This is a genomic window from Kurthia sp. Dielmo (assembly GCF_000307285.2).
GTDB classification, from domain to species: Bacteria; Bacillota; Bacilli; order Bacillales_A; family Planococcaceae; genus Kurthia; species Kurthia populi.
Genome location: NZ_HE578963.1, coordinates 1 through 163,783, shown reverse-complemented (window position 1 = coordinate 163,783; position 163,783 = coordinate 1). Strand labels below are relative to the sequence as shown.

Genomic DNA, 163,783 nt, shown 5'->3' with positions numbered 1-163,783 from the left:
TTAATTTAAATGGTGACCCCTACGGGATTCGAACCCGTGTTACCGCCGTGAAAGGGCGGTGTCTTAACCGCTTGACCAAGGGGCCATGGCTCCGTTGGCAGGACTCGAACCTGCGACCCTCTGATTAACAGTCAGATGCTACTACCAACTGAGCTACAACGGAATAATAAATAAAATTTTCGTGTCGTTCAGGTAAGTGATTACCTTGTCGACTTTTACTATTATAGAGAGGTATACAACAAACGTCAATAGTTTTTCCAAAAAAACTTTTTATTTTTTTAAAAGCTCTCCTAAACATCTGCTACAGCGGTATTTTAACGTATTTATCTTTCTTTGTCGTTGATAGCTTTGCCCACATTTACTGCATACATAATGATGTTTATATAATGTTTTTTTCACTTCCTGTTTAATAGAAGAACAGTGGCGCGGTGCACCTACTCTCGCCAGAAGCTGTTTGAAGTCCCGATCCTTATGCTGGTATCCCTTGTTTTCTAAATGTAAATGATAGTGACATAGCTCATGCTTAATAATCCCCGTTAATTCATTCAACCCAAATACCTCAAGCATTTTCTTATTTAATTCGATGTTATGGCTATTTAGCATATAGCGTCCACCGGTTGTTTTTAAACGTTGATTAAAAAAAGCTTGATGCCGAAATGGCTTATGAAAGTATTGCATTGAAATATCACATACTAATTGGTGTACTTGTGTATCTGTCACACGTATTCCTCCTCGATAAAAAAAGTGCTATCTTCTATTCTACACATAGAAGACAGCACTTTCTATTTATTGTGGTGCAAGCATCGTTAAAGCAATGCGTTCTTTTTTTGTATCAACCGAGTCCACCCATACCGTTACAATGTCGCCAAGTGATACAACATCTAATGGGTGCTTCACAAACCCTTTTTTCAGTTTTGAAATATGCACAAGTCCGTCTTGTTTAACGCCAATGTCGATAAAGGCGCCAAAATCTACTACATTTCGTACTGTTCCTTGTAGCTCCATACCCGGTTTTAAATCATCCATTTTTAAAATATCTTTCTTTAATAATGGCTGAGGGAACGCATCACGTGGGTCACGCATCGGCTTCATTAAAACATCTACCGTATCTTTTACTGTGATTTCACCAATACCTAACTCCTTGCTTAACGCCACAATGTCTAATTGACGTAATGATTCCTCCGCATCTGGTGCACCAATTGTCGTATTGGCGCGTTTTAATAACTCTTTTGCGAGTGGATAGCTTTCTGGGTGAATGCCGGTAGCATCTAACGGATTTTTTGCGTCCATGACACGTAAAAAGCCAATTGCTTGCTCGTACGTTTTCGCGCCAAGTCTTGGCACCTTTTTAAGTTGTGTACGCGCTGTAAACTTGCCAATATCGCCGCGCATCGTCACGATATTTTCTGCGACACTTTTTGATAAACCTGAAACATATTGTAAAAGAGATGCAGAGGCTGTATTCACATCAACCCCTACTTGGTTTACTGCTGTTTCTACGATAAACGTTAATGACTCGGATAATTTTTTCTGCGAAACATCATGCTGGTACTGACCAACACCCACTGCCTTCGGTTCGATTTTAACAAGCTCTGCTAGGGGGTCCTGCAAACGACGTGCAATGGATACCGCACTACGTTGCTCTACTTGTAAATCAGGAAATTCTGCACGTGCCACATCAGATGCCGAATACACACTCGCACCCGCTTCACTCACAATGACATAAGCCGTATCACTTGAAGCTTCTTGTAACACCTCCGCTACAAAGGCCTCTGATTCACGAGAAGCTGTGCCGTTACCAATCGCAATAATCGAAATCGGATATTTCGCCAAAATCTCTTTCATAATACGCTTCGCATCCTCACGTTTTGCTTTCGGTGGATGTGGATAAATTACGGAGATATCAAGCATTTTCCCGGTATCATCTACGACTGCTAATTTACAGCCCGTACGATATGCTGGGTCAAGTCCTAACACATATTTCCCCTTCATCGGAGGCTGCAATAATAAGCTACGCAGGTTTTCAGAGAAAATATGAATGGCCTGTGCTTCTGCCTTCTCCGTTAATTCCCCGCGTACCTCGCGCTCGATTGATGGTGCAATTAAGCGTTTATAACTATCTTCAATCGCGAGTTCAAGCTGTGCAGCTGTTTTTGCTTGGGGGTTTGTAATCCACAAACGGCGCATTGCTTCCTCAATTTTTGCGACGGGCGCTTTAATAGCTACACGTAAAACCTCCTCATGCTCTCCGCGATTAATCGCGAGTGTCCGGTGCGGCACAATTTTAGCAAGTGGTTCCTCGTAGCTATAATACATTTCAAAGATGCCTTTTTCATCCTTCTCCTCATCCTTAACCGATGTAGAGATGACACCTTCCTTCCATGTGAAGCGGCGAATTGTTTCGCGAATTTTTGCATCATCACTAAAACGCTCCGCTAAAATATCGCGCGCACCTTGTAATGCTACTTCCACATCTACTTCCTCTGATACAAAGGCTTGCGCTAATTTTTCTGGTGCTTCATTTGGTAGCGCTAGTAATTGGTCTGCTAAAGGCTCTAGTCCTAGTTCTTTTGCAATCGTTGCCTTCGTACGACGTTTTTGTTTATAGGGACGGTATAAATCTTCCACTTGCTTTAAGATTGTCGCATGCGTAATTTGTGTTTGTAGCTCAGGTGTTAGCTTCCCCTGTTCATCAATCGATGCAATGACCTCTTTTTTACGGTCCTCTAATTGCACTAAATAATGATGGCGATCCTCAATGGCTTTAATTTGTACCTCATCAAGAGAGCCGGTTGCTTCTTTTCGGTAACGCGCAATAAACGGCACTGTATTGCCATCTTCTAGTAATGTAATAACTGCTGTTACTTGCTTCGGTGCGACTGTTAGTTCCTTTGCAATCATCGCTGAAAAATTCATCTACCTCATCCTTTCTCTTCGCCTCATTTTATCATTTTTCTCTATTATCCTTACATAAAAAAAGAAGGCCCGGTTTCCGGTACCTTCGATTAAAGATTGAGCATCACATACGTTAAGTCGTCATCTTTATATGTGAGATATTGCTCTGTATCATCTTGCCTCAACGCTTGCCATGTTGTGCAATCAACTAATTGCTTCACATCATTTACCTCGATACCATCTGAGTGAAGGAAGCAACGGTCTCCCTTTGTAAAAGAAAATGTCTCTACAAAAGGATTAATTCGTTTGCCCGCTAAATAGCCATAATGCGGCTTTGGGTAACTCACATTATTTTCATGAATCAAATAACATGAAATATTGCCAACACCGCAATAATGGAGTTGTTGCTGCGTGGAATCAATATAGAGAATCGACGCGACAGCTCCTCGTTGCATACGTAGTGCTTCATTGCATCTATGCATCATATCTTGAATGGATAATGTCTCACTGTATTGTTCTACAGTCTGTGTTACAAGTTTGGCACTTTCATGCGCATTTGGACCACTTCCTAATCCATCTGTCACGACACAAACGATACGTTCACCAAACTCTCCGATAAAAAAACCGTCACCACAAACATCATATTCTTTTTTATTGCGCTGAAAAACATGATACGACCACTTTATATTAGACACCACCTGAAGCGATAATTGCCTGCTGTAATTTCTTAATGGCTTTTCGCTGTAGACGCGACACATGCATTTGAGAAATACCTAGACGCTCACCAGCTTCTTTTTGGCTTAATTGTTCTAAATAAGTCAGTTGAATAATTTGTTTTTCGCGCTCATTTAAGACATTCATTGCCTCAGAAACAATCATGCGACGATTCGTTTTCTCAAACTCATCATCCTCTTTGCCAACAACATCAAATAATGTCACCGTACTACCATCGGAATCCGATTCAATCGAGTGGTCCATTGATAGTGCTTGGTAGCTACGACTCATTTCCATTGCTTCTAGAATTTCTTCATCCGTCACTTCTAAACGCTCAGCAATTTCCGAGACTTTCGGTGAGCGCTGTAACTCTGTCGTCAATGCTTCTACTGTAGCCTTAATGCGTGGACCAAGCTCTTTAATACGGCGAGGCACATGCACATCCCATGTTTTATCACGTAAGAAACGTTTGATTTCACCGACGATTGTTGGGACGGCAAACGCTTCAAAGCTACGACCAAATTCAGGATCAAAGCGACGAATTGCACCGAGCAGTCCTAGCATCCCTACTTGCACAATATCATCATGATACGAACGGCCATTTGAATACTTACGAGCAATTGATTCAACTAAATACTGATAGTTCTCCACAAGTCGTGTTTGTGCTTCATCATCTTTTTCTTCTTGGTATCGTTTAATCCAAGCGAGTACTTGTTCCTTTGAGGCATTTCTAGTGGACGTCTGTTTCCACATGTGCATTCACCTGCTCTCGTGAAACATATTTGGTCATGAACACTGTTACGCCATTTTCGTTTAATACTTTTACTTCATCCATTAAACTTTCAATTAAAAATAAACCTAACCCTCCTTCACGAATAAATTCCACTTCCGTTTCTTCGTGATACGGGCCTACTTTTTCTTTTACTTCTTCAAATTCAAAGCTACGGCCATAATCCGCAACCATGATTTCTAATTTATCTTCGTATACTGCGCAACCAACCACAACTTCTTGCTTTTCTTCATCCTCTACATAAGCATGTTGAATCGCATTTGTTACCGCTTCACTTGTCGCAATTTTCAAATCTTCAATGTCGTCATAAGAAAAGCCTAGGCGACTTGCTAAACCAGATACTGTTAAGCGCGCAACACCAACGTATTGAGTCTTTGATGGGATGCGCATTTCAAAATAATCGAATTCTTTCATCACCTATGCCTCCTCCTCTACATGAATAATGCCGCTTAAACCTGTAATATCGAATAAACGTTTTAAACGTGGAGACAAGCCGATTAGTGTAAGGTCACCGCCATCTGCGATTACACTCTTATAAAATGCGACGATAACGCCAATACCTGTACTATCCATATAGCCTACATCTGCTAAATCAAGTACGGCTTTTTTTGCACTCTTCGTATCAATTGCAAGTAACTGTTCGCGTAATTTAGGCGCTGTATATGCATCAATTTCACCGCTAATTACACCTAAAACGCTATTATCTTCTTGTATTGTAATATTTACTGTTAAATCCATTGTTTACACCTCTGTTTAATTTACTGTACTTTTTTTATTACCGCTAATGTAAAATCATCACGCTGATGAAAGGCCTGGAATTTTTCAAGCGCTTTAAATACACTGCGCGCTAAGTCCCCTGGCGTTTCCTCTTTCACATTAAAAATCATCTCAATTAACTCTTCTCGCGTAAGAAAACGTTCATCTTCTGTACGGCACTCTGTTACGCCATCCGTCATAATGATAATCATGTCATTCGCTTCTAGTTTAATTGAACTTTCCGTATAATGAACATCTGGTAAAATCCCTAACAATAACCCTTTTGATTCATCGAGATCATAAAACTTCTGTTCTCGTGCACAATAATAAAGCGCGGGCTCATGTCCTGCCGATGCATATGTAAAAATGGACTCTTCACTGTCATATCGTCCATAGAACATCGAGATAAACATATTATCTTCTACACTTTTTTCAACGATGCGATTTAACACATCGAGCGCATATGCCGGGCTAATACTCGCTTGACCTAATGTATCAAGACCATTTTTCACCATTGACATGCAAAGCGCTGCCGGAATACCTTTTCCGACAACATCCGCTACGCCAACCCCTACAAAATCGCTATCATCATCTTGGAAATAAACGTAATCGCCATTCATCTTGCCAGCTGGTACCGAAAGAAAATCAATTTCAACACCATCGAGCTCTGGCTTTTTTGTACGCAGCATCGTATTTTGCACTTTCGCTGCTAATTCAATTTCATGATTCATTGACTCTTGCTGCTCAACTAAAATTTTATGCTCACGTAGCGCTAAGCCATACTGAATCATAAATTCTGTTAGGAAATCGAGCGAAATAATGATATTATCCGTTATTCCTAATTCTTGAATTTCTTCAAGTGCAACTTTGTGGATGCTAATGACCTCTTCTGGTGTAATGTTCTTTTGGACAAGGTGGCGACTGAAGTTTTGGCCTAAATATAAATTTCTCTCTGTTTGATACTTTAAATATTGGCTAAGTAACATTGTATACTGCTTTTGTATCTCTTTCGTAACGCATCCTCACCTATCTGCTAAGACAACCATTTTACAATTGTAATCTTCGTGCCTTCTCCTACTTCTGTTTGAATATCAAATTCATCCATCAAACGCTTTACCCCTGGAAGCCCTGCTCCTAAACCATAAGAAGAAGAATATCCATCTTGAAGCACTAACTGTACATCACTAATCCCTGGCCCATAATCTTCTGCAACAATGCGGATTCCTACTTTACCTTCTTTTTCGAAACGTCCAATCGTGACGCTTCCTTGCTCTGCATACAAATAAATATTTCGAGCTAGTTCACTAATTGCTGTTGTTATACGCGCTTGGTCCACAGCTCCAAAGCCTATCGCTTTCGCTTCACTACGGCCCATTTGACGTGCAGCCACAATATCCCATTCCGTCAAAATGCTCACTGAGGAAACGTCCATTCTTATCCCTCCAATTCTTGTTGCAATCGGTCCAAACCACTCTCTAAATCGAGCGCCGTTAATACATTACTTAATTCAATGCCTAATTCAACAAGCGTAATCGCAATCGGTGGCTGGATACCTGTTAGCGCTACTTTTGCGCCCATCATTCCTGCCATTTGAATAACCTCATCAAAGATTCGTGCAATAAACGAATCAATAAATTCAATTGCTGTCAAATCGATCACAACCCCGCGTGCATTTGTTTCATGGATTTTTTCGAGAACATCTTGTTGAAACTGTAATGCTGTCGCATCATCAAGCTCCCATTGAATTGAAATAATTAAACAGTTCTTCAATTTTAAAATCGGCACTTTTGGCTGTATCATCGTTATCACACCTCGCTAATTTTTCTCTTTGTTAAGCGTAATGCCTCTTCTACGCCACGTTGCAATGTACCTGCTGTCATAAATTCATCTAAATCAATGCCAAGCGATACAATCGTCTGGGCAATCTCTGGACGAATGCCGACGATAATACACGTAGTACCTAGTAGCTTCACCGCTTTAACTGCTTGAATAATATGATGCGTCACCATTGTATCAATGACCGGAACACCTGTAATATCGATAAGCAATACTTCTGATTTATGTTTTAATACACCTTCTAAAACATTTTCGATAATCAATTTTGCACGCGTTGTATCAATTGTGCCAACAAGTGGTAAGACGGAAATTTTATCAAGAATTGGTATAATCGGCGTCGATAGCTCTTTTAATGCGATTCGCTGCATATTCATCGCATCTTTATAGCTATGTTCATATTCTTTGACAAGAGAACGCTCAATGTCATGCATTTTTTTATAATTTTCTTTTAAAAAAATGCTTAGTTTTTCAACGGAATGGGTATTTGATTTAAGAACGGTGTCTAATACAGCTTCTTCTACAAGCTGTACAAGTAATACGGTGTCCTGAAAATACTCATACTTTTGACTATATAATTGACAAAGTTGTTGACGTCTTTCCTCATCATTACAATCAATTTGCTCAAATAAATAAATCATGTCGATGATTTTCTCATTTGCGATTTCTTGTCCATTTTCACGCTGATTCCACGCGTGCTCTACATTTGTTGCAATCTCTAACTTATGCTCTTCTATCCAGTTAATCAAAAATCACCATCCCTCCAGTATAATCTTTACACAATTGTATAATATTTCTGTACATAATTCACTTTTAAAAGTCATTTTTTTCTATATCGGCTCAATTTTTATTTCTATACATAACTTTGATAGTTTTTATTTTGAATACAAAAAAGACTACTCGATCTAACAGTAGTCTTTTTTTATGTATACTAAAATTTAATGAGGCCTAAACTAATTTCCAATGCCGATTCTACTTTTTTCATTAATGGTCCGTCTAATTGTGTTATTTTATCTGTTAGTCGAGACTTATCAATTGTTCTAAGTTGTTCTAACAAAATAACTGAATCACGTTCGAAACCATATTTTTTCGCATCAATTTCGACATGTGTAGGTAGTTTTGCTTTTTGTATTTGTGCTGTAATCGCCGCAATAATGACGGTCGGGCTAAATCTGTTTCCAATATCATTTTGAATTATCAACACCGGTCGCGTTCCACCTTGCTCGGAACCGACCACTGGTGATAAATCTGCAAAAAAGACATCTCCGCGTTTTACGTTCACATTTTCATCCTCCGTAAACGAGACGCGCTACCACATACGGCCAGTTACATGCTCCGCTTCGTACTCTACATGCAAACATTCGCTGCATATCGTAAGGTTAATTTGAGACATTTCTTCATATCCCTTAACCATTGCCTCTCGAATATGTTTTTGTTGTTCCTGACGTGCATTTTTTCGCACATCACTTTCATATGCGTAATGTTGAGCAATCTTTTGTAAAACTGCTTCATACGCTTTTTCCATTTCATATTCGGGCAATTGAACTAAATCTAATTGTTTTTGACTCACAGCCAGCACCTCCAAAACAAACCTCAATTTATAGTCGTTCTTAAATAAGCTTAACACCAATACTACCATCGATTGGTAATCTTGAAAAGGTGTAAAACAAAATAAACGATATAAGTAATGTTAGTTTTCTGAATTTTCGTGCCTACTACACCGCCAAAATTAGGCTTTGTAGACGCGTGGAATTCGAGGTGTTAACATGCATGGAATCTCGTAAACAATCGTATTTAGACGGCTTGCCCACTCTTGCATTGTAATTTCATCATTACCTTGTTTACCAATTAAAACAACACGTTCACCAACGCTCATTTTTTTCGGTAATTTAATCATAATTTGGTCCATACAGATGCGTCCGACGATTGGTGCGCGCATTCCTTGCACTAAAAATTCTTGGTTCGCAAGAGCACGAATAACGCCATCTGCATAGCCAACCGGTATCGTACCGATCCATTCGTCTTCTGTCGCTTCATACGTGGCGCCATATCCAACTGTGTCCCCTTTGTGCAATTGTTTCACATGCACAAGCTCCGTTTCAAGTGAAAATGCAGGGCATAGGTCATATGGTAAGTGTTCTTCCACATAAGGTGATGGTGATAAGCCATAAAGCGAAATGCCAAAGCGAACCGCATCAAACTGTACATGCTCTTTCACAAGAGATGCAGCAGTATTTGCCGCATGCACGATACGTGGTTTTTTAGGAAGGGACGCCACAAGCTTTTTAAATGTTGCAAGCTGATGCTCATAAAACGTCGTTTGCTCCTCATCCGCTGTCGCAAAGTGTGTAAAGATACCATCTACAACGACATTTTCTAGCTGTGCAGCCTCGTATACAGCGTGTAACTCTTCAGCTGTGCGCACGCCAATTCGACCCATCCCACTATCTACTTTCAAATGAATCAATAAAGGTTTTTCAAATTGTGGTGCAAGTGCTGCTACTTGTTCAAGCCACTCTGTCGAAAATACCGTTAGCGTAATATTATATTTTGCAGCATATGGTGCAAAGTGAACAGGTACTGCTCCTAAAATTAAAATCGGTGCATCCGCAATAAATTGACGTACATGCAGTGCTTCCTCTGGTGTTGCTACCGCAAGCATTGTTGCACCCGCTTTAAGTGCAACCTCCGCAACACGAATATCACCATGACCGTATGCATTTGCTTTAATAACAGCCATAATATGTACGTCCGAATGTAGGTGCTTGCGTAAATTTGAAACATTTGATTGAATCGCTTTTAAATCGATAACGGCCTTTGTAGGTCGAAAATTTTGTAGTTCTTCCATTTTGTCTAACCTCTTCTAATCGTGATTTATTCTAATATTATGTACCTCTCAACTGATGAGGTCAATCTTTTCAAAGGCTCTTTAAAAAGACATTATTTTCGATTTAAGGGCGATAATTTTCTTTACCCCTAAATTATAACTTTAAGCCCATTTTCATAAGAAACTTTATGCTTTCTCCAAAATGACCTGGGCAGCTGCATAGGCCTTTGAATGTGTAATCGATACAAAACCAGGCACTTTCTCACCTTTAAAATAAAGGAGCGGCTGGCCATTTGGTGCCTTTAAAATTTCAATATCATGCAGTGCACAGTCTTTCCCAAGTCCGGTACCAAGTGCTTTTGAAAAAGCTTCTTTTGCTGAAAAACGCCCCGCTAAAAATTCGAGCTGACGTGCTGGCTTTAACGTATCATAAATCGCACATTCCTTTGCAGTCAAAACCTTTTTTCGAAAAGCATCGTTGCGCTCATTTATTTTGGCAACACGCTCAATTTCAATAATATCGAGTCCAATTCCTGTAATCATTTAGCTCATCCTTTCTTTCTTAATCTTGAAACAGGTATAATAATAGTAACTTGGAACGAGAGGTGACGATATGTTCAACCGTAACGAAAAATTATCGGATTATGTAAAATTGTATCCGATGGTCGCATTCCTTATTATCATTAATTTACTTGTTTATCTCGCTGGTTTAGTGCCATCTATTCGGATTGAAATACTAAATTACGGCGCAGCAGCAAACTGGTTAATTGCAGATGGTGAATATTGGCGCATTATCACGGCCGTCTTTATTCACGGAGGCTTCTTACATATTTTATCAAATATGTTTTGGCTTTACGTCTTCGGTCCAGAGCTTGAAAAAATTGCTGGTAAACTGCGCTTCTTTACCATTTATATGATGTCTGGCATCATCGGCAATGTCGCAACGTACTTTGTTCAAGGACCTGAATATGTGTCCGTTGGTGCAAGTGGCGCCATCTTCGGTATTTTAGGTGCCTTTTTAGCACTTGTTTACTATACGCGTAAGATCTTCCCGCAGCTGCGTCAAATGATTGTGCCGCTTGCTGTGATTTCTGTAATCATCACATTTTTACAGCCAAATGTAAACGCGACTGCTCACATCGCTGGCTTATTAACAGGTGCCGTTTTTGGCTTTATTAATTTCCATCCAAAAAATATTATAAAGTGGCGTGAACAGCGCCAGAAACGTTCATAAAAAAGAGGCTTCCGATTCGGAGGCCTCTTTTTTTTAGTTCATTGGACGATACCAGTTAAAAATCGTCATCAACTTGTCTTTCTCAAAAAACCGTAGCGTTGTTTCAGATTCAGCTGTTCCTGCAACAATTGATACATTGATACGGGCTAAATTGCCACGCTCCGCAAAAACACTTTGCCCAACACCTAACGCCTGAATGCGGTGCTTCATCACAAAAAAGGTCTCTTTTGAAATACTGCGTGTCACAAGCGTTAGCTGCTTGTCATACAGTGCAAAGCCTGACGAACGATATTTTAAATACCCTAAAAACATAAGCAACGGTAGCAAGATTAGGCTATACAGACCGTAACCATGTGGCACAAAATAGCTAACTGCTGCTACCGGAAGGATCGCCCACGCACTTGCGAATAATACGAAGCGCCACCAAGCACGTTTTGGCGCCTTCGTTAGCGTATATTCAAATTGATACCCCGGGAATAATTCTGCTAACACAGCTAGTCCTTCTCGTTTTTTAATAAGCGGTACGAGTGAGATTTTCGACTCCCCTTCGTCTTCTGTATTGCCAGCGCTCTCTAGCTGAATCGCCGCAAATCCAAAAAGCTGACGGAAAGGCGTTTCAACAATTTTAATGCCTTGGATACGCGATAACGGTACAGCGACACGCTTTTTCTCAAGCAATCCCTTCGAAATAAATAAACGATCCCCTTCTCGCTCCACCATAAAATTCGCATGATTTAAATACGTAATAACGACGGAAATGAGCCAAGAAATGAAAAGTATCACAAATGCGATTAATGACACGATTAAAATACCAATCTTCATAAAGTCTTTTAATTCATTAAAAATAAGCTCATACGGAATAATGTCTGATAACTGAGACATAATCGCGGCTACTGCTGAAAAAATCACACCAATCCCACTTGACGTCGTCGCTAAAATAAATAAGTTTTTCGTCGTCATTTTATAGACCGTTTCACGTGTAACAATTTCTTCCTTTTCAGCAATAACGCCCTCTTCAGCGACTTTTTCTTGTCGTTTTGCACGTTTTGTCGCCGTATCAATCCAGTCTGCCTGCTCACGAGAAATAGCGGTTAAATCAATACCAGAATCTTCACTACCTGCTGTCTCAATCGACACTTTTACAAGCCCAAACGGACGGTGAAAAATTCCTTCCTTAAAATTTACACTTTGAATTCGCTCAAACGGCGCATACTGATGCTTTTTAACAAATAAGCCTTTCTCCACATGCAGCTCATCATTTTCAACCCAGTACACATGCTTTCGCCATGATAGCCATACGAACACAAATAAGATGCAGAGTAAAAAGAATACAACGAACAGCCCTAATAAAGTCCACTTAAAATTGGGGTCTGCCGGATTCCATGGAATGTTTTTAATATTTAAGATAAAGATAATCGCAAAGCCTGCAATGGTTTCTTTCACGATTTTTAAAAGTTTTAATAAAATCGTAATCGGATGAAGATGCTGTTTCTCATACATCGTCTTCAGCCACCCTTGCTAATGCGGAAATTTTCGAGCGCAGTGCATCCGCCTCTTCTTCCGTTAGCGCCGGAATGGTATGAACGGTTGCCGCTGTCGAAATCGAGATTTCTGCCAGATGATATTTTTTTAAAATCGGTCCCTGCGTTGTATTGACATGTTGTACACGCACCATTGGCACGAGCACGCGTTCAATAATAAATAAACCATATTTCAGTTCAATTTCTTCTTCTCGTACTTCATAGCGCCAGTGACGCCATTTTATTTTCGGAAAAATAAAGATTGCTGTAGCCATTTCGATGACTGCTAACGCGATAATAACGATATAAATCCATGAGTACCAATCAAAAAAATACGTTAGCACGCCAATAAGCGCTAAAATGAGCCATACAATGACGGTTTGAATGACACCATGAATACGCCATACCGTAAGTCCTTTTTTAGAAATCTGTTGCTGTGGTTCCTGCAAAATCTTCACCCTTTCTTCGTTAGTCCTCTAAGTTTCTCATACATTACACGCGAGCACAAAAAAAGAGAGGTCAGGGATAATCCCTGGCCTCTCTTGAAATTTGCGTTATTAGCCTTCGTTGTTGTGACGACGAGGACGACGATCTCCGCCTTCGCGACGACGACGGTCTCCGCCACCATTGCCACGACGTTCTCCACCGCGTTCTCCGCCTTCACGACGACGACGATCTCCGCCATTGCTACGATTACGGTTGCCACCGCGGAAGTTACGGTTACCACCGCGACCGCCACCGTTACCACGGCCACCGCCACGACGCATTGGAAGTGGACGTTCTTCAGAAATTTTGATTGGTGTATCATCTGGCTCTTTTGTTAACGATTTAAGAGCAGCTGCAACTAAATCAATTGCATCTGTATCTTTTAATAACTCTTCAGCCATTGCACGGTAAGTGCTTAAATGATTTTTCTCAACGATTTCTTTTAATTGTTGAACTGCAACTTCTTGTTGACCAACTAAAGCTTCATCAGCTGTTGGTGGTTTAAGAGGTGTCATACGTTTTTTCGTAGTTTCTTCTACAATACGTAAGTAGCTCATTTCACGTGGTGTTACGAATGTTACAGCAACACCTGATTTACCAGCACGACCAGTACGACCGATACGGTGAACGTATGATTCTGGATCTTGTGGAATATCGAAGTTGTAAACGTGTGTTACGCCTGAGATATCAAGACCACGAGCAGCTACGTCTGTTGCTACTAATACATCAATTTTGTTTTCTTTGAATTGACGTAATACAGAAAGACGTTTTGCTTGAGAAAGGTCACCGTGGATACCTTCAGCAATGTAACCGCGGATGCTAAGTGCGTGTGATAATTCATCAACACGGCGTTTAGTACGACCGAATACGATTGCAAGTTCTGGTTTTTGAACGTTTAATAAACGAGATAAGATATCGAATTTTTCACGTTCTTGAGATTTCACGAAGAATTGTTCGATGTTATCTACTGTTAATTCTTTCGCTTTGATTTTTACGCTTTCAGGCTCTGTCATGAATGTATCTGCAATTTTACGGATTGCTGGAGGCATTGTAGCAGAGAATAAAAGTGTTTGGCGTTCAGATGGTACGTTTTCTAAGATTGCATTGATATCTTCAATGAATCCCATGTTTAACATTTCATCTGCTTCGTCTAAAACTAATGTTTTAACGTTTTCTAATTTTAACGTACGGCGTTTAATGTGGTCTAAAATACGACCAGGTGTACCTACGATAATTTGTGGTTTGTTTTTAAGTGCGCGGATTTGGCGGCTAATATCTTGACCACCGTACACTGAAAGAATCTTAGAACGTTTACCGTAACCAATTTTGTGTAGCTCTTCAGAACATTGAATGGCTAATTCACGAGTTGGTGCGATTACTAGTGCTTGGATTGTTGGTTCTTTAGGATCTACCTTTTCAATTAATGGAACACCGAAAGCAACTGTTTTACCAGTACCTGTTTGTGCTTGACCGATAATGTCATGGCCTTCAACAGCTAGAGGAATAGTACCTGCTTGGATTGGTGTTGCTTCTTCAAATCCCATACGTTCTAGGGATTTTAATGTAGATTCGCTAATATTTAATTCTGAAAAATTTGTCAAACTTCTCATTCTCCTTTTAGTTAAGTGTGCAGTTGACAAATGGTTACATTTTCAGATGAAAATAGGGCAAATCGAGCCTCATGTCTAGGATGTTCATATCCTGAACGCTTATACCTTCGTTAAAATACGAAGTATGTTTATATAAAGTAAAGCCCGGACTTTGCCGAGCGGTTTAATTTCGAAGTTATAAAACCTCAACATCATTGACCGTTAATGTTCAAAAAAAAGTACTCCCCATATCAAATGACCGGAGAGTCTCATACAAAATGTATCCATTGCTTTAAATATTCTAACATGCGGTTTGTCACTATGCAACGAATAACAACCGATTGAAATTTTCTGAAAATTAATCTTTGTCCATAAAAGCGCTATCATTTTATGCTACTTTAAAGAAAACAATGCCCACCTATGAAATACAGTGGGTATTCTTTTAACTACTAAAAGTAAAGTGCGATAGGACGCGCCTTTCATCGATTTTTACCTTTTCAAATACTACTAAAAACTAGCAGTATTAACCGAGAAGAAAAGTGTGTTTTTTAGCCTATTAAAAAAGACAATTCTTGAAAATAGTCTTTTTCTTCATGTCTTATCTCATATCAAAAATTTATTGTTTTTCGCTAAAATCGCCATCAAAAAAGGAATGATGCTCATGCATCATTCCTTTTTCATACTATTTCACAAATGCTTGTAAAATGTTTTCAAGCGCCATGCCACGAGATCCTTTTAATAATACTAAAGAATCCGCTGATGCATGCTGTGCAATATGTTCAATAATCGGTGCATAATCTTCTGCACTCCATAACACATCTGCTTGGTCTTTAATCTTATTATAAAGCGCCTCCATGCGTGGTCCATATAGACACACATGCTGAATCGCGTCTAAGTTTAAATCGTCGGCAATGTTTTCATGATATTCACGCTCTAATGTACCAAGCTCTAGCATATCGCCTAGCACGACCCATTTGTCGCTGCGCATTGTCGCATGCTCAACGAAGTTAAGCGCGGCACGTACAGAAGTCGGTGCCGCATTATAGGCATCGTTAATGAATAAAATATCTTTTTTGCCTTCAACAAGTTGCATGCGCATATTTGTCAGCTCGACGCCTTTTAATGCTTCACGAATTTGGTCATTCGTTAAACCAATATCTTGTGCAATTAAAATCGCAATCAACGTATTTTTCACTTGGTGACGACCTAGTACAGAAATAAAGAAGTTGTCCTCTAATAAACCATGCACATCAAAGTGACTACCCTTTTCATCCTCTGTAATATTTGCCGCATATAAATCATCGGTGTCGGCTAAGCCAAATGAAATCGCATCGATATTCTCTGCTGCGACAAGTGGACGTAATAATGGCTCGTCACCATCATAGAAGAATTTGCCGTCTGCTTGTAGACCTTGTACGATTTCAAATTTCGCTTTTGCGATACCCTCACGAGAACCGAGCGCTTCCATATGTGCCTCACCAATATTTGTGATGACTGCATAATGTGGCTCCGCTAATTTTGTTAGTAACTCGATTTGGTGGAATCCATCCATCCCCATTTCAAGTACCGCAAATTGCGTATCCTCATCTAAGCCAAGTAATGTCAGTGGTAAGCCTAATTGGTTATTATAGTTACCTTCTGTTTTTTGTACTTTATAGTAAGGCGCTAATGTGCCCGCAATTAAATCTTTTGTTGATGTTTTACCATTTGAACCCGTTACCGCGATAAATGTCGCGTTGTGCTCACTGCGATACGCGCGTGCCATTTGTTGAAGGGCTTCCTCTGAATCTTCAACGAAAAGAAGTGGTACATCTTGCGGTGGGTTTGGCTCATCCTTTTGCCAAAATGCAGCTGCTGCACCTTGTTCAAAAGCTTGCGCTACATATTTATGACCATTCACGTTTTCACCACGGAATGGAATGAATAAATCACCTGGCTCTAGCGTACGTGTATTAATGGATACACCGGTTACAACGGCTTCCTCAAATGTTTGAGCGATGCCAAGCCATGCTGCGATTTCATTAATCGTTTTTTTCATGTTTGAGGACTCCTCTTATTGATATTGAAGTTGTTGTTTTTCAGCGTGGCGTTCGATGCCAAGGTTGATTAATTTTTCGATTAATTCGTTGTATGGAAGACCAGTGTTTTTCCAAAGAATTGGATACATACTTACTGGTGTGAAACCAGGTAATGTATTAACTTCGTTGATGAAGATTTCGTTTTCTGCTGTTACGAAGAAATCTGCACGCACTAAGCCAGAACCATCTAAAATTTTGAATGCGCGTTTCGCCATATCAGAAAGTTGTGCTTCTACATCAGCGGTTACAGGTGCAGGAATTAATAAATCCGTGCTGTTGTCATTGTATTTTGAATCGTAGTCGTAAAATGCTGTTTTTGGTTTAATTTCACCAGGTACAGATGTTTCTGGTTCATCATTACCAAGAACCGCCATTTCTACTTCACGAGCTACAACACCTGTTTCGACAACAATTTTACGGTCATATTTAAGTGCTAATTCAACCGCTTCGATTAATTTTTCGCGGTCATCTGCTTTTGATACACCAACGCTTGAACCTAAGTTTGCTGGTTTAACGAACATTGGATATGTTAATTTTCCTTCCATTTCAGCGATTAATGCATCTTGTTGTTTATACCAATCATTACGAATGAAATATGTGTAAGGAACTTGAGGCAAGCCAGCGATTTCGAATAATTGTTTCATTGAAACTTTATCCATACCAGCTGAAGAAGCTAATACACCATTACCTACGTATGGTAAATTTAATACTTCTAAGAAACCTTGTACGGTACCATCTTCACCGTTTGTACCATGAAGTAATGGGAAGATAACGTCGAATTTACGTTCTTTTAAAGAAGTTAAAAATTCTGTTACGTCATTTTCTGAATCTACATCACGAGTAAACGCTAATTGTTCAATTGATTCGGCAGGTGCTGTTAATTGTTCACCTACACGCCATTCACCACCACGTGTGATGAATACTGGGAAAATATCGTATTTATCAAAGTTTAATGCTTGTGTTGCAGCCTTTGCTGTTGATAATGACACATCATGCTCTGCTGATTTACCACCGTATAATAAGCCTAATTTTTTATTCATAATAATGAGTTCCTCCAAATTTTAATTGGTCTACGAACGAATGTCCCTGAATTGAATGGGACGATTTCTATCGGACAAAGTTTCTCTAACTTGATGCGAGAAAAATATCATTACTTATAATAGCACTCTCTCACGCATTTTCATAAAAAAATCTAAAAAAAAGATTCCATTCGTCACACGAAAGGAATCCTATCCACCTATCCAACAACTAAAATACATTTTACGGACTACTTATGTACTTCTAGTACCCCATCTGGCTTTTGCTTTAACAATGAATTTAAATCGTCCCAAATCTCATCGACAAAATTAATATCCGCCACATTACGCACCTCAAGCACATAGGCTACTTTCGGCTTTTCAATACGATACATTGAAAAAAGCGCGCCGTCCTTCATATGATCGCGGAATGTATCACATACATCAATTGTAAAATGTGGCATAACGGTCGCCACGCGTCGACGCCAAAAGCTCGTTTGACGCTCTTTGAGTTGGATGACATTGTTGAAAACATTGACGACAAGACGGTCATTGTCTGCTAAATTTCGAAAATAAACTTTTGTATACTTATCCTCTTTATTTTCTAAGTAGACGTATTTATTTTGTAGCTGATGATAAAAAGGTGAACGTAACGGCTCCTTTTTATGCCCGATATAAAGAAGCTCCGCCTGTTCCTGCGGTGTTAATAAATTCAACTTTTTCTCATCTGAAAAATCAATCCAACATAAATCTTGCTTTGAATCTGAAATTTTCTTTGCAAAGTAAGGCATGCTTTTTTCGTCCACAAACCCTAAGCGCGTGTGCATGTTAAACGAGCCATCTTCGAACTCATTTTTCAACAGTAAAATATTTTGAAGCGAACCGACTGAAGAAGCAAATTCGTGAAATTTTAAACCGCTCAATACCACAAATTGGTTCAGCTCATTAACATGCACATATAAATGATGCAAAAAATCATCCGCAGCTCGCATTTTCTTTGCCAAGTCGATCACCCCATTCCTCTTCTTATTATAGATTGAATTGCATGAATTTGAAACATTTGTGATTCGATTTCGTCACAACTTTATGCACGAGCGTGTTACAATGAAATACGCTATAATAATTAAGTGAAATAATTAATATTTAGGTGGCAAATATGAATAACAATCGAAAAAATTTCTTCGATCGTTTGGATTGGACGTTAATCTTCATTTTGGCACTTTTTTGTATTGTTAGTATCGCCGCAATTTCATCTGCGCAAATGTCTGGTCAATACGCAACGAACTTCGTACCACGTCAATTATTCTGGTATGTAGTAGCGGGCGGTATCATCGCTGCGATGATGTACTTTGAACCAGAGCAATACAAAAAAATGGCCTGGTATTTGTATGGCATCGGTATTTTTATACTAGCAGTATTAGTTATACTACCCGACTCAATGGCACTTGTTGAACCACGTAACGGCGCTAAGAGTTGGTTCCACTTAGGCTTTGCCGACATCCAGCCGTCCGAGTTTATGAAAACATTTTATATTCTCGCACTCGCACGTGTTGTTTCTAAGCATAATGAAAACACTTCCGTCAAAACGATTAAAACCGACTTTATTTTATTAGGGAAAATCTTTTTAACATTACTTGTGCCATTAGCATTTATTATGCAACAGCCTGACCTTGGTACAAGTTTAGTATTCTTAGCCATTACAGCTGCGATGGTTATCGTCGCTGGTGTTGCTTGGCGTATTATCTTACCGGTTGCTATTGGCGCAGCTGGTATTGGTGGTACCCTACTATGGATGGCGCTTTACAAGCAAGAATTTTTAAATGCGACACTTGGTGTTAAAACCTATCAATTCGCACGTATTTACTCTTGGTTAGACCCATACTCGTATTCATCAAGTGATGGCTATCACTTAGTGAAATCGCTTAATGCGATTGGCTCTGGTCAAATTTTCGGTAAAGGCTATAAAGGGCATGAAGTGTATGTACCGGAAAACCATACCGACTTTATCTTTAGTATCATCGGCGAAGAATGGGGCTTTATTGGCGCTAGTGCTGTCATCGTACTATTCTTCTTCCTGATCTATCACTTAACAAAATTAACATTGCAAATGAAAGATCCATTCTGTACATATGTATGTGCGGGGATTATTGCGATGATTACGTTCCACGTATTAGAAAATATCGGTATGACAACGCAAGTTTTACCAATCACTGGTATCCCACTACCATTCATTAGTTATGGTGGTAGTTCGATGATGGGTAATGCCTTTGCGCTTGGACTTGTATTTAGTATGAAGTTCCACCATCACACATACATGTTTGGTCGAGACGATTAAATAAAGACGCAACACTTTTGAATGAAAAGGTGCTGCGTCTTTTGTTTTGTATACATTTCATTGAAATCGCTCATTCACTCAAGAAGCGTGTTTTGGCTACGACATATTTCATAATAAGCGCCAATAGACGGCTATTGGCGCATGAAAAAAAGAAGTTTTATTAACTATGCTGTAAATGCTGTCAACGTAAATTTTTATTTACTAAAAAATGCGCAGATATTTACGATTTCTGGTCTATGCACTTTGCTGATTTAGCCCCGTAGAGTCTCAAAAAGAGCCTATTTCATGGAATTTTGGGCTGTTTTTACACAAAAGTTGACGCAAAATGCATACAGCTATCATTTAGTTTATTTTTTATAAAATGCGACACACCGCATGTGGGTGCTTACATAACAGCGACAAAAAACACCCCTCGGAGCGTCAAAACGAACCCAAAATCGTGAAAAACGGGTAACAAAACGCCCCGTTTCTGTCATCCACTTTACTAAATCATCGTAACTATCCGGCGAGCTTTTGTAGTTATTTGTGAAAATAAAGAGCCTCAGCATATGTTTAATAAAAACCTAGTGACATTCACCCGAGTATGACACATATTCAAAAATATGTTGTATCCAAAACGCGCCACTTGGGAAAATACGCAATTTAAAAGAGCCACCAAAAATTGGCGACTCTTCTTTTTGTGCTACGCTTTTTTCTGACGTAATGATTTTGAACTGCGTGTAAATAACACAAGTATGGTTATACTAATGATTGCAAGCACAGCCGACACATAATACGTATTGCCGCCCTGCCATGTTAATAGCCATGTGAAAAATAACGGGCCGATAATTCGGCCTAGATTATCCATTGAATAACTTAAGCCCGCTGCCGTTCCGTACATACCGCCAGATTCCTTTGATGCGAGTGACGTATTTAATGTACGCGCAAGTGCATTCCCTGCTGTGAAAACGCATAGTGCCACACCAGCATAAATTAAATTCGTTGTAAATGGTAGCATTAACAGACCAATAGCTGTCAGCACTTGTGCACCTGCTAGCCATTTTACTTCTTGACCATCCTTCACTTTGCGCACGACCATTCCTTGAATAAAAAAGTCAACAAAGCCGCTAAATAAAAATAACGAGCCTAGTTGCGCAGACGTAATATTAATTTGATCGATTTGGAATAGCTGTAACGTCGATTCCACACCTGAAAGTAAAAATGTCACAATGAATGAGAAAATAAATAAATAGCGCACACGATAGCTAAAGAGCTTTGATGTACCTTGTGGAATAATTTCCTTCGCCGAACCTAGTTTTCGTGTTTCTGGCTCTTTTAATACTGTCGCTGCATAGAATAATAGCAAGAAAATTAAGATGGCTGACACGAAAAATGGTAGTGTTAGACTGATTTGACCAAGCAACCCGCCAATTGCTGGTCCAAAAATAAAGCCTAGCCCAATCGACATTCCCATAAAGCCCATATACATATTACGGTTATCATCAGTTGAAATATCACCAATAAAGCCTGTAACCGCTGTGTAAAGAGCGCCTGAGAATAAACCGCCGATGACGCGTGATGCGTAAAGCATCGGTAATGAATCGATAAATAATGCAATCATTAAAAAGCTCACACTAAAGCCGACAAGCCCCACTAAAATTAATTTTTTACGCCCAATACGGTCGGATAACCGGCCCCACAGTGGTGCTGTGAAAAAACTTGCTAGCGCATAAATCGTTAGTAGGCCACCGACATGCATATCATGAAATCCTTGATTTACAATAACTTCCGGCAAAATTGGAATAATTAAGCCAAAGCCAAAATATACGAAAAATTGTACAGATACTAATAACATAACTGCCTTTTTCATCGTTTCTCCTCCTTCCATTAGCCCCCTCAAAAATGAAAATGCTTACAAATTAGTGTACTGCTAGTGAATACGAAATGGCAATTACATTATATTCTCATTTATTTTTTTAAAAAAATAGGTGTTTTAGCTTTTTTTTCGGGAATAAATAATACAGTAAATTAATAATAGGCGTTGATAAATAAGGGTTTACACAAAATTTACAATTCTTCATTCTATTTAAAAAAATTTACGAATGTAACAATTTTGAAAAACTCTCATTGAGAAAATCATGTTATTATAAATATATTAACAACTTTGTCAAATGAAATGCTGAAACTTCTTATTTGAACTCAGCGTCTTATTATAAAACAAACGAAATTGAGGTGGCTCATGATGACAAAAGAAGTTGACATTACAAAAATTATTTCAAATTTGTCTAAGTTAGGCGTTAAAGCATCAAAAACAAAATCCCGCTTAGAATTGCTTAAAACACTTGCCCCACCGAAATCAACTCCGCAAACTCAAAACTAGATTACTTGAATTTGCTTCGACCATGTCGGAGTTTTTTTCTGCATACATATCGACTTGATGACGTCCAATCGATGGGCGTTTTTTAATACAAAAAAAGAGGCTTAGACGCAATGTCCAAGCCTCTTTTTCATATTTAAATTTCAGCTAAATCTTGAGGATCTTTTGAGTTGTATGTGTCTCGGTCCAATTCCCCTGTTGCACGTGCAGTCGTTACACCCGCAACCATTGAGTCACTAACGTTAAGCGCTGTACGTCCCATATCGATTAATGGTTCAACAGAGATTAAAATACCGGCTAATGCAACTGGTAAGTCCATCGCAGATAAGACAATGATGGCTGCGAATGTCGCACCCCCACCAACACCTGCTACGCCGAATGAGCTAATTGCGACAACGGCGATTAGCATTAAAATAAATTGCCATTCAAATGGGTTGATGCCCACACTTGGTGCAATCATAATCGCAAGCATTGCTGGGTACACACCGGCACAACCATTTTGACCAATTGATACACCGAATGAACCGGCAAAGTTTGCAATCCCTTCTGGAACACCTAAACGCTTACGTTGTGTTTCAATGTTCATTGGTAATGTACCCGCACTTGAACGAGATGTGAACGCGAATAGTAACGTTGGTGCTACTTTTTTCACATATGTGATTGGGCTCATACCTGTTAGGGAAATGATAATAAGGTGAATAATGAACATCGTGATTAATGCGACATACGATGCAATGACGAATTTACCCATATTGTAAATGGCGTTAAAGTCAGATGTTGCGACGGTATTTGTCATAATTGCTAAAATACCGAATGGTGTTAAACGTAAAACTAATGTAACGATACGCATTACTAATGCGTAAATCGTATCGACTGCTTTTTTAATATATGTGGCATGCTCTTCGTCTTTACGTACAAGACCTAAGTAAGCAAAGCCGACAAATACGGCGAAAATAACGACCGCAATAGTTGATGATGGACGAGCGCCTGTTAAATCTAAGAATGGATTCGCTGGAATGAATTCTAAGATTTGTTGAGGTAATGATTTATCGCCCATTTCTTCTGATTTCGCTGTGATTTCTTGACCACGTGCTTGCTCTGCATCCCCACTAACTAATGATGAGCCATCTAAGTTAAATGATAATGCTGAGGCAATCCCTACTGAAGCGGCAACTGCTGTTGTCCCTACAAGTACGGCTAAGATAATTGCGGCATATTTACCAAAGCTTTTCCCTGCTACTACTTTTGTAAAAGCAGCAACGATTGAGATGAAGACAAGTGGCATCGCAACCATTTGTAATAATTTAACGTAACCTGAGCCGATAATACCGAACCAGTCCGTAGTAGTGGCTGTAATTGTTGAATCAACGCCGTAAATAAAGTGTAGAGCTAATCCAAATAGAATCCCTAAACCTAAACCGGCGAATACACGTTTAGAAAATGATACGTGCTTTTTGTTCATTTTAAATAAAAGCATTAATAAAACAAACATCACGACCATGTTCACAATAATCCATACTGTATCCATGTGTTTATTCCTCCATATGACTTAATTATTTTCGTAACACTTAATAATGACAATGCTTATATTAATATCATAAAACCTATAAGTCAAGTAGGTTTTATCGGGCGCGATTATTTTTTTCACTGTGTGCTATTTCATGAATACGATATACTAGAAAGTGGTTATTTTTTATAAAGGAGGGGTTCCCGTTGCTCAGTCAATTACTTGATTTCACTTATATTCCGTTCTCAATTATAGGTGTAACTTTATTTATTAACTTTATTTTTGCCGCAACGATTATTTTCCTAGAACGACGTGAGCCTACATCTACTTGGGCGTGGATACTCGTATTGTTCTTCTTCCCTGTTGGCGGCTTTATTATTTATCTTTTATTTGGGCGACGATTACGTCAGAAGCACTTATTCCGCTGGGAAGGTCGTAAAAAGATTGGTATCGACTCACTCGTTGATTATCAAATCGAGGCCATTAAAAACAATACCTTTGAATATCGTCTAAATGATTCTGAACCATTTCGTGATTTAATTTATATGCATTTAATTAATAATCACGCCGTGCTTACGCAAGATAATAAAGTCGATATTTTCGATGATGGGCATGAAAAATTCGAAACGCTGATTCAAGATATTTTAGCCGCAAAAACGAATATTCATATCCAGTACTATATTTTTCGCTTAGACCATCTCGGCAATCGCATTTTAGATGCACTTGTTAAACAGGCGAAGCGCGGTGTGAAGGTGCGTTTACTTTATGATGAAATGGGTTCGCGCGGCGTACATAAGCGCCACTTCAAGCAATTATTAAATGCTGGTGGTGAGGTTGAAGTATTTTTCCCGTCCATTTTGCCACTTATCAATCCACGAATGAATTATCGTAATCACCGAAAGCTTGTCATTATTGATGGGCGCATTGGCTATATTGGTGGCTTTAATATTGGAGACGAATATTTAGGGTTAGATAAGAAATTTGGCTACTGGCGTGATACGCATTTACGACTTGAGGGAAGCTCGGTGCATCCGCTACAAACACGCTTTTTACTCGATTGGAATCAAGCATCTGACCGAAACGACCTGCAATATGAGGACCATTTCTTCCCGATTATTTCACGTAAGGGTGAGGTCGGATTACAGATTGTCTCAAGTGGACCTGATTCCGACTGGGAGCAAATTAAAAACGGTTATTTAAAGCTCATTAATATGGCGAAAAAGTATATCTATATCCAAACGCCGTATTTCATTCCAGATGATAGCTTTATGGATGCCGTACGTATCGCCTGTCTTTCAGGCATCGATGTGCGTATTATGATTCCAAACAAGCCTGACCATATGTTTGTGTACTGGGCGACCTATTCCTATGTAGGCGAACTTATCCAAGCAGGCGCTCGAATCTATATTTATGATAACGGCTTCTTGCATGCGAAAATGATTGTTATCGATGATGAGGCTTCTACTGTCGGTACAGCAAATATTGATTCGCGTAGCTTCAAATTAAACTTTGAGGTCAATGCATTTATTTATGATCGTAATGTCTCGCATCAACTCGCTGAATTGTTTGAGCGTGATATGCTGTATTCGCATGAACTAACGCCTAAAATTTATGAGGAACGTTCGCGTGTCATTAAAATGAAAGAATCGATTTCACGACTCCTTTCACCGATTTTATAAAAAGAAGGCATCGCGCGTTGACGCAATGCCTTCTTTTATTTATTATTTTTCTTTTAAATACGCTTCTAATGTCAGTTTTTCTTTATATATTTTAGTCGCTGCGGTTTTACCAACATAGCGGAAATGCCATGGCTCATACATATAACCGGTTACTTTTTCTTTCCCCTTTGGATAACGCATAATAAAGCCATAACGGTGCGCGGTCTTCGCGGCCCACTTGCCTGCTGCGCGTTCACCAAAGCGTGTCGACGCATATTCAGATGGGCGCTTCATTTCGCCAATATCAAAGGCTAGACCCGTTTGATGCTCTGAAAAGCCTGGACGTGCGCTATAGCGATCTGCTGCCTTACGTCCATCTTTCGCGACATAGTTGTTATACAACGTTTTTTGACGTGCATATGAGCGATATGTGCTAAACGCCTCGAAGCGATATCCCGCCTTTTTCGCCGCCTTATTCCAGCGTGTATAGGCGGCACGTGCTTTGTCACTTTCGCCCGGCGCATAGCTTGATGGCAGTGGTGTTTCCTTATTCACTAAAATAATGCCATCGATTATTGTTGGCTTTTTCGGTAGCTTTTGTCCAGCAATATAATCACTTTTCGCCACAACTGTATCCGTCATCGTAGTCCCTAGTAGTCCGATTATAAGCGCTGTACAGCCTACTGCTTTTACCCAATTCTTCATTGTTTCGCCTCCCATTTCTCTATACCCCACTATGAAAAAAGCTGTCCTCATGCGACAGCTTTTTCCATTTACCCTTCAACGCCTAAGTATTCTTCAAGTGTTGAATCATTATTATAAATTTCAGTGGCAATGTCTTTTCCAACATAGCGGAAATGCCATGATTCATACATATAACCTGTTATTTCTTCTTTTCCATCAGGGTAGCGCATAATAAAACCATACTCATGTGCATGTTCAGCAAGCCATTTTCCGGCTTCTGTTTTACCAAAACGATTCGATGCATAGTCATTTGGGTTACTTGTTTCACCAATATCAAATGCTAATCCCGTTTGATGCTCCGAGAAGCCTGGACGTGCACTGTAGCGGTCTGCAGCTTCTTGGCCATCTTTTGCGACATAGTTATTGTAAAGCTCTGTTTGGCGGTCGTATGAACGATACGTGCTAAATGCATTAAATGTATAGCCTGCTTGTTGTGCCGCTTTGTTTAATTCATTAAACGCCGCACGTGCATCCGCACTTTCACCTGGTGCATAGTCACCTGGCATTGGGAATCGTTTATTCGCAATAACTACACCATCCACCTTTTTCACCTCTGTTGCGGGCTCTTGGTCAATAATATAGCCACCTGCATCACGTTCAACTTCCTCTTTTGCAGGCTTTTCTTCTACTGGCTTTTCCGTCGCTGTGTTATCCTCAGTCGTTTTTTCAGTTGTTGTTTGTTCTGATTCTGTCGTTTTTTTCTCTTCCGCATCATTTCCACAAGCTGCAAGAAGCATTGCACTTGCCGCTAATGTAATCATTGGGAATCGAATAAATGATTTTTTCATATTGCTCTCCCCTGACTTTAAACTATATTAAATGAATAGAGACACGATTGCTGCGACGGTTAAAATACCAAAGAAAATAGATATTGTGCGCATCACTTTTGACTCTTTCACATATCCTTTTGCTTTCATATCTTTTGCACGTAATGCATTGGTTAATGTGAACGTGAACGATATTAAAACAACTGCAATGGCATATTGCTGTTTAAATAAAAACCAGACAGCTAATACACTCGCTATCGCCGTCACAATACCTGTAATACGTTGAATATTCACGAGCTCCCTCCACCTCCTCAAAAAAATAAGTCAGAGCATCTAGACACTCTGACTTAATTATACATTATTTTTTCTTTTTGTTTTGTGCTTTCGCTGCGCGTTCTGCAGGCGTTAATTTACGCTTTTCTTGTGGCTGTTCAGCAACAACTGCTTCTGCGGCACCTTTTGATTTTTTCTCTTTTTTGATTGGATTACCATGTTCGTCTAGTGGTGGATATAAAATACGACCAAGATATGTTTGACCGACTAATAATAAACCAGACACTGACCAATAAAGTGGTAGTGCACCCATACTTGAGAATGAAATCACCATGATCATGATTGGTGAGATATACATCATGATTTTCATTTGTGCTTGTTGTTGCGTTGGCATATTTGCCATCGAAACTCTTGATTGCCAGTAGTAAATCGCACCGGCAATTAATGTCATGATAATATCTGGCTCACCAAGCTCGAACCATAAGAATTTATGTGCATGTACTTCTTCTGAATACAGAATTGCATAGTACAAGCCCATGATGATTGGCATTTGAATAATCATAGGAAGACAACCCATATTTAGCGGATTGACATCATATTTTTTATAAAGTCCCATCATCTCTTGTTGTAGCGCCATTTGTTCTTCCTTAGAAGACGCTGCTTTTAATTTCTTTTGGATTTCTTCCATTTCTGGACGAAGCTTATCCATTTTCATTTTCATGCCTTGTTGGTTTTTATACGTTTTCAGCATGAACGGCATTAAGATTAAACGAATTAATACTGTGATGATAATAATTGCGCCACCATAGCCACCATCGAATAATGTATTACCAAAGAAATCTAGCAGGAATTCCATAGGTTTTACAAATGTGCTATAGAAAAAGCCTTCACCATTTTTAACCGACTCACATCCAGCTAAAATGAACGGTGCAAGGCCTAGCATTGAAAGTAAGCCTATTTTCTTCTTCACTATTTTTTCACCTACATCATTATTTTAAACTATAGTGAAGTATACCGTATTTCTCTATTACATATCAAATTAAAGAAGAACGATTTTTCGAATATTTGTAAATTACACTAAACGTTCTGGCAATTGGAATCGGAAATATTCATGATCTGGCTGATCGCGGAAATGTTTTGGCGTCAAACCAACGTATTTTTTAAATATTCTCGTATAGTAACTTTGGTTACAGAAATGGAATTGCTCTGAGATATTTGAAATGCTCTTCGCTGTATGACGTAAGTAATATTGAGATTCCTCAACACGACGTACATTTAAGTATTCAACTAATGTAATCCCCACATGTTCTTTAAAAATACGTGATAAATGACTTGTACTAATTGAGAAATGCAGCGCAATATCTTCTACTGATAAATCGGTTTCGACCTCATCATCGATAAACATAATGACGCGATTCACCGTTTGATGCTTGTAAGAAGGCTGTTTACGTTCTGAAATCACATAAATATAGAACTCCACTAAATCATCTGCGAATTGTAAAAATTCTGCATCATTCATGCGTTCATCGACCATTTGTACACATGCTGAATTAAAAGCAAACGCTTTTTTCAGTGGTGCTTGATTGTCGATTAATTTGCGTGTAACAACGGATGACAGCACGATAAAATAATGACGAACAGCTCGGAAAAAATGCTTTCCAGAACGTTCTGATAATAAATCAATTAGCGCACGTAATGATTCTTTTGCAGCTTCTGTTTCTAATTGATAAATTTCTCTTATAAGCTGTGCTTCAATTTCATAAAACTTTTCAATACCATCATAGCGGTTCATTGTCTCTATTTCTTGGAAATAACGCTTTGAGATTGCTTCTGAGATAGAATATTGATGTTGTAACATATAGAATCCCCATCTTTCTGATAAATATGCATTTTGTAATAACCCAAAACAATCAATCAATGACATTAGTATCAATTCATGCACGAATAGCTACAACCTAATTTTTTTACAAATCCGCCGTTTAGGTCGTTATACTTAAATAATTTACAAAGTAATTGAGTGATTTTTATAAAAATTATACAATATTATGCAGTAAAGGAAAAGGCAATTTTGAAAAAAATTATGCAATTTTTATTATTTATAATAAAAGTTATAGTCCATTCTACATAAGTCGACAAAATATCATTTTTTTGTTACGATGTGAAAGCATTTTGCTTCATTTTATTTAATACGCTAAGAAGATATTTTTATTATTTTCAAGACATATTGCTTCACACGTAAAACATAAGCGTTTACAATCATTCTAAGTGGCAAATTTTCTGCTTAAAAGCATTATTTTTGACCCTAATTGTAGAGAATTTATTTTTAGTACTTAATTTTGGAAACAAACTATAGTAAAATGTTATGACAGGATGAAATGAATTTAAGATATCGGAAGAAACGAGGTATGAATGGATGGATCCCAAATCAATTGAAGAATTAATAGAGGTCATTAAAGAATTTTTCCCGGATAATACTTCTATTGTAATCTCGGATACAGAAAAGTATTTATATTATCAACCAAGCAAAAAAATCGACTTAAAGATTAAGCCTGGTGACGAGATCCCTGAAGGCTCAGCAACACATAAAGCTCTTGATTACGGCCAAAAAATTAACTCATTTATCGAACCAGATGTTTTTGGCGTACCATACTATGGTATGAGTATTCCATTGTTAGAGGAAGGCGAAACGAAGGGTGCTATCACAGCTATCTTCCCTCAAAAGCCATCTCCATTCTTAACAAACTACATTACAATTAAAATCGATGATTGCTGGTACCCAGTAAAACACAATGAAGTGATTTACTTAGAAACACAACTTCGTAAAACATTTGTAAAAACGATGAAAAAAGAAGGGTACCACCGCTTAAACTTAAGCGACTTAGAACTTTTCTTATCGCCTGACACATTCATTCGTTGTCACCGTTCTTACATCGTTAACATTGACTACATCGATGAAATTCAACCAGATTCACACTCAACATTCTTATTAATCATGAAAGACGGCACGCGCATTCCTGTTAGCCAACGCTACGCTAGCTACTTCCGTCGTTCATTAGGTTTCTAAGAATCTATCTAACGTGTGTTATGCTTCTGCATAACGCACGTTTTTTTATATATCACAATAATATAGAGCTTGCTACAATAAACTTTAATTTTCTCTAATAGCTAACAATTCATCCCTTTCATACATCATAAAAAGAATTTGTGACAATTTGGTGATAAAATTTACTATAATAAGGGCGATGCTATTTTCGGAAACGAAAAGCGCCCTTTTCATGAGTATTTTTATAATAAAGAAAGAAGGCAATTTTTATGACTAGCACAGTCGAAGAAAGATTACGCTTCACCGGCTTACAAGACAAAGTAATGTCTGCTGATGCCGCTGCAGCATTAATCAACAATGGCGATACACTTGGTTTAAGCGGATTTACTCGCGCAGGTGACGCTAAATTTGTACCGCACGCTCTTGTAGAACGCGCAAAAGGACTAGAAGATTTTAAAGTAGATGTCTACACAGGTGCTTCCCTTGGTTTTGATACCGATGCACTTATGTCAGACGCTGGTATCGTTCGCAAACGTTTACCTTTCCAAGTAGACCGCACAATGCGTGGTCACATCAACAAAGGTGACGTTGGTTTTATCGACCAACATTTATCTGTAACATCAGAATACCTTCGTCAAGGTGCGATGAAAATTGATGTCGCAATCATCGAAGCGACTGCAATTACAGAAGATGGCTACTTAATCCCTACATCATCTGTCGGTAACTCTCCTATTTATGTAGAATCAGCTGATAAAGTAATCATCGAATTAAATGTCGCTGCTCCTGCTGAATTAGAAGGCTTACACGATATCTATGTTCCTGAAAAACAAGGTGAACGTGGCCCAATCCCAATCATGCATGCAAATGATCGCGTTGGTGCTAAAGGTATTAAACTCGACATGAATAAAGTTGTCGCCATCGTTGTCACTGAACAAGAAGATTCTCCTTCTAACATCGTGCCTCCAGATGCTGAAACACAACAAATGGCGAATCACTTACTTGATTTCTTCCGTAAAGAAATTAAAGAAGGTCGCCTAACAAATACACTTGCGCCACTTCAATCAGGTATCGGTTCAGTAGCAAACGCTGTACTTGCTGGTATGGTTGATTCTGAATTTGAAGAGCTTGAAGTTTATTCTGAAGTACTACAAGATGCGGTATTTGAATTAATCGACGCTGGTAAAGTGAAATCAGCTTCTTGCTGTTCATTCACATTATCTCGTGAAAAAATGGATGCCGTTCTTCCACGTATTAAAGAATATGCAGATAAACTTGTTTTACGTCCACAAGATATCTCAAACAGCCCTGAAGTCATCCGTCGTTTAGGTCTTATTTGCATGAATACAGCGCTAGAATTCGACATTTACGGTAATGTAAACTCTACACATGTATCCGGCAGCAAAATGATGAATGGTATCGGTGGTTCTGGTGACTTCGCACGTGCTGGTCGCTTATCAATCTTCGTGACAAAATCTGTCGCAAAAGACGGTAAAATCTCTTCAATCGTTCCAATGGTTTCACATGTTGACCATACTGAACATGATGTTGATGTTGTAGTTACAGAACAAGGAATCGCTGATTTACGTGGCTTAACTCCTCGTGAACGCGCTGCATTAATTATTGAAAACTGTGCTCACCCAATGTATAAAGAAGCACTTCGTAACTATTTTGAAGAAGCAAAAGCAACTGTTGGTGGTCAAACACCTCATATGCTGACAAAAGCTTTCTCATTCCATAATAATCTTGCAGAACATGGTACAATGCTACCTTAGTTCGCACCAAAAAGAGGCTTTGACATACGTGTAACAACCTCTCATATGAGCATAAGAAAAACCGGAATCGCGCTGTGGCGCGGTTCCGGTTTTTCGTTGCGAACGCTAAAAAAGGAAAATGACGTGTTTTGTCCCCGTCTCTTTTCTTATCCGTTCTTTTTCGAATCAGCATCTTGTTTTTCGTTATAATAGTGTACCGTTGTACCGGCACCTTCTGAAATCATATCGCGGTCTTCATTATGATAAGAAGTCGAATTTTGCTTTTCTTTTTCACTATCATCAAAGGCCTGTGCATCTGCATTTTCATAGCCTACTTTCGTTAATGCACCTTCATCTACCATCTCTTTATCTTCAATAAAGTAAGCCAAATTGTCTTGTTCGTCAACTTCTCCCTGCTTTTCTTCATTAAAATATTGTACCGTTGTTAAAGCGCCCTCATCAACCATTTCCTTCTCTTCGATATAGTAAGATGTATCGCGGTCTGGAATGATTGTATGGTCACCAGTCTCTGGATCTGCCCCTCGTTTACTGTCCATATTTTGCTTTTGCTGTGTAACAAATTCACCCACTTTGTCTTTCGTGCTGTTAAATGCTGCTACTGCTTTATCACGATTTTCTTGCTTACGTAAATAAGCATAAGCACCTGCTGCAAGCCCTGCAATGAGAAGTGTATTTTTTTTATTCGCCATAGTAAAAGCCTCCCGTAAAGTTCTATAGTTAACAAATACCCCTGAACTATTGAAAGTAATCCATACTCTTACTGTAAATCTTTATTTTATACACAACATTTTTGTGCTACGATAATGTCACAACTGACCAAATGAAACGGAGTGTAGAACATGCCAACTAAGGGCGATTTAACAAAACAACGTATTTTAGACGTTGCGCGCGAACTATTTTATAAAAAGGGCTTCGATGCGACTTCTACAGCTGAGATTGCTCGTGGTGCCTCCATTTCAGAGGCTGCAATGTATAAATACTATAAAAGTAAACGAGATTTATTAACCGCTTCTGTCCAGCCAACTCATTTTGTCGAGGACACATCTGATTACTCTACATTAACAAATAATGAATTAGTACAATGTTGGACGGCATTATTTTTAGAAAAGGTCGAAAAAAACTTGCCGCAATATATGATTTTATTTGGTGAATCCGTAAAATATCCCGAGCTATCAGAAACCTACCTCGCCACATTTCATAAAGAAACCCCCGCTGATATTGAGGTGCAAAAACGTATAAAAACAGGCCACTTTCCTAAGCTCGATATTACCCTTATGCAAGTCGGTATGATTGGCGCATTAATTGCGATGATTCAGCATCTTGTTATTTATAAAAAACATGATGACCTAAACAGTGTGCCATCTAAGGTAAAGGAAGTTATTAGTAGTATTATTAGCGGTAAATTTTTTAATTAAGAGATTAAAAGAGACTGGGACATACGATATGTGTAAAAACAACCGTTCCTAGAAGCATAAGAAAAACCGGAATCGCGCAGTGGCGGTTCCGGTTTTTCGTTGCGAACGCTAAAAAAGGAAAATGACGTGTTTTATCCTATTTTCTTTTTTGTGTTATTTAATGTGTTCTTGATTATTTGAGATTTGATGCGGTGTTTTTTTGCCGACTGGTGATTCTTGTGGTTGCGCTTTTTTACGTGTAAAACAAAGAATTGCTGCGATATAAAATAAAATAGACGGTACAGAAATGAGACAAGCAAAAATACCTGCACCAATAAATAAGATACCCGCTAGCTTCGTATCACTATGCAACTTAATCATGCCCGCTGTGCCGATAATTAAACTGATGATTAATACAATAATGACGAACCAACCAATCGAACCAAACACCTGCGAAAGATCTTGTAAATCTGTTAATGTCAGCTTTGTTCCTGTACTTTGTTGTACATCTTCAATAATTTGTTGCTGTAAACTTTCCGTTTTAAAAAGATTATCGATACTAAACATAAAGACACCAGTACCAGCAATACCAAAGACATTTAAAATCGAGGCAATCATCGCCAGTACTTTTTCAATCGTTCGGTTCATAGGTTCCCACCCTTTCTGCATATGCCGGTGCACCGAATTGGTTATCTAAGGAAATCAAGCTACGTGCGCAAACGTCCTGTTCACAACACTTAACCAATCTTCGTTCGTAGACTGTATTCGCCCTTCCCTTTCCTATACCCTTTTCATCAAATAAAAAAAACGAGACTAGCATGCGCAAGTCTCGATAGTTTGTCACAATTATAATGCTTTAATATCATCGTAATCTGTAGATTTGTCAAAGGCAGCGACGACATAAGAGCACACTGCTTCGATTTTATAATTTTTTTCACGTGCATAATCTGCGGCGCGATTTAATAATTGTTTGGCAATACCCTGTCCTCGAAGTGAATCGTCGACGAATGTATGATCAACTACCATCACATCTCCAAGTTGTGTCCAACTAATCTCTGCGTCTATACGCTCTCCTTCTTTATGTTGAAAAGCGTATTCCTCGCCACCGCGATTTGTTAATTCAAATTCCATGCTTATTCACTCCTTCTACTAAATTACCGTCATTGTAGCATATATTTTCCAAATTAGCTGTTGCTAACTATTCTTCGAGTGCTAATGGATGTAGCGTTGCTTCAATTGATTCACGATGTTCTTCTAAAAATGGAGGCAATGCAAGTTCTTCCCCCATATGTTCTACTGGTTCATCAGAAGAGAAGCCCGGTTCATCTGTCGATACTTCAAATAAAATGCCATTTGGATCGCGGTAATATACAGCTTTGAAGTAGAAGCGGTCGATTTTTCCTGAAGTGTGAAGGCCAAGCGCCTCATACTGTGCGACCATGGCTTCGTATTCTTCAACAGATTTCACACGAAATGCTACATGGTGCACACTGCCGCGACCATGACGTTCAATCGGTAAATCATGACGTTCTTCAATATGCACTTCTCCTGCAGGGCCGCCCTCACCTGATGAATAGACAACAATATCTGGCTGACCTGCTACTGGTGATGGATATGTGCCTACTTTTTCAAAGCCATATAGCTGTGTCAATACGTTTTCAGTAGCAGCTGGGTTTGCGAGTGTTAATGTCACACCACCTAATCCAACTAATGCAAATTGTTCTGGTACATCTGTTTTTGTCCAAGGTGTACCATAAGGAATACCTTTCCCGTCATCGACTACAAGTAAGAAACGTGCATCCTCAAAATCCTGAAATGGCAATACTTTCCGACCAAAGCGTTCTGTAATGTCACCATGTGTAATATTGTACTCATCAAAACGTTTTACCCAATAAGTTAATGCTTCCTCTGATTTCACACGGAAAGCTGTTGAGTTAATACTTGAGACACCCGGTAATGTACGGCCCATTCCTGGAATATCAAAGTAGGTCATATCTGTTCCTGGTGTGCCAACTGCATCGGCATAAAATAAATGATAAGATGATGTGTTATCTTGATTGACTGTTTTTTTCACAAGACGTAAACCTAAAATTTGTGTAAAGAAATGATGATTGCGTTCAATTTGTGCTGTAATTGCTGATACGTGGTGAATTCCTGATACGTTTACTGTCATGTTAATCCGCTCCTTTTATTATCTCGAATTCAAGATTCTTTATAGTCATATAATAGCACATATATTTTATTTTGCAATGATAAACGCATTTTTTTAATAATAAAAAAGACTAAGCCTCGTCAGCTCAGTCTTTTTAGTTTATTGATTTGTTTCGCTATCGTTCGAATCGTCACCAATGCCAAATAAGTTTTTGAACCATTGTACGACTTTATCCCAGAAACCTGTATTTTCATTGACGCTATCTTTTAAGTTATTAATTGAATCGGTTAATTTATTTCCTAAATCATTTAATTGATCCGACCACTGACCGAAGTTAATGTCTAGATTACTAATTTTATTCATCAAATCAACAAGTAGCTGGCGGTCCTCATCACTTAAATTGATTTGTAAGCTTTGTAGTTTGTCATCCACAATTTTTGCTACATCTTCTTTTGTCGCTGGCTTTTGCTCAGCAATTTGCTGTTTGATTTCCGTTAATAACTGGCTAACCTTATCTTGGTCGACCCCTGCTTTATCCGCTAATGTTGTCGCTACGTCTAACTCTTGGTTTGCCACATCGGTACGCTCTGTGTCCAGTTTTTCACCAGTTGTTGCTTCATATGCTTTGTAGACGCCTGCAAGCGCCGAGTGACCTGTAACGGCTTTTGGTGCTGCTACTTCTACCTTCGCGTCACTAATCCCTGCTGTTAACATCGCATTGGAATACATATCCGATGTTACTTGCGTAATGTTTTGTGGTGTTTTAATTTCGACCACAATGCCATAGCCTGCATCCTCTGGGGTAATTTTCGCTGAAGAATATAGACGGGCTGAAGAATTACCATTTTGAATATATTTCGCAATATCACTACCTGTTACCGTTACTTCTTTTACCGTACCAGATACACCTAAATCTTTTTTCACTGTTTCTTTTTCGCTATCAGATAAAGATCCACCGTACACTACGATTGGATCGCCTAATTTTTCATTTACCACTTCTGCTGAAGCTGATTGAGTAAAACTTGTCATCGTAACGGCTGTGGCGCCGACTGCGGCTGTCGTTAGGCATAATGCTGCAATAATGGCATAAGCTCGTTTTTTCATCGTTTTTTCTCTCCCTTAAATAACTATTTTGATTATAATACGCAAAAAAGGACGAAAAAGTTTCATACCTTCTTTTTCGTCCTTTTTAAATTGATGTTTAATTAGTGTTTAATTTTTGTCCAGCCATCCACTTGCTCGATACGACCGGCTTTCATTAATGTACCTAATGCACGTTTAAATGAACCTTTTGAAATGTTGAACATATCTTTAATTTCATCTGGTGATGATTTATCACTAAATGGCATTTGACCGCCAACCTCTTCAAGGTATTTAAAGATTTGTTCTGCATCCTCTGTTAAACGTTCATAGACACGCGGTTTCATAGAGGCATTTAATGTGCCGTCTTCTTTTACTTCGATAATACGTACACTAACATCTTGTCCTAGACGTGGCTCTGCATCACGTTCTGTTTCGTGTACAAAAATACGGTATGGTTTATCGACGCCAAGTAAAAATGTACCGATTGGTAATAGACGGTATGGTCGCGCAATAATATTTTGGTTAAACAGCTCTTCTTCGCCATTCTCAAATTGTTCCATAACACGTTCCTCTGTCACTAAGCGGCCAAATAAATTGCCGTTATAATCGACACGTAATGTAATGTAAAGATGGTCGCCAACTTCTGGCCATACATCTTCAATTTGTGGTAAATCTTCTGCTGGTACTACGACTTCGCGTGATGTACCAATATCTACAACAGCACCATCATGACGAGACATACGCATAACGCGCGCCCAGCCAAATGTGTCTTTTGTAATTGTTGGAATGGCAGTAGTCGCTGCTAAATCGCCGCGACGGTCTGCGTATAAAAATACTTTTACTTTATCATGCTCGTTTAATTCCTCAAGCACTTCCGATGCATTTAGTGGTACATCCACTTCATCGTTTGTTAATACATATTGAGATGCTAACTTTTCTTTAACAACAAGTGTTACCACATCTCCTGATTGTAATTCAGTCATGTTAAAACTCCTCTCACTTTATGACGCGTACTATTCAATGTGATGCTCTAAATCTTTCAGTGCAGCAATCTTTTGTACAAACTTAGGATTCTCTTCCAGTACTTGTATTAGGTCTGCGATACGGTCTATGGAGTTCCAGCTAAGGTGGTGCTCTATGCCTTCAACATCGTTGTAAATCAAGTTCTCATCGACGCCAATGAGTCGCAAAAACTGCTCCAATAAACTATGTCTTTCAACAAGACGTTTCCCTAACTTTTTACCCTTAGGTGTTAGCGAAAGTCCTCGGTAACGTTCGTATATTAAATAACCATCTTTATCAAGTTTTTGAACCATTTTAGTAACGGAAGAAGGAAGAACGGACAACGCTTCTGCGATGTCTGATACCCGTGCGTAACCTTTCTGATCAATAAGTAAATAGATTTGTTCGATGTGATCTTCCATACTCGGTGTCGGCATCTACATTCCCTCTCTTTCCAGTAGTTATCTTCCCATTTTACTACACTTAACATGAAAACGTAAGGAGGTTTCAGGGGTTACTCGCTTTTGTGCGTATTTTGACCAATTATGTGTATCGCGTGAATAACTTGTCTATTTAACTCCGCAAGTTGCGCTTGTTGTCTAAGATATTCAAATGCGCGGTCGCGGTCCTCAGCGGTTACCACATAATGACTTTGTAAATGATTTAATGCAATGGCCGATATTTTCGCCTCACACTTTGCACAACTGCAATACGTTGGATACTCCGGACTGTTTAGTAAGAAGCGTACAGTGCCCCTTACAATTTCTTCTGTCACATTCACTAATGGAACAGTTTGCTCCACAAAAATTCCCCCTGCTAAATTAAGCTGATTTTAGCATACACACATGTATCACGTAATTGATGCGTATTTGCATTACGAGAATCCTGTTTCAAGATGCCCTCTAGTTCAAAATGATTTTTTTCTGCAATCGCACGACTACGAATATTATCGCGATCACAACGAATTTCAAGACGATTGGCACCTAAATCTTCAAATGCAAATAACGTCATACTATGCACAGCCTCCGTCATATAGCCTCTACCACTCCAGCGCTCATCAATCCAATAGCCGATTTCAAATTTTGGAATCGTCCAATCAATATGCTGCAAGCCTAAAACGCCCACAAATTCACCTGTGTCTTTCAAAAACAAATGGAAGCGTAGTTCCTCGCGGTTCATAAAGCGCGCAATGGCTTTACGAATACTTTCCTTTACATTTTCATGTGTCGGCTTCTTTTGCGCCCAGGACATGAACATTTTTAGCTTTCCAACTGAACGTAAAATCGCATCATAGACAACTTCTGTATCTTCTTCACGTGGCATACGTACGATTAAACGCTCCGTCTCAAATTGTGATGGGAAGTCCCAATATTTTTTATAATCGAATTCTACCGGCTCGTCATTCCACGATACAGGTGTTGTTTTATTACCAAAGAAATCCTCTCGTGTAATCCCGTACGTAACGGCATCATAATAGGCATCTTCCTTTGGCATATACCAGGCATCACGGAAATGCGCTTCTTTCACAAAACCCACACTCTCAAATGTTTTACGCATTGGTACATTATCTTGGCGCGTATGTCCCTCTAAGCGAATTTTCTTCTCAGGCAAGCTAAAAATAAATTCTGTCACAAGCACTAAAGCCTGCTTCCCGTAACCTAAACCACGCCATTGCTCGGCGATTCGTAAATCAAAAACCGGAATCTCATCTTGCAAATCATAAATCTGCGCCATGCCGACTTTTTGCCCTTCGTCATTTTCAATCCAAAATGTTTTTACATCATCAGACTCATAGCCACCCTCTTCAATTGTACGTTCAATTAATTCACGACCAGGGTGAGATTGTACGTGATAAGGCCATTCATTTTTCGTTAAAAAGTGAATCAGTGGTTCTTGTTCTTCGATTGTCCATTCTTTTAGTCGCATATAAACACCTTCTATAATTAATTAAGTTATCTTCATTATAATAAAAGCGCTTTAAAAGATGGACCTTTTAAAACGCTTTTTTCTTTCTTCATCTTATTTTATACCCTAGCACGATGCAACCAAAGCCAACTATCAATGTAAGTAGCATATAAATAATGGCCTTATGTCGATTTATTTTTAGTAAACGGACCGTATCAAAGGCAAACGTTGAAAACGTCGTTAGTGCACCTAAGAAGCCCGTTACAAAAAGTGCAAGCATAACGGATGACTGAAATAAGTGCAGCGCCATACCCATCAAAAACGAACCAACACTATTAACGATGAATGTCGCCATATAAAAAGGCTGTGCCCTTTTTTCAAGCCATTGAATCAGTGCATAACGTACAACTGCGCCTAGTGCACCACCAACTGCTACAGCGAGCATCATCATGCGCGCTCACCCCGTTTCACTAACCAATAACCACTAAAAGCTGCGACTACACAGCAAATGGTCATGCCAAATGCATAAGCGAGTGCCTGCAGTGGACTTTGTAGCATGTACCGAAGCCATTCTGCAGAAAATGCTGAAAACGTCGTAAAGGAGCCGAGTAAGCCAGTCGTAAGTAACAATTTAAGCTGTGTATTTGGAAAACGTTCAAAATAAGCATGTAACATACCCATCGCAAGACTCCCCGCAATATTCACAATCCATAACACGAGTGCCTCGCTCACGATGAGCATACACCCATACCGTAGCAATACGCCAATGACTGCCCCGCCTGCGACAAAACCGTAATTACGCATAATCAAGTTCTAAGACAATCGGGCAATGGTCACTGCCAAGTTGTTGATCATGCATTGTTGCCTCGGTAATAGCCGGTGCTAAACGATTGGACACGATAAAGTAGTCGATACGCCAGCCGATATTACGCTCACGTACCTTACTCATATACGACCACCAGGTGAAGCGGTCCGTCATATCTGGGTGTAGTGCACGGAATGAATCTGTAAAGCCACTCGCAAGCAGTGTCGTCATTTTGCCACGTTCCTCTGTCGTAAATCCTGAATTGCCGATATTTGACTTCGCATTTTTCAAATCAATCGCTTCATGCGCGACATTCAAGTCCCCGCAATAAATAACAGGCTTTTTCGCGTCTAACTCAACTAAATACGCACGTAGTTCATCTTCCCACTCGAGACGATATGGTAGGCGTGCTAAGTCACGTTTTGAATTTGGTGTATAGACCGTCACCATATAAAAATTCTCATATTCAAGCGTAATAATGCGCCCTTCCTCTTCGGTATCCTTATCACCGACACCATATTTCACCCGAAGCGGCTTATGCTTCGTAAAAATTGCCGTACCTGAGTATCCTTTACGCAGCGCATAATTCCAGTACTGTTCATAGCCCGGCAACTCAAGCTCCACTTGTCCTGCCTGACATTTTGATTCTTGAATGCAGAAAAAATCAGCATCCATTTCATGAAAATAATCCATAAAGCCTTTTTTCAAACAAGCGCGAATCCCATTTACATTCCACGATACAAATTTCATCATTTACCTCCACAAAAAGACGCCCCTCTAAAAAGAAGAGCGCCCTCACATTCATTATTTCACGGTTGCTGGTAAGTCGTCCCCAACAATTTTAACTTCTGTTTCTAACGCAATATCAAATTTTTCCTTCACGACACGTTGTACCATGTGGATCGTTTCGATATAGTCTGTTGCAGTTGCTGTACCGGTTTTATTAATAATAAAGCCTGCATGTTTTGTTGACACTTCTGCACCGCCCACGCCATGACCTTGAAGGCCACTATCTTGGATTAATTTACCCGCGAAGTGACCTGGAGGACGTTTGAATACAGAGCCCGCTGATGGATATTCAAGTGGTTGACGAGATTCACGTTTGAATGTTAAATCAGCAATTTTTTCATCGATAGCTGTTTGAGCACCTTTTACTAAGGTAAATAGAGAAGATAATGCATAGTAGCCTTCGTCTGCGATAATACTTTTACGATAGCCTAATTTAAGCTCTTCTTTTGAAAGCTCTAAAATGTCGCCTTCTTTTGTTAATACTTTACAGCTTTTAATAACATCATTAATTTCACCGTCATAAGCGCCCGCATTCATTGCCATTGCACCACCGATTGAACCCGGGATGCCGCAAGAAAACTCTAAGCCACTTAATGTATGCGCTGCGGCGATTTTTGATACTTCTTTAATTAATGCACCTGATTGTGCATATACTTCTGTCCCATTCACTTCTACTTTGTCTAATTTAGCAAAGTTTAAAACGATTCCACGTACACCACCATCACGAACAACCATATTTGAACCATTGCCTAATAATAAAATAGGAATGTTATGAGCGCGTGCATATTTTACAACGGCGCTTGCCTGTTCTTCCGTTTCTGGCATAACAAAAATATCGGCTGGTCCACCTAGTTTTGTCATTGTGTATTTATTTAATGGTTCATCTATTTTAACATTTGCTGGATCTACGATTTTTGCTAAATCTTTTGCCCATTGCGTTTTCATAATGGAAAAATCCAATCCTTTCTACTTCAAGTTCATCACAACTTAGTATGAATCTTCATTAGACATTTTACAAGCTTTCTACTATTAAAGCCACTCTTTCGACCATTTTTCGATTTCGGCGATTGCGCCTTTCATACTATAACCCTTGTCTGTCAATTTATATTCTACGCGAACCGGTACTTCTGTATAGACACAGCGTTCGACCATTTCTTCTTTTTCAAGTTCTTTTAAACGCTCTGAAAGCAAACGTCCACTAATTGGTAGTGATGACTCAATTTGATTAAAGCGTTTAGGTCCATCTAATAATTCATATAAAATAAGGCCAACCCAGCGTTTGCCAATTAAATCCATCGCTTTTGATAATCGAGGGCATAGTCCTGTTTGTTGTTCCATGTTATTTCACTCCTTGTGCCCTTATTGTACATACATTAAAAAAACTTTTCAACTTTTCGTAACTAAATTACTTGACGTAATAAAGTTATAAATATATATTAGGTTACATAAAGTAAGTTATATACATTTTCGTATTGAAAGGAAGATTTCACGATGAGTTTCACATTAGATCCACAAATGAAATTAGGTTATACACAATTACGCGTGCTTGATATTCAAAAACAAACAGCTTTCTATCAATCACTTGGTTTTCAATTAATCGAACAAACTACTGATCATGCCATATTTGGCGCTGGCAGCAATGAGCCTGTGCTTATTTTAGTCCAAGAAAACAACACAATCCCGCGCCCGCCACGTACAACAGGTCTTTTCCACTTTGCCATTTTAGTAAAAAGCAAAGAAGACCTTGGACATGTTATTGGCAACCTCGCCAATCGTGGTATTCGTTTTACAGGCGCTGGCGACCACCTTTATTCAGAAGCATTTTATTTAAATGACCCAGAAGGCAATGGCATTGAAATCTACCATGACCGTCCACATGATGAATGGACGATTCATGAAGATGGCACAATCGAAACCGACACATTGCCAGTAGATGTGCAAGCCATTTTAGATTTATACGATCCAAGCCGCCCATGGACTGGCTTCCCAGATGGCACCATTCTTGGTCATATCCATTTAAATGTCTCAAAACTAGATGATTCATTAAAACATCTTTATTTTGATGCACTTGGCTTTGATTTCAAAACAAACTTCCATGAATCAGCTTATTTCATTTCAGCAGGTGGCTACCATCATCACATCGCTTTGAATACGTGGATGGGTGTGGGCGCTCCCCTTCCTCCACTTGCATCGTCTGGTCTAATGGCTTATTCACTCCATCTATCTTCATTAGAGAAACTAGAGGAGCTTCGTCAAAACTTAATAAAAGAAAACGTTTTATTTACCGACGAAGGGGAAAAGTTGGTTGTGAAAGACGTTAATGGCCACGACATGATTTTTGGTGTAACAAAATAATTTTATGTTTTGAATTGATAACTCTTGAATTTAAGATAAAATTACTGTATACTGAGTTCAGCAAGTAAATAAGTTAATTAAACACAATAAAAACATTTATTAGGAGGAATTTTAGTTATGGCAAAATACGTAGTAGATCCAACTCACTCTTCAATTGGTTTCCAAGCAAAACACATGATGATTTCAAAAGTAAAAGGTCACTTTGATCGCTTCAACTCAGAGTTAGATATTAATCCAGAAGATTTATCTGGCGGTAACATTCAATTTGAAGTTGAAATTGCATCAATTAATACAAATAACGAAGATCGTGATAATCACTTACGTTCTGCCGATTTCTTCGATGCGGAAACACATCCTACAATGAAATTCGTTGCGACAGATATTAAAAAAGTCGATGATGATGAATATAAAATTACTGGTGATTTATCAATTCGTGGTGTCACAAAACCCGTAACATTCGATGCTGAATACAATGGTAAAGGTACAAACCCATGGGGCGTTGAAGTTGTAGCATTCGAAGCTGACGGTAAAATTAATCGTAAAGACTTTGGATTAAACTGGAACTCAGCACTTGAAACAGGCGGCGTTTTAGTTAGCGATGACATCAAAATCCATATTGAAATTGAAGCAAATCCTGCATAATTTTTAATTTCTAACTAAGCCTAGAAAATTTCTAGGCTTTTTTTTTCGTAAAATTATCGCAATTTTTCAAAATTTATTTATAATAGACATATAGCAAAGAAAGGAGTGTTCAACATGGATATTTCAGATGGGCTTTTATTTTTTTACATTATACCAACTATTGTGATAGGTTTTATACTATATGTAGCAGTTAAAGAATTTAATGAATATAAACGTAATAACGCTGCAGAGATCGAAATGACGCATGCAAAGATTGTTAGTAAGCGTACAGAGTTACTTGGCGGTGGTGATTCCTTTATGGCAATGGATTACTATATTACCTTTCAGCATGCACAAGGTAAACGAATTGAATTCAAAGTAAATGGTCTTACCTATGGTGAATTAATCGAATCGGATAAAGGCTTACTGAAATTCCAGCGAAAACGCTTCTTACACTTTGATCGAATGTAAAAAAGACCTCAACTTTATGTTGAGGTCTTTTTTAATGAATTAATCATTTTAGCGCTGTTCAAAACTCTAAAAAGGAAAAATCATTTCAATTCTGTACGCGATTAACACTGCATCCACTACAGGATAAGGAGTACTAGAAAGGTAAAACATTAAATTGATGAATCTTACGTTCCCTAATTAACTATAGCCTTTTTGCTCATTTTTCAAACGTCCAGACGGCAAAAATTTCCTTTCTGCGAGCCATTCCGCTACACTGTTAAGTAAGAAACGGAGTGATTTTCATGTGGTCAATCATCTTTATCATTCTTGCAATCCTGTTAGTTATTATTGGCAGTATTCCCGAAAAAATCATGATGCCCTTTGCACAAGCAGATGGTGCTTACTGGCGCATCCATTACACGCGTATTGTCGCACTACTAGGCGCCTTTGCATTACTTATTTTAGCAGTCATTAGTTTTTTCAATTGAATACAAAAAGAGGGACTGGAACAAACACGTCATTTTCTTTTTTTAGCGTTCGCAACGAAAAACCGGAACCGCGTCACAGCGCGATTCCGGTTTTTCTTATGCTCATAAGAGAGGTTGTTACACGTATGTCAAAGCCTCTTTCGTATGTTAATTAAGCTTCTACTAATGAAGCAACTTTGTTTGCTGCTGCTTTAACTGCTGTGAAGCCAGCTTCTTTAATTTCTGCTGCTTGTGCTGCGTTTGCATTGTGACCTTCGATAATTACTTCATCGATAATTTCCATGCCGTATACGCCGCCAACTACATTACGCATGTAGTTAACTGACATTTCCATACCAGCTGTTTCTGGTGTTGAGTAGTAACCGCCACGAGCGTTTAATAATACTGCTTTTTTGTCAGTTAATAATGATACTAATTGACCTTGTTCGTTGTATTTGAATGAGAAGCCTGAAGCGTAAGTGTAATCAATGAAAGTTTGTAACGCTGCAGGAATTGTTAAGTTCCATAATGGGAATGCGAATACAACTACATCTGCGTTTGTTACTGCTTCGCGCGCTTTGTTTTGAGCCGCCATTACACGTGCTTGTACGCCTTCTAATTCGTTACCAGCTTGTAAGTTACCGTAAGCATCAAATACATCTTGACCAAAGTAAGGCATATCTTCAGCAAATACGTCAAATGTTGAAACGTTTACGCCTGCTTTGCCTTCTAATTCATTCATGAATACTTCGTACATTTTTGATGATACACCTTGGTCCGCTGGGCGGTTGTTTGCTTTTACTACTAATACGTTTGTCAAAATAAACTCTCCCTTAACTAATCAATTATTTATCACAAAATTATTTATCTCAAACTTAAGATAAACTAATTCTAATTAATTTCCACAAAATAATCAATAGTTATGCACTCAGACTTTTGACCGATTTTTAAAATTTACAATTATCCCCGTCACAGCTTGCTGAATCGTCACCAAACATTTTTAGTGTTGGTTTTAAGTTTTCCTCTTCTGCAACTTGTTGAATCGCCTTTGTGAAGACGTCATTTGGTTGAGCACCTGAAATCGCATATTTATCATTAATAACGAAAAATGGAACGCCACGCACGCCAATTTGTTGCGCTTCTTGCATATCAACTAATGTTTCAGCTGCAAAACGCTCATCTTGTAATGCCGATTTTACAGCATCCTCTTCAAGTCCAACTTCTTTTGCAAGTGCTACTAATACCGTTTCATCACCAATACGCTTGTTCTCTGTGAAATAGGCTTTTAGTAAGCGTTCTGTTAATTCTTTTTCTTTGCCCACTGTTGCTGCATATTTTGCAAGGCGATGTGCCTTAAATGTGTTTTCAGGATGCATGTTATCAAAATGATATTCTAGCCCTACTTCTGCTGCACGCGCAGTAATCCCTTCTGATTGTTGCTTCATCGCTTCAGGAGTGGCACTATATTTTTTCGCTAATGCTTCATGAATCGTTTCAGTTGTTCCTACTGGTGTGTTTGGATCTAGTTGATACGCTTTAAATTCTACCTCTGCTTGACTGGCAAAGCCTGTTTCCTCTAATGCCATTTCTAGCTCACGTTTGCCAATATAGCAAAACGGACATACATAATCTGACCATACTTGAATTTTCATTTCTCTTCACCTCAGCGTAATTGTATAGAGATTTATAAAGCAATGCACACAAACTGCTCATGAGGATATTTGTTTTAATCTCACAATAAATACATTTACATATATAGGGAATTATTTTATAATTCTTATATCAATAATAGATAAAAATACTCAAAAAAGAGGTTTTAATATGAAATATAAAATTCCTTTACTACTATTATCTACTTCTTTATTAGCAGCCTGTGGTTCATACAATATTTCGATTGAAAAAAATGAAGAGCAAGAGCAGCCCGCAGCACAGCAAGCTTCTACACAAACTTCTACACAAAATCGCTCAACAGCTAAGTCAGAAGCCTCTTCACAAACCATTCAAGACAATTCCGGTGATTATGTACAAGCTTCTGGAGATTCTAATATTCGAAGCGCGCCCGACATTACTAGTGCGATTGTTAAAAGTGCTAGAAGTGGTGATGTTTTTGAATATTTACATGAAAAGGTGCAAACGAGCGATAATCGTACTTGGTTAAAAATACGCTACGGCTCCTCTAATATTGGCTATATAAGTCAAAAGGTTGGTAACGTAACCTCAAGCGCGCCCGGATATGTTCGTCTACTTGAAAATGGTACAAATATTCGTATAGACACTTCAACAACGAGTAGTATTGTTGCAACTGGTAATGCAGGTGACACTATCGCTTATACAGGCTATAGCTATCCGAAAAATGACGGTCGTATTTGGCTTGAAGTTATATTTGATGATGGTACCGTCGGCTATGTCAGTCAAAAGGTCGCAACACTTACAACAACAGGCTCTGGCTCGTTAACAGCAAACGTGTCGAACAATTATAGCGTTGTTGTCATTACAGCAAATGAGGCAAATATTCGCTACAATATCGACAAAGATGATACGTCAGCAATTATCGAAAAAGCCTCTAAAGGTGAACGTTTTGACTATACAGGATACACCATCCCTAGCAATGGTCGTGATTGGTATGAAGTATATTCGTCTACAGGTGAAATAGGTTATATTAGTAGCCGTGTCGGTAGCTTACAATAACAAGCTTCAAAAAAGAGACTGGGACAAAACACGTCATGCTCCTTTTTTAACGTTCGCAACGAAAAACCGGAACCGCGCCACAGCGCGATTCCGGTTTTTCTTATGCTCATATGAGAGGTGATTTCTACACGTATGTCAAAGCCTCTTTTTATACTATTTTCTTAAGCAAATTGTTCAGTTAACACTGGTACGATTTGTTTTTTACGAGACACAACGCCTGGTAATTTGATTTGACCGTTTTCTACAGTAGCGTTAAATGCTTTTGCAGATTCTTCGATCACTGAACCAGCTGGTACTGCTACAGAATCGTTATTTAAAATATCTGTTACAACGAAGAAGAATAAATCTAAGCCCTTTTCAGCTACTTCTTTGTTTAAAAGATTTGTTAATTCGTCTTGGCGGCTAAGTACGTCGTTTACGTCAACTGCATTCACTTGAGCGATGACAATTTTTTTACCGTTCATATCGAATTCTTTTGCATCAAGGCTTAATAAATCTTCTAATGCTTTATCAGAAAGGTCAGCGCCTGCTTTAAGCATTGCTAAGCCGTATTCGTCTAAGTTTACACCAGCGATTTCTGCAAGTTCTTTTGCAGCTTTCACATCTTGCTCTGTGCAAGTTGGTGATTTTAATAATAATGTATCAGAAACGATAGCAGATACCATTAAACCAGCGATGTTTGCAGGTACTTCGATGCTGTTTTCTTTAAAGATTTTATTTAAGATTGTCGCTGTACAACCTACAGGCTCAGCACGGTAGTAAAGAGGTGCTGCTGTTTCGAAGTTTGCGATACGGTGGTGATCGATTACTTCTGTGATTGTTACATCCGCAATATCATCTGCTGATTGTTGGAATTCGTTGTGGTCAACTAGGATTACTTCGTTCGCTTCAGTCGCTACTTTTTCTACAAGGCGAGGTGCTTCAAAGCCGAATTTTTCTAATGCGAATTTTGTTTCGTCATTTGGTTCACCTAAACGTACTGCTTCTGCTTCTACGCCTAGTTGATTTTTAAGGTACGCATAGACTAATGCGGATGTGATTGTATCTGTATCTGGGTTTTTGTGTCCGAAAACAAGAACTTTACTCATGTCAAAAATTCCTCCTAATATTTGCTTTTTACCGACTTCATTTTACCATAATTATTCTTTAAAAAGAACGCCTCTTCATTAAAACAGAGTGACTTACTATTATATGTATTTTTTAACAAACTAAGCATTTTTTTAATGAATTTTGAGAATTTTTTTCATATTTTTACAGCCATTAGTCACAAAAATATGGTACGATTCTGATAGATTGAGCTTTTAAAGTTAAAGAGGTGTCGTTTTGGAACAGCATATTGAAAAGAAATATATTCCATTATCCAACTATTTTCAGTCTACACAGCAGTCGACGATTCAACTGTCATTTACTGAAATTGAAAACATTCTCGGTCAAAAATTGCCAAACGCCTCTTATCTAAATAAGAGCTGGTGGCAAAAAACAAAATCTCCATTAAAACATTTTCTTGCATGGACAATGAATGGTTATCAAGTAACGGCGGTGCAACCGGGCTACTATGTAACATTCCATAAGCCTGTGCAATACGAAAATTCAGGAGAAACAACAGATGATGCAACTGCCTATCCATTTATTATTAGACAAGCTGAACTAGATGATGCGCGTGACATTGTCCTTTTAGGTGAACAATTATCGCTTAAAATGTTCAAGTATCCATACGGGCAGCAACATCAAAAATACTCTGTACAAAGCTTACGCAAAAGTATCGCAGAATGGAAAGTTGCAAACACATCCATCATGCTACTTGCAATCGTACGCGGCGAAATTGGCGGTTATTTATTTTTAGAAGGCTATCATTCTCCGTATTTAAAGCACCGAGCAACCTTAACAATTGGCCTTTTAGACGCGCACACGAATAAAGGCATTGGGACGAGACTAATGGCAGGTGCAGAAGAATGGGCAATCAAAAATAAGCTTCGTCGTTTAGAATTAAACGTTGCTAAAACAAATGAAGCAGCAATTGCCCTATTCAAAAAATTCGATTATGTCGTTGAAGGTGAATGCCATGATGCGATTTTAATTGATGGGCATTTTGAAAACGAATTAATAATGAGCAAAACGTTATAAAAAAAAGAGGCAAGGATACGATATCCTCACCTCTTTTTTATTTATCCACAATTACTTTGATTATGAAAAAAGTTATCCACAGGCGCTACAACTCTAACTTACGCTCTGTATATTTATCCAAACGTTCACGGTTGACCTTATAGCCGATCCCCGGTGCATCCTTCATATGGACATAACCACCCTCTACATCTACGATTGGGTCAATCAAGTCCTCATGCCAGTAATGATCTGAGCCTGCCGTATCACCAGGCATCGTAAATCCTTCAAGTGATGTTAAGGCGACCGCATGCGCACGCCCGATACCAGACTCAAGCATTCCCCCGCACCACACTTTAATGCCGTGATGTAGACATAAATCATGAATACGACGTGCTTCTTCTAGCCCACCAACACGCGCCTGCTTCACATTAATGACACCACAGCCTCGAAGTTCAATCGCTGTCACAACGTCTTCGTACGAATGAATACTTTCATCTAAACAAATCGGCGTCGTAAGTTCCTTTTGTAGCTTCGCATGATTTAAAATATCATCTGCCCCGAGCGGCTGTTCTATCATCATTAAATGAAAAGCATCTAGCTGACGCAAGGTGTCCATATCGTCTAATGTATAGGCTGAATTGGCATCGGCCATGAGTGGCACATCTGGGTAGCGTTCACGAATCGCGCGAATTAGTTGCACGTCATTACCCGGCTTGATTTTCACTTTAATGCGTCCGTAGCCATCCTCAAGCGCCGCATCAATTTTGTCATATAACTGACTTGTAGTTGGTTGAAGACCAATGCTAACGCCTACCGCGATTTTTTCACGTGTACCACCAAGCACTTTCCATAATGGCTCGTCTAAACGTTTCGCATAGGCATCCCACACCGCACACTCAACGGCAGATTTTGCCATCATATTGCGGCGGATTGGTTTGAAAAACTGTGTCACTTCTCGAGGATGTTCGATATCCCGGTTCAATAAAATTGGTGCTAAAAAGGATTCAATAATATGCCAGCAAGTAGCCGTTGTTTCCTCGGTATACCAAGGTGCTTCAAAAGCTTCTCCCTCACCATAACCACAGTTCCCTAATTCATCATATACTTCAACAATTAAAAAGCGCTTCTCCTGAACAGATCCAAAGCTCGTTGTAAACGGTGCTTTCATCGTCATGTTCATTTCACGTAAAACAATTTTTTCTATGCGCATCATGCTTCACTTCCCTTATACATTCATCGCATTCATTTTCGCATACTGCATCGCATTTATGACGGTATTTGTTAAAATTTCTACGCCATTAATTAATTGCGCATGATCAAACTTCATATGTGGATGATGTAAACCAGGTGACACACCACAACCAAGGCCTAGCATCGCGGCTTTTACATTTGGACGTTTCTTTGTATAGAAGTGGAAATCCTCGCCGCCTGGTGTCACAACAGGCTCTGCTAAATGCTTATCGCCAACAGATTGTACAATCGAACGACGTAAAATCTCTTCAGCCTCTTCATCTACTTCTGCGGCTGGAATATTTAATAACACCTTTGCATTGATTTGCGCATCGTACATTTCCCGAACAGAACGAATGGCGCGCTGAATCCCTGCATCTAGCTGCTCCATTGCCGCATTCGTTTGAGCGCGGGCGTCCATTGTCAGCATAGCCTTACCAGGAATCGTATTCCCATGACCGACACCAGCGGAGAATTTCGTTACTTTTACCGACCATGAAATGCGTGTGTCGACGCGAATTGTTTTTAATGCTTCAATAACACTGCCACCAATTTCAATGGCATTTTTGCCCAAGTGAGGACGTGCTGCATGCGCCTCTTCCCCGTAAATTTCACATTGCATCATCATCGATGCTCCGTGGTATAGTGCGGGTGCATGTTTGCCCACTGGAAGTTCTTGAATTGGTCGTACATGCACACCGAATAAATAATCAACATCATCAATGAGGCCACGTTCAACGATTGATAGGGCCCCATTTCCTTTTTCTTCTGCAGGTTGAAAAATCACACGAATCGTTCCACCTGTTTGAAGTGTGAAATCTTGTGTTTCTTTTAATTTTTTCAGCATGAGCAATACGCCAACCGCCATTGTCATATGCCCATCATGCCCACAAGAGTGATTGGCTTTATGTACACCATCAACCTCCTGGAACAACGAATCAATATCCGTACGCAGTCCAATAACTGGCGCACCGCTCCCAATTTCAACATAAAGTCCTGGTGAATCTTCGAATAAACGCGGCTCATATCCTTCGTCTGCTAATAATTGTGCTAAATATTTTGTCGTTTCCCATTCTTCCCAACTCGGCTCCGGATTTTCATGTAAGTATTCAAAGAGATTCCGTAACCTTGGCTCTAATGCATCTAAGTAGGCTTGCCTAATCATGTTCATCCCATCCTTTTTATATAAAAACTGCTTTTTTACCTGTACCCTTTATCAGTAAATTATAACGTGCTCGTGACGTTCATGAAACAGCAAAAAAGGACAATGACGGAGTGCATCATTGTCCTTTGCAGCAAGTTATTTAAATGCTTGTGCAGCTTTCACTGCTTTATGCCAACCTTCAATAAGTTTTGAAGCCTCTTCTTTTTCCATCTTAGGCTCAAAATCTTTATCTAGTTTCCAGTACTCTGCAATTTTTTCTTGTGACTCCCAGAAGCCTACCGCAAGACCTGCAAGGTAAGCTGCACCAAGTGCCGTCGTCTCATTAATTTCTGGGCGCTCTACTGGGACATTCAGTAAATCTGATTGGAATTGCATTAAGAAATCATTTTTCACAGCCCCGCCATCGACACGTAAACGCTCAAGTGGAATGCCCGAATCTTCTTCCATCGCATCAAGTACATCATGTGTTTGATATGCAAGTGATTCAAGTGTAGCACGGATAAAGTGCTCCTTCGTTGTGCCACGTGTTAAACCAAAGAATGCTCCACGTACGTCTGAATCCCAGTACGGTGTACCAAGCCCAACAAATGCTGGTACCATATAGACACCATCTGTTGAATCGACACGTTTTGCGTACTGCTCACTTTCTGCTGAATCTCTAAACATACGTAGACCGTCGCGGAGCCATTGGATTGCGGAGCCGGCCACGAAAATACTACCTTCTAACGCGTACGTTACCTTCCCATCAATGCCCCACGCAAGCGTTGTAAGTAAGCCATGTTCTGAGCGAACTGCCTTTTCACCTGTATTCATTAGCATGAAACAACCTGTGCCGTATGTGTTTTTAACCATTCCTTGCTCAAAGCACGCTTGACCAAATAATGCTGCCTGCTGGTCCCCTGCAATGCCGGCAATCGGTACTTCACGACCGAAGAAATGCTTTGATGCCGTATGACCATATACTTCAGATGAGGGCTTTACTTCTGGTAGCATGGATTTTGGTACTGTTAGAATTTCTAATAACTCATCATCCCACGTTAAATCATAAATATTGTACATCAGTGTACGTGATGCATTGGAATAATCCGTTACATGTACATCACCATTTGTTAGCTTCCAAATAATCCACGTATCGATTGTGCCAAATAGCAAGTCACCCGCTTCCGCCTTTTCACGAGCGCCCTCCACATTATCTAAAATCCACTTTACTTTTGTTCCTGAGAAATACGCGTCAATTAACAGCCCCGTCTTATCTCGAAATAAATCGGCATGACCTGCATCACGTAGCTCCTGGCAAATTTCTGCTGTTTGACGTGACTGCCATACAATCGCATTGTAGACAGGCTTGCCGGTATTTTTATCCCAAACGACTGTCGTTTCACGCTGATTTGTAATACCGATTCCTTCAATTTGTGAAGCACTAACATTTTTCTCTGATAATACGCCTGCAATACAAGATAAAATAGAGCTCCAAATTTGTTCAGGATCATGTTCTACCCACCCAGACTTCGGAAAATATTGCTTAAACTCTTGCTGAGAAGTATGAAAGATTTTACCGTCTTCATCAAATAAAATTGCGCGAGAACTTGTTGTTCCTTGATCTAATGCCATAATGTATTTTTTCGTCATAAAATAATTCCCTCCAAGTTTAATAATCTTCTTTTGCGCTCTTAATTGTCATTTGTGCCCCAATTAAAATAATTAAAACAACGACGCCACAAATCCAAAACGCAATTGAGTTTTCACCTTCAAAAATCTGCTTAAAGAATAACGCGCCAAATACACCACCTACAATTGGTCCAACAATCGGCACCCATGCATACCACCAACCAGATGAACCTTTACCTGGAATCGGTAATAATGCATGTGCAATACGCGGTCCTAAATCACGTGCTGGATTAATCGCATAACCGGTTGGTCCACCAAGTGCCATACCAATTACGACAATTAGCATACCGACTAAAAATGGATTCAACCCATCTGTAATTTCATTTGTGCCTAACGCAAGAATCCCTAATACAAGCGCAAACGTCCCAATCATCTCAGCTGTTATATTTGATAATGGATGCTTAATTGCAGGCATTGTTGCGAATACACCTAACTTCGCGCCAGGGTCCTCTGTTCCTCTCCAATGAGGTAAATATAAGAAGTACACTAATACTGCACCTAAAAAGGCCCCAATCACTTGCGCTAAAATGTATAATGGCACATCTGCCCATGGAAAATTCCCAATACTCGCTAATGCAATCGTAAGTGCTGGATTTAAATGTGCACCACTAACGCCGCCTACTGCATAGGCTGCCATTGCTACTGCTAAGCCCCATGCAAACGTAATGACAACCCAACCGCCACCAAAAGCTTTCGATTTATGAAGTAGTACCCCTGCAACTACACCGCCACCAAATAAAATCAAAAGCATCGTACCAACTAGCTCTGCTGTAAACGTAGACATCGTATTCCTCCTTTTTGAACAAAGTTTCTCAATCCAAATACCCCAATTATGGTTTTTTAAGACATAATTGGTTAAATAAATCAGTCTATTTCATATAAAAAAGAGGCACAGATTTCTCTGGCCTCTCCTCTTAGTCAATTTCTAATTGCTTTGTTTCTTTTCCAAGCACAAGTACGGCAATAACGGCAAGCGCAATCGCAATTGCGAAAATCGTAAAAATTGGTCCGAGTCCATATCCTGCTGCTGTCAGTGAACCAACAACAAGTGGTCCAATAACGCCTCCCACTCGGCCGACACCAGCTGCTAGACCAACACCTGTACCGCGAATCATCGTCGGATAATTTTCTGGCGTATAAGCATACATTGCACCCCATGCACCTAAATTAAAGAAGGATAGTAGCATGCCAAACATCACAAGCATTGTCGCATCTGTCGCAAAACCAAAAGCCAACGCACTTAATGCTGTTCCTGTTAAATAAACGGCTAATACCCATTTACGACCCATTTTTTCAATTAACCAAGCTGCTGTAAAATACCCTGGTAGCTGCGCTAATGTCATAATCAACACATATTCAAAGCTTTGAATTAAACTGAAGCCCTTCATGACCATCACACTTGGTAACCAAAGGAACATGCCGTAATAAGAAAACACCACCATAAACCAAAGCACCCACAGCATCGTTGTGGCACGGGCGTATTTTTTCGTCCATACCGTTTTAATGTTTTGCATCACGCTTGTACGTGCTTCTTTTGAAATGGCTTCATATTTCTTTGAGTCCGGCAATTTCACACGTAAATATACCGCGTAAAGTGCTGGTATCGCTGTCAGCACTAATGCCACGCGCCAGCCATATTCGGGGATAATAAAATAAGAAATAACTGCTGCTAAAATCCAGCCTGCTGCCCAAAAGCTTTCTAATAAAACGACGATTCGTCCACGTTCATGTGGCTCAACACTTTCAGATACAAGTGTTGATGCTACCGGCAATTCGCCGCCAAGACCTGCGCCAATAATGAAGCGTAAAATTAAAAAGGCCGTTAATGTCGTTGTGAAGGCAGATAGACCACTTGCTAATGAGAAAATCAAAAGCGTCCACATAAAGACATTTTTTCGGCCGTACTTATCTGCTAAAATCCCACAAAGTACAGCCCCTACTGCCATCCCAATTGAATTGACACTACCAATCCAACCCATTTGAGTTGGTGTCAAATTCCAGTCAACGGCAAGCGCTGCTACAACGAACGATAAAATACCGACATCGAGCGCATCAAAAAGCCAACCGACACCCGCTGTTGCTAATAAACGATTGCGCGTCATTGGCTTTGTTGCTGTTTCATTTTTTGTTGTCATGTCACTCTTCCACCTGTCTTGTCACTAGTATACGCATAATATACACTTATTTTATTTTCGTGACAACATTTATTTTTTTCGAATTGTTCGGAAAATTTGTGCTATTCTAAAGGAATATAAAAGAATCTATTGAATCTATAGTTAATTAACGGTAAAATGTCTTTTATAGAAAAACAACTGTTTATTCAGTGCGAACAAAAAGGAGATTATTGCATATGTGGAAAGGCTTATTAGACAATTACAAAGAATACTTACCAATCACAGAAAATACACCAGCTCTAACACTTCACGAAGGTAACACACCTTTAATTCATTTAGAAACTCTTTCTAAAGAGCTAGGTATTGAACTACATGTAAAATTCGAAGGCCTAAACCCAACAGGCTCATTCAAAGACCGCGGGATGGTTATGGCAGTAGCAAAAGCTATTGAAGAAGGTAGCAAATGCGTCATTTGTGCATCTACTGGTAATACATCTGCTGCGGCTGCTGCATATGCTGCTCGCGCTGGTATCCAAGCGCTTGTTGTTATTCCAAAAGGCAAAGTTGCTGCTGGTAAACTAGCACAAGCTTATATGTACGGCGCAAAAATTATTGAAATCGATGGTAACTTTGATGAAGCGCTACAAGCGGTTCGTGACATTAGTGAAACAACAGATGTTGCACTTGTAAACTCGGTTAATCCATACCGTCTTGAAGGTCAAAAAACAGCAGCCTTTGAAGTATGTGATCAATTAGGTGATGCACCAGAAATCCTTGCAATTCCTGTAGGGAATGCTGGTAACATCAGCGCTTACTGGAAAGGCTTCAAAGAATATAATGAGAAAAAAGGTACTCGTTTACCAAAAATGTTCGGCTTCGAAGCGGAAGGTGCTGCGGCAATCGTTCAAGGCGCACCAATCGCTAATCCTGAAACAATCGCAACAGCTATTCGTATCGGGAATCCAGCGAGCTGGAAACTAGCAGAAGCTGCACGTGATGAATCAAACGGTAAAATCGGTTCAGTTACAGATGAAGAAATCTTAAATGCTTATCGTCAAATCGCCGCAAAAGAGGGCGTATTTGCAGAGCCAGGCTCAGCCGCTTCAATTGCTGGTGTTATCCAATCTGTTGAAAACGGCTCAATTCCAAAAGGCAGCCAAGTCGTAGCAGTGCTGACTGGTAACGGCTTAAAAGACCCAGACACAGCAGTAAAAGCTTCTACAGTAGAAATGGTTTCACTTCCAAATGACGAAGATGAAATCCGTAAGTATATCGAGAGTGTACTGTAATATGGCAAAGACTTGGTCAATTACCGTACCTGGTAGTACAGCGAATCTAGGCCCTGGTTTTGACTCTATTGGTTTAGCACTTGGCCTTTATTTGAAACTAGAGGTGACGTTGCAAGATGAATGGGAATTTGAACATCATTCGGTGCATCTTCCTGAGAAATTCACTGTAGAAGAGCATCTTGTGTACACGGTCGCAAAGGAAGTTGCTGAACGCTTTGATGTCGAGCTACCGGGCTGTAAAATTGTTATGACAAGTGAATTACCACTTGCGCGTGGACTTGGTAGTTCAGCTTCTGCAATTGTTGCAGGAATTGAAGTAGCAAATCAAGTATGTGAGCTGAATTTAACACTTGAGCAAAAATATACATTAGCTTCTCGCATTGAGGGCCATCCAGACAATGCTTCTGCCTCTGTTTGTGGAGGTCTTACGATCGGTGCAAGCTTACCAAATGGTGATCTTGAGTTAATTCATACACAGGATGTTCAAGCAGCATTCGCTGTTTTCATTCCAAACGTAGAATTAAAAACAGCGGAGGCACGTAAAGTATTACCGGCTCAGTATGATAAAGCATACGCAGTTCATGCTAGCGCCAACGCCAATATGCTAACGGCTGCACTATTAACAAAGGATTATAAGCGCGCTGGTAAGTTTATGGAACATGATTTATTCCATGAACCATTCCGTGCAAACTTAATTCCAAATTACCATGAGATTCGTCAAACAGCGAAAGATGCAGGCGCCTACGGTACAGCGATTAGCGGTGCTGGTCCGACTGTGATTTCTCTGTTACCGATTGAAAAAGTAACAGCTTTCGTTGAAAAAATGAAGCCGCTATTCCCTACTTATGATATCCAGGCTGTTCGCGTGGATACAAAGGGTGTTCAAGTAGAAATTCATGAAACGATCAATTAAATTTTGAATTGACGACAGGTTGCTATGATGCAATTTGTCGTCTTTTTTATTTGTGCAAAATTTTTATAGTTGACTTTTCATTTCAGTTGTAACTATAATGGTTACATCAAATACATGTGGTGGTGAAAAACGATGGTGAACAGTCGTTTTGCCGTTGCAATTCATATTTTATCATTGATTGCTACTACTTCCGATAAAGCTCTTTTAACGTCAGATTTTATTGCTGGTAGCGTCAATACAAACCCTGTTGTGGTCCGCAGAATTAGCAGCCTTTTAAAAAAGGCAGGTTTAATTTCATCAAGGAAGGGAATTTCTGGTTATGAGCTTACTAAAAAACCTGAAGACATTTCCTTATATGATATTTACCGTGCTGTAGAAGAGCCTAAAGAATTATTCGCTATTCATCAGGCACCTAATCCAGCTTGCTCAGTTGGTAGACAAATCGGTACAACCTTAACGGATGTTTTCGGTTCAGTACAACAGGCGATGGAAAATGAATTGCGCTCGCAAACTTTACAGAGCATATTAGATCGCCTGAAATAATGCGATCTTTATTTTCACCCTACCTGTAACTGAAATGATTACAACTTATATTAGGAGGAATTTTATTATGAAAATCGGTGTTATTGGCGCAACAGGTAAAGCAGGAAACAAAATTTTAAAAGAGGCAAATAAACGTAACCATGATGTCACAGCAATCGTGCGTGATGCATCTAAATTAAAACAAAAAGATATTCCGGCAATCGTTGGCGATGTATTCGACTTAACAACAGAAGATGTAAAAGACTTTGATGTTGTCATCAATGCATTTGGCGCACCATTCGGTAAAGAAGAATTACACGTTACTGCTGGTCGTCATTTAATCGATATTTTCTCACCAATTGATACACGCTTAATCGTTGTTGGTGGTGCAGGTAGTCTCTATGTTGATGACGAGCAAACGACGAAATTAATCGATACACCTGAATTCCCGAAAGAATTCGTTCCAACAGCTGCTAATCAAGCTCAAAACTTAGAAGATTTAAAAGCATCTACTGTAAACTATACATTTGTCAGCCCTTCTGCTGTATTTGACCCAGACGGTAACCGTACAGGCAACTATATTTTAGGTACAGATAAATTATTAGTGAACAATGAGGGTGATAGCTATGTATCCTATGCAGACTTCGCTGTGGCACTTTTAGATGAGGTTGAAACACCAGCATTTGAAAAACAACGCTTTACAGTCGCATCAGATAAAGGCGTGTCAATTCCAAATCCTCTATAATTACTAGCGATCAACAGACAGGTTTAGCTAAAATAAATGAACAAATAAAAAAGGAATCGTGTTTTTGGCACGATTCCTTTTTTATTTAAGCTAGTAATAATAAACTTACAGCCATAACCGCCATACCGAGTACGACGCCATAAATCGATGTATGTGTCTCGTCATATTCGCGTGCAGCGGGTAATAATTCATCTAATGAAATAAAGACCATAATCCCTGCGACACCGGCAAAAATCACACCAAACATCGTATCTGTTAAAAATGGCATTAAAATTAAATAGGCAACAATTGCTCCTAATGGCTCTGATAAACCGGATAGGAAGGATAAATTAAAGGCGCGTTTGCGGTCCCCTGTCGCATAGTACAACGGTACAGCAACGGCAATCCCCTCTGGAATATTATGAATGGCAACGGCAATCGCGATTGCAAAGCCAAGTTGTGGATCTTCAAGCGCGGACATAAACGTCGCGATTCCTTCAGGGAAGTTATGAATCGCAATCGCTAGTGCTGTGAAGACACCCATCTTTTTAAGCTTCGTAAATTCTGCAGCAGATGGCTCACGCTGTAAATCCTCTACTTTTTTAACTTCATGCGGATTTTCTGCATTTGGGATCAATCGGTCAATTAATGCGATTAATAACATACCGCCAAAGAAGCCCATAACGGTATACGCATATCCCTGTGTCTCACCTACTGCAGCTGTTAATGAATCTTTTGCCTTCACAAAAATTTCTACAAGAGATACATAAATCATAACCCCTGCTGAAAAACCAAGGGCAAATGATAAAAATTTTGTATTTGTGCGAGACGTAAAAAACGCCACTAAACTACCTAATCCAGTCGCCAAACCTGCAAATAATGTTAATGCAAGGGCGTATAAAACGGCTGAATCCACTTTATCACCTCTTCTTATTAAACTTTATTGTTTTCAGTATACCAAAAAAGTTTCTTAAAGGAAACTTTAATTTATGCAGAATATGCATTAAATCCATAAAAATGATTCGTTGTTTTTATTTTTCAAAACGGCTTACAATAAAAGGACACCTGATTAAAGGAGTTTTTATATGGCCTATATACAAAAAGGAACGAAAGCATTTCGCAATGCCAACCTTGCATTATTCGCGGGAGCATTTAGTACGTATGCAAATCTTTATATGACACAGCCTATCTTACCTGCACTCTCCAAACAATTTGGTGTTTCACCAACGATTGCAAGTTTGTCGCTATCCTTAACGACGTTGACACTTGCGATTGCGATGCTTTTGACGGGTTCCTTATCAGAAGCATGGGGTCGAAAACCAATTATGACGTTTTCGATGATTGCGGTCGGTATTTTATCACTCGCCATTGGCTTCGCACCAAATTTTGAATCTTTACTCGTACTACGCGTCATTCAAGGAATCGTCTTTGCTGGACTTCCCGCAATTGCGATGGCGTATTTAGCAGAGGAAATGGAGCCGTCGAGCCTCGGTGCTGCGATGGGCTTATATATTAGTGGCAATTCCATCGGTGGCTTGTCGGGCCGAGTCATTATGGGCTCGATGACAGATGTATTTAACTGGCATATTGCGATGGTTTCCATTGGCGTTGTCAGTATTTTACTCGCTATCGCATTTTATTTTTTATTACCAAAATCACAACACTTTATTCCACAAAAACTTGCCTTTAAACCATTATTCAAATCGATGATGGCACATTTAAAAGACCGCGCATTACTCATGTTATTTGCGCTCGGCTTCTTATTAATGGGCGCGTTTGTCATCTTATATAACTATGTGGGCTTCCAATTAATCGAGCCACCGTATTCGCTTAGCCAAACGGTTGTCGGCTTTATATTTCTACTTTATTTAGTCGGGACTTTTAGCTCGACTTTTATGGGGAAACTTGCGGATTCACATGGCCGCTTTTCGATTATTTTAATTGCCTTTAGCCTAATGATTGCTGGCGCATTGCTAACATTAAACGGCTGGCTCATTATTAAAATTTTAGGCATTGCCCTTTTCACATTCGGTTTCTTCGGAGGGCATTCTATCGCAAGTGGCTGGGTTGGTGCACGTGCTACGCATGATAAGGCACAGGCATCCTCACTATATTTATTTTTCTATTATGTCGGTTCTAGCATTGGTGGTACAGTTGGTGGCTTATTTTTCACTGGCTTTGGCTGGAGTGGTGTCATCAGTATGATTATGGTGTTTTTACTAATCGGCATGCTCATTACTATCCTTTTAAATCGCTATACGACTAATTAAAAAAGAGGCTGGGACAAAACACGCCATTTTCCTTTTTTAGCGTTCGCAATGAAAAACCGGAACCGCGCCACAGCGCGATTCCGGTTTTTCTTATGCTCATAGGAGCGGTCGTTTTTACACGTATGTCTCAGCCTCTTTTTTTACGCTTTTTTTCTTGTGCGCATGTACCAATAAACAACGAGCATAAAGAACGCAAAGCCAAGTGACCAGCCGCCGAGTACATCACTCATAAAATGACGTGACCCTGCAACACGAGATAACCCCACAAGGAATGTGCCAAGCCCCGCAACAAAAAAGGCGATACGTTTTTTCGTCTTAGACATACCTGATGTAATTAAAAATGCGGTCGTCATCATATAGAGCATCGACAGCATCGAATGGCCTGACGGGAAACTGTATGATGTCAATTGATCCGGAATAATTGGACGTGGGCGTTCTATAAGAAATTTGAGCCCTTGGTTAATAATTGTGCCACCAATAAAAGTGAACAGCACGAATGTCATTTTGCGATAGCGTTTTTTCGCTATAAAATAGGCAACTAATATAACCCCGACTATAACAACAAACCAAGTCTCCCCTAGGTAATGAAAAAATTCTAAAAAGGAATTACCCCCAAATAGCTGCTCTCCAAAAGAATCGATATTTCGAATCGCTTCCGTATCAAGCGCAATCCAAATACTTATAAAAACAACTAAAGCGATAAACGCTAAAATATTATAAATAATCAATTTGATTCCTCCTTTATCCTATTGTCTAATTTTCAGAATTCATTGTAAACTAATAAAAAGGGGTGTTTAGGATGCATTATGATGTAATTGTGATAGGAGCAGGTTCAATGGGCATGGCTGCAGGCTATCAATTAGCGAAGGCCGGCAAGCATGTTTTAGTCATAGACCGCTATAACCCACCACATGACCAGGCGAGCCATCACGGCGAAACACGTATTATTCGCTATGCATATGGTGAAGGAGAAAACTATGTACCGCTACTACTTCGTGCGCGCGAATTATGGGCCGAGCTTGAAAAAGAAGTACATAAGAAATTACTCGTACAAGTTGGGACAATTAATGTGAGTCGTAAAGAGAGTACCTTTATGCAAAATGTCATCAAAAGTGCAGAGCAGTACGCATTACCACTCGAAATTCTTACGGCCGACCAAACGATGAAACGCTTCCCAGGCATGTATGTGCCAGAAGATTTCATTAGTTGCTTCGAGCCTACTGCTGGCTTTTTACGTGTGGAAGATTGTGTGCAAGCATATCGTGATCGAGCTGTTCATTATGGTGCTACAGTACTTGTCAATACACCAGTCGTACGCATTGTACCCCAGGAGCAGCACATAGAAGTGCACACCAAGTCGTCTGTCCACACCGCAAATCAAATTATTATTACAACGGGTGCTTGGGCAAAAGAAGTGCTACAAGAAGTAGACGTAGACTTACCGGTGACACCAACGCGTAAAACCTTTGCTTGGTACGAGGCAGATGACGCCCTTTACGGCAATGCGCATTATCCGACATTTGGCTATGAATTAGACGATGCCTTTTATTATGGCTTCCCTAGTGACAACGGTGCCGGCTTAAAGGTTGGCCGTCACGATGGCGGCGATGCACTAGATCCAAATGGTGTGCGTGAGGAATTTAATGATGCGGATGCAGCAGATTTAACACGCTTTTTAGATTATTATATGCCACAGCACGGACCGCTAAAATTCGGCAAAACATGTATGTATGCGATGACACCAGATGAAGATTTTATTATCGATCAGCATCCGGATGATGCAAGGATTCATATTGCTGCCGGATTTTCAGGCCATGGCTTTAAATTTGCCTCTGTTGTCGGTGAAATATTAAAGGACTTCGTTGTGAACGGGAAAAGTGACTTGAATTTAACCGACTTCTCCTTACAACGCTTCAAATAAAAAGAGGCTTGGGAATACTCCCAAGCCTCTTTTTTTTCATTCAAAATACAGAATGCCTAATGAAACTATAACATGGTTTCTCTAGTTGATAGAACGATAGAGATCGATAATATACTTATACAACAGTCATTTTTAGCGTTGCTTACCTATGCCACTAAGCAAGCAAATTACTCGAAATAACTATGATTAGAACATTTCATAAATGAGACAATTCTGCCTTCTAAAATTAAAATTACTCTTTTATTATGCACATGAAAAAATACGAAAGTCAATGATAATTGATAATGACTATCAATAGATACCTATAAAAAAGAAGCGCGGCATGTGCCACACTTCTTTGAAATTTTTTATTTAATTGTTCCCATTTTGCGAGAAATCCATGGGCTTAATACAAGCATGACAACGAATAATGCGATTGCTGCACCGCCAAGGTAACCGAAGTATTGTACTTCAGAAATTTTTGAGAACACTTTTGCGAACTGTGCGTTAAGTGCTTGTGCGACAGTACTTGTTAAGAACCATAGTGACATTGCTTGTGCAGCAAATGCTTCTGGCGCAAGTTTTGTTGTAGCTGATAAACCAACTGGTGACATTAATAACTCACCAATTACTACTAGGAAGAATGAAAGTACTAACCACCAAGGGCTTACTAACGCTGTACCACCTGAAGTAATCGCTGGAATAATCATGATTAAGAATGATGCCCCTGCAAATAATAATGAGAATGAGAATTTAACAGGAGTTGATGGACCTTTTTGACCCAATTTCATCCAAAGTGCTGCCATAATTGGTGCCATGATGATGATGAATAATGGGTTTAATGATTGGAAGAATGCTGGTGAAATATCGAATCCGCCGATTGAAAGGTCTGTACGCGTATCTGCATATGTAGCTAAGATTGTTGACCCTTGCTCTTGGATAACCCAGAACATTGTACCTGCAATGAATAATGGAATGTATGCAAGTAAATGAGATTTTTCTTCTGCTTTTGTTTTCTTCGATGTAAACATCCAAAGGAATACACTAATTGGTGCAAGAACACCGATAACAGTAAAGAAGTTAATTACGTTATTGATTGTAATTAAATCTAAGAAGTATGCAATAACAATTAAGATTGCCACAATAACTAATGTAACAACTGTTTTCTTAAGAATACTTTGTAACTCATGTGGCGCTAATGGGTTTGTTGGTTGCGCACCGGCAAGACCAAGATTTTTCTTTTCAGTAACTTTATACATAATCAAGCCGATTGCCATACCGATTGCGGCGATAGAGAAACCTGCGTGGTAGTTGAATTCTTTTTGAACAGCACCAACGATTAATGGTGATAGGAATGAACCTAAGTTGATACCCATGTAGAAAATACTGAAGCCTGAGTCACGACGAGGGTCATTAGTAGAATAAATATCCCCTACAACTGATGATACGTTTGGTTTTAATAAACCTGTACCTAAGATGATGAAGACCATTGAAACAAATAGGAATGTGATACCACCAGGGAGTGCTAAGCAAATATGACCTAGCATGATTAAAATACCACCCCAGAAAATGGTGCGTCTTGTTCCTAAAATACGGTCAGCGATCCATGCACCGATAATACCAGACATGTATACTAACGAACCATACATCGACATAATTGAAGCTGCTGTTGTTTTGTCGATTCCTAAACCACCGTTAGCAACGGTGTCGTACATAAAGTAAAGTAAAATTGCGCGCATACCGTAGTATGAGAAGCGCTCCCAGAATTCAGTGAAGAATAGGCTGAACAAACCTTTTGGATGTCCGAAGAAGCCTTTCTGAGGGACTGATTTGACAATCTCTTCTTTTGTTGCCATATAGATTTACCTCTTTCTCTTTGCAATATAAAAAATAATCTAACAATTCAAAACGTTTAGTTTGTGTCAGAAAAACGTATGTCCATTATACCTATACATTTTTATTATGTCAAAAATTATTATTATATAGAATTTTCTGATATATGATTGTATAATTCTAGCAAAAAAATGCTTAAAGTACGGAATTTTCTTTATTTTTCGGTATTTCTTAAATTAGCAGAATAATTTTGATATTTAAGTATTCTTTTCTAGAAAAACATTTGTATTTTTTGGAAGCGCCTATTCACCTTTACCAATTTCCTATTTCTAAAAAACTAGTGCATTAAAAAAAACGCCCTACCAATGGAGGAGGCGTTTTTTTTTGCGTTTAAATTAAATGAAAAAAGGTCGCATACGATTTACATCTGCTACTTTTAAATCGACTTTTAATACCGTACCTGCTTCGTCATAATCTGTTGATAAAATATTGGCATGTTCATTTAAATACGACACTAGATCTCCGCGGTCATATGGAATGCATACCGTATGGATTTCATAATCAGAGAAAATTTCTTTTTTAATCATCTCTAATAATTCATCTAGCCCTTGACCGTCTTTCGCAGATAAATAAATTTGATTTTGGTTTACATATGGATACGCAATATTTGCGCGGTCCGCTTTATTGTAAACAAAAATCGTTGGTACATCCCCGACACCTACATCAGATAAAGTATTGTTTGTAATTTCCACCATATACGCATTTTCAGCATTCGACGTATCGACTACATGTAACAGTAAATCCGCTTCACGTGCTTCCTCTAATGTTGAACGGAACGCTTTGACTAAATGGTGAGGCAGCTTACTAACAAAGCCGACCGTATCCGTTAATAGGAAGCGTTTATTATCTTCTAATTCAATTTGTCGTACTGACGTATCAAGCGTCGCAAACAACATATCTTTTTCAAATACTTGTTTTTCTTCGTCTGGATTTGTACGCGCAAGCAGTTGATTCATAATCGTTGATTTGCCGGCATTTGTATACCCAACAAGTGAGACGACTGGAATCGCATTTTTTTGACGCTTTTTACGCTGCGTTGAGCGCTGTGCTTGGATTTCATCTAATTCACGACGAATTTTAGAAATTTGTTTTTCGATTTTACGACGGTCGAGTTCAAGCTTTGTTTCACCTGACCCTTTATTTTGGAAACCGCCGCCTGTGCCACCACCTTGACGAGAAAGAGAGGCATTCATACCAACTAGGCGTGGCATTAAATATTGTAGCTGCGCAATCTCAACTTGTAGCTGCGCTTCACGCGTTTTCGCACGGCGCGCAAAAATATCAAGTACAAGTGTTGTACGGTCGATTACTTTTGCATCGATGTCATGCTCTAAATTGCGCAGCTGCGCTGGTGACAATTCATCATCGAAAATAATGACATTCGCATCAAGTGCATCATATAACTCACGAATTTCTAAAATTTTACCTGTTCCGACATAGTGAGATGGTGTGACACGCTCTAAATTTTGTGTAATCACACCGACTACCTCAACGTCTAATGCTTCCGCTAGATTGCCAAGTTCTTCTATTGAATAGTCGAAGTGTCGATCATTGCGGATATTGACACCGACTAATATTGCTCGTTCTTTGATGTTTTCTTCCATCAAAAGCACCCCCGTAACTTAAAAAAGGGAGAGCGACTAGCATGTCTGCTCCCCCTACAGATAAATTTATCGTAACATGCCTAATTGTCCTTGGCAATTTCAATCGCCTGCAAGCGCTCAACCGTATCTTTGCTTTGACGGAACTCAAACACCGTATTCCCAAGCTTTAACTGATTTCCTTTAATAGGTAATGACAGCAAGCGGGACCAATGCGTCATCTTACGATTCACATCTTGCACATCGAAAATACATTTTGTAATCGTTAGCTTTTCATTTTCCGGCTGAATCGTACCGTCCTCACGCAGCATCGCGTAGCGCTCATCATCTGCATTTTCCCATTGAATGAAAAATGGATATGGTAGCTTTTTATCGATTTTATGCTCAATAAACAGCATCTTCCATTTACGTACTACCCCGTTTTTCGTTTTACGCTCCGATTCTAAAAGCCCGCTCGTCCGATAGCCTAGCTTTTGAAAATAACGATTTTGTTCCTCTAAGTTTTCAGAGCGTAAGCACACAGAGCCAAAGCCTTCGCGAAATGCTAAATCGTTCATTAACTGCTGCGTGAGTGGATGTGTTGACGTCGTTGTAATGTCTTCGTTCTCTACTGCTAAATATTCGATATAGCTGTTTTTCGTATATAAAAGCGCATTATGCGTTCCCCATTGTAAATGTTGGCCACCTTCGACGGGATGAATACCTTCAACAGATACCTCTTGTGCAATTTCCGTCGGTGATTTTTTCGTAAAATATACAACATGATCTAATTCAAACATAACTTCATCCCTTTCAACGGCGTAATATCCTAAGTCCTTTTTATATTATCATAAAATTTAGATAATTAACGACCGAAACGGCATAATTTCATATTATTTCCATTTAAATAAAAAGAAATCAAGCAAATGCTTTGCCCGATTTCTTTTTCTAGTTAAGGAATCATAAACGATAAAACATTGCTTTGTAGAAATGTTAAAATGCAGACCATTAATAATAAAATAATGCTGTATTTAATTGTAAAGCGTAGTAATTCAGACTCTCTTCCCATCAAGCCTACTGCGGCGGCCGCTACTGCAATCGATTGTGGCGAAATCATTTTCCCTGTAACACCACCAGATGAATTCGCTGCAAGCGCTAGGACTGGATCCATGCCCACTGAATTTGCGGTTACTTGCTGAAGCTTCGCAAATAAGACGTTGGCAGATGTATCAGACCCCGTAATAAAGACGCCAATCCAGCCTAAAATTGGTGAGAAGAATGGGAATAATGCGCCAGTCTTTGCCAAAATAAGTCCTAGTGTCGTCGTCATGCCGGCAGCATTTACTACATAGGCATACGCAACAACTGCACAAATCGTAAGAAGTGGGTACTTGATTTCATTAGCAGTCTGCCCCAAAATAGCAAACCACTCTTTCCATGACACGTTGAAAATAAATTTTGTCACAATAGTTGCTAATAAAATCGCCGTCCCTGCAGCGCCTAGCACTTCTAACTTATACACTGCTGCAATCGGTACATTCGTCATACCATCAAGAATTTTTTCATGCACGAGCGGTACTTCTGGTGTAAATGTTAGCCATTGCCCTAACTTATTCATGACGGTAAGCGCTAGATTCGTTCCTTCATAATGTCCTGTTAAGGCAGATTTAATTGTCGGAATACCCCAAACAGAAATAAATGCTGTCAAAATAATAAATGGTGACCAGGCTTTAAAAATTTGACCACCTGTGTAAGATGTATTCTTTTGATTTATCGTCAATTGCTCATCTTTGAAACGATAAATCGTTTTAGGTTTCCAAAATTTCATAAAGATTGCAAGTGCGAGTAAAGACACAAGTGCCGATAAAACATCCGGTAATTCTGGTCCTAAAAAATTAGATGATAAAAATTGTGTTATCGCAAATGTGATACCTGATACTAAAATCGCTGGCAATACTTCCCATGTTTTTTTGAAGCCTACCATAATCCATACTAATAAGAACGGAATAAAAATAGATAATAACGGTAATTGACGTCCAACCATTTTCGAGATTTCAAGCGCTGGAATACCTGTAGGACCTTCCATCGCTGTAATCGGAATGCCAATCGCACCAAATGCAACTGGTGCTGTATTGGCAATCATACATAAACCTGCCGCATAAAGTGGATTAAAGCCTAAACCAACTAATAATGCTGCAGAAATTGCAACTGGTGCACCAAAGCCGGCCGCGCCTTCTAAAAATGCACCGAATGAGAAGGCCACTAATAACGCTTGAATACGACGGTCCTCTGTAATCGATAATACAGAATGGCGAATGATTTCAAATTGTCCTGTACGAACCGTTACATTGTACAAAAATACGGATGTTATAATAATCCAACCAATTGGTAATAAGCCATATACTGCACCTTGTGATGCAGCCATAATAGCTGTACCAACTGGCATCTTAAAGAATAGAATGGCTAATAATAATGCGACAATAAGTGTCGTCAATCCTGCAACATAACCTTTCATTTTTTTAAACATTAACGCCCAAATAAAGTAAATGATTGGAATGACGGCAATAAGTGCAGACCAACCAAGACTGTCCGCAACAGCCGTATAATTTTGTGTAAACATGTCTTCCCCCTAGAAATTATGTAATGTACTTATTAACACTCCCCAATGTGAATAAGTTAAAGTCATCAGATGACCTCATGTATTAAATTATATTTTCAATTTTCTTACAATTCAATAGATTTCTTTTTCAAATTAGCTTTTCCGCTATATGAAAGAGCATATCCATGTATAATAAAGCTATATCACTCTAGGGAGGCTCTGGAATGCAGTATCAAAAAATCCAGTCCAAAAAAATTTATGAAAAAGTAGCAGATGCACTTGAAACAAGTATTTTAGATGGCTCCTTGCAGCCAGGAGATCGTCTAGATTCCGTTGAAAAATTAGCACAAAATTTTTCTGTTAGTCGCTCTGCCGTTCGCGAAGCTCTTTCTGCATTAAAAGCAAAAGGACTTTTAGATATTCGTCAAGGGGAAGGGTCATTTGTAAATCATTTTGATGCATCGCAAATCATCTTTCCAATTACACAATCAATCCTTATGAAAAAAGAAGATGTTCAACATCTACTAGAAATGCGTCAAATTATTGAAGTCGGCTCTGCGGGGTCTGCAGCAATCCATCGTACAGATGAAGATATTTTAGCTCTTCAAGAAATTTTAAATACAATGAAGGAATCCCTTACACATAGTGGCTTTGGAGAAATGGATGATTTAGCTTTCCATGCTGCCGTCGCACAAGCATCACATAATCCCTTACTTACGACTTTTTTAAATCAAGTTTCAGAATTGATGCTCGAAACAATTCGTGATACACGAAAACTTTATCTTTATACAAAAAAAGAAACGCTTCAAACACTTTATGATGAGCATTTAATGATTTTTGAGGCCATTGTTGCACAGGATTTTTCAAAGGCTCAGCAAGCAATGAAAATTCATTTAGATAATGTGGAAGCGCTATTAGCAGAGGCTTTTCTATAATATTCTTAAAAGACATGATTTATTTCTTGGATTATGTCTTTTTTCTATACCTTTTTAAAGAAAAGCATTGACTATTGCCGCATACATGCTAGAATTCTTTATAGCTTCACCGCGTTGAAGCAAAAAAGTTTTAACAGGAGGCGCAACACAGCATGTTTCACTCAGATTCAGCCTTAAAACCAACATTTTTTGAGGCCTGTATTATTTTAATTCTTATGATTGCAATCATGGCCGTTTCATTATTAGGCTTTGGTGCAAATCCACATATTCCCGTTCTTTTCGTCATCATTATGCTGCTTTGCTATGGTGCCTTTAAAAAAGTAGCATATCGCACGATGGAACAAGGATTAGTCGACGGTGCTAAATCGGGTTTAGCCGCGATTTTTATTTTCTTTTTTATTGGTATCTTAATTAGCACATTTATGATGAGCGGTACGATTCCAACGATGATCTACTATGGCTTCGAATTGATTTCTGGTCAATTTTTCTATGCGATTGTCTTCATCGTCGCATGTATTATTGGCGTCGCTGTCGGGAGCTCGCTCACAACGACGGCAACAATTGGTGTTGCCTTTATTGGCATGGCTCATGCGATGGATTTATCGCTAGCGATTACAGCTGGTGCTATCGTATCCGGTGCATTTTTCGGTGATAAAATGTCCCCTCTTTCAGATACAACAAACTTAGCGTCATCAATTATGAATGTTGACCTATTTGAACATATTAAAAATATGGCGTGGACAACGGTTCCTGCCTTCGTTATTTCATTCATTATTTACGGTGTATTATCTCCATCAGGCAAAGAACTAGCAAACTCAGGTGTTGGTGAATTTCAGCAAGCACTCATTGCGACCGATTTAATTCACTTGTATACACTACTTCCTGTCGTATTATTAGTTGTCTTTGCGCTCAAAAAAATACCAGCAATTCCGACACTTATTATCGGTTCCGTATTTGCCATTGCATTATCCTACTTCCACCACACATACAGCGGTAGCCAAGTGCTGACGATGTTATTTGAGGGCTATAAATCAACGACGGGTGTTAAAGAAATTGATTCCCTTTTAACACGTGGTGGTATTAGTAGCATGTTCTTTACAATTAGCTTAGTGATTTTAGCGCTTGGTATGGGTGGCTTATTATTTAAGCTCGGTATCATTCAAGTCGTTCTACAAAAAATTGAGCATCTCTTTAAAACTGTTGGCTCAACGATTACTGGGGCTGCGGCAACCGCAATCGGCGTAAACGTCTTTATCGGTGAACAATATTTATCGATTTTACTGCCAGCTGAAACATTCCAAAAGCAGTTTGAAAAAGTAGGTCTCGCTTCTAAAAACTTAGCGCGTACCGTTGAAGATGCAGGTACGGTCGTCAATCCGTTAATTCCTTGGAGTGTTTGTGGTATTTTCATCACAACAGTTTTAGGTGTTAGCACACTTGAATACGCACCATTCGCGTTATTCTGTATCCTGTCTCCTATCCTCACAATTCTTTTTGGATGGACAGGCAAAACATTAACGTACTTAAAGAAATAATTAGGCGGAGGCTTCGGAATCAACGAAGCCTCTTTTTTTATGCTACACTAATGCGTATCGGATAATTTACGGGAGGATTTTTACATGGAATTCCAAGAAATGAAGCAGGCGCTAATCGAGCGTCTTTTAAATAAAAAGCTTGTCAGTGCGACAATTAGCCAGCCACGTATGAAATCAAATGAAGTAAAGCGTGTGAAATTAAAACCTATCGAATTAAAGGGTACTTACCATATTCAGCTAGAATATCAGTACGAACGTATTTTAAAACACGACAATATCGAGCTCCATTTAATAGAAGCAAAAATTGATGAATTATTTGAGGATTTCCGTCAATTCCAAGGAGACTTCGAAACAGAAAGTGTGCAAGTACAGCTTTCTAAAAAGAATAAAGTACTTATTAAAACTACAGCCAATGCGACGGCGAAAAAAGCCAATCTTTCACATAATCGCAAAAAGAATTATTTATTGGACCCAGAAACACCGTATCCATTTTTAATTCGTTTAGGTGTACAATCGCCTGAAGGAAAAGTGAAAAAGCAAAAATATGATAAATTTAAACAAATTAATCGCTTCATCGAATTTATTCATGATTCACTAGAATACTTACCAAAAGACCGCACAATTCGTATTTTAGATTTTGGCTCTGGTAAATCGTATTTAACATTTGCGCTATATCACTACTTAAAAGTTGAGCAAGGATTAGATATTCGCGTGACGGGTCTTGATTTGAAAAAAGAGGTTATCGAGGAATGTGCGCAAATCGCCGCGGACTTACAGTATGATTCACTAGAATTTTTAGTTGGTGATATTAATGATTACAATGATGAATCAAGCGTTGATATGGTCGTCACACTTCATGCTTGTGACGTAGCGACGGATATGGCATTATCACGTGCCGTAAAATGGGGTGCAAAAGTTATTTTAAGCGTTCCTTGCTGTCAGCATGAGCTGAATAACCAAATCAACAGCTCACCGCTTGATATTATGCTACAGCATGGCTTAATTAAAGAACGCTTCTCCGCCCTTGCAACGGACTCGATTCGTGCAGAGATTTTAAGCTTAGTTGGCTATGATGCACAGCTGATGGAATTTATCGATATGTCGCATACCCCAAAGAACATCTTGATTCGGGCGTACTATACCGGCAAAAAGCCATCTGACGAGCAATTAGCGCGCTATCATGCGTTTACAAATTTCTTATCTGCTACACCATTTTTAGAAAAGGAATTACATCATTTATTCTAATACACAAGGGAAAGTGCTCGTAAAAACGGGCACTTTCTCTTTTTTGTATGTAGGCGATTATTTTACGATAAATTAAAGCATTTCTGCTTAAAAATGCGATACAATTTATTGGCAATATTACATTGGGTTGTAGTAAAATAGCACTTTTGTTTAAAATTCTATTGACTTATCATTGATAATGATTATCATTGTCTTAGCAGTATATAGAAAAACTCACTTAGGGAAAGAAGGATTTTATACAATGAAAGCAAAATCATTATTAGCAATTTTAGTAGCAGGCGGTGTCGTTATGGGTGGATGCGGTAACTCAGACGATACAAAAAAATCTGATACAAAAACAGAACAAACAGCAACAGATACAAAAGAAGTTTCACTTGATGCAGAAACAAAAGCATACAAAGAATTTGCTTTAGACCAACTGGACCAATTCACAAAAGCAACAGAAGAATTTGTGACAGCATTTAAAGATGGCGATATGGATAAAGCAAAAGAACTTTACCCTACAGCTCGTATGTTCTTTGAACGTTCTGAACCAATCGCTGAAAGCTTTGGCGATCTTGACCCAGCAATCGATGCTCGTTTAGCTGACTTAGAAGCGGAAGGTCAAACGAAAGATGACTGGACTGGTTACCACAAATTAGAGTACGCACTATGGGAAGATGGTAAAACAAAAGGGTACGAAGAAGTAGCTGATAAATTACTAGCTGACACAAAAGAATTACGTGCGCGCGTAGAAACAGTTGAAGTAACACCTGACATGATGATCAATGGTGCTGTTGACTTATTAAACGAAGTATCAACTTCTAAAATTTCAGGTGAAGAAGACATCTTCTCTCATACAGACCTTTATGACTTCAAAGCAAACATTGAAGGTGCTGAAAAAATCTTCGAAATCCTAGAACCAAAAATCAAAGAAAAAGATGCAGCTTTAGCTGAAAACTTAACAGATAAATTCAAAAACGTGAATGATTTATTAGCAAACTATGAAACAAAAGATGGTGGCTATGTGTCTTATACTAAGTTAACAGACAAAGATACAAAAGCTTTAGCTGATGCAATTAACCAATTAGGTGAACCATTAAGCCAAATGGGTACAATCTTAGAGTAATTTTGGAGTGATGAAACATGACTGAATCAAATAAAGAGACCTTTATGGATAAGAAGCTCTCTCGTCGACGAATGCTAAAAATGACTGGCGCTGGCGCTGCTGGTGTAGCCATTGGAGCATCTGGATTAGGTGGCGTATTAAAAGCGTTCGGAGTGCCAGATTTTTTAGAAGATGACACTTCTGTAGAAAATAAAGTAAATTTTTATGGGAAGCATCAATCAGGTATTGCGACAGAAATACAAACACATGTCTATTTTGCCTCTTTATCTGTTTTAGTTAAATCCAAAGCGGAGCTACAAGAGCTCTTTAAAATGTGGACCCCTATGGCAGTAAGCCTTATGAATGGCAAGCCAATCGGAGAAACAAAAAATAGTTACGTACCGCCTGTTGATACAGGGGAAGCAATCGGTGTCGATGCAAAAAATTTATCGATTACCTTTGGTGTCGGGCCGTCCCTATTTAAAAATAAAAGTCTTGGCTTGAGTCATCTCAAACCAAAAGAATTAAATGACTTACCTCACTTCCCTAAAGATCAGCTTGAAGAAGCTTATACAGGTGGCGATCTTTGTATCCAAGCCTGTGCGGATGACCCACAAATCGCTTTCCATGCCGTACGTAATTTAGTACGTGCAGCGAGTGGCAAAGTATCGATTAAGTGGACACAAGCGGGCTTCAATTCAATTCCTGTCAACAAAGAAGGAAAACGTGAAACACCACGTAATTTATTTGCCTTTAAAGATGGTACGGAAAATCCACGTAGTGAAAAAGCAATGAATGACGTTGTTTGGGTCCAAAAGGGAGAGTCAAAACCTTGGATGACAAATGGCTCGTACTTAGTTGTACGTCGCATTCAAATGCATTTAGAAACTTGGGATCGTACATCATTACAAGCGCAGGAGGATACATTTGGCCGCTACCGTTATAACGGTGCGCCTTACGGGAAAGAAAATGAATTTGATGCTGTGGACGAGGACCGTAAAGACGAAAATGGCAATTATGTATTGCCTGAAACGTCTCATGTCTTCTTAGCACGTCAAGTAAAGGCTCGTATTATGCGCCGTGCCTTTTCATACTCATCTGGGGTGATAGACCATACAGGTGCGTATGATGCCGGTTTACTATTTATCTCATTCCAGAAAAATCCGCAACAATTTACGGATATTCAAAATGCGCTTGGTCGCTTAGATAAAATGAATGAATACATTACCCATCGAGGCAGCGGTGTTTTCGCTTGCTTCCCTGGCATTAAAAAAGGGAGTTATATAGGTGAAGCACTTTTTAACGCGTAGCAGTCAGTTTATGATTATCGCGCTGCTAGTAATGTTGACGATTCTTCGCCCAATGCCACAAGCACTGGCGGCGGATTCATCATCTTACAGCGGCCTGTACATTTCAATTAGTGACGCTATTATGGATATTCGTAATGGTGAAGGAAATGATGCTGAAAAAGCATTGAAGGAATTTGATCAAGCATGGCAACAAAAAGAAGTAGCAGATGACCATGCAGCAGAGAAAAAAGCGGTTGATGCAGCATATGACAAAGCTTTTTCTGAAAAAGATAAAGATGCGCGTCTAGCAGCACTTACTGAATTATCAAAAGCACTTACTACTTTAGAAAAAGCAGAAAATCCAGTTGATGAAAAGAAAGAACGTAAACAGTTCATGACGACAATCACACCGGCTTTAACTAACTTAGAAAAAGCGATTAACAGTGGTGACCTTGATAAAATCAATGAACAATATAAAACGTTCAATAGCTTTTGGAATTTAAAAGAAAAGCCTGTACGTGAATTTGACATGGGTGCCTACGGTCAAATCGAAACACAAATGTCCTTCATACGTATGGAGCTTGCTAATGACGAGCCAAATGTTGAATCATTAAAAGATACATTTAAAACATTAAAACAAAGCATTACTGATTTTGGAGACAATAAGAAAGTTGGCGCTGTCAAAAAAGGCTACACACTTCAAACGCTCGTTGATTTAATTGATGATGCAACGGGCTCAATTGATGATGCGGAGTACGAAAAGGCATCTGCGAGTGTAAAAAAATTCATTACAACATGGCCAAATGTCGAAAGTGACATTAGTACACGTAATGGTTCTCTTTATACATCAATTGAGAGTGACATGCCGATTATCGCTAGTAACTTACTAAAAGATGCGAGCGATAAAGACAAGCTAAAAAAGCAATTAACAGATTTCAAAAAAGAAATTCAATTATTACAAGATGATGATGGTTATACGTTCTGGGATTCTGCGTTAATCCTTCTTCGTGAAGGTTTAGAAGCTATTTTAATTATCATGGCCTTAGTAGCTTTCCTTAAAAAATCAGAGCAAACACATATGACCAAATACATTTACTATGGTGCTGCTGGCGGTATTGGTGTGAGTGCGGTGATGGCGATTTTCATGTCGGTATTCTTCAACTCAGATTCAATGAATTCAAGCCGTGAGCTTATCGAAGGGTATGTCGGTCTCATTGCTGCGGCAATGATGATTGGTGTCGGTGTCTGGCTTCATAGTAAGTCGAATATTAAAGCGTGGAATGCCTATATTGCGAAGCAAATGAATCATGCGATGTCTCGCGGTTCTGTGTGGGCAATGGCCTTAATCAGTTTCCTTTCTGTCTTCCGCGAGGGTGCGGAAACACTGATTTTCTACGCAGGAATTGCACCGAAAATGGAAACAAGCCAATTTGCATTAGGGATTGTCATTGCGATTGTTATTTTAGCAATCGTCGCCTTCTTAATTGTCAAAGTGAGCGCACGTATTCCTATTCATCGTTTCTTCGCTGTCGCGACCATTTTAATTTACTTATTAGCGTTTAAAATTATCGGTGTCTCAACACATAAACTGCAATTAATGGGCGATATCCCAACGAATGTAGTCGATAATCTACCGGTAATCGCGAGCATTGGCTTCTACCCAACTGTCGAAACAATGATTGGACAAGGTATTTTAGTTGTCTTAATCATCGCAACGATTATTTGGAAGCGCCGAAACGAAAAAAACGCATAAATTTAATAGATTCCTAAAGAAAAGAAGAGGCTGGGACAAAACACGTCATTTTCCTTTTTTTAGCGTTCGCAACGAAAAACCGGAACCGCGCCACAGCGCGATTCCGGTTTTTCTTATGCTCCTATGAGAGGGGATTTCTACACGTATGTCAAAGCCTCTTCTTTTTTTATTTAAATTGCTTTAATTGCTGTAAGACACCGGTTGTTGTTGTTTCAACATCTCGAATGACTTGCTGTAAGCGGTCCACCACTTGCTGCTGCGTTAATGCCGCATCACTCGTTTCATTCGTAAAGTCTGCTGTAGCACGTAATCGCTCATTCATTTCATTCATCGAAGCGAGTACTTCCTCTGAAGCGGCTGACATCTCTTCAATAACAGCTGACTCTTCTTGAATGCTTGCATTGACCTCCACAACGGTCGTATTAATCGCGCGTAGTTGGCCACCAATCGAAGCAACAGCTTCATTGCCTGCAAGCATTTGCGCTTTACTATCCGCAATTTGTGCATGTGTACGCTCAGACACTGTCTCGAAGCCTTTTAATTCATTTAAAATATCATGTGCGGCTTTTCCTGACGATTCTGCGAGCTTACGAACTTCATTTGCCACCACTGCAAAGCCTTTCCCTGCTTCACCAGCGCGTGCCGCCTCAATGGCCGCATTCAGCGCTAATAAATTTGTCTGATCGGCAATTTTCGTAATGATTTTCACCATATCCTGCACGCTCGCAAATTTCGTCGTCATCTCTTCTACATTCGTCGCAGTCTGCATCACCGTCGATTCAACGTGTTGCATTTGCGTCACGACCTGCTCCGTCTGCTTTACCCCTTCGCTTACGAGGTTCGTCATATCATTTGAGGCACTCGCAACATCAGATGTCATATCGGCCATACGCTGAATGCCAACTGTCATTTCATCCATTGCAATGATGACTTCTCCGTTGCTCTCTGCCTGTTGAGTACTTTGCTGCGCCACTTGTGCTACATTCGTTGTAATTTGGTTATTCGATTGCTCAAATTTTTGTGAAGAGCCTGTAAGCTTCTCCGTTATTTGCTGTAACTCGTCTGCACGCTTTTGGAATGTTTCAAACGTTTGTTTAAGCGATGTTAAAGACGTACCGAAATGCGTAGCGAATGTCGCAATTTCTGTTTTACCCTTCATCTCCATGTCTTTCACAATCGTCTCGCCTGCTGTTAAATCTCCCTCAGCCATTTTGCTTGCCGCCTGATTTAGCACTTGTAGTGGCTTCAATTGGCGATTAACATACAAGTACATGCATAGACCTGCTAGAATTATTAAAATAATGAAGAAAATTGCGACACCTGGTAGCACACTCCAAAATGTATTTTTTTGTACAGCTGTTACTTGGTCTGCATCAATATCGACACCTAAATAAGCAATTGTTTTGCCGGCATCATTTTTAATTGGAACAGTACCTGATACATACTGTCCAAACGAGCTTTCTAAAATACTTGATGTATAACTTCCTTTTTTATCGACCTTTTTTAAATCATTTACCGTTGTTGAGGCGGAGGTTGTTTGGATTTTCCCCACATCTTCTGCCTTAGCATCACGAGGTTGGCCGTCTACTAAAAATTGAACTTCATCCTTTTGTGGTACTGCAAATGTGTACGCATATAGCACATTTTTTTGTTCGCGTAATTCATTTAGTTCTTCACGTAATGTCCAATACGTATCATTTTCAGTAGGATTTTTTGTGAGTGTTTCATAACTTGAAGCATCTACTTTTTCAGCTAAATCTTGTGCAATTGATACAGCATTTTGCGCAGCTGATTTTTCAGCTACTTTTTTCGCTGTGTAATCGATTGTTAGCACAAAGAAGATTAGTAAAAAGCCAAATACAAGTGTAAGCATTGTCATAATCTTCGTGCTCAGTTTTCCTTGTTTCATTTGTATTCTCCCCTATGTATCTAAAGTAAATGAAAAATGTTACATGAATCTACTTTAGTATAGCAGAGCACAAAAAATATGTCTAAATACTCAGTTATTTTTTATTAAAAAGACTTTTTACATAGGTCCTACATAATGATTTACATAAAATGTAATATTTTTTCTAAAAAAACGCACAAAAAAGAGGCTGGTTTATACCAAGCCTCTTTTCGTAGAGCTTACTAGAATTTGATCATTTTTGAAGGAACAACCCATTCGTCGAATTGTTCTTCTGTTAATAAACCAGATTTTAGTGCGCCTTCTTTTAATGTTAAGCCTTCTTTATGTGCTAGTTTTGCGATTTTCGCAGCGTTTTCATAACCGATGTATGGGTTAAGTGCTGTAACTAACATTAAAGAGTTGTTTAAGAAGTGTTCTAATTTATCTTCATTTGCAGTGATACCAGCTAGACAGTGTTCGTCGAAGCTACGTACAACATCAGCTAATAATTCAACTGATTGCATGAAGTTGTGAAGGATAACTGGTTTGAATACGTTTAATTCAAAGTTACCTTGTGATGCAGCAAAGCCGATTGTTGTATCGTTACCCATAACTTGAACAGCAACCATAGTTACTGCTTCACATTGTGTAGGGTTTACTTTACCTGGCATGATTGATGAACCTGGTTCGTTTTCTGGAATTGAAATTTCACCGAAACCAGAACGAGGACCAGAAGCTAACCAACGTACATCATTGGCGATTTTCATTAAGTCAGCTGCTAATGCTTTTAGCGCACCATGTGTTGTTGTAATTTGGTCATGTGATGTTAATGCATGGAATTTATTTGGTGATGGAACGAAGTCTAAGCCTGTTTCTTTAGAGATTTCAGCGACAACTTTCTCGTCAAAACCGTCTGGTGTGTTAAGACCTGTACCTACTGCAGTACCACCGATTGCAAGTTCACGCATGTTTAATGCTGCTTCTTTAATCATTTTTTCAGAAGCTTCGATCATGTATAACCAACCGCTGATTTCTTGACCTAAAGTAAGTGGTGTTGCATCTTGTAAATGCGTACGACCGATTTTGATTAGGTTCATGAATTCTTCTGATTTCGCTTTAAGTGTCGCTTTAATTTGTTCTAATGCAGGAACAAGATTGCGTTCTACAGCGATTGAAGTTGCGATGTGCATAGCTGTTGGGAATGAGTCATTTGAAGATTGAGATTTGTTTACATCATCATTTGGGTGAAGACGTTCTTCAGAACCTTTTGCTTCAAGGTATTCATTACCAATATGAGCGATTACTTCATTCACGTTCATGTTTGTTTGAGTACCAGAACCTGTTTGGTAAATTACTAGTGGGAATTGATCGTCCCATTTTCCTTCTACGATTTCGTCTGCAGCGTGCGCAATAGCTTCTGCTTTTACTGATGATAGTGTACCTAATTCAACACAAACTTTTGCTACTGATTTCTTTAAGATTGCATAACCATGAATGAAATCGATTGGCATATGATCAGACCCAATACGGAAGTTTTGTGTACTACGTTGAGTTTGAGCACCCCATTTTTTGTCTGCAGGTACTTTAATTTCTCCCATAGAGTCATGTTCGATACGGTATTCCAAGACATTCATCTCCATTTCGTTTTTATAAAATTTAAAATTCATTCTTTCCACTATAATGATAGCGTTTCTCAATGAAAATGTCTTTAAAAGTGGATTATTTCCTTCTAAAAGTTGCTCGAAACAGTCAACTATTCACTTTTTTGCGTTTTTTAATAAAAATTTCTGTAATTTGTCACATTTTATGATTATATTTACGTCTTTATGAAAAAAGAAATTTCCGGGTGTTTAAAAGGCTCTGTCAAGTTAATTTTTTGTAAATGAAATGCCCGCTCAATCCTATATTTTCTACAAAATACTGTGTTATTCACTTATTAATTAGTCGTTTTTACTCGATAATTGTCGAAATCGATTGTTACACGATTGTAAATTTTGCGTAATTTTATGTAAATTGAATATGGTTTTTTCGGCTAATTTGTTATTATAGGAAGTGCGTTTAAAATGAATACGCGGTTTATTATTTAGGAGGACTTACATGTTTAGCTCAAAAAAACCCGACCCGTTCTTCAATGCCCTTTACGATATTGCAGTTAACTGCAACAAAGCGGCTCACTATGCAGAAGAATTTAAAATTACAAGCATTGCTGACTTAAAAGAGCTTAGCGTTACATTAAAAAAATATGAAACAGATGGTGACACATTAATTCACAATCTGATTCAAATGTTAAACAAATCATTTATGACACCAATCGAACGTGAAGACATCTTAGAATTAGCTGTCCGCATGGATGATATTTTAGATGGTATCGAGGGCTGTATCGCTCACTTTGAAATGTTCTCATTAACAGAAGTGGATGACTATATGCGCGATTTCTTAAAATATATCGTCTTAAGTTCAGATGAAATCATGAAAGCGATGACGCACTTAACAAATAAAAAACTTGTGAATATGCGCGAACATGCCATTCTAATTAAAGATTATGAACGTAAATGTGATGAAGTATTACGTACGTCAATTAAACAATTATTCTTACATGAACAAGATCCAATTCGTATCATCCAGTTCAAAGACATTTATGAGCAACTTGAAGAAGTAGCGGATTACTGTCAAAACGTTGCGAATTCAATGGATACTATTATTATGCGAAACGCGTAGGAGCTATCAAAATGGAGAGTATAATTATTCTGACCGTTTTAGTCGTTTTCTTTGCTTTAGCATTCGACTTTATTAACGGATTTCACGATACGGCAAACGCGATTGCTACAGCCGTATCCACTCGTGCATTACCACCTCGTGTTGCTGTGTTAATGGCCGCTACGATGAACTTCATCGGTGCCATTACCTTCACAGGTGTTGCCCAAGCTTTAGCGAAAGATATCGTCGATCCATTTGCACTTGAAAATGGTGTAGTTATTATTTTGGCGGCGTTAATTTCAGCGATTATTTGGAACTTAGCTACATGGTATTTTGGTATTCCTTCAAGCTCTTCTCACGCATTAATCGGTTCTCTAGCTGGTGCTGCTGCAATGGCAGCCGGCTTCAGTGCCATTAACTGGGAAGGCTTTACAAAAATTATTAAAGCGTTAATCTTATCTCCATTTATCGCGATTGTTATTGGTTTCTTAATGATGACATTATTCAAAGTCATTTTCTCTGGCTTTAGTCTCTACAAAACAAATAATGGTTTCCGTAAAGTACAAATCTTTACTGCAGCTGTTCAATCGTTTACACATGGTACAAATGATGCGCAAAAATCAATGGGTATTATCACAATGGCATTGATGGCTGGTGGCCTACTTGGTCAAGGTTCTGAAATTCCATTATGGGTGCGTATTTCATGTGCGCTTGCAATGGGTCTTGGTACATCTGTTGGTGGTTATAAAATCATTAAAACAGTCGGTAGTAAAATTATGAAAATTCGTCCTGTTAATGGTGTAGCAGCAGATATGTCTTCTGCTTTAATCATCTTTGGGGCAACGCAACTTCACTTACCTGTTTCAACAACTCATGTTATTTCTTCAGCAATCATGGGTGTTGGTGCAGCTCAAAATGCAAAAGGAGTAAAATGGGGTGTCGCACGTAATATCGTTATTACATGGGTCATTACGTTACCACTTGCAGGTCTAATGGGTGGCGGGATTTTCTTATTGCTTAATTTATTCTTATAATGAACCGCAACGAAGCTGGTGCTTGCCAGCTTCTTTTTTTATGGTGCTAACACATAAAACGTAGACTTTCTTTCAGTTGAATTTGACGGACGCTTTCCTGAGGCATGGCGGAAGCCTCCTCGCTCGCAGGCTCACTGCGGGGTCTTCCGCTCATGCTATTCCTCTAGGAGTCGCCGTCAAATTCTTGGTTCATCCTCTTTCTTAGGTGTACAGCTAGCGTTTAACTTTGCCCATTAAAAAAACACTTTCAAAGATGTACCGTTGAAAGTGTCGATTTGTGTTATTTAAAATTTTTATTATACCAAGCCTTCGCATCATTCACTTCATCCATCGTTAATTGATGACCGTGCTGATGCCAAAAGACATCGACTGTGGCGCCGTGCTGCTCAAGATATTTTTGTAGGCCTGTTGAATGTTCTACAGGTGTCATCTGGTCATTTTCACCAGCACCAATCCATACGTTTAAGCCTGTTAAATCCGGAATCTCTACATCCTCACGTGGAATCATCGGATGGTGTAAGATCGCACCCTTCACAATATTCCCCACTTCAAAGAATAAGTTCGCCGCGATATTCGCACCATTTGAATAGCCAACCACAATGACATTATCGCGGTCAAAGCCATACTGCGCCGCCGCTTCATCAATGAATGCCGCAAGCTCCTTCGTACGCTCCGATAAGTTATCTAGATCAAACACACCCATGCCTAGACGACGGAAGAATCGTGGCATACCGTTTTCCACTTCACTTCCGCGCACACCAAGCAGTGATGCCTCGCTATCGTATTCACGTCCAAGTCCTAATAAATCTTGTTCATTCCCGCCTGTGCCATGTAGTAATAAAAATGTCGGTGCTGCGTCATTTGTTCCTTTTACAAAAACATGTTCCAATATATCCGCCTCCATTTATCTTGAATTCGAGATAATTATAAAATAAAAAAACAGAAGAGTCAAAAGTTAACTCTTCTGCTCCTGCTTACTTCTCTTTTTTAAAGCCTTCTGCAGCTAAATATTCTTCTGCATCCTCACGTGTACCAAAGCTTTCTTCTAAGTTAAAGCCATGTGATACATTCCAGAATGCGCCGTCGAATGATAGTAATAATTGATCGCCTGAGCGATTGCGGAATGTTTCCTCAATCGTTACCTCCTCTACAACATCATCTACTTCTGTTAAATACGTGATTGAATCTTCAATAGCATCGCGTAGCTCTTGTTCAGAGAAATCACGAATATTCACAAGACCGCGGTCGTCTGCTTTATACGCTAATAAATCGCCAACGTATACGAAGCCATTGCCGTTTGGATGTAATTTTTCAACAACGATTTTCTTTTCATATTGGCTTCCTGGATAATGGTAATTTAATCGATTCATTGAAATCGGTTTTGCGACAAGCTCATCGAATGAGTCGATAATGGCCTTTTTTTCTTCAAATGATAACATTTTTTTCGCTCCCTAGTTTGGACTTAAATTTAGTATACAAGAAAAAAAGCCGTCCTCCTAGTGGACAGCTCTTTTTCATCATATATCTTCTTTCGCGTAGCTTCTAATTTTTTTACGACGATTATAAATGCTAATCACAATCACCTTAATGACCGCATAGATTGGCACACCGAGTAAAATACCAACGAAACCGGCAATATTACCCGCTGCTAAAATAACCGTAATAACTGTCAGTGGATGCACATCAAGTGATTTACTCATGACATTTGGCGTCACAAAGTTACTATCAATTTGGTTTACGACTAATGTAATCACACATACCCAAAGTGCTTGCATCGGATCATTTACAAGTCCAATGAAGAACGCTGGTAAAAAGGCTAGCCATGGTCCGATAAACGGTACCATATTTAAAAAGAATGCCAGTATACATAATAATAACGCGTAATCTAAGCCAATAATGCTGTAGCCGATAAACATCAATGTTGCTAAAATCGCGCTAACGAGCATTTGACCTTGCACATAACCACGCAATACATCATTCACATCTTCTAATGTTTCCTTCATCCATTCACGTGTTTCCCCTGAGAAGATGCCATATACTTTTGGACGGAATTTTTCGTGGTCCTTCAACATAAAAATATAGAAGAACGGAATTAAAATTAAGAGTAATGCGCCGTTAATTAAAGCACTAATGAAATCAACGACAAACTTACTCGTAAATACAGCAACATCTTGTAGAGAAGCTAAGAAGTCATTAATAGCTTTCGTCACTTGGTCTGGGAAATTTTCACGATTTTTCAAGACGTAATTTACCTTGTCCTCAATCTCATTAAATAACCACGGAATGTTTTGAATTAGCAATGTGATCTGCTTCGTTAAGTACGGTGCTACCCACGAGACAGCCGCAAAAACAACTGCAGCTAACACGAAAATAATCGCTAAAATACTGCCCCATCGTGGGAATTTAAATTTCTTTTCAAGTAAACGTTGTAGCGGCTCGGTAATGTAGAATAAAATCCCACCCGCTAAAAGCGGTACGAAAATCGCGCCTAAAATAATACCAATCGGCTTAAATAAATGGTCGATTTCCAAGAAAAATTTAACGATTAAAATCGCAATAAGCACGCCGATGCCTAGCTGAAACCAGCGCTTATTTAGCATGTGTCCACTTCCTTTTCTGTCATTTTTTTAAGTATACCAAAAGATTTCCAAAAACCACGCGTAATTACTGTATACAAAAAAACAGGGACTCAAATGAATCCCTGTTTTTTATCATTTAAAGCGCTGTATCGTCTACACCATCTAAATACGCACGAATTGCTATCATCACATCTTCTAAACAGCCATCTTCAAATGGTGATACAAGATTTGCTTCTGCAACAAGTTTTGTGAATGATTTTGATCCACCTTGGCGACATAAATGAAGATAATCTTTCCACGCATCTGCATGGTTTTCACGGTCACGTTTCCAGAATTGGAACGCACACACCTGAGCCAATGTGTAGTCAATATAATAAAACGGACTATTATAAATATGTTGCTGACGTTGCCAGAAACCGCCACGCTCTAAATAGTCATAGCCATCGTAGTCACGATGTGGTAAATAAATCTCTTCGATTTTTTTCCACGCTGCTTTACGCTCAGCTGGTGTCATTTCTGGATTTTCATACACAACATGCTGGAATTCATCGACAGCAACACCATATGGTAAGAATAATAGTGCTTCACTTAAATGTGAGAATTTATATTTCTCAACATCTTCTTTGAAGAATAACTCCATCCAAGGCCATGTGAAAAATTCCATACTCATTGAATGGATTTCACATGACTCATAGGTTGGCCATAAATATTCCGGAATGCCGATGTTACGACTAGAGTACACTTGGAAGGCATGGCCTGCTTCGTGTGTTAATACATCGATGTCCCCAGATGTACCGTTGAAGTTTGAGAAAATATACGGTGAGTTGTAGTCTTCAATAAACGTACAATAACCGCCGCCCTCTTTGCCTTTTTTCGCTACTAAATCCATTAAGTTATGGTCAATCATAAAGTTGAAAAATTCGCTTGTTTCGCGAGAAAGTTCATCATACATTTTTTTACCATTATCAACAATCCATTGTGGGTCACCTTTTGGAATGGCATTCCCTGTTTTAAAAGCAATTGGTTCATCATATGATTTTAATTTATCAACGCCGATACGTTTCGCTTGGCGCTCACGTAATTCCGTTGCGTATGGTACGACAACGTCACGAATTTGGTCACGGTAGTTTTTCACCATTTCCGCATTGTAGTCCACGCGATTCATTAACACATAGCCAAGCTCTACATAGTTTTTGTAGCCCATTTTTGTCGCCATTTCATGACGGACTTTTACTAAATCGTCATAAATGCGGTCAAACTCGTCTTCATGTGCGCTGTAGAAGCCAAATCGGGCCTCTTGAGCGGCTTTACGTACATCGCGGTCACTTGATTCAGCAAATGGACCAAGTTGCGCTAACGTGTACGTTTCACCGTTAAAATCGATTTGTGCCGATGCGACAAGTTGCTGATACTCAGAAGATAATTTATTTTCTTTTTGCATTAGGTCAATAATATCTTTTGAAAAGCCTTTGATTTGGTAGTCAGCTAAGTCAAATAACTGCTGGCCCCATTTTGCTTCAAGCTCTGTACGGAATTTTGAAGTAGTTAGCGCTTTGTAGTATTCCGTTACAAACTCTTCGTATTGCGGGCTGATTTCGTCGATATACTCGCGCTCTGCTTTATAAAATTCATCAAGTGTATCAATCGATGCGCGAATATAGCATAAGTTCGCTGCAGTCGAGAAACGATTTTGAATGGTATTGATTTGGTCAATAACCTCACTTTGTGCTTCCACAGTATCAGCTGCATTGAATTTTTCCAGTAATTCAGTGTAGTCTTGTTTAATATCGTCCATGTCCGGGCGTGCATATTGATAATCGTTAAAGGTTACCATTTTTTCATCCTCCTCTATTTCGCATCACGAAATAATTACTATTATTATTGTCATTTATTAATTGAAAATTTGCAACAATTATTCGGAATATCTCGTTATACCTAGAAATATATCCCACAAAGATGTAAATTAGCGTAAAATACTTATTTTTTTTCCCACATTGTGATAATCTAATTCTATGCCTAAATTTTAAAGTGAGGTGCTTACATTGGTAGGACGTAATGATCCTTGTCCATGTGGTAGTGGCAAAAAGTATAAAAAGTGTCATGGTAAAAATGTAAATGGCGATATTACTGCAGTAGTAGAAAGTGAAATTACTCGTCTTAAAGGCGTTTTTGCTCAACACTACTATCAAAATTTCAACTATAAATTACAACCACGTTATCAAGCATGGAGTCAAGAACTTCAACATGCTCCACATCTTCCAGAGGGATATCTTGAGTACGCTGTAGCTGATACAGCAATGTACGTTGATGAACCTGCAGATTGGAAACAATATGTTGAACAAATTCAAGCGGATGATTCAGTTCGCGAACAAGTAAAAGCTGTATTCGCAGAAGCGGCAGAAGCTAAATTCGCATTAGCAGAAGTAACAGGTAGCGACGAAAACGTATTAAACTTACAAGACGTTGCCACTGGTGAAACTTATGTAATGCCAATTTCAGAAAATGCAAAAACTGCAAAATGGGTATTTGGTGTAATCTTTAATGATTCACGTGTCGGTGAAAACGGAATTTCTGTTGCGCAAAGCACATTATTCATTCCAGAAGCACTTAGCATGGTAACAGATATCATGAAAGCTAAAATCGAAAACGGTGTAACGGACGCATTAGAACTTTACAAAGCATTCGTTGAAATCTTAGAAAACGATACAACTGATGCTCCTGTTGAAGCAAAAGAAGTAACGGCTACTGAGGAAGCAATCGTTGAAGAAGATGGCGATGCAGATGCTGGTGAACCAGTAGAAGCTGAAGAAATCGTAGAAGTTGAAGAAGCAACTGAAGAGCAAACTTTCGAACAAGAAATCGCTGCTCTTGTAAAAGCTTATTTAACTGAATACAGCTTAGATGCAACTGATTTCGTGAAATCTGTAGATGCTTACTTAGCTGAAACAGACATTAAAGCGAAAAAAGCTGGCGCTGTAGCTGCTGGTGCAATCCTTGCTGGTCAAACAGCTGGTGTTGTTCCAGAAGGCGGCCTATCTAAAGTTAAAGATGTTGCAGAGCATTTTGATGTTTCTTCATCATCATTATCTAAATACCGCAAAGAAATCGCTGAATACTTAGCGAAATAATTTGCACAAAAAAAGGAATCGCGCATTGGCGCGGTTCCTTTTTTTATTGTCACATATAGAAAAATTCATTTTTATACACCTGTGGATAACTTAGCGACCAAAAAGCCAAGCGCGTAAAATCGCTAGTTTCTCTCGTTCACGTACTTTACGACGAATGCCCCCTGGCGTTTTCGCACCAAGCGTATCCACCTTTAAGCCCTGCCACTTCGCGAGTACCTTCGCCCGTTCTAAGTGATAGTCATTTGAAATGATGGTCACCTGCGTCATTTCTGGTAGGAGCTTATGTGTAAAAACAATATTTTCATACGTCGATGTCGAGCGGTCCTCTTCGGTAATGCGCGCCGCATCAATTCCCTGCTTCGTCAAATAACGCTTCATAACCGAGGCCTCGGTATGATTTTCATCAAAGCCTTGACCACCAGAGACGATGACGTGCACATGCGGATAACGCGTCGCATACGCTGCCGCGACATCTAGACGGTAACGTAGCGCATTCGTTGGTGTCCCATCACGTTGTACCTTTGCGCCTAATACAAGCACATATGGATAAACTCCATTCGCTTTTGGATAGTGCCCTCGTCTTAGCGCAACGCTCGTTAAACTATATATAGCGGCTACCATTGATAAAGCGCCAAAAATCTTTTTCATTACCATCACCTCATTTAAAAAAAGAGAGGGGTTGATTCCTCTCTTTTACGGTCTATTCCTTTAATTTATAACGACTTACTAATTCCATCAAGTTTTCTGCTGTCGCCGCAAGTTCATCGGCGCTTTTAGTTACTTCATACATCGACATACTCGACTGCTCAACAGAAGCGGTCGTTTGTTGAATACCAGCGGCCGATTCTTCTGTTAGCGCGGCATTATCCTCCACAATATGCGTCATGCCAACGCTCTCGCTTAGCACTGCTGTTAAGTTTTGAGATACTTCGCTCACATTATTTGCCACTTCGACAATCGCATCGTGAATCGTCGTAAAATTATCACCTGTATGTTGAATTTGTGCCGTCCCTTTTTCGACAGCCGCATAACCTGTTTGCAAGGCATCTACTACATCGCTTGTTTCTTGTTGAATACCGCTCACGATGCCCGTAATATCTGACACCGAGCTAGATACTTGTTCCGCTAATTTACGCACCTCATCAGCGACAACCGCAAAGCCCTTACCATGCTCGCCTGCACGCGCCGCTTCGATTGCCGCGTTTAGCGCCAGTAAATTCGTTTGATCCGAAATTTCTTGGATGACTTCAACAAGCTGTGTAATTTCTTTTGATTGGTCGTATAAATGATGCACTTTCGTCACGGAATCTTTGACGATATGGTCGATTTCAACCATTTGTTGCACTGAATCATTCATCAACGCTTGACCATCTTTTGTATTGTCTAATGCGGTCGTTGCGTGATGCTGAATTTGCGTACCGCTATCATTGACATCATTTAGGTGACGCGTAAATTTCTCCATTTTCGATGACATATCACCAGAGTTCCCTGCTTGTGACTCGGCGCTTTGTGCTAATTCATTCATCGTAATCGCAATTTGATTTGAGCCTTCCATCGTTTCATTCGCCGATTGATGTAGCTCTTCACTATGCGCAGAAAGTACTTCCGCATTTTCCTTAATCTGTTGTAACATTACATTGTTCTTTTCTAGTAGCTGATTGCTAATATCGACAAGCTGCGCTGTTTCATCGCGTAAATTCGTGTCGATTTTATCGCCCGTCAAGTCACCATCTGCAACGGCGCGTAATTGACGAATAACACGATTAAGCGGTTTTGTAATCGCTGTTGCCGTAAAGAGCGCGATACCCACCCCAACAATTAAAATAATTACCGACACAGTAATCGACATTTTAATGATGTTTTCCCCAACAGTTATCGCTGTCTTACTGTCTTCTAACACCTGCGTTTCACGGTCTGTCGCAATATGGTTAAAGCCTTCCATCATATCGCGCGCATACGTTTGTGCCTCGCCTTGTAAAAGTTCAGAGGCTTGTTCTTTTTCACCATTGTCATAGGCTGCGAACACTTCATTCGTAATAATATCAGACCACTGTGTATTTTTTTCAAGCAATGCCTTTGTTTCTGCAGAAGTCGACATGCGCTCAAGATTAGCCGCAATTTCCTCTGCTTCTGTCGAATACGTTTCAAATTTATCCTTATAATCTTGCTCACCAGTTAATAAATACCCGCGCACTAACGCGATGCGCTCCGCAATATTAAACGACATTTTCTCATCATTCACAAGCAGTGGTAGCTTTTGATTCCCTAAATCTTTTAGACCCGAATTGATTTTATTAATGGAAGTAATGCTATAAATACTCAACATTAAATTCAACACGAGTACGGCCGCAAATCCCATTAAAATCTTTGTTTTTAGCTTACGAAAATTAAAATACTTTTTCATATTCTCCCCCTAAAACAAGGAATATAGTAATGCATATTCCGTTTTTTCTTCCTTCTATATAAACCTATTTTACTATTTAATACAGATACTTACAATCAAACGAAACATTTTACACAAACTGTACACATATAATGGAAACGTTCATTTTTAACGCAAAAAAGCAGGTAGCGCATTTACATACGCTACCTGCTTCAGCCGTAAAACGAAAAATTAAAGCTCTACGTTATGGAAAATTTGTTGTACATCTTCAAGCTCGTCTAAAGCATCAATCATTTTTTCAAATTGTGCTTTTGATTCGTCATCAAGTTGTACTTCTGTTTGTGGAAGCATTGAAATTTCAGCTACTGTGAATTCTTCGATGCCTTCCGCTTTTAATGCATTATCTACTTTTGCGAAGTCTGTTGGCTCAGCATAGATAATTGTTACATCGCCTTCTTCAAATACGTCACGAATATCGATGTCAGCCATGATGAATGTTTCTAATAACTCGTCTGCCGATTTACCTTCCACACCGAAAACAGCTGTTTTTGTGAACATATAATCTACTGAACCTTTTACGCCCATGTTACCGCCGTTTTTACCGAAAGCAGCACGTACGTCAGAAGCAGTACGGTTTACGTTGTTTGTTAGGGCATCTACGATTACCATTGAACCGTTTGGACCGAAACCTTCGTAGCGTAATTCGTCGAATACTTCATCCACATTACCTTTCGCTTTGTCGATTGCGCGGTCGATGATGTGTTTTGGTACGCTATATGTTTTTGCACGTTCTAAAACGATTTTTAGAGCGCCATTTGATTCTGGATCAGGTTCGCCTGATTTTGCCGCTACATAAATTTCACGACCAAATTTAGCGTTAATACGGCTAGCATCTTTATCTTTTGCTGCCTTTTTTTCTTTAATGTTATTCCACTTACGTCCCATGTAATTTCACTCTCTTTCAAAATTAGGATACATTTAAATGACGTTGTGGGCAGAAAAATAGCGCCCACAGAAGGACGAGCCATTAATGGACTTTATTATACACTATTCGAATACTCGGAAAAAGGAAAAGTTATACAAGGTCCATCCCTTTTCAACAGAAAAGGAGACGTAATCTACAAAAAAGGATGCGACCTTTCACAAAAAATAACAAGCAGAAACCAGCATAAGCTATGATTTCTGCTTGTAGGTATCCTTATAAATCTGAGGCGCTAAATGTATTGCCATGTTTTAAATCGCCGTATTCATAGCCTCGTTCTAGCCATTTCATACGTTGTGCAGAAGTACCATGCGTAAATGTTTCTGGTACGGCATAGCCCTGTGATTGTTTTTGAAGTGTATCATCACCGATTGCACTTGCTGCTTTAATCGCCTCTGAGAAATCACTCTTATCTAAATATTGCTTATTATGATGCGCGAATACGCCCGCATAATAATCCGCCTGTAGCTCAAGCTTTACAGACAAGGCGTTCGCCTGCTCTTTTGATACTTGGCGCTGTTCTTTACTTACTTTTGTTGATGTACCTAATAAATACTGCACATGATGTCCAACCTCATGTGCTACGACGTACGCCATCGCAAAATCACCAGGTGCCTTAAACTGATTTTTTAATTCCTGATAAAAACTCAAATCAATGTAGAGCTTCTGATCACCCGGACAATAAAATGGCCCGACTGCGGAAGTTGCACTACCACAAGCGGTCGAGACACTGTTCGTAAATAATACGAGCGTTGGATTTTTGTATGTTAAGTTATTTTCTTTGAAAACATCCTTCCATACATCCTCTGTATCAGCGAGCACAACGCTCACAAAATCTGCAAGCTCTTCCTCTTCAGCAGTTGGCTCATAATTTTGTGTTGCTTGATTTGTTTGATTCGTAGAAGAGTTATTCATAATGTCCGTTGGATTGCCACCAAGTAATGTATAGATAATGACAACGATAATTCCGAGACCACCAAGACCACCGCCAAGTGCTAGTCCGCCACCACTTCTACCACGTTGGTCTTCGACATTGCTACTTTTTCTTCTGCCTTTCCATTCCATATCGAAACACCTCACTTTGTCGTTGATATACCCTTATTTTCCCACAAAAAAACAGCGGTTAACACCACTGTTTTACGCTTTTCTCAGTTTTTCAGCTGTTTGTACCATATCCGATGAGATTTGATGCAAAACATGCACGAGTTCTGCTGTATTTTTGACGTTACTGACTTGCTGCTCCGCCTGATTCATAATTACTGCGGTCGTCTGCTGATTTTCTTTTAATAGTGACGTGATACGATACAAATTCTCAAGCGTCGCCTTCGAAGTTTCGTCTACTTTTAATGAATAGCTAGCAGATTGTGTTAATAGCTCCGTCGTACTTAGTGTGTCCTGTGTAATTTGTTTAAAGGTCATTTCAGAATCATTCATATACGCGTCACTATCGTTTAACTGCGACACGACCGTTTGCATATCGCCGAGCATTTGCTTTGCATGCGTAATACTGGTTGTGCTTTGCTGTTGAATGGACAATGCTATCTTATCTGACGCCTCCGCAAGCGCCGATACCTCACTTGCCACTACTGCGTGCGCACCAGCCCGTGACGCTTCAATCGAAGCATTTAATGCCAGCAGTTTCGTCTGTCGTGCAATGCCATTAATTTTTTGTGCCAGTTGGTCAATTTGCTGTACCTGCTGCTGATACGTTTCAATTGTCAATGCGAGCTCATGCACAGATGCTGTTGATTTTTTAAATTGCTGTTGTGTATTGCCAATAAGCTGTTGACCATTCATCGCATTCTCCGAAACATACTGTGCCTTTTGCTGCCCCTCTACTGCAAGCTGTGTGACAGTTGCTAAATCGGCACTTAATGCCATCATCTTCTGCTCAGACGATTCTAAATCATGTACTTGTAAATCCATTGTTGTCGATAAATTCGTAATCGACTCACGCGTATGCTCAATGGATTCATGTGATTTTACAGAGCTTGATACGAGTTCCTCTGCTGTTTGCTGTAAATGTGTCACTGTTCGTTCAAAAACCGTCAAAATCGACTGTCGTTCCTCTGTTAATAGCTGCTGTCTCGTATGCTCCTCTTCTTTAATCGCCTGATTACGCTGTACAATTAGCACGATATTCGCCGCGCTCGTAGAAATTAAAAATACAGCATGAATCATAAGTAATCTGAAATGATAGTCATGTGTACCACAAATCAGTTCCGGAAATAAAAAATAACCTGCAAAATGATGTACCGCAAAAAGAATCGTACTCAGCACAATCATACGAACAGACCCTAAAAAAGCAATCATCGCAAGCACCATAAAAATGGAAAAATGATACTCCACCATGCCATTACCCATCGCAATAATCGCCATCGATGCAAAGGTATTTGAAAGCGTCAGTACAGTCGGTAGCATGTCATGATTTGGATTACGTTTATACAATATCGTACTCATAGCAAGTAACAACATTGCTATGCTAAAAAAGCTCCAACGTATTAACTCAATCGACCAGTGATGTTTCCCTTCATGATGCATCAGTTGATAGTCTGCTAGGAAATGAAATTGCTGATGTAAAATCATGACGGTGATCATAAGCATTACGGTCAACGATGTTAAAATAATCATCAGCTTATGCTTATTCATTTTGTGTTACACCTCTTTTATTATTTTTTCGTTTCCTCTTTTATTCCCATAGACCTACTATTCGCAAAAATCTATATCTTTTAAACTACTCAAAATATAGAAAAAACAGGAAGCATTTATTGCCTCCTGCTCATATCTATTAGCACAATTTCTCTAGTAATTTCGTACAGCCTTCTAAGCAAAGCTGATAGGTTTCCTCAAAATCCCCCGTATAATATGGGTCTGGTACTTCTTTTACTGTATGCGCGGTTAAATCAAGCAAGCGAATGACTTCTTTGTCTCCACCTAAAATACGGCGCGTATTTTCAACATTACTCTCATCCATACAAATAAAATAATCAAATCGCTCGCCGTCCTCTTTCGTCAGTGGGCGACTATACATGCCCTCTGTTGAAATGTCATGTTCTCGAAGTTTCGCAAGCGTTCCCTTATGTGGGCGCTCTCCCTCATGCCAGCCGGCTGTTCCCGCTGAATCAATCGTAAATGCTGCTTCTAGGTTTTGTTGCTTTACTAAATCTCGAAAAATTGCCTCTGCCATCGGTGAGCGACAAATATTGCCTAAACAAATGAATACTACCTTTTTCATTCTTTTCCTCCATTAAAAAAGAGCTAGAAGAAATCACTCCCTCTAACCCATTTATTTGTTAGTTCCAAGGCCAGTAGCGGAATAATACTTTCCCATCCACTGCATCTTTTGTAATAAAGCCATACGCACGCCCATCGCTACTATTTGGGCGATTATCACCTAATACGAAATAAGAATCTTTCGGTACTTCTGTTTTACCAGTTACTTCTTGCATTGTGAAGTCCTCTGTATATTTAAGACCTGTCTCTTTTTCATATTGTGCAGCTGCTTCTTTAATATAATCTTGTTTTACTTCTTTACCATTTACGTAAAGTTTTTCATCTTTCACTTCGACGTTATCGCCTGGTAAGCCGATAATACGTTTAATATAATGATCATCTTCTACAGGAGATTGGAATACGATGACGTCATCATAATCAAGACCACCTGGCTTTAAAATCATGACACGATCATTATTATGATAGGTTGGCTCCATCGATTCACCTTTTACGGTTACGGGTGCTAGTAAAAATTGGCGTACAACAAATGCAATAACAACCGCTACAAGAATTGGTACGACCCATGATAAAAGCTCTTTTGATTTACTTTGCTTTGCTTCCATTTTCTCATCACCTTTAATTTTATGAATTCTTCAATATTATGCCATTCTTTTTAAAATTGCGCTATTCACGACAGTACATTAGACAAAAAAAGGAGCAACTAGGTTCCCTTCACCTAATCACTCCTATTTTATACGTAAACCCCTATTAGTTTATGTATTGTTTTAGATCCTCTAGATGTTGTTCTGTGATGCCTAAAACTTCATAAACTTTTTGTAATGTTGTTTCGCGGACCTTTGTATCTCCACGTTCGATGCGGCTAACTGTTTTTTGAGTAACATTCGCTTTTTCTGCAAGCTCAGACTGTGTTAAGCCTACATTCATGCGTTTTTTGAAAATAATTTGGCTACGGTGTTCTGCCATTAACTCTACTGCTGATTTTTCATGTACGGCCTTACCTTGTTCTGTATTTTCTAAAATGTTAACTGTTACCATCGAATCCACCACTCCTAATTTTGTATGAATTTGCAAGTAGCAGCATTCCCAAAAATAGTTTATCGCATGTAGTATCCCCTTTGCGGTTGACTATTTCTCAGCAGCAATTTTTCGTTGTAATTCTTGTCGAAGCTCGTCAATTGTCTGTTCTAAGCGGTGAGTATATTCATCGCGACCTTCTTTACCCTTCGCCTCTACATAAAAAGGCTCTCCGAAAATTAAATATCCCTTTTGACGCTTGAAGACATCTTTCGGATTGTTCGGGCCGATATATGCTGCGGGAACTACTGGCGCCTTGGCTAATTGCGCGATTGTAATTGTCCCTTGTTTCAAAGAATCTCCCTCGGCATTTCGCGTGCCACTTGGAAAAATCCCTACCACCTTGCCTTCTTTTAAAAGCTGACGCGGTACTTTAATTACACTTGGACCTGGATTATCGCGATCAACTGGAAAAGCATTCATTTTCCCGATAAACCAGCCAAGCCCCTTAATATCAAAAAGTTGTTTTTTCGCCATGAAATGAATTGGCGTTGGATAAATAGAAACACCTAGATTCAAAATATCAATCCAACCTGTATGCGTACAAGCGATAATATAGCCGCCCTCTGTCGGTAAATTATTCTTGTTATAAACCTTTACTTTGTTAAATAATCCTAAAAACCAAATTACAAACCTTGCTACTCGTTTATACATTTTTATCTCCAGCCTTTACAAAATTTCGGACCAATCCGTCCCACTTTGTATCGTGACCTTTTTCCACCAACTCGTCAACTACCTGTGGACAAATTGATGTGACAAAAATACAAAAACTTCGCATTGAATCGTCGGCTTTTATCTTCCTATATGTAAATATTGTAAATGAATTTTCAAAAAATTAAAGCCCTATTTAGATAAAATCTTTAAATTATTTTGTTTTTTCAAAAAATTTACGTTTAAAAGAGCAATTTTTGACATAAATAATCCAATTTTCCACTCCCTATTTATGACATAAAAAGATAAATTTCGTTTCTAGAAAAACTGCAGTAACAACTATATGTCCTCCTGACATGGAAAAAACGATAACATAGTCATGTTATCGTTTTGTGCATTTAGCCCCTCATTTGCTTCGCGAGAAAGCCACCATTTAATTTATTTGGCTCGTACGATACGATAAATGCTTTCGGCCACATTTGTAAAATCGCCGCGCGCAGTTTCTTTTCGTTTTTTCGTTTTGCGATAACGGTCATACATAATTTACGCCCGTCCTTACCGTCCGCAAACCAAGATGTGACACCATATCCTCGTTCACGAAGTTGCGAAACGATTTCAAACTCAGCGGCATCGACAATGATTTCAAATAATACATAGCCAAGCGCTAGACGGCGTTCAATCAGGCTACCGACGTAGACACCAAGTCCCCAACCGAAGCAGTACGCGGCCATATTCCATGGATTTGAGATTTCATCAAGCACCATTGTCAGACCGATTAAATACACAAATACTTCAACCATCGATAAAATGGAGGCAACCTTTGTATATCCCTTAATTACCATAATTAGACGTAGTGTTGTCAGCGTCATATATGTGACATTAATGATGATAATTAAAATAACTGTTTCTAACATGGGATGCACCTCCTTACCTCATTTCTATTCCCTCCTCGGATGTATTTACGCATAAAAAAAAGCCTCCACATAGTATGTGTGAGACTTTTTTTAATTTAAGATATGCGTTTTTTGACATCTTGCTTTTGCAAGAAAAAGTACAGTAAAATGACGGAAATAATATTTAGTAAAATACCACCAATTAAACACGCCCATTGGATATGAGGAGGAAGCACGCGCGTCATGCCAAATGTGATGCTTAAACAACCAATCACAATACAAATTAAATAGGCTGGTAATCGATTCATTCATGTTCCTCCTCATTGTTTATTATCGCCAATACTATCATTTATTATATGAAATGTCTAAATACTTTATTTATTTGAGCTATTGTTGTCATGCAATTGACATCTTTTTATGGTAAATTATTAAGGATTAACAGAAAGGCGCTGATGTTTTGCGTTTTATAAAATTTTTACCATTAATCGTCTTGATTATTATTATTTTCATTTCATCAGCTACACCCTACCAACAACAAAGTATTGTACCTGATTTGATGAAATGGTTACCTGGCGAACCACTTAATAGCATATTATCACGTATTCATATTCCGTATTACGGCATGGATATTTCCGTTGAGACACGTGGCTATTATTACTTTTTAGAATTTCTTGTACGTAAGTTTGCACATATTACAGCATTTGGCGCGATTGCCATTGCGGTTTATATTGCGCTTCCTAAACGACGTCTGCGCTACGTACTATCACTTGTCGTAACCTTCTTTTTTGCTTGTATTGATGAACTTCATCAACATTTTACATCTGGGCGTACTGCTTCGATGCAAGATGTATTTCTTGATACATTTGGCGGGATTTTATGGCTAACGATTTTTGTGCTCATTGCACGCAAAGTTAAAAAATCACCTACAAAAAAGGAGACAGCTCAGTAGCTCGTCTCCTTTTTTCTATAATAAGTAGGTCATTAAATATTCATCAATAAATTCCCCGTCTTCATCACGAATAGACTTTTTATCAATGCCCACCACTTCAAAGCCAAGTTTTTTATAAAGCTCAAATGCCGGCTCATTGCTTGTGAAAACGCCAAGGTCAAGCTTTTCTAATTCCGCATGCTCGCGCGACCAATTAATAATTTCTTTCATAATTGCGGCGCCTGCACCGTTACCACGTGCATCTGGTGACACATAGACCGAGCCGATATAACCGCGATGCTTCGTTTTAATCGCTGTTTCAAGTGTCAAAGTAGCTACACCTAATAACCGCCCATTGATAAAGGCTCCAAAAATATGTTCATGATCTTTTTTAATCGTCTTTTCGACACGCTCGACCGGATTATCATGACTTGTCGCTTCTGTATACGTTTCACCGAAAGCTCCAGGATCCTGCTTTAATGCCTCTTTACGCAGTGCCCAGTATGCTTTCGCGTCACTTTCTTCTAGCAATCGAATTTCCATTGTCATCGTATCACCTCTTAAAATTGTCGTTTTGCTAATTGTTGAATGGGATCCCAGACAGAGTTAAATGGTGGCGCATACGATAAATCTAAATCTAATAAATCACGTAACGTCATACGCTGCTGAAGAGCTGTCGCAAAAACATCTAGGCGCTTATCGACGCCTTCCTTGCCGATAATTTGCATACCAAGTAGCTCCTGCGTACGTTTACGCCAAATAATTTTCAGCGTCAAGGCCTCAACACCCGGGTAATAACCTGCATGATTCCCCGCTTCATGTGTATATGTTTCATATTGGTAACCTGCTTTTTGCACTTCAAGCTCATTTAAGCCGGTCTTCCCAATTTGTAAATCAAAGCATTTTAAAATCGATGTGCCCACAATCCCTCGGAACTCATCAGGAATACCTGCCATATTTAAGCCTGCTAGACGTCCTTGTTTATTCGCCGTTGTACCGAGCGGGATGTAGTCATTTTTACTTTTCACATTATGATAATGGGACGCACAATCTCCTGCCGCATAAACGTACTGCATGCTTGTCTCTAAATGAGGGTTCACCAATACCGCCCCATTTTTCAATGTATAAATGCCACTATCTTCTAGGAATGCTGTATTCGGCTCAACACCTACCGCCTCAACGACAATATCTGTCGGGTAGCTTGCATGCTCGGTGCGTACCGCCGTCACATGATCCTCTCCCTCGTAGCCAAGCAGCTTTTCATTAAAAATAACTTCGACGCCTTTTTCTTTTAGTTCCGTATGAATTTTTTCAGCAAATGAATACTCTAAGAAGCTTGCGACTTGCTTGCCACGTAAAATCATGCGTACTTTTTTACCAGCATTCGTAAATGTTTCCGCAAGCTCAAGCGCGATATAGCCACCGCCAATAATCGTGACATGCTCGACATCCGCCATTTTTGCCTTCACATCATTCGTATGTGGAATTGTTTTAAAATAATAGATGCCCTCTAATGGATAGTCTGCATCATCAAGCGCTTTGCGTGGCTCTGCACCTGTTGCAATTAATAGACGGTCATAGCTTTCTTCAAATGGCTCATTCGTATCCGTTTTATAGCCGTATACAACGCGCTCAATACAATCAACCTTCGTCACACAATGACCTGTGCGTGCGTCAATGCCATACTTTTCATTAAACTGTGCCGCCGTTTTATGTACAACATCCTCGGCATTTGGCACGCGTCCATCTAACACATAAGGTAGCCCACATTGTCCATACGAATAATGTTGCCCCTTATCTAACGTTGTGATTTTTGCTTCCTTATCATGGCGATAAATTTCCATTGCGGCACTCATTCCAGCCGCATCGCCTCCAACAATTACATATTTCATATCCGTTCACCTCACTCAGTCTTTTCCCCGTCATTCCTAATTCAAAACGATACAAAAAAGAGACTAGGACAAAACATGTCATTTTCCTTTTTTAGCGTTCGCAACGAAAACCCGGAACCGCACCACAGCGCGATTCCGGTTGTTTTTACACGTCGGTCAAAGTCCCTTTTCTTATTGCCCGATTAGTACATCTACATCAATCGTAATCTCCGTTAGCATACCCGCTTCAATTTGCTGCTCTTGATGCCAGCCCATGGGCGTCATATGCGCAAGTAACGGTACAAGCTCACTGCGAATCGGCAATGTCGTCGTCACGCGCTGTACGCGCACGTCGTCAAAGTTTTCACTAAAGCGTGCAACTGTCTTATCATTCGAATACGATTCCTTCTCTGAATCCGCAAAAAATAGCGCACGTAATTCACGTAAATAACCCGCCTGTGGCACGATTTTAATAACCTTCCCGTTCGGTTTTAAAATACGCTTAAACTCTTCGTAATTTGCTGGTGATAAGAAATTCAAAATGACATCAAAGGCATTTTCCGCATACGGACTTTTCGCTAGGTCGCCAACTACCCACATCATATCTGCGTAGTTTTTCGCCGCCTGCACGATGCCTTCTTTAGCAATATCAATCCCTGATGCCACCATGCTAGATGCGTAGCTCTCCTTTAATTTCGCTAAATGCGAGCCCTCACCGCAGCCCGTATCAAGAATCGCCACATCTCCGTCTAGCTCTGCTAAAATCACGTTGTAGACAGCGCGGTATAAATCGCTATCAATGACTTCCTTACGCGCCTCAAATAATGATTTATCGTACATCGATGTTGCTGGATGCGTCATCATGTTGACATAGCCCTGCTTCGCCATATCAAATGAATGATTCTCCTCGCAGCGCACTGTTCCATTTTCCTCTACCATCATCGCCTCATGACAAATCGGACATTGTAGTAGCGCACGATGCTGTGCGAAATAGTTCGCCGCACGTTGTTTTTTTGTTAGTCCCACAAAAACACCTCATATAAAAAGGAGGCTCAATTTTGGCCTCCGCATTTTTTTCTTTTAGTATACCATGCTATTTTGGTGACACGAGAATATGGCGCTCCCATTTCCTGCTTTTCCAGCGAATCATAACAACAATCGCGCGGAACCATTCATCCGCCGCAATCGCAAGCCAAATACCTGGTAAGCCCATATCCAAATGGAATACAAGGAAGTAACCAAGCGGCACACTCATGCATAGCATCGATACAATCCCTAGCATGAGCGGGAATGTCGCATCCCCTGCCGCACGCAATGTATTAATAATCGTAATGTTCACCGTACGACCTGTCTCCAGTAAAATACTGAGCACTAATACACTCGCACCAATTTTCACGACCTCTTCATTGTCTGTAAAAATACGCATAAACGGTTCACGGAAAATAATGACTACAGCGACCATGACGAGTGTGAAGCCCATTGCCCAGCGGACACTACGCCACACCTGATCATACGCCTCGTCCTTTCGCCCAGCGCCGACATAGCGCCCGACAATAATCGCCGTCCCCGCACCAATCGCCATCGCGAATAAATACGTAAACATCGAAATATTATATGCGTACTGACGTGCAGCTAGTGCCTCCGCGCTAATATACGTTACGAAATACATTAATAAAATTTGGCAAGTTTGATACAATACTTGCTCAAGCGCCGCCGGAATACCGATTTTGAAAATCTTCTTAATGTACGCCATCGGTAGCGCCACATAATCACGCCATTTAATTTTCACTTCAAGCACGCGGTACAATAGCCAGAAGAACACAATAAGTGCCAGTCCACGACTAATGACAGAAGAAATCGCCGCCCCTTGCACACCTAGCTCTGGCGCACCAAACTTACCGAAAATCAGCACATAATTTAAAATGATATGCACGATATTCATGCCAAGTGACACGTACATCGCCTGCTTCGTGAAGCTATGGACACGAACGATGGCAGCCGTCGCATTAATTAATGCCTGTAGGAAAATCCCACCACCAATAATAATTAAATACTGCTCCGCATACATTAGTACATCGCCATGTAAATTCATCGCGATCATCATCTGTTTTGAAAACAGCACAAATAGAATACTTAAAGCTAAGCCGAACACTAAATTCATGAAAATCGCAACAGCGGTAATCTTCGGTACCTCATTTAAACGACGTGATCCGATATACTGCGCCACTACGATAGAAGCACCATTGCCGATGACTTCCATAATTAAAATCGTCACATGAATAAACTGATTGGCTGTCCCAACACCGGCCACTGCTTCATCTGCTAGCTTACTTAGCATTAGCGTATCGACAATACCCATCAGCGTAAATAACAGCATCTCTAAAAAGATGGGCCATGTTAGTGAAAACAAATTCAACTTTTCTTTCATCGTTTCCATAAAGTGCCTCCTTTTTTCATAATAACTGATGTATCATAGCATAATTTTTCAAAAAGCGGTATAGCAAAACTCCATAAAAAAACAGGAAGCGCCGCGAAGCACTCCCTGACTTTTTATTTCATTAAATAGGCGATAATTAAACCAATCGATAATAAGAAACCGAAAAATGTATTGGTCATCGCTGTTGATTTCATAGCTAAGCCTTGCTTTTGTGGTACGCCTTCACCCTCGCGGAAATTCTTAATGGCCGCAATTGGTTTTGGCACACATAGTAAGACGATTAATAACCACGGGCTCACTTCACCTAAAATAACTAAGCCGATAATCCATAAATACGAGATGATAAAGCTAATCGCAAGTACTGTAATCGCTTTATCACGACCTAATAAAATCGCTAGTGTTTTACGGCCACCAATCGTATCCTCTTTAATATCACGAATATTATTCGACATATTAATGGCACCAACTAAAATTCCTAGTGGCACAGATACTAAAAAGCTCGTCATGCTCACCGTACCTGTTTGGATGAAGTAGGCAATTAAAATAAAGCCAATCCCCATGCACAGACCGGCGAATAATTCGCCAAATGGTGTGTACGCAATTGGGTACGGTCCACCTGTGTATAAGTAGCCGACCGCCATCCCGATTAAGCCGATAACAACTAGCCACCAGCTACTCGCCATACAAATGTAGACGCCAATTGCCATGGCAATCGCATACAGTACAAGTGCAAACGCAAGCACCGTTGATGGCTTTGTACCATGACGCACAAGGGCGCCACCAATTCCTACAGAATCCGCTGTATCTAAACCGCGCTTAAAGTCATAGTATTCATTAAATAAGTTTGTCGCGATTTGTAAGCATAAGCAACATACAAGCATCGCGATAAATAAAAGCCAATCGATTTTCGTATCAAAAAGCGCTAGCGCCGTCCCTAAAATAACAGGAGAAAATGTCGCTGTTAATGTATGCGGACGTGTTAACTGCCACATTAATTTCGCTGTGCTAATATCTTCGATTGGTTGTTGCATTGGTTGACCCATATCACAACTTCCTTTCAAATTTGTCTAACTCTATAATAGTAACGTATTTTTTAAGCGTTGCCAAAGCAGTCCTCCTCATTTTTTCGTATAATAAATACACATTGCATAGAAAAGGAGGCATTTCCATGAAATTAACACCGATTCCCATTACAAACGACGCTGATTTAGCGCGTTCATTTGCCATTCGAAAAGAGGTCTTTGTTGACGAGCAGCATGTGCCAATCGACGAGGAAATCGATGCATTTGATGTCATTGATAGCGACTGTACGCATCTCTTAATCGAAAATGACGAGGGCCAGGCAGTTGGCACAGGGCGCGTACGCTTAGTCGATGAATACGGTAAAATTCAGCGTGTAGCCGTTGTAAAACCATTTAGACAATATGGCATTGGTCGCATCATTATTTTAGCGCTTGAAAAATTAGCTGCCGCACAAGGTGCCACAAAGGCAAAACTCGATGCACAAGTTCATGCGATTGGCTTCTATGAAAAGCTTGGCTACGAGGTAAAATCCGATGTCTTTTTAGATGCCGGTATCGAGCATGTCTTAATGATAAAAGCGCTCTAACAAAAAGCGACCTTATGCGAGGTCGCTTTTGTTATCCACAGCAGCTTGTGGCACGGGTTTTAGCAATGTATAAATAATGCCACCAAAAATAAAGGCAATACCGAGTAATTGAAGCCAGCTTGGGCGGAAATTCAAAATGACTACATCTAATAAAATCGCCACAAGTGGATCAACAAACACGAGCGCCGATGTCACAAGTGCTGGTAGCTTGCGTAAACTATTAAAAAATAAATAATACACAAACCCCGTATGTATAAAGCCCATCCCTAAAATATAAAGCCAATTTGTCGTCGACAGCCCCGAAAACTCTGCCATCGATACAATTGGTGCAAGCATAAAAATACCAACAATCGTTTGCAAAAAGGTCGTCGCATACGAGCTCAGCTGTTGAATATTTTTCCCGATAAACATCGTCATCGCATAGCAAACCGCTGATAAAATCGCCCAAATAAAACCGGAATTTAAAAAGTTATCCACAGATTTAAATTGCTCAATCCCCACAACGAATAAACTTCCTAAAAAGCATACAGCAACCGCTAGTACCGACTGAATATTTATACGTTCGCCTAAAAAAAGCGTCCCCATAATCAGCACAAAAATCGGCGCTAAATTATAAATCGAAATCGCCGCTGAAATCGACATGGCTTCGAATGCTTTAAATAAAAACACCCAGTTCAATACGAGAAACACACCACAAACAAGCGTGCGAATCACTTCTCGACGTTGCCATACCTCGCGCTTCGCATAGCCAAGTAGTAGCCATAGCCCACCTAAAAAAAGTGTCGCACAAATACAACGAATAAAAACAAGTGCCTCGGCACTCACCCCTGTCTGACGCGTGAAAAAGCCAATGGAGCCAAAAAGCGCCATTGAAACAACCATTTGTAAAGCTGCACTCTTATTCATATCCCTAGTCCTTCCTTATATGATTCTTTTTATGATACCGTTTGGCACAAAAAAAGACTATGCCTTTTCAGCATAGCCTTCATTTATTATCGATTTTTATTAAATATACTATCGGCTTCACTTTTACCCGGTAATAATAAAATACCGATTGCGAATACGATAATACCGGCGTAAAGAGTATACTCCACTGCCGTTGATTGTACGAAACCTAGTGGATGTGTAATCCCTATTAATAAAAGCACTAAGCCTCCATAAAACATTAGTAGTCTCATATCTCTTTCACTCCCTTAACTTTTTTCATAGGAAATAGACCTACTTTTCTATTGCCCGATAAATACTATATTCCCTGTTATTTTCTTTTTAAACCTACGTGATGTGGAACAGTAATAATTGCGACGTCCTTTCTATATAACAGATACGTCCGCAAAAATATCCCCGTTTGATTGTGTAAGGCATATTGCCAGCGCTTATTCGGTAAAAACTGTGGAATCACAATCGATAGCTGCGCATCCTTATATTTCGCAATTTTTTGGATGCGGTCAATGACCCGTGTCATCGGCTGCAATAGCGTACGATACGGTGAATACAGCGTGATGATGCGTGTATCCGGCTGCCAGTTTTTCCACTGCTCCTCAAATTGTTTACAATCGTCCTTTTCAAAGCTGACATGCACCGCAATAATTTGATCTGGGTTCAATGACTTTGCATAGTTTAGCGAATGCTCCACTGTACTTGTCATACTCGCTACTGGCAAAATAAAAATATTACCCTGCTTAATATCAATGACATGCTGTAGCTTCATTGCTTCATGTACCTGCGCATAATGCTGATGAATTTTATAAAAAATAAATACCATCAGTGGTAAAAATACGAGCACCGGCCAAACATGCGTGAATTTCGTTATAAAGAAAATCATCGCTACTGTAAATGAAATCAGTGCCCCAATGAAATTAATCGTCATTTTTACACCAAAGCCTTTTGGGCGCTCCCGTAGCCATTTCATAAACATCCCTGTCTGTGCCAATGTAAATGGAATAAATACGCCAACCGCATACAACGGAATGAGGTTGGTCGTCTGGCCGTTAAAAACAAGTAGCAGAATAATGGCACCAATGCCAAGCATTAAAATCCCATTGGAATATCCAAGTCGGTCGCCGCGCATCTGTAACATACGCGGTAAATAATTATCCTTTGATAAACTTACCGCTAGCATCGGAAATGCTGAAAATCCTGTATTGGCTGCTAAAATTAAAATCAATGCTGTCACAGCTTGAATAACATAATAGAACATACCATGCCCGACAATTGCCTCTGCTAATTGAGACACAATCGTATTGGTTGGTTGCGGTATGAGGCCATATACAAATGACAAATAGACAATTCCTGAAAACATCGCCGCTAATAACAGCCCCATCATCACTAATGTTTTCGTGGCGTTCACCGCTTCCGCTTTACGGAAATTCGGTACAGAATTTGAAATCGCCTCGACCCCCGTTAGAGCAGAGCTTCCAGATGCAAATGCCTTTAACAATAGAAATAAGGAAATGCCAGCGACCGGCGTCCCAATCGACGTATGCACCTGCTCTACTTGCCCAGTTGCGACATGAAATAAGCCCATAATAAGCATGATAAACATCGCACCGATAAATAAATAAACCGGATACGCAAGCACCGTTGCAGACTCTGTAATTCCTCGTAAATTCAATACCATTAATACAATGACAAATACAATGGATAGCTCTAAGTTATACGGCTGTAAGCTTGGAAATGCCGACGTAATCGCATCGGCACCAGCAGATACACTTACTGCCACCGTCAACATATAATCAACAAGCAAAGCCCCACCGGCAATAAGCCCTGCATTCAACCCTAGATTTTCTTTTGATACAATATATGCGCCTCCGCCTTGTGGATACGCATGGATCACTTGGCGGTACGATAAAATAAGCGCCGCTAATAAAACAACAACACCCATCGCAATCGGCAGTGAATACCAGAGTGCGGCTGCACTAACCGCTACTAACACAATAAGTATTTGCTCCGGACCATACGCCACCGATGACAAGGCATCCGATGATAAAATCGCCAATGCTTTTGTTTTGGACAAACGCTTTTCACTTAATTCTGTTGATTTCAATGGTCTTCCAATAAAAATACGCTTTAATGACATCAGCATATTCAACACCTTCTTTAATTAGAATGTGTCCCTAAGCGCTTGATTGAACGAAAAAAGGCAACACCAAATAAAGGAGTTGCCATCTCCTTATAACGCTTACGAGGTTAGCTGTCGGATTCAGGCCATAAGAGTTAGCCTTACCACAATGTGGATTCACCCCAAGAAGTACAAGACTTCGTAACGATTGGTTCCCCCGCGTTTTCACTTCAGCGATTTAGAAACGATATTTTATTGCTGTTATTCTACGCCCAGTAATTTTTAAAGTAAATCTATCTAAAGTCCCAACTATTTGAAGGTTTATTTAGACTAAATAAACGGGAACAGTAAAACAAACAACCTATGAAAGGAGGTTAAGAAAATGTTAGAAACATTAGCATGCACCTATGAGAATTTACAACTGCACATACAACAGCTCGTTGAAAGGATACAACAATCAGCCTGTCCTACAGCGCAAAGCGCACTTTATCATGAATTTCAAATTATTGATCGACAACTTCAAAAAATTGAACATCAACTTTGTTTCATCATAGAGGAGAAAGATGCTTCAATCTAGATGCTCGTAGTAAAATATAAATCATCACTAGTAATAATAAACCAGATATAATAAAAATTAGTGACGCATCAATGTAATCAAATAAGGCACCATAAATAAGCGAGCCAATCGGTCCAATACCAACAGCTAATGTTTCAATAATGCCAAATACTCGCCCTCTATGCGCATCGTCTACTTCTCGTTGAATGACGACACCAATTGGCGTATTTGCCCAAATCGACATAGCCGAAAAAACAAACATCAACAGCATATAATAAATGAATGCTATCGACGTGCTAAAGCCTGCAACCAGTGGAACAGCAATGCATATCATGGCTATGCACATTACCGTCGCAGCACGTTTTACAAAGCGCAGCGGTCGTAATAAATCACCGCGCATCGATAAATAAAGAGACGCCACGAGCATTCCAATTGCACCCGCACCTTGAATGATACCAACTTGCGTGGATTCAACAGATAATCTTTGCACTAAAACGAATACTAAACCCACACTTATTGCAGCCGAAAAGAAATTAATGCATACTTGTGTCATTAATAAGGACTGCACGAGCGGTTTGCTTTTTAAATACACAAAACCACTTCTCATACTCGCCATCATCGATTCTTTTTTCGCTACAACCCTGTCCGCAAACAATGTAAAATTCATCGAAGCCTCTAAGCAAAGCGCAATAAAATAAGCGACAAACATCGCCCATAAAAATACCTCCATCGATACAAAGCCGTACATCATACCCCCAATTGTCGGCCCACCAATTGCCCCAATCGAATACGACACCTGATTAAATGCCATCCCCTTTTGCACATTATGCTTACCGACCATATTCGGAATGGAGCTCGAAAACGCAATACCATTGAAGGCGCCAATCATTGAAAAGATGGCTGTAATCGTATAAATTGCTGCGACCGAAATGCCATACAGCTCCGTATAAATAATCAATGCCCCAATCGATGCTGTAATACCTGCCATACTTACTACAACGATTATTTTTCGCGGAAACCGGTCCGCCACATAGCCAGCTAACGGTGCAACAAGTGCACGTGGTAGCACATTAAACATAATATTCGTCGCAAAACTTAATGCCGATCCCGTCAATTGTAAAATATAAAGACTAATCCCAAAGCTAAAAACACCAAATCCTAATGATGTTAAGAGCTTGCTGACGAAAAACGTATATAAATTAATCATTGCGCGGCGCTCTATCCATTGATTCACTCACCATTCCTCCTCCATACACACAATGATGACAGTGTAAGCGCGCGCACCTTAAAAGTCAAAATCACGATTAAAAATCACCCATTAGCTCAACAAGCGTCTTTTGGATACGACATATCTATAAATATGTGTCATCTACATGAAAATAAACCCATACTTTTAATAAAAATGTATTCGACGCGTATTTAACCGCAGATAATTATTTTCTCTTTCTTAAATACTTACAACACATTGTTAATAGCAATCTTGAAAAACGTGTCAAAAATGCCCGTCAGAGCCTCTATTTTAACTCCTTTTGTTTAATTTCGGGACTTCTAACAGCCTCTTTTTATCCCTGCAAGTTAAAAACAGTTGCTGCTATGTCACTTTTAGCTACATCATGAGAATCGGCATATTAAGCGCCTCTTAAACACGCAAAAAACACCCTTAGTGCACCCGAAAAGGCTGTTTTTAGCCCATTTTGGTCGAAAATAGGCTTTTTTCATTTATTAAAAATGCTATAAATCGATGAACTTCATTATGAATAACGCATTGATTTGCCAGTATTTACTGGATGATTAATAAAAGCATTCTTTTCTCTAAGACGATAGCCACTCATTGGCACTTATTTTAAAATATGTCGTATCTAAAACACGCTGTCTGACGTAATCGGTCATTTCAAATAAAAAAACGGGTGCAATCAAGTTGATCACATCCGTCCGTATTTTTTAAGCACTATTTATTTAAAATGAATTGTTTTTTTCGTAATGCTGCACGCTTCCACGCAAATTGGTAAAGCGCTGTCGCTGCTGGGTAGAACAGTACGACGATTACAAAGAAGCCTGTGACATCCTGCCAAAACGGTGATACTTGCCATACCCCATAACCAACTGCTGCCACTTTCAATACAAATGCTAGCCCAACAAGAAGTCCAAGTAACGCACTTCCGATAAATACTAAGTCTTTCCACATTAACATTCGAAACTCTGCGTGATATTCTCTTACGACCACACATACTGAAATCACGATGAATAATAGAAATAATAGATTTATCATTTATTGCACCTCCATCTACTTCTAGTTGTAGTGTACAACAAAGTTGTTAAGCTAACGTAAAAGCTGTTTTAAGTTAACGTACAGATGTGGCGATTGTTAACAGCCCTTTTGCAGTCGTCACTTTGTCAATCGTCATCACAGCTGTTCCTTTTTGAAGACGTAATGCGTGATTTTTACCAACTGCATCTAATTGAATCGCACCATATTGATTTGGCGCCGGTAAAAGATGCGTCTCTAAATAATGGACCGTATCTTTTGCTAATGTGACCCCACGTGCATTTTGATTTGTGTACGTATGAGTCGCTAACGCCCAGCGTCCCTCATTCCAGCTCGTATAAAGCTGTCCGGCACCAGCATCCTGATAGCCTGTGATACCGTGTGTTAACGCTACCTTTTGTCCCCCGTATTTACTGTAATTTAAATAATTTACATGTGATAATGCTTCTGCTTTTGTTGTATAACGTTCCATTTGAATGCGTGCAACGACTTTTTTTGAAACGGTCGTCAATTTTTTCGCATTCACTGGTACTTTATGAGAGGTTTCGTAAAACACTACTTTGTAATAGTTTTTAGAAACCGTCGTCTTTGCTGTTAAATGTTTCCCGCTTGTTACAGGGATTTTATGCGGCAATGTAACAGGAAGTGTTGTCGTTAATGCATCGTTTACTTGAGCCATTACTTGCTCTGTTTCCGTTGCCGCTTTTGCCGTAATTGGTGAAACTGGTAATGTTGCTACTGTCCCTATTCCTAATACGCTTGTCGCAGTAACAAATGCTATTTTTTGAACAAACTTTTTCATTTTCGTTGCACCTCTTTCCTATCGAACTATAATTAAAAAATTCCCTTTTCGAGAAAAAACAAAACGTAAAACCTTTAAAACGCGAAGAAAGCCACCCTATTTCTCTAAAATAGGATGACTTTCTTATACTTTTTCCAATTTACTCTATATACGTTTTTATGATAGACCAACTTTTCACTTTCTCCTCAAAACTTTTAATATTCTTCCCTGGTATTGGACTCGTAGAAGGCATTTTATAAAAATGGCGACCTGTTAATACGTTTAAACCAATTCGCTTTTTAAATACTTGCTCTGCCTTTCCACCATTAAAAAGCACACATTCAATCGCTGGATATTGTGCTAATAACGTTTCGAAATCATTTGGAACCTCATTACGAATTGCGGCATCAAGACTTCCTTCACGTTCACAGTATTTAATCGTATCCCATAATCCAATACCATGCTGTTGGAGCCAATTGAGTCGTTCTGTATAATTTTCTGGTGCGCATTGTTCTAACAACTCTGACATAATCGGCCAAAAATGATTACGTGGATTTCCATAGTACTGCTGCTTTTCAAGAGATTGCTGCCCTGGCATCGACCCGACAATTAACACGCGCGTGCTTTTATTGACGACTGGCTCTAAAACATTTTCAATCATGCTGTTCACCTCTCTATTTATTATAAGTAGTATGTCAGGAAAAATCACCGAACATGACTTGCTTTGCGGGTCTGCCCGCTTCCTTCTGTAATCAAGAACATCACTATTTTTTCTTTAGCGGAACGTAAGCTAATTACGCCGTCGTCCGTTCATTAGCCATGACTCACTTCTTTTACTATCTAGCCTCGCGTGCTTGCTTTTCGGGTCGTTTCATTCCTTCCTACGTGACGAAGAACGTCACTTGTCAGGAACTAAAAACGCCCGTCAAAGCAGAGCGAGCACGCTCAGCTTTCAATCAAAAAAAATAGGACCGGCTCGTATGTGTTGTTACGAGTCAGTCCTATCTACTATTTGCGGTATCGTCCATTATTAAATCGCCACCAATTGCTTAATTTTGTAGTGCATTACGATGACTTCACCTTTAGCGCCCATTGTGCGTACGCCTTCGTCAATAAAGCCACATTTATGATATAACCCTTGTGCTGCTGTGTTGTAAATATTTACGACTAGCACAATTTCATTTTTGTCAGTAAAGTTTTGCTCGACAAAGTCAGGTAACATGTTCATGACACGTTTTGCGTAGCCTTTACCTTGATGATGAAAGTCCGTTGATACGGCACGCAGTAAAATCGCATTCGGATTATCCGAGTATAGTTTGCGTCCCTGGTCTCCATCTAACATTAAGAAGTTAACGATTGCGCCATTATCGATTGCGACGATTGGATAGCGATATGGATCATTTTTTGCCATCTCCATTGCTACATCTGGTGCTGTCGTAAAGTGCAATTGCTCCTCCGTTAATGTGTAATTTGCAAGCATTTCTCCGTGCTTGATTTCATTGTAAAAGCATAGTTCCATTTCTTAACCCCTTTCAGGCTGTAGTAAATAATTTTAACGACTTAAATCGTTTTTTTCAACAGAAAATTATTGTCTATTTTGTGTTAACAATTTGCTGTAAATTCATGTACAAGAACTAAAAATAGTTGTTTTTTTCTATTCGATATTGTAGTGATTTTACACCCTGTATCACAAAATAAAATTGTAAAACAAACACACAGAAAAAGCGAGAAAAATTTTAAAAAAGTCGCAAAAAAACTACGCAATTTGCGTAGCTTCTCACGATTTATAAAAAACTTGGATTTACAACTTTGTCTGCCTTGCCAAGGTCTGTCACCATTGTGTTATATGCTTCTACTGCCGCTTCATATAACGCTTTTGATTCTTTCGCATTGACTTCTGCAGGTTGTTTTACACGTAGTGGCGCATAAGGAGCATCAAATGTTAATACCCGTTGTTGGAAGGCTTGAACATGTTCATTTTCATCAACTTCAGAATCCATATGTGTATACACATCAAATGAGTGGAAATTGGCGAAGAAACGTGTGTAATCATCCGACGCCTTATCCATGTTTCGATTTGAAAAGTTCCATAAACCCTTCATTGATTTTAATACGTTTAGACCTTGTGTTACAACCATCTCAACTGCTTGTGGATTAGCCATTGTAACCGCCTCCTATATAAAATTCGTTCTCTTATATTGTAGCATAATCAGCCGGCTCTATATGAACAAGTGTCACCGCAAACGGGTTATATTCACGAATAACGCCCTCGATTACTTCTGTAATGTGATGGCTTTGGACCACATCCATTTTAGGATCAACCGTAATCGTAACATCTAAAAACATCATATTCCCAGACATACGCCCTTTCATATCTTCTACCTCAATGACTCCATTTACATGTTGAATAAGCGTTTTAATTTCTACTAACTCATGCTCATCAAAGCCATCCGTTAAAGTATGCACAGCCTCAACAAAAATATCATAGGCGGTTTTAATAATCAGTAAACCAACTAATACCGCTGTAATTGAGTCAATGATGGGGAAACCAAAAATAGCAGCAAAAATACCGATAGCTGTTCCAAAACTCACTAACGCATCAGAGCGATTATCATACGCTGCCGCTTTGACAGCCGAACTTTTAATACGTCGTGCGAGACGAATATTATATAGATAAACGATGTACATGACGATGCCACAAAAGATTGCGACGATAGCAGTCAGCATAGATGGTGCCTCATGCTCACCGCTAAAGAAACTTTTTATCGCATTAAAAACAACCTGTAAGCCGACAACGGCCATAATGAATGAAGCGAGCAATGATGAAACTGTTTCAGCACGTAAATGACCATAGTGATGGTCCTCATCCGGTGGACGCTGCGAAATACGCAGCCCTACTAGTACCGCAACAGAGGCAATAATATCCGTCGTATTGTTCAGACCATCCGCCTTAAGTGCTTCCGATCCTCCGACAACACCAACCGTTAATTTTAAGGCACTTAAACAGAGATACGTGAAAATACTAACCCAAGCACCTTTTTCCCCTTCACGTAAATTTTTATATACGTCCAAAAAGTTTCCCTCCCTCAAGACTTCCAGAAACGACAAAAACGACGTAGCGCACAAAAGTGCGTTACGTCGTTTTTTATATTCCGTTCGTTATTAAGCTTATCTATTATAACAAAGTCTGACCTCTAAAGAAAGGAAAGTTTAGTGCTTTGCTTGGAAATCTTTCATGAAGTTCGCAAGTGCTTGGCAAGTTTCATATGGCACGGCATTGTAAGTAGACGCTCGGCAACCGCCAACTGAACGGTGACCATTTAAGCCAACAAAACCTGCTTCTTTTGCTTCTGCTAAGAATTGTTTTTCTAATTCTTCATCAGCTACACGGAATGTAATGTTCATCAGTGAACGGCTACCTTCTACTGCATGACCTGTGTAGAAGCCGTTGCTTGCATCGATAACATCATAGATTAATGCAGCTTTTTCTTCGTTGCGTTTTGCTACTGCCTCAACACCGCCTTGTGCTTCAACCCATTTTAATACCTCACCTAACATATAAATACCGAATGTTGGTGGTGTGTTGTAAAGTGAGTTTTTGTCAGCATGTGTTTTGTAGCTTAAAATAGTTGGTACATTTTCTGACGCTGTTTCTAGGAATTCTTTACGAATGATAACAACCGTTACGCCTGAAGGGCCAAGGTTCTTTTGAGCACCTGCATAAATCATCGCAAACTTAGAAATATCTACTGGCTTCGATAAAATATCACTCGACATATCAGCTACAAGTGGCACGTCCCCAGTATCTGGGAACTCTGCCCACTCTGTACCGAAAATCGTATTATTCGATGTGATATGCACGTATGCATCATCCGCATTGTAATTTAACTCATCAAATGCTGGGATGTTTTTGTAGTTGTTCTCTTTTGTGCTTGCAGCGATTACAGCGTTCCCTAAAACTTTTGCTTCTTTGAATGCTTTTTCTGACCATGAACCAGTTTGTACGTAGCTAGCTGTTTGACCTTCTTTTAAGAAGTTCATTGGAAGCATTGTGAATTGTAAGCTTGCGCCGCCTTGTAAAAATAACACTTCGTAATTTTCAGGAATGTTATAAAGTTTTTTAAGACGTGCGATGGCTTCCGTATGTACTTCATCATACTCTTTACTACGGTGGCTCATTTCCATTACGGACATGCCAGCACCTTTAAAGTCTACTAATTCTTCTTGAGCTTTTTGTAGGACTTCAAGTGGTAATGCTGATGGACCTGCATTTAAGTTATAAGCGCGTTTAACTGTTGTCGTCAATGTAATACACTCCTTGTGGAATAATGATGAATCCTATTCTACGCTATTTTCTGTTTTTTTTGAAGGTTTAGACGAATATTCGGCTAAAATTGTCATAATATTTTAAAAAAAGACACCAAAACAAGAATATTCATGTAAAAAAAGCTTCGTAATTATCGGAAAAACCGATTAATCCACTTATCACTTATTTTCTAGATAGGTAAAGTTATCATCTGCTGTCCTGTAGAGAAAAACAAAAAAAGGCAGCGTCATAAAGACGCTACCTGCTTTTTATAAATTAACGAATTGTGTAAAGCGCTTTTGACCAAGGAATTACTTGATCTAACATTTGGTTTACTGAATCAGTTTGAACTTCTTTTGGTTTGAATTCACCATTTTCAAAGTCAGTGAATAATGATAATGCTGGGTGTACACGAACGTCCGCTACTAATAATTCGCCTAAGATGCCGCGTAAATGTTCTGCTGCACGTGCACCACCAACTGAACCATATGATACGATACCTGCTGCTTTGTTGTTCCATTCAACACGTAAGTAATCTAATGCGTTTTTAAGTGCGCCCGTAATTGAATGGTTATATTCTTGTGTAATGAATACAAAGCCATCTTGTTTGGCAACGATTTCTGACCATGCTTGTGCACCTGGGGCTTCTGCTGTACCTAGTAATGGTAAATCGTAATCTGCAATATCAATAATGGTGTAGTTTGCGTCGCCGCGTTTGTCTGCGATTTCTTTTACCCATTGTCCAACTTGTGGTGATACGCGACCTTCGCGTGTTGAGCCTAAAATAATACCAATGTTTAATTCTGCCATGTCTTTTACCTCTTTCTTTTTACCAAATAATTTATTTAAAAAGTTCATTATTATACCTCTTTATCTCGAATTCATTTATTTCGAAATTATTTATCTTGAATTCTAGATAAATAATAACATGGTATTTTTACCTCGTCAACTAGTTTCATCTAAAAAAGGAATTTCGCCAAAATCAGAAGGTTATGCTATGTTAGAACTAATCGATTATATAAAAGGAGCGAGCGCTATGCTCATACAAGATGAGGTACTCTATTTACGTCCTGTCACACCACGAGACGCCGAGGCGATTCATGCATCCGTTACCGAACCAGAAATTCGTTATTTAACAGGCACACATTCTTTATTCACTGTAGAACAAGTACGACAACATATTGTGACTTGTGAGGATGATGACAGTCGCATAGATTTTGCAGTCTGCTTACGCGAAGATGACACGATGATTGGCGAAGGTGGCATTGTCGAAATAGATGTAGCCAATCAACTCGCCTATTTTCGTATTGCGATGCTTGGCATGAAAAACACCGGCAAAGGCTATGGCACACGCGCTGTTTTGTTAGCTGTCCGCTATGTATTTGATGTGTTAAAGCTTAACCGTTTGCAACTTGAAGTGTATAGTCATAATCCACACGCAAAGCGTAGTTATGAAAAAGTTGGTTTTCAAGTAGAGGGTATTTTACGTGAGAAACTACTATGGGATGGCGTTTATTCGGATGAAATTGTGATGAGCATATTAAGAAAAGACTACGAAAAAAAGGGAACTGCACAGTAGACGCAATTCCCTTTTGTTTATTTAATGAACGATAAGCACCTGGCATGGTGATAACTGTGCAATTTTCGAGCTGACACTGCCTAGTAGCATTCCTTTTAAACCACGTAAGCCTCGACTACCGATGACAATGACAGATTGCTTTGTTTCTTCTGCATACTCAAGCATTTTATCCGCTGGGTTTCCAGCTAATGATACGAGTTCAATCACGCATTCAGGATGTTTCGAAAGTACGATTTCTTTCGCTTTCTCTAAACGTTCTTCACTGTCTTTTAGTAAACCTTCATTTACCGTTTTCACATAATCACGTGTGACATCATATGGGTAGGCAGGTGCGATTGGATTTTGATGTACATTGACAATCGTTACAATTCCGTTATTTAAGCTAGCTAGCTCTGCTGCCGCCTCTAAAATTTTGGCATTTAAATCTGATTCATCAATTGCTACAAGAATTTTTTCAAACATTGAACTCATCCTTTCGGCATATTATTACCTTTATCATATGACATAATGTCACAAAAAATAACCCCAAATTAAACTTTACTGGAAAAAACATGCTTTAAAAGCATACATTGTTCACAAATTCTCTTCATTCTTTTTTTCATAGGCTAAAATATCGCCTGGTTGACAATCCAATGCCTCGCAAATGGCTTCTAACGTAGAAAACTTAACAGCCTTCGCTTTTCCATTTTTTAAAATGGATACGTTCGCCATCGTAATCCCCACACGCTCAGACAATTCTGTCACGCTCATTTTTCGTTTCGCGAGCATCACATCGATATTCACAATAATCGCCATTCTCTCACCTCAGATTGTTAATTCGTTTTCTGATTTCATTTCAATGGCTTCCTGCAATAATTTTTGTAACAGTGCAGCAAACACCGCAATGACTAACGATGCAAATGGCACAATTAATCCGACAAAAATAACACCGGGTGCATCATCAAATTCAGCAAATAAGTAAAACGACGGTAATACGCATAAGTGCAAAATACTAATCGTTCCTGCACAGCGTTTAATTACTTGTAGCTTCCTCACTGATGATACCGAAAAGGCCCTTCCCTGGTCAATGCAGCGTAATAATTGGAAAGCCTGATAGAGACCGATAAAATAAATGATAACGGATGCGTAAAGTAGTGCCCAAACCACATATTTACTTGCCCCAAAAGCTGGCAGTAAATCAGCGGTTGCACGACCTACTTCTGGTATAAGGAATAGACAGAATAAAATCATTGGTAAGCTTAAGACAAAAACAGCCGTCTTTAAAAACAACGTCGATGCGCTCTTCATAAAAACACCTCACTTTTTATTTTCATGTTGATAATAGCATGTGATTTATCGTTTTACAATAAATATATATCGTAAAGGAGAATATAAACAATGAAAAACTGGAAAACAAACGCACAAAAGCAACCCTTTATCGCCTCTTATAGCGGCGGAAAAGATAGTACACTCGCGCTTTATAAAGCGATGCAACAAGGAACTGCTACGGGACTAATTATCATGCTTGAAGAGGAAGGCAAGCGCTCACGTAGCCATGGCATGCCACCTGCATTAATCCATGCACAGGCAGAGGCGCTTCAGTTGCCTGTTTATACTATTGCGACGAGCTGGGAAGGCTATGAGCAAGCTTTCATGACGATTCTGTCACAAGCAAAGGAGGACGGCGCAAATGTCCTCGTAACGGGTGATTTAGATGTCCCTGAGCATGATTGTTGGCATGACCGTGTCACAAAGCAAGTTGGTCTCAAACTAAGTATGCCGCTATGGGAAATGGATCATGTCGAGGTTGTACGTGAATTTATTGATGCTGGCTTTAAAACCATTTTAGTAACAGTCAATTTATCACTTGGTATGCGGGAGGAGGACCTCGGACGCGAGCTGACACATTGCTATGTCGATGAGTTGATTACGCGAGGGATTGACCCTTGCGGCGAGGGCGGCGAATTCCATACAACGGTTTTAGCAGGCCCTATTTTCAGTAAAGAAATCGCCGTCAAACGCGAGGCAATTATCCATGACGGAGACTATGCTTTCTTACCGCTTACATTGGCATAAATAAAAAGCAGGAATCGCTTTAAACACGATTCCTGCTTTTCTTATGCTTTACTTACGCCAAAACGTTGTACAATCTGCCTTATCCTTCATATTAAAATCGATAATTTCCTGCAACAACTCATAATGAACGGGCTTTGCAAATGGGATACGAATTAATTTCTTCCCATGCGTATAGCCTAGTTCCTTAATACGTGCTGAAAATTCCTCATCAATATAGCCCTCTGGTGCTACGGAAATATGCGCCTTCGATACACTGAAGCCAATAATAAACGTGCCATGATCTGTAAACATTGGCTGATTCCATTTAAACTCAGGCTTTAGCTGTGGATACGTTTCATGAACCCACTGAAGGACTTCTACCATGCGAGCCCGATGCTCTGCCGGCTCAATCTCTTGAATAAATTCTTCAAATTGCTCCATTATAAAAGCCTCCTTCTAACAAATATTCGTTCTTTTATTCCACTGTAATTCCCGCTTCGCGTAAAGGTTCTAACACCTCAGGCTCTGCCATCGAAATATAGTCTACTGTCATAAGGTTCGGCAAATGTTCAAAGCCTTCAACAGACGTTACATCAAAGAACTTATCCTCACCGTCCCAGTCTGGCTGAAGAATATGATAGATTTCATTACCACCATCAAAACATAGATAATCAACCTTCAATAAATCCTTTTTCGAAAGCTCTAGGTTTTGTAAGTATGTCATAATTTGTGGAATCGGCTTCATATCCTCGTACCATTCATATTGTGTTGTAAATTGCTCTTTCAATGCTTCTAATTCCTGCTCGAAAACTGGTTCCTTATCAAGTAATGCATCAATAACAATGAGCTTAAAATTAAAATCTTTAAACATATTATCACTCCTCATTTTCTTATACCCATTTCAACAAAAAAAGAGCTGCCAAGAGACAACTCTTTTTCATTATAATACGTAATAGCCGCCACCATCACGCGAAATAATATAGTCTGGTTGTGGCGGCTTGCCACCATGTTCCGCAATCTGTTTTTTATGACCAGCAATATGCTCTGGACTCTTTTCCCATGCCTTCCAAGCCTCTTCCGATTCCCAGCGAATAAGTACGATAACTTCTTCTTCCCCTCGGCGTGTTTTTTTCACTAAAATCTCGCGGCCAATAAAGCCCTCGCGTTGTTCAAGTAGTGATGGCTTTCCTTCTTTTGGTTGGAAACGCTCTAAAACCTTATCTTTAAATCCTTCTTTTACAACGGTACGACGCATTTGTACAAACATGTTTTTGCCTCCTTTTTTATAAAAAAAGAGCCTGTCTCAAAAGAGGCAGGCTCCCTATTATGCTTAGTGAATTATTTTAATTCGTCTAAGATTTCATCCATTTTTTCAACTTCAGTTGTAGCACCGTTGCTTGAGAAGTACCAGTTTGTACCGTCTAAGTATACGATTGTGCCGTTTTTGTAAGCTTGTGTTTTCTTGATGATGTCGTTTTCAACATCTTTCTTAAGTGCTTCTACATCCATATCATTACGATCGATTACGAATAATACTTCAGGATCTGCTTTTAAGATGGCTTCGTAAGAGAAGTTCGAACCGTGAGCTGATGTATCAATACCTTCAACTGCTGTTTTGAAGCCAAAGTCATCGTATACATATTTGAAACGAGAGTCTTCACCGTTATCAAAGCCTGAAATTTGTTTGTCAGAGTACATTGTTACTAAAGCATTATCGTATTTAGAAGCTTTCTCTTGGATTTCTTTTTTCTTCTCATCTAGCGTTGCTTTTAATTCTTTCGCTTTATCTTCTTTACCGAAGATTGAAGCAGCTAAATCGATTGAATCTTCAACGCCACCAATATAATCTTTGCTATCAGAACCAACAAATACTACGTTTGGTGTGATTTTTTTAAGCTCTTCGTAATAAGGAGCTTGACGACCAGTAATGAAAATAATATCTGGCTCAGCAGCCGCAACTACTTCAAGATTTAATTCTTTTAGGTTACCTACGTCTTTAATATCATCACTTGGAGCATATTTTTCTTTAAGGTTTTCAGGCATATTCCCTTGGCCTTCACCGTAAGGAATACCAACAATACCTTCAACACCTAATGCATCAAGTGTATCTAGGAAGCCATAGTCCATTGAAATAATGCGTTTTGGTTGTTCTTTTAACTCAACGTCTTCGAAAGTGATTTTGTCGCCTTCTTCTGTTTCACGTTCAGTTGATAAAGACTTAACTGTCATTGGGAATGCAGTGTTTGATTCTGCTGAAGTTTCTTTGTCAGTTGAAGTTTGTTCTGTTTTTTCTCCAGAAGATTTGTCCTCTGATTCGTCAGTACCACATGCACCTAACATTAAAGTTAATGCTGCAGTTGCAGTTAAAAAACGCCATTTTTTCATTTTAAAATTCTCCTCCTGAGTTGTATCCCCTCACGCACATGAGAGTGATTATCATTTTCAATTAACTAATGCTAATTCTAGCGGATATCATTTTACCTTGTCAATAGGCTTTTGGTAATTTTACTGAGATTGGAAATAAACACAAATTTTACAACCATCTTGTTCTTGGACTGGAATGCTCATGTCATACACTTCACGAAGTGACTCAGTATTGATGATGTCACTCGTCGGACCATCCTTTACAAGACGCCCATCTTTTAACGCAACAATGCGGTCTGAATACACAGATGCAAAGTTAATATCATGCAGTACGATGACCACGGTTTTTCCTAACTCATCGACTAATTTACGTAAAATTTTCATAATCTGAACAGAGTGCTTCATGTCTAAATTATTTAAAGGCTCATCTAGCAAAATATATTCTGTATCCTGCGCGATGACCATCGAAATAAATGCACGCTGCTTTTGACCACCTGATAATTCATCTAAAAACTTGTCCTGAATATCAATTAAGTTCATATACTCAAGCGCCTGATCGACCATCACATTATCCTCAGGTGTCAAACGCCCATGAGAGTATGGATAGCGACCAAAAGAGACAAGCTCACGAATTGTCAGACGTACATTAATAAAATTGGATTGACGTAAAATCGCCACGCGCTTCGCAAAATCTTTTGATTTCAGCTTTTTCACGTCTGTCTTATCCAATAAAACTTCCCCTGTATCTGAATCTAACAGGCGACTTACCATTGACAATAGCGTCGATTTACCCGCACCATTCGGGCCGATAAAGGACGTGATTTTTCCTGTTTCAATCGTCACAGACACATCTTCTACAACAGGCTTTTTGCCAAAGAATTTTGTGATTCCTTTAATTTCAATCATCCTGCTACCCCTTTACTTTGTTTTAGTAATAAATAGATAAAGTAAATACCACCAACGAAGTTGATAATAACGCTAATTGTCGTATTTAAATTAAACACATGCAGCACAAGGAACTGCCCACCGACGAGCGCGATAATACTAATAAGACTCGCGCCAAGTATGAGTATGGAGTGCTTGTACGTCACTAAAAATTGATACGCTAAGTTTGAAACGATTAATCCTAAGAAAGTAATCGGCCCAACTAAAGCCGTTGAGGTCGCAATTAAAATAGACGCTAAAATAAGTACCCGTAGCACCATTTTGTCATAGCTAACACCAAGATTCATCGCATTATCACGACCTAGATTCATGACATCTAAGTCGCGCATTAAAAAGGCCCCATAAATAAAGCAAGCGATTAAAATGACAGCAGAAATCACAACTAGTTCTGACTTCACATTTGTGAAGCTCGCGAATAATTTATTTTGTAAACTTAAATATTCAACAGGATCAATCATGACCTGTAAAAAGCTCACTAAACTTCCTAAAAGCGTTCCGATAATCATTCCTGCTAATAACAGGAGAAAAATCGGGTATTTATCTGCTCGGAATAAGAAGCGATAAAGAAGTAGCGCGAAAAGTACCATCGCTAAAATCGCTGTTCCAAAGTTCAAATAACGGTCAACGACAAAAATAGATGCCGAGCCTAAGAAGAAATAAATAACTGTTTGTACAACTTCATACATCGAGTCGACACCAATCATCGATGGCGTCAAAATACGATTACGCGTAACCGTTTGGAACATTACTGTCGCATACGCAATCGCCACCGCTGTAATAACCATCGCCGCTACACGATAAACGCGCATCGGAAATGCATAGCTAAAACTTCCTTGAATGTTGTAAAACAAAAAGCCAGCAATCGAAATAATGGCTAATACAGCCAAGCATAAAATTTTAATTGTATTTGTTTTCTTCACACTACTTTGCATATGCTTTCCCCCTAAACAACATCACTAAGAAGATCGCACTACCAATAACAGCCACCGTTGTATTTACTGGAATTTCATACGGCGCTACGATAATACGACTTAAAATATCGCAGGCTAGAAGGAAAACGACACCAAGTGCGACTGTATGAGGAATCGTTTTTCGTAAATTGTCCCCTAAATATAATGACACGATATTTGGTACGATTAATCCTAAGAATGGAATAACCCCTACCGTTAAAATAACCGTTGTTGAGATAATGGCGATAAGAACAAGTCCAATATTTAACACCGTTTTATAACTCAAGCCAAGATTTTTCGCAAATTCTTCTCCCATTCCTGCGACCATAAATTTATTCGCAAAAATGTACGCAATAATAATTGCTGGCACTGCAACGTATAGTAATTCATAACGTCCAGACACTACAAGCGTGAAACTACCGATGAAGAACGTGCTAACGTTTTGTAAAATATCCGCTTCGTATCCAAGGAATGTCGTAATCGAAGAAATAATATTCCCGAACATAATCCCTACTAATGGAACGAAAATGACATCCTTAAATTTGATGCGATCAAGTAAACGCATAAAAATAAATGTCCCAATTAATGCAAATGCAAAACCAAACATCACTTTTTGCATATACGTTACATTTGTGAAGAAAATCATTGAAATAACAATACCTAATTTCGCTGCATCCAACGTACCTGCTGTTGTTGGTGATACGAATTTATTGCGGCTTAATGATTGCATAATTAACCCGGCAATACTCATACCAGCACCTGCTAAGATAATCGCCATCAACCGCGGTACACGACTAGCAAGGAAGATTTGTACTTCATCCGATTGAAAATCGAGTAAATCCGCCGGTTTAATATCGATAGCTCCTATAAACAGCGAGGCAAACGATAAGATAACTGCAGCTACCACTAACATCCATAATCTCATTCTATTGCCCTCGTTTTTATAATTTATCTATAAATGATAATGAAAATGATTATCATTTAATTCCCGCTTCATTATATAACGATTTTCAGCGTAAATTCAACCGACTTCCCTAATTGAGAATGGACAAAAATCCAAATGACCGACCAATTTTCTTCCTGAATAACTGATTTCTCAGCGTTTTACAGAGTTTCTTTTTTAAAGTCCATCTAGAAAAAAATTTCGAATTCGAAATACTTTAGAATCGTTTTAAATTTCATTTAATGAAAATAAAAGGAAATTCTCATCTAAATTTTCATTAAATAAAGCCATCTTTTATAATAGAAGAAATGATGGAGAAAGTATGTCTACTTTTCAACAATTAAAGGAGGCTTTATATGCCGATTCGACTCGCTAATCAAACAGATACCAAACGCCTAAGTGACATTTATGTAGCTTCTCGGCAAGCTCATTTTCACTGGCACACCGAGCCTTTTTCATATGAAGATTTCGAAAAGGATACGGCTGAGGATATTGTCTATGTCCTAGAGGAAAACGGTGTAATCATTGGCTTTTCTGCATTGTATGTACAAGATAGCTTTATTCACTGTCTTTTTATTGACCCAGACTATCAGCATAAGGGAGCTGGCTCTATCCTACTCCGTCACGCGACCACCTTACTACCCCATCCCGTGACATTAAAATGCGTTTCTGAAAATAAACACGCACTCGCCTTTTATGCACGACATCATTTTGAGAAGGTACATGAAGAAGGTCCCTCAAATGAACGTTACTGGTTACTCGCATTAGACGAAAAAAAAGGACCGCTTTAAAAGCAGTCCTTTTTCTATTAAAACTCTTCGTATTCATATGTGTAACGTTTTACATCGCCATCTGCTAATTTAAAAAACGTCTCATGCGCTACTTCTAAGCTCAGCGCCTCATCTTTATCGAGGTTTTGATACAATCCACGAATGATTCGACTTGTGACACCATGCGCCACAACAATCAGTTTCTCTTTATCTTTCACGCTCTCTAAAAATGCTTTTACGCGGCCCTCCACATCTGCATAACGCTCGCCGCCAAGTGAATTGAAGTACCAGTTATAATGGTTTGTGCCTTCTAAAAGACGCGGCCACTGCGCTTTAATATCTTCAATATAAAGCCCTGCCCAGTCGCCTACAGATACTTCAGCTAGGCGTTCATCTGTCTGCACTTTAGTTAAATCATATGCTAACGTCTCACATAAAATTTTCGTACTATCCATTGCTCGGCCAAGGGGACTCGAAATGATTTCCCAATTATGAATATCGTCACCAAGCTCCATCTTCAACATACGGGCCACCTGATAAATCTGATCTTTCCCGTTCTCAGTAAGTGGTGAATTGGATTGACCCTGGAATTTTCCTTCCACATTGAATTCTGTTTCGCCGTGACGAATTAAATACATTTCTTGTGTCATAAAAAACATCCCCTGTCTAAACATCTTGTTGTCTATTAATTCACTTAAACCGAAATTTATAAACCCATTTTTAGATTATATTTTGTTAAGTTACTTTAAGAAACATTGGACGTCTAAAACCGTTTTTTATGCCCATTAGCTAGGTGATTTTTGTGCTTCTATCTTCTGTGAAAAGTTATGCACAAGATGATTTTCATTTTTAATTTAAGATTGATCATACAACATACCATTAATGAAATAAAAAGTACCTATCACTATCATTACAGAAAAGATAAAAAGTAGTACGTAAAAAATCTTTATCGCTATTGTCTCAGCTCTAACAAACTTAATCATTGAATAAATAGAACCAACTGAAAACCATATAATCACTACAATTATTTCTAAAAGAATGTCCTTTAAAAAATCATCCATTAAAACATCTTTAAAAAAATCATTCAATTCCTGACACCTACAATTCTTACTTTAAAATCTCCTACAAAATTATCCATAAAGAACTTTGAAATCTATTCGTAGTTGTTTAACTAGTAATAGAAAGCTACTTAACTCCATTAAAAAACCTCCTGAGAAAAGTTATCCACAGGAGGTTTTGAGTCATGTCGGTTTGGAATAAAGTTTGATCAAAGATACCTCACAAAACCCATATTTCTCCTAAAATTAAAAGAAACCGTTTTAAAAAAAGTTTGATCAAAACGGTTTCTTTCTTTGTGAACCATTGTACAATTTTTATAAAAAAGATTGATCATAATCTGTGATTCAATCTTCAGCAAAATCGCTTAATTTTTTTAAGAATATATGTAAATTATTCTGCCATGAAAACACCCTTATATGGAGTTCTCATAACATTAACCCATTGTTTTAGTGTTTCCCTATTTGCTTGAGGAATAGGATAATTTCTTGCTGTACATACCTTTTCAGCACCCGGAGACAGGGAACTTATTGTAATGATAAGTCCAGATTCTGCACCGTACTCTTGAATATCCGCCCAAAGAGATTTTACCACCATCTTTTCAATTTTTGTTTTATACCTCTTACATTGAATAAGAATAGTTGGTGGTCCAGACTATTCATTCTCTTTCAACCAAACTCTTGCATCAATTCCGTCATCAATTTCAATATAATATCCTTGTTTTTCAAAGAATTCACATGTGAAAGCTTCAAATTTCCTCCAATTAATATCTCTAACTGAAAAATTCAGTCAGCCGGCCATTCGTCGTGCGTACCGTGAAAGTTCGCCATTTTTTATATTTCGCTCTTATTTTAATGTTAGCTTTATAGCAACTTAAACATGGCACGAGTAAATTGCATGTATATTAAAGACCCTCGAACGTTCGTAGGAACAAATCGAGGGTCTTTTTATCAATCTTCCCATTTTCAGGAACATATTAGTATGTCGGCTAAATTTTGCTTATAATGAATTTTTCTTTAATTCCTATTTGAAAATTACATCTATTAACCTTGATAACGGATTCTTTCAACCAAAGTTGCTTTTTTCAGATTATGACTTAAAACAAAAGATAGTACAATCTGCAAGAAACTAACCACCAAAATCATCGCCAGAATAGGTATAAATGGAATATGGTAAACATTCATTCCAAATACGCCATTCACCTTCGCATAAGAAAAGAGTAGATATCCAATCGGTAATCCTACAACAAGAGAGACGAATATTGTTCCTATTGTGAAAATCAAGCCTTGTAGCTGCAAGCTAATATTTAATTGCTTGTTCGTCATTCCAACAGCTTGCAATACGCCATATTCTTGTCTTTTTGTTATGATATTTATAATCATTGTATTGGCAAGATTCATAAATCCAATCAAGCCTGCAATTGCCATAAATAAATAACTTCCCAACTTCATCATGGTACTTGCGAATTCAGCTGTCTGCAATTCATCATGGTAAGTTTTAAACTTGACATAAGATGTATCTGCAATTAGGTTTCTTACATTTTGCTCCACCGAAGCTACATCGCCTTCGTCCGTATCAATCCAGATATAGCCATAGGATACCCCTTCTGGCTGCATCGCTTGATAGACCTCCTCTGGGATGACAAGATAGGTATCCGCATTTGTAAATGCACCAGCAATATTTCCTTTATAAGTAAATTCTTCTGTCCCATTATCTAATTCAAAAGTCATCGGATCATTCAATGAATAGCCATCTGACGCCATCCACATAGACCAACCGAAGAAAACATCTCCATTTCTTACAGCCTCGTTATAATCCATTGGGCCAAGGTCGCCTTCATATCGCATCTTTTCAAAATCTTCTTTATTCACAATCGAGACGACCTGCTTTGAACCATTTATTTTTGCAACAGCAATTTCTCTCGTTAGCACTTTATTAACGCCTGGTATACGCTCAATTTCTGCAATAAGTGTGTCATTCAATGGATTCTTTTTAAGAATCGAATCCAAATTATTTTCTGGATAAGCTTCATCCGACTCATAAGAATAATCAAGCTTCAATTCAAATTGCCCGTGATTCATGCCTTTTCTTGCTTCGTATTCCGTATCGATATTTCCTACAAAGTTTGCGATAATCACAAATAATACACAAGAAAGACCCATTGTAAGAATCGTTCCGATTGTTCTTTTCTTATTACCAACTACATTTGCCATTGCCAAAGAGAATACAGATATATTTTTTTGGCCTTTCCGCATTCCATAGTTCTTTTTTGTTGAGTTTTCCAAATATCGTGTTGCTTCAATAGGAGATATTTTAAAAACAATTTTCATCGGCTTTCGAAGTGCTAATATCACTGTTAGCAATGAAATCAGAATACTAACTAGCATCAATTTGGCTGAAAATAATGGTACCTGACTATTTGGTATTCCAATAGATGCCATATTCCCTTGTTCGATTAACCAACCAAAGCTTACTTTTGCCATAAAAAATCCAAGTACCCATCCAATAGGTATTGGAAGCACTGAAAGAATCATACCTTCTCGAAAAATCAACTGTTTCATCTGCTTTTTTGTTGCACCTAAGGCTTTGATTTTTCCGTATTCCTGTATCTTTTGAGCGATACCCACTTGAAAAATATTATAGATAACAACAACCGAAAACAGCACAATCCCTAAGATTAGAATGCCACATACCGCAATCATTTCATAGCTCGGCTCTAGTGTCCAAGACAAGAAATAATCATTTACAATCAGGTTTTTGCTATCAATTCCGGAAGAATCTGCAATGTTCGTAAGCACTGAATCAATGTTATTCATAGAAACATGGACAGAATCATTCAATGTAAAATAGACATTGTATGCTCGCTCGTCTTCTACAAATTGACTATCATAAAAAGCGGAAGAAGTAAATACTATATAGGAAGACTTAGCTTTATATGCCTCTCGATCAAATAGAATGCCACTAACTACAAAATCTTGCTTACTATATTCCTCGTTCATTCCAGAACGATATTCAAGACGAATACTATCTCCAATTTTCACATGCTCATAGCCCTGCGACTTAAAGAAAGCTTTACTTGCAGCAATATCCTGTGGACCCTTTGGATAGGATCCTTCCGAAAGTAAATATTCTTGATTGTAAGGTAGCATTTCTCGGACATGCTTGTCTGCACTAACAAATGCGCCTTTCTCATTCCCTTTTAAGATACCTGCTGTAGACATCAGCCCGACCGTATCTATTTCAGCTCGTCGTTCGATTTCCTTTAACTGCGTATCATCTACAGATAAGAACAGTCCATAATTTCTTCCATATCTGTCCGCTGCATTTTCTTTTTGTAGGTTAATAACGCCATTTCCAATAGTGCTGATAATAGTAAGTAGCATTGTCGTTAAACAAATAGCAAATATGATAAGGATACTTCTCGTTTTATTCCGCTTGTTATTGTTGAATGCGATTTTAGTAATTGTATTCATCGGAAATCCACCACTTGTCCATCTTCAATGATTAAGATACGGTCTGCTACCTGTGCAATTTCATCATCATGTGTAATCATCACGATGGTCTGACCATATTTTTTTGCCGTCATTTTTAGCAGGCCAATTACTTCGTCGCTTGTTTTTGAATCAAGATTACCGGTTGGTTCATCTGCAAAAAGTATTTCTGGTTTTGTGATTAAGGCTCTTGCGATTGCGACTCGCTGCTGCTGTCCACCAGATAATGTATTCGGGAGGTTATGGATTCGATTCTCAATACCTAGTGTGGTAATGATGTCATTTGCATATACTTCATCGACTTTTTTTCCATCCAGCCCTAAAGGTAACACAATATTTTCCCAAACATTGATGGCTGAAACCAAATTATATGCTTGAAAAATAAAGCCGATTTTTCTTCTACGAAAAATTGCCAGTTGATCCTCGCTCATCTGATACATATCGTTTCCTGATAATAGAACTTTGCCTTCCGTTGGCATATCAAGTCCCCCAAGCATATGGAGTAGTGTGCTTTTGCCAGAGCCAGATTTACCTACAATGGCAACAAATTCCCCCCGATTAATCTTAATGCTTACATTATTTACTGCCTTCACTTGATTTTTATTTGTTCCATAAAACTTACTAAGTTGATTTGTTTCTAATATGACACTCATTTAACAGTCCTCCATGTTCTAATTTTGCTCCTATCTTATCAAGTGAATCTTTCATTTCACTTTCAAAAAAAGTAGAAGTCTTACGGTTTCGTAAGACTTCTACTTTTTCTCTAGCAGTTGAATAACAAACTTACTGCCATGTCTATGATTAAATCCAACTTCCATGTCGAAATTAGAGGACACTGTTATCGTCCCATGATGTTGCTCGATAATTTCTCTTGAAAGAAATAATCCAATCCCAGAACCACTTTCTTCTTTTACTTCTGGCAGGGAGCCTCTGAAAAAGCGTTGAAATACCTTATGATATTCTTCCTTCGGTATACCAATCCCTTGGTCTTCAATCTCAATACGTACAATCCCAGTTCTTTTTTGTAATCGAATCGCTATTTCGGAATGAGTCGGGCTGTACTTAATAGCATTATCCAAAATGTTGATAAGTGCTTCACTCAACCATTTTTTGTCTTGCATAATCTCATAGTTTTCTAATGTTTCATCAAAGTCAAAAACTAGCTCAATGTCCTTCTTTATTGCATTCGGATAGACACGATTCACAGCAGTAATTATTGTTTCTAAAAGAGGAAGCTTTTTTTTATCAATTTGAATTAATCCTACTTCCATTTTTGAAATCTGCAATAATGATTGCAGCAGTACTTCCAAACCGTCTAATGCATTTCTACACCTTATTCGAAACTCTTTTTGTTCTTCTTCACTTAGATTATCTCGAAGCAATACACTAAAGCAGGCATCTAATGCTGCGACGGGGGTTTTTAATTGATGCGATATATCAGAAACCAGCTCTTTCGTTCCTTCCCTTTCCAATCGCGCTTCTTCTTTCAGCAACTTCATATAATGTCCAAGTACATCCAATTGATATTTGATTTTTTCCTGCTCATCTTCATCGTCATCATCTAGTTCCAGTATTACTTCATAATTGTTTTCTCGAAAATTCACAAGTGTGTTTTCTATTTGCAAAAATCTGGCTTTATCCTTTTGTAGGATCATTCTTTGCCAAAGCCATAACAAAGAAAAAAGTATGACAAACAAAAAGAATGTGCCACCCGCTGTTACCGCTATGTTCTGTAAGAACTGTTGATATAAAACATTCTCAACATTCTTCAAATAACCATACTTCTCCAGCAACTGTTTTCCTTGTTCTATCGAATCTAAATTGTTATCTTTTAGAATATCTATCACAATATCAACTCCATCTTGCCCAGATTTAGTAGCGATCTCTGCCAAGATGTTCATGCTGTTATTGTAATTCTGGTAATATACCCATGTTGTCAAACAGTTGCTAAAAATATATGCAAACATGACTATGCTTATTAGCTGTAGGATTTGTTGTTTCTTTCGTTTTCCTCTTGCCACCAGATTAACCCACTTCCTGATTCCATACATAACCAAGTCCCCGTATGTTTTTCAAATACACTGGCTTTGCTGGATCTTCTTCAATTTTTTCACGAAGCCTCCGCACATTCACGGCAACTGTATTCTCATCTACAAATTCTCCATCAGTATCAAATATATTTTCTAATATCTGCTTTTTAGAAAGAACCTGCTTTGGATATTTCAAAAATAAAGTAAGCATCTTCCATTCGTTCTTCGTCAATACCACTTCCTTGCCTTTGACCAGAACTTTCATCTCTCTTGGAAGCACTCGAATGTCCCTTGATATTATTTCATTTTCTTCATTACTGCTTTTGATACGATTGAAATAGGCTTCAATTTTTAGAAGCAGTACGGATAGGCTGAAAGGTTTCGTGATATAATCATCAGCACCCGCTTCATACCCCATTACCTGACTTATCTCTTGGTCTAATGCAGTAAGACAAATAATATATGCCTTATTTTGCTGCCTCATCCACTTTATAAAATCAAGCCCATTTCCGTCCGGAAGATTCATATCACAAATAACGAGATCAATTTTATTAACAACAGCTACACTTTTTGCAGCTTGTATTGTTTCAGCAGAAAAAACAATATTTCCAGATTTCTCCAAATAAAATGCTATTCCTCGATTTACATTTACATCATCTTCTAAAACCAATATACTTGACATAATATCACCCCTAATAGCGTTTTACATATGTAAGTTAATGTAATATCCTAACTGTTCCATCATAGCAATGAAATGATATTCTACTTGAAACCCTAAAACAGCCCCATCATCCATGGCATTTTTAGTCGTATAGGAATGAAGTAATGGGCCGTTGGGACGCTAAAAATGGTGTACCAGTTAAACGTGAAAACTCTACTTTCACTTGGTTAAATTCTTTATCTGTTAATAATTTATCTTCTAATAACGATAAATTAATTCTGTTTAAATGACCTCTAAAATTTTGCCATAAAGCGTCTTCTGTTTTAAGATCTGGTCGATAAGTCCACTGGTTCTCTTTTTTACTTAAAATTTGAATGAATTGATTTTCAATCATTTGTTCAGAATGCCCCATTGTATCTCCCTCATTTCCATAGTTGCAACCATTTTTAGGTAGTGGTTTAAATTCTTCTTGTTCCTGTGTTTCCAACTTTTGTTCTTCTAAATCATTTAATTGTTTTTTAAGCCTTTCAACTTCTTCTTTTAGTATTTCTTCTTTCTCTTGTTTCATATCATCTTCCGGCACTTTAAGAGATTTCAGCTCATTTATCTCAGCTTTATATTCTTCCAGTAGCTTTTTATCTTGTAAGGCTAGACGTTGTTGTTGATCTAATAGATTTTGATTTTTTTCAATAATTTGTTGTAGCAACTGAATCTATACATCTTTTTGTTCAATCTGTTTGATAAAAAAGTTGTCCGCTCGCTGTCCGATACTTGTCCGTCTTCTGTCCGGATTTTTTCTTTGTCTTCTCCGAATAATTCGCTAGCGTTGTCTTCAATGCTTTTTGTAGTTGTCCGTTCACTGTCCACCCGTTGTCCATTCGCTGTCCGATTGATGTTTTCTTATATATATCGGACACCTTCAGCATTAATCATTTTTATTTTGTTTGAGTTAATATATATATTGATGTACATCAATGTTTTCTTGCTTATCTATAAATCTATAAATCTTTTGCCGACTTATGTTCAATTCTTTAGCTAACTGACTAATTGTTAAGCTCTCACTCATAATTAAATTTCCTGCCTTTTAACGATTGGTAGATACTCTTCAATTGACTTTTTAAGGTACTTTCCAATATTTCCTTTGGAATAAGGTAATTGTTTATCCTTAACGTATGAAAGATGTTTTTTAACTCCATCTATACCCCTTAATTCTTTGAGTTCATCGTACTTAGGATATACATTTTTTTGTAAAGCTGCCATGATTGCTATATCTGTCATGTCATATGGTGCTAAAAGGAAATGCTCCAAAAGTAGCTTTGTATATTTACTTTTTATAGCTTCAATCGCTAGCTTATCCTCTCTATCTTCTCTTTGAGACATAGCTTCTTTGTAAGTTGTATCTTCTATTTTATAGCTGTTATCCTTAGTCATATGTCTTTTCGTGATGTGAAAGATAATCGAATCAATACTTCGCCCTTTTTTTATTTTTTCGTAGGTTACCTTAAAATGTGTATGGGAATTGATTTCATCTAGCGGTTTTTTTATTATCCATGATTCAAAATTATCAAAACGTGGATATTCATCGACAGTATCAGTCAACATTCTTAAATCTTTAACCGTAATCGAAGGATTACGATAACCTTCTACTTGTTCAGTTCTTCTTCCACCTTTTCCCGTGTAGTGCTCGTACTGGTTATAAAACATACACAACCATTTATATAAAATAATACTATATTTACTATTTAATTCCATGATGTCACTAATAGCGTATTGGGTAAAATTCTGTTTTAAATCAATTAAATAAGGCATAATATCTTGATTAAATCGTATCATGACTTCGTCATTGTAGTTGTTCCATTTAACGGTTGGAATCGGCACTATACTTATCATTTCATAACCTTCATTTTTTACTTCTTTTATTTGAAAAAAAGCTTGTTTTTGCATCTTTTCAATGGCTTCTTTAAAGCGACTATGTTTATCATTGTCTGATACTTTAAAGAACGTGAAAAGCTCTTTTTTTGATAAAAAAATCGTATTATCTTTAGGTGGATTATCTGTATCAATACAAGACACAGCTAATTCAAAAATTTTTAGAGGAGTTTTATCCATTTTTGCGACACTAGAAATTAAATCATTATGTTCTACTACTTTACGCTTGTTGAGTTCATTCAAAGTTAACATCGAATTCTTATTTGTTTCGTTATTTTTACTTATACTAGACATATAAAAACGCTCCTTTGCGTATTTAAGTTAATCCTAGAGAAAACAACAACTATATCTGTTTCTCTAAGATTTTATTATAACACAAAGCCCCTAGTTTTATTTATTTTTTCTAGGTATATACACCGTTTTTTCTAGGTATTTAAATAAAAGGATACTTGTTATTACTGACTTTCTTCTCACACAAAAGAATAAAATATATAAGATAAATATATATAGGCTTCACCTTTTTTAACCTATTGATAAAATAGTAACTCCTAACAACAAAATAATAATTCTAATTCAAATAAAAGTACTCACAATCAATTTAACTCCAATCTTATAACGCTGTTAATCCTCTAATTTTTGTATCTGCTTGAACGCTCGTTGTTGAGTAGTAATACTTATGCCTGTTTTTCGTTCAATCATTTTAATGTCATTCCACTACCTAAAGGCAAATGCGTATCCCTATCAAATGCATTCGTAATAGCTCGAATACTTTCATCATTCGTTAAAAGGCGCTGTAATAATGCCATAGACAAGTCTTCGATATACTGACCGCTTAAGCTTTGAAAAGCGTCATAATGCTCAAGGCTGTAATAATCATGAATATAGCTAATATTTCTCGCCATTTTTTTCGGGATTTCTAGCTCCGTTACAATGCCCCATTCAAATTGCCTTCTTTCCCAATACACACGTTCAATCTCAAATTTCTCAATGACACGTTCTTTTAATAGCTCGTCCTTCATTTTGATTGTTCTAGCAAGTTCAACAAGCCCTTCACCTTTATCTACGGTTAATAAAAAATCTGTTGTCATCACAATAGGCTCATGCGTTTTTGGGTCTGTAGGATGTTTAATTCCTAATTCATCAGCAATAACAAGTGTTTCTTCTAACGGCAAGAGCGGATATTGTTCTCGAATATCCACAACAGAATCCGAAAATTCAGTTAAATAGAAGTAATTTCGTTCCAAGTCCGATAAAAATTCATGTTGCCTATCAGTTTTAATACCTTTTAAACATGTAGATCTTCCAAGTGAGGAAACGTCTTGAATGTTCAACCAAGGCTTATATTCAGCACCGATACCAGACCCTCTACCTTCTTTTATCCATTTTTCAACTTTAGATGTTCTATTTCTTTTAGACATAAAAACACCCCTTTGAATTAATTTAATCCAAAGGGGTGAAACGGTACATCTTTTTTTAAACGGTATAACTTTATTTAAATGTAGGTTTGGAATAAAGTTTGATTAAAAGTATGCTACAAACGTTGATTTTATAATAAAAAAAACCATGTATTTTGAACAAAGATTGATCAAAATATATGGATTTCATATTTAAACAGATTTAGTTTTTATAAAAAAGATTGATTATTTCCATATGTCCGTTCAGAATTGAGTCAAAATCCGAAACTAGGCAATCTGAAATTAAAATATTTTAGTCTACCTTTTATAAACTATCAATCTTAATTCAAAAATTCCGTTACGGTCTTACCAAACCACTCGTTATGGCTTTCTTTAAACTTCCTGAAATACTAATAGCGCAGAATTCATTTTGGACCATCTCCTCATATTTCTTTTGAGCTACAACTGCCAGCATCTTAAAGTGTTCTAATGAATGTGAATTAAAATTGATTGCTTTGAATTCTTCAAAAGAAGAGAAAGTACCAAGATATTCTAAAAAAGTTTTGAAAACTTCTGTATCATCAAAATATAAATCATTTGTATAACTATATTGTAACCTTGTATTAAATAAGTAATCCTTAAGCTTTATAAGTAATTCGAATTGTTCTTTTTTCAATTGAAAAAATTCCATAGGCAAGTATCGGCTCTCAAAAGGTTGTTCTTTGTTATACATTATTTTTCCAGACATTTTAGAAATATAACCACCAATAAATACAACCAAAACATCAGCAATCCTTAACCCTGGATACATTTTCGAATCAAGGCCCTCTTGGACTTCTAGTAAATTTAATTCTTCAAAATATTTGCTGTCTATACCATTATCTAGCCTTAACTTAAGGTTGCTTCTATCGATTTGTAATTCTATTAACCATAAATCAATAGTAAAAACTGCTTTCTTCCAATTAAAAGTAATGAATTTAGAATCCTCATAAGATTTACTTATTAAAACATCTTTAAAACAGTTAAATATCTCTAAAAGAGATTTGTAGTTAGCGATTTGAATTGTTAATCTATTTGGTGTTGGTTTATCATACTTTAGGATGAAAGCTTTAATATCATTAATGATTAAGCCTAATACTTCTTCATCGGAAACTTCTCTATTAAATAAAGCTTTTATCACCTTTTCACTGGCTTCAATTGAGGCATACTTTGATAATGAATAAAGTATTATATTTGCAAAAGGTTGTTTTGTTTTTTCTGCAATAGATAAAATCCAATCTTTAAATCTTTTATCTATTGCGAGAGGAATTTTATTGACTGCAAAGAGGTGATGCTGTACTTGATACTTCTTTAAAAGATCAAGTAATTCACTATAAAATGCAATTGCTTTTTTATTCATACTAGCAGCACCATATTCAAAGTTTCTTTTTAAAATTAAAGCTCCTTTGACTTCATCAATGATTTTCTGAGATTGTTGCCGTTCATTTAAATAATTTTGCTCAACAACTGTATATTCTTTCTCTAATCCCTCTATATTCTCACCAGATATTTTTACAACAGATGAAACGAAAGTTTTCATGTTGTCAGTGCCTAATTGAATCTTCTGCGAATCACTATACAATTCTTTATCATCTAGAGCTTTTATTGTGTTTTGTGTTCCTTTTTCATCTAAAAATAAATAGTCCATACTACATCTTCCTTATATATATGTTATTTTTAAATCATGCACTGTGTTTTTCTAATAGCTTAAACGGATTTTCAATATCTTCTGTAATACACTTATCAAGCATCATTTTTAAATGCCCTTCATTGCCGCTCTTGATAAAAAGTTTAGTAAAAATATTGAAATATTTTTCATTCATCTCTGATTGTTGCTGTATATATAAATCTTCTTGTATATAATGCGATCCATCATGTGTCCATTTTATTAATGAAGATACAATTATTTTTTCATCTTCGTCAAAGTATTTTATAAGACTATCCAATTCAATCCCACCAAGAAATTTAAAATAGTTCTCTAAAATTCTTCTCATAACATTTTGAATGATATTGGCACTTGAATCTTTTAATTCTATCAGTTCTTTCCATAAAGCCTCATATGAAGTTGTAATTGGATTTTTTTCGTACCTTTTCACATATGAACCATCTTTCGCATTTTTTCTTATAATAAAATAACTACAGTTACTTATTTTATAAGTTATCTCTTTTAGAAAATACGTATTATGCGTTGATACAAATAATTGTTCAATTTTATATTTATCACTATTTTCAATTAAATCTTTAACTAAAGTGGACACAATATATAATATCGTACTATCCAAACTAGAAATTGGATCATCAATAAAAAGTATCTTTTTATTTTCTACACTTTTAACAATGTGGTAATAATAAAGAAAAGTAATGAATGTTTTTTCTCCCTCACTCAAAGTTTTATTAGCATCTTCCCCATTTTCTCTCACAATTTTATACTTACCTTCGTCTTCCGCAGCTTTTAATGAAAAATTTTTAAAGCCGTATAAACGTAACTGTTTATTAATTGCAATTACTGTAGATGAAATCCCAAATATACTTGCTTTAATTTTCTCATACATTTGTTGGTCTTTTATGATATATGCATTTTTTTGCTCAACAGAGCTTTGTAGTCCCTTTATCTTTCCATTTAACTGATTAAGCTCTCTATTAAACCTTTTATACTCAGCGTCAGTTGCATTTAAAAATACTTTCCAAATATCTCTTACTAGTCTTTCTTTTTTCTCAGCTAATTTCTGTATTGTATTATTATGAATTTCTATTTTTTCATTATCGATATTTATTTGTTCACTTAACTCTACTAATTCATTTTCAAATAATTTTAATTCAATTTTATTTGAAGGTGCTTTTTCTTTTTCAGAAAGATGTTTTAAATTTTCCTCGTTCTTGGCTTGTATTTTTAATAAAATATTTTCAACCATACCTTTTTCAAGATACTTATTATCTAAAGTCTGTAATCTCTCTAAATATGTGATTACATCTTTTGCATATTCTTTATATTTAATAATCTCTTTATTTAATTCTATTATTTCATTTTCAAATTTTTCATTAAAATATTCTGAAAGATAGTTGGTTATTTCTTCTTTTAACTCACTTCTACAAAAAGGACAATAATCTAAACTGTTCTCTTGAATAGTTTTATATCCTTCATGAACCCACGTATGTATATTTAATTTTTCAACTAAGTGTGCATATTCTAAATCTTCTTTACCGATAATTGACTTATTGAAAATTGTACTATTCGGCTCATATCTTATTTCTAAAACTGGTATTTTGCTTATCTCACTTCGTTCTTCAGAAAATACTACTTCCGCACGTTTAAAAAGCTCATCAATATCTATTAATTCCGATTTATTTGAAAGCACTTGTTTACAGTATTCATTATAAAAGCGTTGCTTACTTCCATGTAACCCTATAAATGCACTTTGATACAATTCACTTATTCTATTTGTTTTATCACTTTTTTTATCCCATATTAAATCGATAAAACTTTTTTTAGATTCATCTATTTTTCTCTTAGTAATTTCTAGATTATCTTGAGCTTTAATTTTATCCTGTTTATTTTTTTCTATATTTCTTTGAATTTCATCCAACTCTATTTGTTTGTCTACGTGATCTTTACCTAAAGTAAATATTCCTGGAATATCATTATCAGATTTAAAATTATCATCGATAAAGTTCTTATTATAGACTAAGCTTTCTTCTATTCTATTTCCCTCATAAGTGCAATCTGAATAAGCTACATCATCTATATTAAGAAAAGCTCTAGATAGAGTTGATTTACCTGTTCCGTTATTACCATAAATAAAATTGACCTTCTTTAAATCTTCAAATTTTGTGCCTACTTCATTGTAACTAGCTACATTTTTTAAAGAAATGTTAGATAACATATAGATTTCCCCTATTCTCTTGATTTTTAAAAATAAGAGGATTCCAAAACATATTAGAATCCTCTTAAATATTTTATAACTCCAACGCCAACTGCTCTGACATTAGCTCTGCTTGTTCAATTACTGTTTCTACTGCTTGTTTACTGATTTCTGGTGGATAGCCATATTTTTTCAGTAATCGTTTGACCATCACACGCATTTTTGCGCGTGCAGAATCACGTAGATTCCAGTCAATACTCATATTTTCTTTGATGGACTGAGTTAGTTCATGGGCGATAATTTTTAACGTATCATCCCCTAAAACTTGTTCTGCTGTATCATGTGAAGCTAATGCGTCATAGAATGCGACTTCTTCCATGACCATGCCATTATCTTCTCCACGTTTATAAGCGCCGTCCATTTCTTTTGCCAATTCAATTAATTCTTCGATAACTTTTGACGTTTCGATTGTACGTTTATTGTATTTGTTTAGTGAGTTCGCTAGCATTTCAGAGAACTTGCGCGCTTTGATTAAGTTACTACGCTGCACATTTTTCACTTTACCATTTAATAAACGATTCAATAATTCTACTGCTAAGTTCTTTTGTGGTAACGCTCGAACATCTTCTAAAAATTGATCGGATAAAATCGAAATATCGGGATTCTCTAGTCCAAGCTCTTTATAAATATCAATAACATCTTCAGAGATAACCGATTTTGAAATCAATTGATTAATTTGTGCATCCATTTGAGTAGCTGTTTTCTTTTTGCTACCATCACCGATTGTTTTCACAATACTCGCTTTTACAGCTTTAAAGAAACCAATTTCATCGTTTAATTCCTCTGCCTCTTGTGTCGTCGCACATAAAGCATATGCTTTCGATAATTCCGTTACGGTATCTAAAAAGCGTTTCTTTTCTTCTTCACCTAGTCCAATGACATAGTCCATTGTATTGACAATTGCTTTAATCCGTTGCGATGATTTTTCGGATTTAAAGCCTGAATAATCATGACCGTATAACAATTCTAAAATCAGTTGGTGTTTTTCTAACATGACGTCTACCGCAAGAGCTGTATCAACCCCAGCTGTTTCACGGTCATTATCTGTATATTGTTTTAATGCTTGTTTTAAATTATCTGCAATACCAATATAATCAACAACTAAGCCACCTGGTTTATCTTTAAATACACGGTTTACACGTGCGATAGCTTGCATTAAGTTATGGCCTTTCATCGGTTTATCAATATACATCGTATTCATTGAAGGCACGTCAAATCCAGTTAGCCACATATCTCGCACAATAACGATTTTTAATGGATCATCATTGTCTTTCATACGACGTGCTAAAAATTCGCGACGCTTTTTATTACCGATAAACGGCTGCCATTCTACAGGATCACTAGATGAACCTGTCATAACGATTTTAATAGCACCTTTATCATCGTCATCTGAATGCCATTCTGGTCGTAGTTTAATAATTTCTTTATATAAATCAATCGCAATGCGACGCGACATGACGACAATCATTGATTTACCAAACATCGCTTTTCCACGTTCTTCATAGTGATGAACTAAATCTTGTGCCATTTTTTCGACACGTGAACCTGCACCAGCGACTGCTTCTAAACGTGACCATTTTGACTTTAGTTTTTCTTTTGTCGATAGTTCTTGATCTTCTGTAATATCTTCATAATCATCATCAATTGCTAATCCCTCTGGTAATTCTAAAGGAATAACACGTGACTCATAAAAAATCTTAACTGTCGCACCATCTTCTACAGCCTGTGACATATCATACACATCAATGTATTCACCAAATACTGCTGGTGTATTGCGGTCCGTTGATTCTACTGGTGTCCCTGTGAACCCAATAAATGAAGCATTCGGCAATGCATCACGAACATATTTCGCATAGCCATACTTCACTTCACCTTCGTGATCTTTCTGTTGTGATAATGCTGCACCAAAACCATATTGCGAACGATGTGCTTCATCAGCCATGACAATAACATTTGTACGATTGGTTAGACATGGCATTTCACCTGTTTCTTCATCAGGTGAGAATTTTTGCAGTGTCGTAAAAATGATGCCCCCTGATTCTACATTTAATAATTCACGTAAAGAATCACTAGACTGTGCTTGGTTTGGTGATTGCCGTAAAATATCCTTCGACATCGAGAATGTTTTATACAGCTGATCATCTAAATCATTACGGTCTGTTAAAACCACCAATGTTGGGTTATTCATCACTTTAATCAGTTTCCCTGCATAGAACACCATCGATAAACTTTTACCAGAACCTTGCGTATGCCAAACGACACCAATCTTATGGTCACCATCTTCCGCAGTTGCTACTTGTGCTTTTTCAACTGCTTTATTCACCGCATGATATTGGTGATAGGCAGCTAAAATTTTGAATGTGTTTTCACCATCTGATTGGAATAAAATAAAGTTTTGAATAATATCCAGTAATCGATGAGGTTCTAGCATTCCATTAATCATCACTTCAAGCTGAGGTTCAGCAGGACTAGCTAATGAAGTACCATCAATCGTACGCCATTTCATAAAACGTTCTTCATTCGCAGTAAGAGAGCCAACACGCGCATTAATACCATCACTCGTAATCAAAAAGGCATTGTAACGGAATAGTGTAGGGATTGCTTGTTTATACGTTTGGATTTGATTGTATGCATCTGAAATATCAACATCTTCATTTGTCGCATTTTTGAGCTCCATCACAACAATAGGTAAGCCATTAACAAAGACAAGTACATCGGGACGTTTATTTGATTGTCCTTCAATAATCGTAAACTGATTAACTGCCATAAAATCATTGTTTTGTGGATTTTCAAAATCAAACACATAGACAGAAACAGTCGGATTATAACCATCTTCTCCTTGTACTTGTATCTCAATACCATCCGTCGCAAGCTTGTGGAATTGTTTATTATTCAAGATTAAATTTGGCGAAGCATTCGCCACAATCTTTTGAACAGCTTCTTCAATGATTTTTACAGCAAGTGTTGGATTTATCTTTCGCAAAGCGTCACGTAAACGATTAACTAAGACAACATCTTGAAAACTATCACGCTCTGGATTCTCGCCATCTGGTGCAATATCAGGACCTTCAATAATGTCATACCCTAGTTCTTCTAACCATTCAAGTGTTGCTACCTCTAACTCTGATTCATTGTATTTAAACATATGTTACACCTCCAAATTATCAGGTATTTCGATTTCACCCGATAATAGTTTTGGGAGTAGGGTATCGCGGAGTTCGACTAACTTTTTATTTTCTGACCTTAATTCATAGATTTCATTTAATAATGGGGTAACAGTAGCAGTTAAAGCATCCATAAGATTTTTAGGTGGTAATGCTAATTTGAACTTTGAAAGAATAGAAAATGTAATCTGAGGGAAAGTTCCTGATCTGCTTTCAGCAATCTGATTTAATTCATTGATAGTGCTCTGCATAGTTAACCATATATAAAATAATTTACTTGAAAGAATTTCTTCATTTGTTCGCAATACCATTAATTTTGTAGACACAACGTAATCATCAGCATTTTCTATTTGTATATATGCATATCTTTTATTTTTCGGACGAATTTCGCTATACAATATATCATTTTGTTCAATTAACTTTTTTGCTTGGCCCGGCATGTTTTTAGTAGGAAGAAAATCGACATCAGCTATTTCTCCGTCTAACACATCAGAGGTGTTAAGGAATTTTGCATATTGCTTTTCTTTTTTATTAATACTATTAGAAATACTTTTTGCAAATTCATTTACATTGTAAATTTCCCATGCTTTAGGTATCTCCCCTAACTCACTTTCCACCATTTCTCCACCACTTGATTTATAAGGTTTTCCTTCTTCATTCGGAAATTCGAAGTCGATGAACCAGTGTTTGAAAAGAGTTTGAGAGAGTTTTTCGAGATTGGATATAATATTGTTATTTAATTCGATTTTTTCATCAATTGACCATAAGAAATCCCCTATCGAACTTTGTATGTTTTCTTCTGGAATAGCGAATTCTAAATTTTCTAATGTACTTTTATTTATTGAACTAAATATTGTACCGGTCGAATGACCTTCATAATTATTAAAAGCCTTTAATAAATAAAATAAGAATTTCTGATTATTTGTTTTTGAACGAACAGCTGCTAATCCCCGTCCGATACATAAAGGAATGGTAGCAATATTTATATCTCCTACAGGTGCTCTAACACTGAATAAAATATCACCTTCAATAGCCCATTTGGTTACTTTTGTTGTATAAGTATCAATAATAGGATATAGTAATCCAAAAGTTCTTGTTCCTTGTAAAAATGGCGTCCCCTCTTGTTCATTATAAAATTCTGATTTAGGTGATTGTCCCATTTCAACTTCAGCAATATCTTTTAATCTTACAATTTTATTAAACTCCATACCCAATACCACCTAACGCTTTACGAATCTGTTCTTCTAATTCTTTAGATTTTGCAAATTGCGCTGATAATTCACTTGTTAAACGTGCCATTTTTTCTTCAAATGGTTCGCCATCATCTTCTTGTTCTGCTAAACCTACATAACGTCCTGGTGTTAAAATATGATCGTTATTTCGTACCTCTTCAACTGTTGCTTCTTTACAAAAACCTAATTCATCCGTATATTCTTGTTCATTCGTACCACGCCACGCATGGAACGTACCAGCAATTTTTTGAATGTCTTCATCACTAAATTCTTTATGCGTACGATCTGCCATAAATCCTAAATTACGTGCATCAATAAAGAGAATTTTATTATTGCGTTCACGTTTGCCTGTCTTCACTTTATTTTTCGATACGAACCATAAACATACAGGAATTTGCGTTGAGTAAAATAGCTGACCTGGTAGTGTAACAATACATTCCACTAAGTCATTTTCAATTAAGTTTTTACGAATTTCCCCTTCGCCACCTGAGTTAGAAGACATCGAGCCATTCGCTAAAACGAAACCTGCTGTACCGGCCGGTGCTAATTTTGAAATCATATGTTGTACCCAAGCATAGTTGGCATTACCTTCTGGAGGAATACCATATTGCCAGCGCATATCATCTTGTAGCTTATCGCCACCCCAATCTTTAATATTGAATGGTGGATTCGCCATAATGTAGTCAGCTTTTAAGCCTTTATGTAGATCATTTAAAAATGTATCTGCGTGATGTGGGCCTAAGTTTGCATCAATCCCACGAATTGCTAAGTTCATTTTACAAAGTTTCCATGTCGTTGGATTAGACTCTTGACCATATACAGACAGGTTATCAATACGACCTTGATGTTCTTTAATGAATTTAGATGATTGTACAAACATACCACCAGAGCCACATGCAGGGTCATATACACGGCCTTTGTATGGTTCTAGCATTTCAACTAGTAAGCGAACGACTGAAGATGGTGTGTAGAACTCGCCACCATTCTTGCCCTCTGCGCTTGCAAAGTTGCTTAAGAAATATTCATAAACACGACCAATAACATCTTTTTCACGACTTTCTTCATCACCGACTTTGAATGAGAACAAGTCGATTGTTTCACCTAGACGTGTTTTATCTAATTCTGGGCGTGCAAATGATTTAGGTAATACCCCCACTAATGATGGATTTTCTTTCTCAATTGCAACCATTGCAGCATCAATTAATTGACCTACTTCGGGTTTTTTTGCATTGTCTTTAATGAATGACCAACGCGCTTCTTTTGGTACAAAGAAAATATTCTCCGCAACATATTCATCACGGTCTTCCTCGTCTGCCCATTCATCTGCTTTTAACTCCGCATATTTTTCTTCAAATGCATCAGATACGTATTTTAAAAATAATAACCCTAATACCACATTTTTATATTCGCCAGAATCCATTGACCCTCGCAATTTATCTGCCATTTTCCATAACTTTTCTTCAAATCCTAAGTTTGCTGTCGCCATGTTGTTTCCTCCTGTAGCCATGTATTTTCTATGCCTATTATATCAATTTTCCAGCATGAAAAATTGAAAATAACAATATATTCAATTTTTTTAATTTATATGATTTTAGATAATAATAATTTGGCCCTATGTTCATAATTTTTCTTACTATGCTTTGCCTTTTGTACAGTCACTCCCTTATCTTCAACCTCTTTCAGCGATTCTTTCAACCATGCACCATTATCTTTGATCAAATTCTCTAGTAATTGCTCAATAACGATATCCCACCGAGTTCTTTGTTGGGCTTCTAAAATAAGCATCGCGAGAGATTTATACTCACGTTCAATTTCCACAATGAAATAATGATGTCCATTAAAAAGTTGAACACTTCCTAAAGCATATTTTCTTCTTGTGATTCCATCATCTAAAAAACTAAACTTTCTACTGTCTTCAAAAGTTGGTAACTCTTCAATTTTCACGTCGACTGTCTGAACATCAGGAAAATCGTTTAATTTGTTTAATATTTTTATAAACTCTCCTAGTTCCCCCGTCATTGAAGCTTCATGTATACCAATTAATTCGATTCCCCTTATTAAACTATTTCCGCCTGTATCTGCGACGGTACGCTTGTTGGTATCTTCTATCCTAAATTGCTTTGTATGTTCATTCTTGTCTTCTCTAAGTTTACTTGTGCTAGTCGTCATTTTTTTTAGTTGAGGTAAATTCGTATAATCATGATATTGATTATCTATTGGAATCAAATCAAATTCTTCACTAGCACCTGCATCTTTATGATCAAGTTCATATGGTTCGTCTACTGCATTACTTTTCAAAAATGTGTGTTTCTTCGCTTCACTGCTTTTCTTTTTTGCTGTGAATTCTGGATGTGTAAAAGAGACCTTAGCATACGGAATTTTTTTATTTCGCACAGAAAGAATTCTTAGAATTAAATCACTGCTCACTCTTTTTTTAATAATAGCTTTAATAACAATTGGTTGATCTATCATCCATTCAAATTTCAGCTTTCCCGTATCTACAAAAGTATAGCCAACATTCATATATAAATTACGTATATCAGGGTTTGTAATTACCCATAACAATTGAAATAAAAAATCGTTTTTTGTGTACTTCTTTTCATACGTAGAATTAAAATCAATATGAAGATGATTGTCACACTGACTTTCTATAAAATAATTTAAAAAAGAATTATTCATCTCTAGCAAACGATAAAGTAAAAAACGGTTGGGTGCTAATATACTTCGAATACTTTCAATTAATGGCAATATATAAATCTGGTTTCTGTATTTAAATTTAAAACCAGTTGATTTAGTCTTTTCTTCTGTATTTAAAATCGTCCATTCACTTTCAAAATATTTAACTTGATTAGGATAAATCGTTATTTCTATTTCTTCTGTAGGTGCAGGAGCAATACTTTCGCTAACTATTCCATCTACATATGAGTGCTGGATAGCTAGAAACGGTAGCATTCCCCAATCTAATAAAATCTTTTCTGTTTTACCATTAGCTAAAAAGTAACAATGTATCATTAATTTTCTTTCATGCCAAAAAGGCGAGCTAATCCAAATCAACTTTGCTTGCTCTCCCTCTTTAAATGGCCAATTATTTAATTTAACCGAGCGTTCTCTCATCTTCTAACACATCCCTTTTATGCTGAATATACGCTTCTAAGATTGCTTTAATTTCTTTAAATTGATGAGACTTGATGGCTGCTTTTCTTTGTACTTGCCACAATTTAATTGGCGCACCATCAATCATTAATTCATCTATTATTTTGTATGTGCGTCTGATTTGAAATTCTCGGACGGTTTCTGTGATTTGATTAAGTAGTGATTCTGTTAGTGGTAATTTATCGAGATGATATTGTAAATTTGCTAGAATACTTAAACGTCTACCAATAGCAGAAACCGTAATTCTTATTGGCTTTTCTTCTTTCAACATTCTTTTATGCAAAAATTTAATCTGATGTACATACTGTTTATCTCGCTTCACCCAATCTATTTTTATATTTGGAGTAGCTTTACTTTGCATTTTAGGACAGTTGGTCAGTAGCCACTTTTTATCATGACGATATAAATACATATACACAGCTTTATTCTTCTCCCGTAAAGCGGTACGCGATATATGTGGATAAGTTACTCTTAGCTCTTGCCACTGTTGTTTACATTCTTGTAGTCGACTTGTGGATAAATGCTTGCCTTCCACTTTATTTAATTCCAAATTCTCTCCCAAATATTTTTTCACCGTTTTTGAATCCACACCTAACATCCGTGCAATAGCTCTAATACTCAAGTTTCCATTCTTTAATTGGTATAACCTCTGTTGCCACACATCACCAAATTGCTTTACTCTACCAATTTCAAAACGATTAGTTGTCTGTTTCCTTGCATAAATAAATCCACATGAACATGTGAATGTACCAATAAGATTTTTTGACTTAAAATCTTTTGTCACTTTTACTTCGGGAATAACACATTCCTTGTAATGAGATGCAGCCTTATTTAAACAAGGAAATGGTTCTTTTCCAAATGCACTCGTATAATCAGATATAGCTTGTAGCGTTTCAATATTTTGTTTCATAAAGTATAGGAATAATACATGTCTAAACGGATGCACATGGCGCTTAGAATTACGTAATAAAACCTTTAACCAATTGTATTCGTAATCTTCATCAAGATTGCTCTCATATTGTTTTAAAAAATCTTGTGAATAAAATGCTGAAAATGCTTCATATAACTCTTTCTGACGAATGCGTTTACCTGCTGTCATCAAGTTTTTTTCTTGTAGCAATGAATTATATTTCATTCTAATTTGCGACCTATTTAATTGATGTAATGGAAGTTGTAACAGCTGGTAAGCAAGCTTTGCTAGTCCTACACTAATAGATTTGTACGGGTCGACTTCTTCTAATTCAGAGAAGTTCATATGTTTCAATTCAAAGCGAACATACTCAATTCGACTATCACTTTGAATTGGATATTTTCGTAATCGTATTTCATGATGTGAACAATAATTAATTGCTTCTAGTTGATGCTCTCGATGGATATAAGGTTCACCATATTTTTCAACATCAGCTTTTGCACACTTTGAGCAATAATATAATCCATCTTTTCTGCAAATACCTCCAGCTACAAACCCTAACCGGGCATACAATCCTTTTCCATCGCCTTTTACATCTTCTAAGATTTCTTGTTGTCGTTCTTTCGATAAAAAAGAAGCGTAATAAGGATAAATTGTATGATTAGCTAATAAAGATTCTACAGAATAATGCTCACCCAATTGATTAGCTAAAAAAGAAAGATGACTACCAATCCCCACACTCGATATCACCGAACGACTGCCAAACAACTCTTCCAACGTATCTTTACAATCAATATTTCCATTGTAAAAATGATAACGCGCCACGGCTGAATACAATAACTCATCTGGATATGGATTTGTGAAAAAGGGTAGCATTTAACTCCTCCTCAAATAATTATGAATAAAATTCAACGATTGGATTTTTAATAAAATTATTTTTCTCTAAAACTTCATAAGGATGCTTATTTTGCTTTAAAGCTTGTTCTCTAAATGCAACTAAAATAGTTGATCTATTTGAACAGTTAACTTTCTCTTTTTTCTCATTCGCAACCTTGTTCAATTCAATCAAATCTGAAATAAGTTGCGCTTTTAGAGTGCTATATTCTACGTCTATTGAAGAATGCTCTACTAATTTCTTTGCCACTTTAGTGATGTTATTTGAAGTTAAAGCATCAAATATACCAATGGCTGCTACTTCTTCACTTAACGCTTGTATCATCTCTCTTGTCGCTTATACTCCAATGTATTTTGTCGTTCTTTCATCGCTTCTTTTACTTTTCCTTCATACTCTGTATTTCGCTTATGACTCATCATCAGTTCATCTAAATTAATAATGATATCTTCATACTTGTACATTGCTGCAAAGTCATTTTTGCGAATGGCATCTAGCATTGGCTGGATAATTTGCATATCTTTCTTAGCAGTCTGTTTCAGCACTTTATAGGTGATTAACTCATTATTGTTATTGTCATCAAAAAGGACTCTTTCCTGAGCTAAGATAAAGAGATTTACAGCTACAGAGGTAATTCCTTGGCACTCCTCGTAAAAAGCTTCTTTCGCTGAATCTGTAAGTTCTGAATAACTCTTTAAACATTGCAATTCCCACAACGTTTCTAAAAAGAACTCCCATTCCTCGCTATCTTTAGCCATTCGATCCCATATAATTGAGCCATCACTTGCTGCACGTCTAGCCTGACGAAAATTCCCTTTGAACAACTGCTGTGCTTTTGATGTGCCAATTAAAACAGTTGGAATACCTACTGTGTTTGATAATGTCACAAAGAAATTAAGCATTTCTTCTTGGTCATTTTTCGCATGCAATAAATGTTGAATCTCATCAATTACAAGTACACCAATTCCATACATACTAGCTAAAGATGTCATATGCAAAAGCATCGTTGATGTCACACGATTTAAATACCCGTACTTTTCAAGGTAACGTGTACCTAATAAATCATCAATTGCTTTGAAAAAACTTTTACACAATGTCGATAAGCTACCATCATAAGGACAATCAATCTTCAACCACACAATTTGAATTCGGTTGAAAAGCTGTTCTTGATAGCTATCATGATTAATAACTTGGGGATACATTAATAAAAGTCTTTCAATAGCTGTTGTTTTACCAATACCAGAAATGCCTATGATTGATAAACTATCGGCGGTTGAGCGTATATGATTTAAGCGTTCATCTATATATTTATGAGCTTGTTCTTCATTTTCTCGTAGTTCATGAAGTGTACGTATTCTTTCGAGAAACGTTTTATCTAAAGGATTTCTAGCCAAATAACCTCGCCGAATTAATGTAGATAAACGTCGCTCTACTTCAAAATGAATTGGTAATGGCTGAATAAAGTTTTTTATACGCTTTAATACGTGGTATCTAATATTTGTTTCACTCTGCTTATCACGTTCTGTAATGCGCGGTGTCACCATGAATCGTTCTAACACATCATCTTCACTAAAAATAGGTGGCAATGCTTCTATATAAGGATTTTGAGCGTATTCAGAGAGTATTTGCGGCTTGTAGTCAGCGTGTTCTGTATCACCTTTTAGAACAATATTATTTATCTTTTCCAAGCTCTTCATCTCGCTTTCTTTTCAATTTTTCCATTAAACGGGATGTACCTTTTTTTACAGGCTGCTCTTCTATTTTCTTTCTTGTTGCAAAATCGATTATTTCTGCATCTTCATCTTTTACAGGTGGTGATAAATCAAATTTTTCTTCTTCACGATTTATTTGTTTTTCATTTTCTTTATTATCACGGATAGCATCTAATTTTTGTTTTTTACTCGTAGGTTTGTATAGTGTATTTTTCTTCTTCTCTTTTGCTGTTTTAATGATTTGCTCCATCATGGTATCTGTATTAATTGTTAGTTGTACTTGTTTTGAGCGTTCCTCTTCTTCAAGTTCATTTCTTAATTGTTGATGAAATACAATATCCTCTAAGAAATCTGTTTTATATTGCTCACTAGGTTCTAACAATATACATGTCTCGTAATCTAAACCATCATCATTCGGAATATAAATTCTATCTAAATGACGTGGATCATATACAATGCTGACACTTTTATTTTTCAGTTTTGTATACCACTGTTCTTCGATGGCTCGTTTTGAACCATACAATAAATTTTTGAATTTAATTCCTGCTCTTGAAACAGTTGCTTTGCCTCTAGGTAATACATTCAAGCGCAAAATATTTCGATCTATCGTGCGTAATCGACCTTTTCGATTTTGGATACCCCAGTTCCATAAACTAATAGGAGTAGGCACAATTCTATCAGTAATCATTTCTTTCTCCATTGGATACTTATCAATGATTTTATGATTATGTTGGAGAATCATTGTAATGACTAACGCTGTAAATTCCTTTAAATTGAGCGTAGCGTCCAATCGATAGTCTTTATCTCCACGTTCTCGATATTCTTTTTGAATTGCACCTGGAGCCTTCTGTTTAACTTTCCCGTTGATTGTACGGAATTTACGTTCAACAATACCTTTTAAATCTCCCCGATAAGCTGTCGTATTTTCAATTTTAATATTTAAGTTATTAATCAGACCCGCAACTGCATATCCTTCAAATTCTCCTCTATCGGCAATAATAATCTCTGGTAAATGACGAGTTGGCCATTGTTCTTCTGTAATATCAATATTGTACTGCTTACAAAATTCGACTTTATCAGCAACCATATTATCCAAAGCCATCATTGCACCCATCCATGATGGCCCTTCTAAACCAACATAAATCCCTGTGACGATTCGAGAATATACATCTACGACTGCATAGATTACTGGACGACCGATAATACGGTTAGCATCGATAGCGCTAACTAAATAAATATCTGCAATCGTCGCATCAATTTGAAAGCGTGTACCAGGACCATTAGTTTCTACTTTTGAATTGCTTAAAATTGGCCGATGTTTCAATTCATATTCTTTAGTACTTTTACGGAAAATAATATCCTTTTTAGGATCTTCCAACTTTTTAAACCAATAATAAAATTGGTGGTAAGAAGGAATACGATCCGGTTCCCAAATCCTATATTGGATGTCACCATTTTCTTTATAACGATCCGAATAAAAATCTCTCAAAATGAAATGATAAACGTCCTTTAATGCATACCCATTTGCCTTGCGATAATACTTGTTTATTCCATGTTCAAATTGCAGTTTTATCTCTTCTGTAATATTAATACCACTTCTGTATTCACCATCTACCGTAAGTTTTCGAGGTCTCCCGATTTTATCCACATTGAGTTTCTTACTTTTCCCTCGACCACCTGAATTCGCATAATCAGGTAGCATCGAATTTTTGTTCATTCCACGCTGCCAGTATCTACTTAAAAGCTTTTTTACTTTTGTTTTACCTAACCCACTATCAGCCACAATTTGTACGATTTTAGCTTCACGTCCTTTTTTTCGTAGAAGTGAAGACATATTCGGAATAATAAACTTTTCTACAATTGCCCAATCATAATCACGTTTATCCTTTTGTACTTGTGTTAAGTCACTATCTGGCACTGCTCTAGTATAAGGGTCTCCTATAATTAACAATTCATTTTGTTCAATATCCAATTCCATATTGGCATATAACTCTCTTTTAGGCATTGCGCTTGTTGTATCGATATTAACGATATATACGTAATCCTCCTCTACTTCAATCACTCGTAAACGTGTAGAATCTTTCATAGATTGCATAACCTGATTAATATAAATCATCCGTACTTCACCTGCTTTAACTTATCTTCATTAACTGATTGAATTTGAACACATTGCTCAATATCTAATGGTATAGACATATCTATTTGAATAATTTTACGAGCTAACAAATGATAGAAAAGTGTAATTCCACTTCCTAGAGGCATATGTGTATCTTTATCAAAACTATTAGCTATTTCTCGAATTGATTCATCTTTCTCTAGTAGCCTTTGTAGTAATGAAAATACTAATTCTTCAGTTTGTTGAGGGTTTATATTTTGAAAAGCATCATGTAAATAAAGATCATGATAGTCATGAATATAGCTAATATTTCTAGCAAATGTTTTAGGAATCTGAAGTTCAGTAACAATTCCCCAATCAGTTTTCCTTCTTTCCCAGTACATCCTTTCTATATCAAATTTTTCCATCACTCTTTTTTTAAGTAATTCATCTTTCATTTTGACCGTGCGAGCTACTTCTACTATTCCATCACCTTTATCCACAGTTAATAAAAAATCCGTTGTCATCACAATCGGCTCATTTGTTTTAGGATCAATTGGATGTTTAATACCTAATTCATCTGCAATGACAATTGTTTCTTCCAACGGCAATAACGGAAATTGTTCTCGAATATCGACAACGAAATTTGAATATTCAGTTAAATAAAAGTAGTTTCGTTCTAAATCAGACAAAAATTCGTGTTGTCGATTTGTTTTAATCCCTTTCAAGCGAGTAGATCTTCCAAGCGAAGAAACGTCTTGAATATTAAGCCAAGGTTTATAATCTGCTCCGAATCCTGTTCCTCGACCTTCTTTTAACCACTTATCAATTTTAGATGTTCTAGTTCTTTTAGACATAAAAACACCCCTTTAGACAAATATAATCTAAAGGGGTGTTTCATCGCAACTTTTTTACAAACGTCGCATCTTTATTTTAAACATCGCGACTTTTTTACAAACATCGCGTCTTTATTTTAAATCTACAAGTCATTCAAATCTTATCCACAGCCTACTCAACTGTTACTGATTTGGCTAAGTTACGAGGTTTATCAACGTCACAGTCACGGTATAGTGCTGCATAGTAGCTGATTAATTGTAATGGGATTACTGTAACAAGTGGTGTTAATAGCTCTTGTACAGCTGGTAATACCATTGAGTCGTCCGCTTCTTCCATACCTTCCATCGAAATGATGATTGGGTTTGCGCCACGTGCGACCACTTCTTTCATATTTCCGCGTACGTTTAAGCTCATTGCTTTTTGTGAAGCAAGTGCAAATACTGGTGTACCCTCTTCGATTAACGCGATTGTACCGTGTTTTAATTCACCGCCAGCAAAACCTTCCGCTTGAATATATGAAATTTCTTTTAGTTTAAGTGCGCCTTCCATACTTACACAGTAATCAATACCGCGACCGATAAAGAACGCATTACGTGTTGTTGCAAGAACGGCATCCGCTACTTGTTGAATTTCTTCTTTTTTATCAATGATTGTTTGGATTGCATTTGCGGCTACGCCAAGCTCAGCTTTTAGATCAAAATCAATGTCTAAGCCTTTTGATTTACCTTCTACATATGCTGTGATTGCAAGAACAGCAACCTGTGCAACATACGCTTTTGTAGACGCTACCGCGATTTCAGGACCCGCATGCAGTAATAATGTGTAATCCGCTTCACGAGATAATGTAGAGCCTTGTACGTTTGTGATAGTTAATGCTTTGTAGCCTAACTCTTTCACTTTTACTAATACTTGGCGGCTATCTGCTGTTTCACCTGATTGTGAAATAAAGATGAATAAAGGCTTCTCAGAAAGTAGCGGCATATTGTAGCCAAACTCACTTGCGATATGCACCTCTACAGGGATTTTCGCCATTTTCTCAAAGTATTGTTTACCAACTAAACCTGCATGGTAGCTCGTACCTGCAGCGATAATATACAGACGATCCGCTTCGCTTAATGCAGTTTTAATGTCCGCATCAATTGTTAGCTCATCCTCAACTGTGTATGCTGAAACAATTTTACGAATAACACCAGGTTGCTCGTCAATTTCTTTTAGCATGTAATGAGGGTATGTGCCTTTTTCGATATCACTCATATCTAATTGCGCTGTGTACGGTGCACGTTCTACTTTTGTGCCATCTAATTTTTCAATTGATACACTTGCAGCTTTCACGATAACAACCTCTTCATCATGTAGCTCGACGAATTGATCTGTTACTTGTAGCATCGCCATTGCATCACTTGCGATCACATTAAATGTATCTCCAACACCAACTAATAATGGTGATTTATTTTTAGCTACATAGATGGTTTCTGCGTCCTGTTCGTCTAAAAGACCAAGGGCATAAGAACCGTGTAGTAATGATAATGTTTTACGGAATGCTTCATCTGTTGATAAGCCTTCATTTGCAAAATGCTCCACTAATTGGACGATTACTTCTGTATCCGTATCTGATTTCATCGTCACATTTTGTAAATATTCCTGTTGCAGTAAGTGATAGTTTTCGATAACTCCGTTGTGTACTAAAGTAAAACGACCTGATGCACTTTGGTGAGGATGCGCGTTTGATTGATTTGGCACACCGTGTGTAGCCCAGCGTGTATGACCGATACCAGCAGTTGCTTCTACTGATTCGTCTACTGCACCACGTAAGTTTGCAATACGGCCGACTTCTTTAAACACATGTACGCCTGCTTCATTCATAACAGCGATACCTGCTGAGTCATAACCACGATACTCTAATTTTTCTAGACCTTTTAATAAAATTTCCTTGGCATCTACTTGACCAATATATCCTACGATTCCACACATAATAAATTCCTCCGAATTGTCTGCAAATTTTTTGTCCATACGAAACTAGACCTTATCTAATGATAGGGTTCGGTTCATATAATGAATTTGCCTGATAACTTCTTTGTCCAACAAATTACTTCATTGTTTTAAAAGTCATCATCGATCGGGCAATACGACCGGGAGGCATCCGCCGAATGTTCGATACTCCTCCACCTCGTCTACTAAGGCTGTGTGGCTTTATTTCCTTAGTACTGGCGCTATAACTGTTTTTCCGATTTTACTGCAACCCAATCCTCCTTGGCAGTTTTAGAGATGTCTAACCTCTTTTCTAAATTGCATTACAATCATACTTAATCCCTTTTTAATAGTCAATCAGAAACTAATAATGAAAAGGGTTCCATCTGCATTTTTTCAAAAAACATGTCTTATTGTTGAACGTCTTAGTTGGAAAATAGTTTCTTTTTCCTACATTAAGAAATCCTAAGTATATTAAACTTAGGATTTCAACATCACATGGGAAACAAATTTTATTTTAATAACTTCACGATTTCTCGGTTAAATGCTGGAATATCATCTGGTGTGCGACTTGTGACAAGCTGATCCTTACACACCACTACTTCTTCATCCTTTACATTTGCCCCCGCATAAGCCATATCAACAAGAATCGATTTATACCCTGTTGCTGTACGTCCCTCTAATGACTTTGCATTAATTAATAACTGTGGACCGTGACAAATTGCGAATACAGGCTTTTGTGCATCCATAAAACCTTTCGCAAATGCAACAAAGCGGTCGTCTGCACGTAACTGATCGGGTGAGAAACCTCCTGGTATAAGTAACGCATCAAAATCATCGACGGATACATCGTCAATGCCCTTATCGATTGTTACCTTTTCTCCGTGCTTCCCTTCAACTTGCTCGCCTGCTTTTTTCTCAATTGTCACTACTTCATGACCAGCGTCACGAATAGCTGCGGCAGGCTCCGTAAATTCAACATCTTCGAATAAATTCGTAATGACTGTTGCTACTTTTGCCAAATTGAACACCTCTTTAGTTAATTTGAGATTTAAAAACATCTCATTCTACTTTTAGTGTTCCCATCTGTCATCTTCTTAAACAGAAATGTTAAATTTAGCCATAATAAAAAGACGAGTGTTCCGTTATAACGGAACACTCGCCCTTTGACTAACCTTTATTCAGCTAAGCCCATTTCTGCGCGTACTACATCAGCGATTGCTGTGCAGTATTCTTCGCAAGCTTCTTGTGTTGGTGCTTCCACCATGACACGTACTAATGGTTCTGTACCTGATGCACGTACTAATACGCGACCGTCGCCAGCCATTTGCTCTTCTACTGCTGCAATTTTCGCAGCAACAATTGCATTGTCGGTAACAGCATGTTTATCTGTTACACGAACATTGATTAATTTTTGAGGGAAAATTGTCATTTCCGCTGCAAGCTCAGATAATTTTTTACCTGTTGCTTTCATTGTATTTACAAGTTGTAAGCCGGTTAATAAACCATCACCTGTTGTATTGTAATCTAAGAACACGATGTGGCCTGATTGCTCGCCACCCATGTTGTAATCGTTTTTACGCATTTCTTCTACTACATAACGGTCGCCAACTTTTGTTTGAACACTCGCCATACCGCTTTCTTCAATTGCTTTGTAGAAGCCCATATTACTCATTACTGTTGAGACAACTGTATCTTTTTTCAGACGACCTTTTGCGTGTAAATACTTACCGCAAATGAACATGATTTGGTCACCGTCGATGATTTGGCCATTTTCGTCTACTGCGATTAAACGGTCACCATCACCATCAAATGCTAAACCAAGGTCAGCGCCTTTTTCGACAACAAGCTCAGCTAACGCTTCAGGATGTGTAGAGCCGACACCATCATTGATATTTAAACCATTTGGTGTAGCACCCATTGTTGATAAATCCGCTTCTAAATCTGCATATAAGTGAGCTGCTAATGAAGAAGTTGCACCATGTGCGCAGTCTAATGCGATATGAATGCCTTCAAAATCTTCATCTACTGTTTGTTTCAAGTATTGAATGTATTTTTGACCGCCTTCAAAATAGTCACTAACGCTACCAAGGTCTTTCCCAACTGGACGTGGTAATGTATCCTCATCTGCGTCTAATAATGCTTCAATTTCTGCTTCTTGATGATCTAATAATTTAAAGCCATCTGAGCCAAAGAATTTAATGCCATTATCTTCTACTGGGTTGTGTGATGCAGAAATCATAACCCCTGCATTTGCGCTTACTGCACGCGTTAAATAAGCAACCCCTGGTGTTGAGATAACGCCTAAACGCATTACTTCTGCTCCTACTGATAATAGACCTGCTACTAAAGCGCCTTCTAACATTTCCCCAGATACACGTGTATCACGGCCGATTAAAACTTTTGGACGATTTGTAGCTTCTTTCGTTAAAACGTATCCACCAATGCGACCTAATTTAAATGCTAATTCTGGTGTTAGTTCACTATTAGCGACGCCGCGGACGCCGTCTGTTCCGAAATATTTACCCATGTTTTTCTCTCCTTCAAAACTCATACATATCTCTATCATTCATTATGATTTTTTTGTAAATTTAACTTTTGCTGTTGTTTCAGATGCTTTTGCTTTAATGCCCTCAGGTGCCTCTACATGAATAGACATCGTTTTTGTACCTTCGGCAACATCTTCTACTTCCACACTTACATTAAAGTCAGCAGCAGAAAGTTTCTCTATTGCATCCTTTTCCCCTTCAATCGTTAATGTAACCGTTCCAGGGTTCGGACGTACAAAATCAATTGTATACGCATCTGGATCAAAATTTAATACGTTAATAGGTACATTTTTTAATGTTTTTTGTGTTGTTTGTACCGTATCTGTCTCCTCGGTTTGTTCATCATCATTATTTGATGATTCATCCTCGCCCGTCGCTGCTCCAGCTTCTGTATTAACAGAAACATTCACTTTAGCAGTTGACGCATACGTTACACCTGCAGGCAGCACCACATCTACTGCTTTTGTCGTTGATGCTGTAACATCTGACACATCCACATTTAATGTTAAATTCTCAATTGTTTCTACTTGCTGTTTCGGGCCATACAATGTAATCGTTGCCTGCTCCGGCTTCATCGATACAATATTAACGCCTTCTGCCGGTTCCCCTTTTTGTTTCACAACAAGTGGTACTGTTTTATTATACTCGCCCACGTCAACTGTGACATGAACCGTACGTGGTGAAAACGACACTTCCAGTGGATTCCAGCTTGCATCAAAAGCTTTCACACGAATATCACGTTCAAATGATTTTTCAATATCACTACCAGGTACAATCGCCTTCACATACGCAATGTCATTTACATCTTCTGCTGCACCCGTTACCGTTACCGTTTGCGGAGCTGCAGCTGAGGCAACTACATAGTGACCTGTTGCCAGTTGTTGCTGTGTAATCTGTGGTTCTACTTTTACTTGCTTAGATACGCGTTCTTGAATTTGAACAGTGACTGAACTTGGCTCAACTGTGTAATCCAATTTATCCGATAGTCCAGAAACGCGAACTTTTACTTTATGTGTGCCAATCGTTTTATTTTTCAAATCGATATAGGTCTCAAAATTTTTCGAGTTTTTCACCGGTAAAAGAATTCCGATTGGCCCTTTTAATTTAACAGATACCGTCTCTGGCTCACCCGCTACCACAAAATTACTATTGTCATAACGTACAGTAAGCGGCATTTCAAGCGTTTCTTCTTTTGTGCCTGATAGGGTATTTTGTGTTTTGTCATCACTTTCAGGTTTGACCGTGAAGAATAATAGAATGGCTAAAATAAGAGCTGTAATTCGCAATAACCACGGATTATCAATAAATTTATCCATTATTCTTCTTACCCCCTCTCCAGTTCCATTTCGGCGCTGTTTGATCTGTCATATCGCCGAACCACGCTCTACGAAGGCGCACTTCAAACTCTTCTAGGGATAGGTCGCGGTGGATGTCTCCATTCACCGTTAAACTAATACCGCCCGTTTCTTCTGATACGATAATTGTAATAGCATCTGTTACTTCACTAATACCAATCGCAGCACGATGACGTGTTCCAAGCTCCTTCGAAATAAAAGGATTCTCAGAAAGCGGTAAATAACATGCGGCAGCAGCAATTTTATTTTTCTTAACAATTACTGCACCATCATGTAGTGGCGTGTTCGGAATGAAAATATTAATCATCAATTCAGATGAAATTTCAGAGTTCATTTGAATCCCTGTTTCAATATAATCCGTTAAGCCCGTATCTTTCTCAATCGACACCAATGCACCAATACGACGTTTCGCCATATAGCCCACTGATTTTGTCATTGCCTGTACAAGGCGGTCTTGTTCTTGCTCCTCTTTCAGATTACTACTTCGAGAGAATAATTTGCCTCGACCAATTTGCTCAAGTGCTCGACGAATTTCCGGTTGGAAAATAATAATAATAGCTAAGAAACCGAAATCAATAATCTGCTTCGTAATCCAGCCGAGCGTATCGAGTCCGAGTAGCACAGTTGCGACGCGGATAATGAATATTACAAAGATACCCTTCAACAATTGCACTGCTTTTGTTCCGCGTATTAGAGTAAGACCTTTGTAAATCACATACCAAACGAGTAGAATATCCAAAATATTAAGGAACAATCTTACTACTTCATTGTCTGCGAGTTGACTAATTTCTTGTATAAAATTCATGTGGATCGATCCCCCACTTTTCTAGCAAGTGCATATGTGTCAAGTATAGCACATATCCTAAAAAAACCCTTCTGAGAACATAGAAAAACAGCTTAAGGTTACGAGTACACCCTAAGCTGTTTTATTAGTCTGCAGTACTAAATAGCTTTTTGACACCGTTTTTAATCGAATACCAAAGCCACTCAAACGATTCATTGATTTCCTCAACGTTTCCAGTGACATTTGCTGTAGAAGCCATATATTTACCGTTTACGACGGTAACATCGCCTTCCACATTACCTTCGACAACTAAATTGCCATTTTCTACAACTAAATCAGATTTAATTGTTTCACCAACTGGTACTGTGACCGTTTCTCCCTCTACGATGAGACCAGGAGCTTTTGTTACGGAAAATTGCTGTGAATTATTAAAGCTTGAAAATAAAGTCGCACTCATCAAAATCAAAAATACTGCAGCGGCTACGAGCATCGGATGTCTACGTAAGAAACGTTGTACCCCTTTTAATGCACGCGGTTTCGTAGGAATTCGATGCATCACATTCGTTGTAAAGCCCGCAGGTACAGAAATTGCGGCAGCACTTTTTATAAATGCAACGACATTCGTTAATTCATTCATATGCTCTTTACATGTATCGCAACTTTTTAAATGTGTTCGTAATTCTTTTTCATGTTGTTGGCTAATATCGCCATCCAAATATTCATGCATATATTCAACTACATGCTCTGGACACTGCTTCATAGAAATGACCTCCTACAAATCCCCCAACTGCTTACGTAATGCTTCGCGTCCTCTATGAACACGTGTTTTCACTGTTCCTAAAGGAATGTCGAGAATATCACTAATTTCTTGCAGGGGTAACTCCTCAATATACTTTAAAATGATGACCGCACGATACTTATCCGGCAAGCGACTAATTTCATATTGAATGCGCTCTTGTAGCTCCATGCGTTCAAGTTCTTCCTCTGGTAACAGTTCATCCACAGCAAGCTGTGAATACATATCTAACCCTTCCGTCCCAGGTACTTCCGCGTCTAAATAATAATCCGGTTTTTTCTTACGAATACGGTCAATACATAGATTCGTTGCGATACGATATAGCCATGTAGAAAATTTTCGTTTTTGATCATACGTGTGCAGATGAATATAAGCTTTAATAAAAGCTTCCTGTGCCGCATCTTCTGCTTCTTCTTTATTGCCAAGCATGCGGTAGCATACTTGATGTAAGCTTTGTTGATAAAGGCTCACAATATCCGCGTATGCACTTTGATCACCTTTAAGTACTTGTTTAATTCTTTTGTTGATTAACGGATCCATTGTGATGTCCTTTCCACCTTCGCTTGTTTAATATACGGATAACTTTTTAAAAGGTTTCATTTTTTCATACAAGTTGCTCTCCCATTAATGAGCCAAGCAATGTAACTGCAACCTCAGCAGTTCGATTACGCTCATCCAAAATCGGATTCACTTCTACTAATTCAAGCGAGGTAATAAGATTTGAATCTTGTAGCATTTCCATCGCTAAATGACTCTCACGATATGATAATCCTCCTGGCACTGGTGTTCCTACTCCAGGCGTATACAATGGGTCAATACCATCTAAATCTAGAGACAAATGCACACCGTCCACATGCTGACCTTCTAAATGAATAATAGCTTCTTGCATCACCGCAGTCATCCCTAAACGATCCACGTCATGCATCGTATACACTTGAATTCCATGCTCACGAATAAATTGCTTCTCACCTTCATCAATTGAACGTGCACCAATCAATACGACATTCTCCGGCTTCACTTTCGGAAAATCTCCTTGAATAGCGGTTAATACCTTCGCACCATACCCCATTGCAACTGCTAATGGCATGCCATGAATATTTCCACTAGGTGATGTTTCCTCTGTATTCATATCTGCATGTGCATCATACCAAATAACGCCTAGGTTTTCATAGTTTTCAGCCAAACCTGCAAGTGTTCCAATAGCAATACTGTGATCACCACCTAGCACTACTGGAAACATTCCTTTTTTCACAATAGCATTTACTTCGCCCGCTAATCTTTTTGAAATGTCCACTACACCATCTACATTTTTTAATGTCGGATGAATTTGATTATGAAACTTCTTATCAATATGTAAATCGCCTAAATCTTCAACATGATGACCCAAATTTTCTAAGCGCTCAATCGCTCCAGCATAACGTAATGCACTTGGTCCCATATCTACCCCACGTCGGTTTTGTCCAAAATCTGAAGGTACACCAATAACTGCGATATTCAACGTTTTCATAATCAATTCCTCCTGTATGCGTTTTCATTATTATTATACAGAAAAAAATCCTCATATGATAAAAATTACCATACAAGGACTTATATTCTTTGAACACAATTATTTATTATACTTATCTTTCAAATCTGCTACCTTTTCTTGTGCTTCACCTTTAGCTTTATCTAATTTACCTTCAGCTTGAAGTTTAGCATTATCTGTAGCATTCCCTACTTGATCTTTCACTTCACCCTTAGCTTTGTTAACGCCTGCTTTTAGTTTATCTGAGAACTCTGACATATAAATAAAACCTCCTAAAAAATTTAATTTATACAAACACAATATATCTATTCCCACTATTTATTATTTAAAACAAAAAAACTTCCTCACACATATGTGAAGAAGTTTGTTATGAGTCATGCAGGATTCGAACCAGCGACCCTCTGATTAAAAGTCAGATGCTCTACCAACTGAGCTAATGACTCATGGCTGGGGTACCAGGATTCGAACCTGGGCATGACGGAATCAAAATCCGTTGCCTTACCGCTTGGCTATACCCCAATATTAAGTTTGATTAAAATGGTGGAGGGGGGCAGATTCGAACTGCCGAACCCGAAGGAGCGGATTTACAGTCCGCCGCGTTTAGCCTCTTCGCTACCCCTCCAGAAAAAATAT

The 163,783-nt window shown here is 38.2% G+C and carries 162 protein-coding genes, 5 tRNA genes and 1 riboswitch; of the genes, 34 read left to right on the top strand and 133 right to left on the bottom strand.

Annotated features, from left to right (window positions below; genetic code table 11):
• Nucleotides 1-10: 10 nt before the first annotated feature.
• From KTHG_RS18460 to acpS, 16 genes are all read right to left on the bottom strand, one after another.
• Nucleotides 11-85, bottom strand: a tRNA-Glu gene (locus KTHG_RS18460).
• A gap of 1 nt (nucleotide 86) precedes the next feature.
• Nucleotides 87-163 (bottom strand) — tRNA-Asn (locus KTHG_RS18455).
• A gap of 107 nt (nucleotides 164-270) precedes the next feature.
• Nucleotides 271-720: a SprT family protein gene (locus KTHG_RS18450; protein WP_139995811.1), complete on the bottom strand. Its 450-nt coding sequence runs from the start codon at nucleotides 718-720 to the stop codon at nucleotides 271-273.
• Nucleotides 721-786: 66 nt separating this feature from the next.
• Nucleotides 787-2,916: a Tex family protein gene (locus KTHG_RS18445; RefSeq protein WP_139995809.1), complete on the bottom strand. Its 2,130-nt coding sequence runs from the start codon at nucleotides 2,914-2,916 to the stop codon at nucleotides 787-789.
• Between the two features lie 89 nt (nucleotides 2,917-3,005).
• Nucleotides 3,006-3,590, bottom strand: coding sequence for a PP2C family serine/threonine-protein phosphatase (locus KTHG_RS18440; RefSeq protein ID WP_186439687.1), 585 nt, complete (start codon nucleotides 3,588-3,590; stop codon nucleotides 3,006-3,008).
• On the bottom strand, nucleotides 3,583-4,362 hold the full coding sequence (gene sigB / locus KTHG_RS18435; protein WP_139995805.1) for an RNA polymerase sigma factor SigB: 780 nt from the start codon (nucleotides 4,360-4,362) through the stop codon (nucleotides 3,583-3,585). Before sigB ends, KTHG_RS18440 begins: the two co-directional genes overlap by 8 nt.
• The gene (gene rsbW / locus KTHG_RS18430; protein ID WP_126991387.1) at nucleotides 4,340-4,813 is read right to left on the bottom strand and encodes an anti-sigma B factor RsbW; all 474 of its coding nucleotides are present in this window, start codon (nucleotides 4,811-4,813) and stop codon (nucleotides 4,340-4,342) included. The genes sigB and rsbW overlap by 23 nt, the downstream gene beginning before the upstream one ends.
• Before the next feature lie 3 nt (nucleotides 4,814-4,816).
• A complete protein-coding gene (locus KTHG_RS18425) occupies nucleotides 4,817-5,137 on the bottom strand; it encodes an anti-sigma factor antagonist (protein ID WP_126991388.1) in 321 nt (106 codons plus the stop codon).
• Between the two features lie 20 nt (nucleotides 5,138-5,157).
• On the bottom strand, nucleotides 5,158-6,141 hold the full coding sequence (locus KTHG_RS18420) for a SpoIIE family protein phosphatase (protein WP_126991389.1): 984 nt from the start codon (nucleotides 6,139-6,141) through the stop codon (nucleotides 5,158-5,160).
• Between the two features lie 47 nt (nucleotides 6,142-6,188).
• Nucleotides 6,189-6,587, bottom strand: a complete 399-nt coding sequence (locus KTHG_RS18415; RefSeq protein ID WP_126991390.1) for an anti-sigma regulatory factor — start codon at nucleotides 6,585-6,587, stop codon at nucleotides 6,189-6,191.
• A gap of 2 nt (nucleotides 6,588-6,589) precedes the next feature.
• Nucleotides 6,590-6,955: an STAS domain-containing protein gene (locus KTHG_RS18410; protein ID WP_186439686.1), complete on the bottom strand. Its 366-nt coding sequence runs from the start codon at nucleotides 6,953-6,955 to the stop codon at nucleotides 6,590-6,592.
• Between the two features lie 5 nt (nucleotides 6,956-6,960).
• Complete coding sequence (locus tag KTHG_RS18405; RefSeq protein ID WP_255512504.1) at nucleotides 6,961-7,737, bottom strand: STAS domain-containing protein; 777 nt, start codon at nucleotides 7,735-7,737, stop codon at nucleotides 6,961-6,963.
• Nucleotides 7,738-7,919: 182 nt separating this feature from the next.
• Nucleotides 7,920-8,270, bottom strand: a complete 351-nt coding sequence (locus KTHG_RS18400; protein WP_126991391.1) for a type II toxin-antitoxin system PemK/MazF family toxin — start codon at nucleotides 8,268-8,270, stop codon at nucleotides 7,920-7,922.
• A gap of 27 nt (nucleotides 8,271-8,297) precedes the next feature.
• A complete protein-coding gene (locus KTHG_RS18395; protein WP_126991392.1) occupies nucleotides 8,298-8,558 on the bottom strand; it encodes a hypothetical protein in 261 nt (86 codons plus the stop codon).
• Between the two features lie 159 nt (nucleotides 8,559-8,717).
• The gene (gene alr, locus KTHG_RS18390; RefSeq protein WP_139995803.1) at nucleotides 8,718-9,836 is read right to left on the bottom strand and encodes an alanine racemase; all 1,119 of its coding nucleotides are present in this window, start codon (nucleotides 9,834-9,836) and stop codon (nucleotides 8,718-8,720) included.
• 165 nt (nucleotides 9,837-10,001) lie between these two features.
• The gene (gene acpS, locus KTHG_RS18385; protein WP_139995801.1) at nucleotides 10,002-10,358 is read right to left on the bottom strand and encodes a holo-ACP synthase; all 357 of its coding nucleotides are present in this window, start codon (nucleotides 10,356-10,358) and stop codon (nucleotides 10,002-10,004) included.
• 70 nt (nucleotides 10,359-10,428) lie between these two features.
• On the opposite strand from acpS, the gene KTHG_RS18380 reads away from it, so the two are divergent.
• A complete protein-coding gene (locus tag KTHG_RS18380) occupies nucleotides 10,429-11,049 on the top strand; it encodes a rhomboid family intramembrane serine protease (RefSeq protein ID WP_126991395.1) in 621 nt (206 codons plus the stop codon).
• A 33-nt stretch (nucleotides 11,050-11,082) separates the two neighbouring features.
• On the opposite strand, the gene KTHG_RS18375 is transcribed toward KTHG_RS18380, so the two are convergent.
• From KTHG_RS18375 to KTHG_RS18350, 6 genes are all read right to left on the bottom strand, one after another.
• Nucleotides 11,083-12,549 (bottom strand): PH domain-containing protein, encoded by a 1,467-nt coding sequence (locus KTHG_RS18375; RefSeq protein WP_139995799.1) that lies wholly within the window; start codon nucleotides 12,547-12,549, stop codon nucleotides 11,083-11,085.
• Nucleotides 12,542-13,021 carry a PH domain-containing protein gene (locus KTHG_RS18370; RefSeq protein WP_139995821.1) on the bottom strand — a complete coding sequence of 160 codons (480 nt, stop codon included), beginning with the start codon at nucleotides 13,019-13,021 and terminating at the stop codon, nucleotides 12,542-12,544. Before KTHG_RS18370 ends, KTHG_RS18375 begins: the two co-directional genes overlap by 8 nt.
• Before the next feature lie 105 nt (nucleotides 13,022-13,126).
• Nucleotides 13,127-14,656: a degradosome RNA helicase CshA gene (gene cshA, locus KTHG_RS18365; protein ID WP_139995797.1), complete on the bottom strand. Its 1,530-nt coding sequence runs from the start codon at nucleotides 14,654-14,656 to the stop codon at nucleotides 13,127-13,129.
• Between the two features lie 670 nt (nucleotides 14,657-15,326).
• Nucleotides 15,327-16,682, bottom strand: a complete 1,356-nt coding sequence (locus KTHG_RS18360; protein WP_139995795.1) for a UDP-N-acetylmuramoyl-tripeptide--D-alanyl-D-alanine ligase — start codon at nucleotides 16,680-16,682, stop codon at nucleotides 15,327-15,329.
• A gap of 15 nt (nucleotides 16,683-16,697) precedes the next feature.
• Complete coding sequence (locus KTHG_RS18355) at nucleotides 16,698-17,762, bottom strand: D-alanine--D-alanine ligase (protein ID WP_139995794.1); 1,065 nt, start codon at nucleotides 17,760-17,762, stop codon at nucleotides 16,698-16,700.
• Nucleotides 17,763-17,989: 227 nt separating this feature from the next.
• Nucleotides 17,990-18,751: a hypothetical protein gene (locus KTHG_RS18350; RefSeq protein WP_370323623.1), complete on the bottom strand. Its 762-nt coding sequence runs from the start codon at nucleotides 18,749-18,751 to the stop codon at nucleotides 17,990-17,992.
• 143 nt (nucleotides 18,752-18,894) lie between these two features.
• Between KTHG_RS18350 and KTHG_RS18345 the strand changes: the two genes are divergently transcribed.
• Nucleotides 18,895-20,073, top strand: a complete 1,179-nt coding sequence (locus KTHG_RS18345) for an FtsW/RodA/SpoVE family cell cycle protein (protein ID WP_126991400.1) — start codon at nucleotides 18,895-18,897, stop codon at nucleotides 20,071-20,073.
• A 682-nt stretch (nucleotides 20,074-20,755) separates the two neighbouring features.
• Here the strand turns inward: KTHG_RS18345 and KTHG_RS18340 are convergent.
• Nucleotides 20,756-21,922, bottom strand: coding sequence for an MFS transporter (locus KTHG_RS18340; protein ID WP_139995792.1), 1,167 nt, complete (start codon nucleotides 21,920-21,922; stop codon nucleotides 20,756-20,758).
• A 372-nt stretch (nucleotides 21,923-22,294) separates the two neighbouring features.
• Here KTHG_RS18340 and KTHG_RS21535 point away from each other — a divergent pair, with 372 nt between their 5' ends.
• Entirely contained in the window at nucleotides 22,295-22,432 is a 138-nt protein-coding gene (locus KTHG_RS21535; protein WP_199754697.1) for an Lmo0850 family protein, read from the top strand.
• Between the two features lie 133 nt (nucleotides 22,433-22,565).
• On the opposite strand, the gene KTHG_RS18335 is transcribed toward KTHG_RS21535, so the two are convergent.
• Nucleotides 22,566-23,957 carry an L-cystine transporter gene (locus tag KTHG_RS18335; protein ID WP_126991402.1) on the bottom strand — a complete coding sequence of 464 codons (1,392 nt, stop codon included), beginning with the start codon at nucleotides 23,955-23,957 and terminating at the stop codon, nucleotides 22,566-22,568.
• A gap of 185 nt (nucleotides 23,958-24,142) precedes the next feature.
• Between KTHG_RS18335 and cls the strand changes: the two genes are divergently transcribed.
• Complete coding sequence (gene cls, locus KTHG_RS18330; RefSeq protein WP_126991403.1) at nucleotides 24,143-25,615, top strand: cardiolipin synthase; 1,473 nt, start codon at nucleotides 24,143-24,145, stop codon at nucleotides 25,613-25,615.
• A 42-nt stretch (nucleotides 25,616-25,657) separates the two neighbouring features.
• On the opposite strand, the gene KTHG_RS18325 is transcribed toward cls, so the two are convergent.
• The 5 genes from KTHG_RS18325 to KTHG_RS18305 form a co-directional block, all read right to left on the bottom strand.
• The gene (locus tag KTHG_RS18325; protein ID WP_255512503.1) at nucleotides 25,658-26,299 is read right to left on the bottom strand and encodes a M15 family metallopeptidase; all 642 of its coding nucleotides are present in this window, start codon (nucleotides 26,297-26,299) and stop codon (nucleotides 25,658-25,660) included.
• Between the two features lie 68 nt (nucleotides 26,300-26,367).
• Complete coding sequence (locus KTHG_RS18320; protein ID WP_139995788.1) at nucleotides 26,368-27,126, bottom strand: M15 family metallopeptidase; 759 nt, start codon at nucleotides 27,124-27,126, stop codon at nucleotides 26,368-26,370.
• Nucleotides 27,127-27,153: 27 nt separating this feature from the next.
• Nucleotides 27,154-27,399, bottom strand: a complete 246-nt coding sequence (locus tag KTHG_RS18315) for a hypothetical protein (RefSeq protein WP_126991406.1) — start codon at nucleotides 27,397-27,399, stop codon at nucleotides 27,154-27,156.
• 64 nt (nucleotides 27,400-27,463) lie between these two features.
• A complete protein-coding gene (gene yidC / locus KTHG_RS18310; RefSeq protein WP_126991407.1) occupies nucleotides 27,464-28,348 on the bottom strand; it encodes a membrane protein insertase YidC in 885 nt (294 codons plus the stop codon).
• A 102-nt stretch (nucleotides 28,349-28,450) separates the two neighbouring features.
• Nucleotides 28,451-29,236: an AraC family transcriptional regulator gene (locus KTHG_RS18305; protein ID WP_139995786.1), complete on the bottom strand. Its 786-nt coding sequence runs from the start codon at nucleotides 29,234-29,236 to the stop codon at nucleotides 28,451-28,453.
• Between the two features lie 555 nt (nucleotides 29,237-29,791).
• Here KTHG_RS18305 and KTHG_RS18300 point away from each other — a divergent pair.
• Nucleotides 29,792-30,442, top strand: coding sequence for a LytTR family DNA-binding domain-containing protein (locus KTHG_RS18300; RefSeq protein WP_010307316.1), 651 nt, complete (start codon nucleotides 29,792-29,794; stop codon nucleotides 30,440-30,442).
• A 248-nt stretch (nucleotides 30,443-30,690) separates the two neighbouring features.
• The gene (locus KTHG_RS18295) at nucleotides 30,691-32,193 is read left to right on the top strand and encodes a succinyl-CoA:acetate CoA-transferase ScpC (RefSeq protein ID WP_126991409.1); all 1,503 of its coding nucleotides are present in this window, start codon (nucleotides 30,691-30,693) and stop codon (nucleotides 32,191-32,193) included.
• Nucleotides 32,194-32,339: 146 nt separating this feature from the next.
• On the opposite strand, the gene KTHG_RS21530 is transcribed toward KTHG_RS18295, so the two are convergent.
• Nucleotides 32,340-32,882 (bottom strand): hypothetical protein, encoded by a 543-nt coding sequence (locus tag KTHG_RS21530; RefSeq protein WP_186439685.1) that lies wholly within the window; start codon nucleotides 32,880-32,882, stop codon nucleotides 32,340-32,342.
• Nucleotides 32,883-33,032: 150 nt separating this feature from the next.
• Here KTHG_RS21530 and KTHG_RS18285 point away from each other — a divergent pair, with 150 nt between their 5' ends.
• Nucleotides 33,033-33,608, top strand: a complete 576-nt coding sequence (locus KTHG_RS18285) for a TetR/AcrR family transcriptional regulator (protein ID WP_139995784.1) — start codon at nucleotides 33,033-33,035, stop codon at nucleotides 33,606-33,608.
• 153 nt (nucleotides 33,609-33,761) lie between these two features.
• On the opposite strand, the gene KTHG_RS18280 is transcribed toward KTHG_RS18285, so the two are convergent.
• The 13 genes from KTHG_RS18280 to KTHG_RS18220 all read right to left on the bottom strand — a co-directional run bounded on the left by KTHG_RS18280 (nucleotide 33,762) and on the right by KTHG_RS18220 (nucleotide 42,661).
• Nucleotides 33,762-34,235 (bottom strand): DUF4064 domain-containing protein, encoded by a 474-nt coding sequence (locus KTHG_RS18280; protein WP_139995782.1) that lies wholly within the window; start codon nucleotides 34,233-34,235, stop codon nucleotides 33,762-33,764.
• Between the two features lie 198 nt (nucleotides 34,236-34,433).
• Nucleotides 34,434-34,718 carry a GNAT family N-acetyltransferase gene (locus tag KTHG_RS18275; RefSeq protein WP_126991412.1) on the bottom strand — a complete coding sequence of 95 codons (285 nt, stop codon included), beginning with the start codon at nucleotides 34,716-34,718 and terminating at the stop codon, nucleotides 34,434-34,436.
• Nucleotides 34,719-34,785: 67 nt separating this feature from the next.
• A complete protein-coding gene (locus tag KTHG_RS18270) occupies nucleotides 34,786-35,760 on the bottom strand; it encodes a ring-cleaving dioxygenase (protein ID WP_139995780.1) in 975 nt (324 codons plus the stop codon).
• A 138-nt stretch (nucleotides 35,761-35,898) separates the two neighbouring features.
• Entirely contained in the window at nucleotides 35,899-36,843 is a 945-nt protein-coding gene (locus KTHG_RS18265; RefSeq protein ID WP_139995778.1) for a DUF1002 domain-containing protein, read from the bottom strand.
• Between the two features lie 101 nt (nucleotides 36,844-36,944).
• Complete coding sequence (locus KTHG_RS18260) at nucleotides 36,945-37,805, bottom strand: CvfB family protein (protein WP_126991415.1); 861 nt, start codon at nucleotides 37,803-37,805, stop codon at nucleotides 36,945-36,947.
• A 30-nt stretch (nucleotides 37,806-37,835) separates the two neighbouring features.
• A complete protein-coding gene (gene mntR, locus KTHG_RS18255; RefSeq protein WP_126991416.1) occupies nucleotides 37,836-38,261 on the bottom strand; it encodes a transcriptional regulator MntR in 426 nt (141 codons plus the stop codon).
• A 77-nt stretch (nucleotides 38,262-38,338) separates the two neighbouring features.
• Nucleotides 38,339-38,626: a late competence development ComFB family protein gene (locus KTHG_RS18250; protein WP_139995776.1), complete on the bottom strand. Its 288-nt coding sequence runs from the start codon at nucleotides 38,624-38,626 to the stop codon at nucleotides 38,339-38,341.
• A gap of 14 nt (nucleotides 38,627-38,640) precedes the next feature.
• Nucleotides 38,641-39,750, bottom strand: a complete 1,110-nt coding sequence (locus tag KTHG_RS18245) for a GNAT family N-acetyltransferase (protein ID WP_139995774.1) — start codon at nucleotides 39,748-39,750, stop codon at nucleotides 38,641-38,643.
• Between the two features lie 88 nt (nucleotides 39,751-39,838).
• Nucleotides 39,839-40,180 carry a fluoride efflux transporter FluC gene (locus tag KTHG_RS18240; protein WP_126991419.1) on the bottom strand — a complete coding sequence of 114 codons (342 nt, stop codon included), beginning with the start codon at nucleotides 40,178-40,180 and terminating at the stop codon, nucleotides 39,839-39,841.
• Complete coding sequence (locus KTHG_RS18235; RefSeq protein ID WP_139995772.1) at nucleotides 40,177-40,533, bottom strand: fluoride efflux transporter FluC; 357 nt, start codon at nucleotides 40,531-40,533, stop codon at nucleotides 40,177-40,179. Before KTHG_RS18235 ends, KTHG_RS18240 begins: the two co-directional genes overlap by 4 nt.
• Nucleotides 40,526-41,284 (bottom strand): exodeoxyribonuclease III, encoded by a 759-nt coding sequence (locus KTHG_RS18230; protein ID WP_139995769.1) that lies wholly within the window; start codon nucleotides 41,282-41,284, stop codon nucleotides 40,526-40,528. The genes KTHG_RS18235 and KTHG_RS18230 overlap by 8 nt, the downstream gene beginning before the upstream one ends.
• A 54-nt stretch (nucleotides 41,285-41,338) precedes the next feature.
• Nucleotides 41,339-42,271 (bottom strand): UDP-N-acetylmuramate dehydrogenase, encoded by a 933-nt coding sequence (murB, locus tag KTHG_RS18225; protein WP_370362825.1) that lies wholly within the window; start codon nucleotides 42,269-42,271, stop codon nucleotides 41,339-41,341.
• Nucleotides 42,272-42,352: 81 nt separating this feature from the next.
• Nucleotides 42,353-42,661, bottom strand: coding sequence for a winged helix-turn-helix transcriptional regulator (locus KTHG_RS18220; protein WP_126991423.1), 309 nt, complete (start codon nucleotides 42,659-42,661; stop codon nucleotides 42,353-42,355).
• A gap of 153 nt (nucleotides 42,662-42,814) precedes the next feature.
• On the opposite strand from KTHG_RS18220, the gene KTHG_RS18215 reads away from it, so the two are divergent.
• The 4 genes from KTHG_RS18215 (at nucleotide 42,815) to KTHG_RS18200 (ending at nucleotide 45,237) form a co-directional block, all read left to right on the top strand.
• Nucleotides 42,815-43,678 (top strand): VOC family protein, encoded by an 864-nt coding sequence (locus tag KTHG_RS18215; RefSeq protein ID WP_139995765.1) that lies wholly within the window; start codon nucleotides 42,815-42,817, stop codon nucleotides 43,676-43,678.
• Nucleotides 43,679-43,795: 117 nt separating this feature from the next.
• Nucleotides 43,796-44,320: a YceI family protein gene (locus KTHG_RS18210; RefSeq protein ID WP_126991425.1), complete on the top strand. Its 525-nt coding sequence runs from the start codon at nucleotides 43,796-43,798 to the stop codon at nucleotides 44,318-44,320.
• A 114-nt stretch (nucleotides 44,321-44,434) separates the two neighbouring features.
• Entirely contained in the window at nucleotides 44,435-44,770 is a 336-nt protein-coding gene (locus KTHG_RS18205) for a DUF2500 domain-containing protein (RefSeq protein WP_126991426.1), read from the top strand.
• 281 nt (nucleotides 44,771-45,051) lie between these two features.
• On the top strand, nucleotides 45,052-45,237 hold the full coding sequence (locus KTHG_RS18200; protein ID WP_126991427.1) for a hypothetical protein: 186 nt from the start codon (nucleotides 45,052-45,054) through the stop codon (nucleotides 45,235-45,237).
• A gap of 151 nt (nucleotides 45,238-45,388) precedes the next feature.
• Here the strand turns inward: KTHG_RS18200 and KTHG_RS18195 are convergent, their stop codons facing one another.
• A complete protein-coding gene (locus KTHG_RS18195) occupies nucleotides 45,389-46,036 on the bottom strand; it encodes an FMN-dependent NADH-azoreductase (RefSeq protein ID WP_139995763.1) in 648 nt (215 codons plus the stop codon).
• A gap of 127 nt (nucleotides 46,037-46,163) precedes the next feature.
• The gene (locus KTHG_RS18190; protein WP_126991429.1) at nucleotides 46,164-46,868 is read right to left on the bottom strand and encodes a DsbA family oxidoreductase; all 705 of its coding nucleotides are present in this window, start codon (nucleotides 46,866-46,868) and stop codon (nucleotides 46,164-46,166) included.
• 169 nt (nucleotides 46,869-47,037) lie between these two features.
• Here KTHG_RS18190 and KTHG_RS18185 point away from each other — a divergent pair, with 169 nt between their 5' ends.
• On the top strand, nucleotides 47,038-47,904 hold the full coding sequence (locus tag KTHG_RS18185; RefSeq protein ID WP_139995761.1) for an SH3 domain-containing protein: 867 nt from the start codon (nucleotides 47,038-47,040) through the stop codon (nucleotides 47,902-47,904).
• A 161-nt stretch (nucleotides 47,905-48,065) separates the two neighbouring features.
• On the opposite strand, the gene KTHG_RS18180 is transcribed toward KTHG_RS18185, so the two are convergent.
• On the bottom strand, nucleotides 48,066-48,992 hold the full coding sequence (locus KTHG_RS18180; RefSeq protein WP_139995759.1) for a manganese-dependent inorganic pyrophosphatase: 927 nt from the start codon (nucleotides 48,990-48,992) through the stop codon (nucleotides 48,066-48,068).
• Between the two features lie 235 nt (nucleotides 48,993-49,227).
• On the opposite strand from KTHG_RS18180, the gene KTHG_RS18175 reads away from it, so the two are divergent.
• Entirely contained in the window at nucleotides 49,228-50,028 is an 801-nt protein-coding gene (locus KTHG_RS18175) for a GNAT family N-acetyltransferase (protein ID WP_126991431.1), read from the top strand.
• 85 nt (nucleotides 50,029-50,113) lie between these two features.
• Here the strand turns inward: KTHG_RS18175 and menC are convergent, their stop codons facing one another.
• The 5 genes from menC to KTHG_RS18150 all read right to left on the bottom strand — a co-directional run bounded on the left by menC (nucleotide 50,114) and on the right by KTHG_RS18150 (nucleotide 56,205).
• Nucleotides 50,114-51,217, bottom strand: a complete 1,104-nt coding sequence (gene menC / locus KTHG_RS18170; protein WP_139995819.1) for an o-succinylbenzoate synthase — start codon at nucleotides 51,215-51,217, stop codon at nucleotides 50,114-50,116.
• 15 nt (nucleotides 51,218-51,232) lie between these two features.
• Complete coding sequence (locus KTHG_RS18165; protein WP_139995757.1) at nucleotides 51,233-52,402, bottom strand: amidohydrolase; 1,170 nt, start codon at nucleotides 52,400-52,402, stop codon at nucleotides 51,233-51,235.
• 135 nt (nucleotides 52,403-52,537) lie between these two features.
• A complete protein-coding gene (glpK, locus tag KTHG_RS18160) occupies nucleotides 52,538-54,031 on the bottom strand; it encodes a glycerol kinase GlpK (protein ID WP_139995755.1) in 1,494 nt (497 codons plus the stop codon).
• 19 nt (nucleotides 54,032-54,050) lie between these two features.
• The gene (locus tag KTHG_RS18155; protein WP_139995753.1) at nucleotides 54,051-54,854 is read right to left on the bottom strand and encodes an MIP/aquaporin family protein; all 804 of its coding nucleotides are present in this window, start codon (nucleotides 54,852-54,854) and stop codon (nucleotides 54,051-54,053) included.
• 130 nt (nucleotides 54,855-54,984) lie between these two features.
• Nucleotides 54,985-56,205, bottom strand: coding sequence for an MFS transporter (locus KTHG_RS18150; protein ID WP_126991435.1), 1,221 nt, complete (start codon nucleotides 56,203-56,205; stop codon nucleotides 54,985-54,987).
• A gap of 215 nt (nucleotides 56,206-56,420) precedes the next feature.
• Between KTHG_RS18150 and thrC the strand changes: the two genes are divergently transcribed.
• The 4 genes from thrC (at nucleotide 56,421) to KTHG_RS18130 (ending at nucleotide 59,653) form a co-directional block, all read left to right on the top strand.
• On the top strand, nucleotides 56,421-57,473 hold the full coding sequence (thrC, locus tag KTHG_RS18145; RefSeq protein WP_126991436.1) for a threonine synthase: 1,053 nt from the start codon (nucleotides 56,421-56,423) through the stop codon (nucleotides 57,471-57,473).
• A 1-nt stretch (nucleotide 57,474) separates the two neighbouring features.
• Nucleotides 57,475-58,386, top strand: a complete 912-nt coding sequence (gene thrB, locus KTHG_RS18140) for a homoserine kinase (RefSeq protein WP_139995751.1) — start codon at nucleotides 57,475-57,477, stop codon at nucleotides 58,384-58,386.
• 132 nt (nucleotides 58,387-58,518) lie between these two features.
• On the top strand, nucleotides 58,519-58,929 hold the full coding sequence (locus KTHG_RS18135; protein WP_126991438.1) for an Rrf2 family transcriptional regulator: 411 nt from the start codon (nucleotides 58,519-58,521) through the stop codon (nucleotides 58,927-58,929).
• A 67-nt stretch (nucleotides 58,930-58,996) separates the two neighbouring features.
• Nucleotides 58,997-59,653: an NAD(P)-dependent oxidoreductase gene (locus tag KTHG_RS18130; protein WP_126991439.1), complete on the top strand. Its 657-nt coding sequence runs from the start codon at nucleotides 58,997-58,999 to the stop codon at nucleotides 59,651-59,653.
• Between the two features lie 85 nt (nucleotides 59,654-59,738).
• On the opposite strand, the gene zupT is transcribed toward KTHG_RS18130, so the two are convergent.
• Complete coding sequence (zupT, locus tag KTHG_RS18125) at nucleotides 59,739-60,548, bottom strand: zinc transporter ZupT (protein WP_126991440.1); 810 nt, start codon at nucleotides 60,546-60,548, stop codon at nucleotides 59,739-59,741.
• Between the two features lie 169 nt (nucleotides 60,549-60,717).
• Here zupT and KTHG_RS18120 point away from each other — a divergent pair, with 169 nt between their 5' ends.
• Entirely contained in the window at nucleotides 60,718-61,902 is a 1,185-nt protein-coding gene (locus KTHG_RS18120; RefSeq protein ID WP_139995749.1) for an MFS transporter, read from the top strand.
• A 140-nt stretch (nucleotides 61,903-62,042) separates the two neighbouring features.
• On the opposite strand, the gene KTHG_RS18115 is transcribed toward KTHG_RS18120, so the two are convergent.
• On the bottom strand, nucleotides 62,043-62,630 hold the full coding sequence (locus KTHG_RS18115) for a phosphatase PAP2 family protein (RefSeq protein ID WP_126991442.1): 588 nt from the start codon (nucleotides 62,628-62,630) through the stop codon (nucleotides 62,043-62,045).
• Between the two features lie 71 nt (nucleotides 62,631-62,701).
• Between KTHG_RS18115 and solA the strand changes: the two genes are divergently transcribed.
• On the top strand, nucleotides 62,702-63,823 hold the full coding sequence (solA, locus tag KTHG_RS18110) for an N-methyl-L-tryptophan oxidase (RefSeq protein ID WP_139995747.1): 1,122 nt from the start codon (nucleotides 62,702-62,704) through the stop codon (nucleotides 63,821-63,823).
• Nucleotides 63,824-64,170: 347 nt separating this feature from the next.
• Here solA and KTHG_RS18105 read toward each other — a convergent pair whose 3' ends face one another.
• The 4 genes from KTHG_RS18105 to KTHG_RS18090 form a co-directional block, all read right to left on the bottom strand.
• Nucleotides 64,171-65,658 carry a peptide MFS transporter gene (locus KTHG_RS18105; RefSeq protein WP_139995745.1) on the bottom strand — a complete coding sequence of 496 codons (1,488 nt, stop codon included), beginning with the start codon at nucleotides 65,656-65,658 and terminating at the stop codon, nucleotides 64,171-64,173.
• Nucleotides 65,659-66,030: 372 nt separating this feature from the next.
• Nucleotides 66,031-67,299, bottom strand: a complete 1,269-nt coding sequence (gene hflX, locus KTHG_RS18100; protein ID WP_126991445.1) for a GTPase HflX — start codon at nucleotides 67,297-67,299, stop codon at nucleotides 66,031-66,033.
• 80 nt (nucleotides 67,300-67,379) lie between these two features.
• Nucleotides 67,380-68,075, bottom strand: a complete 696-nt coding sequence (locus KTHG_RS18095; protein ID WP_139995743.1) for a VOC family protein — start codon at nucleotides 68,073-68,075, stop codon at nucleotides 67,380-67,382.
• A gap of 152 nt (nucleotides 68,076-68,227) precedes the next feature.
• Nucleotides 68,228-69,895 carry an L-lactate permease gene (locus KTHG_RS18090; protein ID WP_139995741.1) on the bottom strand — a complete coding sequence of 556 codons (1,668 nt, stop codon included), beginning with the start codon at nucleotides 69,893-69,895 and terminating at the stop codon, nucleotides 68,228-68,230.
• Nucleotides 69,896-70,098: 203 nt separating this feature from the next.
• On the opposite strand from KTHG_RS18090, the gene KTHG_RS18085 reads away from it, so the two are divergent.
• From KTHG_RS18085 to KTHG_RS18060, 6 genes are all read left to right on the top strand, one after another.
• On the top strand, nucleotides 70,099-70,809 hold the full coding sequence (locus KTHG_RS18085) for a FadR/GntR family transcriptional regulator (protein WP_139995739.1): 711 nt from the start codon (nucleotides 70,099-70,101) through the stop codon (nucleotides 70,807-70,809).
• Between the two features lie 152 nt (nucleotides 70,810-70,961).
• A complete protein-coding gene (gene nhaC, locus KTHG_RS18080; protein WP_139995737.1) occupies nucleotides 70,962-72,344 on the top strand; it encodes a Na+/H+ antiporter NhaC in 1,383 nt (460 codons plus the stop codon).
• Nucleotides 72,345-72,428: 84 nt separating this feature from the next.
• Nucleotides 72,429-73,589 (top strand): class I SAM-dependent methyltransferase, encoded by a 1,161-nt coding sequence (locus tag KTHG_RS18075; RefSeq protein ID WP_139995735.1) that lies wholly within the window; start codon nucleotides 72,429-72,431, stop codon nucleotides 73,587-73,589.
• A gap of 241 nt (nucleotides 73,590-73,830) precedes the next feature.
• Nucleotides 73,831-74,697 (top strand): iron uptake system protein EfeO, encoded by an 867-nt coding sequence (efeO, locus tag KTHG_RS18070; protein ID WP_139995733.1) that lies wholly within the window; start codon nucleotides 73,831-73,833, stop codon nucleotides 74,695-74,697.
• 17 nt (nucleotides 74,698-74,714) lie between these two features.
• A complete protein-coding gene (gene efeB / locus KTHG_RS18065; RefSeq protein ID WP_139995731.1) occupies nucleotides 74,715-75,986 on the top strand; it encodes an iron uptake transporter deferrochelatase/peroxidase subunit in 1,272 nt (423 codons plus the stop codon).
• Nucleotides 75,964-77,718 (top strand): FTR1 family iron permease, encoded by a 1,755-nt coding sequence (locus tag KTHG_RS18060; RefSeq protein ID WP_139995729.1) that lies wholly within the window; start codon nucleotides 75,964-75,966, stop codon nucleotides 77,716-77,718. The genes efeB and KTHG_RS18060 overlap by 23 nt, the downstream gene beginning before the upstream one ends.
• A gap of 166 nt (nucleotides 77,719-77,884) precedes the next feature.
• Here KTHG_RS18060 and KTHG_RS18055 read toward each other — a convergent pair whose 3' ends face one another.
• On the bottom strand, nucleotides 77,885-79,627 hold the full coding sequence (locus tag KTHG_RS18055) for a methyl-accepting chemotaxis protein (RefSeq protein ID WP_255512502.1): 1,743 nt from the start codon (nucleotides 79,625-79,627) through the stop codon (nucleotides 77,885-77,887).
• 221 nt (nucleotides 79,628-79,848) lie between these two features.
• Complete coding sequence (gene fumC / locus KTHG_RS18050; protein ID WP_126991456.1) at nucleotides 79,849-81,231, bottom strand: class II fumarate hydratase; 1,383 nt, start codon at nucleotides 81,229-81,231, stop codon at nucleotides 79,849-79,851.
• Between the two features lie 472 nt (nucleotides 81,232-81,703).
• On the opposite strand from fumC, the gene KTHG_RS18045 reads away from it, so the two are divergent.
• Together KTHG_RS18045 and KTHG_RS18040 are read left to right on the top strand one after the other, a co-directional pair.
• The gene (locus tag KTHG_RS18045; RefSeq protein ID WP_126991457.1) at nucleotides 81,704-82,324 is read left to right on the top strand and encodes a DUF47 domain-containing protein; all 621 of its coding nucleotides are present in this window, start codon (nucleotides 81,704-81,706) and stop codon (nucleotides 82,322-82,324) included.
• Between the two features lie 11 nt (nucleotides 82,325-82,335).
• Nucleotides 82,336-83,337: an inorganic phosphate transporter gene (locus tag KTHG_RS18040; protein ID WP_126991458.1), complete on the top strand. Its 1,002-nt coding sequence runs from the start codon at nucleotides 82,336-82,338 to the stop codon at nucleotides 83,335-83,337.
• Nucleotides 83,338-83,617: 280 nt separating this feature from the next.
• Here KTHG_RS18040 and KTHG_RS18035 read toward each other — a convergent pair whose 3' ends face one another.
• From KTHG_RS18035 to KTHG_RS18020, 4 genes are all read right to left on the bottom strand, one after another.
• Nucleotides 83,618-84,226 carry an alpha/beta hydrolase gene (locus KTHG_RS18035; RefSeq protein ID WP_126991459.1) on the bottom strand — a complete coding sequence of 203 codons (609 nt, stop codon included), beginning with the start codon at nucleotides 84,224-84,226 and terminating at the stop codon, nucleotides 83,618-83,620.
• Between the two features lie 85 nt (nucleotides 84,227-84,311).
• Nucleotides 84,312-84,776 (bottom strand): hypothetical protein, encoded by a 465-nt coding sequence (locus tag KTHG_RS18030; protein ID WP_139995727.1) that lies wholly within the window; start codon nucleotides 84,774-84,776, stop codon nucleotides 84,312-84,314.
• A 78-nt stretch (nucleotides 84,777-84,854) separates the two neighbouring features.
• Entirely contained in the window at nucleotides 84,855-85,937 is a 1,083-nt protein-coding gene (locus tag KTHG_RS18025) for an AI-2E family transporter (RefSeq protein ID WP_139995725.1), read from the bottom strand.
• Nucleotides 85,938-86,052: 115 nt separating this feature from the next.
• Complete coding sequence (locus KTHG_RS18020) at nucleotides 86,053-87,750, bottom strand: M3 family oligoendopeptidase (RefSeq protein WP_139995722.1); 1,698 nt, start codon at nucleotides 87,748-87,750, stop codon at nucleotides 86,053-86,055.
• Nucleotides 87,751-87,958: 208 nt separating this feature from the next.
• On the opposite strand from KTHG_RS18020, the gene KTHG_RS18015 reads away from it, so the two are divergent.
• Complete coding sequence (locus KTHG_RS18015; protein WP_139995720.1) at nucleotides 87,959-89,044, top strand: YecA family protein; 1,086 nt, start codon at nucleotides 87,959-87,961, stop codon at nucleotides 89,042-89,044.
• 90 nt (nucleotides 89,045-89,134) lie between these two features.
• Here the strand turns inward: KTHG_RS18015 and KTHG_RS18010 are convergent, their stop codons facing one another.
• The 11 genes from KTHG_RS18010 to KTHG_RS17960 form a co-directional block, all read right to left on the bottom strand.
• Nucleotides 89,135-89,692, bottom strand: coding sequence for a YdcF family protein (locus KTHG_RS18010; protein ID WP_139995718.1), 558 nt, complete (start codon nucleotides 89,690-89,692; stop codon nucleotides 89,135-89,137).
• Between the two features lie 52 nt (nucleotides 89,693-89,744).
• Nucleotides 89,745-91,448, bottom strand: a complete 1,704-nt coding sequence (locus KTHG_RS18005; protein WP_139995716.1) for a methyl-accepting chemotaxis protein — start codon at nucleotides 91,446-91,448, stop codon at nucleotides 89,745-89,747.
• A gap of 210 nt (nucleotides 91,449-91,658) precedes the next feature.
• Nucleotides 91,659-92,372 (bottom strand): YebC/PmpR family DNA-binding transcriptional regulator, encoded by a 714-nt coding sequence (locus tag KTHG_RS18000; protein ID WP_126991466.1) that lies wholly within the window; start codon nucleotides 92,370-92,372, stop codon nucleotides 91,659-91,661.
• Nucleotides 92,373-92,625: 253 nt separating this feature from the next.
• A complete protein-coding gene (gene ypfJ, locus KTHG_RS17995; RefSeq protein ID WP_139995714.1) occupies nucleotides 92,626-93,474 on the bottom strand; it encodes a KPN_02809 family neutral zinc metallopeptidase in 849 nt (282 codons plus the stop codon).
• Nucleotides 93,475-93,546: 72 nt separating this feature from the next.
• On the bottom strand, nucleotides 93,547-95,058 hold the full coding sequence (locus KTHG_RS17990; protein WP_139995712.1) for a methyl-accepting chemotaxis protein: 1,512 nt from the start codon (nucleotides 95,056-95,058) through the stop codon (nucleotides 93,547-93,549).
• Between the two features lie 139 nt (nucleotides 95,059-95,197).
• Nucleotides 95,198-95,644 (bottom strand): low molecular weight protein-tyrosine-phosphatase, encoded by a 447-nt coding sequence (locus KTHG_RS17985; protein ID WP_139995710.1) that lies wholly within the window; start codon nucleotides 95,642-95,644, stop codon nucleotides 95,198-95,200.
• Between the two features lie 58 nt (nucleotides 95,645-95,702).
• Nucleotides 95,703-96,245, bottom strand: coding sequence for a signal peptidase I (gene lepB, locus KTHG_RS17980; protein WP_126991470.1), 543 nt, complete (start codon nucleotides 96,243-96,245; stop codon nucleotides 95,703-95,705).
• 145 nt (nucleotides 96,246-96,390) lie between these two features.
• Nucleotides 96,391-96,678: a helix-turn-helix domain-containing protein gene (locus KTHG_RS17975; protein WP_126991471.1), complete on the bottom strand. Its 288-nt coding sequence runs from the start codon at nucleotides 96,676-96,678 to the stop codon at nucleotides 96,391-96,393.
• Nucleotides 96,679-96,768: 90 nt separating this feature from the next.
• Nucleotides 96,769-97,371 carry a lysophospholipid acyltransferase family protein gene (locus KTHG_RS17970; RefSeq protein WP_126991472.1) on the bottom strand — a complete coding sequence of 201 codons (603 nt, stop codon included), beginning with the start codon at nucleotides 97,369-97,371 and terminating at the stop codon, nucleotides 96,769-96,771.
• Nucleotides 97,372-97,766: 395 nt separating this feature from the next.
• The gene (locus tag KTHG_RS17965; protein WP_126991473.1) at nucleotides 97,767-98,282 is read right to left on the bottom strand and encodes a DUF2179 domain-containing protein; all 516 of its coding nucleotides are present in this window, start codon (nucleotides 98,280-98,282) and stop codon (nucleotides 97,767-97,769) included.
• Between the two features lie 95 nt (nucleotides 98,283-98,377).
• Complete coding sequence (locus KTHG_RS17960; RefSeq protein ID WP_126991474.1) at nucleotides 98,378-98,569, bottom strand: hypothetical protein; 192 nt, start codon at nucleotides 98,567-98,569, stop codon at nucleotides 98,378-98,380.
• A gap of 149 nt (nucleotides 98,570-98,718) precedes the next feature.
• Between KTHG_RS17960 and KTHG_RS17955 the strand changes: the two genes are divergently transcribed.
• A complete protein-coding gene (locus tag KTHG_RS17955) occupies nucleotides 98,719-99,210 on the top strand; it encodes a VanZ family protein (protein WP_255512500.1) in 492 nt (163 codons plus the stop codon).
• A gap of 15 nt (nucleotides 99,211-99,225) precedes the next feature.
• On the opposite strand, the gene KTHG_RS17950 is transcribed toward KTHG_RS17955, so the two are convergent.
• The 5 genes from KTHG_RS17950 to KTHG_RS17930 all read right to left on the bottom strand — a co-directional run bounded on the left by KTHG_RS17950 (nucleotide 99,226) and on the right by KTHG_RS17930 (nucleotide 104,540).
• Nucleotides 99,226-99,738, bottom strand: a complete 513-nt coding sequence (locus tag KTHG_RS17950; protein WP_139995708.1) for a GNAT family N-acetyltransferase — start codon at nucleotides 99,736-99,738, stop codon at nucleotides 99,226-99,228.
• Between the two features lie 11 nt (nucleotides 99,739-99,749).
• Nucleotides 99,750-101,081, bottom strand: a complete 1,332-nt coding sequence (locus KTHG_RS17945) for an FAD-dependent oxidoreductase (protein ID WP_139995706.1) — start codon at nucleotides 101,079-101,081, stop codon at nucleotides 99,750-99,752.
• A 171-nt stretch (nucleotides 101,082-101,252) separates the two neighbouring features.
• On the bottom strand, nucleotides 101,253-102,086 hold the full coding sequence (locus KTHG_RS17940; RefSeq protein WP_139995704.1) for a putative RNA methyltransferase: 834 nt from the start codon (nucleotides 102,084-102,086) through the stop codon (nucleotides 101,253-101,255).
• Nucleotides 102,087-102,153: 67 nt separating this feature from the next.
• Nucleotides 102,154-103,497 carry an MATE family efflux transporter gene (locus KTHG_RS17935; RefSeq protein ID WP_139995702.1) on the bottom strand — a complete coding sequence of 448 codons (1,344 nt, stop codon included), beginning with the start codon at nucleotides 103,495-103,497 and terminating at the stop codon, nucleotides 102,154-102,156.
• Nucleotides 103,498-103,610: 113 nt separating this feature from the next.
• A complete protein-coding gene (locus tag KTHG_RS17930; protein ID WP_139995700.1) occupies nucleotides 103,611-104,540 on the bottom strand; it encodes a 1,4-dihydroxy-2-naphthoate polyprenyltransferase in 930 nt (309 codons plus the stop codon).
• Between the two features lie 125 nt (nucleotides 104,541-104,665).
• Between KTHG_RS17930 and KTHG_RS17925 the strand changes: the two genes are divergently transcribed.
• The gene (locus KTHG_RS17925; protein WP_139995698.1) at nucleotides 104,666-105,106 is read left to right on the top strand and encodes a GNAT family N-acetyltransferase; all 441 of its coding nucleotides are present in this window, start codon (nucleotides 104,666-104,668) and stop codon (nucleotides 105,104-105,106) included.
• A gap of 12 nt (nucleotides 105,107-105,118) precedes the next feature.
• Here KTHG_RS17925 and KTHG_RS17920 read toward each other — a convergent pair whose 3' ends face one another.
• The 3 genes from KTHG_RS17920 to KTHG_RS17910 form a co-directional block, all read right to left on the bottom strand.
• Nucleotides 105,119-106,012: a DMT family transporter gene (locus KTHG_RS17920; RefSeq protein WP_139995696.1), complete on the bottom strand. Its 894-nt coding sequence runs from the start codon at nucleotides 106,010-106,012 to the stop codon at nucleotides 105,119-105,121.
• Between the two features lie 86 nt (nucleotides 106,013-106,098).
• Nucleotides 106,099-106,284 (bottom strand): hypothetical protein, encoded by a 186-nt coding sequence (locus KTHG_RS17915; protein WP_126991482.1) that lies wholly within the window; start codon nucleotides 106,282-106,284, stop codon nucleotides 106,099-106,101.
• A 77-nt stretch (nucleotides 106,285-106,361) separates the two neighbouring features.
• A complete protein-coding gene (locus tag KTHG_RS17910; protein ID WP_139995694.1) occupies nucleotides 106,362-108,188 on the bottom strand; it encodes an APC family permease in 1,827 nt (608 codons plus the stop codon).
• A gap of 78 nt (nucleotides 108,189-108,266) precedes the next feature.
• Nucleotides 108,267-108,410, bottom strand: a riboswitch (cyclic di-AMP (ydaO/yuaA leader).
• A gap of 136 nt (nucleotides 108,411-108,546) precedes the next feature.
• Here KTHG_RS17910 and KTHG_RS17905 point away from each other — a divergent pair.
• Nucleotides 108,547-108,741 (top strand): hypothetical protein, encoded by a 195-nt coding sequence (locus KTHG_RS17905; RefSeq protein ID WP_126991484.1) that lies wholly within the window; start codon nucleotides 108,547-108,549, stop codon nucleotides 108,739-108,741.
• Here KTHG_RS17905 and KTHG_RS17900 read toward each other — a convergent pair.
• The 9 genes from KTHG_RS17900 to KTHG_RS17860 all read right to left on the bottom strand — a co-directional run bounded on the left by KTHG_RS17900 (nucleotide 108,713) and on the right by KTHG_RS17860 (nucleotide 116,931).
• Complete coding sequence (locus KTHG_RS17900; protein ID WP_139995692.1) at nucleotides 108,713-109,954, bottom strand: MFS transporter; 1,242 nt, start codon at nucleotides 109,952-109,954, stop codon at nucleotides 108,713-108,715. The genes KTHG_RS17905 and KTHG_RS17900 overlap by 29 nt on opposite strands.
• A 714-nt stretch (nucleotides 109,955-110,668) precedes the next feature.
• Nucleotides 110,669-110,989 carry a hypothetical protein gene (locus tag KTHG_RS17895; RefSeq protein ID WP_139995690.1) on the bottom strand — a complete coding sequence of 107 codons (321 nt, stop codon included), beginning with the start codon at nucleotides 110,987-110,989 and terminating at the stop codon, nucleotides 110,669-110,671.
• Nucleotides 110,990-111,062: 73 nt separating this feature from the next.
• The gene (locus KTHG_RS17890; protein WP_139995688.1) at nucleotides 111,063-111,788 is read right to left on the bottom strand and encodes a hypothetical protein; all 726 of its coding nucleotides are present in this window, start codon (nucleotides 111,786-111,788) and stop codon (nucleotides 111,063-111,065) included.
• Nucleotides 111,789-111,927: 139 nt separating this feature from the next.
• Nucleotides 111,928-112,428 carry a DNA-deoxyinosine glycosylase gene (locus KTHG_RS17885; protein WP_186439684.1) on the bottom strand — a complete coding sequence of 167 codons (501 nt, stop codon included), beginning with the start codon at nucleotides 112,426-112,428 and terminating at the stop codon, nucleotides 111,928-111,930.
• A gap of 369 nt (nucleotides 112,429-112,797) precedes the next feature.
• Nucleotides 112,798-113,286, bottom strand: a complete 489-nt coding sequence (locus KTHG_RS17880) for a GNAT family N-acetyltransferase (RefSeq protein ID WP_139995684.1) — start codon at nucleotides 113,284-113,286, stop codon at nucleotides 112,798-112,800.
• 265 nt (nucleotides 113,287-113,551) lie between these two features.
• Nucleotides 113,552-113,929: a hypothetical protein gene (locus tag KTHG_RS17875; RefSeq protein WP_126991490.1), complete on the bottom strand. Its 378-nt coding sequence runs from the start codon at nucleotides 113,927-113,929 to the stop codon at nucleotides 113,552-113,554.
• Nucleotides 113,930-113,960: 31 nt separating this feature from the next.
• The gene (locus KTHG_RS17870) at nucleotides 113,961-114,839 is read right to left on the bottom strand and encodes a cation diffusion facilitator family transporter (protein ID WP_139995682.1); all 879 of its coding nucleotides are present in this window, start codon (nucleotides 114,837-114,839) and stop codon (nucleotides 113,961-113,963) included.
• 138 nt (nucleotides 114,840-114,977) lie between these two features.
• Entirely contained in the window at nucleotides 114,978-116,072 is a 1,095-nt protein-coding gene (gene serC, locus KTHG_RS17865; protein WP_126991492.1) for a 3-phosphoserine/phosphohydroxythreonine transaminase, read from the bottom strand.
• A 277-nt stretch (nucleotides 116,073-116,349) separates the two neighbouring features.
• Nucleotides 116,350-116,931, bottom strand: coding sequence for an NADPH-dependent FMN reductase (locus tag KTHG_RS17860; protein ID WP_139995680.1), 582 nt, complete (start codon nucleotides 116,929-116,931; stop codon nucleotides 116,350-116,352).
• 178 nt (nucleotides 116,932-117,109) lie between these two features.
• Between KTHG_RS17860 and KTHG_RS17855 the strand changes: the two genes are divergently transcribed.
• On the top strand, nucleotides 117,110-117,652 hold the full coding sequence (locus KTHG_RS17855) for a GNAT family N-acetyltransferase (protein WP_126991522.1): 543 nt from the start codon (nucleotides 117,110-117,112) through the stop codon (nucleotides 117,650-117,652).
• 21 nt (nucleotides 117,653-117,673) lie between these two features.
• Here the strand turns inward: KTHG_RS17855 and KTHG_RS17850 are convergent, their stop codons facing one another.
• The 3 genes from KTHG_RS17850 to KTHG_RS17840 form a co-directional block, all read right to left on the bottom strand.
• Nucleotides 117,674-118,114 (bottom strand): universal stress protein, encoded by a 441-nt coding sequence (locus KTHG_RS17850; protein WP_126991494.1) that lies wholly within the window; start codon nucleotides 118,112-118,114, stop codon nucleotides 117,674-117,676.
• 111 nt (nucleotides 118,115-118,225) lie between these two features.
• Nucleotides 118,226-118,447 (bottom strand): helix-turn-helix domain-containing protein, encoded by a 222-nt coding sequence (locus KTHG_RS17845; protein ID WP_126991495.1) that lies wholly within the window; start codon nucleotides 118,445-118,447, stop codon nucleotides 118,226-118,228.
• A gap of 9 nt (nucleotides 118,448-118,456) precedes the next feature.
• The gene (locus tag KTHG_RS17840; protein ID WP_139995678.1) at nucleotides 118,457-118,939 is read right to left on the bottom strand and encodes a DUF2975 domain-containing protein; all 483 of its coding nucleotides are present in this window, start codon (nucleotides 118,937-118,939) and stop codon (nucleotides 118,457-118,459) included.
• A 90-nt stretch (nucleotides 118,940-119,029) separates the two neighbouring features.
• Here KTHG_RS17840 and KTHG_RS17835 point away from each other — a divergent pair, with 90 nt between their 5' ends.
• Nucleotides 119,030-119,707 (top strand): Dph6-related ATP pyrophosphatase, encoded by a 678-nt coding sequence (locus KTHG_RS17835; RefSeq protein ID WP_139995676.1) that lies wholly within the window; start codon nucleotides 119,030-119,032, stop codon nucleotides 119,705-119,707.
• Nucleotides 119,708-119,755: 48 nt separating this feature from the next.
• On the opposite strand, the gene KTHG_RS17830 is transcribed toward KTHG_RS17835, so the two are convergent.
• The 7 genes from KTHG_RS17830 to KTHG_RS17800 form a co-directional block, all read right to left on the bottom strand.
• The gene (locus KTHG_RS17830) at nucleotides 119,756-120,127 is read right to left on the bottom strand and encodes an iron chaperone (RefSeq protein WP_139995674.1); all 372 of its coding nucleotides are present in this window, start codon (nucleotides 120,125-120,127) and stop codon (nucleotides 119,756-119,758) included.
• A 34-nt stretch (nucleotides 120,128-120,161) separates the two neighbouring features.
• On the bottom strand, nucleotides 120,162-120,572 hold the full coding sequence (locus KTHG_RS17825) for a DUF6892 domain-containing protein (RefSeq protein ID WP_139995672.1): 411 nt from the start codon (nucleotides 120,570-120,572) through the stop codon (nucleotides 120,162-120,164).
• 54 nt (nucleotides 120,573-120,626) lie between these two features.
• The gene (locus KTHG_RS17820) at nucleotides 120,627-120,953 is read right to left on the bottom strand and encodes an antibiotic biosynthesis monooxygenase family protein (RefSeq protein ID WP_126991500.1); all 327 of its coding nucleotides are present in this window, start codon (nucleotides 120,951-120,953) and stop codon (nucleotides 120,627-120,629) included.
• A gap of 71 nt (nucleotides 120,954-121,024) precedes the next feature.
• On the bottom strand, nucleotides 121,025-122,071 hold the full coding sequence (locus tag KTHG_RS17815) for a siderophore ABC transporter substrate-binding protein (protein ID WP_139995670.1): 1,047 nt from the start codon (nucleotides 122,069-122,071) through the stop codon (nucleotides 121,025-121,027).
• A 120-nt stretch (nucleotides 122,072-122,191) separates the two neighbouring features.
• Nucleotides 122,192-122,956, bottom strand: a complete 765-nt coding sequence (locus KTHG_RS17810; RefSeq protein WP_126991502.1) for an iron ABC transporter ATP-binding protein — start codon at nucleotides 122,954-122,956, stop codon at nucleotides 122,192-122,194.
• Nucleotides 122,953-123,927 (bottom strand): iron chelate uptake ABC transporter family permease subunit, encoded by a 975-nt coding sequence (locus tag KTHG_RS17805; protein ID WP_126991503.1) that lies wholly within the window; start codon nucleotides 123,925-123,927, stop codon nucleotides 122,953-122,955. Before KTHG_RS17805 ends, KTHG_RS17810 begins: the two co-directional genes overlap by 4 nt.
• Nucleotides 123,917-124,870: an ABC transporter permease gene (locus KTHG_RS17800; RefSeq protein WP_126991504.1), complete on the bottom strand. Its 954-nt coding sequence runs from the start codon at nucleotides 124,868-124,870 to the stop codon at nucleotides 123,917-123,919. Before KTHG_RS17800 ends, KTHG_RS17805 begins: the two co-directional genes overlap by 11 nt.
• Before the next feature lie 374 nt (nucleotides 124,871-125,244).
• Between KTHG_RS17800 and KTHG_RS17795 the strand changes: the two genes are divergently transcribed.
• Nucleotides 125,245-125,679 (top strand): GNAT family N-acetyltransferase, encoded by a 435-nt coding sequence (locus tag KTHG_RS17795; RefSeq protein WP_126991505.1) that lies wholly within the window; start codon nucleotides 125,245-125,247, stop codon nucleotides 125,677-125,679.
• Between the two features lie 17 nt (nucleotides 125,680-125,696).
• Here KTHG_RS17795 and KTHG_RS17790 read toward each other — a convergent pair whose 3' ends face one another.
• The 32 genes from KTHG_RS17790 to KTHG_RS17635 form a co-directional block, all read right to left on the bottom strand.
• Nucleotides 125,697-126,308 carry a histidine phosphatase family protein gene (locus tag KTHG_RS17790; RefSeq protein ID WP_139995668.1) on the bottom strand — a complete coding sequence of 204 codons (612 nt, stop codon included), beginning with the start codon at nucleotides 126,306-126,308 and terminating at the stop codon, nucleotides 125,697-125,699.
• Between the two features lie 799 nt (nucleotides 126,309-127,107).
• Nucleotides 127,108-127,347, bottom strand: coding sequence for a restriction endonuclease (locus tag KTHG_RS22225; RefSeq protein WP_370362824.1), 240 nt, complete (start codon nucleotides 127,345-127,347; stop codon nucleotides 127,108-127,110).
• Nucleotides 127,348-127,757: 410 nt separating this feature from the next.
• Complete coding sequence (locus tag KTHG_RS17780) at nucleotides 127,758-130,187, bottom strand: ABC transporter permease (RefSeq protein WP_139995664.1); 2,430 nt, start codon at nucleotides 130,185-130,187, stop codon at nucleotides 127,758-127,760.
• Nucleotides 130,184-130,858, bottom strand: coding sequence for an ABC transporter ATP-binding protein (locus KTHG_RS17775; RefSeq protein WP_108307987.1), 675 nt, complete (start codon nucleotides 130,856-130,858; stop codon nucleotides 130,184-130,186). The genes KTHG_RS17780 and KTHG_RS17775 overlap by 4 nt, the downstream gene beginning before the upstream one ends.
• 99 nt (nucleotides 130,859-130,957) lie before the next feature.
• The gene (locus tag KTHG_RS17770; protein WP_255512505.1) at nucleotides 130,958-132,106 is read right to left on the bottom strand and encodes a sensor histidine kinase; all 1,149 of its coding nucleotides are present in this window, start codon (nucleotides 132,104-132,106) and stop codon (nucleotides 130,958-130,960) included.
• 124 nt (nucleotides 132,107-132,230) lie between these two features.
• Nucleotides 132,231-132,917 (bottom strand): response regulator transcription factor, encoded by a 687-nt coding sequence (locus tag KTHG_RS17765; RefSeq protein ID WP_139995660.1) that lies wholly within the window; start codon nucleotides 132,915-132,917, stop codon nucleotides 132,231-132,233.
• Nucleotides 132,918-133,038: 121 nt separating this feature from the next.
• Nucleotides 133,039-133,602, bottom strand: a complete 564-nt coding sequence (locus KTHG_RS21980; RefSeq protein ID WP_255512499.1) for a hypothetical protein — start codon at nucleotides 133,600-133,602, stop codon at nucleotides 133,039-133,041.
• A gap of 362 nt (nucleotides 133,603-133,964) precedes the next feature.
• Nucleotides 133,965-135,119 (bottom strand): RepB family plasmid replication initiator protein, encoded by a 1,155-nt coding sequence (locus KTHG_RS17750; protein ID WP_139995656.1) that lies wholly within the window; start codon nucleotides 135,117-135,119, stop codon nucleotides 133,965-133,967.
• Between the two features lie 401 nt (nucleotides 135,120-135,520).
• A complete protein-coding gene (locus KTHG_RS17745) occupies nucleotides 135,521-136,243 on the bottom strand; it encodes a TnsA endonuclease N-terminal domain-containing protein (RefSeq protein ID WP_139995654.1) in 723 nt (240 codons plus the stop codon).
• A gap of 334 nt (nucleotides 136,244-136,577) precedes the next feature.
• Entirely contained in the window at nucleotides 136,578-137,906 is a 1,329-nt protein-coding gene (locus KTHG_RS17740; protein ID WP_139995652.1) for a hypothetical protein, read from the bottom strand.
• Between the two features lie 34 nt (nucleotides 137,907-137,940).
• Nucleotides 137,941-140,139, bottom strand: coding sequence for an AAA family ATPase (locus KTHG_RS17735; RefSeq protein ID WP_139995650.1), 2,199 nt, complete (start codon nucleotides 140,137-140,139; stop codon nucleotides 137,941-137,943).
• 73 nt (nucleotides 140,140-140,212) lie between these two features.
• Entirely contained in the window at nucleotides 140,213-143,323 is a 3,111-nt protein-coding gene (locus KTHG_RS17730; RefSeq protein ID WP_139995648.1) for a type I restriction endonuclease subunit R, read from the bottom strand.
• 3 nt (nucleotides 143,324-143,326) lie between these two features.
• Nucleotides 143,327-144,550, bottom strand: coding sequence for a restriction endonuclease subunit S (locus tag KTHG_RS17725; RefSeq protein ID WP_139995646.1), 1,224 nt, complete (start codon nucleotides 144,548-144,550; stop codon nucleotides 143,327-143,329).
• On the bottom strand, nucleotides 144,540-146,060 hold the full coding sequence (locus KTHG_RS17720) for a class I SAM-dependent DNA methyltransferase (protein WP_139995644.1): 1,521 nt from the start codon (nucleotides 146,058-146,060) through the stop codon (nucleotides 144,540-144,542). The genes KTHG_RS17725 and KTHG_RS17720 overlap by 11 nt, the downstream gene beginning before the upstream one ends.
• Nucleotides 146,061-146,155: 95 nt before the next feature.
• Complete coding sequence (locus tag KTHG_RS17715) at nucleotides 146,156-147,688, bottom strand: Tn7-like element transposition protein TnsE (protein ID WP_255512498.1); 1,533 nt, start codon at nucleotides 147,686-147,688, stop codon at nucleotides 146,156-146,158.
• Nucleotides 147,669-149,513 (bottom strand): TnsD family Tn7-like transposition protein, encoded by a 1,845-nt coding sequence (locus tag KTHG_RS17710; RefSeq protein WP_139995642.1) that lies wholly within the window; start codon nucleotides 149,511-149,513, stop codon nucleotides 147,669-147,671. The genes KTHG_RS17715 and KTHG_RS17710 overlap by 20 nt, the downstream gene beginning before the upstream one ends.
• 19 nt (nucleotides 149,514-149,532) lie before the next feature.
• The gene (locus KTHG_RS22285) at nucleotides 149,533-149,856 is read right to left on the bottom strand and encodes a hypothetical protein (RefSeq protein ID WP_483299895.1); all 324 of its coding nucleotides are present in this window, start codon (nucleotides 149,854-149,856) and stop codon (nucleotides 149,533-149,535) included.
• Nucleotides 149,853-151,217 (bottom strand): ATP-binding protein, encoded by a 1,365-nt coding sequence (locus KTHG_RS17705; RefSeq protein ID WP_483299894.1) that lies wholly within the window; start codon nucleotides 151,215-151,217, stop codon nucleotides 149,853-149,855. Before KTHG_RS17705 ends, KTHG_RS22285 begins: the two co-directional genes overlap by 4 nt.
• On the bottom strand, nucleotides 151,201-153,357 hold the full coding sequence (locus KTHG_RS17700; RefSeq protein WP_139995640.1) for a Mu transposase C-terminal domain-containing protein: 2,157 nt from the start codon (nucleotides 153,355-153,357) through the stop codon (nucleotides 151,201-151,203). Before KTHG_RS17700 ends, KTHG_RS17705 begins: the two co-directional genes overlap by 17 nt.
• Nucleotides 153,354-154,193, bottom strand: a complete 840-nt coding sequence (locus KTHG_RS17695; RefSeq protein ID WP_139995638.1) for a TnsA endonuclease N-terminal domain-containing protein — start codon at nucleotides 154,191-154,193, stop codon at nucleotides 153,354-153,356. The genes KTHG_RS17700 and KTHG_RS17695 overlap by 4 nt, the downstream gene beginning before the upstream one ends.
• A 151-nt stretch (nucleotides 154,194-154,344) precedes the next feature.
• A complete protein-coding gene (gene glmS / locus KTHG_RS17690) occupies nucleotides 154,345-156,144 on the bottom strand; it encodes a glutamine--fructose-6-phosphate transaminase (isomerizing) (RefSeq protein WP_139995636.1) in 1,800 nt (599 codons plus the stop codon).
• A gap of 509 nt (nucleotides 156,145-156,653) precedes the next feature.
• On the bottom strand, nucleotides 156,654-157,163 hold the full coding sequence (locus KTHG_RS17685; RefSeq protein ID WP_139995634.1) for a type 1 glutamine amidotransferase domain-containing protein: 510 nt from the start codon (nucleotides 157,161-157,163) through the stop codon (nucleotides 156,654-156,656).
• A 155-nt stretch (nucleotides 157,164-157,318) separates the two neighbouring features.
• The gene (gene glmM, locus KTHG_RS17680) at nucleotides 157,319-158,671 is read right to left on the bottom strand and encodes a phosphoglucosamine mutase (protein ID WP_126991510.1); all 1,353 of its coding nucleotides are present in this window, start codon (nucleotides 158,669-158,671) and stop codon (nucleotides 157,319-157,321) included.
• Between the two features lie 42 nt (nucleotides 158,672-158,713).
• Nucleotides 158,714-160,006 (bottom strand): CdaR family protein, encoded by a 1,293-nt coding sequence (locus KTHG_RS17675; protein WP_139995632.1) that lies wholly within the window; start codon nucleotides 160,004-160,006, stop codon nucleotides 158,714-158,716.
• Nucleotides 159,999-160,850: a diadenylate cyclase CdaA gene (cdaA, locus tag KTHG_RS17670; RefSeq protein WP_126991511.1), complete on the bottom strand. Its 852-nt coding sequence runs from the start codon at nucleotides 160,848-160,850 to the stop codon at nucleotides 159,999-160,001. The genes KTHG_RS17675 and cdaA overlap by 8 nt, the downstream gene beginning before the upstream one ends.
• Before the next feature lie 124 nt (nucleotides 160,851-160,974).
• A complete protein-coding gene (locus KTHG_RS17665) occupies nucleotides 160,975-161,589 on the bottom strand; it encodes a zf-HC2 domain-containing protein (RefSeq protein WP_139995630.1) in 615 nt (204 codons plus the stop codon).
• Between the two features lie 12 nt (nucleotides 161,590-161,601).
• Complete coding sequence (gene sigW / locus KTHG_RS17660; protein ID WP_126991513.1) at nucleotides 161,602-162,165, bottom strand: RNA polymerase sigma factor SigW; 564 nt, start codon at nucleotides 162,163-162,165, stop codon at nucleotides 161,602-161,604.
• A gap of 64 nt (nucleotides 162,166-162,229) precedes the next feature.
• Nucleotides 162,230-163,132 (bottom strand): arginase, encoded by a 903-nt coding sequence (gene rocF / locus KTHG_RS17655; protein WP_139995628.1) that lies wholly within the window; start codon nucleotides 163,130-163,132, stop codon nucleotides 162,230-162,232.
• Between the two features lie 99 nt (nucleotides 163,133-163,231).
• Nucleotides 163,232-163,408 carry a CsbD family protein gene (locus KTHG_RS17650; RefSeq protein ID WP_126991515.1) on the bottom strand — a complete coding sequence of 59 codons (177 nt, stop codon included), beginning with the start codon at nucleotides 163,406-163,408 and terminating at the stop codon, nucleotides 163,232-163,234.
• A 112-nt stretch (nucleotides 163,409-163,520) separates the two neighbouring features.
• Nucleotides 163,521-163,593, bottom strand: a tRNA-Lys gene (locus tag KTHG_RS17645).
• A gap of 1 nt (nucleotide 163,594) precedes the next feature.
• A tRNA-Gln gene (locus tag KTHG_RS17640) sits at nucleotides 163,595-163,669 on the bottom strand.
• A gap of 19 nt (nucleotides 163,670-163,688) precedes the next feature.
• Nucleotides 163,689-163,772, bottom strand: a tRNA-Tyr gene (locus KTHG_RS17635).
• Nucleotides 163,773-163,783 lie beyond the last annotated feature (11 nt).

Excerpts from the sequence above, each read along its gene's own strand:
- glmS (WP_139995636.1), bottom strand. The coding sequence starts at position 156,144 with ATGTGTGGAATCGTAGGATATATTGGTCAAGTAGATGCCAAGGAAATT.
- KTHG_RS18185 (WP_139995761.1), top strand. The coding sequence starts at position 47,038 with ATGAAATATAAAATTCCTTTACTACTATTATCTACTTCTTTATTAGCA.
- KTHG_RS18235 (WP_139995772.1), bottom strand. The coding sequence starts at position 40,533 with ATGCGTAATTACGGTTTTGTCGCAGGCGGGGCAGTCATTGGCGTATTG.
- KTHG_RS18305 (WP_139995786.1), bottom strand. The coding sequence starts at position 29,236 with ATGTTACAACATCAATATTCTATCTCAGAAGCAATCTCAAAGCGTTAT.
- KTHG_RS18445 (WP_139995809.1), bottom strand. The coding sequence starts at position 2,916 with ATGAATTTTTCAGCGATGATTGCAAAGGAACTAACAGTCGCACCGAAG.
- hflX (WP_126991445.1), bottom strand. The coding sequence starts at position 67,299 with ATGGAAGAAAACATCAAAGAACGAGCAATATTAGTCGGTGTCAATATC.
- KTHG_RS18010 (WP_139995718.1), bottom strand. The coding sequence starts at position 89,692 with ATGAAAAAGATTTTTGGCGCTTTATCAATGGTAGCCGCTATATATAGT.
- KTHG_RS18055 (WP_255512502.1), bottom strand. The coding sequence starts at position 79,627 with ATGAAACAAGGAAAACTGAGCACGAAGATTATGACAATGCTTACACTT.
- KTHG_RS18085 (WP_139995739.1), top strand. The coding sequence starts at position 70,099 with ATGCAGTATCAAAAAATCCAGTCCAAAAAAATTTATGAAAAAGTAGCA.
- KTHG_RS18155 (WP_139995753.1), bottom strand. The coding sequence starts at position 54,854 with ATGTCTACGTTTACAGCAGAGCTAGTTGGTACGATGCTTTTGATTTTA.
- KTHG_RS17715 (WP_255512498.1), bottom strand. The coding sequence starts at position 147,688 with ATGAGAGAACGCTCGGTTAAATTAAATAATTGGCCATTTAAAGAGGGA.
- KTHG_RS18335 (WP_126991402.1), bottom strand. The coding sequence starts at position 23,957 with ATGGATACAGTATGGATTATTGTGAACATGGTCGTGATGTTTGTTTTA.
- KTHG_RS17815 (WP_139995670.1), bottom strand. The coding sequence starts at position 122,071 with ATGAAAAAATGGCGTTTTTTAACTGCAACTGCAGCATTAACTTTAATG.
- KTHG_RS17965 (WP_126991473.1), bottom strand. The coding sequence starts at position 98,282 with ATGTTAGAAACAGTTATTTTAATTATCATCATTAATGTCACATATATG.
- KTHG_RS17935 (WP_139995702.1), bottom strand. The coding sequence starts at position 103,497 with ATGGAAACGATGAAAGAAAAGTTGAATTTGTTTTCACTAACATGGCCC.
- KTHG_RS18020 (WP_139995722.1), bottom strand. The coding sequence starts at position 87,750 with ATGGTAACCTTTAACGATTATCAATATGCACGCCCGGACATGGACGAT.
- KTHG_RS18355 (WP_139995794.1), bottom strand. The coding sequence starts at position 17,762 with ATGAATAAAAAATTAGGCTTATTATACGGTGGTAAATCAGCAGAGCAT.
- KTHG_RS18220 (WP_126991423.1), bottom strand. The coding sequence starts at position 42,661 with ATGGAACAACAAACAGGACTATGCCCTCGATTATCAAAAGCGATGGAT.
- KTHG_RS17905 (WP_126991484.1), top strand. The coding sequence starts at position 108,547 with ATGTTAGAAACATTAGCATGCACCTATGAGAATTTACAACTGCACATA.
- KTHG_RS18075 (WP_139995735.1), top strand. The coding sequence starts at position 72,429 with ATGGAATTCCAAGAAATGAAGCAGGCGCTAATCGAGCGTCTTTTAAAT.
- KTHG_RS18420 (WP_126991389.1), bottom strand. The coding sequence starts at position 6,141 with ATGTTACTTAGCCAATATTTAAAGTATCAAACAGAGAGAAATTTATAT.
- KTHG_RS18200 (WP_126991427.1), top strand. The coding sequence starts at position 45,052 with ATGTGGTCAATCATCTTTATCATTCTTGCAATCCTGTTAGTTATTATT.
- KTHG_RS18210 (WP_126991425.1), top strand. The coding sequence starts at position 43,796 with ATGGCAAAATACGTAGTAGATCCAACTCACTCTTCAATTGGTTTCCAA.
- KTHG_RS17985 (WP_139995710.1), bottom strand. The coding sequence starts at position 95,644 with ATGAAAAAGGTAGTATTCATTTGTTTAGGCAATATTTGTCGCTCACCG.
- efeB (WP_139995731.1), top strand. The coding sequence starts at position 74,715 with ATGACTGAATCAAATAAAGAGACCTTTATGGATAAGAAGCTCTCTCGT.
- sigW (WP_126991513.1), bottom strand. The coding sequence starts at position 162,165 with ATGGATCCGTTAATCAACAAAAGAATTAAACAAGTACTTAAAGGTGAT.
- KTHG_RS17805 (WP_126991503.1), bottom strand. The coding sequence starts at position 123,927 with ATGCAAAGTAGTGTGAAGAAAACAAATACAATTAAAATTTTATGCTTG.
- KTHG_RS18025 (WP_139995725.1), bottom strand. The coding sequence starts at position 85,937 with ATGCTAAATAAGCGCTGGTTTCAGCTAGGCATCGGCGTGCTTATTGCG.
- thrB (WP_139995751.1), top strand. The coding sequence starts at position 57,475 with ATGGCAAAGACTTGGTCAATTACCGTACCTGGTAGTACAGCGAATCTA.
- KTHG_RS17970 (WP_126991472.1), bottom strand. The coding sequence starts at position 97,371 with ATGTATAAACGAGTAGCAAGGTTTGTAATTTGGTTTTTAGGATTATTT.
- KTHG_RS18165 (WP_139995757.1), bottom strand. The coding sequence starts at position 52,402 with ATGATTAGGCAAGCCTACTTAGATGCATTAGAGCCAAGGTTACGGAAT.
- KTHG_RS18205 (WP_126991426.1), top strand. The coding sequence starts at position 44,435 with ATGGATATTTCAGATGGGCTTTTATTTTTTTACATTATACCAACTATT.
- KTHG_RS17675 (WP_139995632.1), bottom strand. The coding sequence starts at position 160,006 with ATGGATAAATTTATTGATAATCCGTGGTTATTGCGAATTACAGCTCTT.
- KTHG_RS18045 (WP_126991457.1), top strand. The coding sequence starts at position 81,704 with ATGTTTAGCTCAAAAAAACCCGACCCGTTCTTCAATGCCCTTTACGAT.
- menC (WP_139995819.1), bottom strand. The coding sequence starts at position 51,217 with ATGCGCATAGAAAAAATTGTTTTACGTGAAATGAACATGACGATGAAA.
- KTHG_RS18215 (WP_139995765.1), top strand. The coding sequence starts at position 42,815 with ATGAGTTTCACATTAGATCCACAAATGAAATTAGGTTATACACAATTA.
- KTHG_RS17845 (WP_126991495.1), bottom strand. The coding sequence starts at position 118,447 with ATGGCGATTATTGTGAATATCGATGTGATGCTCGCGAAACGAAAAATG.
- KTHG_RS18410 (WP_186439686.1), bottom strand. The coding sequence starts at position 6,955 with ATGATACAGCCAAAAGTGCCGATTTTAAAATTGAAGAACTGTTTAATT.
- KTHG_RS18000 (WP_126991466.1), bottom strand. The coding sequence starts at position 92,372 with ATGGGACGTAAGTGGAATAACATTAAAGAAAAAAAGGCAGCAAAAGAT.
- KTHG_RS18105 (WP_139995745.1), bottom strand. The coding sequence starts at position 65,658 with ATGGCAACAAAAGAAGAGATTGTCAAATCAGTCCCTCAGAAAGGCTTC.
- KTHG_RS17840 (WP_139995678.1), bottom strand. The coding sequence starts at position 118,939 with ATGAAGAGCGCATCGACGTTGTTTTTAAAGACGGCTGTTTTTGTCTTA.
- KTHG_RS17750 (WP_139995656.1), bottom strand. The coding sequence starts at position 135,119 with ATGTCTAGTATAAGTAAAAATAACGAAACAAATAAGAATTCGATGTTA.
- sigB (WP_139995805.1), bottom strand. The coding sequence starts at position 4,362 with ATGTGGAAACAGACGTCCACTAGAAATGCCTCAAAGGAACAAGTACTC.
- KTHG_RS17930 (WP_139995700.1), bottom strand. The coding sequence starts at position 104,540 with ATGGGTCAACCAATGCAACAACCAATCGAAGATATTAGCACAGCGAAA.
- KTHG_RS18180 (WP_139995759.1), bottom strand. The coding sequence starts at position 48,992 with ATGAGTAAAGTTCTTGTTTTCGGACACAAAAACCCAGATACAGATACA.
- KTHG_RS18245 (WP_139995774.1), bottom strand. The coding sequence starts at position 39,750 with ATGCGACTAAAAGAATGGACAATCGAAGAACAAGAACCACTGATTCAC.
- KTHG_RS18275 (WP_126991412.1), bottom strand. The coding sequence starts at position 34,718 with ATGGAATTTGAATTAACAAATCGCGGTGGCGAGGAATACGCTTTTCAA.
- KTHG_RS18190 (WP_126991429.1), bottom strand. The coding sequence starts at position 46,868 with ATGAAAATTCAAGTATGGTCAGATTATGTATGTCCGTTTTGCTATATT.
- mntR (WP_126991416.1), bottom strand. The coding sequence starts at position 38,261 with ATGCCGACACCGAGTATGGAAGATCACATCGAACAAATCTATTTACTT.
- KTHG_RS21530 (WP_186439685.1), bottom strand. The coding sequence starts at position 32,882 with ATGGCGAATAAAAAAAATACACTTCTCATTGCAGGGCTTGCAGCAGGT.
- KTHG_RS18325 (WP_255512503.1), bottom strand. The coding sequence starts at position 26,299 with ATGAAGAATTGGGTAAAAGCAGTAGGCTGTACAGCGCTTATAATCGGA.
- KTHG_RS17990 (WP_139995712.1), bottom strand. The coding sequence starts at position 95,058 with ATGAATAAGCATAAGCTGATGATTATTTTAACATCGTTGACCGTAATG.
- KTHG_RS18230 (WP_139995769.1), bottom strand. The coding sequence starts at position 41,284 with ATGAAATTTGTATCGTGGAATGTAAATGGGATTCGCGCTTGTTTGAAA.
- glpK (WP_139995755.1), bottom strand. The coding sequence starts at position 54,031 with ATGACGAAAAAATACATTATGGCATTAGATCAAGGAACAACAAGTTCT.
- efeO (WP_139995733.1), top strand. The coding sequence starts at position 73,831 with ATGAAAGCAAAATCATTATTAGCAATTTTAGTAGCAGGCGGTGTCGTT.
- KTHG_RS18130 (WP_126991439.1), top strand. The coding sequence starts at position 58,997 with ATGAAAATCGGTGTTATTGGCGCAACAGGTAAAGCAGGAAACAAAATT.
- KTHG_RS18345 (WP_126991400.1), top strand. The coding sequence starts at position 18,895 with ATGAATAACAATCGAAAAAATTTCTTCGATCGTTTGGATTGGACGTTA.
- rocF (WP_139995628.1), bottom strand. The coding sequence starts at position 163,132 with ATGAAAACGTTGAATATCGCAGTTATTGGTGTACCTTCAGATTTTGGA.
- KTHG_RS17975 (WP_126991471.1), bottom strand. The coding sequence starts at position 96,678 with ATGGTAACAGTTAACATTTTAGAAAATACAGAACAAGGTAAGGCCGTA.
- KTHG_RS18240 (WP_126991419.1), bottom strand. The coding sequence starts at position 40,180 with ATGATGATGCTCGCTGTAGCAGTTGGTGGTGCACTAGGCGCAGTTGTA.
- KTHG_RS17710 (WP_139995642.1), bottom strand. The coding sequence starts at position 149,513 with ATGCTACCCTTTTTCACAAATCCATATCCAGATGAGTTATTGTATTCA.
- KTHG_RS22285 (WP_483299895.1), bottom strand. The coding sequence starts at position 149,856 with ATGATACAAGCGTTAAGTGAAGAAGTAGCAGCCATTGGTATATTTGAT.
- KTHG_RS17745 (WP_139995654.1), bottom strand. The coding sequence starts at position 136,243 with ATGTCTAAAAGAAATAGAACATCTAAAGTTGAAAAATGGATAAAAGAA.
- KTHG_RS18300 (WP_010307316.1), top strand. The coding sequence starts at position 29,792 with ATGGATCCCAAATCAATTGAAGAATTAATAGAGGTCATTAAAGAATTT.
- KTHG_RS17810 (WP_126991502.1), bottom strand. The coding sequence starts at position 122,956 with ATGATTGAAATTAAAGGAATCACAAAATTCTTTGGCAAAAAGCCTGTT.
- thrC (WP_126991436.1), top strand. The coding sequence starts at position 56,421 with ATGTGGAAAGGCTTATTAGACAATTACAAAGAATACTTACCAATCACA.
- KTHG_RS17880 (WP_139995684.1), bottom strand. The coding sequence starts at position 113,286 with ATGGAACTATGCTTTTACAATGAAATCAAGCACGGAGAAATGCTTGCA.
- KTHG_RS17920 (WP_139995696.1), bottom strand. The coding sequence starts at position 106,012 with ATGAATAAGAGTGCAGCTTTACAAATGGTTGTTTCAATGGCGCTTTTT.
- KTHG_RS17790 (WP_139995668.1), bottom strand. The coding sequence starts at position 126,308 with ATGACACAAGAAATGTATTTAATTCGTCACGGCGAAACAGAATTCAAT.
- KTHG_RS17800 (WP_126991504.1), bottom strand. The coding sequence starts at position 124,870 with ATGAGATTATGGATGTTAGTGGTAGCTGCAGTTATCTTATCGTTTGCC.
- KTHG_RS18280 (WP_139995782.1), bottom strand. The coding sequence starts at position 34,235 with ATGAACCGAACGATTGAAAAAGTACTGGCGATGATTGCCTCGATTTTA.
- KTHG_RS17820 (WP_126991500.1), bottom strand. The coding sequence starts at position 120,953 with ATGTTTGTACAAATGCGTCGTACCGTTGTAAAAGAAGGATTTAAAGAT.
- KTHG_RS17830 (WP_139995674.1), bottom strand. The coding sequence starts at position 120,127 with ATGGAGCAATTTGAAGAATTTATTCAAGAGATTGAGCCGGCAGAGCAT.
- KTHG_RS17960 (WP_126991474.1), bottom strand. The coding sequence starts at position 98,569 with ATGAATCGATTACCAGCCTATTTAATTTGTATTGTGATTGGTTGTTTA.
- KTHG_RS17725 (WP_139995646.1), bottom strand. The coding sequence starts at position 144,550 with ATGGAGTTTAATAAAATTGTAAGATTAAAAGATATTGCTGAAGTTGAA.
- KTHG_RS18095 (WP_139995743.1), bottom strand. The coding sequence starts at position 68,075 with ATGTTTGAATTAGATCATGTTGTATATTTTACGAAAAAATCACCGACG.
- KTHG_RS18090 (WP_139995741.1), bottom strand. The coding sequence starts at position 69,895 with ATGTTTACACAAAATTATACGGCTGTTGCGGACAGTCTTGGTTGGTCT.
- KTHG_RS18270 (WP_139995780.1), bottom strand. The coding sequence starts at position 35,760 with ATGACAGTAAACGTATCAGGAATTCACCACGTATCAGCAATTACAGCA.
- KTHG_RS17720 (WP_139995644.1), bottom strand. The coding sequence starts at position 146,060 with ATGGCGACAGCAAACTTAGGATTTGAAGAAAAGTTATGGAAAATGGCA.
- KTHG_RS18120 (WP_139995749.1), top strand. The coding sequence starts at position 60,718 with ATGGCCTATATACAAAAAGGAACGAAAGCATTTCGCAATGCCAACCTT.
- alr (WP_139995803.1), bottom strand. The coding sequence starts at position 9,836 with ATGGAAGAACTACAAAATTTTCGACCTACAAAGGCCGTTATCGATTTA.
- lepB (WP_126991470.1), bottom strand. The coding sequence starts at position 96,245 with ATGGAAGCAAAGCAAAGTAAATCAAAAGAGCTTTTATCATGGGTCGTA.
- acpS (WP_139995801.1), bottom strand. The coding sequence starts at position 10,358 with ATGATTACAGGAATTGGACTCGATATTATTGAAATTGAGCGTGTTGCC.
- KTHG_RS17740 (WP_139995652.1), bottom strand. The coding sequence starts at position 137,906 with ATGGACTATTTATTTTTAGATGAAAAAGGAACACAAAACACAATAAAA.
- cdaA (WP_126991511.1), bottom strand. The coding sequence starts at position 160,850 with ATGAATTTTATACAAGAAATTAGTCAACTCGCAGACAATGAAGTAGTA.
- KTHG_RS17835 (WP_139995676.1), top strand. The coding sequence starts at position 119,030 with ATGAAAAACTGGAAAACAAACGCACAAAAGCAACCCTTTATCGCCTCT.
- KTHG_RS18135 (WP_126991438.1), top strand. The coding sequence starts at position 58,519 with ATGGTGAACAGTCGTTTTGCCGTTGCAATTCATATTTTATCATTGATT.
- KTHG_RS17945 (WP_139995706.1), bottom strand. The coding sequence starts at position 101,081 with ATGAAATATGTAATTGTTGGAGGCGATGCGGCTGGAATGAGTGCCGCA.
- KTHG_RS17770 (WP_255512505.1), bottom strand. The coding sequence starts at position 132,106 with ATGAACATCTTGGCAGAGATCGCTACTAAATCTGGGCAAGATGGAGTT.
- KTHG_RS18150 (WP_126991435.1), bottom strand. The coding sequence starts at position 56,205 with ATGACAACAAAAAATGAAACAGCAACAAAGCCAATGACGCGCAATCGT.
- KTHG_RS18320 (WP_139995788.1), bottom strand. The coding sequence starts at position 27,126 with ATGAAAAAATCATTTATTCGATTCCCAATGATTACATTAGCGGCAAGT.
- KTHG_RS17895 (WP_139995690.1), bottom strand. The coding sequence starts at position 110,989 with ATGATAAATCTATTATTTCTATTATTCATCGTGATTTCAGTATGTGTG.
- rsbW (WP_126991387.1), bottom strand. The coding sequence starts at position 4,813 with ATGAAAGAATTCGATTATTTTGAAATGCGCATCCCATCAAAGACTCAA.
- KTHG_RS17825 (WP_139995672.1), bottom strand. The coding sequence starts at position 120,572 with ATGAGGAGTGATAATATGTTTAAAGATTTTAATTTTAAGCTCATTGTT.
- KTHG_RS18030 (WP_139995727.1), bottom strand. The coding sequence starts at position 84,776 with ATGTTATCATTTGAAGAAAAAAAGGCCATTATCGACTCATTCGATGAG.
- KTHG_RS17910 (WP_139995694.1), bottom strand. The coding sequence starts at position 108,188 with ATGCTGATGTCATTAAAGCGTATTTTTATTGGAAGACCATTGAAATCA.
- KTHG_RS17885 (WP_186439684.1), bottom strand. The coding sequence starts at position 112,428 with ATGATTGAAAATGTTTTAGAGCCAGTCGTCAATAAAAGCACGCGCGTG.
- KTHG_RS17650 (WP_126991515.1), bottom strand. The coding sequence starts at position 163,408 with ATGTCAGAGTTCTCAGATAAACTAAAAGCAGGCGTTAACAAAGCTAAG.
- KTHG_RS18005 (WP_139995716.1), bottom strand. The coding sequence starts at position 91,448 with ATGAAAAAGTATTTTAATTTTCGTAAGCTAAAAACAAAGATTTTAATG.
- KTHG_RS17875 (WP_126991490.1), bottom strand. The coding sequence starts at position 113,929 with ATGGCTAATCCACAAGCAGTTGAGATGGTTGTAACACAAGGTCTAAAC.
- KTHG_RS17925 (WP_139995698.1), top strand. The coding sequence starts at position 104,666 with ATGAAATTAACACCGATTCCCATTACAAACGACGCTGATTTAGCGCGT.
- KTHG_RS17765 (WP_139995660.1), bottom strand. The coding sequence starts at position 132,917 with ATGTCAAGTATATTGGTTTTAGAAGATGATGTAAATGTAAATCGAGGA.
- KTHG_RS18375 (WP_139995799.1), bottom strand. The coding sequence starts at position 12,549 with ATGTATGAGAAACAGCATCTTCATCCGATTACGATTTTATTAAAACTT.
- KTHG_RS17775 (WP_108307987.1), bottom strand. The coding sequence starts at position 130,858 with ATGAGTGTCATATTAGAAACAAATCAACTTAGTAAGTTTTATGGAACA.
- KTHG_RS18265 (WP_139995778.1), bottom strand. The coding sequence starts at position 36,843 with ATGAAAAAACGAGCTTATGCCATTATTGCAGCATTATGCCTAACGACA.
- KTHG_RS17890 (WP_139995688.1), bottom strand. The coding sequence starts at position 111,788 with ATGAAAAAGTTTGTTCAAAAAATAGCATTTGTTACTGCGACAAGCGTA.
- KTHG_RS18295 (WP_126991409.1), top strand. The coding sequence starts at position 30,691 with ATGACTAGCACAGTCGAAGAAAGATTACGCTTCACCGGCTTACAAGAC.
- KTHG_RS18040 (WP_126991458.1), top strand. The coding sequence starts at position 82,336 with ATGGAGAGTATAATTATTCTGACCGTTTTAGTCGTTTTCTTTGCTTTA.
- ypfJ (WP_139995714.1), bottom strand. The coding sequence starts at position 93,474 with ATGGAATGGAAAGGCAGAAGAAAAAGTAGCAATGTCGAAGACCAACGT.
- nhaC (WP_139995737.1), top strand. The coding sequence starts at position 70,962 with ATGTTTCACTCAGATTCAGCCTTAAAACCAACATTTTTTGAGGCCTGT.
- KTHG_RS18415 (WP_126991390.1), bottom strand. The coding sequence starts at position 6,587 with ATGGACGTTTCCTCAGTGAGCATTTTGACGGAATGGGATATTGTGGCT.
- KTHG_RS17735 (WP_139995650.1), bottom strand. The coding sequence starts at position 140,139 with ATGTTATCTAACATTTCTTTAAAAAATGTAGCTAGTTACAATGAAGTA.
- KTHG_RS18425 (WP_126991388.1), bottom strand. The coding sequence starts at position 5,137 with ATGGATTTAACAGTAAATATTACAATACAAGAAGATAATAGCGTTTTA.
- KTHG_RS17850 (WP_126991494.1), bottom strand. The coding sequence starts at position 118,114 with ATGTTTGAAAAAATTCTTGTAGCAATTGATGAATCAGATTTAAATGCC.
- KTHG_RS17700 (WP_139995640.1), bottom strand. The coding sequence starts at position 153,357 with ATGATTTATATTAATCAGGTTATGCAATCTATGAAAGATTCTACACGT.
- KTHG_RS17780 (WP_139995664.1), bottom strand. The coding sequence starts at position 130,187 with ATGAATACAATTACTAAAATCGCATTCAACAATAACAAGCGGAATAAA.
- KTHG_RS17695 (WP_139995638.1), bottom strand. The coding sequence starts at position 154,193 with ATGTCTAAAAGAACTAGAACATCTAAAATTGATAAGTGGTTAAAAGAA.
- KTHG_RS18260 (WP_126991415.1), bottom strand. The coding sequence starts at position 37,805 with ATGACTGAATTACAATCAGGAGATGTGGTAACACTTGTTGTTAAAGAA.
- KTHG_RS17665 (WP_139995630.1), bottom strand. The coding sequence starts at position 161,589 with ATGAAGCAGTGTCCAGAGCATGTAGTTGAATATATGCATGAATATTTG.
- KTHG_RS18380 (WP_126991395.1), top strand. The coding sequence starts at position 10,429 with ATGTTCAACCGTAACGAAAAATTATCGGATTATGTAAAATTGTATCCG.
- glmM (WP_126991510.1), bottom strand. The coding sequence starts at position 158,671 with ATGGGTAAATATTTCGGAACAGACGGCGTCCGCGGCGTCGCTAATAGT.
- KTHG_RS18360 (WP_139995795.1), bottom strand. The coding sequence starts at position 16,682 with ATGAAAAAAACGATTAATGAAATCGCAGCATGGCTTGGCATCGCTCAA.
- KTHG_RS17795 (WP_126991505.1), top strand. The coding sequence starts at position 125,245 with ATGCCGATTCGACTCGCTAATCAAACAGATACCAAACGCCTAAGTGAC.
- KTHG_RS17950 (WP_139995708.1), bottom strand. The coding sequence starts at position 99,738 with ATGACAATGGAAATTCGATTGCTAGAAGAAAGTGACGCGAAAGCATAC.
- KTHG_RS17860 (WP_139995680.1), bottom strand. The coding sequence starts at position 116,931 with ATGAACTTTTTAAATAAATTATTTGGTAAAAAGAAAGAGGTAAAAGAC.
- KTHG_RS17730 (WP_139995648.1), bottom strand. The coding sequence starts at position 143,323 with ATGTTTAAATACAATGAATCAGAGTTAGAGGTAGCAACACTTGAATGG.
- KTHG_RS17915 (WP_126991482.1), bottom strand. The coding sequence starts at position 106,284 with ATGAGACTACTAATGTTTTATGGAGGCTTAGTGCTTTTATTAATAGGG.
- KTHG_RS21535 (WP_199754697.1), top strand. The coding sequence starts at position 22,295 with ATGACAAAAGAAGTTGACATTACAAAAATTATTTCAAATTTGTCTAAG.
- solA (WP_139995747.1), top strand. The coding sequence starts at position 62,702 with ATGCATTATGATGTAATTGTGATAGGAGCAGGTTCAATGGGCATGGCT.
- KTHG_RS18340 (WP_139995792.1), bottom strand. The coding sequence starts at position 21,922 with ATGAAAAAGGCAGTTATGTTATTAGTATCTGTACAATTTTTCGTATAT.
- KTHG_RS18285 (WP_139995784.1), top strand. The coding sequence starts at position 33,033 with ATGCCAACTAAGGGCGATTTAACAAAACAACGTATTTTAGACGTTGCG.
- KTHG_RS17855 (WP_126991522.1), top strand. The coding sequence starts at position 117,110 with ATGCTCATACAAGATGAGGTACTCTATTTACGTCCTGTCACACCACGA.